Source organism: Treponema sp. OMZ 799, from assembly GCF_024181365.1.
Taxonomy (GTDB): Bacteria; Spirochaetota; Spirochaetia; order Treponematales; family Treponemataceae; genus Treponema_B.
On record NZ_CP051301.1, the window covers coordinates 865,072 to 1,095,757 of the forward strand.

A 230,686-nucleotide genomic window follows, 5' to 3' on the forward strand; every position below is an offset into this window, starting at 1 on the left:
TTTTTTCTTTGACGGTCATCTTACGGACTGCCGTAATGGGATATGTATTTAAATATATTTTTCCTTCCGCCTCGTGGGAACTCATTACAAAGTTGGATTATCTTACCTTTGCCTCTGTAGGTTTTTTTATATTTACATATTTTAGATCTTTATATAAAGATGATATACAAAAAATAGTCTATATAATAATATCGGCCGAGGCCCTTGCTTATGTGCTGTTTATTTTAGTAACTCCTGCCTATATTTATGGAAAATTTATTCTTATTCATCAGATAATCTTACTTGGTGAAGTCTTTTATGCGATCTACTTTGTAATCCGCATCTTGATAAAGAAAAGGACGGGAAGTGTTCCTATAGTTGCCGGTATTGTAATTTTGGCTGCCTCGGCAGTAAATGATGTTCTATACAGTATGATGATTTCAAATTTCGGAAATTTGTTGTCTTTCGGCTTTTCAGGATTTTTGTTTGCTCAAGCCTTTTGTCTTGCATGGAGAAATTACCTTGAAAATAAAAAGGCTGATGAAGCTAGAGCCATGCTTCTTGAATCGGATAGGCAAAAAGGTTTGTTGTTTGACGAAATAAAAAATACAAGCAGCGAGTTAAAGCAGCATGAAGTTATTTTGGCAGAGAACATGGACATAGCCGAAGATGCGATGAAAAAACTTTCCGGATATGCCGAGTCTGTAAGGCAGGAAATTGGTGTACAAGACGGAGAATTAAGAGGAACTCAAACAGCTACAGACAGCCTTAATTTATTTTTGGATAATATTTCGGAAGGAATCGAACGCCAATCAAGTGCTGCAGAAAATACTGTTTTACAAATAAAAGAGCTTAATAATGTTATTAATGATTTATCGGATAAATTTGACACAATAAACAGAGGCTTTGCCTTACTATCGGATGCCAGTAAAATGGGTAAAGATAATTTGGCAAAAGTAACTGCAATTATCGCCAATATTTACCAAAGCTCTGAAGGTCTTCTTGAAGCTAACCAGCTGATTACTGCTCTAGCGGAACAAACAAACCTTTTGGCAATGAATGCGGCGATAGAGGCTGCCCATGCAGGTGATGCCGGTAAGGGGTTTGCTGTTGTTGCCGATGAGATAAGAAAGCTTGCAGAAGGTTCCGCATCCGAGGCCGACTCTACAGGGAAGATATTAAGTCAAATAAATAACAGTATCCGCCAGTCGGCCGAGGCTTCAGGCGTACTTCAAAAAAGTTTTGACGATATAAATCAAAAAGTTTTTGATTTTCAGCATATTTTGTCCAATATTTCGGGCTTTATTTCAGACGTAAACTCTCAAACCGAAAAAATGAATTCGATTATGAATACTCTTTTGGAAGAATTTACCAACGTGCAAAAAGAAAAACACAATATCATCCAAACCCGTTCGGATATTTCAGGCAGCTTTAAGCGCCTTCTAAATGCAACTGAGGAAGTTAATGCGGAAATTTCAGAGATGTTGAACAGCATAAAAACTCTCGATTCGGCTATAAGCAATACCCGAAAGGTGGAATCCGACACAGGAGCTTCGATTTCGAAGTTGAGTCTTCTTATTACGGAAAATCAAAACTAAATAGAAAAGGCCTCAAAAAATTTTGAGGCCTTAAATTTTACATAGCATTATGCTTGATTAAAGGTTTTTATCCATTGTAAAAGAAAGTTTTGAATACTTAAAAGATTCCAGCATCAAATCGGATAGATATTCCTTTGTCCTTTTTAATACATGCTCTGCAGTTTTGCGGTTTTCTTCGGTTAAAAATTCGCTTAAAGATTTTGCAGGAATCTTAGCCGCTGCATCGGTAATCTCTTTTACACGTGCCCTTCCATAGCTTTGCATTTCAGTAAGATAAGCATTATTATCATCTTTAAATGCAGAGTAATGAGATTCAACAAAATGTCCGATTAGTTTAAAAAGCCAGTAAGCATTATCGGTAGAAACCATACGGGTCATTCTTTTATAGGCTGTAGGCGTATCCAAAATATTTGTAAAAAATGGGACATATGGAACAAAGGCCGTAGTTCCGAATGCAAGCCATTTGATGCCTTCAAGTCCTTTGGGAGCCTTAGGTCTTAACTGCAAGATATGAGATTCGGCTGTCCGTGAAAGCGAAATACCCCTAAAACGTGTTTTATTAAATTCACTGTTTCCTATGCCGATAGGGTCGAATTCCGTTTCATTATAATGAGAGCTTAATATGTATTCTACATCTTCAACAGAGATAAGACGGTTTGCTTTTTGGATAAAAGGAATATCGTTGGAGACCGGAGATTGTTCTATTTCGGGGTTAAGGTATTTTTGCGCGAACCAAGCTCTCGGTGTGTTGTAGACCCTGTCTTTTTCGCTTGATGTTCCGAAAATATGTCTAAAGTTAAAACCTTCTCTATCGGGATTCAGATTATGTTCGTTTACGAACTCCTTGATGCCCTTTGACCACATATAGCTGTCCGGTTTTTTAAAATCGATTTTTTCTATTGAAACTTGATTTGGGGCTACTGCATAGCAGTCGTCAGGAATTCTTACGGCAACCCAATGATGTCCGCATGGAATTTCCATGTACCAAACCTCATCAAGGTCGGCAAATAAAATACCGTTACCCTCAGCAGAGCCGTATTTTTCGATAAGTTTTCCCAAGTAGCTTACTCCTTCCCGTGCAGAATTTATAAAGGGAAGGACAATGTCGTTTATGGCATCTTCTGCAATTCCGTTTTTTACAAGCGGGTCATAGGCGAGAACCTTGGCGTTTCCGTAGACGCTTTCGGTAGAGCTCAAGGCTACATTTTTTTCGTTAATACCGGCTTCTCCATAAAAGCCTTGGTTTTCCTTATCGTTGGGATAGGCTTGAGGAACGGATGTGTAGCGGAAGGCTTTTGCAGGAAGGGGAATTTCCACTCCCGTGTTTTTAGATTTATAAACTCGGCCAGTTTCATTTACCGCTTTTTCTAAAACAAATATTTTTGGACTTATTGCCAAGTGAAAATCCTCATTTCTTGCAATAAGAATTGAGCCGTCAATACCGGCTTTTTTGCCTACCAGTACTGTTGTACAGTCGGTGTGTGCCGAAAAAGATTTTACATTATTCATATTTGACCTCATATGTTAAATTCTATTTACAAGTAAAACTATACCCTAAAAACAATATTTTTGCAAGATTTTTATTAAAAACTATTGACATTTTCTTTTAGTTTTGGTAGAATATGCAAACCTTATGGGGGCGTAGCGAAGCTGGTTATCGCGCTGGCCTGTCACGCCGGAGATCGCGGGTTCGAGCCCCGTCGCTCCCGAAAAAGCTCACCGCCTTTAGTGGTGAGCTTTTTGTTTTTATAGCTACCGTAATTTACGGGCAGTAGCGCAGGGGTAGCGCGCTTGGTTCGGGACCAAGAAGTCGGGGGTTCAAATCCCCCCTGCCCGACTTAAAAGAATGGAGCTATTAGACCTGCAAATAAGCTTGTTAAGTTTACCTCTTCCGTTCCGAATTTCCTTTTTCTGATTTCAACTACAAGATAGATTATAGCTTTTATTTCTTCCTTTAGGATTACCGGCACAAGAATGGTAGAATTCCAGTTGGGTACTCCCGTTATAGCGTTTTTTCCCGAAATATTTTCCCAGTCTATTTTGCATAGTTCTTTTTTTTCGGACATTACTTCGATTATGAAGTCTCTATTTACAGGAAATTCCGGTTTTGAAACAGGTCTATATTTAAAGATTCTTTTGGATTGCTTTTCTTTGACAGGGCAGATAAAGATTCCTGAATCGGCTCCTGTACTGTCTATTATTTTTTCAAGGCAGATTTCAAGTCTTTTTGTTTTTGATATGGAATGCCGTATGAGCGATGCAGTATCGATAAAACTTAGAATATTTTTTGTATCGTTTATGGTGTTTCCTGTTAATATTCCGGCGAGCCTGTCTGCTTTTTTTTTGATAGGCTCCAGATCTTCTTCCCATACAACTGTTTGGTTTCTTCCCCAATTTTTTGCAGCATATAGGGCTTGATCTGCTTTTGACAATAGATCTTTTTCCGCTGTTCCGTGCATGGGGAATACGGCTATACCCATACTGATCGTTACTTTAAGCGCTGGATCTTCAAAACGTAATGCTTCTACCTGTTTTCTGATTTTTTCTGCTATTACTAAAGCTTGTTTTTTTTCGGTATTAGGGAGCAAAATAACAAACTCTTCTCCTCCGACTCGGCCGAGTATTTGTTCTTTTTTTAATACACTCAATGCAGTTTTAGCGGTCGTTTTTAAAACAGTATCACCCAGCTGATGACCGAAGGTGTCGTTTATTTTTTTAAATTTATCCAGATCGTACATGAGTATACTAAAAGGGTTGTTACTTATTTTGGAAACTCTTAAAATGTCATTTAGTACGGTTTCAGTGTATTTTTTTGTCAGTGCCGAGGTCAGTTTATCTGTAGCTGCTTCCTGTTGTGCCTTATAGCTTTCTATTAAAAATGAGAATATATTTTCGATACTTAGGCAGAAGCGTATTCCAAAATTACTGAAGTTATTTATTTCTTTATTTGATACAAAAACCAAATAGCCGGTTGTGGTGTTTCCTGTTTGCGTATTGCAGGAATTTATCGGAATAACAAGGTGTGATGAAATTTCTCTGTCTGTCTTAATATTTATCGTATTGTATGTAGATGATTCTATTAATCTTGCAATTTTTTCTATAGTTTTATTTTGGCCGAAATTAAATAAAGACTCGATTTTATTATCGGTTGTTGTGATAAATACATCAGCCGAATTCGCAAGCAGATTTAAAGCCGTAAAATTTAAAAGATCATTTATATTTTTTAGAAAATCATCTGAGAATTTTTCTATTATATCATCAATCGATTTATTTTTAAATCTACCGGATGTTTTTGTTTGAGATATAATATTCAAAATAAAGGCCGGATTATTTTTTAATTTTTCAACAGTATTTTTGGATAAGAGTTTTTTTATCTGTTCATAGGATAGTAGTCCGTTAATTTTTTTATATTCAGGTTTTATTTTTTTGTTGATATAATCATCTATTATCAACGATGGCAATTCGTAGTGATGAGAATTAAAATAACTTGCTTTGAATTTTAAAGGTATTTTTTTTATAAAAATATTAATTAACTTTTGAGCTTCAACAAAATAAATCATTGCCATGTTAATATTATTCTTATTTAAATGGATTAGAGCCAGTTTAATATTTATATCTATACTTAAATCCGAGATGTATTTATTTTCAAGCAGAGAGGCGGCTTCTATCAGTTTTTTTTCCGCATTTTCAGGTTCAATATATGCTTCTAAAAATAAGAGAGGAGCCTTTATTAAAGGCTGATTGCTGTAGCAATTTATTCCAAGTATAATTTTAACTATTTTTTTAAAATCAATATCAGAGCGGAATATGATAATTTTTCTTATACGGTAGACTAGCTCATAGAATAAAAAATATATATTCTCTAAAAAGACTTGATTTGAGATTATTGCTAAGATATCTTCTTCCAGTTTTTCAACTGAGTTTATTTTACCTTGTGCAATTTTATTTAAAGTAATGCACAATAATGAAAAAACTTCTAAAAGGTCTGTAATATTTTTTTGTCCTTCGATATCTTCCTTTAAAATTTCGGTGTCAGTTTCAAAATGCCCCATTGCGTAGTAAAAACTGCTTTTTGTTTGTTTGAAGGTGCTTATATGTAGCGGATCTTTGGATATGCTTTTATCTTTAAGCATTTTAAATATTTCCGATTCGGTTTCAGCAGCTTTGTCATACATGCATAGTGACAGGTAAATTTCATAAATAACGGTTTGAGCAAAAAATATTATGTCGGTATCAAAGTTTTGCATCATTTTTTTTATGGACTGATTGCAAATATCATAGGCCTTTTCATAATCATAAAAGTGTAAATAGGCAATGCTTAGATTAAGTAATGCGAGTGTTTCCGCAACCGTGTTACCCGATACGTTATTGTTTTTTAAAATTTTTGTATAATATACTATTGAGGCATCAAAGTCTTTATATGCCTGTTCTTGGATAATAGCTAAGTTATTATAGGCTGTATCTTCAATATTTGTATTGCCTATTTTTTTTGCATTTTTAAGAGTTTCCAAATAGGTTTTTTCCGCTTCTTTATAGTCGCCTGAATAAAAAAGGTTTGTACCCAGATTCAACAGCACTTTTGTTTTGAGTGATTTAAATTCTTTTGAATTACCGCATTTTAATATAATTTTTTTTGCTTCATTGACGGCTTCAGTATATTTTTTGCTGTATTGTAAAAATTCTACCTTTGCTTTATCAAACAATAATTGAGTATAAGTATTATTTGCTTCGGCCGTAAATTTTTCGGCTATAGCTAAAGATTTAGCTATTTTTTCATATTTTGCTTTAGACTGAATTTCTTGAATTGTTTTTATTATATGAACTTGTGCTGCAGCTATTTTATTTGAATTGAAGCCGTTTATTATTTCTTCGGCCATTGCTATTTTTTTACCACATCCTGCCGTATCATCATTTTCTAAATATGATTCTGCAAGAATAAGAAGTATATCAAGTTTTCTGCTGTTGTCGGCTTTTGGGACAAACAAATATATTTTTTCAAATATCTCGATATAAGCTATATGAGTACATTGTTTTTTTATTTTATTTTTATATTTTATACAATAATTAACCGCTTCTGCAAATAGTTCCGATTTTTCGGCATGCCAGATAAACTCATGAATACTTACAGATTTTATTGTTTTTATCCTTTGCATAATTTTTTTATGTGCTTCTACTCTATAAGCGCAATCAAGTTCATTGTACATCATTTTTTGCAAGATTTTATTTATGATTGCGTATTCATCTGCGTACTGCTTTGTGATTTTTTTTATGATGTTTTGCTCTAAAAGTTTTGGTATATATTTTTTAACGGCTGCGGATGTTACATTAAGTATTTTTGGTAAAGCTTCAGCTTTAAAACTGGATTTAAATATACATAAGTCTTTTAAAAAATTTAATTCATCCTCATTAAGGTTTTTTATCTGCTTTCTTACAGCCTGCTGTATATTTGTAGATATCGGTATCGGGATAGAAGCAGTGGACAAACTGTCTGAAAGTTGACATAGCTCCATCGATTTGTCTTTTTTTAGCTCACCTGAAACAGTAAGCTCTTTTAGAGCTTCATTAATAAATAAGGGGTTCCCACCTGTGTTCAAATATATCTTTTTTAATAGTACCTCCGGAATGTTTCTTATATTTATTGTATTTCTTATTAAACTTTCTGTTTCCGGTTCAGATAAGTTTTGAAGATTTATTTTTTTTATTGCGGCTTGATTTGATAAAACTTTAATAAGTTTTTTTGAATTTTGATTATTATTAATTAGACTTTCATTAGCGGATTGTATCAGTATTATATTCTTTTTATCCGAATTTTCTATTATTAGGTATAATATTGTTTTTGTTATAAATTCGCTTATCAAATGTATATCGTCGATTATAAAAACTATGGGCTGTGATGATGAATTTTCTACTATTAAACCTACTATTAAGTTTATAAGCTTATATTTAAGTGCGCTTATTCTTATTATATCTTCATTGATTTCTATTTCTGATTTTAAAGCTTCAAAGATGCTGTTTAGTTTTTTTTCATAATTTTTTTGGATTAAAGAATTTTTTAAAAATAAACTTTTCATGAGATACAAAATAAATTTGATATCGTCCATGTCACTCAGGCTTGGAATATAATAAACATCCATTTTTTTTAGTAGTAGTAAAAAATACAGCTCGGATAGGAAGTAGGTCTTTCCTATGCCAAAAGCACCGGTAATCAAAATGTTTTTATTTTCAGGTTTCGATGTTTTTGTTTGTTTAAATACGGAAAAAATCTCTTTTTTTTCTTTTTCTCTATTTATAGGAAATTGCTGTTTTTTTACAACACTCATTGGAGTCGAAATATTGTAGTCGGTATTTATGTTGTAATTAATATCCGATATTATTTCATAAAACGGATAAGGTTCTTTTTTAAGTTTTCGTGTGTGAATTTCGTTATATATTTTAAAAAAACACGTGTAAAGATATTTTTCGTTTTCATTACTTATTTGATTAGTTTTGGTCTGTTGAAGTTCTTGAAAATATTTTTCATGATTTTTTATTACATTCTTTTTTAAAAGCAAGGATAAAATGATTGTTTTTAAAATATCATGGCTATAAGTAAATGTGTGAATTTCTTCATTTGATAAAAAGCTTATTTGGTGTGAATATTGATTTTTTTCGGTAATAAGGTTCTTTGCTTTTATAGAAAATCGGTCATTATCTTTTATCACATATATATTGTTTAGATCAAAGTTGTTATATACTATTCCGTATGTTATTAAATAGTTTAACTCTTTCAGTATTGCTGCAAATAATTCAAAAATATCCTTTGTTGCAGCATCAATTAAAAAATCTGATAAGGGCTCTTTCTTTTCTATATATTCTATTGTATATAAGTAAATGTTCTCATCTATTATTTTATTGTCTATACTTATTAAACGTGTGAAGTCATAATTTTTTAGGTGGACCGTTTCTTTTAATTGCTTTATCAGAATAAATTTTTCTCTTATAAAATGCATAAAATCTTCATCTAAGTCTGCAGCATATACCAGTCTTAATTCAAGTTGTTCTCCTTTGTCGGAGTCTAAATCTTGAACAACAAAACCTGTATTATTTTTTAATTCTATCGGGAGCTCTTTAATAATTCTATATCTGTTATTTAATATTTTCATCTGATTCTCCCTTATATATTTGCAGATATTATGTCTGCTAAAAATTTAAAAAAATTAAATTTACTTAAGTTAAATTTGGCATGTTTTTCAGGTGCCGCCAAATAAATTATTCCTATGATATTTTCATTTTTTATTATGGGAGTAATCATTACAGAATTCCATTCCGGCATATTTGTTATGCTGTTTCTTTTTGTGATTGAGTCCCAATCTACTTGGTAAATACCTACACCGTCTTCAGCAACTGTGTGAACCAGTTGTTCATTTACCGGATAAGATTCAAATCCTATTTTTGCACTGATTTTAAAATTTAATTCATTGCATTTTTTATTTACTGATTTAAGAATGATTGCTCCGCTTTCGGCTTCAAAGAATTTTACTATCTTTGATATTAGAGTTTTTGATATGTCTTTTTTCTTAAGATTTGTTTTTAATATATCGCATAATTCTATTGTCGCGGATATATGTTCACTAAAATACGATTCATCAGCTATAATAACTGCGGCTAGACTTGTTTTATCTCCCTTTTTATTAATTATAGACGGACTCCATACGGTGCTTTTATTTCTTCCTGTGTTCTTGGAGTTATATAAGGCTTGATCCGCATTTGTAAGTAGTTCTGAAGTAGTTTTTCCGTGTTCGGGAAATGTTGCGATTCCAAGACTTATTGTTATGGCTGTATCAAATTCTGTAAAAACCAAGTTTTCTATTTTTTTTCTAAAATATTCTGACGTTTTAAAGGCTTTTTGCGAATCTGTATCAGGCAATATGATGGTAAATTCTTCACCGCCGTATCTTCCCAGTATCTGCCCCTGGTTTAAGGAATCTAAAATAGTCTGAGTTACTTTTTTAAGAACTATATCGCCTACAAGATGTCCGTAGTTATCGTTTATGTTTTTAAATTTATCCAAGTCATATAAAATAAGTGAAAATTTAGAATTTGAGTTATATAAATTTTTGATAATATTTTTGAAGAAAACTTCAAAATATTTTCTTGTATAGGCTCCGGTTAAGGTATCATAAGCTGCTGATTGCTGAAAATTTTTACTTTCGACTAGCATAGTTAAAAGATTGGAGTGTTTTTTACAAAAAGAGCTTCCTTCATGTGAAAAATTGTTTATGACATTTTCCGATATAAAAATCATAAAACCTAAAAGTTTATAATCGTTAGCTCCAAAATTCTTTTTATTAACGGGAATTATCATGCACGGTTTACGTAATACGGCTTCTATTTTAGTTGTGTTTTTATATCCGAATTTTGTTATAAAATCAAATATTTTCCTTAAATCGCCGTTTTCATCTTCGTTGTGTAATATAAACGACGGTTCACCCGATGTGCTTATTTCTAAAAAATCATATGATGTGGCAATTACATTTAAAGCTAAGAATTTCATTATTTCCGATACATTTTGTATGTAGTTATCAGTAAAATTATTGATAATTTCAACCGATGTAGTATGCTCATAGCCTTCATTTTTTAAAAAAGTTTGTATCAATTCATTTCTAAAGTTTTTATCTTTTTTTATGATATTTATATGTTTAAGGTTTAAGATTTCTTTCAGTTCTGCATTAGTAACCTTTCGGTTGTATTTTTTATCCTTTTGCGGAGTTTTCCCTTTTATAAAATCCGATACTATATCGAAGGCTCTGTTAAATTGCCAATTATTGAATAATTTGACCTTGTATTTTTCAGGAGTGTTTTTTATTATATTTGATATTTTATTTTGAGCTTCCAGATAATATACGATAGCTAAGCTTTGTATTCCGGCTGCATAATAGTAATCTCCTAATGCCATATTAAGAAATAATGTGATATTTATCAGCCGCTTAGGCTTCATAAGTTGAAGATTTTCTTGTAAGATATGTTCGGATTCCGTTTTATTTAAATAAGTTTTTAAATAGTGCATTCCTGACTGTTGAAAGTCATATAGATCGGGCATATCGAATTTTATTATCTGTACTATTAATGGAGCAAAATCGATGTCGGGCCGCTTTATAGTTGCTGTAATTACCGTATCAAAGAAATTTTTGGTAAGCTGTCTTCGATTTTTCATGCTGTATTTTTTTACATTTATATACACATTAAATATTTTTATTAAATTATTTATATCAGATTTTTTTCTTTGAATTATTCTTAATGCTTCCAACATAAAATATACCATAAATATCTTATGATCCGAAAGATATTTTTTTAGCTTTATGCTTTTTTTCAAATAGCTAATTGCCTTATTATTATATCCGAATTCTTGATACATTCTTGCCATAAGAGCGTAAAATATAAAATTATGCTGGTACAAGGTCTTTTTTTGGGTTTCCCGTGCTGTTTTTATATATTTTTTTCTGTATTCATAAAATTCTTTATATCTATTTAAGTTTTGGGTTATCTCCATAAGTGTTGTAATGCACGGAAGTTTCAACATCACCATATTATTAGCAAGTATTTTGTTTTCCGCTTCCTTTGCATATTCGTAAGCTTCATAGTTGTTTTGAATTTCACATAACATTCTTGCATAATTAATTATAGAAACGGTTTCAATAATCAAAAATCCTAACTTTTTGGCTAAATTTATGACATCCTTTGTATATGCAATTGTTTTTTCAACATTTGAATGTCTGTTCCAATGCATTACCGAGATATTATACATTGAAATAAGTTCTGTTTTTATATTATTGGATAAAGATGAAAGCTCCTTTGCTTTTTGAAAACATTTAAAAGATATTTTTTTCTCATTTTTTTTATCATAAAGATATCCTAAAAATATATAAGCTTCAATTCGATAAGTAACATATTCAGGATGATTTTTTGTCAGATTAAATATTTTATATGTAGATTCTTTAAAACCACGATTTTGCTGTTTTATATGATAGTATAAACATTTTGCATGCTGTAATCTTAGATTAACTATATCTTTAGATGTTTTTGTATATAATTCCACCAGTTTATCTACATAAAAAAGAATTTTTTCTTCATTTAAAGCTCCGTATTCGTGCCTGGCCATTAAATTGTAATAGCATGATAAAAGATCTGCATCTTTTATTTTAGGTAATATTTCCTCAAGGATTAAGATGATTTCCGCTTCTTTATTTCTTATAGCCATTTGATTATATAGCTCGAATATTTTTAACAGTATCTGAAATTTGGCCTTTATACTTTGACCGGATATTATTGAAGGAATTTTTTCATAAATCTTTATTACGGCATCCAGATTTTTTTCCTTCATATTTTTTTCCACTATATCCAGACAGCAGCTTAATGCGGCTTTTTTATTTCCCGATTCTTCCAGATGCCATATAAGTTCGTTTATATCGGTATTAGGTTCTTTTTGAAGAATTTGACTTATTTTTTTATGCTGTAACATTTTATTCTTAGGCGGAACCATTTGATACAAAATATTATGCATAATTTGGTTGGTAATGGCGTACTCTTGCTTGTCTCCTGTTTTTATAACTGTAATCAAACCTTTATTTATAATTTTTTTTATATTTTTATCTATTTGGTTCGGCGGTAGGGCTAAAATTTTATACAGATATTCTATTTTGAATTTATTTTGAAATAATGATACTTCAAGAAAGAATTTTTTTTCGCTTGCTGAAAGAATATTCAATTGGTTTGTTAAAGTTTCTTCAATTGATTTTGGAATTTTGTTTTTCAGCTCTTCTTTGTATATTTCTTCTTTAATAACCCATATACCCGTCAGCTTTTCCCTGTATATTATTCCGGTATTGACAAATTCTTTTATCATTTCGATAATAAAAGACGGGCAGCCTGATGTATACTTATATAAGGTTGGGCCGAACCCTACCGGAGGATATTTTAAGAGCATGATATTTTTTAGCATCTCTATCGTTTCTTCTTTAGAAAAATAATTTAGTTCAAAGGTTTGGCATTTTTCATAATTGTTTAATATGTTTAAAAAAGATTCAAATTTAGGCGAAACAGGTGTAACTGCTTCGTCATAAGACAGAATAACTCCTAATCTTTCAAGCTCTGTAATTTCCGTAGCTAAATATAAAATCGTATCCAATATAAAGTCGTTTGCGAATTCTACATCATCGATAATTAGGAATACAGGCAGTTGTCCGATTGTTTTAAAAAACAAGTTTTTTGCTTCATTAAAAGTTTTAAACTTCATATGATCATATTCTTTTTCGGTATTAATAGAAAACTTACGATCACGAATTTGTTTTACATTTTTTATAATGTTTTCTCTTTCGTCTATATCTTGGAGAGAATACGAATTTAAAAATATTTTTCCTAAAAAATCATCCCAGAATTCTTCTGTAGTTGAATTTCTGAAATTATAATTAGCATATATGTTTGTTCCTTCTAAGGCTAAGCGGTATTCAGCTTCTTTTAAAAATCTTGTTTTACCTGTTCCTTGGTTTCCCTTTATGAGAAATACCGTTTTTTTCGCTTGCCGTGAATGTATCTCATTTCTTGCCTGTGATACCATATTTATTTCTTTTTGCTTTCCTACTAATTTAGGTCTAAAAGTTATACTGTTAAGAGGCGGAATGATATCTGCAGGGCAGTTCCTATTAAGTTTATTATTTATATCTTGAATGATTGTATGTATTTTATTGTTTTTATCTTTATGCTGAGTATGTTTTTTTGCAATTTCATATAAGGCATTAAAAATGTCTTCATCTTTTTTATTTAATTTTTTATAAACCGTTTTTAATTTAGAAAGAGCCGATGAAATGCTTGTTTTAACTTCTTGTCCTGCGAGTAGTGTAACGATAAAAGAAATAACGGTATCTATATTTTCATTAGTTCCTGTGTAATCTTCGGCTTCTTTAAACCGCACTGATGTGCTGTTTTCAAGTTTTGCCGATACGATATCCTTGATTCTGATTCTAAAACCGTCTTTTTCTTCGACTATAATTACATTATCATGAGTGAACACCTCATATTCAAAGCCCATATTACTTGCATGAACGAGACTCTGACAAACGGATACGGTTATTTTGAGAATATCTTCCATTGAACAATTTTGTATGAATTCCAAAACAGGGATTCCATTTTCAAGATGTTCGGTGGTAAAAATATATAAAATTTCATCGGGACTTGAATGGGGTAAAGAGGGATAGGACAGGTATAAACTGGAAAATCCGTAATTTTTAAGATAAAAATAGTTACTGATAGTGCTTATGGTAATGAAATTATCTTTAAAAAAATCGAGCTCCTCTTTTTTTAGTTCTAAAGATGATACAATTTTTAAGTTAATTTTTATGCTTTCCGACCATAAATCTGCGGCCAGAAATTCCTGCACATAAGGCATCGAGTTGCTTATCTTGTTAATAATCTTGTATCGACTATTTATGATTTCCATAGACTAAACCCGGTCTGTGATTTAGCAAAAATGTAATCACAGCAACCTAATAAGACTATCATATTTTATCAAAAAAGTCTAGTACTTATAATTTTTAAAAACTTATGCTACAATAAATTATGCTTATTTCTGAAATACAGGGCACTCTTACAAATATTGCCGGAGTAGGTGCAGCCGCGGTCTCACAGTTAAAAAGGCTTGGTGTAGAAAATACCGGAGACCTTTTAAGGCTTTTTCCGCGGGATTGGGAAGACCGCTCAAAGATAAACGTTTTTTTGGATTGGAACAGGTTTCAAAAAATTCATGTAGAAGTTACCGTTGCAGGCCATGAATGGTTCGGCTTCGGCAAGATGAAAACCTTAAAACTTATTGTATCCGACAAAAACGGAATGACGGCCTCTCTTATCTGTTTTAACCGCCCCTTTTTAGAAAAAAGCTTTCCCATAGGAGCAAGGGCCTTTGTGTACGGCTCTTTTTACCGCAAATACGGAGAAATTCAGTCCTCTGCATTCGAACTTGAAAGATACGAAAATATGCAGGCAAGGATTCTTCCGGTTTATCCCCTGACTTCAGGACTCGGACAGGCAAAACTTCGGAAAATAATTGCTTCCGCCCTAAAAATGTACGGACAAGGCATTGATTCCGAGCTTCCCGATTCCGTTTTAAAAAAATACGGTCTTCCGCCTAAGCAGGAAGTGCTTTTTATGCTCCATGCGCCGAAATCCATGGCTGAGGTAGAAAAAGGCCGCTATGCCCTCATCTTTGAAGAGTTCTTTTTGTTTCAATATGCCATAGGGATGAGGTCGATTGAGAGGCGGGGAAGGCTTCCCAACCTTGAAGATGAAAGAAATATCGGCAAAACTGTCAAAAAAGAGCCTCTTTTAACGCCGCTTCAAAAAGCCCTCTTGGAAAGGCTTAATTTTAAGCTTACCCAAGATCAGCTTTCGGTCTGTGCCGAGATAAACGAGGATCTGGACGGCCCCAACACAATGGCCCGTCTTATGCAGGGAGATGTCGGCTCGGGGAAGACTCTTGCCGCCTTTTTAGGCTGTTTAAAGGTAATAGAGCAGGGCGGTCAGGCGGCCTTTTTAGCCCCCACAGAGCTTTTAGCCCGCCAACATGCCGAAAATGCAGCCCGCCTCTTGGAGCCCCTCGGTGTACGGCTTGCCTTTTTAACCGGGAATACCAAGGCTAAGGGAAGGAGCCGTCTTTTACAAGAATTGCAAAAGGGAAACATCGATTTGATAATCGGTACCCACTCTCTTTTTTCGGCAGGGGTGCAGTATAAAAATTTACGCCTAGCCGTAATAGACGAACAGCACCGCTTCGGAGTTCTCCAGCGCTCGGCCATAATCCAAAAGGGAGCCGAAAGCAATGAAGAAAAACGGAATCCCCACCTTCTTATGATGAGTGCAACTCCCATTCCCCGAACCCTCGCCCTTTCTATCTTCGGCGACTTGGATATTTCGACCATAAAAACCATGCCGCCCGGAAGGAAGCCGATTATCACCTATGTTGCTGCGGAGGAGAAAGCCGAAAGGGTTTATAACTTTATCGGGCAGGAGATTTTACAAGGCAGGCAGGCTTATTTTGTATATCCTTTAATAGAAGAAAATGAAGACCTTTCCCTAAAATCGGCAGAGAGGATGTTTGAAGAATTAAGGGCAGGTTTTCCCAATCATAGGTTGGCCTTAATTCACTCCAAGGTTCCGGAAGAAGATCAAAAAAGAATTATGGAGGAATTCGGGTCGGGGAAGCTCAATATTTTGGTTGCGACTTCTGTTGTCGAGGTCGGTGTGGACGTTCCCAATGCGACCTGCATGGTGATAGAACACGCCGACAGGTTCGGCCTTTCCGCACTGCATCAGCTCCGCGGAAGGGTCGGGCGCGGAGATCTCCAAGCCTATTGTTTTTTGATTTACGGGAAAAAAATTACCGAGGCCGGAAGAGCCCGCCTTACTATAATGAAGGAAACAAATGACGGCTTTATAATCTCCGAGGAAGACCTAAGGCTCCGAGGCCCCGGAGATATAGGCGGAATTGAGCAGTCGGGTTATCACCTCGGCTTTACGATTGCAGACCCGGCCCGTGACTTTAAAATTTTGCAGGAAGCCCGCTCCGCCGCCTTTGAGCTCCTCGAGCAAACTAAATTTAATAAACCTTTTGATAAGTGTTAGAACTACTGTAATTTTAAATATTTATTGTTCTGCAAGTAGTTTGTTTTATATTTTTATGCTATAATTTAAATATGAGCGTATTTGATACAGCTTATTTAAGCAATGACGGTTCATACACATTATTCTCTTTTAATAATACTCGATTAAAATTTGCAGCTCCGTATTCACTGGAAAAATACGAAAAAATTCTCTATTGGGACAGCGGCTATCTTGAGGTGTTGGCTAAATATAGTCATAATTCTGAACCGGAAGAAGAATATATTGATTTAATTCCAATATTAAAAAATTTATATATTGATGTAGAAGAATTTTTATCTTCAATTAGAAAAGTGGAGGTGCGTTATGCCTGATTTATATAAAATTGCTCATGAGGCAGATGTTATTGATAACGGTTTTGCATTTAAGAAAATCCCTGATGGAATAAGAGTTTTTAATCTAAACAATGGTTACGGTGCTGCAGTTTTTAAGCCTGATGGGACTTTGATAGAAACAAATATGGATGATATAGAAATAGCTGTTTCGAAAAAATATTTACAAAGTTGTTTAAAATACATGGAAGATTAATATGCCGAAATATTTTTCATTTAAGGTTGCTGGGTATTATTTATATTTCACATCAAAATGTATTATTGAGGCGTTTCATGTACACGCGAGTGATTCTAAATTAACGGAAGAAAGTTCTGCTAAATTTTTTGTAAAAGATAATGGTGATACAGTAATTCAAAATAGAGGTATTCTGACTGATAAAGAGTTAAGGAAAATACAAGAGTTTATCAAAGAAAAATATATTCAGATGTATGAAAAATGGTGTGAGTACAGTTATGAAAGCTTTTATGTTGGAAAATAAGTTCTAACACTCACCTTCAAATCTGACGCAGCAGTCAAGCCGCTTTTGCAAAGCCTCTTTTTACAATTTTGAAAGCTGATTGATAAGACTCGCCATGTCCTTAGGGTAATCTGCTTTTATTTCTATTTTTTCCCTGCTTATGGGATGAAAGAATTTTAGCGAGTGAGCATGGAGGGCTAATCGCGAGATTATGGGACGCTCTTCATATTTATCGCCCCTCCAATTCTTTTTTAAGGCTGATATGTAGACTGGCTCTCCGTTTCCGTAAAGACTATCGCATAGGATGGGAAGTCCCAGATGTTTTAGGTGGGCTCTTATCTGATGAGTTCGGCCGGTTATGGGACGGGCTTCCAAGAGGGAAAAGCGGCCTAATTTTTTTAAAAGAGAGAATTCGGTTAAGGAATCTTTTCCTTTTTTTTCGTCTATGAGGGTGCGGTGCATCTTATCGCCGTCTATTTTCAATCTTGCTTCGCTTTTAAAATTTTCTTCTCTAGGGCAGCCGGCTGATACTGCATGATAGATTTTTTCTATTCTGCGGTTTTGAAAATCATCGTTTAAGATTTTATGGGCTTCAGCATTTAGGGCATAGATGATGAGCCCGGAGGTCTCCTTGTCGAGCCGATGAACGGGATAAATTTTTGCTTCCGGCTCTTTTTTTAAAAGAGCTTCTTCAAGTATCTTATCGAGGCGGGGAGCTTCGCTGTCCCAGCGGTCGGCCGTTACAAGGAGGCCTGCACTCTTATTTACGATTATGAGGTCTTTATCTTCATATACTATTTCGTAAAGCTTTTTTTTCATTATAATTCCAAGTTTGTGATTTTAAGTTTATGATTTTTTTATCTTGCTTCAGGTTAAGAAACTACAGGAATCTTTCCGTAAAAGAGGCTTATCGTTCCTTCTGTCGAAATCAAAACTTCTTCTTTTGTATCGCAGTCCGGTTCAAAAATAATCAGGTCCAATTTATCGAGGTTGAACTCTTTTCTTTCTCCGGCTGTTTCGGCAGTAAGAGGAACTTTAGCATTGTACGAAAAAATCCATCCTATTTCTCCCTTCGATACCGAAAACTTTAAAACCGAATTTTTGTTTAAGGCAAAATTTTTCACTTCCGTCTCTACGCCTTCTTTTACCATTAGGTTAAAATCCCTAACCCTTCCCATGCTGACCGTTTTTGCGCCTCCTTCAAAGGCGTAGACCTCGTAGGGCTTGAGCTTGGTGAAGTTTTTTTCGTCATGGCTTATTTTTAAGTCTCCGTTTAAGGGAGAAATAAAACGGAAAAACCCCGGAAGGGGAGTAAAGTCCGACCTATCCAAATCGACTGTAGCGGAGCTTAGGCGGAACAAAAAATTTCTTTTTTGATAATCGGCCTCAGGCGGATAAATAAAAAGTTCCGTTGTTGTGCCGCCGCTCCAGTTTGAAGTTTTAAAATCTTTTTCTCCGTAATGTGTAATTTTCATAACTTAAATCCTTTTTGAGATTAAGGAAAAAATCTCGTCCCTTCCCGTTTTTTTTGCAGCAGAGCTTACTATGATGAGCTCTTCGTCAAAGTTAAAGAAGGCGGCCCAAGCATTTTTTGCCTTTATCTGATCGTTTTTGCCTATCTTATCGGCCTTAGTTCCGACTATTACAACCTCAATATCCAGCTTGTGGAAAAAATCGATGCTCTCTTTTTCGGTTTCTGTAGGTTCCCTTCTCATGTCCATCAAAAAAAAGATGGTTTTTAAGAGGGGGCGGTTTGTACAATACTCGTAGAGCATCTTGTCGATTTGCAAGGTCATTCCGCCTGAAAGTTTTGCATAGCCGTAGCCCGGCAGGTCTGTAAGCACAAACATATCCTTAGGGGCCGGCCCTGAAAACTTTTTGGTCTTAGGGTTAAAATTTAAAGAAGCCGGACGGTTTACCAAAAAGAAATTTACCTCCCTCGTCATTCCGGGGCGGGAGCCTGTCTTGACCAAATTTTTTCTGTTGACAAGCATGTTTATCAAGCTCGACTTCCCTGCATTGGAACGCCCGAAAAAGGCAAATTCGGAAACGCCTGTTTCGGGAAACTGCTCTGCCTTGACGGCCCCTTTTATAAATTCCGCATTTATAATCTTCATAGAAGTTCCGAAAAGGCCTTGAGGGCGGGAGGCATATCCTTTGAAAGCACCTTCTTTGCAAGAGTTTTGCCTAGCTGAACTCCCTCTTGGTCGAAGCTGTTGAGGTTCCAGATAAAGCCTTGGAACATCACCTTGTTTTCGTAGTGTGCAAGGAGGGCACCGAGGTTTTCCGGGTTTAGCTCTTCTCCGTAGATTAAACTTGCGGGACGGTTGCCTGCAAAGTCCTTGTTTTTGTTTTCATCGGTTTTACCCGCTGCAAAGGCCATTATTTGGGCTGCCAAATTTGCATTGAGCTTTTGCATATTGGTAGAACCCTCGCTTTCGACATCGAGGCCGATTTGGCTTTTTTTAAAGCCGATAAACTGCAAGGGGATTATATCGCTTCCCTGATGAAGGAGCTGATAAAAAGAATGCTGTCCGTTTGTGCCCGGCTCTCCGAAAATTACGGGGCCCGTTTTATAGGAAATTTTTTCGCCTGAGCGGTTTACGGTTTTTCCGTTCGATTCCATGTCCAGCTGCTGGAGGTGGGCAGGGAAGCGGGAAAGGGCCTGACTATAGGGCAGGATGGCCGTCGCCGAATAAGATAATATGTTTCTTTCGTAAACACCGAGGAGGGCATCCAAGAGGCTTGCATTTTCTTTTATGTTCTTGTTTAAAGAAAGCTTATCCCCTTCTGCGGCTCCCTTTAAAAAGGCCTCCACAGTTTCCATGCCGAAGGCGAGGGCGAGTACTGCCGCTCCGCAAACCGAGGTGGAAGAATATCTTCCGCCTATAAAATCATCCATATAAAAGGAAGTAAGATAATCGGGGTTATTTGCAAGCGGGCTTGTTTCGCTTGTAACGGCAAGCACCTGCTTTTTGCAGTCAAGGCCGTTTTTTTCGAGAACGGATTTTACAAACCTTTCGTTTGCAAGCGTTTCCTGAGTTGTGCCGCTTTTTGAAACGAGGATAAAAAGGGAGCTTGCAAGATCGATGGAGTTTAAAACCTCAGCCGCATCATCGGGGTCTACATTGGAAATAAAATGAGCCCTCATTTTATGCTTGCCGGCTGCCGCCTTTGCCCAATTTTTTAAGGCTATGTACGTGGCCCTCGGCCCCAGGTCGGAGCCTCCTATGCCGATTTGGACTACATCGGTAAAGGTATTACCTGTGGAAGTTTTAATCTTGCCCGAATGAACTGCTTCGGAAAATTCTTTTATTTTTGCGAGCTCTTTGAGGTAAAAGCTCCTCATGTTTACGCCCTTATAAACCACATCGTTTTTTAATTGGCCGCGGGTCAACTGATGGAGAACCATACGGTTTTCGCCTGTGTTTATAAAATCCCCGTTGAGCAAGAGCTCATATTTTTCGATTAGGTTTTGTTCATCTGATAGAGCCTGCAAGGCTTTAAGGATTTCTTCATTTACGGGCTTAGCTGCATAATTGTATTTAAGGTTTCCGCCCATTTTGACCTGATAAGAGGTAACCCTTTCGCATGAATTTTCTTTATTGAAAATATCTGCTAAGTTTAAGTTTTTAGCCTGTTCTTTATGAACTTCCTGCAATTTTGTAAAAGATTTACAAGTATTTAAATTTTTCCATTCCATAAATTCTATTCTAACCTTTTTTTCTAAAAAAAACAACTCGTCGCATTGCCTCACGTTAAATCTAACCGAAAAAAAAGCTGTTCATCACGTAAAAATCTAACTTAAAATAGAAGCCCTAAGGAAGGGCAAAATGAGGTTAGATATGAAAATGAGAAAGAAGCTGACTGAGGAAATAGTGAAACGGTACTGCACTGCGTGCAAGAAACAAAAGACGAAAATCCTCGATGAGTTTGTCGCAACAACCAAATACAACCGAAAGTATGCAATTCACATTCTGAAAAACAGTGCATACATAAAAATAACGCATTTTAACAACGTCGCCAAAAAGAGTGTGAATGTTATTAAAAAGACACGAAAAAAGCGAACCTATGAAAAATACTACGGTCAAGACGTACAAGAGCAAGTCATCCGGCTATGGATTTTTTCGATGTACCTATGTTCAAAACGGCTCGTGCCTTTTATACGTGATAATATCGATTACTTTGCTCAAAAGTTCGGTTATGATGAACAACTTAAAGCAAAACTTGCTCGCATATCAAGCGCAACGGTCGGTAGGATTCTCAAGCCTGAAATTCCAAAACATTCTATCCGAGGTATTTCAACAACACGGCCTTCAAAGAATCTTAATAAGCTCATTCCAATCCGCACCTTTTTCGACTGGGATGAACGCAAACCGGGCTTTTTTGAGGTTGACACTGTCGCAAACTGTGGTATAAGTACTAAAGGACAGTATATTTGCACACTTACCCTTACTGATGTTCATTCAGGTTGGACGGAAAATAGAGCCCTTTTAAACAAAGCTCACCGATGGGTAAAAGAAGCGATAGAGGATGTGAAAATAAACTTACCGTTTCAGATGAAAGGTATTGATAGCGACAACGGAAGCGAGTTTAAGAATATGCAGCTTTTGCAATGGTGCAACACGAATAATGTTATCTTTACTCGAAGCCGATCGTATAAAAAGAATGATAATTGTTTTGTTGAACAGAAAAATGACAGTGTGGTAAGACGCATTGTCGGCTACTATCGATTTGAGGGAGAGGAGACACGAAGCGTTATGGCTGACCTTTATGAGCAATATAACATGCTTGTAAACTTCTTTTTTCCTTCAATGAAGATTATTTCAAAGCACAGGGTAGACGCAAAGGTCATAAAGAAATATGATGAAGCTAAGACACCGTATCGTAGGCTTATGGAGAGTTCTGATATAAGCGATGCTGAAAAAGATGAACTGCGACGTAGGAAGGACAGACTAGATTTACAACAGCTGATTGATAAAACACAAGAGCTACAGAGCAAACTTATTTCAATGGCTCACAGCTGGTCTACATAACTACGGTTAGATTTTTACTTGAGTAACGCATATCATTTGGGTTAGATTTTTACATGAGGAAATACGCTCGTTGGTAAAAGCGTACTTTTGCCTATTGACAAAAATGAATTAAAGCTACATCATATAAGGTATGAAGTTATCTAACGTTTTTACATCATCGCGTCTGGTGCTGGCTCCTCTTATTTATGTTTTGTATTTTTTGCCTGATTGGCTTCCTTTTATAAATCCTAAAATTACCATTCTTATTATTATTCCGATTTTTATTTTTATGGAATTTACCGATTTTTTGGACGGCTACTATGCAAGGCGTCATAATCAGGTGGATGAATTCGGGAAAATATTCGATCCCTTTGCGGATGTCGTTGCAAATGTGACGGTTTTATTTTGTTTTTTGATGGACGGCCTTTTATTTGCTCCCTTCTTTTTAATTATAGTTTACCGCGAATTCGGAATCATGTTTTTGAGGATGAAGGCCCGCGGGGAAGGTATGACAATAGGGGCAAAGATGGGCGGAAAGACAAAAACCGTGCTTTATATCGTTGCGGCAAGCGTTTCAATGTTTTTAAAGCTTGAGCAGATTTATGTATTTTTACCGCCGGCCCTTACCCGTTACGTTACCTATTTTAACTGGCTTCTTTATTTTGCGGCTGTAATCTTGTCGCTTGCATCATTTGCAGATTATCTTACTTCATATTTAAATACAAGGAGGGAAAATGATGAATAATCAGGACGAATTCAAGTTTGAAATTACAAAGAATTACGGTACTATCTCGGAAGGAAAGGGCGGTTGGAACACCGAACTTAACGAGGTTTCATGGAACGGGAGAGATCCGAAATTCGATATAAGATCTTGGTCCCCCGATCACCAAAAAATGGGGAAGGGAATTACGCTGACAAGGGATGAGCTTATAGTTTTAAAGAAACTTTTAGACGAGTCCGGGATATAGCCTACCCCTCTTTTTTACAAGCTTCGACAGCCAGTCGGTCGCAGGCTTCGTTTAGAGGATTGCCGGCGTGACCTCTTACCCAAACCCATTCCGGTTTAATCGAGACGGAAAGGGCATCCAGTTCCTGCCAAAGGTCTTGGTTTTTTACAGGCTGCTTGGAGGCCGTCTTCCAATTATTTTTTTTCCAGTTGAAAATCCATGAGCTTATGCCCTGCTGTACGTATTGGGAATCGGTGTGGACTGAGATACTTTCATAGTCTGCAATTTTGCCGGATTGAGCGCTCAAATCTTCTTCTTGTATTTTTTGCAGAGCTCTTATGACAGCCATAAGTTCCATGCGGTTATTGGTGGTCAGCTTTTCGCCTCCGCTTGCCCTAAAAATTTCTTCCTTTGAATCCTTATTTATGATTATATAGGCCCAGCCTCCGGGGCCGGGATTTTTGGAGCAGGCTCCATCAGTGTATATTTCGATATTCATTTTTGTTCCCTATTGTCTTTAATATAATTTTCGCCTGTGAAACACTTCCGATATTTTTGATGGATTCTAAGTATTTCTTCTTGAGTTTCTTCCCAGCCGAGGCAGGGGTCGGTTATGGATTTTCCGTATTCGCTTCCTTCCCTTGCTTTTTCGATAGAGGTTTTGCCCTCTTGGATAAAGCTTTCAATCATGCAGCCTCTTATATAGCCGAGCGGTTCGTATTTATCGAAGCGGAGTTTTAAGCTTTCTTCAAGAATACCTATCTGTTTTTTAGGATCTTTCCCCGAATTCCCGTGGGAACAATCTATTACTATGCTCGGTTCCAATTCTTTTTCTTTCATAAGAGAGGCCGCTTTTTCAACTTCTTCCCTATTATAATTAGGTTTTAAAATGCCGCCCCTTAAAACCAAATGCGTATCGCTATTTCCTGTAGTGTGGATTATTGCGGAAAGTCCGTTTCGGGCAATACCTACAAAGGCATGGGGCAGGCGGGAAACCGTTACTCCGTTTACTGCTGCCGTTACGTCCCCATAGGTTGTGTTTTTAAAGCCTACAGGCATCGAAAGTCCTGAGGCTATTTCTCTGTGGATCTGACTTTCGGCCGAGCGTGCCCCTATCGATGCCCAGCTTACAAGGTCGGCAATGTATTGGGGAATCATTGGGTCTACCATTTCGGAGGCTGCAGGAATGCCGATTTCGGCAAGTTTAATCAAAAATTTTCTTGCTTTTTGAATGCCGCCCTCAATGTTGATAAAGCCGTCAAGTTCCGGCTCTACAATGAGGCCTCTCCAGCCTAAAACCGTTCTGGGTTTTTCAAAGTAGGTGCGCATTATAATATAGAAAGAATCTGCACATTTCTTTTTTAGCTCTAAAAGGCGCATCGCATAATCTTCTGCGGCTCTTGTGTCGTGGATGGAACAGGGGCCGACTATGAATAAAAAGCGCTTATCCTTTCCGTTTATTATATCGCCGATAGTTTTTCGGGATTCGGCTATAAAAGAATAAAGAGAATCGGATGCAGGTATTTTTTCTACCATTTCTGCCGGAGAACTTATACAGTGAATCCTCTCGATACGGAGGTCAACAAGGTCTTTTATCATATTTAAAAACTCATCTTTTTTACTTCTCTTTGTGCATAGGCCTCTTCCAAAAGGCCGTCTATTTCCATTCTTTCAAAAATTTCGGCTGCATCTTTTAGGTTTGAGTGTAAAATCGGGTGTTTGGGCGAAAACATTACGCAGCAATCTTCGTATGGTAAGATTGAAGTTTCATAGGTGCCGATTTCCTTGGCTTGTATCGTGATTTCTTCCTTATCGAGGCCTATGAGGGGTCTGAAAACCGGAAATTCCGCATAGGAATTGGTAACCGTTAAGTTTTCGACAGTTTGACTTGCAACCTGAGCAAGGCTTTCTCCCGTAATAAGGCATTTGGCATTTATGCCTTTAGCCGTCATATTTGCTATCTTCATCATGCAGATTCTCATCATCAAGGTGAGATAGGCTTCGGGGCTTTTTTCTCTGATTTGCTGCTGAACCTTTGTAAAAGGAATTATATTTAAGTATCCGCCGAGGCCGTAGCCGGCTAAGATTGAGGCAAGTTTTTCAACCTTAGCTTGAGCTTCGGGTGAGGTGTAAGGATGAGAATGAAAGTAAAGGTAGTCGAGTTTCATCCCGCGGGTAAGCATCTTAAAGCCTGCAACCGGGGAGTCGATTCCTCCCGAAAGGAGTAAAAGGCCCCTTCCCGAGCAGCCGCAGGGAAGACCTCTCCGCCCCTTGTGCTCAAGGCCGTAGATAAAGGCTTTTTCTCTTACCTCGATTGTGATTACAATGTCGGGATTATGAACATCGGTTTTTAAGATTCCTTGCATGTGGATTACGCCTCCTACCTCCCTCGAAATTTCATAAGAGGTGAGGGGGAAGGTTTTTTCTCCTCGGCGGGATTCTATTTTAAAGGTTTTTGCCCCGGTATCCCTTGCCCTTATAGCTTCGGCCTTGGCCGTTTCGGTAATGGCTTCAATAGTTTTTTCGGCAGGGATAGCCTCGGCCCAGCCCGTAATGCCTATGAGCTTATTTAAGGCTTCTTCTGTTTTTTCTTTAAATTCGGGTCTTACGCTTACATACATTCTTCCGGCCCGCACGCGTATATTGGGCTTCGCATCCGATAAATAGCTGCGTAAATTCTGAGAAAGCCTCATTTCAAAATCTTTTAAATTCCCTTTTTTTAGGTTAATTTCGCCTATTTTTGCGAGATAGAAAAGTTCTTCCATATTTTTATATTTTAGCTTAAAAATGCAAAAAAGTCCATCAGGGGGAAATTTTATATTTAACGCCTGTATTGACGATTATATAAAAATGATGTATCATTTAGGGATTGAGGTGGCTATGAAAACTATTAAGAAATCTATTTTTTTGATTATTTTTGTGTGTTTAGGCCTTTCAGCCTTTTCTTTTGAAGAAGGTTTCACCCTCGGACTTAGGGCTAATTTCTCGGGTTCTTATACGGATCCTCATATAAATGAAGCTGACATGAAATATCTTGGAGCCGGTTTTATGAAGGGAATGGTCGGCTTTGTTATGAGCGGGGATGCTGAGCTTACTTATATTTTTGATTCTAAAAAATACTTTAAATATACAAGCAATAATATTTTTGGAGGTCTTGGTTTAGCCTTTAATCTAGGCATAGGACAGGGATTTTCGGGACAGATTTCGGGACAATATAATGATAGTATCAAAAAAAATATTGAAGTATACTCCCGCGTTTATATGACTCCTGTTTTGAATTTCGGCACAAGCTTAAAAGCTATGCTTTTAAAAAACAGGCTTGTTATAGGTTTCGGCATAGGCGGGAAAATGCTCATGGATCCCCAGCCTACCTACGAATTATATTCCAATTTAAATGAAGAAGAATTAAAGAAATTAAAAGACGTAGGTATTGATTTTTATCCGGAGACAGGTACCTTATTTATACCTGAACCGATGATGAAAAAGATGAATCCTCTGAGTGCTCTTTTAAAATTATCTATGGAATATAATCAGCCGATAATATCTACAATGGGTCTTACTCTGGGTGGATATTTATCCTATTCTATTTTTAAACCCGGATATGTGGCTCTTCCTAAAAAAATTGAACAAGCAGCAATTGTAAATGGTCAACAACATGATGTTGATGTTAATTTTGCACGTGATCCTATAAAGTCATTTTTTATGAATAACCTGGACTTTGGAATAAGTTTAGGGCTCTTATTTAAGGTGTGAGGTGAAATATGAAAAAAAACTATAAAAAGAATCTTTTTGCAATCATTTTTATGTTGACGGCTTTTATATTTACAAATTCCTGTAAACCTGCAATAGGTTCGGCTTGGTATCCTCGTACTAGTGATGATACAGGAATGTCCATGTATATAACCGAAATACTTATTTCAGATAACCCCGTTATAGCAGTCCTTTCTGAAACACCGATTGATGAAATTGATAGGTTAAAAAAGTTTTCAGCTGCAGATACTTATATCGTTACAGTTCCTCCATCAGTTGACGAAATTTATGTTGATCATATCAAAGTCAACGCTGTAAGTTCTTTATCAAAAATGGAACCTGTTTTAGTAGATGTAAAAATAAACGGAGAAGGTACACCTCTTGTTCCGGGTCAAACGGTTCCTATTACAATAAAAATTATAGATAATACGGGTAAATACTCCACTATCGAGAAGATTATCAAGATTACGCAAAGTGAACCTTATGACTTAGAATTAAAGAGTCTTGAAATTTGCGGTATAGATGCCATATCCGGCGCTGTTACTGTTCCATATAAACATAGTGTCATAGATCCTTCTAAAATTACTGCAAAATTTAAGTATGGAGAAAATGAAACAGTCATCCCTGTTGATATAGAAAATTCTCCTGTCGAATTAAAAGAAAATGAGACTGTCAATATAAAGATAATGGTTAAAGGAAAAAAGGGACAATATAAAGATTTTCAAAAAATCATTAGTATAACCAGGGAAGCAAAGACCGAGGGAGAAGATGAAGCACTACAGCTTTTAGAAATGTATATTCTGGGTATCAAGGCTGAGATAGGAAAAACAGCTCTGGTTCCGGAAAATACTCAAACTCTGAATTCTGATGATGTAATTTTATCCTTTAATAGATTCGGCTATATTCCTGCCGAAATAAGCCCCAAACCGGCCGTTTTTGGAAACGAAGATATAATATCCTTGAAGGTATCAGTAGCTGCAAAGGAAGGTAAATATCAAGCATGGGAGACGGATATTACAGTAAAGAAAAGTTCAGAGGTTTTGTACAATCCTATAGATAAAAAAGGGAATAAAAAATATGTAATACAAATAAATACTATACTTGAAAACATCGATCCCTTTGTTTATTATGATGAAAATTATGAATTCCATTCTTCAAAATTTGATGATTGGGTTTTATATATGCCCGGTATGTCGGGTATTATTGCCTCGTACAAGTTCCAAGACGGAAGCTGGAGCGGAAATCCCGAAATGGTTGAAAACATTCCTTCATCAATCGGTTCCGGGTTTAAAGCAATTTCCAACGTAAAAATCTACCGATATAGAACCAGAAAAGACCGAGGGAGTGCACACGGTACCGATGCCGAACTTGCACCAAATCCTCATGATAACCGATTCTATTTTTACCGTTTTACCGCAGATGCTTCAATGGGGATAAAAGCCGACAATTCCATGTTCTGTGTGGATCGCTATTCCAAGTTCCTTTTTTATTATAGTGATCCGGCTAAGATAAAAAGTATTGCCGGCAGCAAGCTCCCTACGGAATGGACTGACTATGCTGCTGCTTCTATAGGTGATCACATCCAATTTAAAAAACCGTTTTATATGACCGACCCCGTCGGCTATGTAAAAGAAGATGGTAGTGTTGTAATGTACCAGTGGATTAAAGACAATATAAATGCAAGTAATTATCACGCCCAAGAAAATCCGGCTTTTACAAAGCCTGCCGAAAAAAAAGCAAATGGTGCGGGGTTTTCACCTTATAGAAATCCTATTGAGATAAAAAAGACTGAAGTTTCTACTGGAATTAATCCTAAATATACCGTTGCAGAACCTATGATAATGGGGCAGCCTGCCTCCGTATATGCTCATGTAGGGGATAATGTTTCCTTTGAGGTTAGAGTTCTTCCGTCACCCGAAGGAGAGAATCTTTCATATCAGTGGTATAGGAGACTGAATGCAGACGGTTCTACTGATGAAAAGATTGATGGAGCTGTAGGAGCTATATATGTACCGGATACTTCTGCCGAGATAGATGCTTATTGTTTCTGCATAATAAAGAATGAAAATACGGCTAATGGAAAAGTTACCGAGGTTAAATCGGAAGATGCTAAATTCCGTTTAGTTCCCGGCAGCGGAGAAATTATAATTGATGCCGAATCTCCTAAGATATTGAAGCAGCCCGAAAGTATTAGTATAGCTATCGGTTCTTCTGAAGAAATAAGTCTATCCGTTCTTGCAGAATCCGTTGATGGAGGAAACCTAACATATCAATGGTATAAGGCTGATAATGAAGGTGATGACGGTTCACCGATAAGTGATGCCGTCACTGAAACTTATACATTTACCCCTGAAACATCTGCCGAGCATAACGACTTTTATTATTGTGAGGTTACAAATACAAATACAGGAGTAAACGGAAATAAGACAGCAATTAAAAATAGCTCCATAGTAAAGGTTTCCGTTGAAGCTTTATACCGTGTAAGTTTTTCGGTCTCAGGCGATGAAGGCGGTTTCCTTACAGCCCTGCATAACGGAAAATCTATCGAATCGGGTACATACATAAAAAAAGGCGAGAAGATTAGATTTATCGCAACACCCAAACCTAGGCATATCGTAAAGGATTGGGAATGTGCGGGTGCTGCTTTCGAAGTTCCCTATGCTGATAAAACCGTTGCCGTATTAACGGTTGGAACATCAAATGCGGTTATCTCGGTTTCTTTTGAGGCGAAAATGCGCCTTACCATAAGACCTAAAATTTCCAATGAAAGTTTACAGTCGTGGTCTACGGCAGACGGTGATCACGGCAGTCATAAATATATTGACGGCGCTCATTTTGCTCATGATCTTGCCGTTACGGTAAATGCAAATGGCGATACGGGCAACATACAATGGAAATACGACTTTCCCTTTGAAGGAAGCGGTTCCGGTGGTCCGCTTGGAGGCGGATATGGTGAATATGTGAAGAAAGAAGATTACATAAAAGTAGGGAAACATAAGGAAGACAATAATGTTGTGTTAGCTAAGAATTTCTCTCATTTTTCAGAAATGGATATTGTATTTAAAACCTATCTGATAAAATCAAACCGGCTTGATTATTGGCGATCGGAATGGACAACATGGGGCGGCGGACCGGTATACCCCAAGCAGCCCTTAGATAATAACAGTATCATTAAACTTGTCTACAACGAAACTACCGGAACATGGACTTTAGATGCAGCTGCACTACAACTTAATCAGCCGGAGCGTGTAACGATCTCCTATGACGAAAACTTTACCCTTGCCGATGGCGAAGAAAAAGACTTTGTTATTACATATACGGTTAATAACAACGGATATAAAGCTGGGGACAGCTATAAAGATAGCGATGATGGGGGGCCCAACGAAGACAGTACAAGGTCAAAGGGTACGGTAAAAGTAATCTATACAATTAGTTGGAAGTAATTTTTAAAAGCCGAAGGCTCTTTTTAAACCTTCGGCTTTTTTTAGTAGACTATTTTTATGAAAAAGTTCTTTTTAATTTTTTGCGTATTAGTATTATCGTTCTTTTTTTCGGCATTGTTTTTGACTGCAGAGGATTCAATAAAAGAAGATAAACTAAAACTTGATCCCGATAATCCCGACTGTATTTATGAAAAAACGATGTTGGGAGACTGCTTTATCCATATGTCGAAGATTACCTGTCCTTCAAAGGGGTCTGCCCCTGTAGTTGAAATTCTCTTCAAGTCTGATTTTAAATGGACGGCTTGTGAACCGCATAATGGCTGGGGTAAGGAAGGAAAAACATATAAATACCATGAGCACGAGGTTCCTGGTTCCCGCATATTTTTTAGCATAACAAACAAGATAAACGATGTTGCCTATTACAGGATAGAAGGCTTCCATCCCTTTGATCTTCCTATATATGATGCGCCTCGCGAAGCAAAAATGCTTCAAAGGTTTATCTTTTTTAAATTTACTGCCTATGCGGCAAAAGGCGGCCTTTTTGAAAATTATCTTAATAATCTAATGTGTGCCTTGGATACACATACAAAGCTTCTTTATACCTACGGAATGCCTAGTGATTACACAAAAATAATCGGAAATAACTATATTCCTCAAAAATGGCTTCCTTATGAAACCCATCCGAACACTGCAGAATCAAATTTAAAGTTTTACGAATATGACCCGATCGGCTTTGTTTCCCTCGAAAAAACTCACGACTTTCTAGGGGTAAAAACAAATGTTCACTTATATGAATGGTGGAATAAATCTGTCGGGGCTGGATCTTCGATGAAAACCGTAAAAGAAAAACGCTTTATGCCCCGCCTTTCCGAGGCGGCCCTAGAAGACTGGACTATCCGCGATGCTTCTAAGCCTGTGCGTTCCCCTTATCGAAAATTTTAAAATATCATTTATCGTTATAATGATTTTTGCACTGAATAATCTTTATCATTCCATCTTCAATTTTATAAACAAGACGGTGTTTTTCATCTATTGAACGAGACCAATAATCGCTAAGATTTCCTTTTAAGGGTTCCGGATGACCTATACCGTCGTGACCGTTTCGTTCAATATCTGCAATTAGTTTATTGATTTTCTTAAGAGTCTTTTTATCCTGTATTATCCAATAGGTGTAGTCTGCCCATGCATCATCAGAAAAATCTTTGTGCAATTCTATACCTCAACCAGCTCTCTTATTGAGTGTTGTCCATTTTCCATTTGAGTTTTGGAATTTTCCAAAGCTCTTATGTTTTTTTCTGAATAAAAAGAACTATCTTGAACAATTTCAAATGGAATTTTACGTTGTATTAAGGTTTGTTTTAAAAATATACGTATTGCAGTAGTCGTATCCATTCCTATGGATTCAAAAAAAGCATCTGCATCTTTCTTTAGAGCCGTGTCTAAACGCGTCTGTAAAACTGCTGTTTTCATATTTACTCCTTATTACAAATATAACATAAAAGCTATGAAAAAACAATACTTTTGTATTCTTTTACTACATGCTTATAAAGTATTAACCACGTCCGGTTTTCTAATATGTTTTAAAAAGAAATTTATCCCTATCGTCAAGATTAAGACAATGACCGAAACCAGGGCCGTAAAACCGCCCGGGGCGACATTCAGGTGATAGGACAAAACCAAGCCGAGCATGATATCGGCCGCGCTTATAAAAATAGAAAAAATCAAGGTCTTTTTAAAGCTCGTTTTTAGTTGAAGGGCTGTTGCAACGGGGAGGGCTATCATCGAGCTTAATACCAGCATGCCTACGATTTTTAATGAAACGGCTATAGTTGCCGCAGTAAGGGCTGAAAATAAGTAATTGATGAGCCTTACCTTAACGCCCATTATTTTTGCAATATCTTCATCGAGGGCTATGTATACCATCTTGTGATACATAAGGCCGAGGGTAATCAAGGATAGGATGCTTAAAGCTATGACCGTAATCAAATCCGACGATGAAACTGTTAGGACGCTCCCGAATAAATAGGTTTCGGCATTGGCTCTGACGGCTCCTGAGCTTATGAGGGTAATGGCGATTCCAACGCTCAAGGATAAAACTATCGAAAGGATTAAATCTTGATATTCTTTAAACGCGTTTCTAAGGGCTTCTATTAGAGCCCCGGCAGCCGTCGTAAAAATAAAGGCTCCAAGTATAGGGTTTATCCCTGAAGCAAGGGCGAGGGTAACGCCTGCAAGTGAGCTGTGGGAAAGGGTATCTCCTATGAGGGAGTATTTCCTGAGAACTAAAAACAAGCCTATTGCAGGGCAGAGGATTCCTATAAAAAAAGAAACAATAAAAGCATTTTGCATAAAACCGTATTGAAGCATCTTCTTAACCTCCTATAAAAACTTTTCTCTTATTGGTTCACCCTGGGCTTGAATTGAACAAAGCTAGGGTCAAAGAATTCGGAACTGTACTGTTTGGGACTGCACAAGTGTCCTTCTCCATTTTTTATATGAAATATTTTGGTAGAATTAAAAATCGCAGCATCCAAGTTATGGTCAACCGAAATGACAGTAAGCCCCTTTTGAGTGTTTAAATCTTTTACAAAAGAATAGATTTCTTTTTGCCCCTGAACATCGATTCCGGTAGAAGGCTCATCCAAGATTAAAAGATCGGGATCCCCGATAAGGGCTCGTGCTATGTAGAGTTTTTGAAGCTGCCCGCCTGAAAGTTCTCCGACAAGGCCGGTTTTGTATTCGCTTAAATTCACTCTTTCCAGGGCTTTTAGAACGCAGTCCTTTTCCCTTATCTTTAATATTTTTCTATAAGAATTTAAAAGCTCAAAAAGAGTAATCGGGAAGTCGCTTAAATTTTCTTTTTTTTGCGGAAGGTAGCCTATTCTTTTTGCATTGATAATAATTTCACCGCTTTGTATTTTAAGCAGTTTTAAGATAAGTTTTAGAAGCGTACTTTTACCGCAGCCGTTTTCTCCCACAATTGAAATATAATCGCCCTGCTTAACTTCTAAATTTATATTTTTTAAAACTTCTTTTTTTGAGTTCGGATATTTAAATTTAAGAGAATTTATTTTTACCATAGGAAGAGCATTTTACTTCTTTTTTTTAAAGATTGCAAGACTGTGATTGTTAAGATTGTTTATCTTAGATGGTTTCAATAACAACTTCTGCCCACTTCTTCAATCTTTCGGTTGAATCTATGGCATATTTTGTATCATTATCATCTACATAAACCTCTTGCGGATATCGGCTTCTTACACCATAAGGATTGAGAATTGCACATATTTTCAAAATTTCAATCGGTACATCAATCCTTTTTTTTACTAATCTTGCCAGGACAAGTAAATCATGTGTTTTTTGAATTTCTTCATTTAGGCTTATAAGCAAACCTTTTAAAAATTTTTCTGAAGCTTGCTGACAATGATAACAGATAATGGTTAAAGGTTTCGGATGCATATTTTCATATAAATGTCTTGCACAATCAAAATCCATATTAGCAAAGTCAAACCATTCTTTAACTGCCTCATCATTCATATATTATAACTCCGTCCCGTGCAACTACTCTTTCAAGTGTAGGCTGTTTACTTCTTTTTTCGAACACAGCAGCAGTATTAACAACAATATCAACAGGTTTTACATCCATATCTATTAAAGATAAATAGGCTTTTTGCGCCGAATGTAATACATTCTTTGTATCATCGGGCATTATAAGATAAAAATCATAATCACTGTCTTCAGTAAATGAGTCTTTAGCATATGATCCGAATAATATTATTTTTTGAGGTTTAACCGCTTCTAAAAATCTATCCCGAATTTCAAAGATTTCCTTATTTATCATAATTTTTCCCCACTGAGATAATTTTAACATGATATTATAAAATTTTCAATTCATTATTTTGAAATTTATTTCCGAAAGCATAAAAGTTAGCCTATTGCTATTTTTATTTGTTTCCTATAAAATTGTCTTTTTAAGAGGTTAGTTATGATTCATAAACGCCTGACAAGGTCGGTGCCGAAAAGTAAAAAGTGGATTTTGCTTTCGGCCCTTTCTTCATGGATTTCTCTATTGTGCAATGTGGTCATTACGTTTGTAATGGTGCGTTTGATTTTCGGTCTATATAATTCTTCGCTTGATAAAAAAACGCTTTTTGTTTTGGCGGTCGTAGCTGCCTCTGCCTTGGTAATACGGGTTATTGCCGTCCGTAAGCGCTCCTACTTTTCATACAGGGCAGGAACCGAGGTTAAGCGTACCTTGCGCTCAATGCTCTACGATAAATTTATTTCTTTAAAGCTAAATTATTCCCAATATATCAGCATGGCCGAGGTTACTCAAATAGGCTCGGACGGAATAGAGCAGCTGGATTCTTATTTCGGGGCCTACCTGCCTCAGTTCTTTTTTAGTATGGCGGCTCCGGTAACTCTTTTTATAATCCTTGCACCGATAAATTTTTTTGCTGCCCTTGTGCTTTTTATCTGTGTGCCCCTGATTCCTCTTTCGATTGTTGCCATTCAAAAGGTTGCAAAGCGCATTTTAAAAAATTACCTTTCAATTTATACGGGGCTTGGAGATTCCTTTTTGGATAACCTACGCGGCCTTATCACTTTAAAGGCCTATTCGGATGATGAAGCTCAACACAAGGAGCTGAATGCCGAGGCGGAAAATTTTAGGCGGGTAACCATGAGGGTTTTGACCATGCAGCTTAACTCCATCTTTGTGATGGACACCGTGGCTTACGGCGGAACAGCCCTCGGCACAATTGTAAGCCTATATCAGCTGCGAACCGGAAATCTTTCGATAGAAGGAGCTCTTCTTTTTATTTTGCTCTGCGCAGAATTCTTTTTGCCCTTGCGGACCTTGGGCTCTTTTTTCCATATAGCGATGAACGGGATAACCGCCGCAAACCGACTCTTTGAATTGATGGATGTAAAAAACGATTCAGCTTCGATATTAAGCGAAGCCGAACTTGAGGCTGCGGCAAAAAAATTTAAAGAATCGAAGCTTACACTTGAGGTAAAAAATTTAAACTTTAATTATAACGAATCGAAGCAGGCAGTAAAAAATGCATCGATGAAGTTTTTAAAGGCGGGCTTTTACGGCATAGCAGGTGAAAGCGGATCGGGTAAATCGACGGCGGCCTCCTTGCTTATGGGCTTACAAAAAAACTATTCGGGAGAAATCCTCCTGTCGGGAATAGAAGCAAAAAAACTTCCCGATGAATTTAGAGCTAGGTACATGAACCTTGTTTCGACCGAGAGCTTTTTGTTCGGAGCTTCGGTGAGAGAAAACCTTTTAATAGCCAAACCCTCTGCAAGCGATGAAGAATTGATGAGCGTATTAAAAAAGGTTCTATTAGACGAGTTTGTTTTAAGCCGCAGTTCTTCAAAAGAAGAAGGAAACTCAGGCTTGGATTTTTATATTGAATCCGGAGGAAAGAATTTATCGGGCGGACAGGTTCAGCGTTTTGCCCTTGCACGGGCACTTCTTCACGATGCAGACATTTATATCTTTGACGAGGCTGTAAGCAATATCGATGTCGAAAGCGAAGAGCTTATTTTAAGCACCCTCTACGAATTAAGCAAAACCAAAATAATCATCTTTATTTCGCACAGGCTTGCAAATATTGAAAATGCAGACCATATCTATGTATTTGAAAAGGGCGAGATAAAAGAAGAAGGAACGAATTCAAGCCTCCTTGAAAAAAACGGCATCTATGCAAGGATGTATTTACAGCAAAAAGATCTTGAAAAAATAAGGCTGGGTGTAAAATGAAAAAAAGCGAGCTTATAAAAAAATTGATAGTATTTGTAAGACCTCTTACAGGCGTTATGACTATAACGGTTATCTTGAGGGTCTTGGGCTTTATCATTGCGGCGGCCATTCCGGTTTTGGGCGGAGCCGGCATAGTCTATCTTTTGGGCTTAAAAGTTTTTAATACCTCATTTTCCCTAAACTTTGTAATAATAGGCCTCATCGTTTGTGCAGTGAGCCGAGGCATTTTCAGATACGGCGAGCAGCTTTCGGGACACTACATAGCCTTTACCCTCTTGGCCCTTATCCGGGATAAAATTTTTACGGCTATGAGACGGCTCGCCTTTGTTAAGCTGCAAAAAAAAGATTCAGGGAGCCTCTTGTCGATCATAACCACCGACATAGAATTGCTCGAAGTTTTTTATGCCCACACAATAGCCCCCGCTGCTTCTGCCGTTCTCTACTTTATTTTTGCCCTAATCATCTTTGCAAAAATACACATTGTTTTATCTCTTACGGTTGCCCTCATTTATATAATCATAGGCTTTCTCCTTCCCATCCTTTTCGGTAAGATGGATGACGGCTCGGGTGTAGAATACCGAAAAAAAATGAGCTCCCTTAATTCCTACTTTTTGGACTCCCTCCTCGGAATAAAGGAGATAATCTTTTTTGACAAGATAAGGGAGAGAAAAGAAAATATAGAAAAACGAGGAGAGGCTATAAGCGGAACCTTTAAGCTCTTAAAGGACTTTGAGGGGAACACCTTTGCTGTTACGGAGGCAGCTCTCACCCTTTGCAATTTTTTAATGCTGGGCATTTCGGCCTTCCTCTTGGTAAACGGAAAAATAGACTTTGCTCACCTTTTGATTTCCAACCTGATGCTTCTTTCAGGCTACGGCCCGATAATAGCGGTTTCAGGCTTGGCCGTAAACTTGCAGCAAACCTTCGCTTCCGCAGAGAGAGTTTTTTCCCTGCTTGAAGAAAAGCCTGAACTCGATGAAGTTGAAGACGGCGAAAACGTCAGCTTCGAAAAAGTTGATGCCGATAATATCAATTTTAGATACGACGATATGGAAGTTTTAAAGGATGTAAGCATCTCGGTTAAAAAAGATGAGATAGTCGGCCTTTGCGGTAAAAGCGGAAGCGGTAAGAGTACCCTGCTCCGCCTCATCATGCGCTTTTTCGATCCCCTTTCGGGAGAGGTAAGGATGAACGGCATCGACGTTAAAAAAATAAACACGGCTAGTTTAAGAGAGGCCGTTTCGTACATTACCCAGCAAACCTATATTTTTAAAAAATCTATTTATGAAAACATCCTTCTTGCAAACAGGAATGCTTCAAAAGAGGAAGTTATCGATGCCGCGAAAAAAGCCGCCATCCACGATTTTATCATGAGCCTTCCTGAAGGCTATGATACTAAGATTACCGAACTCGGCGGAAACCTCTCGAGCGGAGAAAAACAGCGTCTCGGCCTTGCCAGGGCCTTTTTGCACAAGGCTCCTCTTTTGCTGCTCGACGAACCGACCGGAAACTTGGACAGCTTAAACGAGGCCCTCATTTTAAATTCCATTTACCAAGAAAAAAGAGACAAGGGCGTTTTAATCGTAAGCCACCGCAAATCAACCGTAAACGCCGCCGATAAGGTTGTTTACATTGAAAATGGAAGGGTGAGGTAGCTTTCTCAAGCAATTGTAAATTTAGGCCTCCTGTGGTATAATTACAAGAGTGATGTTTTGCAAGATAGGGAGGCTTTTAGATGACAGAAGTGAAACGCAGTTTACCTATAGGTGTTCAAAGTTTTGAAAAGCTTATTGAAGCGGATTTTTTGTATATTGATAAAACAAAATATATATGGGATTTAATCAACAATAAGACTCCTTATTTTTTAAGCCGGCCGCGGAGATTCGGGAAGAGCCTTTTTCTTTCAACCTTGAAGGCCTACTTTCTCGGACAGAAGGAGCTTTTTAAGGGCTTAGCCCTTGAAGGCTTGGAGGAAGCCGACAAGGGTAAAAGAGAGATTTGGCAGGAATACCCCGTTCTTTATTTGGACTTTAATACGGCCGTTTACGAATCAAGAGAAGACTTGATAAATATCCTCTCCTCATTTTTAGCACAATATGAAGCCGTTTACGGAAGTACGGGCCTGGATATTACCGACCGTTTTAAGAAACTGATAAGAGCCGCCCACGAAAAAACGGGCAGGCAGGTAGTCATCCTCATAGACGAGTACGATAAGCCTCTTTTAAGCTCCATGGAAAACTTAAGCCTCAATGAAACCTACCGTACTATTTTAAAGGGCTTTTACGGAGTAATTAAAAGCTCAGATGCTTCCCTCCGCTTTGCCTTTTTAACCGGAGTTACCAAGTTCAGTAAGGTAAGCATTTTTAGCGATTTAAACAACTTGCGGGATATAAGTATGCTCTCCGATTTTTCCGGTATTTGCGGCATATCCCAAGAAGAGCTTGAAGCAAACTTTCGCCCTGAAATTAAGGCCTTAGCCGAAAGAAATGAGATGAGCTATGATGAGGCCCTTGCCCAATTAAAAAAGAAATATGACGGCTATAAATTTGCAAGGCAAGGTGTTTCAATGTATAATCCTTTTAGTATTCTAAATGTGTTTATGTCAAGAGAATTTGCAAGCTATTGGTACGCCACCGGCACCCCGACCTTCTTGGTTAAGTACCTAAAAGAAGGGCATTACTACATCCCCGAATTGGACGGGGATATTCAGATTGACGAATATGGCTTAAATGCTTACAGGGCCGATCCCATTCTCCCCATTCCGATACTTTTTCAGGCGGGCTATTTGACGATAAAGGATTATGACAAGGAGTACGGTCTTTACCGTTTGGGCTTCCCGAACGATGAGGTGCGCTACGGCTTTTTGCACAACCTAATGCCCGCCTTTACCCCTATAGGGGCCGAAAAGACAGGCGTTTCGGTAATGGAATTTACGAAGGCCCTCAAAGCGGGAGATGTAGATGCCTTTATGAAAAAAATGCAGGCTCTTATTTCAGGCATCCCATACGATAATCTCGCAGAAAAAGACCTCGCCTTGAGGGAGCAAAACTATCAGGCCGCTGTCTACCTCATCTTTGCTCTGATGAACCAATTTGTGCAAACCGAAATTCATTGTGCGACAGGACGGGCTGATTGTATAGTCCATACCCAAGATAGAATTTACATCTTTGAATTTAAGCTTGAAGGAAGGGGAACGGCAGAAGATGCTATAAAGCAGATAAAAGAAAAGAATTACGCAGCTCCCTACAAAGAAGCAAGTTCAGGAGGAGTCAAAAAAACAATCCTTGCCGTAGGTGCAAGCTTCGATGAAGAAAAACGCACCATCAAGGATTGGCGGACAGAAGAGCTTGTTTAATGCAGCTTTTCCTTACTCCCTTTCCACCATCATGTAAAGTAAGGCGTTTATAATGGAGGCGGCGACATTGCTTCCACCCTTGGTGCCTACGGTAGAGATTTGGGGCAGGGAGACGGAACGCAGGGCTTCCTTTGATTCGGCGGCACCTACAAAGCCGACGGGGACTCCGATTATAAAATCGGGGGAAACTTTTTTTTCTTCACATAGCTCTAAAAGGCGGAAGAGGGCTGTAGGGGCGTTTCCTATCACAAAGGCTGTTGCTCCTTCTTGGACTGCAAGGTCTACGGCTGCCGAAGAGCGTGTAATTCCTCCTTCCTTGGACATCTTAAAAACTCTCTCGTCATCGATCAGGCATAAAAGTTTATTTTCGGTTTTTGAAAGGGCGGGTTTATTGATGCCTGTCATCACCATCTTGGTATCGGTAAAAATAGTTATGCCCTTTTGAAGAGCCTTTTTAGCGGCTTCCATAAAATTATTTTGAAAGACAATTATCTTTCGGTAGTCGACATCACCCGTAGTATGAATCATCCTCTTGGCTATAATTTTTTCTTCTTCCGTGAAAGCAACATCCTTCATGCTCTCTTCAATTATATCCATGCTCTTATTTTCTATTTCCATGGGTTTTTTAATGTACATCGATTTTTTCCTTTAAGATGGTTTTGGGATATTTATAGACAGAGCCGCAGTTATGGCAATAAAGCTCGATTTGATCGGGGCCGTTTTCGTACATGTCTGCAAGTTCTTTTTCGGGCAGGGTAAAAATCTTATTTCGGAAATTGTCTTCCGAGCAGGGGCAATAAAAGTCTATCTTTCTTTCTATTAGAACTTTCGGATTGCAGTCACGGAAAAGGCCGAAAATGACGTCTTCCCTGTCTCCGCCTTCCGCAAACCATTGGCCTATCGAGGGGCAGGCCGCAAAGGCCATTTCTACCTTTTCTATCAAGGCTTCTTCGGCTCCCGGCATGACCTGAATGTACATGCCTCCCGCTCCGATGATTCTTCCTTCCTTGTCGAATTGGACGCCTGTATTAAAGCCCGTTACGGTCTGTTCCGATTGCAAAAAATATTCGGAAAGGTCAAGGGCTATGTTTTTGTGCTTTATCTCGATGATTCCCGTTAAGGGTTCCCTGGCTCCTTCGGGGAAGCGGATAACCGAAATCTTTCCTTCGCCGAAGAGGGGCTTTAAGTCCCATGTTTCTAACAATTCATCAGGTCTTATCGGGTCTTCCAAAAGATAGCCCCTTACAAAGCCCTCGCTGAAGGCTTCGACGCTAAAGCCCACAAGGGGGCCTTGGGTATCGCATCTAAAGATGATTCTATCCCTTCCCTTCATTGTCGGAATTAAGAGGGCTCCGCAAAGGGAGGCATGACCCAGTGCAAGGCTTTCCAAAAGCCCTAAGGAGTGCTGTACCCTCATCTTATTTACAAAGCGGGTTCCGTGAAAAAAAGCCCCGCGGATTTGGCCTTCGCCTAGCATAAAGACCGTCATTCCGTCTTCGTGCATGGTTTTAAATTTTTCGATTAAGACGGGATCGGTTATCGGTTTATCTATCATAGGCCGGATTATAGCAAAGATTGCACTTTTGTACAAGGATTGACACCCTCTCTTTTTTCGGATAAAATACCCTGTTTTGTTTATTTTAAATGTTTTGTAAGGAAGAAATTATGTCAAACGAAAAGAAATTATTACATTGGGCAGATCAGACTGCCGAAAAAATCATAAGAGAGAGGGGAGACCTCGATGTTTACACTTGCGCATCCGGTATTACGCCTTCGGGCACCGTTCACGTAGGAAACTTCCGCGAAATTATTTCCGTAGATTTGGTTGTGAGAGCCTTGCGCTCCCGCGGAAAAAATGTGCGCTTTATTTATTCTTGGGATGATTATGATGTATTCCGCAAGGTTCCTTTAAATATGCCTAAGCCTGAGGTTTTGGAAAAATACCTCCGCTATCCGATTACGATGGTTCCCGACACCTTTGAGCGGGACGAAAACTACGCCCGCCACCACGAGCATGATGTAGAAGCCGTATTGCCGAGAGTCGGTATTCACCCCGAATATCTTTATCAGGCTGAACGCTATCAAAAGGGAATGTATGCTGAAGGAATGAAAAAGGCCTTGGACAATAGGGAAGAGCTTAAAGAAATTTTAAATACATATCGTGACGAGTCTCATAAGATTACCGAGGAGTACTGGCCCGTTTCGGTTTTTTGTACCGCCTGTAACAAGGACACGACAAAGATAGAGTCCTGGGACAATGATTGGACCTTACGCTATTCGTGCGAGTGCGGACATTGCGAAGACTTGGACTTGCGCAAGGCTAAGTCCGCAAAGCTGGGCTGGAGGGTTGACTGGCCTATGCGCTGGGCCTTTGAAAAAACAGTCTTCGAGCCTGCCGGAAAGGATCATCACTCTCAAGGCGGCTCCTTTGATACGGCGAGCTTAGTTTCCACCCGCATTTATAACTGGCCTGCCCCTGTAAGTTTCCGCTATGACTTTATCGGCTTAAAGGGAGTGCCCGGAAAGATGGCCTCTTCCAAGGGAAAGGTTGTAAGCCTTGCCGAGGTACTCGAAGTTTACCAGCCCGAAGTTGCCCGCTATCTTTTTGCAGGCACAAGACCCAACACCGAATTCGTTATCAGCTTTGACCTTGATGTAATTAAGATTTATGAAGACTATGACAAGACCGAGCGTATTGCATGGAAGGCCGAACAGGCTAAAAACGATGAGACCTTTGAAAAAGAATATAGAATCTATGAACTTTCGCAAATAGACGGAATGCCTGAGTGTATTTCTTATCAAATTCCTTTTAGACACTTGTGCAATCTTTTGCAAATAAATTCCGGAGATATAGATGCGGTAATAAACAGCCTTCCCGATGTAAAGCCCGGTCAGCTTGACAGGCTGAAGGCAAGAGCCGAATGTGCATGGAACTGGATTACAGACGGAGGAGCTCCCGAAGAGTTTAAGTTTGCTTTAAGGACTGACGGCTCAAAGGCTGATTTGAACGAGGCCGAAACAAAGGCGGTTAAAACGATAAGGGATTCCCTTTTGCCGAAAATGGATGAGATGGACGAAAAGACCTTTTCGACAGCCCTCTATGATGCTGCAAAAGAATGCGGCTTAGAACCCAAACAAATGTTTGTTGCCTGCTATCAAGCCCTCGTTTCAAAAGATCAGGGGCCGCGCCTTGCAGGCTTTATGAAAACCATTGGAAAAGAAAGACTTGCAAGTATTTTAAAAAATTATTAAGGCAAAAAGGCTTTTATTTTTTTGCAAATTGTGCTAACATTCTTTTTATGGCTAATGATAACTTGTACACACGCAAGATAGAACCTGCACCCGATAAGCCTGTCCAAAACGGAAAATCGAATTTCGGAACCTTTTCAGGCTGCTTTAAAAAATTCGATATAAGAGGGCTCTATCGGGTTTTCGGTAATTTGCCCCTCCCTAGGATAATTTCCAATGCCCGAATTTCGGGAACGATGAGGTTTTTGTTTTGCGATGATGAGGTAATAGGAGAAATGGCCTTTTTTTCGTGCTATATCTTCTCCTTTATGGAAACAACCTTTTGGGTTCGTAAAACTCAGCAAAAATATGCCTACAGGCAATACCTGCCGGGCGGCTTTATTCATATCCCAAAGCACATAAGCTACAGTGTTACAGCCTGCCGGAAACCTTATAGATATGCCCGTATCTTTTCCCGTCTTTCCCACGGGAAGCTTCATGCCGACTTTGACTTTTTAGCCCGCGACTCCCGCCCCTCCTGTGAGGGCCGTCTTGATTTGGATATTCGGGATAAGGAAGCTGTAGATTTCTCCTGCGTAATTCCTAACTATGTAAGCCGCCGCTGTATGGCCATGTACATGCAGACCGGTACCGTAAAGGGCTGGATAAGTTTGGGTTATAACGAAGACATTCAGCTAAAAAAAGAGACAGCCGTAGGGGTTTTTGATGTGAGAAAGGCTTACACCGGGTTTAGGTCAAAGCGCACCCTTGTAAACGGACTCGGTAAGTTCGACGGCAAATCCTTGGTTTTTTATCTTGCAAATTCGATAGCAGCCGACAGCAATAAGTATAACGACAACATGATGCTCTATGACGGGAAGCGCACCCCCCTTCCTCCGGTTAAAATAACCAGGCCCTTCGGTATCATGGGAAAATGGATAATACAGGATACCGAAAGCATGGTAGACCTTGTGTTTCTTCCTATTTCAAAAAACTACAAGCGTGTAAATGCCGCCGTTTTTAAGACGGAGTACAGCACCGTTTACGGTCATTTTGAAGGAACCCTTTTGACGGCCGACGGAGAAGAGTTAAAACTAAAATCCTTTCCCGGCATCGCCAAAAAATACAATCTTAGAATATGATGATTAAAATAGAAGGGATCGAAATCGAATGGGCCGAATCCAAGGGGCGGAAGCTCAGGCTTACCGTATCGCCTAAAACGGCCATCCCCTGTATCCATGTTCCAAAAAACTATCCTCAAAGCAAGGCCTTGGATTTTGTCAAAGAAAATATTGCATGGATAAAAAAACATCAAGAGCGGATAGAAGAAAAGATTTTTAAGAAGAATGTAAAGGCCTCATTGAAGGACGGCTCTACGGTAAGTTTATGGGGTGCCGATTATAAAATCAAAATAATGAGGGCTAAAAAAAATGCAGGCGTTGCAGTCGATGACGATTTTATCTATTTAAAAGAGCCTCCCGGAGCCGATCCCAAAAAACGCCCTTCAATCTTAAACCGCCTTTATAAAAAGGAGCTTGAGCTATATGTTGAAGAAATTCTCCCCTTTTGGGAAGCCAAGATAAAAGAAACCGCCTCCGAGATAAAATACAGGGATATGAAAAGCAAGTGGGGCTCATGCAATTCTTATACGGGCATAATCACCTTAAACACAAAGCTAGCCGCCCTCCCTTGCGAATGTGCCGAGATGGTGCTGGTTCACGAGTTTGTTCATTTTAAAGAAAGGCTTCATAACGAGCGCTTTAAGCGATATATGACTAAATACCTCCCCGATTGGAAAGAAAGGGTGAAGATGTTGAATTCGGAAGAGTATTAAGGAGAGAAACCCTTGGTCGAATGATTAAAATGTCGAATGGTAAACGACAAATGTCGAAGTTCAAGTGTCAAATGCTTAATTGTACTTCGTCCTTCGACATTTGCAATCATGTGTCAAAGTGATATGTTGATTTTTTTAATAAAATGATGTAGTATATTTCCAATTTGGAGAATGTATATTATGAGTAAAATATTACCTGTCAAACACTTTTCTACAAAATTTGTTATAGGCTCGTTACTGGATATCTTTTGGGTTACTGTTGGAAGCGTCCTTGCTGCGGTTGCATTGCAGTTTTTTCTTATCCCCGGAACAATTGCTCCGGGCGGTGTGAGCGGTTTGTCGGTTGCAATCGAAAAATTGACAGGTATAAGGGTATACATATCGAATTTGGCTATAAATGTACCCTTATTTATTTTTGGAGCAAAACTTTTAGGTAAAAAGTCTGCTGTTTATACCCTTTATTCTATTTTGGTGCTTTCGGGAGTCTTGGCTGTTTTGCCTCAAGATTTTGTGTTTACCAATGATCTTTTTTTGCAGGCAACCTTCGGAGGAATTCTTTTAGGTGTGGGTTTGGGCTTTGTGTTTAAGTGCGGAGCTACGACAGGCGGAACCGACCTTGCCGGAGCTATTGTAAATAAGCATTTTCCCGGGCTAAGTATTGCAAAGGGAATGGCTATAGCCGATTTTGTAATAGTAATCTTTGCAGGTGTTGTAGATAATAACCCGAACACTTCGCTTTATTCTTTAATAGCTCTTTTCTTTTGTACAAAGATAGCCGATATGATTCTTGACGGCTTCGGTTATTTTAAGGGATTTTTCATTGTCAGCTCCAAGCCCGAAGAAATCGGTGATGCTCTTATGAGTCAGCTTGAAAGAGGTGTTACCCTTCTTCGGGGAGAAGGTATGTATTCAAAGCAGGATAGGCCTGTACTTCTCTGCGTTGTAAGCCGTGCCCAATTTGTAAGGGCAAAAGAAATAATAACCGAAATCGATGAAAAGGCTTTTATAATGGTCTGCGATATGCAGGAAGTTTACGGCCTAGGATTTAAGCAAAAATAAAGTAAACTTTTGTTTACAGATTAGATAAGTCATTGACGGCAGACAGTTAATTATGGTATAGTTGAGTATGGATTCAGGAATTTTTATTACGGATAATAGGCTAAAGTTTTCACAAGAGCTTGCAAACCGCCTTAGAGATAAGGGTTTAAAGGTGTGTTTGAGTTCGGAGTATAAAGAAGATAATAAAGAAAGCGGTGTTACCACCGAAATAGAATGGAACCGCTCATCCCTTTTTTCTCTTCAGGCTATTCCCCTTAAATTAAAAAATATAAATATCGCGGCCGATACGTCGATTTTGATTTTTGATGCTCCTGCTTATTCCAAAATATATCCGGGGACGGATGCCCTTTCTATAGACAATACGATAAGCGACCTTGTTTCTGCGAATGCCGCTCTTTCCTTTGTTTTAAAAAACTACTATATAAAAAAAGCGCAAGGCCGTTTAGTCTTTGTTCACCGTGATGCGGACGTGCCTTGCGGTAATCCTAATATTTCGGCAGCCTCGGCAGCCTTTGCCCGTATTGCAGAAGAAACGGTTGATGCCGTAAGAAAGGCTGAGCTTCCCGGAGTGCAGACTCTTTTGGTAAAGCTTGAAGGCTTTGAAGATGAGGTCTTTGCCGATTGGATATGCAATCAACTGGAGCTTCCCGTTTTATCCAAAAGTCCCGGCCGATGGGTAAAAGCCGGACAGCGCAGTTTTTTTGGTAAGTAAGCATTAACAGTTATATGAATGGGGCTTTTAGCCAGGTGAGCTCGTGCTTGTTCGCCGTAAGATGAACTATCTTTGAGTTCGGAATTGCCGCAAATTTTTTTACGGTTTCGTTATCGGGTTCTCCCTGCATCTTTATCGTGCAGATAAATTTTTCGCAAAGTCCCGATTCAATCCATTTTATAATCCATTCATAAAGTCTCGGAGGATAACAGATTACATCCGAGCAAAGCCAATCTACCTTTCCGATCTCTTCAGGTTTTAAGGTAAAGGCATCATGCTTTATAAATTCTATATTTTTCTTTGCCATTAAATCGGGGCGCAAGGGACTTCTGTCGATTGCGATAATTTTGCAGCCTAAACTGTCCAAGACCCAGCTCCAGCCTCCGGGGCAGGCTCCGGCATCAAGGCAGATTGAATCGGCTGCCGGCAGGGAAGGGGCGTTTTTGGAAACCTCTGCGGGTAAGGTTTTGCTTTTTTCAATAAGACCGTTTTTTTCTTGGTGCTTTTTTAGGTAAAAATTTAAGAGGGTCAAGGCTTCCCACATTTTTAAGTAGGCCCGGCTAGGCGGATTTATCTTATCTTCCTTAAAGAAAATTTCTCCGCGGGGAAAGGGACTTGAAGTTTTTGCTGAAGCGAAAATTTGATTTTCATTTAAGAGGGTCCAGATTCCCATTTCTGCTAAAGGAACATCGTAGGGAAAGTCCCTTTCTTTTTTGCTTATAAAGGGCAGTTTTTTTTCGATGAGATCTGCCCGCCTAAAACAGTTAAAAGGGACAAAGGCCCAGTTTCTTTGGATTGAGCGCAAAATATCGGCGGCCTCGCTTATGCTCGAAAACTCCGCTATAAATGGTTCTTCCATACAAAGGCGGTTCCAAAAAATATCTTTCGGAAAATTTTCCCTGTACACTATGTTACCATAGACAGCAGCATCTTTGGGAAGATTTTTAATCTCCATAGGAGCCGTACCATGCGGAATTCCTAACTCGTCAAGAAGATGATTTTCAAATTGAGGAACGGCGAGCCAAGCTTTGCCTTTTAATAATTTTATACGCAGGTCATATTTTAGCATAAGTTTTGTATTCTCTTAAAAGGAGTATTTTCTTTTTTTTGGTTTAGCTTGTCAATCGGGTTCGTTTGTGCTATGATTACATCACGTTTTTTACGGAGGAATTTTAAAATGTTTCAATTTAAAAAGAAGGGCCTAGGCCTTATTTTTATGTCTGTATTGTTTATTTGTGTTTTATCTTTTTTTTCTTGTAATGCAAAAGAAAAAAATGAACCGGCTGCCGATAAGGCTGATACTGCCGAATTGCCGGCAGAGGCTGTCGGCGAAGTATCAGAGTCTGAAAAAACTGAAGAAGGTGCTGCTTCAAAAAAGAACATAGAAGAGATAATCTACAACAGTCTTTTGAATGCAGAATTTGAAAAAAAACCGAATGCACCTAAGGCTCATCAAAAATATTTAAAAGATAAACTTGTTTTTAAAGATTTCCCCTTTAATGAGGTGAAAGAAGGAAAGACAGCTGTTGTCGGAAGCGATGTTTGTTTGTTCTATCCTAATGCAGAATTAAAATCTGAAGAAGATTTAAAAAAACTGCCTAAGGGAATTCCGATTCCGTTTGGAACAGTTTTGAACATTGAAGAAGATTTTGTAAAACTTCCGCCTAAAGATGAAAATGATGAATTCGATTTCGGTGTTTTTAGCTTTCAAGAAAATCAAAACTATTTTTACCGCACAACCTGGAACGGAGAAAAAGGACTTGTTTTTGGAGCCGACCTTACAGGTATGGGCAATGATTTGAAAAAAAATCAAATGATTTCTATGCGGTATTTAACAAATGGTGCGCCTAAAGAATTTTACACGGTATTCGGTTATGATTTTTTAAGCAAGGACCATCAGGCACTCTTGGAAAGGGATAGGCTGATTTTTGAAAAAGTTAAACCGGATGAGTATGATCTTTATATGATGGCCGGGGATGATATGATTTCCCTGTATAAAAATCATTACGGTTATCGTTATGATTCATATGAAGATAATTATAACGGAACTCTTCTCAGAGAAGACGGCACTACGCTTTTTATTACAACCGATTTGATGGCCCATGCAAAGCATCTTCTTTTTGACAGAACCTTACAAAATATTGAAGAGAATTTTTTTGCGCCTAGACTGCTTGAATTTGTAGCAGCCTTTGAAGCCGGTTTAAATAATGTAAATCAAAAAGGCTTTCCGACAGCAGGACCTGAAACCTTAGAAAAGGCTAAACTTTATTTTCAAGTTGCCCGCGCCCTATTGGAACTTGCTCCTAAAGCTGTAGTTGAAAAAAATAAGTACGGCTCCGATGAGACTATTTATAAAGAACCCGATAGAAATGAAGTTCTTGCAAAATATCCTAAAACGGTAAGTGAAGAAATAAATCTTATAGACAGGGCCCAAGGCCCTTCAGTTTCTCCTCTTTTTACATTTGAGGACGGAGTTTTTACAAAAGAAGATTATTCCCAATATAAACCGAGAGGGCACTACACAAAAAACGGCATCTTGTCCGCTTATTTTAGGGCTATGATGTGGTTCGGCCGCACCCATTTTCTAATTGCCGATAAGGGGCCTGAAGTTTTAGCACAAGACGGAACGGCCGCTTCAGATGCAGATGCATTGACCTTACACATGGAGCCCATAGCTCTTTTGATTACCGAGCTTGTAAAAAATGATGAAGAGCTTTATAAAAAATGGGCAGCTCTTTTTGATCCTATAACCGATTTAATCGGTTTATCCGATGACCTTTCTTTTAAAGAGGTCTTACCTCTTTGGAAAAACTATGATGTAAAAGACTTTGAAAAATGGGCAAGCGACAAAAACAACCTGCTCGCATTTATGAAGTCGGCTCACGAAAAATTAAGCCCTCCTGCGATAGCAGGTTCTTCCGTTTTCTACACGGCTGCCGAAGGTACCGATGAAGAAAGAAGGCCTCCTATGGGCTGGAGACTTTTCGGGCAGAGGTTTACTTTTGACTCCTATGTTCACGGTTTGGTAAGCTCTCCCGGACTCTATGGCCGCACTCATGTTAAGGGGCTGGACATTATGAAGGCACTGGGCTCAAAGTCTGCCGATTTATTGCTGCAAAAAGATTACTCCGATTTTCCCGAGCTAAAACCGGTTCTCGATAAAATTGCAAAAGAAGCCGTATCTTCTCCCGATAAAGTATTGGGAAAAACCTATTACGGTAAAACATTGAACGAGATAGCACTGCAAGCCCGCTTTGAACAAGGTTCAGGTTTTTATTTTACCGAAAGCCCCGCATGGAGTGTAAAGTCCTTATTGTCGGCTCACGGGACATGGGCAGAGCTGAGGCATGATACTATTCTATATGCAAAGCAAAATTTTGCAGAGCTTGGCGGCGGCCCCGATGCCGATCTTACCTATAGGATAAAGAAGATTCCCCATCCTGTGCATTATATAGAACCTAACTTGGCCTTTTGGGAAAACGCAGCTTCTTCTGCGGATGTTCTCATAAATGCATTAAGGCCTTATAATCTTATAGATGAAAAAAATTTGCAAAAGCTTGAAATGTTTAAAAAAACGGCCTTACATGCTGCCGATATTGTTAAGCTTGAAATTGCAGATAAGCCCGTTTCTGAAGCCGACTTAAAATGGATAAGCGTTATGCCGGCCTTCTTGGCACGTATTCTTATGCCTTCGATAAATGCAGTTGTTGAGCCTGAGCAGCTTCGTATGGCCTTGGTTGCCGATGTTTTTACAAATGCGGAAGAAGGCTTTGTCCTTGAAACAGCCGTCGGCATTCCCTACAGAATCTATGTGCCCTTAAACGATGGTCAAGGCGGAAAGAGAATAGCTGTCGGTTATTGTTTTAACTATTACGAGTTTGAGCAGGATATTTCTAGCCGCTTGACAAACGAGGAATGGAAAGAAAGGGTTTATGCCGATGAAGACATGGAAAGTTTAAAGCCTTTTTGGGCTCAGGACATTTCTTTTTAAAAGAATCTTCTTTGATGAATTTACATTTTAGCTGATATGAAATTTATAAAAGCTTTATTTCTTATTTGCTTTTGTTTAACGGCTTGTACAGGCAGAAACGGCAGACCTGAAGATGCCGAGAAAATTTTCGGAACATGGAGTTCCGACGGGGAAAGGCCGCCCGCAACGAGATTTATCCCCAAGGAAGCTTCCTTGCCTGAGGGGGCGAAGCCTTGGGGCGGGACGGTGAGTCACCATCTTTTAACCGATGCTTTAATAAATGATTGGTTTACCGAACTTGCCGATGCAAGGGATATAAAAACTTTTTACGTTTTAAGTCCTTCTCATTGGGGCCTTTCTTTATACGATTTTTCGTTGACTCAAGGATCATGGAATACCAAAGACGGGCTTGTTCATTCCGAAAAGGAAGGATGCGAAAAACTTGCCCGGCTTTTTAATGTCCCCTTTGATGATGAAGTCTTTGTTTATGAGCACGGCGTTTCAACATTGATTCCCTACATAAAAAAATACTTTCCTGAAGCGAAGGTTGTTGCTCTTGCTTATTACGGAGAACCTCCCGTAAATATGAACCTTGCAGGTAAACTTTATGAGACGATCAAAAAAGTTTTTTCTGTCAAGGATGAGGACTCCTTCCTTTTGATTTCTTCCGACTTTTCGCATAAGTCAAATGTAGAACAAACGGCTGCAAAGGACGCAAAATCCCGTCATTTTTTGACAAGCCTAAAACCCTCGGCTTGGACGCTCGGCATCTGCGATAACAGACCTGCAATGTATTTGCTTTCAAAACTGTTTACCGAAAAAACTCAATGCACAATTCAGCGAGGTACCGATGCTTATAAGCTAAGCGATGAGACTGATCCTGAAGATATAACAAGTTACTTTTTTACATACTTCTGGGAAAAAGAAGATTAGGGCTTCAAAATATCGGCTGCTAGAACATTTAAGAAGCCATAAAATCTATTTTAAGAAAAAGCCTATGAGTTTAGTGTCCTTTGCAAAATTGAAGGTGTAGCATAGGGTTTTATTTTCGTATCCTGCCTTAACGATAATAATCCCTATAACTTCGCCAGAGTTTTTATCCTTTGTTTCCAAAAAATAGGCTTCTTTTGTGTAGAGGTATTTTCCGGCAGGTTCAAAAAATATTTTAGTATTTAAATTTATAAATTCTTCATCCAAATTTTTTTTAAACTCTTCGGTGCTTAATTCTCTTATGCCTTCCCAGTCCTTATCGTTTACCATAAAAATAATTTCTTCTGCCTTTTCTTTTAAAAAAGGAATGTGGAATGTATCCGACTGTTCTTGACGTTTGCAGCTCCATAAAAGAAAAAATGAGATAAAAAATACAAATATTTTTAAGGGCTTCAAAAGGTTTATTCCTTAGGATTTAAAATATCGGCTGCCACTGCGTTAAAAAAGTCTTCGGCTTTTTTATGACTTTGACGTCTTATTGCATCTTGAACTTCAGCTATTTCTTCAAGCTGTCTTTGAAGAACCTTTGTTTTATCATTGTCGATAACTATTGTTTTTCCGTCAAGCAAGATCATCTTAACCTCGGTAAAGGTACCGAAACGAGCCGGCCTTTTGAAGGTTTCAATTTCGATGCTGTGGATTGCCGAAAAATTTATAATTTTTGTTTTTGGAAAAAAGAATATTCCCGCTTTTTGAATAGCCTGTTCTTTTGTGATATTAAAATACCACGAATTTTCGAAAAGGCCTGCTGCTAAAAACAGGGTTCCAAAAATAAGGGCAATTATGGAATACTCTCCCTCTTTCATGTAAGATATATTCAAATAAAAAATTGCGCCTCCGATTACAAGGGCCGACATTCGGATCCATAATTTTAACGCTGCAAATTTTACTATCTTGTCTTTTTCTTGTTTATTTTCCATGATCTTAACCTATTATTTCGATTTCGGCTGCCTTGCCGTTTCTGTCAGCCGAGTCTTCGCCCTTGGGATTGGGCATCTTGAACACCCTGAATTTTACCGGGGTTCCCTCTTTTATAAGTTTATCTCTGCACTTTTTATCGATGTTCGTAAACGAAAAGAAAAAGTCTCCGTTTTCGTTTTCGATAATTCCGTAGCGGTTCATAAGTCGTTTTATTTTTCCCTTTACCTTGGGCTTTTCATCCTTTCGGCCTATTGCCTTTATCCAATAGTTGGGCGGTATCCTTTCATCCGAACTAAGTTCGAAATCGTCCGACAGGGCATCGATTATTTCTCTCAAAGTGTTGTGGCTGTAAGAGCGCGGGTCGAATTCCGGCATAAAGTTACGGATGGAATTTCCCAGGTCGGAGAGGCTTACCCAGCCTTCTTCTGTCATGCGGGAATTTCTATAGGCATGGCAGATAAGTTCTTCGAGGGATTTAGACTTTTTACCGCTTTTTGCGTCTTCTTCATATTCTTCCGTTTCATCAAAGTTTTCAAGGTACTTAAATTCGTTACATGCATTTACCCAAAGAGGTTTTGCATTGGACCTTCCGATTCCCAAAACATAGAGTCCGTATTCTCTAAGTTTGAGAGCAAGGCTGTAATAATCGGAATCTGTAGAAACTATGCAGACGGCATTTATTCCCTGATTTGTGTTTGCAAGTTCTATGGCATCCATTATGATTGTGTTGTCGGTTGCATTGGGGCCGTTTCTAAATTGTTGAACCGGCCGGATAGGCACTTTTTCAAGCCAAGGTTTCCAGCCGTTCATGTTGGGAGTAGTCCAGTCTCCGTAAAGTCTTTTTATCAGAACCTCTCCTTCCTTTGAAACTTCGGAAATTATCGAATCAAGATAGGAAGGAGCTATGTTGTCGCCGTCAATTAAAATAGCATATTTTTTTTCCATTTTGTAATTACCTTATTCTATTATTTCTACCTTTAAGAGGTTGGTAGATCCGGCCTTTCCTATAGGTATACCCGCCGTGAGGATAGCTATATCTCCTTTTTTTACGTGACCTGTCTTCTTTGCAATTTGAGAACAAACATCGAACATGTTGTCGGTCGATTTTATAGGATCGGCTAAAATCGGATATACGTCCCAGTCGAGGGCGAGCTTCCGCATAACCTGAGGAGATTCGGTGATAGCGATAATCGGTACCTTGGGTTTAAATTTTGACAGAGCCCTAGGCGTTATTCCCGAAGCGGATGCCGTTATGATCGCATTTGCATCGAGGGCAAGGGCGGTGGAGCATGTGGCTCTTGCAATGGCATTTGTGATTGTGGTTTCATGGAGAGAAACATTTTCAACGAAAAGTTTTTCGTAATCTAAGGTTTCTTCGATAGACTTTGCAATGGAAGTCATCATGGCCACAGTTTCGACGGGATATTCTCCTGCTGCCGTTTCTCCCGAAAGCATTACGGCTGATGTTCCGTCTAAGATGGCGTTTGCAACGTCAGTGACCTCAGCACGTGTCGGACGCAGGTTGTGGGTCATCGATTCAAGCATCTGGGTAGCGGTTATAACCGGTTTGCCTGCAAGGTTTGCTTTTTTTATAAGACGCTTTTGAAGATGAGGAATTTTTTCCGGCTCTATTTCGACACCTAGATCTCCGCGGGCAACCATTATTCCGTCAGCTGCCGCTAAGATTTCATCTATGTTATCCAAGCCTTCTTGATTTTCTATTTTTGCGATAATGCCGATTTTGCTTTTGTGTTTTTCCAAAAGTTTTCTTATTTGGATAATATCGTCGGCTCTTTGGGTAAAGGAAGCTGCAATAAAATCTACATCATTTTGAATTCCGAATTCGATATCGGAAATATCTTTTTCACTCATGTAAGGAAGGTTTACCCTCAGGCCCGGAATGTTTACGCCTTTTCGGCTGGTTAGGGTTCCCGAATTTACTGCAACACATTCTATGTCCGTATCATTCAAGATATCTATAACCTGTAATTCCAGCAATCCGTCGTTTATAAGGATTCTGCTTTTCGGTTTAACTTCGGCTGCGATATTTTTGTAAGAAATGCTGCATATCTGGTTTGTGCCTACAACATCTCTTGTCGTGATAATAAATTCCTGTCCCTGCACAATTTGAGCAGGTTTTTCAAAAACACCTAATCTGATTTCGGGTCCCTTTGTATCCAATAAGATGGCAACGGGCATTTTCAGCTCTTCCCTTATTTTTTTTATTCGATCTATTTTAACTTTATGTTCTTCATGACTTCCGTGCGAAAAATTAAGGCGGCACACATTTAAGCCGGCCTTAAACATTTCGGTTAAGACCCTTTCCGACTCGGAAGCTGGGCCTATTGTGCATACTATCTTTGTCTTTTTCATAGTATTCCTCCAAAAATTATTCTATTATAATACTATAAATCGTAAAAAAATTCAAATGCTCAAGATGAGAGAAATGTCAGCAGACAAGAGAAGTCAATTTAGGTTTATAGATTCTTCATGCAGATATCCGATAAAAAGCAGGTTTCACATTCGGGTTTTCCGGCCTTGCAGATATATCTGCCGTGGAGGAGAATCCAGTGGTGAGCATTGAGTAAATATTTTTTTGGAGTTACTTTAAGCAGGTCTTCTTCAACTTGAATGGGAGTTTTTCCCGATGAGAGTCCTATGCGAGGAGCTGTGCGGAGGATATGCGTATCAACTGCGATTGCAGGTTTTCCGAAGCCCATGTTTAAAACCACGTTTGCCGTTTTGCGGCCGACTCCGGGAAGTTTTATAAGTTCTTCCATAGTATCGGGGACTTTTCCTGCATACTCGTTTTGGATTATGCGGCTTAATTCGAAAATACGCTTTGCCTTTGTCGGGTATAAATTTATTGTTTTTATGTACTCGCGAATTTTTTCTTCGCCCAGCTCTATCATTTTTTGAGGCGTGTCGGCTGCCTTAAACAAAGGGCCTGTTGCCTTGTTTACACCGACATCCGTTGCCTGAGCCGATAGTACTACCGCCACCAAAAGAGTGAAAATATTTGCAGAGTGTAATTCGCCTTTCGGGTTAGGGTTATTCTTTTTTAGGCGGCGGTATACTTCTTCGATTTTGTCCTTATCCAATAAATTCATTTTTTACCATTATATAAAATTTATTATGAGTTAAAACTTTTAAGCCAGCAAAGGATTGTATCAAGGGCAAGTTTTGTGTCTCCGCATTGGCAGTGATCCGAGGCTTCTTCTTCCTTTGTAAAAAGACGAAGAGAAACGGAATGGGCGTTTACAAGAGAATCGATTTCGGGCTTGTATAAACGCCAATCGATAAAGTGATCGGTCTTTCCGTGCAATATTAAAATGTCCTGAGTTATTTTATCGGCTATATTAAGAATCTGAAAATTATTTAGGTTTTTTAAATAATGATAGGGGCTCGGCATCGAATAAGCGTGCATACCGTGTTTAAAAACCCATTCCATCATAGGATCTTTTTTCATTTTTTGTCTTGCGATAAAATTGACTATATGCTTGCAGCCTAACTTCAATAAAAGAATGAGGAAGGTTTTTAAAACGCATGGAAGATGGTGGAGGGCGACCGACATAAAATTCGGAAATACCGACCATGCTATAATTTTCTTTATTCTTTTTTCAAAGGCGGCAGCACGTGGGGCCAACATTCCTCCTAAGGATACTCCTATGATTATTACATCGTTCAAGTTGAAGGCATCTAAGATTGCAGAAACAGGTTCTTCCCATTTATAGGTGAATCCCATTTTTTGTACACGCAGCACGCCTCCCTGTCCGGGACCTTCAAAAAGAAAAACCTCATAGCCGTTTTCGGAAAGGTACAGAATAGGAAAAAGGAATTCTTCCATATAGCTGTCATTTCCTCCATGGAGCAATATGGTTCCCAATTTTTCACCCTTTGCTTGAACATGCAGCACAGGAAGATTTATGTTTTTATACGGAACGGATAGTTTTTCTACAATTCCTTCATCGAAATATTTTTGATAGTGCTTATAAAAAAGATCTACTGCAAGACTGTAATATTTTAGTTTGTTCGGATTATCATCGCTCATAAAGAATTCGCTCATGCGGTAATAAGCAATGCTTTCCTCAGTTCTTCCCTCATTTAAGGCCTTGTCGCCTAAGTCTATTAGAACATTCTGCCAGTCTTCACAAGTTTTAATCGATGATGAAACCTTTTTAACTTCTTCTAAATTCCCTCCGTCCCAATTAATTAAACGGTTTAGCTGAAAGTTGAAATTCTTTTCATCATTTAACTCATACATTCCCTTTTTAAAATTAATCATACACTTTTCCAACCTTATGATCTTATAATTTTTCTTTTTACCGGCCGTAGTTTAGGCGAACCTGAAAACTTGCAGCCCATGATAAAAAGAATCGGAACCAAAATTAAAAATACGGGTACTACCGTAATAAAGGCAATGAATAAATCGTATTTATCGCCTACTATTCCCATTATAAAACTTGCAGTGCTGTAGCCGGGCACGCCGAAGCATGATAAAAAAATCATGAGGGCTGTAGCATCTACCGGAAGGATGGCAGCGGCAAAGGATTGAATTGTCGGCCAAAGGCATGCAAGGCAAAGCCCCATACAAAATAAAAAAGCAGCGAGGCCTAAAAGAGAGTTTACAAAAATAAATAAGAGGCTGACTATAAATGACGCAATTGAAGAAACTATAATCGCTTTTTGAATAGAAACTTTTTTTAAGATCTTGCTGTTTAAGGATCTTCCGATAAACATTCCGAGGGCAAAGCTTGCCGTTACAATTCCTGCATAAAAGGCAGAGGCCTTTAGATAAAGCTGAATTAAAGTAGCCGACCAAAAAGCAAAGGCTCCTTCAGCTCCTCCTGCAAAGAAGAGGGCAAGGCCGAAAAGCCAAAAGGAGGGCAGGGAAAATATTTCTTTAAAGGCTGCCTTGCTTCCGTCCGAGGGCGGGAGGTCTATTTTTTTTGATGAAGGATAGGAAAGGCAAATTAAGAGTGCAAAGATCGATAGGCCTATATAAATATATCTCCAGTTTATTCCTATTGAAAGGATGTAGCCGAAACCTATCAGCCCGGAACAAGTTCCCAAGGGCCAGAAGGCGTGCATCATATTCATCTTGGCTCCGGTATCGTTCGGATATAAATCGTTTACTATGGGAGTCAGCAGGGCTTCCATATTTGCAACTCCCAAGCCCATGCAAAGGGCGCTTAAAAGAGCCGTAACAAAGTTGATGCTTTTTGAAAAGAAAAAAAGCCCTGCGGTTAATATCAAAAGAGATACTCTTAGTACCTTTATCTTACCGAATTTTGCGGCAAAGATGGGGCTTATAAAAAGAATTATCATCTGCTCGATAGCACAAAGCATTCCGAATAAGCCCGCTTGTGTCAGCGAAAAATTTAAGTCTCTTTTAATATTTACCAGACATATCGAGATTGCAATAGAAGAAAGAGAATAAACCAAAAAACTAAGACCTGAAACATTGAAGGTTCTTTTTCGTAAATCTTTCATAAGGAATTAATATTATGATAGTGCTTTTTATAGGAATAGTCAAGGGTAGCTATATTTCCTCTTGGAATGGATTTATAAGTGAAATGTCTTGATATTTTTGTCCTGAATTTAAATCTTCGGATATAATCAATTTACAATTAGCTTTTTCAGCAGCAGCAATAATTAATGAATCCCAAAAGGATATCTGTGATTCTATACTTATCTTTATAGCATTTTCTGTTAATTGTAAATCACTTGCTATAATTTCCATATTTTTAAAATTGTGGACTATAGTTTTTATAAGATTTTTGTCTATGCTTAATTTTTTAGTTGCAGCAACGTAGAATTCATTTATTACCTGCGCAGATATTACCGGTTTGTTTTCATAAATTACCTTTCTTAATATATTGCGTGCTTTATTCATTTTATCATTATCTCGATTGTCAAGTGCGTAAACAAGTATATTTGTATCAATAAATATTTTATTCACGATATAACTCATCCCTTGTCCATTGTTTTTTTTCTGTAGAAATAGAAACTTTATCCATTAAAGAAAATGTATCATCCAGCCATTTGTGTTTTTGAGAGTGAATTGTTTGTTCAAGCAATTTACGAATTAGGCTATTGAAAGAAATATTTTGATTTTTAGCATATTCCTGTCCGGCTGTTAATATATCTTCATCAAGGCTTAATGTTATATTTTTCATTGTAATCCTCCTTAGATAATTATATATAATTTTTCCAAAAAAAACAAGATTCGATGTGATTTTATCAACAATAAACTTATCAAAAAAATTCCAATTGCGTTTGCTGTTTATCTTCAAACTTGTTTAAATATGAAAATATCTTATCGGGATTATGCTCGATGCCGTTTTCTTTACATAGCTTAAAAAATAAATTCATAAGACTTGCATTATGAGGGCTCATTACCGAGTAGTTTTCTCCGTAGAGCTTGATATATTTTTGTTTTAATCCGGGAAAATGTTGGTCAAGTTTCTTATAAAAGAATTCCCTGTTGCCCTTTCTTAGAGTTAATCCCATCCCGAATGAGATTATTCCTAAGACCTTAGCCTCAATACAATACCTCAAAATGCCTTCTATGTTTTCAGGATTATCATTTATAAATGGAAGAATGGGAGTAAGCCAAACCACTGCCGGAATTCCTTCTTCATTCAGCTTTTTTAATACCTTAAATCTTTCGCTTGTTACTGCAACATTGGGCTCCGGTATTTTACACAGGGAATCATCATAGGTAGTCAGTGTCATTTGAACAACGCATTTTGTTTTTTTGTTTATTGCTTTTAGAAGATCCAAGTCTCTAAGGATGAGGGAAGATTTTGTTATCAGTGTAAAGCCGAAACCGTATTTGTAAATTGTTTCGATAATCTTTCTTGTAAGACCTAGTTCTTTTTCAAGGGGAAGATAGGGATCAGTCATTGAGCCCATTCCGATCATACACTTTTTTCTTTTTTTTCGTAAGGCTTCTTCTAAAAGTTCTACTGCGTTTTCTTTAACTTCGATATCTTCAAAGTCATGAGCCATTTGATAGCATTCACTTCTTGAGTCGCAGTAGATACAGCCGTGGGAGCAGCCCCGATAAATATTCATTCCGTTTTTTGGAGATAAAATTCCTTTTGCTTTTACAAAGTGCATGAGATATTATATCATAAAATCTTGACAAGGTCTGTCGGCTTAGATAAAATAAGCCTAAGATATGAACTCTAAATTTTTTACCATTTTAGGATGGACTGCAACCGCCGCTGCAATGGCTATGTATGTTTCTTATATTCCGCAAATACATAATAATCTAAACGGAATGAAAGGTAATTGGCTTCAGCCCTTGGTTGCCGCAATAAACTGTATGCTTTGGGTCATGTACGGCCTTATGAAAAAACCTAAACGGGATTGGCCGATTACCATAGCCAATTTACCCGGCATCATCTTCGGGCTGTTTACTTTTGTAACTTCTATTTAAATCTCGGCTTGAGATTTTCGCGTAAAAATGATAAAATAAACCTTGGAGATAACTTTATGGAAAATAACCGAGCATTAAACAAAATACATATTACAAATAAAGATTTGGATTTGATTAAGGAGGCTGTTGCAAAAGCGGAAAAAAATACAAGCGGTGAAATCGCCTTGGCCGTTATTCCGCAAAGCGATACTTACTCTTTTGTGGAAATGTTTGCAGCACTATGCCTTGCCTTTGTTTCTTTTTTTATCATGCTTTATTTTGGAGACGGTATCTGGCGGCTTCTTCAAACAAAATTATGGTATCCTGCACCTAAGATCCTTACAGCCGTAATCGGATTTAGCGTTTGGATTATAATGCTGCTTTTCTTTTTGCTGATCAACATTCCGGCACTTGACAGATTAATAATTCCGAGACGGATTAAAGAAGCAAGAGTATATGCCAGAGCTTTGAGGCACTTTGTAGAATGCGGAATTTATAAGACAGCTGAAAGAACCGGTATTTTGATCTTTGTTTCTATCCTTGAAAGAAAGGTTTTTATTATTGCCGATTCCGGTATTGCGGAAAAGGTAGAGCAAGGTACATGGAACGGTATTTGTAAAACAATAACCGAAGGTTTAAAATCGAAACAGACTGCAAAAAGCCTTTGTGCTGCCGTGGAAGAATGCGGAAATATTCTTTCAAAACATTTTCCTAAAACGGAAGGAAATCCTAATGAATACCCTGACGGGCTTGTTGTCTTGGAGAAGTAAATGAAAAAAAATATTAAAAATCTGTTTATCCTTTGTTTTTTGTTTTTGACCTTGTTTAAAGCTTTTAGCCTTGCTGTGCCCAATCTCAAAGGGCCGGTAAACGATTTAGCCGGAGTTCTATCGTATGATAAAAAGGCTGAAATAGAGAACTTTCTTTTTGGAATTGAAAAAAAGTCGGATGTACAAATTGTTGTGCTTACTATTCCCTCGCTAGAAGGAGAAAATCTTGAAGAATACTCCTTGCGTGTTGCAGAAACTTGGCAGTTGGGTTCCAAAGAAAAAGACTCCGGTGTTTTGCTCCTTGTTGCCGTGAATGACCGAAAAATGCGCATTGAAGTAGGGTACGGGCTTGAAGCAAATCTTACGGATGCTGCTGCCGGACGTATCATACGCAATATAATTGCACCGAAATTTAAATCTAAAAATTTCGGTACCGGAATATTCCTAGGTGTAAAGGCTATCGCAGGACATGCATTACAGGATGAAAACATTTTATCCGACATCGGTTCCTCCGATGAAGATCTTGATGGTCTTACCATCATTATTGGACTCTTGCTTATGCTTGTGATTTGGTTCATCATTTGCAGGCTGATTCCATGCTTTTTTTGGATTTTGTTCCGTTTAGTAAGCTTGCAGGGCTTTACCGGTCATGAATTAGCGACGAATTTATTTACTTCAAGAACTGTGTTTAAATTTTCCGATTCCGGAGACGGCGGCGGATATTCCGGCGGAGGAGGCAGCTTTGGAGGCGGCGGTGCTTCCGGCAGCTGGTAACTGTTACAGGGAACCTTTATATTCAGATAAAAATTGTTTTAAATTATAACTGAAATTTGAGTCTTGGAGCTAAAAATTTCCAAAAATATGCTTTTTTTGACCAATTTAGTATTGACATTTATTTTAACCTGTGATATTATAGCCCCTGTTGCAAATGCAAAATGGGCTATTAGCTCAGTAGGTAGAGCAACGCCCTTTTAAGGCGTGGGTCTCAGGTTCGAATCCTGAATAGCTCAAAACGGAATCGGTTTATATCGGTTCCGTTTTTTTTTGCCCTGAGCCTATGTATTGACAAAAAGGCTCTATAAGTGGTAGTATTCTACTTTAAGTCTAAATTTACATTTTTAGAGGTTTATATGGCTGGTTCAAAAAAAGTTGCTGCTTCCATAGGAGGCATTATTGTTTTTGTTTTGGGTGTAATCGCCTTTGTTGTAGCTCCCATGGTCACGGAACGCGCATCTCAAGGTTTTACTGTAGTCGGAAAATGGGGTAATGTAAGAATCGATAACGGTCCGTCTTCTCCCTTTGTAGATCAATATCACTTTTTGGCTAATTACGTTGAGAGGCAAAAAATCGAGCCGGAAGATGCTCAAATGAGGGAATTTTTCTGGCAGCAGCTCTCATATTTGGCTTTTAGAGCTGCCGTTGTGCAAGTAGCTATGGAAGATGAGGTTATAAATGCCGGATACCGTGTTCCTCAGTTCCGAGTTAATAAGGATCTAATAAACTATTATTTGGATGAAAACGGAGTTTATTCCGAAACAAGGTACCGGCAGACTCCCGAAACTACCAGAGTTACATATAGAAAAGAAATCGAAAAATATATTAAGGATAACAGATATATTGAAGACCTATTCGGAAATGGAAATAGCTACGGTCTTAAAACATCTTCAAACGAAACCGATTTTATTGTCGATATGGCAAAGAAAGAAAGAAGCTTTAAATATGTCGTTTTTAATTTGAGCCTCTATCCTTCTTCCGAAATCGTAAAATACGGAAAAGAACACAGCGATCTTTTTACAAGCTATGATCTATCCTTGTTAAGCTATCCCACCGAAGAAGAAGCAAAGAAGATGCTTGCCTCTCTTAAAAGCGGAGAAGTAAGTTTTGAGGATGCCGTTATTTTAAATGCAACAAAAACCTTGACAGATGAAAGCGGAAAGATTACTTCAAATTATCGAACGGATATAAATAGATATTTCCCCGATAACGAACATCTTAAAGCTGTTTTAGCTTTGAAGCCTTCAGATTTAAGCCCTGTTGTTTCTATGCAAAACGGCATGTTCGGAATTGTAAGGTGTAACGCAGAGCCTTCTCTTCCCGATTTTGAAAGTGAGTCTCTTATTTCAAATATTCGAAATTACATGAATCGAAATGAAAAGGGAATGCTCGAAGATTATGTGCTCCAAACTGCAAATAAATTTGCGGAAAATGCAAAAGCTTTAGGGCTTGAAAAAGCTGCTGAAGATTTTAAAGAAACAACCTTAACGGTTGAGACTTCAAATCTTTTTGGAATCAATTACGGAAACGCAAGCTCCCTTCCGCCTCTTCCGGCTCAGGGTGTTTTTGCAGCTCTTTCAAAAAACGAAGCCTTTTTTAAAAAGGCCTTTGCTTTAAAGAGCGGAGAAATTTCCGAGCCTATTCTTGCCGGTTCTGAGGTTGCCGTTTTAACTCTTGCAGAAGAAAAAGAAATTGACAGCTACACAATGGATCGTACTAAAACGGATTACCAAAATCAGGCAGGAGCTTGGTTCCCCTATTATCACATAGCAGCTATTATGAGTATGCAGGGAATGAATTATCCTCTTCCGATTGCTCATAAAACCTTTATGGATTATATTTTTACCAATGCTAAATTCCAAGATAATTTTGGGAACCTATTTAAATAATAATGATTACAAATAATGAAAAACCTGAGCTCATTCCGATTGACTCAGGTTTTTCGGTTTTATACAAGGGTAAGTTCTTATATTCAAAACGCTCACCGCAAAAAAATATTCTACAATTAATATCTTCTATTGTAATTCAAAGCGAAACATTGGTGCTTTGTGTATCGCCTGTTTTAGGATACGGGCTAAAAGAACTTTTAGAAAAACTTCCACACAATTCTTTTCTTCTCGGTTTAGAAGCCGATGAAGAGTTGATGAATCTTTCAACATCACAGATCGATAAAACTATTTTAGAAGATACTAGATTTTTGTATTTAAGAACAGAATCGATAAATCTTTTATTAAGCCGGCTTGAAAATTTTATTAAAGGAAAAAAGATCAGGCGTGTTGTGAGGATTGATTTTTCGGGCGGTGCTGCTTTAAATCAAGCCTTTTATTCCCAAGCCTTTGATTTTATTTCTCAATATATTTCGCAAATATGGATTAACCGATTAACCTTAATTCAATTCGGCAGAAATTATGCCCGCAATTTTTTTAAAAATTATTATTCTATTGTAAAGACAAATTCTCATTTCGGCTCTTTAATCGAAAAATCGGTTAGAAAACCTATTATTGTGGTAGGGGCGGGTCCTTCCCTTGATTCTTCGATCGCTTTTATAAAAGAAGATAGGGATAGGCTTTTTGTTCTTGCAGTCGATGCTGCACTTTCAGGACTTTATCCCGAAATAAGGCCCGATGCTGTTGTTTTGCTTGAGTCTCAATATTGGATTCAAAAGGCCTTTATCGGTATTGCAGATTTGGGCATTCCCATCATTGCCGATCTTACGGCTAATCCTTCTTTGCTTGCAACGTTAAACGGAGATAAGGCCTTTTTCTTTACCGATTATGCAGCTCAAGACAGTCTTGCCGGCTCTTTTTTTTCAGGGTTACACAAAAAAAATATCTTACCTTTAAGGCTTGAAGCCATGGGGTCGGTAGGGCTTTCGGCCTTAGCCGTTGCCGAACGATTAGCCTTTGGCGGTCTTCCTATTTTTCATACGGGATTGGATTTTTCGTGGGGATGCGGCTTTAGTCATTCAAAGCTGAGTTATCAGGTTAAAAATTTGTTCTCGGATCTTTCTAAAATAAAAGGGCTGTATTCGGGAGAATCTTTGTTCCCTGAAAAACTCATTTGTGAAAAAGGAAAGGACGAGGCTTCTGTTTTTACTTCTCCAAACTTAAAAAATTATGCCGAACTTTATAAAAAGTTTTTTGCTTTTAAAGAAAATTTTTTTGATGTAGGACAATCAGGTTTGGAAATAAATTCAAAAAAAATAAACCTTAATGAGGCAAAAAAAATAATCGATGATTTTTATTCGAGTTATGAAAAATCTTTTTTTGTAAATAAAAATGATGATAAAATAAATTTTATTGCCTTTGATTATAAAAACAAAGAAAAAGAAATTAAATATTTTTTAACTTACGAAAAAGAAAAACTCCTTAAACTTAAAAATATTTTTACGGGGAAGCTGAATTCTTCCGATGAAGAAATAAAAGAACTTCTTTTGTCTATGCCATATCTATATCTTCATTTTCCTGATTATAATTCTTTGTCCGAAACAATCTTGGATAAGCATTTTTTATCCCGTGTACGAATTGAGATAGAATATTTTTTAAAGACACATCTGATAAATGAAAATTTTATCGGTTAAAAATACTTATAGCCTTATTGGAATTTATACCGTATAAGTTTCTTCCTCTTGATAGTGCCTTGCCTGTGCATTCCAAAGCTCGTAGTATTTTCCCGTTGTATCCGAAACAAGTTCATCATGATTTCCGTATTGGACAAGATTACCTTCATCCATAACTGCGATTTGGTCACAGAATTTACATGAAGAAAGCCGGTGCGAAATATAGATGGCAGTATTTTTTGAAGTTATAGTATCAAAATGAGAATAAATTTCAGCTTCCGAAATAGGGTCGAGGGCTGCCGTCGGTTCATCCAAGATAAAAATCTTTCCTCCGTGATAAATTGCGCGGGCCATTGCAATTTTTTGAGCTTCGCCTCCTGAAGCCTCAATACCTTCTGTTTCAAAATTTTGATAAAGGTATGCTTCGCTTCCGTACTTTTTATAAAAATCTTCCATACCTGTTTTTGAAAGGGAATCGGAAACTTTTTCTTTATCGTATGTGCTTGAGGCCGCTACATTTTCTCCTAATTTAAGTGATAATAATTTAAAATCCTGAAAGACTATCGAGAAAATATCTATGTACTCATCATAGTCATAGTCTTTTATGTTTACACCGTTTAAAAGTATTTCGCCTTCAGTCGGCTCGTAAAGTCTTACAAGTAATTTGATGAGGGTTGTTTTTCCTGAGCCGTTTTTACCGACCATTGCAAGTTTTTGATTCGCATCTATTTTTAGGTTTATATTTTTAAGAGCATATTTGTCTTGATCGGGATATTTAAAACTTAAATCTTTTAATTCAAATATAAAGGGTGCATCTTTTTTTACCGAAAGAGTTCCCGAATACTTTTTTTCGTCTATGCCGAGGAAGTTTAATAGTTTTTCGCGAGACTTATCTGAAGGAACAAGGGTGGTTAATCCGTCAACAGCTTCATATATTTGTGCCGAAAAAATATTTATCGCTCCTATGTAAAAAAATACTTCGCTTACTGCAATGGAACCATAAATAGCTTTTAAACCTACAAACAAAAAGATTAAAAGTAAAAGAGAGCCTTCGAGGAGCTTGCTTGCTCCGATAGTGCGCGAAAAAAACTTTGCCATAAAATCATGAGAACTTTTTTGCATTGCAAGATAGGTTCCCGTGTACTTTTCAGCTAAACCTTTATCGTATAATCTGATATCTTTTCCCGTCCTATAATCGTAAATTAAATTCATATAGGTTTTTAGGTAGCGTGCATTTTTATTGACTTCGCCTGAAATATGTTCTCCAAATTTTTTATAAATATATTTTGATAAATAAAAAGAAATTACATTAAATGCTATCAAAAGAATTAAAAAGCTGCAATTTATAAATGTGGCGGAAAGCCCCATAAATCCTTGGGAGTTAAAAAGACCTATAAAGAAATATAGGGCAGTCCCTGCTCCTATAAAACCTCCCACACAGGTTCCTGTTTTTCTCATAAAATCGCTGTTAGAAAAAACTATAAAGCGTTCAAACTGTTTAATCGCATTTAACTCGTTTTGAAATTCGTTTTGTTCCGTAAGTTCAAAATTTAATCTTAAAACTTTAAGAGCTTTTTCCATAGTATGCTTTTTAGAAAAACATTTTAAGTGGTACATAAATCGTTTTTCTAAAACTCCTGCAATTATCGACAAAAGCATAAATGAGGTTAAAAGAATAATAGTTGATTTTAAAACTTCATTTATTGATTTTTGGCTGATTAGTGATTCAATTATTATCTTGGATAAATATAGGAGACACAAGGGCCTTACGGCTTCTATAATATAAAAAAAGATATTACTCCACATTGAACCTCTTTCTATTTTTTCAAAATAAGAAAACATTCTAAAAAATCTTTTAAGCCTATTCATTTTCATCTCCTTTATTTTCTTTATAATACTTACTTTGAATATCATACATTCTTTTATATGTCTTGTTTTGCTTCATAAGCTCATTATGAGTACCTTCTTCTATTATTTTCCCGTGTTCGAGTAAAATAATTCGATCGCAAAATTTTGTAGATGCTAATCTGTGTGAAATAAAAATAGAAGTTTTTTCTTTACTCATTTTGTCATACTCTTCATATATTTTACTTTCTGCAATCGGATCTAAGGCAGCTGTCGGTTCGTCCAAAATATTTATTTTTGCATTTTTGTATAGAGCCCTTGCAAGAAGCATCCTTTGATTTTGTCCGCCCGATAGATCGACAGCTTCGTCATTGCTTTCCTTTACTAAAATAGTTTCGAGGCCCTTGGGGAGATTTGAAACCATTTCATTTAAACCGCTTAAAGCAACTGCATTTTGTAGTTTCTCTTCGTTTATATTTTCCGTTCCTGCAACATTGGCTGCAAAACTTTCAGGAAAAATATTTATATCCTGAAATACCGGAGAAAATAAATTATAGTATTCCTGCTTTTTAAAATCGGAACTCTTTTTCCCGTCAATTAAAATATTTCCCTCTGTCGGTTCTAAAAGCCCCATTAAAAGATGCATGAGGGTTGTTTTTCCTGCTCCATTGATTCCGACCAGAGCTAACTTTTCTCCCGGACTAATTTTTAAATTAAAGTCTTTAAAAATCCATGAAGCATTTTCCGAGTACCTAAAGGAAAGATTTTGGAATTCGATCGATGGCTTTTCGGCAGTATCGTTTGCGGTCAAATCTCCTTCTTTTTTTTCTTCAGGTGTGTTTAAAAAAATTCTTATTTGACTTAATTCGCTGTTAAATATAATTAAGTTGCTTATTTGAAGAACAATAGCGTCCATCCATTTTGAAAATTCCATGACCAAGCCGATAAGAAAAACAAATTGAGAAACGGCAATGGTTCCTGCATTTAATTGGTAAATTAGGTAAATGTATGCAAAAATATCTCTTATAAAAATCATTAAGGCGTTTAAGATTTTTCCTCCTGCCTGAACATTGGATTCTGCTTTTAAAAATTTTTTTACCCGCCTGTGATAGTGCTCAAAATTTTCAATCAGCCAATCCTTCATCTTATAAAGGCGTATGTCTTTTGCAAAACGTCTGTCTTCTGCGGTTGTAAGAATGTATCCTTCTTTTTTTTCATCATCACCGCGTTCTTCCATATTTTTGTGAGTGTATTTTCCTGTGTATATTCCATACAATAAATTCACGGTCCCTGAAGCCAAAACTATAAATAGAAGAATTAAGTCGATGCTTATGATACCTGAGCTAAAGAAAAAGGCTCCGGCAATTGCAGTTAAAAGAAAGGATAGGTTGAGCCCAAAAAAATGAAAGGGCCCGCCTGAGCTTCCCGTCATAACTATGTTTTTTACCTTGGTTATCTTTGTCTGCATTTCGGGAGAAATTAGGGTTTGGTAATTAAGTTCAAAGATTTTTCTATTTACAGGTACCGAATAAATATAGAATAAGGGACGGGAACCTAGGGCCATCAGTTTTGTTTCAAGTACCTGTAAGATAACTTTACAGGCAGTTATCAAGAGTCCTGCCGTCAATATGGAAAGTAAAACTTCCTTAGCTTCTGCCCCCGTTTCAATACCCAGTATAATGGCTTTCGGAATAAGGATGGTTTGGTAAATCATAAAAATGCGGATAGGTATAGAAATAAGTATAAAGACGATACCTGCCGGGAAGGTTTTTAACCAGATACCCAAATAATAGAAGATGTTATTTATAAGGTTTAATTTTTTTACGTTTTTTTCCATGCTGCCCTCGTTTACTTTTATCTTTTAAATAAGTTAACTCATTCTAACACGCTTGAATAAATCAGTCAAGTGTTTTACTGAAATATATAAAAAAAATATGATTTTTTTATATAAACTACTGTAGTAGTATTGACAAGTTTGATTATTTTTATTAAAATAAACTGAAACTACCGGAGTAGTATATGGAAATAAAACTGTTTGATTCTGAATTAAAAGTGATGAATATTCTTTGGGATAGGGGAGCGATGACTGCAAAACAAATTTCTATGATATTGAATGAAGAAATTGGATGGAATGTGAATACTACCTATACCTTGATAAACCGCTGTATTAAAAAGGGTGCAATTGAGCGTGTTGAGCCTAATTTTATGTGTAAGGCTCTGATTTCAAAACAAAAAGTTCAAGAAGTTGAGACAAAAAATTTAATAGACAAAATTTATGACGGATCTGCAGATTTACTTTTTTCGGCACTTTTGGGCCGAAAAAAACTGTCGAAGGCTCAAATAAATAAATTGCGGCAAATAGTTAAAGATTTTGAAGATGAGGATTAATATGAATTTAATGGAAAAAAGCATAACCGGTATTTTTTTAATCTTTGTTATTATGCTCATTCGGTTATTTATGTTGGATAAAATTCCTAAAAGAACCTTTGTAGTTTTATGGTTTATAAGCATTATTCATCTTTTATTACCTTTTTCAATTCCTTTTAGGTTGAGCATTTATTCTATTTTTAATTTTAATAAAAATGTATTTTCACCTCTTAGTCTTTTAGTTCAAAATGATTCAGTTTTAAGTATTTCGGATTTAAAAATGCTGCTTTATGAAAAAGAATCGATTTTTCCTTTTTTTAAAAACTTACCGCCGTGGTTTATTTGGGTTTGGATTGCGGGTTCTCTTATTTGTGCCTTATTTTTTTTACATTCATATCTTCGTTTTATAATTAAATCAAGATCATCTATGAGTCTGTCTCAGAAAGAGACTGAAGCTATACTTAATTTTGATACTTTACGAAGAAAAATTAAAATACTAATATCCGATAAAATAGACATACCGCTGACATATGGACTTTTTAATCCTGTTATAATTATCCCTGAACATTATAACTTAATCAATGATAAAGATATCCGATATATCGCATATCATGAGTATGTACATATTAAAAATTTTGATTCCGCTATAAAAATAATTGCAACAATTTCAGTTGCCGTTCATTGGTTTAATCCATTTGTCTGGATTTTATATATTTTGCTTTCCCGAGATATTGAATTATCTTGCGATGAAGCAGTTATCAAATATTTCGGCAGGAAATCAAAAAAAGAATACGCCAATGCTTTAATTAGAATGGAAGAAATAAAGAGCTCATTTATACCTGTTTGTAATTTTTTTAATAAAAGTTTAATAGAGAAGAGAATTTTATCTATTATGAGAATAAAAAAGAAGTCTAAGATTATCACGGTTTTTTCTTGTCTATTAGTATTGAGTGTAAGCTTTCTTTTTGCAACCTCCGAAAAAAAATCTTTTAAAACAGCCGGCTCTAAACCTAGAGTTTACATGATAAACGGCAATGGAGAAATAACTGGTTATGACATTAAAGATTTACCTGATAAAATAAAAGAAAGAAAAATTATTTCGGTAATTAAAATTGATAAAAAAAATGATTCAGAATAAATTTTATATTTTAGAGGAGTATGAAAATGAAATTAAATCAATGTAAATTAATTAAAATATTAAGCTTTTTCTTAATATTTTTATGCCCTTTTAACGGCATATTTGCACAAAATGAAGCTGAATGTGAAAAAATTGTACAAAGAGTAATGGATTGCTGCAATGAAAAATCTTTAACTAAGATACTGCCTTATTTATCTGAAGATTTTTCAGTTGCAGGACATAGCGGTAATTTGGCAAAGACTATATTTCAGCAATTAGTATCGGCAGTAGGTTCGATAGTTTCATATCATAAAAAAGAAAGCCGAGTTGAAGCCGATAAATTGATTTTAGAATATTCGATTGAATATTCACAAGTGGGGAAAAAAGATTCCGTCTTTATTTTTAATAAAGATAATTTACTTACCGGAGCTGAACTTATAAAAATAAAGGTAAAAACCTTATCACCGGAGGAAAGAAAAATCGAATATAATAAAAATAATATTATATCCGTTCCAATAATTCTTGCAGGAAATATTCCTCTTGTTGAAGTATTTCTGAACGGTGAAACTCGATTATTTTTCTTGGATAGCGGAGCTCCGTTTTCTATTTTGAATTCAAAATATGTTGAAGGTTTGGATAAAAGCCAAAAAAAATTAGGCAGCTTACAAGATGTTACCGGCAATACTTCAATTTCTAATATGGATATAGCTGCGGTAACAGAATTGGAATTTGCCGGCAACAAAATAAAAAATCAAAAAATACTAACTCTTGATATGAGCAATCTTGAAAAGTCATTAAAAACGGACGGCATATATGGATTAATCGGATACGATATGCTAAAGGAGTATGATATATTTTTAGATTATTCAAAAAAAACTTTAGTACTCATTAATCCTGAGCATATTGATGATTTTATAAAAAATAATAGGTTAAAAACGAATTCTAAACTTCCTTGTAAAATGATAAGTCATATTCCTATGATTGAAGTTTTAATCGGAAATAAAACATATCAAATGGGTATAGATACCGGAGCAGAGACGAACCTGATAGACAGCACTTATTTTAATGATTTGGAGTATCTTTTGCAAAATAAACAAAAAGATGTGCTTGGAGGAGCCGCAGGCATTAAAAAAGAAATATATACAGGAGAATTAAAAAAGCTAATAGTTGGTAAAAATGTATATAAAAATTTAAGGACTTCTTTTTCGGATATTTCTCATTTAAGAAAAAGACCTGAGAGTTATGATGGACTTTTAGGCTATCCCTTTTTGTCTTCACAGCCGGTTCTTATAAGTTATAAACGAGGAGAAGTTATTTTATTTAAATAAATTTTCAAACTTTCTTTATGTTGTAAATTTCTTTTTTTTCTGATATAATTTATCTATGAGTACGATACGAAAGATGCCCATAGGCGTTCAAAGTTTTGAAGATTTACGTTTAAAAGATTTTATCTATATCGATAAAACCGAATTTATTTGGAAGCTGGTTGACAGCAGTAAAGTTCACTTTTTAAGCCGCCCGCGCCGCTTTGGGAAGAGCCTTTTGCTTTCAACATTTAAGGCTTATTTTCTCGGTCAAAAAGAGCTTTTTAAGGGTTTAGCGATTGAGAAACTGGAAGAAACCGAAAAGGACAAAAGAGAGATTTGGCAGAAATATCCCGTATTCTACTTGGATTTTAACGCCGAAAGCTATATGGATATCAAAAGCCTTGAAACCATTTTAAACACTCATCTTTCTTTATGGGAAAAAGAATATGGAACCGAAACTGCGGAGACCTCCTTTTCAAGCCGTTTTGCCGGTCTTATCCGCCGAGCCTACGAAAAAACAGGTAAACAGGTAGTTGTGTTAATCGATGAATACGATAAACCCTTGCTTCAAACCATGTGGAAGGATGAAGCCTTAAACGAAACATACCGCACAATACTTAAAGGCTTTTTTGGAGTTATCAAAAGTGCAGATCAGTATCTCCGTTTTGCTTTTTTAACCGGAGTTACAAAATTCAGTAAGGTCAGAATATTCAGCGATTTAAACAATTTGAGGGATTTAAGCCTATTGTCCGATTATTCGGCAATCTGCGGTATTTCGCAAGAAGAACTTGAAGCCGGGTTTGAACCTGAAATTAAATCTCTTGCAGAAAAAAATGACATAAGCTATGAAGAAGCTCTTATAAATTTAAAGCAAAGATATGACGGTTATAAATTTTCCGAGAACGGAAAAAATATGTACAATCCTTTTAGCTTGTTAAATGTTTGTGCCGACGGAAGAATGAGAGACTATTGGTTTGCAACAGGCACTCCGACTTTTTTGGTGGACTACTTAAAAAGGGCTTATTACAATATTCCCGACCTCGACGGAAACGTAAAAATGAATGAGGCAGGTTTGGAGACCTATAGGGCGGAGGCCGTAAACCCCTTACCGATCTTGTTTCAATCGGGATATCTTACGATTAAAGATTATGATAAGGAATTTGAACTTTACCGCTTAGGCTTCCCCAATGATGAGGTGCGCTACGGCTTTTTACATAATTTACTTCCTGCCTATACTTCGATCACTTACGATAAGACAGGTTTTTCCGTTATGGAATTTACCAAGGCTGTAAGAGAAGGGAATGTAGATTTATTTATGGAAAAGATGAAGGGCATAATATCGGGAATTCCTTATGATAACTTAACCGAAAAAGATTTAGCCCTGCGTGAGCAAAACTATCAGACAGCTGTCTATCTTATATTCGCTTTGATGAATCAGTTTGTACACACGGAAGTATATTGTGCAACGGGAAGGGCTGATTGTATTGTAGAATTAAAAGACAAGGTTTATATCTTTGAGTTTAAACTTACATCAAATGCAAACGAAGAAAACGCTCTTAAGCAAATCAAAGAGAAAAACTATGAGAATAAGTATTCGGGAAGCGGTAAACAAATTATTCTTATTGGTGCAAGCTTTGACGAAGAAAAAAGAACTATCAAAGATTGGAAAATAATATGAGCCCAATTTGTGAGCATAAATGCGAAGACTGTAATTTAAAAAATAGGAAACTTTATGGCAAAAAAGAAAACAGGAAACCTTGCACACCGCTGTTCTAATTGCGGTTATACTCAAGCCAAATGGCTGGGGCGCTGTCCCGAATGCGGCGAGTGGAATACATTTGAAGAAGTTACAATCAATGAAAATTATTCCGCAGCCGAAAGGAACCTTGCAGAAAAATTTGTAAAAGAAGCTCACTCCGTTCCTCTTGATGCTATTGAAGCAAATGATGCCGTCCGCCTTTCTACGGGGATTGCAGAATTTGACAGGGTGCTGGGAGGAGGAGCCGTAAAGCGTTCTGCAATTTTAATCGGAGGAGAGCCGGGCATAGGAAAATCGACCCTTCTCTTACAGACCGCCTCAGCCGCTTCTTCGGGTTCGGTAAAAAAAGTTCTGTATGTTTCGGGAGAAGAGTCGGGCGGTCAGATCCGTTCCAGAGCCGACAGGCTGAATCTTCCTTTAAAAAATATCGAGCTTTTATGCACTTGCAGGTTGGAAGATGTAGAGAGGGTTTTAAACAAGGTAAATCCCGTTTTTGTTATAATCGATTCAATTCAAACCATGTACTCCGCAGATGCAGGAGCTGTTCCCGGTACGGTCAATCAGTTAAAGCTATGCGCTCACGAGCTTGTGTCTTGGGTTAAGGAGAGAGACAGCGTTTTGTTTTTAACTGCCCATGTAACCAAGGACGGAAACATAGCGGGCCCCAAGGTGCTTGAACACTTAGTCGATACCGTTATTTCTTTTGAAAGAACTGAAGACGATGTACGCTTTTTGCGTGCATTAAAAAACCGTTTCGGTTCAGTAGATGAGCTTGGAATTTTCTCGATGGATGAAAGCGGGTTAAAAGCCATAGATGACCCCTCTTCATTATTTATTACCAATCGGAACGGGGCTCTGCCTGCGGGTTCCGCTGCCGTTCCCGTCTGCGAGGGGAGCCGTGTTTTTATGGTAGAAATACAGGCCCTTACGGTTCCTGCCAAGGGTGCGGTTACAAGAGTTTTTTCCGACAAAATAGATTCTGCCCGAGTCAGCCGCATCGCTGCCGTTTTGGAAAAAAGAATAGGCTTACAATTTTCGGATCAGGATATTTACGTAAACGTTGCAGGAGGTATAAGGCTTAAAGAACCCGCCGCCGACCTCGCCATAGCACTTGCTCTTTATTCCGCCCGTGCAAATATTCCTGCACAAAAAGAAGGGGCTTATATAGGCGAGCTCAGCCTCGCAGGAGAAATCCGAAGCGTGAAAAAATTAAAGCAAAGAATCAAAACCGCCCAAAGCATGGGCTTTACAAAGGTAGTGTCGCCGCCTCCTTCCGATTCCGAGACGGGAGATATAAATACCTCACAGCTTTTTAAGGCAGAAGATTTAAGCTCGGCAATAAAGAAGGTTTTTGGGTAAATTTGTGCGTGAACAAAATTTATCTTAATCTTGTTTCTTTAGATTTTGTTGATTGGTTCATGATTTGGTATTGTAATTGGGTTGTATCCATAATTATATATGCTTGTATATTTGATGTCAATATAAAATTTTACATTGACAGAGGAAATGCAATGACATGTCGAATCGAAAAAGTTGACATTGCCAATATATTTATTTATAATATACAAAAAGGAGTTACTACTATGGCACAGACAAACATAAATATCCGCATAGATGAGGACTTAAAAAACCAGTTTGAAGCCTTTTGTTCCGATATTGGAATGACAATGACAACAGCATTTTGCGTGTTTGCAAAAGCGGCGGTTAGGAAACAAAAAATACCGTTTGAAATATCAACAGATCCATTCTACAGTGAAAGTAACATGGCTCACTTACGCCGCGGAATTGAAGCTCTGAACGCCGGAAAATGGGTAGAACATGAGCTTATCGAGGCGGGCGAATGAAAAAAATATCTATAGATGAATTTATTTACCGAATTAAAAGGCTGTCCCATTTGGGGACAGCCGACAGTTCATTCGGCCCTTGTGTTATCGGTTATTTTAAATTGGTTTTGAACCATTCAAACGGTTGATATTTGTGTGGAAACATGCTATACTATACCGTAATGAAAGACAAAGGCTCCGCCGGCAGTTAAATTAAAAATTAACTTTGGCAGGAGGAACTTATGACAAAGTTTAAAACAAACAAAAACAAGAAGAAGGCAAAAGCCTTCACAGTTAAGGGAGCTGCGGCGCTCATCATAGCCGCAATATTGGCAGCCGCGCTGCTCGTAATAATGTTTAGGAAACTTTCTTCTTTTTTGCTTGATAAGAATCATTCCGGCCTTTTATGTACAAAGCTTTTCCGCTCATCTATAGTAAAATCCGCCTTTGCCGATATTCCCCATACCTTTTGCACGATGACCGAAACATTCCTCATCTATTTTTTTATTTTGCTGTATGCCCGCTCTTATTGCGGTATTGAAGATACGGTATATACTTATCATATCGGTACCGGCATTACATCCAGTACCGAAATATCAAGCCTCGACCGCTGGGAAAAAGCCTGTACCGCCGCTTCCGTTTTTACCGTGATTTTTTCTTATCTTGAAGAACACCCCCTAAACATTCCTCGTTCCGCTGAGTTAATTACTGCTTTGGAAGGTCTATGCCGTAATCACGCCCGCATGAACATCCGCCATCTGGAACGTGTTATCCCCTCCCTCCAAGCCGAAGCCTACGCAATCCTCTGCGATTACTGGGGCGAAGACTATGTAAAACAAATTGAAAAAAGCATGAAGGATGAATAGGCTAAGGGGTTAAATTAAAAAAACCGCCAAGGCCGCAAAGCGTTGAGCTTCGCTCAACTTCGCAAAGAGAAAATTAAAGAATATCTTAACAAAGCTACCCTCAAATTCCTTTGCGCTCTCTGCGGGCGTTGTGGTTAAATAAAAAACTGCCCTTACAAAATTGCCGAAGTTGTGGTATAATACAATCAAGAGAGGGCATAGTTATGAGTACGTCAAACAGAAGATATAAAGACTCAGTGTTTGTCGATTTGTTCAGTGAAGACAAAAAAGCGAAAGAAAATTTCTTATCTTTTTACAACGCTTTGTACGGTACGAACCTTCCGCTTTCGTCTCCGGTAGAAAATATAAGACTCGATAATGTTATGTATATGAACATAATCAATGATGTTTCCTGCCTCGTCGATGGTAAAATAATTGTGCTTGCAGAACATCAATCCACTATAAACGAGAATATGCCCAGTCAGGGAATATACTTCCGTGTACATTCCTTGACTTCGAGTTTTGAGCAAAGCTCAAAACATCGTGACGCTAAAACCTCCGCCATCCGTGGCGGTACTAAAATGACTTTTGCAAATAGACGAGGTAGATACAAGGCACAAACAAAAAACACCCGCAGGCGTGCTTTTTGCACGTCGAGGACTGTTTTTTGCGAAGGAACGCAGTAGATACCCGTATATTTGCAAAAGAGAGGTAATCAATATGCTGGTAGCCGAATATGATTATGATACAGACATTGCAGTACAAAGAGAAGAAAGCCTAAAAATTGGCATACAACAAGGAATTGAACAAGGCTTTTCTGACGGTACATACCAAAAAGCTATTGAAACGGCAAAGCTGATGCGTATGCATAATTACCCGATTGCCGAAATTTGTACAATATCGGGTCTTTCCAAAGAAGAAGTAGAAGCGATTAATTAATTGGTAATTTCTAATGGGTAATGTGTAATTATGCCGAATTTTTGATTTGACAATTTTTTCATTTATGTGCTATAATATACTTTATGGAGAAAAATTATCGGAAGCTAGGTGTATTGATTCTCATTTTTTTGGGGCTGGTAGGTGCGGGAACACTTGCGGTGTATCAAAAACTAAAAGTCCCTTTGGGACAGCCTGCTAAAGCACAGGCGGAGCTTTCTAAAACGGAAACTGCCGAGCTTGAAAAGCCTAAACAAGAGACCGAAAACACGGAACCTAAAAAAGAACTTAAAAAGGAAGAACCTAAAAGGGTTGTACCTATAAAAACGCCTAGGAAGGAAGTACCTAAAAAGGCGGAACCCAAAAAAATAGAACCTAAAAAAGCATCTAAGGAAAAAGAGAGTGAGGTTTCGGCTGACCATGTTCAACCGGCTGAACCGCCTGAAAAACCTTCAATGGGAATCTCCCTTGCCGATAGGGATAAAAAAACTTTTAACTGGTCCTTAGGACTCTTGGCCGAGGCAAATATGAATTCGCCTGACGGTTATGCGATGGGGGCGGGGCTTTACACCCTTTTTATGCTTCCTTTAAAACTCAAAATAGGGCACTTATCCTTGGGAGCAAAGGCCCTTTATTCCAATGACTTTAAAAAACACCATATTTTTGATGCCGCCCTCTTATTCCGTTGGAACTTTTATGATTTTTCAAAGATAAAAGAACGGGATTCTGGCTTTTTTATCCAATTGGAAGGCGGTGCCGTTTTCGGCCTAAAAGAAAGAGAGCCTTCAAAACTTTTTATGTATGCCCTCGGCGAAGCCGCATTCGGTTACCGCTTTACAATAAATAACTTTTTTATCGAACCCTATCTAAGAGGCGGCTATCCCGTAATCTGGGCGATAGGAATCAGCGGAGGAATTAGAATATGAAAAAAAATTTTGTTTTATTTTTGATGATACTTTTTGTATCGGTTTCTGCTTGTAAAAACCCGTTTTTTAAAAACATGCTGGACAAGGATTCGGGGAGTGAAGGGACCGGAGATTGGAATTCTCAAAGTTCCGATGTAGGTTCCTTTGAAGACGCAGGGGACTTTGTAAAAATAATCCCTCCTGCAAACGGCATCGTAGGAGCTGCCCCTGACTACGCCTTACACGGAAGTGAAGATTGGTGGAAAGGCGTATTTATTGACGGCCGTAAGGTAAAATTAAGCCCCTACAAGCTCGGCAAGACGGAGGTAACATACAAACTGTGGAAAGAAGTTTACGACTGGGCGACTGGTCATGGATATACATTTGCCAATCCGGGAGTAAAAGGTAAAGACGGAAGCGGAACTGACGATGAGCCTGTAACGACTATAAGTTGGCGGGACTGTATTGTGTGGTGTAATGCGTATACGGAAAAAGAAAAAGGAATAGGCGAATGCGTCTACCGCAAAAAGGACAATCATACGGTTGTATTAAAAGATGCGACGGCAACAGCTGATTGTGATGCCGCCTATGCCGATATGAGTAAAAAAGGCTTTAGACTTCCGACTGAAGCTGAGTGGGAATATGCGGCCCGCTGGCAGGGAAGCGATAAAACAAATGCGGCACAATACGGCGATGTATGGCTGACCAAATTAAACAGTGCAAGCGGAGCCAAAGCTGACTGGAATGATGCTGCGGAAACAGGAGCGGTTGCGTGGTATAGTGGTAATTCAGGAAGCAAAACTCATCCTGTAGGAAAAAGGAGAGCGAATGCACTCGGTTTACACGATATGAGCGGGAATGTCTGGGAATGGTGTTTTGATTGGTATAAGGATGACCCTGCATCAAACGATGCTGCTTATATGCAAGGCGGTATTGTTACCGATCCTCAAGGGGCCGCGTCAGGCTCTGACCGTGTTCTACGCGGCGGCGGCTGGAGCAGCATCGCGAGGCGCTGCACTGTAGGCGCGCGGAACTACTTCAGTCCTGTCTTCAGGAACTTCAATCTTGGCTTCCGCCTGGCTTGGTGCCCTTGAGTTCACGCATTTGTGCGTAGGCGGGTAAGCAGTGGAGGGCGCAGCGTAAGCCGCCCGTAACGGCGCACCTGCCAAAGCACAAATGCGTAGATGCGGTGCAGTACATTTTTTGAAGCAAAGATGAAACTGCACTGTGTCAGCCGCTTTAGCGGCTCGAAAATTTTTTGGCTAAAAAACGGTATGGATATTATTAGGGGCCGCGTCAGCTGGATAGCATCCTAAACCGTCCTTTCCTTCCCATATACCATTTCCCCAAAATAATGTATAATGGGGCTAGGAGGCTTTAATACTTATGAAATTATTGATTATTTCGGATGGACATGGGGATATTGAAAAACTAAAAAGGATAAAACCGATTGCCGACGGGGTTGATGCCATTATTTTTGGAGGAGACTTTGCAGCCTTTAAAAAGATTGAAACGGGGGCGCCTTTTTTAAACGAGCTTTTAAAGATTCATAAAAATATTTTTGCCGTGTTGGGGAATTGCGATGAACCTCGGTTTGAAGAAAAGTTAAAAGAGGCCGGTATTTCAATTACTGGTGAGGTAAAAAAATTTGAAGGGCTCATCCTTGCAGGTTCCGGGGGCGGAAGTAAATTTACAGGCATGACCCCCTACGAAAGAACCGATGAAGAACTTGTAAAAGATCTGACCGATGCCTTTGAAAAGGCAAATATTACCGAAGCCGGTAACTTGGTTTTGGTCTGTCATAATCCTCCGCATGGGGCAAAGGTCGATAAGGTGGCTCCCATGGTGCATGTGGGTTCAAAGGGGATTACGGCTTTAATCGAAAAACATAAACCGCTTTTGGTTGTGTCGGGCCATATCCACGAGTCCTTTGCAGCCGATAAAATCGGAGAGACTGTTTTGGTAAATCCCGGTGCCTTGATGGAAGGCCGCTATGCCCTTGCCGAAATTACAAAGAAAGAAAAGGGCTTTGAGGTCTCGGTAGAATTAAAAAGCTTGGATTAAGAAAAGAGTTTTAGATTAATGAAAAGCCTTAAACTTAAGCTTTTTCGATTATGAGGAGCCGGCGCTCCCTCTTCAAAAAAGGAACATGGAGATCTTCTATTTTATAATTTAGATTTTCTTTTTTGATAAGCTCCGTTTCTTCATTGATTTTTTCTTCCGTGGCCTTGTATAAAAACAATTTACCTTTAGGTCTTGCAAGAGAGAGCAGGGTATTTAGAATGTGCTTATCCAAGGTGCGGAAGGCCCTGCATGTTACAATATCGAATTTGGCCTGCGGAGCTTTTTCGGCTTCGCTTTCGATAATCTCGGTATTCTTTAATTGGAGAACAGCCTTGACGTTTTCTAAAAAAGTGCAGCGCTTTTGCATCCTTTCAATTAAATTGAAATTTACGCATTGAAGTCCCAATGTTTTAAAAAGAATTGCAAGGGGAATGCCGGGGAAACCGGCTCCTGTTCCTGCATCGGCTATGTAAAATTCTTTTTGCATAACAGGGGCTTGATTATAGCGCATAATTTCATCATAAAAAAAACTCCAAGCCGATAGGGAATCCAAAATATGGGAGATAATCAATTCCTTGTCGTCTTTTACCTTTACCAAATTAAAGGAGGCATTAAACATTTTAAGCTCCCTCATGTAAAGGATTAAAAGTTCATCTAATTCGTTAAGAGAGGCTTCGCCTAAGTTCGGCAGGTTTGGGGCGTTTAAGTTTAATTCTTTTAAGCCGTTTAATAAAAGTTTATCTTCCATATCTTAAAACCTCCGGCTCTACATCATCCTGTCGATTATGTTTAATTTTTTTTCCGAATATGGATGGTAGCGGAGCTTAATGTCGATGAGGTTGGATTTTTTTAAGATGCTTTTTGCATTGCTGAAAACCTTAAAACTTTCATCGCCGTGATATTTTCCCATGCCGCTAAAGCCCACTCCGCCGAAGGGAAGATGATCGCTTGCGAGGTGGACGATAGTATCGTTTATGCAGCCGCCTCCGAAGGAAACCTCATTGAGGAATTTTTTTTCGATATTTGCATCGGTTGTAAAAAGATAAGAGGCCAAGGGCTTTTCGCGGGACTTAATCAGTTTAATTGCTTCATCCATTGTCTTAAAACTTATCACGGGAAGGAGGGGGCCGAAAATTTCTTCCTGCATTATTTTGGAATCGAAGGTGATATTATCCAAAACCGTGGGCTCAATAAATTTTCTGTTTTTTTCTCCCGTGCCGCCGATTATTATTTTTTCTCCCTCAATCAAGCCCATGAGGCGGTCAAAATGTTTTTCGTTTACGATGTGGGGAAGGTGCATATCCAAATAGGTTTCCGTGGGAAAAAATTCTTTTAAGGCCGCTTTTAACTCTTCGATAAATTTTTCTTTTACCTCATCTTGGATTAAAAGATAATCGGGGGCGACGCAGGTTTGCCCGGCGTTAAGGTATTTTCCGAAGGCTATGCGGCGTGCGGCTACTTTTAAGTTTGCCGATTTTTCGACCACGCAGGGAGATTTTCCGCCGAGCTCCAAGGTTATTGGGGTTACATATTTTGAGGCCGCTTCCATGACGAGCTTACCGACGGTTGTTCCGCCTGTAAAAAAGATGTAGTCAAAACGCTGCTCCAAGAGCTTTGAGTTTTCTTCCCTGCCTCCGGTAATTACCGATATGTACTCTGGCGGAAAGTTTTCGGAGATAATTTTTTTTAAAAGAGCGGAAGTTGCAGGCGAATAGTTTGAAGGTTTTACAACGGAACAGTTTCCTGCAGCAATGGAGCCTACCAATGGTGCTAGGGTTAAGTTTAAAGGATAGTTCCAAGGCGACATGATGAGGACGGTGCCGAAGGGCTCATACATTATCCTGCTTGAGCTTTTAAAATGCGCAATCGAGGTCGGAACCCTTTTAGGCCTCATCCATTTTTTTAGGTGCTTGATTGCAAATTTAAGTTCTCCCCGAACGATGGCAAATTCCGAAAAGAAGCCTTCCATTGTAGTTTTATGTAAATCGGAATAAAGGGCATTTAAAAGTTCTTTTTTATTTTTGTCCAAGACCTCTTGCAGCTTTAATAATTGGGAAAGCCTAAACTCGTAGCTTTTTGTTTGATTTGTCTCAAAAAAGTTTCTGCAATTTTTTACGATTGTTTCTATTTCGTTATTCATGACGGGCTCCTTAAACTTGCCGGATTGATTATACTCATAAACCGATTAAAATTCAAGGTTTTATAAAATATAAAAAAACCTGCTAATGCTTTTAGGGCACTAACAGGTTTTATTTAAAGTAGATTTTAATTTTTTTAGAACTTAACCGATACTGCGAAACCTATATTATGAACAACGAGCTTGTTCACTGTGTCTAAAATTGATTTTCCGTCACCTTCAGTTAATTGTGTTTTAAATGTGTTATTAAGTAAATTTTGAATGATGTTCCAGTTTGCGTCCAAGGTTACATTCTCTGTTATAAACCAAGTAAAGCCTGAGCTGGAGGTAAAAGTTCCATCAGAAGTAGCGAATTTTAAGTCATTTGCCGTTACTGTTTTTGTTACCTCGCCTGTTGCTGTATTACGTGTCTGCGTTTTTGTTGATTTCCATTCAAAAGTAGAAGGCTTAAAAGACATGCCGAGGTTAAATCTCAGCTTTGAAATGGGCATATAGGTAAAACCTGCCATTAGAATGGGGCTAAAATTTAATGTGTTTGTGTATTTTCTAGTTCCATTATATGCTTTGCCTGTGTCAGAGTTCAATTTGTAATCATAATTTCTATCAAATGTAAGTGTTGTCTCTAAACCGGCTACTGCTTTGACTGCAAATTTACCTTCAGGCTCATAGGCTATCTGCCACGCGGGCGTAAGTATAATTTTGTTATACATTCTTCCGTAGGTTGAGGTTGTACTGCTTGCAGTTGCAGCTGTTTTTTTGGGATATATTCTCCAAGAAGTATCCAAATCGGCTATTATGGTTTGGGTTACAGCATCTTTTTTTGAAAAGTCATGATAAAATCCTGACCCTATCTTAAGGTCATGACGGCTGTCATCAGCCAAGTTTGTGAGTTTTCCGTCTGTAATGGTTTGTGTTTTATCTGCCTCAGAATCAAGACCGATTCTTGGAGAAATCTTAAAGATCTTATTATTTGCGTTTAAGTTTATACCCGCTGTTAAATTAATCTTTAAGTTAAATTTGTTAGTGGTTGTTTTTGTCTTTGTGTCGGAATTCCATGTCTCTTGATTGCCGGCTTTAGGGGTAAAACTTGTGTCAGCCAAGACACCGATATTGCCAAAACCGAAAAGTAACTTACCGGTAGTAGTTTTATTTGCAATTGTCGGGTCTGTTTCTGTGGTTGTTGTGTTTGCTGCCGTTGTCTTACTCCAGCCTGGAATCTTACCTTCAAAGTAGGTGCCTAAATAGAGGGCCTTAAACTGATGGGCAATACCAAGGTTTATGTCTTCATCACCTTCGGCTCCGTAGCCCAAAAAACCGAAGATGTTTTTAGGCTGTACGTTTTGCCATTCATTTACATTCATAAAATCGTCAACATCAGTTCCGAAAAGCCCCTGAGTGCTGTGTGAGGTCATTGATGTTTGAGCGAAAACCATAGATGCAGCAAGAATAAAAGCTGCCAAAACAAATAATTTTTTTTGTGTTTTCATGATAACTCCTGTACCTTAAAATATAATGAGGTTAATTATGACTTAAAATTTAGTATTTGTCAATATATAAGGACCCTTATTCTATATGTATAAAATTAAGTCAAATTTCTCCAATGCCAAAGCGGTTTTGAAAGTTCCGACGAAAAGGTTTGTACCCGGTTAAAATCGGGAAGCCAGTCATCGGAGGCGACAAGCTCTTGGTAAAAGCCTTCATCTATTTTTAGCTTTAAAAGAAGCTCTTTTAAGTCCTCGTCTTCTTCCGGGCTTAGCATTCGGTTTTCAAAGGGCAAAGCGCTTTTTATTCCTCCGATCCTTTTAACCGGAGTGTATTGGGTCATCACCGAGATGAGTGCCCTGCCCCGCAAGTTTTTTGCAAACCATCTTAAGACCGCCCTTGAGTCCGCCATTCGGGATGGGAGGGCGAGGTGACGGACTATTACGCCCGAATATAGTTTTCCGAAGGGGTATTTTTCTTCATCCTCCGTTTCAATTTTTAAGGGGGAGATTTCCGCCATTTTTAAGACGGCCCTTGTTGCCGTTTCGGGATAGTCGGGCGCATAAAAAATTTGAGAAGAGACTTGCGGGTTCAATGTTTTTAAGTCGGGGAGCCAGCCGTCAACGCAGTCCGAAAGAAGGTTTATAGCTTCTTCGGTTTCATAGGCGGAAGAATTCCAAACTACAGGAATTTTTAAGCCCCACAGTTTTGCTTCTTTTAAGCCGCGGGCTATTGCAGGGATTGCGTGGCTTCCCGTAACGATGTTTATGTTTTCGGCTCCCCCTTTTTCAAGTAGAAAACACAAGGAGACAAATTCTTCAAGGCTTACGGCCCTTCCCATGCCTTCTTGGGATATCTGATAGTTTTGGCAAAAGGAACAGCGGAGGTTGCAGCCCGTAACAAAGATTGTCCCTGAGCCTCCTGTTCCCGTGATAGGCGGCTCTTCCCCGAAGTGGAGGCCTGCCCATGCAAGGCGAAGCTCCCTTGTTTCGCGGCAAAAGCCCTTTTCTCCCTTGTTGCGGTTTACCCTGCAATTTTTCGGGCAGAGAGTGCATGAGTCATATTCTTTAAAATTAAAATCTTCAAACGAAAGCATTCGTTTCCCGCTCAAAGGTTTATATTTTTTTGCGTTCGACAATTACCGTCATTATCGAATTTAAAAGATCCATGTCTAAACTTTCAGCCTCGGAAGAAATAATTAAATTTATTTGCTCCCAATCTTCTTGAGGAAAGTCCATGTCCTTTTCAAAATTACCTGCAATAAGAGAAAATATTTTATAGAACCATTCAACTGCTTCTTCTTTTTTTTGCCTTCCTGCAGAATAGGCCGAAAGCCAATAGTCTGCAAAATCGTTTGCCAAGGCTTTAGCCTGCTTATCGTAAAGAGACACTGCCCTACAAAAGATTTCGGTAAGACGGCTGTCAAACTCGGCTCCGTCCTTATCCTGTTTTTCGGCAAGCCTTATTCCATCCGAATAAAATTTTTCCATTGTATCCATAATCTTTTCCTTATAATCCAATTCTGCGATGTTTTTCATAAGTATTGAAATACTTATGACTCACCTAGCGGCGGCCTTTTTTGCTGAAGCCTTCTACTCTGGCAGAGGCTTCGACGGTAAAGGGCGTTCTGTCGCCGCGTTTTAGGTAATGATAGCCTAGGCCTGCAATCATCGCTGCGTTATCCGTGCAAAATTTAAGAGAAGGGAAGATGCATTTTAATTCCTTGTGCTCTGCAAGTTTTTCCCTCAACAAAGAATTGGCTGCAACGCCTCCGCCTGCGACTATAGTTTTTAAGCCCGTATCTATCGAGGCATCCAAGAGCGGCCTGAGCAAAATCTTCACTGCCCTTGCTTGAAAGGCCGCCGCTATATTCTCAGGAGTTTTTTCAAAATCCTTATTCCAAAATTGGTCTATCTGGTTTATGACGGCGGTTTTTAAACCCGAATAGGAAACATCGTACTTGTGTCCTTCTTTGTGAATTATGGGCATGGGAAAGTTTGCCGCCTTGGAATTTCCGGTTTTGGCGAGCTTGTCGATTACGGCTCCTCCGGGGTAGCCCAAATTATAAAACTTGGCAACCTTGTCAAAGGCCTCCCCTGGGGCATCGTCGATTGTGGTTCCCAGAACTTCGATGTCGTCAAAATTATTTACCTTGCAGATAATCGAGTGTCCGCCCGAAACTAAAAGCCCCAGATAAGGATAGGGTATATCGTGTTCCAGATGGCTTGCATAAAGGTGACCCAGCATGTGGTTTACGGCGATAAAGGGTTTACCCGAAGACCATGCAAGGGTCTTTGCAAAGGTTAGTCCGACTAAAAGAGAACCCATGAGGCCGGGCCTTCCCGTGGCGGCGATTCCGTCTATTTGGTCAAGACTTACACCTGCTTCGGCCAGCGCCTGCTTTACAATCGGCAAAATCCACTCGGTATGTTTTCGGCTTGCTATTTCGGGAACGACACCGTTATACATTTTGTGAAACGGAATCTGTGTAGCCACGATATTGCTTAAAATCTTATTTCCGTCTTCGACGACTGCCGCCGCAGTTTCATCGCAAGAACTTTCTATTCCTAATATTTTCATTGTATTATCACTCCCATAATAAAGGGTTATCTAGTTTTTTGATTTTGAAATTGTAGAAAATGTATACCCTTCCCGAGTTAAATCGGAGTACATTTCTTTTAGAAGGATTGCAAGATCTACAGTAACCACATGGCCTATCATAATTGCTTCTCCCCTTTGTGAAGCAATCTCCAAGCCGTCTATAATCCGTTTTTTCATATAGGCCTTGTCCCGCTTATTGTCAAGAAAGACTGCCCTTTCCCAAGTGTTCATGTTCAGTTTTTTTGCAGTCTGCGGAACGACGCTTTTTGAACTGGTGCGTGAATCCAAAAAGTAGATGTTTTTTTCTTTGCACAATTCAAGGACTGCTTCCATAGCGGTTTCATCAGAGGTAATAAGGGAGCCCTCGTGATTATTCATTCCGGCTATGGGGCCTATTTCTTCTACATTGGAAGCTACAATAGTTTTTATCTCTTCACGGCTCATCCCGGGCTTGACGGCTCCGGGGCCGGGATCGATGTTCGGGTTTAAGGCCTGCATGGGCTGATGAAGGATGAGCTCCTTTCCGGCCGCTCTTATTCTTCTTGCTGCTTCCTTTGAGTTGGGCAGCTTAGGCAAAACTGCGATGGTGCATGGGAAGGGCAAATTCAAAAAATGCTGTAACTGCTCCAAGTTATGCCCCGCATCGTCAAACACAAAGATGAGTTTTCCCTTTGAAGGAAGCTCAGGTAAGTCCTGAATAGGATAGGCCGCGGCATCTTCTTCTTTTTCCTGCTCTTTAGGTTTTTCCGTGATTGGGGGATTTTCAGGCTTTTTAGGCCGATTTACCGGGACCGGCTTTTCGGCTTCTTTAGGCTGATTTTTTGCAGCTTCTTTTTCGGTTTCCTTAGGTTTATCTTTTATGGAAGGTTTTTCTGCTGCTTTAGGCCTATCGGGTGCGGACAGTTTCTCCGTTTCTTTAGGCTTATCGGAAATTTTAGCTCCTTGTTCTTTTACCTCTTCCTTGGCAATTTGAGTCTTCCCTGCTTCATCTTTATTTTTTATGGAAGGAATTACAAACAAAAATACGGCAAGCATTATCACGCAGACAGCCAAAAAACCTGCCGCAACTGCGGTATAGTTAATTTTCGACTTTTTTCTTCTTTTTCTTCCTGATTTTTTTGCCGGCTTAGTTGTTTTTCCGGTCTTTGTACTCTTTTTTGCCATAGGTATAGAAGATAAGCATTAAGCGGGCTTTTGTCAATCGGGGAGAATTTCATCGGTCTGCTCCGCCTATTTTCAAAAAGGCTGATGCTCTATAGAGTGTTTATTTCTTCAATATTTAACCCTGTAGCTTTTGTGATAGCTTCTACGGCAAATCCCATTTCTTTTAAGTTTTTTGCCGTTTCAAGTTTTGTTTGATACGAGCCTTGCTTAATACCTTGTTCAATACCTCTTTCAATGCCTCGTTCAATACCTCTTTCAATGCCTTCAGCAAATGCTATTTCTCTTTCTTCGGCTCGTTGCACGGCTATATCGGTCTCATAATCATATTCGGCGAGCAGCATGTTTATTACCTCCTTAGTTTTGCGTTTTAAATAATCACGCAAAATATTGTTTTGTATACACTCCTCAATGGCTTTTTGAAAGCCGTTTTGAGAATCAGTTTTTTTCCATCTCCTTACTGTTTCTACAAATACGGTGTATTCCTGCATCGTTTTGCAGTTTTCCAGTACAGGATGCCTATTGTTCCGGTTTATGTTTATTACCTTAACGGTCAACTCAAGATTAGTTTCTGTTGTCTTTTCTATGAAAGCATCCGAGAGTTTCAATGTTTTATCGGAAGGATAAGTTTCCTCTCCATTGTAAAATACATAGAATTCGGGCGTCGGAATATTAAGTAGTTTTCGGCTGTATTTTTCTTTTGATTCAAGCAGAGTTTCATACAGACGGCTGATGTATTCAAGGCAGCGTAAAGGCATGTTGGGATTAATCGTAGATTGGTGCTCCGCCAGAACTATAATTTTGTTATCTACAAGGTAGGACACATCATTATAGAATGTCATATACAAGACCTGATCAAGCCTGATGTTGTTCAGCTGTTCTGTATTTTTCAGTGCGGTATTATGCAAAGCATTATATAGCGATAAAAAATTTTCTTTTGCCTTTTCGTCTTCACTGAAAAGGTCAACAAATACCGAGTCTTTATATTTTCTGTTTGCCGTACTCATAACTATGTCCTCTACTTAAGTTTATTATAGCATAGATTATAGGATTTTAAAAGGGGCGGAAAGCTGAATGAGGGGAAGGGCGAAGTGCGAATGACAAATGTCGAATAAGGGGAAGTGCGAACGGCGAATGCCGAATTGCTATTCGTCATTCGTACTTCGAACTTCTTATTTTTTATAATATTTTTTTACCATTTCAAAAAGCTGTTTTTTGTTAAAGGGTTTTTTGATTATATCGTTTAAGCCCATGGATTCACACAGCTTCCTTTCATTATCTTGAGAACCGGCAGTACAGGCGATAATAGGTTTTGAATAACCCTTATCCCGCAAGATTTGTGTAGCATCATATCCGTTTATGCCGGGCATCTGGATATCCATAAAGATAATATCAAAGTCTTCGATTGATGCCGTATCGATAGCTTCTTCGCCGTCATTTGCCGTGCCTACAATACAGTGAGCCTTTTCCAAAATAATTTTTAACAGCTTTTGGTTTACCGGATGATCGTCTACAACTAAAACCTTACAGCCGAAAAAATTGTCTTCATCGGAATCATGGTCATTTTCGGGGTGTTGACCTTGGTCTCCTGTTTCAACCGGCTCCAATTCCGAAACATCGTCATTTTCTGAAGATTCTGCAAATTTTCTATAGAGGTCGTTAATCAAATGAAAGACTATTCTTGATTTTAAAGGCTTATAAAGGTAGCCGTCGAACCACTCTAAAAGTTTCATCTTTGCATCCCTTCCTAGGCTGCCTTCAGGAATCATCAAAAAGAGTTTTGAATCGGATAGGTTAGAATCATTGTGAATTTCGGCCCCCAGCCGCCATCCGTCCATCTTAGGCATAACCATGTCTATAAATACCACATTGAAAGGATTCTTATGCTCGGCTGCCGTTTTCATAACTTCTATTGCCTGCTCTCCGGAGCTTACCAGGGCTATGTCCTGAAAACCGAATTTAAAAAGCATCCGTCTTAAAATAGAGCGGGTTTGCATATTATCATCTACAATTAAAAATCTGGTTCTCTTATCCAATAGGGTGCTTTCATGAGGCGCTTTTTTCTTTGAAGGAGCCAAGGGAAGCTTAAACCAAAAAATAGAACCTTTAGGAATATTGTCTTTTATGCCTATTTGCCCCTTCATCATGGTTATAATATTTTTAGAAATTGCAAGGCCTAGCCCTGTTCCTCCGTATTTTCTGTTTATTGCAGCATTCCCCTGATAAAAGGATTTGAATATTTTTGATTTTTGTTCATTATTAACACCTATTCCCGTATCTGCAACTTCAAAAAGAATAAAGAAGTGTTTATCCGCATAGGGGTCATCCGAGTTATTTTCAAAGGTTAATTTTACCGAAACGGAAACATAACCTGTCTCTGTAAACTTAACCGCATTTTTTACAAAGTTTAAAAGAACCTGCTGCAATCTTGCAGGATCCCCGTAGATAAAGTCGGGAATCTTATCGCTTATGTCTACAACAATTTCCAATCCTTTTTTATGGGCTTCCATCGAAATCAAATCTACGGTTTGTTCGACCGAATCGGTCAGATTGAAAACCGTTCTTTCCATTGTCATATTTCCGCTTTCAAGTTTTGAAAAATCCAAAACATCGTTTACAAGCGTAAGCAATACTTCAGCGCTAAAGTTCACCTGACGGGTATATTCGCTTTGCTCTTCATCAAGATTTGTTTCGTTTATGAGCTCCATCATACCTATTATTGTTTGGATAGGTGTTCTTATTTCATGGCTTACATTGGCCAAAAAAAGACTTCGCATACTGTTTGCTTTTTCGGCATCTTGTCTTGCAATTATCAAAAATTGTTCTTTTAGTTTTTGTTTGGTAATGTCATCAATGGTTACAAAAAAATTTTTATCGTCATGCTGTGTAAAGCTGAACTTCAAAGTGGTCTTATCCGAAAGGTTTGAGGGCTTGTCAAATTTAGCTTCAAAGGCGGTTGTTTTTGGATTGCTTTTTATAAATGCGGACAACCTGATATAGTCTTCTTCTAAAAGTACTGTTTTTAAATAATCCTGTAATTGTATTTTTGTGTTTTTAACCAAGTAGTCAGGCAAAAGTTTTTCCGCTTCAGGACTCCAAAAAAGCGGAATATAATTCGGAGAAAAAATTATATAAGCTATGTTTGATTCGATTAAGTATTTCCCCAATTTAAAATTCGAAATATTTTTCTTAAAGAGATGCACCTAAAACTTCCTCCATTTTGCGCAAAACTATTTCTTTTTTTATAGGCTTTAGTATGTATCGTTTAGCTCCTTTTTCAAGGGCTTTGATAACCGTATCCCTTTGAGTAACTGAAGATAAAATAACAAAGGGTGTTGTAATGCCTTTCTTTTTTGCTCCGTTTAAAACATCTATACCGCTCATTCCCGGCATAATCATATCGAGGAAAATAACATCGTAAACATCATTTTTTACCTTATTTAAAAAGTCTTCCCCATTTTCAAAAAGATCTACTTCGGCATTTAAGCCTGAAAAAATAGCAGTCATCATTTTTCTTATGACTAAATCGTCATCGACAACGGCTATGGAAAGACTTTCAGCCGTATCTATCTTAAAACGGGTTCCAAGGTTGCTTGTATTTTCGTTATGTTCATTGTCGGCATTGAGCATCGTTTGAGCTACGGCTCTCTTGTCTTCCGTTTTTTTCAAAAGAGCTGAAAGAGCCTGTCCTAAGTTTTCTACAACCTCTATCATTTTATAGTCAGGGTTTTGAGAGAAAAAATCCCGTATAAATTGATTGAGGGTAAGGATCTTTAGATTTTTAGGGGAGACTACTTTGACGGCTAAGATATTATCTATTAGGTACTCCAAATTAGCCGTATCGGCATAGGTTAAATTTAGATCGGTCAAGATAAGTAAAATTTTAGCTTCGGTAAGTTTATAAGCTTCAATTAATTCTATTATTCTAAACTGGAGCAGTTCCAGCTTATCCCTGTTAAGGCCTTGTGCTAATTCTATAAATATAACGTCTTCATTTACCCTCGTTTCTAAGATACAGGGTGTCGGATCCATTGGAAATGTTGTGCCTAAAACAAGGCCTATTGAAGATAAAAGTTCATCAACTCTTACCGGCTTTGAAATTACCTTTTTTACTCCGTATGAGGCCAATAAAGCTATGTCAACCTTGGCTATTTTTCTTCCCAATACTATTGAAGGAATCGGGGCAAAGGTCGGTGTTTTTTGTTTTTCGGCAAAAAAGTTAAATAAGGCATCTCTGCTAAAACTGTAGTCGATTATTATGAGCATGACAGGCTGCTGCTTCATAATATTCATGGCTTCTATAACTGTTTCGGCATAAATAACATAAATGCCGACTTCTTGTAATTTTTTTGTAATATAATAGCGTAAAGTAGGGGCTATCCCTATCAATAAAACTTGTTTCATGGTATGATTATATCATATTAGAATAATATTATCTAGTTGTTCACAAATTGGTTGTCTTGTAAAATTGGAGGAATTAATGAAAAAAGCTTTTTTATTTTTAGCAAACGGATTTGAAGATGTTGAAGCCCTTACGCCCATAGATTATTTGAGAAGGGCCGGCATAGATTTAATTACTGTCGGTGTTGAAGGAAAAACGGTGATTTCGGCGCACAGGGTCCCTATAAGCTGTGATATCGTCTTGGAGGAAGCCCTGCAAATGGAGGGAGATTTGATTGCCGTCATCCTCCCGGGAGGTCTTCCTAACAGCAGTACCTTAGCAAAAAGCGAGGCTGTAAGAGATTTCGCAAAAAAGACCCTTGCAAGCGGAGGAATTGTTGCCGCAATCTGTGCGGCTCCGGCCCTTGCCCTGGGTTCTTGGGGGCTTTTAGAAGGAAAAAACTATACCTGCTACCCCGGCATGGGACAAGACTTGAATACAAGGCCTAAGACAGATGAGCGGGTTATCAGGGACGGAAACATAATAACGGCCTGTGCAGCCGGAGCTGCAGAGGAATTTGCCTTTGCAATTGTAGAAGCTATTTGCGGAAAAACCGCATTAAATAAACTTAAAACCGAGGTGGTAGCACGATAATGGGAAAACTAGCAGATTGGTTTGAAAATGAAACTTTTTGGGCTGAATATGCTCCGATTATGTTTGATACGCAGAGGTGGGCAGAGGCTCCTACCGTTGCGGAGTCTATTTTAAGGATAATAGGTGTTCCTGTGGATAATGCAGGGATTTCTATCTTGGATGCCGGCTGCGGCCCCGGAAGAATAGCCATCGAGCTTGCAATAAGAAAGGCCAAGGTTACGGGCATAGATCTCATCCGCCCCTTTTTAAATGCTGCCATGGATTCGGCTCAAGATGAGGGCGTCGACATTGAGCTTATTCAGGGGGACTTGCGTAAATTTGTACGGCCCGAAGGCTTTTATGCGGCTATCAGCATGTACACGAGCTTCGGTTATTGCAGTACAATAGAAGAAGATATGCAAATCTTAAAAAACATAGCCCAATCAATAAAACCTAACGGCTGGTTCATCCTTGAAATGACGGGAAGAGAAATCGCCGTGCGTGATTTTATCGAAGGCGAATGGTTTGAGAGGGCCGGTTTCACTGTCTTAACCGAATATTCCGTGGAAGGAGCCTGGGAAGGGCTTAAGTCTCGCTGGATTCTTTACGATGAGCAGGGCAGAAAGGCCGACCACACCTATGTTCAGCGGCTTTATTCCGCCGTGGAATTAAAAAGGCTGATGCTTGCAAGCGGTTTTTCTTCTGTAGAAATATACGGCGACTTCGATTTTTCGCCCTATAACGAAAAAGCGCGAACCATGGTTTTGATTGCAAGAAAATAAGTCTATTTATTTAAAAAAAATACTTGTATATCACTTAAATTATTGATATACTTTAATTTTTAAGGGTAATTTAAAATTTAGGAGTTTGAAATGAGTGAAAATAACAGCATTGACGGTATCGTCTTATATGAAGATGCAGACCATAAATTTATATGGTTGGGCTCGGAAAGTAAGCAAAGAAGAGGCGCAGTACAGACAATGCAGTATCTTATCATAGACAGGGGCCGAGGTGTTTTGCTCGATCCGGGCGGAGTTCATCTTTTTTCGAGGGTTGTTACAGCCGTAAGCCGCTTTATTTCCGTTGATAAAATAGATACTATTTTCTTTTCACATCAAGACCCTGACGTTTCTTCAGGTATAGCTCTTTGGCTCGGTATTACAAAGGCTAAGATCTATATTTCTTCTTTATGGATTAGATTTATGCCCCATTTCGGCATCGTAGATATTTCAAGGATGGTTCCGATACCCGACAAGGGAATGAATATTTCTCTTCCCTCAGGATCAAACATGAAGTGTATTCCTTCACACTTTATGCACTCTCCGGGGCAGTTCGGCCTATATGATGAGCGTTCCCGAATTCTTTTTACCGGCGATATTGGAGCTGCCGTATTCGATGAGGACAATGAAACGACCTTTGTTGAAAATTTTGAAAAACACCTGCCCTTAATCGAACCCTTCCATGTCAGGTACATGGCTTCCAATAAAATTGTTGCAAAGTGGGCAGAAACAGTACGCCGTTTAAACCCTATAATGATTGCTCCGCAGCATGGCGCAATATATAAGGACGAGCAGGTAGACAATTTTTTAAACTGGCTGTCTAATTTAAAATGCGGCTCTGATTATCTTGAGCAATTATTTTAGCTTAGGGGCTTTTTATGATTGAAGATAAAAATACGGTTGAAAATTTTTCCGACTTAATAGATAAGATAGTTGTACACTATAATAAGGGCGCGGTTCTCGGCTTTGTAACTTCCCATTCTTTTGATATTATAGATGAAGCAATGGGAAATCTACAGGAAAGGTTTGAGACTATTTTATCTTTATTTGAAGAGATCCAAAAGGAAAGCAGCTTTTCGGCAGAAAACACAAATAAGGTAGACCAGATGCTTTCTAAGGTTGTGGAAAAACGCTCTGAAATTCAACAGGAAATTCATCAAAGAGTTGAAGAAATTGAGACAACGGCTCAGACTGCACAAACAGCCGCATCGGCCTTTGAGGTCTTAAAGGAAAGAACAACAGAGGTTGAAGACATGCTTTCCGGTATCAAAGATGTATCGGTAAGGACAGGTATCTTAGCCATTAATGCTTCAATCGAGGCTGCCCGTGCAGGAAGCGTAGGAAACGGTTTTAGAATCATCGCCAATGAGGTGCGCTCCCTTGCTACCCAAACGGGAGACTTTGCAAAAAAAATTGAAGTAAAGCTTGAAGAGCTAAACAGTTCAGTAGAGGAAATAAATAGAAGTATGACCGGTTTTATCGAGCTTTTTTCACGGTTCCAAAAGGCTTTTAAGGATGTATTGGATAATTTTGACGAAAACTCAGGTACCCTCAACTCTGCAGGTTCTTTTTTGGCCGAGATAAACGCTTCAACCCGTGAACAGGATGCAACCATAAGGGAAGGTTTTTCTTATCTTAAAACAATAGACGGTTTATTGCGGGATGCCGCAACAATATTGGATGTAATGCAGACGACCCATGATCATCTGGGAACCTTGCTTCAGCAAAAGGATAGGTCTTAATTATGAAAAAAAGAACATCATTTTTAATTTGGTTTTTTATTTTGATTATCTTAAGCAGCACAGCCTTTTTTTTCGGCTGGATGCAGTTTTCCGTTCCGGCCGGCTCTTACGGAGTTATGCTTTCAAAGTCGGGAGGTTACCACGATAAGCTCGTTATCCCCGGCGAATTTATGTGGAGATGGGAAAGGCTGGTTCCCACTAATTCGAAGATTCTTACCTTTAATTTAAGCCCTATTGAACTTGAATATAAAAGCGAGGGCCGGCTTCCTTCCGCCGACAAATTTGCGGTAGTGATGGAGCAAAAGCATGATTTTACTTGGAAATTCGGCATAAGGATTTCGGCATCCGTAAAGCCTGAAAGTCTTCTTCCTCTTGTAAAAAATGCTTCGATAAAAACTCAAAGCGATTTGGATGCCTTTGTTGAAAACAAGGTAAGGGAAGGAGCAGAAAAAGCTGCAAATCAATTTATAGAGTTTTTTTTATCTAATCCTGCCGAGTATGAAAAGGTAAAATTCCAATATGGTGCATTTAGCGAAAAGATTCAAGACTCGCTAAAAAAAGACCTTGGGGGCGAAATTGAAATTATTTCCGCAGAGCTTTCTTCCGATTTTGTAATCCCTGATCTTAAGCTTTATACGGTAATAAGAGATGCCTATGCCGAGTATGAAAGGCAGCAGACAAAGGCCTTTACCGACATGATGATACAAGAAGGGAAAAGTGCCGCTGCCTTAAAATTCCGCATGAACGATATGAAAGAGTGGGGCGAGCTTTTAAAGCAATATCCCCAGCTTATCGATTTTTTGGCTGTAGCAAGAAGTGATGCGAGCGAGACCCTTAAAGCCTTGCGCGAACTTAAGGCTAAGATGAGCGGTGCTCAAGCCGACGGTACTCAAGGCGGCGGGCAATAGTTTTACCGATGAAAGCCGAAGAAAAAAAAATACTATACACGTTTTTTCGCACAGCCTCGGAATGCCTATCGGGTTTTAAAATCGATGAAGAGTGTCCCGATTTTAGCGATGACTCTATTTCGGTAAATCCGGAGTCAAGAAGTACCGCTATTGCCGATATGGATATAGCAGACGGTGCAAAAAACATTTTGCCCGATGCCGAAATAGCAAACGCTTCAAAAAATCCCTTGCCCGATTCAGAAAGAGGCTTTGAAAGTCTTGAAAAGGTCTATGCACAGATTGCTTCCTGCAAGTCCTGCCGTCTGTGCGAGAGGCGGCATAATACTGTTGCAGGGGAGGGGCCTCGGGAGTTTTCCAATGCTGAAGGCAGGATAGATGTAATGGTCATAGGCGAGGGGCCGGGAGCCGATGAGGATGCTCAGGGCCGTCCCTTTGTCGGAAAGGCCGGACAGCTTTTGGACAGGATGCTTGCCGCCATCGAACTTTACCGCACCCATAATTGCTATATCACAAACGTGGTAAAATGCAGGCCGCCCAATAACCGAGACCCCTTACCCGATGAAACGGCCGCATGCAGAAATTACTTAAATGCTCAAATTGCCCTGATAAGGCCTAAGGCTATTCTTGTGGTCGGACGGGTGGCCCTTCAAAACCTCTTGGAAACTCAAGAAGGCATAGGCAAGATGCACGGCAGGTTTTTTGAATATCAAAACATACCCCTCATGGCGACCTATCACCCAAGCGCCCTCTTGCGGGATGTCAATTTAAAACGGCCTGCATGGGAGGACTTAAAACTCTTCCGTGCCCGCCTCAACGAATTGCTTGAGAAAAACTAGGCGGCATCTATGGCAAAATGGCTGACTCTTGCCTTTAATCTCCATCTCTATCAAAACTTTACCTATAAAAATATAGAAGAAGCGGGCGGAAGCCTTGTGGGGAAGAGGGCCTCCGTTCAGCTCGGTTCAAGAAATTTAATAGGCTTTATAATAGAAGAATCCGATACCTTTCCTAAAGATAGCCCTGTGGGAGAGGATAAGATAAAGCCGATTAAACGCGTTGTTGATAAGGAAAATATTTTTGGGCTGGCTCAGATAGAACTTGCCTCTTGGATTTCGCACTTTTATATTTGCAGCTTCGGCGAAGCCCTCTCTGCAATCCTCCCCTCAGGTAAAAGGGAGGTTTCTTTCGAAAATTTAAAATGGGGCAGCGAAGTTGAAGATAAGACCTTTAGCCTCTCCGATGAGCAAAAAACTGCCGTCGAAAAAATCGTAAACTCAAACAAAAAAGAATTGTTTTATTTATACGGCTTAACAGGTTCGGGGAAGACGGAAGTTTTTTTAAAGGCCGCCGAAAAGATAATCTCGGGAGGAAAGGCCGTCATCTACCTTGTTCCCGAAATAGGGCTTACCCATCAGGTTATAAGTGCGGCCGTAAAACGCTTCGGCACTCAGGCGGCAGTTTTGCACTCAGGCCTTACGGGAAGCGAGAGACTCAACCAGTGGATGAGGATAAGGCGGGGGGAAGCCCTTATGATTGTCGGGGCGAGAAGCGCCGTCTTTGCTCCTGCCGAAAAAATAGGCCTTATCATAATCGATGAGGAGCATGATGCTTCTTATAAGTCGGGCTCGGTGCCGCGCTATCACGCCCGCCAGACTGCCATGTACTTGGCCGCCAAACACAACTGCCCCGTGGTGATGGGCTCTGCAACTCCCTCACTTGAAGCGTGGAACATGATTCAAAACAAAAAGATCACCCTTCTTTCCCTTTCAAAAAGACTTGCAGGCGGAAGCCTTCCTCAAATCGAAATAGAAAATATTTCAGGGCTTAAAGGGGCTTTAAGCGAAAGGCTTATAAGCGAAATACGCAAAACCAAAAATGAGGGAAAGCAAACCATCCTCTTTTTAAACAGGCGGGGCTTTTCCCATATTTTCAGGTGCCGCTCCTGCGGCTATGAGATGCTTTGCAAAAACTGTTCCGTGCCGATGACCTTTCATAAAGCCGAAAACGTAATGAAGTGCCATTATTGCGGAATGCAGGCAAGGCCTCCGTCTCTTTGCCCCGAGTGTAATTCCCTCGACATAGGTTATGCAGGTGTCGGTACGGAATTTATCGAAGAGGAAGTTTCCAGGGCATTTCCCGACTGCACTGTTGCGAGGGTGGACACGGATACGGTTTCCAAAAAAAACAGCCTTGAAAACCGCTTAAAGGATTTTAAGGAAGGGAAAATAGACATCCTCCTCGGAACTCAGATGATAGCAAAGGGCTTGAATTTTCCGAAAGTCAGACTTGTCGGAATTATCCTTGCAGACACGGGGCTTCAAATGCCGGACTTTAGAGCCGCCGAAAGAAGCTTTGCCCTCATCACTCAGGCAGCCGGAAGGGCAGGGCGTTTTAGCGGGGACGGCCTCGTTATTATTCAAACCTTAAAGCCCAATCATCCTTCGATTGTTTGTGCAAAAAAACACGAATACGAAAAGTTTTACGACTATGAACTCGGCCAAAGAAAGCTCTTGGATTTCCCGCCCTTTAAACGCCTCATCCGCTTGGTCTTTAGAAGCAAGGACTTAAAAAAAGCCGAGCTCGCCGCAGAGGGCGCCGTAAACATTCTAAAATATATCCTCTCCTCACAAAACAAAGACAAGGCCGAAATAATGGGGCCTTCCGAATGCGTTTTATCGATGATAGCAGGAAACCACCGTCAACAGGTTCTGCTCCGCTCTTCTAACTTTCCCCTAATTCAAAATGCAGCCTCCCGCTTTGTAAAAGAATATAAACCGATGACCGGCATCTACATCGAAGTCGACACCGATCCGGTCAATCTTATGTGAAGCAAAGGAATAGAAAAAAAAATAAAACTATGCTATTATATATTCAGAATGGATAGAATAACGGATAAAAACAGTCTTGAATTTGCAATTTTTTGTATAGAAAACATTGCCATTAAACTAAAAAAAGACGGCAGTGAGGTATATACAGCTCTCGCGGAAAAAAGCAGCTTATTGTTTGATTATATCTTACCGAATTACGATATACTGCATACGCAGGATAAGGATTATATTGTAAACGATATTCTTGCGGCTGCAAAAGAAAAAGGTGTTAAAATATGATTTTATATCACGGGTCAAACCTTGAAATTATTAAGCCTGATGTACTCCATTCAAGAAGCCGTGTAGATTTCGGCCAAGGTTTTTATTTAACGCCTCATTATGAACAGGCTAAACAATGGTGCCGAAAGTTTATGACTCTTAAAAAGACGGGAATAATTTCAAGCTATGAGTTTGATACTTCTGCATATAAAGAATGTAAGGTTTTAAGATTTGATTATTATGATGAGAAATGGCTTGATTTTATAGTCGGCTGCCGCAGCGGTAAATCGGCAGATGATTACGAGATATACGATATAATTGAAGGCGGTGTTGCAAACGATAAAGTTTTTAATACCATTGAACTTTTTTTATCCGATTTAATCGATAAAAAGGAAGTTATAAAAAGGCTGAAATATGAAAAACCTAATTGGCAGATTTGCTTAAAAAAGCAATATGTTATTGATAGATACTTAAAGTTTACAGGGAGTGAAACTCTATGACGGCTCATCCTATTTTATTACAAAAAAAGTATGCACGCATTGCAGCTCTCTATGCCGAAAAAACAGGAGTGAGCCTATCTTCAGCCCTTAAAAAATTTTATCATTCTAATGTATATAAATTAATGTCGCAAGGAATTTCGGATATGCACTGTATGAGCGATGACTACCTTGTAGAAGAACTCTTGAGCGAAAAATAGATTTAATGCTTAATTAAGAATTGAACCCAATTCCTAATTAAGCATTTATATTTTTTCTTCTAGCTTTTCTTCCAGTATCTATCAGCATAAGTTTCGCGTAAATACTTGGCAGCAGTTGTGGAATTAGCCAAATCGTTTGAATTTATCTCTGTTTCATTTTCTGTGTGTTACGCATCATCATACACTTGCCACCAATCACCCATTACCAATTAACCTTACTCCCCAACAAACCTGTTTTGCTGCGTGCCCATATCATCGGCACCGGCTCGATATGCATCAAGCTGCGTCGACGGAACCTTTATGGTGCCTGCGGTCAGCTTGTCGCAGAGACCGAAAGCATTGAGAAAGGCTGATTTGCCACCATAATTGCATTTAAGCGTAACTGATGTAAGGCTTCTGCAATGTTGAAAGCAGTATCTCATATTTGTAACGGAAGCAGAAATTACCGGCGCCTGTGTGAGCTTTTCGCAGCCGTTAAAGCAAGAGTCCAGATTTGTAACGTCTTGCGGTATTGCCGAAGGCGCCTGTGTAAGCTTTTCGCAGCCTTTAAAGCAGGAGGTCATATCCTTAACGCCAGCAGGAAGCTCGGGTGCCTGTATAAGGTTTTTGCAGTCTTCAAAGCAGGATGTCATATCCTTAACGCCAGTAGGAAGAGCAGGCGCCTGCGTAAGGTTTTCGCAGTAGGTAAAGCAACCGCTCATATTTGTAACGCCTGCAGGAAGAGCGGGAACATGTGTAAGGTTTTTGCAGTAGGCAAAGCATTTCTTCATATTCGTAACACTTGCTGGTATGAGCGGCGCTTGGGTCAATCTTTTACAGTTGTAAAAGCAGTTTTCCATGTTTGTAACGGTTGCAGGAAGAACTGGCGGCTTTATAAGATTTTCGCAGTCTTTAAAGCAGCTGTTTATATCTGTAACGGCGGGCAGTTCGCCGAACTTGAGCGCAAACTTTTTACTCGGGTTGTCTTGAAGAATTTTTCCGAGAAGGCTCGGTTTCGCAGGGGCGTTGGAGTCGCCCTTTAAGTCCGCCGCCGTAAGACCGGTTATTTTGATGTAATAGATGCCATCGGCTGCCGCCGAGCCGGTGTTTAGATAATCGGCCAAGTCTGCGCCGTTTGTGCCGAATGCAACGCTTTTATAGCAGCTAAAGTTTACCTTTACCGCCGTTTCGCTGGTAATTTGTACTGTTGCGGTAGGACTGCCGTCCGTGCCGCCTGATTGCAACACACCGCCGGCTATAGTCCATTTTTCAACAACATAATCGTTACTCGCCACTGTTGCCGTAAAGGTTATGGTTGTGCCGTGCGCAACCTTGTCGCCTGAATTGATTTCGCTGCCGCCTTCGACCTTTGCTTTAAGCGTGCCGCCCGATCCGTCTACGCTAAAGGTTACGGTGGGCTTAGATGTCAGCGACTCCGATGCCTTTGCAGCATTCGGACAGCCGGTAAAAAGCAGTGCCGTTGCAATAATTGCGGCTATGATGAGCGCCGCGGCTCCCTTCTTCTTTGTCAAGGCAAATGCCTTGTGCTTGTTGTTTGTTTTCATCTTGAAAACCTCCTTATCAAAATTTCTTTTAATTGTTAATTTGTAATGTATAATTGGTAATTAATTTTTGATAATGGTGCTTACTACCTCGCTGTAGACTTGCAGTGTTGCAGCCACGTCCGCCCGTGTAAGCGTGGTGCCCTTGTCCATCATAAGGTCGATAATCTCGTCAAGTGTGTACGAGCGCACATCCGCAGCCTGCGCCATGTAATCGTCCGGCGCAGGAGTGAGTAAGTTTTCTCGCAAACAATACTTTAACATCTTGTTCTCCTTATATTTTTTAATTTAACCGCGGAGCACGCCAAGGACGCAAGGTGTTTTAAGAAGGCTTTGTAAGGCATTCTTTTATAATCCTTTGCGTTCTCTGCGTTCCTTGCGGTTTTTTAAACGGTGTATGAAAAAAGCCCAAGGACAGGAGGCCGGGCTTTGACTGACGGCTTGTCTTTGGGCATGGTTTGAGTAATTGATATTTAAATTTATTTGGGCACAGGTACTCCTCAGCTGTGAAGCTGTGAAGCTGTGAAGCTGTGAAGCTGTGAAGCTGTGAAGCTGTGAATTTTGTTCGATAGGCAGCCTTATGTCAAGTGCTTCGCACGGTACTTTTGCAAAACTTTTTTCAGTTTTTTTGTAAAGCCGATAAGTTTTTCTATTTCCTCTTTTTAACATAGTAACAGTATACAGCATTAAAGCCGAAATTGCAAGGCTTGATATTTATATCATTAACAAATGATTTTGTAATCCCTGTATACATTTTCCTTAAAAAGTGTTATACTCCCTCCTCAATACAAGGAATTTTTATGAAAGAACGATTGGATAATTTACGAAACAGGCTTGTTGAAGTCGAAAAAGAAGTCGAAGACCCTAACCTTATAAAAGATGTTGCAAAATATAAAGAAACCATGAGGGAACATTCCTATCTTTCAAAGTTGATGGAAGAATATGATAACTATCTTTCTATCGAAAAACAGATAGATGATTCCAAGCTCCTCATTCAAGAAGAAAGCGATCCCGAACTCAAAGAGATGGCGAGGGAAGAATTGCACTCTCTTGAGGCCGCCTTTGAAAAAAGCGAGGCCGATTTAAAAATGCTTTTAATTCCGCCCGATCCTCTGGAAGAAAAAAATATTATCATGGAAATCAGGGGCGGTACAGGAGGCGAGGAGGCTGCCCTCTTTGCGGCCGATCTTTTTAGAATGTACACCCACTATGCCGAAATGAAAAACTGGAAGTACGAGATTTTGTCCTTAAACGAAACGGAGCTCGGCGGCTACAAGGAAATTACTTTTTCCATTTCAGGAAAGTATGTTTACGGAAGTCTCCGCTACGAGTCGGGTGTTCACCGCGTTCAGCGTGTTCCCGAAACTGAAGGCTCAGGCCGCATTCACACAAGTGCGGTAACCGTTGCGGTTTTGCCCGAAGCCGAAGAAACCGAAATCGAAATCAATCAAGAAGATTTGCGTATCGACGTTATGCGTGCAGGCGGCCCGGGCGGTCAGTGCGTTAATACCACAGACTCCGCAGTCCGAATTACCCACATACCCACCGGCCTTGTGGTTATTTGTCAGGATGAAAAAAGCCAGATTAAAAATAAGGCAAAGGCCATGCGCGTTTTGCGAAGCCGTCTTTATGATTTGGAAGAAAGTAAAAAGCAGGCAGAACGGGCTCAAAACAGAAAAAGTCAGGTCGGCTCAGGTGACCGCTCCGAGCGCATCCGCACCTATAACTTTCCGCAAAACCGCGTAACCGACCACCGCATTAACCTAACCCTTTACAAATTGGATGCAGTTATGCAGGGAACTCTCGACGAGCTCATCGATGCTCTTTGTATCGCCGCCCGCGAAGAAATGATGAAGGCCGCAGACCATCACTTGGAGCATAAATAATTTTTAATGCTTTTTTTTACGATAAGGGAAGCCCGTCTTTTTGCAGCCGATTCCTTTCTTTCGTCTCACTTTTTAACAAGGAACGGATATGAAAGGAATGCTGCCCTCTTTGATGCCGATATTTTAATAGCCCATGTCCTAAAAAAAGAGCGCTCTTGGATCTTGGCTCATTCCGATTTCGATCTTTTACCCTACAAAGAAGAGTTTGAAGCCCTCGTAAAAAGAAGAAGTGCAGGGCTCCCAATCGCCTATCTAATCGGCAAGAAGGATTTTTTTGGGAGAAGCTTTTATGTAAATGAAGATGTGCTAATCCCCAAGCCCGACACCGAAACCTTGGTAGAGCTTGCCCTAAACTTTGCGAGTGAGAGATTTGAAAAAAATGCCCCCCTATTTGTTTTGGATATTTGCACGGGCTCAGGCTGTATAGGAATCTCTCTTGCGGCGGAGCTTTACGAAAGTATTCTAAATAAACCGCAGAGGGCGCAAAGAGTGCAAAGCACTTACGAAGTGCAAAACTATTTTGATGAGAATTTTTTTTTGGTGCTTGCGGATATTTCGGAAGGGGCTTTAGAGGTTTGTAAGAAGAATATGGCTTCTCTTTTGCCTTCCGCTCTATATAAAAAGACTCTTGCAGTAAGGGCCGATTTGCGCCTTGATTTTCCTAGTGTACCTGATTCAAACCGAAGCTATGACTTGATAACTGCAAATCCTCCTTATGTTCCGTCGAAGCTTACGGAAAGTCTTTTGGAGGATGGCCGCTCCGAGCCCCGTCTTGCCCTTGACGGCGGAGCTGAGGGACTAGAACTATTTCCGTCCTTGGCACAAAACTCTTATTCCGGCTTAAACGCAAGCGGGAAGCTCTTTGTTGAAGCAGGGGAATACCACGCCTCCCAAGCCGCGGAGATTTTTAGAAGTGCAGGTTTTTCTTCGGTTCAAATCCATAAGGACCTTGCAGGAAGCGACCGAGTGATAGAGTGCACAAAGTGAAATTAAGATTTCGTGCTTAAATATTGAGCGATTATCTCATCGATAAATTCGAGATATTTTTTGTTGACCGATGAAATATCTCCTATATCCGTTTTTCTATATTTTTCAAATTCGTAAAAAGAATTTTGAATTTGCTCATCGTTATCTTCTTTTAAAATTACCGGCATTATTTTTTCGTTTCGGCAATGATGCAGTGCATAGTCCGATAATATCTTTGCCAAATCTTCATCGGTTTTGTTTTTTATATCGGTGTAAAAGGAATAATATCTATTCAAATTTTTAGAAACAAAGTGATCCGTAAATATATGAAAATCCAAACCTCTTAAAAATGAGGGCGGAGCATAACTATGCTTTTTAATAAAGTTTTCAAATAATTTTGAGCTATATCCGGCTCCTTTTTGTATAAAATGACTTTTATAGTATTCTTCTTTTTTGCTTAAATCGTATAGATCCGGATATATCGCTCCATAATAAAAATAGTCTTTTTCCTCAATGTCATTTGTTTTTTCGAGATATATTTTTGAAATAAGTATGTGCGAAATCTTATCCGGCATTTTGTTTATCCTTAATTTAATATTAACCCATCCCGGCCATAAAAGCAAGAGTTAAATTCCCCTTATAAAAGTTTAAGAAATATGCTATAATCAATTCATAGGGGGTAGAAAATGAGCGATATTCGAAGATTGCCTATTGGTGTTCAAAGTTTTGCAGATTTGAGATCAAAAAATTTTATTTATGTAGATAAAACCGAATATGTAAGTAAATTGGTTTTAGAAAATAAGGTGTTTTTTTTAAGCCGCCCGCGCCGTTTCGGGAAAAGTCTTTTTCTTTCTACCTTAAAGGCTTACTTTTTAGGTAAAAAAGAGCTTTTTAAAGGGCTTTATATCGAAGAGACGGAACAACGGCAGGCAGAAAAAGAAGACCGCGAAGCTTGGATTAAGTATCCGGTTCTCCATCTCGATTTTACCGGAAAAAACTATGCCGATGTTAAGGCCTTGCGCGATATTCTCAATGCCCATTTACGAGAATGGGAAGAAGAATTTAAAATAGAAAAGACGGAAGACTCTCCAGACGGACGCTTTAAAAACCTGATACAAAGGATTTATGAAACAACAGGCAGACAGGTAACTGTGCTGGTTGACGAGTACGATAAGCCCCTCCTTGAAACTATGATTATAAATGAGCCCTTAAACGAAGAATATCGGCGTATCTTAAAAGGTTTTTACGGAGTCATCAAATCTTGCGATGAATATATCCGTTTTGCCTTTTTAACGGGAGTTACCAAATTCAGCAAGGTAAGCATCTTCAGCGATTTAAACAATTTGAGGGACATAAGTATGCTTCCCGATTACGATACTGTCTGCGGTATTACTCAAAAAGAAATGGAAGAAGTTTTTAAACCCGAAATACTTGCGCTCGGAAAAGCTCAAGATTTGACCGAAGGCGAGACTCTCGCAAAGCTAAAACAAAAATATGACGGCTATCATTTTTCCGAAAACTTTGTAAATGTTTATAATCCGTTCAGTCTTTTAAATGTCTTTGCAGGAAAGGTATTCCGCAGCTTTTGGTTTTCGACAGGTACTCCCACCTTTTTGGTTAGAACCTTACAGCACCAAAAAGAAATATGTATCCGCGATATTTTGGAAGATGCGGAAATGAGCGAAAACGCCCTACAAGATTACCGCCCCGATATGAATAATCCTATTCCCATTCTATTCCAGTCCGGCTATTTAACGATAAAAGATTATGACAAGGAATTTCAGCTTTATAAACTGGGCTTTCCCAATGACGAAGTAAAATACGGCTTTTTGGATAATCTTGTGCCTGCTTATACCTCTATTGCAAAGGATGCAAGCGGTTTGTTTATCGCAAATTTTGTAAGAGATATCGAAAAAGGCAAAACAGAATCCTTTATGAAAAGAATGTATGCGGCTTGCGCAGGCCTTCCTTACAGCCTTGCTTCAAAGGAAAATATACAGATGAGGGAAAGGGATTACCAAATAGCCTTTTACATAATTTTCAGCCTCATGGGGCAGTTTGTACAAACAGAGGTAGTAAGTTCAAAAGGAAGGGCCGATTGTGTGCTTCACACAAGGGATACAATCTATGTCTTCGAGTTTAAGCTTATGGGCTCGGGCACTCCCAAAGAAGCCATTCAACAGATAAAAGAAAAGGGCTATGCAGAACCCTACAAGACAAGCGGAAAAAAGATAGTTCTCATCGGCGCGGTCTTTGCCGACGGTATCAACGAGGAAACAGCCAATACATGGGAAGAGGAAGACTTGTAGTCGGCTGATTGCCGACTAAAGAATAAAACTTTTAAACTATTTTTACATACCTCATTTCGGGGGCCTTTAATACCTCTTGGATTTGAGTTTTGCCGTCGGGTTTAAAGCCGTGATGTTCATAAAAATTTCTTGCAATCCGGTTTTCTTGAAATACCCAAATACATAACTCATGGAGACCTAATTCTTTTGCTTCTTTTTCAAAATGGGTGATTAGTTTCGAGCCTACTCCCGACTTTTCAAAGGCCTTTTCGACATAAATAGCCATGAGTTCAAAACTATCGCTTTTATCGCTGTCCCGGCACATTCCTGTACGCATCATTCCCTTTATTATCCCGTCTTTGTCATCTTCATAAAGATACAGTTTTGATGTGCTTGTTTCAAAGTTAAGCTTTTCCTTTAAACGTTCTATAGATTTTTCAACCGATAGTTCGCAAAACAAAAAATTATCATCAACGATGCCCCTATAAGTATTTCGCCAGCCGTAAACATTTATTTCTGCAACCCTTGATAAATCTTTTAATTCTGCAAGTCTGACCATTGTTTTTCCTAAATTAAAATATCGTTTTCAAATATTGATATTTTGATTTTTTCGTTATATTATAGTTATATATCATTTAAATGTAAAGGAGTAAATTATGGGACTTATAGCAGCAGCAGTTGGAGCTGTAGGCGGCGGTTTGGCCGATCAATGGCTTGAAGTTATTGAGGCAGGAGATATGAGCGAGGGCGTTGTCCTTGCAAAAGGGGTCGCCGTACGCACCGATAAGCGTAACAAAAACACAAAGGGTTCAAGCGACATCGTTTCAAACGGTTCTATTGTTCATGTAAATCAAAACCAGTTTATGATGTTGGTAGACGGAGGAAAGATAGTCGATTATACGGCAGAGCCGGGTTATTTTAAGGTAGAGAATTCGGCTTCTCCCTCTCTTTTCGGCGGTCAATTCGGCGATGCCTTAAAAGAAACATTCAGCCGCTTTAAATTCGGCGGTACTACTCCGATGAAACAGGAAGTTTTCTATGTTAATTTACAGGAGATTAAGGGTATTAAATTCGGTACTCCAAACCCCTTGCAATACTTTGACAACTTCTATAATGCGGAATTATTTTTACGAGCCTTCGGAAACTATTCGATTAAAATAACCGATCCGATAAAATTTTTTAAAGAAGCCTGTCCTCGGGATGCCGAAAACGTTCACATAGATGAAATAAACGAGCAATACTTGAGCGAATTTTTAGAAGGTTTACAGGCTGCCATCAGCCAAATGTCCATGGAGGGCGAGCGTATTTCTTTTATTCCGTCTAAGGGAACTGTTTTAAGCAAACACATGTCCGAAATCCTCGACGATTCATGGAAAGAGCTGCGCGGAATGGAGGTGCTTTCTGTAGGTATTGCCAGCATTTCCTACGATGATGAATCTAAAGAACTTATCAATATGCGGAACAAGGGCGCTATGCTCGGTGATCCGTCCGTTCGTGAAGGCTATGTTCAAGGTTCTGTTGCTCGCGGTATGGAAGCTGCCGGTTCAAATCAAGCCGGTGCCGGAATGGCCTTTATGGGAATGGGTATGGGCATGAATACGGCCGGCGGTTTTATGGGACAGGCCAGCCAAAGCAATATGCAGCAAATGCAGATGCAGCAAAATGCTCAAGGTCCCTCTCAAGGGGCTGTACAGCAATCAGGCGGCGGAGCAGGCAAGGCTGCCGGCGAATGGTTTTGTACCGAGTGCGGCCATAAAAATACCGGAAAATTTTGTGCCGAATGCGGAACTCCTAAGCCTGCAGGAAGCGGTTGCCCTTCATGCGGTGCAGAGATAAAGGCCGGAGCTAAATTCTGTCCCGAATGCGGAACAAAATTATAAGTTCTATTTTTATAGAGGTATGATAAACATGGAGGTGGAACATGAGTGTTGACAATTATAAATGTCCGGGCTGCGGCGCACCTATAAGTTATAAACCCTCTACCGGAGGTTTTAAGTGTGATTATTGTTTTTCAAGCTACACGGAAGAAGAAATTACCCGTTGCATGGAGGAACTAAAAGCAAAGAAGGGCGGTTCTGAAAATTCATCTTTCGAAGTTGAAAATGGAAGTGTAAAGCAATATCATTGTAATAACTGCGGAGCGGAAGTTGTGGCAGGAGAAACTTCAAGTGCTGTCTTTTGTTATTATTGTCATAGTCCTGTCGTTTTATCCGACAGACTTAGAGGAGAATTTAAGCCCGATAAGATTATTCCCTTTAAGCTTGATAAAAAGGAAGCCTTAAAGCGTTTTGCTTCATGGGTAGAAGGAAAAAAATATGTTCCGGCTGATTTTACAAGTACGAGTACACAAGAAAAAATGACCGGAGTTTACCTTCCTCATTGGCAGGCCGACGTTACAGCCGATGTTGACTATCACGCCGTTGGTCTAAAAACTTCATCATGGAAAGCGGGAGATACCCAATATACAAAAACCGATAAGTATAAGATTGACCGTACCGGAAAACTTGAACTGAATAAGTTTCAAGAATTGGCTTTTACAAAGATAGATAAAAACCTTATCAACGGAATAAGCCCCTATGATTCCGATGAGCAAAAAGATTTTTCTCAAGGCTATCTTGCAGGATTTTTTTCGGAGCAATATGATATCCAAAAAGAAGATGTAGAACCTATAATAAAAACCAGAGCAGAAGATTATGCTAAAGGTCTTATTCAAGACTCCACCGATTACAGCGGAGGTATTGAAGATGAAAAAGATAATACTTCCTACACCGTAAAAAACTATAATTATGTTTTACTTCCTTCGTGGATACTTACATATCTTTATAGGGGGAAAACCTATGTATTTGCAGTAAACGGACAGACCGGAAAATCTTCAGGAGAGCTTCCGCTAAATAAGTCTAAACTTGCTCTTGTTTCAGGTCTTATATCGGGAATTCTTGCAGCTCTATTACTTTTGGGCGGGAGGTTTATATGGTAGTAAAAAAAATTATTTTTTCGTTGATGATTTTTTTCTGCATACGTTTAAACTCTTATGCAGAGAATGAAAAAAAACTTTTGGTAGATGAAGCCGGAGTTTTGAGCCAAGAAAATTTTACAAAAATAGAAAAATATTTGCAAACCGTTTCCCGCAAAAGTAAATCCGATGCTGTAATTGTAATTGTTTCATCGACCGGCACAAAGAGTCCTCAAGATTATGCCGATGATTATTTTGACTATAATGGTTACGGGCAAGGATCCGAATATGAAGGAAGCCTCTTACTCATTGTAACGGGAGACGGTAGTCAAGGCAGCCGCTATGCCCATATTTCGACCCACGGAAAAAAGACGATAAGCACCCTTACCGACAATAGTATTGAAAAACTTTTAGATTCTTTAATATACGGCGGACTAAAAAAAAATGATTATGTCAATGGAATAGAATCTTATCTTAAAGCTTTGGGAAGAAGATTTTACAACAGCCTTTCTCTTTTGGAAATTGCAATGAGTTTAGGTCTTGCGGCCTTAGTATTTCTTTTTAAATTTTTCGGAACACAAAAGAAATATAAAAACAAGGAAGCCTTTGCTTTTGCTCCCTTCTACGATGTGAATAAAAACAGCCTTGTTTCATTTGCAACTGTTGATGACGTATTTCTTTCTACAAATACGGTGTCGCGAGTTATTGCAAAATCCGATGGCGGAGCTAAGTCGAGCGGAAGTTCTACGCACACTTCTTCAAGCGGTGAAACGCATGGAGGAGGCGGTAGAAGCTTTTAGTTTTAGTTAAAATCATAAAACCCGATTAAAAGCTTTATCTTAAACCGTTTAATCGGGTTTTATAAAAAAAAATTATTCTACCTTGAATTTCTTAACTTCCAAGGAGAGGTTTTCAATACTCTCCTTATTTTTTTGAGTGATTTCGTTTACCTCGTGAACAGCCTTATTTATCTCAAGCGTTCCATATGACATTTCATTCATACTGTTAGCTATGCTGTCTGACATCGCAGAAAGAGTATTCATCTCATTTGATACCAGAGTGCTTCCTTTAAGCATTTCTTGAGAAACATTTCTTATTTTATGAGTTATATTGTCAATAGTATTTATTGTACTCAGTATTTGTTGGTTTCCTTCATTTTGTTCATCCATTGCATTCATAATAACATGCTCTTGCTGCTTTGTTTTTTCCACAAGAGCGAATATATTATCGAAATGCTTTTCTATGCTTAAAGCGGAATCATTTACCTTTTCTATCTTTTCTTTTAAATCTTTGAGCATTGCATTGATTTTCTTTCCTTGACCGCCCGACTGTTCTGCAAGTTTTCTAATCTCACCTGCAACTACTGCAAAGCCCTTTCCGGCTTCTCCGGCATGAGCCGCTTCAATTCCTGCATTCATTGAAAGAAGATTTGTTTGTGCAGAAATATTTTGGATGATGGCGCTTGTTTCCAAAAGAATATCGGAGCTTGAATCTACAGCCTTGCTTAACTCGACCGTTTCGGTAATTAAGGCCTTACCGTTTTCGGTCGCAAGTTTAAGCTCTTCAAGAGTTTGAAGGTTCTCTTCGACTATACTTGATACTTCTTTTATATTTTCGACCATCTGCTTAATTGATTCGCTTGAAACATCTACAGTAGAGGTTTGAATATCTATCGAGTTATCGAGATTTTCGATTGTTCTCATCATTGACTGTAATGAGGTTCCTATTTCTATGACACTTCCGGCATGAGTCATCATTTGCTTTTTTATGTTTGAAATATTTTCGTTTATCTGATAAATTGCACTCGCAGTTTCGTTCATATTGACTGCTAAATTGTTTCCGACTTCCTGCATACTTTCCGTATCGTGTGTAACCGATTTTACCGAATTTGCAATTTTTTCTATCGTTAAATTAAAATAATGAGACAGGGAAGTTATTTCGTCATTACCTTTTATCGGAAGACTTGCCGTTAGGTCTCCGTCTCCTTCAGAAATATTTTTAAGTATGCGGGCCGTATTTTTTATTGGATAATTTATAAATTTATTTATAAATATAACAAGCATTATAATAAATATAATCAGTATTACTACGGATATAAGCAATGTCCTTATAAAAAAGAGATTGGTTGCGGTTATGATTTGAGCGATGCTGTAATCGAATTTTATATAACCTATTACGTTGTTCGAAAAATCTTTAAGATGATAATAGGCGGAAGCTTTATCATTTGAGATATTTATAAAAGAGCCCTTGTCCAGTTTGCTTATAACTTCTTCGGGGTTTTCTTTTATTTCTTGCTCGAAATTTGAGCCCATTATTTTGTATTCACCGTTTAAATTTTTTGCATAAACGCTTATATTCAAACCGTATTTTGAAACTTTTTCAGGGCAGGTTTCTGTAAAATTTTTAATAAATTCCGTATTCACGGCTCCTCCGTACTCAACCGTACCCAGATGCTTACCCTCTTTATTGACAGGAAAAATTATGCGGAAACCTAAATCGCTGACACCCGTTTCCAAACCGTATACTATTTGTTTTTCGGAATTTGCTTTTACCACTGTTTTTCTAAATGAAGAAAGATCATCTCCGAATTTTTCGGGTTTTTGAAGACGCAAAAATGAACGGTTTTCCGGAGTGTGAAAGTGGACTTGCTTGGCATTATATTTTTCTTTTAGTTTTTTATATACAGGCTTCATTATGGTTAAAAGACTTTCTCTATCTTGTTCTTCAAAAGCCTTGACTATGGACTCGTTGTTTGTTATCCCATCAAGAACGGCCTTTCCCGTCAAAGTATATCCGTTTATGGCATCCATAAAGGCTAAATATTTGATATCTCCGAGTGTTTCTATTTGATTGTTTGAAAATTTTTTTATGCTCCTCCAGTCTTTATATGTTAAAACCATGTATTGTAAGAGCAGCAGAGCAAAAACACTTAGCAATAACTTCATTTTTATGGAAAATCCCCATTTCCCGGCATAAGAATTTTTTTTAGGGTATAGGTCACCTCTTGAATCATTATTTTTCATTTTATTTTCTCCTTCAATATAAAAACACAATAACGGTCTTTATTCCAATAAAATTTATTTTAGGCTCAAAGGCGGGCAGCAGATATGTTATAAATATATAATCTATGTTAAAGGTTACTGTATTTGCTAAAAAAATATCTATTTCTTCTTATGGAAACTGCGTTTAATATAGTTGAAATTAGGCTTGAAACCTTTTATCCTATAGGGAAATCTTTTGGGATTTTTCTTTGCTGCGTTTAAAAATAATTCTGCCCTTTTCTCGATTAAAATCTGGTCCTGAGTTTTATCCTTATAAGAATTCTCGGACCCGATAGCTCTTTGGTTAGTTTGAAATTTATTATACATGCTTGACCTACAACTTTTTGTATTATGTACATTATTTAAGCTTTAAAATTTTGCAGTATGATTTGGTAGGAGGCTTTATTGTACAACCTTAAATACACTTACTTTTGATATTTAAGAGTATCGGCATCAACAAAGCTTTTTTTAGGTTTTTTTAGAATTATTTAATTTTCATATAAAATCTTTTTTTTTACAAAAGAGTCTTCTCGTCGTCTTTCAATGAGATTTGAATCATCTCTCCTCTTCTTGACATATCGCCCCATCTATAATATTCTATAAGTCTTAAGATAAGATATAGAGGAGCTTTATCATGGAAGAAAATAAGATTAACGAACTTAAAACTTCAATTTCAAATTCAGCCGAAAAGGTTATGGATGAGATCATAACTATCTGCAATATACCCAGTCCCACGGGCTACACCTGCGAAGCCGCCGACTATGTTATGAAAAGACTTTCAGGTCTCGGCTTTAAGCCTTGGCTTACAAACAAGGGCGCTGTTGTCTGTGAGCTGGATAAAAATGCGGAACCTAATACAGGCAAAAAAGGAGATAAGGCTCTTTTACTTTCAGCCCACATCGATACGCTGGGGCTTTTTGTGCGCCACATTAAATCTTCAGGCCGATTACGTACCTCTCTTGACGGAGGCTTTCCGTACAATTATGTGGAGCAGTCCAATGTAACCGTTATCACAAGAGAAGGGAAAAAATACGAGGGAACCATGCGCCTTACCGAGCCCGCCGTTCACGCTTCCCGCGAAATAAATGAACTAAAAAGAGATGACGCAAACATGGAGCTCGTTCTCGATGAAATCGTAAAATCCCGTGAAGATGTCGAAAAGCTCGGCATAATGGCCGGCGATGTTGTAGCCATCGAATCCCTTGCCCGAAAGGCCGGGAACGGATTTTTAAAAAGCCGCCACTTGGACGACAAGGCAAGCTGCGGAATGTTTATCTATCTTGCGGAGCAGGTTGCAAAGGGAGAATTAAAACTAAAACGCAAGACCTATATTATGTTTACCAACTATGAAGAGATAGGACACGGCGCTTCTGCAGGACACCCCGAAGGCATAAGCGACATGCTTGCAGTCGATATGGGAGTTGTAGGAAGCGACCTTGATACCGATGAATATGCAGTTTCAATATGTGCGAAGGATTCTTCCGGGCCCTATAACTACGAGTTTACAAGCGAGCTTATCAAAATAGCTAAGGAGATGGAGCTTAACTTTGCCGTAGATATTTATCCTTTTTACGGCTCGGACGCTTCCGCTGCTCTAAGTGCAGGCTATGACTACCGCCATGCCCTAATCGGTACGGGTGTTGCAGCCTCTCACGGCTATGAAAGAATCCACAAGCAAGGCCTTGAAAACACTCTTCTTCTATTGATAGGTTATATCGCGGAGTAACTCATCCAATGAAGGCAAAGAAAAAATCGGGAAAAGCAGATATAGAATTTTCTCAGCCAAAAAAAACACCCTTGCTTGTCAGGTTTATGCTGTGGATTAAGCATATTCCTGCAAGCGATATATTTAGAATACTGGCAGGGTTTGCTTTTATATTTCTTGTGCTGGTTGTGATTATCTTTGTTTCGGAAGCAAACAGCAATTCAAGGATTAACAATTTTTTCGATGCCTTTTGGTATTCTCTTGTAACTATCACAACTGTCGGTTACGGAGACATTACGCCGTCCACCCTCTTGGGCCGCTTGGCAGGTATCATTCTTCTTCTTTTCGGGGTTGTTGCCTTTGCGGGGGTGAGCGGAAAAATTGCATCAGTTTTTTTTGACAGACAAGTAAAAAAAGATAGGGGGCTTATTAGATTGGAAAAGATAAAAAATCATTTTTTAATTTGCGGCTGGAAGCCTAACTTTGACAGGATTCTTTTAGGGATTATTTCGGCAAACCCCGACATTCCCATAGACCATATTGTGCTTATAAACAATGCAAGCCCCGAAAACATGGATATAATCAAAACCGATAAACGCTTTAAGGGGCTTATCTACCTTTTCGGAGATTATACCGACGAGGCTACCTTGCTCCGCGCAAATGTAAAATATGCAGAGCGCGCCCTTATTCTTTCAGACTATTCGCAGAATTCTTCCCCCATGGAAATCGATTCGCGCACGGTGCTTGCGGTTCTTACGATAGGAAGTCTTAATTCCCGTATTTATACGGCAGCCGAGCTTATCGATTCAAAATTCCGTCAGCACCTTTCCCTTGCTCACTGCGATGAAATTATTTTAAGTACCGATTACGAAAGGAGCATCTTGGTTTCGGCATCAAGCGGCACGGGACTTAGCCACGTGTTGAGAGAACTAATCACGGAAAAATCGGGGGAGGGGCTTATCATAAACGATATTCCTTTTGAGTTTATAGGCAAGACCTACCGCGAATACCGCCGCAGTCTTTCAGGCGGACGTGTTCTAATAGGTCTTTTGGAAAATACGGGGAACTTTTACAGCCGCCGGAAAGAAGCCCTGCACGAGGCTCAAAAAAATCCCAATATTCAGCAAATCGTAAACAATCTAAAAAAGATAAAGCGGCTTAAAAGCAACGAGCCTATTTTAACTCCGCCCGATGAGTATATAATAAAACCCAATTCCCGCGGTATCTTCGTTTCGGGAAGAAAGCGTACCGACTTTACCCTTGACGGCACTGCTCTCGATGACTCCCAAATTTTAAATGAAGAAGGAGGAGCCGATGACAGATAAAGAAATCATAGATAAAAAAGATGAAATCTTAGCCCTTATATCGAGGCTGGAAATATTTGCCGATCTTGCAGGTGATAAAAATAAGATATTTTTAGAAAAGCTTTTTTCTTTTTTCAGTGTAAAGAATTTCCGTGAGGGTGAAATTATACTCGATAAAAACGAGGCAGGAAGAAGCCTTTATATTTTGGTAAATGGAGAAGTGCAAATGCTCCGCACAACCCTTGAAGGCTCCCCCTTTGCATTAAGCAATCTAAAGGCTGAAGAAAATGTCTGCTTCGGAAAAGCCGCCTTACTCGGAGAAGACTTTCACGGTTCTTCCGTAAAGGCTTTAAGTGACTGCACTGTCTTGGAGTTAAGGTCTCAAGACTTTTTAAGCCTCTGCGAAGAAATGCCGGCCCAAGGCTCCAAGGTTATTTACCGGATCGCCTGCCGATTGGCAAAGGCCCTCCAAGAAGCGACCAAGGATTCCCTCACCCTCTATCAAGCCCTGCTCGATGAAGTCGGCATGCCGTAAATTATAATTTTTTTTAAAAAATTTTGCTATTTCTTACAATCAATCTCTAGAATAATTATGAAAGGGGAATTTTTTTTCTTATTTTAAAAAATTATTTCAAGAGGTAAAATATGGAAAAACTTTTTAAAATTACTCTCCGAAATGACTATGCCTTTAAGCGTGTCTTCGGAGTAGAAGAAAACAAGGATATTCTACAGGATTTTCTGGAATGCATTCTGGATATTCCGTCTGAAAACATCGCAGGTTTGGAACTTATGGACAAGGAGCTTCATAAGGATCTTATAAATGAAAAATTGGGCATCTTGGATATCAAACTACGGCTAAAAGACGGAACATTTGTCGATATCGAAATCCAAAATAGGTGGCATCGTGATTTTCCTGAAAGGACCTTGTATTATTGGTCTAAAATGTACAACGAGGGTATCAAACAAGGTCAAGACTATACAAAACTTCCAAAGTGTATTACAATAAACTTGATAGGGGAAGGTTTTAATAACAATAAGCGTCTCCACAATAAGTATGTTGTCCTTGAACAAGATACAAAAGAGCCTTTAGTTTCAAAACTTGAGATTCATATACTAAATCTTGAACAGGCAAAGCTGTTAAAAGAAGGTCAATGCAAGAATAATAAAACAAAACGCTTATTAAATTGGCTGAAATTTATCGAAACTGACGATCCGGAGGTACGTAATATGCTGGCACAAGAATCACCGATGATGCGAAAAGCAAATGCAACGATAGAAGTAATGGAAATGAGTCCTAGAGATAAATGGCTGTATGAATCCAGAATGAAATATGAACATGATAAAGCTTCATGTATAAGTGAAGGGTATCATCAAGGTATTGAACGCGGCTTTGCTGATGGTGCATACCAAAATAAGCTTGAAACTGCAAAAAACTTGCTTGATATAGGGCTTTCCGTAGAGCTTATTTCACAAGCTACAGGTCTTAGCAAGGAAGAGGTGGAGAAACTATAATTGGTTAATGGAACAAAGATGCTTGTTCGGATAAAATTTTATTGACCTCGAAACTTCGTTGCTTGTAATCCCATCTTCCTCCCTCGCCATTTCCTCCCTTTTCAAAGCCTTAAAAAAGGTGTATAATTAAAGATATGGCTAATGATGTGCAAAACAAGGAACGGGAGCTTTTGGCTGTCGTCGATTATATTTTAAACAGGGCAGGAGAGAGAGAAATAGAGGTTATTTCGGCTGCTTTGGAACGAAAAAAGCATGAGGCCTCGGCGGCAAGCCCCTTATCGGCTATAAATCCCGAAAATATGGCAAAACAGATGTCGGAATCCATCAACAAGTCGATTCAGGCAAGTCTTGAGGGGGTGCGCCATACCTTCCGTGATTTTGCGGCCGACATGCTTTTAAAAGAAGCCCCCGAACTTTCCGAAGATCAGATGAAGGCTCTTATCGACTCTTGGATTCCCGAACAAGGCTCCTATGACGGTTCGGTAAAAAGCCTTGCAAAAAACGGAAAGATTGACGGCCTTCCTGCCGATGTATTATATGGAATGATTTTGCAATTTGTTTCTTACAGCATAGGCGAAATGAGTGCAAAAGAAAACGATGAACTAAAAACGGCGATGGGAAACTGGACCGAAAAATACTGGAGCCGTTTTCCGATGAGAGTCAAACAGGAGATAAAAAGTTTTATCAGCGGGGAAATCACATCGGGTGAATTCAGGAAGAATATAACTGCTCTGATTTCTTAGAAGGGAGTGCTTAAGATGAATAAAACAAGGGCCGTCGAAGGCTGCGAGGACATAGACGAGGTTTTCGGTAAAATGGGCGAAATGCAAAAAAAAATCGCAATAAAAAAAATAACCGAGATGGAAGAATCTTTGGAAAAACTTGAAGACGAATTGACCGATATTATTAACACCCATTCAAATATATTAACGGAAAATTGACGGAGCTTTTTATGAAAGAAAAATTAAAATTTGCCTTAACGCTTTGCCTTATTTTTTTTACTTTATTAAACCTCCATTCCGAACTTTATTTTGAATCCGCAGATATCAATGCGGAAGGCGATATTTTATTCGATATAAAAGCAGATGCTTATGAGGACTATTCATATAAAACCCTTTTTAAGTATTCACATGAAAAAAACAAAATAGAACAGCTTACATTTTTCCCCGAAAAATTGCAGCTTTTAGGAAACAATAAATTTTTACAGGTTTCAAACCGCTTCGGCATTATAAGGCTTGACCTCGATTCCGGAGCTGTTGATTCTCACTCCGATTTTGAACCTCTTTCGGCATCCAATTCATCAAAGATAGGAGCCCTTAACAATATAAAATCAAGCCCTGACGGAAGATGGCTTACATTGATAGAGCCGTTCTCCCTTGTTTTCGGCCGGCTCGTGCTGGTTGACACCCATACCGACCGAAGATATATATTGAGCGAAAAAAATGTCAGAAATGATCTTCCCGTATCTTGGTCTCCTGATTCAAAAATTATTTTATACGAAGATGAAGGTGTTATTTACTTTGTCAGGCCTGAGTGGTTTTCGGAATCTTCTTTTACCGATAAGAATTTTAGAAAACTATCTCAAGGCAAAATAAAGAATTTAAAATGGATTTCATCTTCGGAATTTGTTTTTTTATCGGGAAATGCTCTTTATAAGGTCTACTCCACAGAGCTTTTTACGAAGGCCTTTTACTCCCCCTTATTTTCGGCCGGAAAGCTTGCCGCAAAAATCCCTTCGGATTTTTCTCCAGCCTTTGATTCCATTTTTATAGCACCTGATGGTAATACCGCCGTTTTTGTTAAGGGTAAACGAAATGTTTATTATATTAAACTGGATGGAGACGATTATGTAAATGTTTACTCCTCGGATTCCATTCCTTATTTATTGCTCCCGGGAAATACGGCTGAAGTTTCAGTTTATTGGAAGGATAATTTTCCCATCGTTTTTGCCGAAGGTCTTACAGACGGAGCAAAAATTTTAAGGGCATGGCAAATTCTTCCTTCTTCTTCAAGTTTTCAAAAAATCCCAATTACGGAAAAAAGCTCCTTTCTTGCTGCTTCCCCTAATTTTGAAATTGCCGCTTTTAATGAAGATGAGGGTCTGGTTTTTTATGATACCTTTGGTAAAGGTGAAAATGGAGAGCCCTCATGGAAAAAGCTCGATATTTTTTTGGATGAAAAAATTTTCTCAGCCGTTTGGAAAAATAATTTTACCGTTTTTTTAGGCGGTGAAAATTATATCTACGAGTATAACCTTAACGATAATTCTTCCGGTGCAGGCAAAAAAAAGATTTCCGTTTCGGCTATGCAGAACTATAGCTGGTCGGATTCAGGCAAGGAAATTTTAATAAGCCTAAAAAGCGGCAGTCTTGATTCCGCTAATTTAGAAATCTTGCAATATGCTTCCAAATTAAAATGGAGGCTTTCCGAAAAAAAAGTTATGCAAAAGAAAAATGCAAATCTTTCCGACAGGATTTACATTGATTCAAATTCCGGCTATTTTTCAAATATGATCTATATCCGCCGTCTTAAAGACTTTATAACGCGTCCTCTTTTGGAAGACGGGGGCTTTTTAAGGGAGAAAGCTCAAAAAAAGGTTTCTTCCGAGAGCGGTAATTCTTCTTCCGTTTTTTCGCATGGAAGCCGGAGCGGAAAAAAACGGGTTGCCCTGGTCTTTGATGCCATGGATGACATGGACGGAATTGCGAGCATTCTTTACACCCTAAAAAAGAATAATATAAGTTCAACTTTTTTTATAAACGGAGAAGCGATGAGGCAAAATCCTAATGCCGTAAAAGAAATTGTAAAAAGCGGACATCAATGCGGCTCCCTTTTCTTTACCACATGGAATTTAAACGATGCCTCTTATAGAATCGATGATAATTTTATAAAGCAGGGCCTCGCTCGAAATGAGGATAGTTTTTATTCTCTCACAGGATCCGAGCTTTCCCTTATCTGGCACACCCCTCATTATATTTCTTCCTCCCTCATCGTAAATGCAGGAAAAAATGCCGGCTATATTTTTATTTCGCCTGATGTGCGGGTGGCCGATTGGCTCAGCCCTGATGAAAAATTCGCAGTTCCTTCTCTTTATAAGTCTTCTGCCGAGTTGATTGAAGATATAGCCGATGCGGTTCAGCCGGGCTCTATAATTCCCATACGCATAGGCAGAAGCTTTTCAAGCAGGAACGATTATCTTTATTATAATTTGCAGCTTTTGATTGATGTTTTAACCGAAATGGGATATGAGATTACCGATGTTAAAACCTTGATGGGTGCTTAATAAGGCTCTTAATAAAAAAACCTCCAAACTCTAAAAGATTTTGGAGGCTTTTTTAATTTCTTTATTTAAAATGTTTATAGGTTTTTGAAGGATCGTAGAGGCCGGATCTTTTTTCTCCCTTAATCGAGGGGATTGTCAAAACTATGCCGGGCTCTACCCAGTTGGGATTTTTTGCATCAGGCAGCTTGTCCTTGTTGGCCTCATACAGCTTGCGCCACATAAAGGGATTACCATAGATTTCCTTTTTGGCTGCGATGTTCCACAAGCAATCTCGCTCTCCCCGCCATGTCCTAATTCTATATTGAGAAGGTAATTCTGCAAGGCCCGTGTCATCCTTTCCCTTGACAACAGAAAGAGCATCCATTACCCTTTGGGCACATACGACTGCTACATCGTAGTTTTCGTTATCGAAGGCTATGCTTCCTGCATTTAAGGCTTCTTCTGCAGTCTTATAGGCATCGGGATATTTTTCTTCAGCTCCATTTGCCTTAGCCCAAGTGAATCTGGTTCGTGCCTTGTTCATCTCTTGCTCGGCTTCGGTTTTAGCCAACATTCTTTGAATGAACTCGGAGGATTGCTGTGCATAGCTTTCTGCAAGTTTAGAGTATTCTATAGATGCTTCGTAATCCCCTTCATCATAGGCCTTTGCTGCAAGTTCCGTATACGCCCGGCTTTTTCTCTGGTATTCGTTATCATCATATGATACGGCAAAAAGAGGTGTTAAAACCGTTAAAAATATTAAAATTGTGATAAGCTTTTTCATTATTGACCTCCTCCTGCTGTTGTTTGGTTATTTTCCGTGTTTGCCGGCTCATCTCCCTGTGTATTTATATTTTCAACAGGTGCTCCGGTCTGAGGTGTGGACAGGTTTTGTAAATCAAGTTCTCCTTCAGTAAAGCCTTCTCCGGCCTCGGTCAAAGGAGCCTCCTTGTCCGCTTCTAAGGCAAGATCCGAGCTTTCCTGTTGTCTCATTGCAGCTTCGGCCATAGCTTTTTCGGCCTCAGCTCGTTTTAAAGAAACTTCCTCGTACAGTTTTGCAAAGAGCTTTGCAGCTTCATTGTACGAGATATAGGCTTCCTTATAATCAGCCCTGTCTGCAGCCGATTTGCCTTTATTATAGGTTCTAACTGCCTTGTTGTACTCTTCTTTTCTGCTTCTTGCTGCCTTGATAGAGTCACAGTCATCTTTGTACTCTTTTGCTGTATCTTTAGCAGTTTTGGTAAATTCAAGGTATCCCTTAGCGGCTACCTTTTTATAAAGCTTTACGGCATCTTCCGAAGCTTCTTTTGCCATTTTGTGGTCTAAGCGGTAATGATCTATCGTGTTGATCGAAAATCTTTCGGCATCAACATAGTCTGCCGGCGAATATCTTCCAAAGTTATTGCTTTCAATTTCAGCTCTTAAACTTGAGGCATTCATCAAATTTGAAAGAGTGTCATATCGTATAATAGCTTCGTTATACTTTGCTATTGCAGCTTTATAGTTGCCGGCTTGGGCATCAGAGTCGGCTTTTTGTTTTAAGGCTTCCGGTACTTGGAAAAGCTCTGTATAAGCCTTATCGGCACCCAGCTCTACAGCTTTTTTTCTCGCCTTATTAACCTTTCCGTTTTGACCTTGAAAAAGCTTAAGCTCTGCAAGCAGAGGGTCAGCCTTGGGTACTTCGGGTTTGACGGTTTCCTGCTTAGGCTTTTCCGTTTCTACGGCCGGAGTCTTTACTTCTTCAACTTTCGGCTCAGGCAGGATCTCTTGCGCTTTTTGTTTCGATGCACATGATGCAAAAAAAATCGGCACAAGGATGGACATCAAAATAAGTAATTTATAATTTTTCTTCATTAAATACCTCCCATTTGATATTAATTAATGATACTCCTTTTTCCCGCTTTTTTCAAGCCGTAATTTTTTTTTGTCTTGAAACTAAAGAATATTCAAAAAAGGTATAATTATCCTCATCGGCATAACAAAAGGGGACATTTTTATTGTGCTAAAATAGGGGACATTTCTATGGTGTATTGACAGACATTTCTATGGTGTATTGACAACTAAGTTTCTTTGTGCTTGAAACAATCAAAAAAATCCTATATAATCTCCGGATTGAATGAAATAATTCTATTTTAAGGAGAGAATTCTATGCCGAAAAAGATTGTTATTGCCTTGGGCGGCAATGCATTGGGAAATAATTTGGAAGAACAAAGAAAGGCCGTTAAGATTACGGCAAAGGCCATTGCCGACTTGGCTGAAGAAGGACATCAGGTCATCGTTTCTCACGGAAACGGGCCTCAGGTCGGAATGATTCATTTGGCTATGTCCGAATACCACAAAATCGATCCTAAAACTTCGGAACCGGAACTTGCGGTTTCCGTTGCCATGAGCCAGGGTTATATCGGGAACGATTTGGAAGCCGCTTTAAGTGAAGAGCTTTTAAACCGCGGTATCAATAAGCCCGTTGCTACATTAATAACTCAGGTTATCGTAGATCCTTCCGACCCTGCCTTTTCAAAGCCTACAAAGCCCATAGGCAGTTTTATGACCAAAGAAGAAGCCGATGTTTTAATAGCTAAGGGTGAAAATGTTGTAGAAGATGCAGGCCGAGGTTACAGGCGTGTTGTGGCTTCTCCCAAGCCGGTCGATATTGCAGAAATCGAAAGCGTCAGGGCTCTTTGCGATGCCGGTCAGATAGTTATTACCTGCGGAGGCGGAGGTATTCCTGTAGTAAAAAAAGGAAACGCTCTTTGCGGTGTTCCTGCCGTTATCGATAAGGACTTTGCAAGTGCAAAACTTGCTCAGCTTTTAAATGCCGATTGCCTTATAATTTTGACGGCTGTAGAAAAGGTTGCAATCAACTTTAACAAGCCCGATCAAAAATGGCTTTCAGAAATTTCTGTTGAAGAAGCAAAGAAATACATTGAAGAAGGACACTTTGCCCCCGGCTCCATGCTGCCTAAGGTTCAGGCCGCCATTCAATTTGCCGAATCGAACAAAAAAGGCTATGCCCTTATTACCCTCTTGGAAAAAGCAAAGGATGCAATCGACGGTAAATCCGGAACGATAATCAAATAGTGTTTATAAATTTAAGACATAAGTATTTCGGCCCCTTTTCTTTTTATAAAAAGGCCGTAAAATTAGCTGTACCTGTAATGGTACAGCTTTTTATTCAATCTCTGGTTTCTCTTATAGATAATTTTATGGTGGCAGACCTTGGCGACCTAAAGATGAGCGGGGTAAATGTTGCCAATCAAATTATCTTCGTATATATAACCGGCCTCAATATTCTTTGCAGTGCAGGCGGAATGTTTATGTCGCAGTACAACGGCACAAAGGATGAAGAAGGAATGCAGCAAGCCTACCGCTTTAAGCAGATATCGGGCCTTATCTTCGCCCTTGCTCTTCTTGCCGTCTGTCTTACAGTTCCCGACCTTGTGCTAGGTCTTTTGGTCAGCGGCAATGCTGCAAAAAAAGAAATAGTCGAACAGGCCGTAATTTACAGCGATGTCATCCTATTATCCTTTATTCCTACAGCCTTTTCGATAGGAATAGCATCTTCTTTCCGCGAGACGGGGAACGTAAAGGTGCCCATGTATATATCCCTTGTTTCGACCCTTATAAACACCATCGGAAACTATATGCTCATATACGGAAATCTTGGAGCACCGAGGCTTGAGGTTGCAGGGGCTGCCTACGCGACGGTCATTGCCCGTTCGGCCGAACTTATAATCTTTGTGCTTTATGCCAAAAAAATTAAGCCTCTTTTCTATGTAAAGATAAAGGAGATGCTTAAAATAAAGCTACATCTTTTCCATGAGATTTTTAAAAAGTCGGCCCTCATCTTTTTTGCCGATATGTCTTGGGTTATGAGCGAGATAGTAGCAACTGCCGTTTATAACAGCCGAGGAGGCCCCGAGGTTGTAGCCGGTATGTCTGCGGGCTGGACGATCGCAAACCTCTTCTTTTTGATTTTTCCCGCGATAGGCACTTCGGTGGGCGTTATAATAGGCGGTACCCTCGGACGGAATAATTTGGAAGAGGCAAGAGAGCAGGCCCGCTGGATTAAAAGCGGGGCTCTTGCAATCGGGCTTGGAACAGCTGTTTTGGAGCTTTTCTCGATTATGCTGGTTCCGATTGTGTTCCGAAGTTTAAGCCCTGCATCCCATGAGGTTACAAGGCTTCTTATAATCTTTATCGCTCTTTATATGCCTGTGTGGACTCTTCAAAACACCCAATATGCTATAGCCCGATCCGGAGGCGATGCCGTCATGGGAGTCTGGGTTGATACTACGGTAAATTTATTTTTATTTATGCCCTGTATGCTTTTATTGTATTATCTTACGGATTGGTCTTCACCCGTGATGTATGCAATCGCAAAAATCACCAGCATAATGAAGGCCGTCTTTGCCGAAATCCAGCTAAAAAAAGAACGCTGGGTCAAAAATTTGACAAGAATTGAAAAATAAGGTTTGACAAAAAACTATTTGACATAAAAAAAAGAGCTTGGGTTTAAGATAAAACCGCAAGCTCTTTTTGCATTAATAGCTCTTTGAATCGCGTGAGCGTCTTGTTTTTTTCATAAGTTTTCGGCGGAGGGCCTTATTCTTTCTGTTTAAAACAGTGGAAGGTTTTTCGTAGAATTCCTTCTTTTTCCATTCGCGGATAATACCTTCTTTTTCGACTTGACGCTTAAATCTTTTGAGAGCTTTTTCAAGATGCTCTGAATCGTCAATTGTTACATATGCCATTTCTCTTTTCACCCCCTCCGGCTTTAGGATTAAAGGCTGATTATATATAAAATATAAAAAGATGTCAATAGGATTATTTTTGTACAATTTTCCATCGACTTGTCTTTTTTTTTGTTTTCTTGTATAATACCCTCCTAATATGTAATAAACCTTTTTCAAAAAGGAAAGCTCGTTCCGGAACTTTTTGAGGCATTTGCATTTGCCGTTTTACTGACGATGCAAAGGATTTTATTTTGACTAATACCAAGATTAATGTTTTATCGCGTTTAGCCCTTTTACTTGTTGCTATAGTATGGGGTAGTTCTCTTGTAGTTGTAAGCGAAACTACCGATTTTTTTAAGCCTAATTTTTTATTGGGCTTGAGGTTTTCTATTGCCTGTTTATTGCTTTGTCTTGTGTTTTATAAAAAGTTAAAACTTATAAACAAAGACTACCTTATAAGCGGAGGAATTGTCGGCTTTTTTCTATTTATAGCTTATTCCAGTCAAACCTTCGGCGTTACAACTGCGGGAGGTCTTCCGGGAAGAAGCGCTTTTTTATCGGCTTCTTATTGCGTGATAGTACCCTTTTTAGGCTGGATTGTGAACAAGGTTCGTCCGGATAGGTACAATGCCTCTGCAGCGGTTTTGTGTATTTTGGGAATAGGCTTTGTGTCCTTTAAGGATTTGGTGCTTTCTTCTGGTGTAGGAATAACCATGGGAGACTTCTATGCTCTTTTAAGCGGTCTTCTTTTTGCAAGCCACATTATAAGTATTACACGATTAAGCAAGAGAAAGGATCCGATTCTTATGACGATTATCCAGTTCGGTGCGGCTGCAATACTTTCATGGCTTGTAACCCTTATTTTTGAAGATAATAGTGCAATAGTTTGGTCTTATTCGTCCATAGGTTCCGTACTTTACCTTGCTGCCATTTGTACGGGACTTGCTCTTCTTTTACAAAACATAGGGCAAAAGCACACGGATGCTTCAAGTGCCGCCATTATCTTAGGGCTTGAGTCTATTTTTGGAATTATCTTTTCGGTTATATTTAAGGGTGAAAGACTTGACGTTTATTCGGTTTTAGGCTTTATCTTAATTTTTATAGCGATAATAATTTCGGAAACAAAGCTTTCATTTTTAAAAAAAGAAAAAGGTTTAGAAAAACTTTAAAAATTCCGGCTTTTAACGGTATAGTAAGATAAACTTTTAGTACTTCCATATAGCGGTAATTCCGTAGAGCTTGAAAAATTACCTAATTTTATGATATAATATCAACCTTGATACTATTATTAAAATGCGAGGTTAATATGAAAAACGATATAAGTTATTTTACATCAGAGTCGGTAAGCGAGGGTCATCCCGATAAGCTCTGTGATCAAATTTCGGATGCGGTTTTAGATGCCTGTTTACGAGACGACCCTGAAAGTCATGTAGCCTGTGAAACCTTTGCCTCTACTGCCTTAGTACTTGTCGGCGGAGAAATAACTACCAATACCTACGTAGATATTCAAGAGATTGCACGGACTATAGCAGAAGAAATCGGCTATACAAATACGGATTTCGGTTTGGACTGCCATTCTATGGCCGTTATGAATATGATTCACTCACAATCCCCCGACATTTCTCAGGGTGTAGACGGAACGGGGCTTGATGAGTACAAGGGCCGGCAGGGTGCCGGCGATCAGGGTATGATGTTCGGCTTTGCCTGTAAGGAAACTCCTGAGCTTATGCCTGCTCCCATTATGTTTTCTCATTCGGTTCTACGCTATGCTGCAAAGCTCAGAAAGGAAAAGGTTATTCCTTGGCTGAGACCCGATTCAAAGACTCAAATTACGGTAAAATACGAAGGCTTTAAGCCTATCAAGATAGATACGGTTGTGCTTTCTCATCAGCACTATCCCGATGTTCAATATGACGAATTAAAGCATACTCTGATAAATCAGGTTATTAAACCTGTTTTGGAGCCGACCGGACTTTTGGCCGATGATACCAAGTATTTTATAAATCCTACAGGACGCTTTGTTATAGGCGGCCCCTTCGGCGACACAGGTCTTACCGGAAGAAAAATAATCGTAGATACCTACGGCGGAATGGGAAGACACGGCGGAGGTGCTTTTTCGGGTAAGGACCCGTCAAAGGTTGACCGTTCTGCTGCCTACATGGCCAGATACATAGCAAAAAACGTAGTAGCTGCAGATCTTGCACGCCGCTGTGAGGTTCAGTTGGCCTATGCAATAGGGGTTCCCTTCCCTGTTGCCGTCAGAGTAGATACCTTTGATACCGGTGAAGTCCCTGAAGAAAAAATAGAAAAGGCAATAAAAGAAGTTTTTGATATGTCTCCTGCAGGTATTATAAAAACCTTAGATCTGAAACGCCCTATTTATAAGGAAACAGCTGCTTACGGACATTTCGGCCGTCCCGAATTCTCATGGGAAAAGACCGACAAGACAGAAGCCTTAAAGAAGGCAATCAAATAGGCTCGTAGGTTATTGTTCCATAACTAAGACTTGAGGGAATTATTTAAATGAAAGAGATAGATGATTTTTTTAAGAGAAATAATTTTGATTATAAAATCGATATAGAATATGCATCTTCAATTCTTTTGGAAGATATGACAAAGGGATTGAAGGTGGATTTCGAGACTGCTTCTTCCATGGATATGATTCCCTTATGGAAAAATCTTCCCGACAGTGTACCTAAAAACAAGAAGGTAATTATAATAGATGCCGGAGGAACCAATTTTAGAGCGGGGCTTGTATACTTTGATAAAAAAGGAGTGCCTGAGATTCTTTCCTTTTTTAAACATCCCATGCCGGCCCTTGACAGGGAAATGACTAATGAGGAATTTTTTGACAACATTGCAGAATACTTAGAGCCTCTAAAGGATGAGGCTGAGGTAGTTTCATTTTGCTTTTCCTATGCTATAAAGATTTTTCCTGATGGAGGGCGGGCAGGCTATTAAGCTTTCCAAAGAAATAAAGCTGCCTTATATAGGCGAGTGTAAAATAAATGAGGGACTTTTTCAGGCTCTTTCAAGAAAGGCTTGGAAAAAAGTAAAAAAAGTTATTATGGTAAACGATACTGCTGCAGTTCTCCAGTCGGGGATATTTTCAGAAACGAATGAGCAGAGATTCGATTCCCATATAGGCATTGTTTTAGGAACAGGCTTAAATTCTGCATATATCGAGTATGATAAAATTGAAAAACTAAAGGATACCGAATTTTATAATAAGCCTCAAATAATCGTATGCGAGTCTGGTAAGAGCAATAAGATTCCGCAAAGCAAATTCGATAAAACCCTCTCTGAAAATTCCAATTTAAAAAACGAGTATTTTTTGGAGAGAATGTGTTCAGGCCGTTATCTTGGAGAGCTTTGCTCCATCGCTTTAAGAGCAGGTGCCGCCGAGGGAATTTTTTCGTCGCGGGCCAACAAGATGCTTTTAAATTCTCGTAATTTTTCGAGTGAGGAAATTTCCTTATTTTTAAAAGATCAAAATCACGATAAAAATATTTTTTCAGGTATCATCGAGTCACATTCGGTTTCGGAAGACTATGTTAAGATTTATTCCATATGCAAAAGTTTTTTTGAAAGAGCCGGAAGGCTGTCGGCTGCCGTCATTGCTGCAGCCTGTATAAAGACGGGAAAGGGTAAATCTCCGGATAAGCCTATATGTATAAGTGCCGACGGTTCTATGTTTTTAAAAGGCTTTTTGATTAAGGAAAGAATTTTTAAGAGTTTACACACCTGTTTAACCGAAAAAAAGGGCATTTATTTTGTGCTCAAAACAAATGATGAGGCTGTAACCTTAGGTACGGCTCTTGCCGCTTTTTTAAATTAAATAATAAATATCTATTTTTTTTAATATATTGACATTTTATTTTCTTTTTGTTAGACTCTCCCCCGATAGATTTTATTTGAAAATTCTATTTTTTAGCTTAATTAAATTTAAAAGGAGAGTTTATGAAAAAACATCTCATGGTAATTGTAACGGGAGCAGTTATAGGTATTGCCGCTCTTGTATTGGTAAGATTCGGAAACCCCGGAAATATGGGTTTTTGTATCGCTTGTTTTTTGCGTGACATTGCCGGAGCATTGAAACTGCACAATGCCGGTGTTGTTCAGTACATGAGACCTGAGGTAATAGGTCTTGTTATAGGTGCCTTTGTATTGGCCTTTGCAAAAAAAGAATTTAAGCCGAGAGGCGGTTCTGCTGCCTTTACCAGATTCACCCTGGGTTTCTTTGTTATGATAGGAGCCTTGGTATTCTTGGGCTGCCCCTTAAGAATGTTTTTACGCTTGGGTGCAGGAGACTTAAATGCTATTTTCGGTTTAGCAGGCTTTGTGGTAGGAATTGTGATCGGTATCTTCTTCTTAAATAAAAACTTCTCTCTTAACAGGGCCTATAATCAGTCAAAGCAGGAAGGCGTAATTCCTATCATCTTTATGATCGTCTTCTTTGTGCTCTTGGTTGCCTTCCCCTCAGTTCTTGCTTTCAGCGAAAAGGGCCCCGGCTCTATGAAGGCTCCGATCTTCTTGGCTTTGGCCATCGGTCTTGTTGTAGGCGGTCTTGCCCAAAGAAGCCGAATGTGTACGGTCGGCGGAATTCGCGATGCAATAATGCTTAAAGATTTCCACCTATTATGGGGAAGCCTTACTGTTCTTGTAACCGTATTGGTTGGTTCTTTTATTTTAGGAAAATTCAACCTAGGCTTTGCAGGTCAGCCTGTTGCTCACACAGACGGTTTATGGAATGCCCTCGGAATGGTTTTGGCCGGCTGGGCAAGCGTTCTCTTAGGCGGATGCCCCTTAAGACAGCTAATCTTGACAGGTGAAGGAAACAGCGATTCGGCAGTTACCGTTGTAGGTCTTATAGCCGGTGCAGCCTTTGCTCACAACTTCGGTCTTGCTTCTTCTCCCAAGGGACCGACAAGTGCCGGTATGATAGCTGTTGTTGTAGGCTTGATTCTTACAGCCTTTGTAAGTATCTATTATTCTTTGAAGAATAAATAAGTTTTAATTATAAGGAAAGATTATGTCTGATATTATTGTAGATGCTCGAGGGCTTGCTTGCCCTGAGCCTGTGGTTTTAACCAAAAAAGCTCTTGGATCAAATTCCGGCTTTGTTGTATTGGTAGATAACGAGACTGCAAAAGAAAATATAAAACGCTTTTGCGATAATTCAAAGGCTCAAACAAAGATTGAACCGACTGATGACGGCTGGAAAATTGCCGTATCAAAATAATGAAAGAGTATTTAATTACCTTTCATACGCATTACGATTCTCTTGTCTGCATGAGGGCCGTGAATAAAACGGATAATGCTAAGACAGGGGGATTGACTGCAAAACTTGTTCCGGTGCCGCGCTCTGTAAGTTCAAGCTGCGGCACTGCATTAAAATTAATTTTTAAAGAAGGCCTAGCCTTCAATAAAGATGATTTTAGTCAATTTGATTACGACGCTTTTTATTTTTTAGGTGAAGACGGCAAGTACGTTGAAGTGTAGTGCGATTAAAGGCGGCAGTATTATGAGGTCTCCGTTTTGGAGAAACTCATCAATACTGCCGTTTCTTTATTATTTTGTTTTTAATGCATCCAATTTTTGTTTTAATTCTTCAAGGGCCTTTTCTATTTCTTCATAAGTTTCTAAACTTTCAAGAAGAGTTTTTCCTTCCGTAACTATTTTTTCCAATTTTTTTTGCTCTCCCTTTTTGTAGTTATCGGGATTTTTGTAAGATTTCAGTTCCTTAATTGAAGCATCTAAGGTTAGGGCTTGGAGAACCGCCATTTTTACAGCCAGAGAAGAAGCTGTTGCTCCGCCGACAACATCGGGGCCTGCTTTTCCGGGAATACCTACATTTATTTTTTTTACATCCTTTAAGGTTTTGTTCTTGTATTTATCAAAACCCTTGGCTTCTAAAAACTTTTTCCAATAAACTTTGTTTGTTCCTGCATTTCCGGTAACATCAGCTTCTATTGATGCATCGGTATTTTTTTCGTCATCGCTTACTTTGATGATCTTGCCTTGGGCATCGATTTCTACATCTATACATACGGAATATCCGTACTCATAGTTAGGGCCGGCTGAGGGCGAGCCTTTTACCTTTGCCGTACCGTAAAGTACCGGATTAGGCTCTGAGGCAAAAGCAAATACCAAAAGAGCTGCTGCAAATAATCCTATAGCTCTTACCTTTTTACTCATCTTCATAATTTCCTCCTGAATGAGATTTTGTCGGTTGGAGTATACAATTATAAAATTAAATGTTCAATACCCTATTTTTTATCTTGACCATAATTTAAAATTGTGAGATATTATTACTCGGAGGCTGATATGAGCTGTTCACTTATTAATGAAAATTTCGATTTATTAAAATCTGCAAAGAATCCCGGCTGAGGTGCAAAGCTGAGTGCGGGTGCACTCGATAAACTTTTAAAACATTTTTCCGTAAGGAATGACGATAATTTACTCGTAGGCTTTAATACTTCCGATGATGCCGCAGTTTATAAAATAAACGATGAAACGGCTCTTATTTCTACCATAGATTTTTTTCCGCCTGTTTCGGGTGATCCCTACATGTTCGGACAAATTGCCGCCGCAAATTCTTTAAGCGATATTTACGCGATGGGCGGAGAGCCCAAGCTGGCACTAAATCTTTTTTGTATAACCAAGGATATGCCTGAAGACATGATAAAAGAAATTTTACGCGGCGGCTTCGATAAGGTTTATGAGGCCGGGGCCATTGTCTGCGGCGGGCATACCATCTATGACGATTCGCCTAAATACGGTTTGGCCGTTAACGGCTTCGTTCATCCTAAAAAAATTTTAGAAAACTCGACGGCAAAGGAAGGCGACGTTTTAATTTTAACCAAGCCCATAGGAACAGGAGTATTGCTTACGGCTTCAAAGGCCGATATGTCGCCGCCTGAAGAGCTTGACCGCTGTTATAAGATTATGGCTTTTTTAAATGCTAAGGCCCGCGATATCATGGTAAAATATAGGATAAACGCCTGTACCGATATTACAGGCTTCGGCCTCCTCGGTCATCTTTACGAGATGGGGAAGGGGAGCGGTATGAGCATTGAGGTGGATTACAAATCCATTCCTGTTTATGAGTCTGTGATTGAAAGCGCTCAAATGGGATTTTTGCCTGCCGGCGTTTATACCAATAGAACCTTTGTAGGAGACAATGTTGCCTTTGAAAATGTCCCCCTTGCCTACCAAGACCTGATGTTCGATCCTCAAACTTCGGGCGGGCTTTTAATTTCGGTAGACAAGGAAGATGCGGCTGCTCTTTATGCGGAATTGTCTCAAGCCTTGGAAAACACACCTTGCGGAAAGCCCGCTATTATCGGTCTTGTGACCAAGCGTGAGGATAAAATACTTAGGGTAAGCTAAGTCCTTGAGCAAAGCTCCTTTACTGCTCTTATTGCCGTTTCAATTTCTTCTTCTATGGTAAAGGGGCCCGTCGAAAATCTTACCGTGCCTTGCGGAAAGGTGTCGATGGACTTATGTGCCGAAGGCGAACAATGAAGGCCGCAGCGGGTAAGGATGCCGTATTTTTCTTCGAGGATGGAGCCTGCTTCTGCATTATCCATTAGCTCTGAAAAATCTATCGAAACTATTCCGACTCTGTTTTCAGGAGAATCTCCTCCGGCTATTTTTATCGGAAGACCCTTTATTCCGTCCAAAAAAAGTTTAAGCAGCTTTTGTTCTTTTGTGTGAATGTTTTGAATCCCGAAACTTTCAAGCCATTGTAAGCTGTGGTAAAGACCTGCGATTCCGATTATGTTTTGAGTTCCGGCTTCAAATTTATCGGGCATAAAGGAAGGTGTAACTTCCGAGTCGGAGGCGCTTCCCGTTCCGCCCGCGATAAGGGGTTCGACTTCTTTTGCAAAATCCTTATCGAAGAGGATGCCTCCTGTTCCTTGCGGGCCGAGTAAGCCCTTATGTCCCGTAAAGCAAAAGGCCGCAGGTTTTAGCTTTTCCAAGTCTACAGGGATGTGGCCTGCACTTTGGGCACCGTCGATTACCAAGGGGATATTGTTCTTTTTTAGGATTGAAGCAATTTCTTCTATCGGCTGAATAAAGCCGGTTACATTCGAAGCGTGAGAAAAAATGGCGAGGCGGGTTTCGGGCCTTATCATGGATTCGATTAAGGAGGTATCTACAAAGGCTCCTCCGTTTTTTAAAATTGCAGGAACGCGGTCAATCTTAACACCCGATTTTTCCATTTGAACCAAGGGGCGCATTACGGCATTATGCTCAAAAGAACTTGTTAAGACCCTGTCTCCGGTTTTTAAAAAGCCCTTAATAATATAGTTTAAACTTGCAGTAACTCCCGAGGTAAAAATAACATGGGTTGCAGGCTGAAAATTAAAGAGCTTACACAAGAGTTCCCTTGTTTCGATAACTGCAAGGCCTGCTTCTTCGGTCTCGGTGTAGGTGCTGCGGTTAATGTTTCCCGTTCCCATATTAACAGCCCTTGCGAGGGCGTGATCGAGGCCGGGCGCCTTAGGAAAGGCCCCTGCTGCATTGTCCAAAAAGATACGCTTTTTCATAGGACTTATTCTAACTCAAATAGTTTTTTAAGTCAATCGAAAAAGGATGTCAATTCAGAAGCGGCACGGATGCCGCCGGTTCTTAACAGAATCGAGTTTACGAAGTAAACTCGTTGTCCAAGAATTGACAAGGATGTCAATTCTTGGACAGCTTCCATCCCGCCGATTCATTTTTGGCGGTGATGAGGTTTTTGTAAAGACCGCCTTGAGCCGTAAGCTCTTCATGAGTTCCGCTTTGTTCGATTGTGCCGTCGTGGAGTACCAAAATTTTATCGGCATTGCGGATGGTTTTTAGGCGGTGTGCAATCATGATGATGGTTTTGTTTGCGGTCAGGGCTTCGATGGCAAGGCGCAGCTTGTCTTCATTTTCCGGATCTATGTTGGCAGTTGCTTCATCAAAAATAATTATGGGAGCGTCCTTTAAGATAGCTCTGGCGATTGAAAGCCTCTGCTTTTCTCCGCCCGATAAGGAAGCGCCTCCTTCACCGATAAGAGTGTCGTAACCTTGAGGCAGGGCTTCGATAAACTCGTGACACATTGCTTTTTTTGCAGCTTCGATAACTTCTTCTCGGCTTGCTTCAGGTTTTCCGAATTTGATGTTGTTTTCGATTGTGTCTTCAAAAAGATAAACATTTTGAAATACCATACTGATTTTGCTCATCAAATCTTCCAAGCTTAAATCTTTGATATTAACTCCGCCGATAGAAATACTTCCGCCTTGTACATCCCAAAAGCGTGCAATCAAATTACATAGAGTAGTTTTGCCTGAACCTGAGGGACCGACAACGGCGGTAATTTCTTTCTCATTCATCTTGCATGAAACATTGTTAAGAATATTTTTTTCGTCATACCTGAATGACACATTTTTAAATTCGATTTCGGTTTTTGAATTGCCGAAAGCGGATGCGGTTGTTTGAGTTTTTTCTCCCTCCTGTATTTCGGGCATTGTTTCAAGATAGTTTAAACTGTCGATAGCGTTTTCGGTAATTCTTAAAATTGCCATCAAACTGCCGGCTCCTTTTAATCCTTCAAAGATTATAAAACTTGCAATCATCGACATAATTGCATCGGGTAAAAGCATGGCTCCTTTTAAATAAAGCTTAAAAGAAAAATAAACCATCAGGCTGATTGCGGCTCCTATAATGATGCGCTGTGCTGCAATGTAGGGTGTCATTGTTTTTTCAAGACCCATCGTAATGCGGCAGTTGTCGTCAAAGGCCTTGTGAAGTTCCTTGTTATTTTCTCCTGCAAGATTGTAGGATTTTATAACAGACATTCCCTGTACGGTTGTAAGCACCTGCTTTGTTAAGTCCTGTTGCGCTTCATGGATTTGGTGGGCATTTTTACGCGAGCGTTTTTCCATACAGGCGGTAACGATAAAAAAGCCTGTCATTCCGGCTATGGCAATTAAGCCTATTTTTACGTTAAAAAAGAAAAGGCTCAATACAAAAATACTTGTGTTCAGTAGACCGCCGAGCATTAAAACCAAAAGAAGAGGAACCTGTGCCTCGATAAGGCTTAAAGTGGTGGTACTGAGTGTGGTGAGTTTTCCTAAACTGAAGTCGGAGAAAAATCCCATCGGAACTTTTTTTAGCTTTTCGCCGATTTCGATTCTTTTGTCGGCGGCCATAAAATAACCTGCATGGGTTTGTTGTAACTGTGAAATATATTTGGTAATCATCTTTCCTGCAAGACTTACAAGCAGAATACCGAGGCTTACTGCAATGTCTTTTGATCCGATTGTTTTATCGAAGATCTTTACCAACACATAATAAATTGCCGCAAATTGTAATGCGTTAAAAACTGCATTCATAAAACCTGAAATAATCGATTTTCTTATATTTGCCCGCTCCTTTTGAGCAAAGCGGATAATCTTTTTAAAAACACTAATCATTATTCTTCTCCCTTAAGAGCTGCTTCCCACATGCTGCGGTAAAGAGCCGATTTTTCCAAAAGTTCGGTGTGAGTGCCTGTACTTTCTACGCTGCCGTTTTCGATTACAACGATGTTGTCTGCATTGACGACGGTTCTTAATCGATGGGCAACTACAATGAGGGTTTTGCCTTGTACCAAGGTGCCGATAGCTTTTTGCATGAGGCTCTCGTTTTCGGTGTCCATATATGCCGTCGCTTCATCGAGGATAACAATCGGGGCGTTTTTTAACATAGCACGGGCGATAGAAATGCGCTGTTTTTCTCCGCCTGAAAGACGGCTTCCGCCTTGACCGCTTATCGTATCGTAACCGTGTTCAAGGTTCCGTATAAATTCATCACAACCCGATTTTTTTGCAATGCTTTCAATTTCTTCATCGCTTGCATCGGGTTTTCCTATTCTGATGTTTTCTCGTATGGACATATCGAATAAATAATTATCCTGCGATACATAGGAAATAATTTCGGAAAGCTGCTCAAGCGGAATATCTTTTATGTCCGTACCGCCGATGCTGAGCCTGCCTGCCGTTGTATCCCAAAAGCCTGCAATGAGTCTTATGATGGTTGACTTTCCCGAACCCGAAGGGCCGACGATGGCGGTAATTTGTTTTTCTTTTAATAAAAGATTTAAGCCGTTCAATATTTTTTTGCCGTCCTTGTATGAAAACTCCACATTTTTAAATTCTATATTATAATTTGGAATCTCTGCCCTCGTCTCTGCATGAACCAATTCTTTTGACTCCAAGATTCCGTTTATTTCTCCTGTAATGGTGTTTATGCGTGCAAGGTCATCCAAAGCATTTGTTGCTGCAATAATATTTTCGATTGTACCGAATGAAAGGATAATTATCGTGATAAGGTGAATCGGCGTAATCAAATTGTTTAAATAAAATAAAACGCCGAAGGGCAAAATTGTTAAGAGCATCATAGGGCAGATAGTTCGGTATGCCGAAACGCCGACCATACATTGCTTCATCCACTTATAATAAAATGAAGCATTGTCGTAAACTGCATCGCTGTATTTTTTGTACGACTTTTCATTTTGGTTAAAGGTTTTAATAACTTCGATACCGTTAATGTATTCGACTACTGCACTGTTCATTCCCTGATTTATTTTTACCGATTCGGCATAATTGGTTCCGTATGATTTCATTGTGGTTTTCATAAACATCATGCCGATAACAAGAGGCACAAGAGAAAGAAGCCCCAGTCTCCAATCCAAAATAAACATATACACTAACAGAATGACGGGGCCTGCAATGTTTGCCGTCATTTCGGGAACAAGATGAGCCAATGTTGTTTCCATTGAATCGACTTGTTCGACAAGAATATTTTTAAGCTTTCCCGATGAGATGTTGAGAATGTCGCCTAAGGGCATCTTAAACATCTTGTCCGAAATATCTTTGCGTATATCCTTCAATGCAGAAAAAGTTGCTCTGTGCGATATTGATGTAGAAATTGCCGCAAAGATTTCTTTTAACGTAAAGCAGATCAAAATAATTCCTGCTGCCTTTGTGTAAAACTGCATATCTCTATTGCCTTCGATAAGAGCGGCAGCTGCTCCCGCCAAAGTGATGTATGTAATAAGTCCCATAGCGACTTCTAGCAAGGCGCAGAATATGGAAGCTGCATACATACCCTTGTTTTTACTGATGTATTTTTTTATCAGGTTCATTGTGTTTCTCCTCTGATTCACTAAAATAATGACGAATTATGTTTCTAAAAAAATCTTTGTTTTTTCTAAAAACCTTACCCACCGATAGGACTTCGCATGATACGATGACGGCATTTAGAAAAGCTATACCCGTTTCGCTTGTTAGGGGTATGAGTTTATCCAAGTTATGTTCATGTAAAAATGAGCGTAATTCCTTTGCAGATTCTTTTATAAGTTCATCGCGTAATTTTTGAAGTTTTTTATTTTTTTCCGCTTCCATTAAAAACATGGCATATAAGGATTTGTACTCGTTGGGGTCAAGCATTTTCATAACGGCAATTTCGATTGCAAGGTCTTCGACAGAAATTCCCTCATGCTTGCGCATAAAGTCTTCGGAAAGATAGGAGCGGTATTCGTTGCCGTCAAGCATAAGGTCATAGAGCATTTCCGCCGTGCTTTTGTAGTGCCGGTAAACCCCGCCCTTGCTCATACCCGTTGCAGCGATAACGTCTTCCATTGTGGTACTGCCGAAGCCTTTTTTTAAAAATACCTTTTTTGCCGCCTCCCTGATTTCCTTTTTGCGGACATCAGCCGGAAGCCTTTCTTTTGCACACATACATTCTCCCAAACACCCTGCCTTGCCGGCAGATTATAGCGACGCTACCGTCGCTAATATAAAGATAACATAATTTAAAGTTAGTGTCAACTATATTTAACAAAGAAAAGTGAAAAATTTGGGGGAGGGGGCTTCCTTGAAATTGAACGAATGAAGCACGTTTCAACGAACAGATTGCCGCATTTGTTTTTATGTATGATGCTAAAAAGGTTTGATAAAAGGATTGCAACCAATTTGTAAATATGGATGTTTACTCACTTAACTTTCTGTTTTTTCTTCCTCGTACAAATTTCCGGTATGCAGAGTAAGGAACGACTGTGGCAAATAAAAGATAAAATTTATTAGCAAACATATCGGGGATTCCTTTTGCATTGAAATGAACAGGAATTTTCTCCGGGAGAAATAAGCAAATAATAAATATTACAACCATCATTACCACCAAGACCAAGACATCTTTTAACAGTCCATCTTTCATACAATTTCTCTCCTTGAACTAAATAAAATTTGATTTACCGATTTTTATATAAACTCCACTTGCAATAACAAGTAAAGTAACCGATATTATTTGAAAAACAGGCGTTATCGGAAGATTTAAAAACCAATGAAGAAGAATTGGCGTAATGAGTGCAATTATTCCGATAACCCCGGACACAATAACAGGAAGGCTCTGTTTTACTACCATCATCTCGCTTTCCCATTCATAGTTAGGATATTTTTTATTCAAAAAAATTCCTATCGCTGTTATAAAAACGGAATAGCATATAGGAACAATTATTAGGTTAATCATTTGAATTGGGTTCATGTCGAGTTTCAGTGTAAATACAAATACGGAAATCATGTATCCGATTAAATGAAGCGTAAAATTTACCGCAATCTTAGAATTTAAAATCGTTTTTACCCGAATAGGAGAACTTTGCAAAATCCAAACATTTTTACCTTCTAAAGATATGGAAAACGCTGCCGGACAACTAAGTAAAAACATTGAAGCAATACACATTGGAGCAAAATTCGAAAGATATTCATTAATATTTTCGATTCCCGAATATTCCCCTATTTGTTGTAAAGAATTAAAAAGAAGAAATATACTAAAAACACATAAAAGTATTACACCAAGACCTGCATTCAACACTGCCATATATGAGTTTAGAAACCGTCCCATTTCTTTTTTATATAGGGCAAAAAATACTGATTTTCTATTATTCGAATTTTTGTTGTCGGAATATCTTGTTGTTGTTTTAGCAAGAGTATTAAGCAATCCATACTTCAATGAAACCATTTTGGCAAATATATAAAAAAATACTATTGAGAGAACAATAAATAATCCTACTCCAATGTACATTGGAAAATTATAGTATTCCATAAATAGCTTAGATAGTGGGTACAATCCGGTAATTTGCTTAGAAAGCATAATCCCAATACTATTTTCATTACCTGATTTCATAGCTGACACTGCAATATATCCAATTATCCCTATCATTGCAAATGAAAAAATTAAAGCAATAACATTTTTTCTCTTAAAGAAAGATGAAGCAACAACAATAACGATTCCCATACATGCTGCTATACACATAGGTATCAACGGAACAAAAATTATGGAAGTAAAATACAATATAATCTGTAATACATTTAAACTTCCGTTTAACACCCAAACAATTCCTCCCGGAAGCATAAACATCAATCCTATTAAAAAATTCAATAAATACATAAACATAAACTTGCTGCTTATAATATCCGAACTTTTTACAGGCAACGACAAAAGATTTTCCATATCACGACTGCCAAATAAAATCCCATTCGAATAAAATATTGTCAAAAATAATATTGCAAAGCTTGATACCGACACCATATATGCCGGTATCAATTCCTGCTGTCCCACTTGTACCAATGTTTTAGCTGTTATGATGTTATAAAAAAAGAAAAATATGGCAAGAGTTATTATTCCAAAACTTGCAATAACAATTGAACTTTGTTTTTTATTTCCTGGCTCTTTCATTTCGTTGATCGGAAAAAAATTCATCAATTGTGTTTTAATTAGTATCCAAATTTTGCTCATTATCCTGCACCTCCATGAAAAAAGTTTCCAAAGATTTATTGCCTTTGACTTCTTCTGTATTTCCGCTCGCAATTAACTTTCCGGTTTTTATAATTGCAATTTTATTACATAATTTTTCTGCAACATCCAATACATGTGTTGAAAAGAAAATGGCTCCTCCATCTGATACGCATTCGTGCATTATTTTCTTTAGTAGAAAAGTTGCTTTCGGATCAAGTCCAACAAAAGGTTCATCTAAAATTAGTAACTTTGGAGAATGCACCAGTGCAGAAATAATCGCCGTTCTTTGCTTCATGCCATGTGAATACGAAGATATCATTCCCGAAAGATGTTTCGTCATTTCAAATAAATCGCCGTATCTCTGAATTCTTTCTCTGCGTATCTCAGTAGAAACTTCAAATAAATCTGCAATAAAATTGATGTACTGAAATCCTGTCAGATGTTCATATAAATCCGGATTATCCGGAATGTATGCCATCATTTTTTTACAAATAACAGGCTCCTCTTTAATGGAATGCCCGTCAATCGTTATACTTCCATTCTCAAAATCATGAATCCCAACTACCGCTTTTATCGTTGTAGTTTTTCCGGCTCCATTTGCACCAATGAATCCATAAATATCTCCGGACTGTACTGAAACGGATAAGTTTTCAACAGCCTTTTTGTTCCCATAGAATTTACTAAAATTCTTTATCTCTAACATAATTTCCGCCTCTATTGACAATTTGTCAGTTATTCTTTAAAATAAAACCGATAACTTGTGTAGCAACATCTATCGGCATACCATTCTCCTTACAAACATTCTATTTTTTTTTGATTACTAAAGAGCTTTTTCGTATTTAAACTTTGTTCAAGCATTATCTTAAATGCGTTTAAGTAGTCATTAACAGGTTCTTTTTTCGAATATCTTATACTTATGTTATTTGAAACAAAAACATAAGCTGTCATAAGAAATTCTGCTGTTTCTGATGGATATTTTACAAAAAAAACTTTTTCCGTTATTCCTTGATTTATAATCTTTTCAAAATATATTGTCAGTTTTTCAACAAGCTTATGGGATAACTTATCTATCATATATTGATTTTCTTTAAGGTCAACTGTTTTTTGTAGCACTGTACCCTCTGCCGAAATATTTTCCGAAGATATAATGGTGGCATTCATAAATGATCTGATTTTTTCTATGGCAGTTTTATCATCATAGGTAATAATGTGAATATCTTTCAATAGTTTATCTGAATATTGTTCTACAAGACAATATAAGATATCCTCTTTATTCTTAAAGTGATAATATAACAACCCTCTTGATATATTTACTTTATCGACTATATCCTGAGTTGTTGTGTTAGTATATCCTTTCTCCATAAAAAGCAGCATTGCCGCATTCATAATCTCGGCACGCCGTATTTCAGGTTCTTTTACATCTCTCATACTATTCATCCCAACACTTAGAATATCACGTAACTGACAATTTGTCAATGATAATTTTAAAAATTGTGAAGATTTTTTTATAATTAAAAGTTCTAAAATCGTGAAGCTTTCTACAGATGTTTTACATAATGCAGGCTTGCGTTCCCTAATGCTTGAAAGCTATGGGCAATTGGGAGTTTCGTGCGGCCGAGTTCTCAAACTGAAAGAAGGCCTCATTACGGAAGATTGTTGGCTTGGGTAAGGTTCCTTGCTTATATCATTTGCCTCATTCAAACTTTATTTTGCTAAAGATTTATTTGTTACCCTCTGATTTTTTTATAGGAATTTGGTATAATCAAATGTAATTATGCTTTTACGGAGTTACTCATGAATATTTTAGATGAACATATAATCGGTCTTACAAAATTAACTGATCTGTTTGAACAAAATAAAAAACAGTATAATGCAGCGGCTTATGATGAAGCAAATACCCGCACTGATTTTATAGATAAGTTTTTTGAGCTTTTGGGCTGGGATATCAGTAATACACAAGGTTATTCCGAGCAGTATCGCGAGGTTGTGCGTGAAGACAAGGTAACAATCGAAGGTAAAGTTAAGGCTCCCGATTATGCGTTTAGGATAGGCGGAGTGAGAAAGTTTTTTGTAGAAGCGAAAAAGCCTAGCGTTAATATCAAAGATGACCTTGAGCCTGCTTTTCAGGTAAGGCGGTACGGCTATACGGCAAAGCTGCCCCTGTGTATTCTCACCGACTTTGAAGAATTTGCCGTGTACGATACACGCATAAAACCTTCGCCTTCCGATAAACCGAGTACGGCCCGTATTTTTTATTGCACCTTTGATGAATATCAAAAGAATTTCGATTTTATTTTTAACACCTTTTCAAAAGAGGCAATTTTAAAGGGCAGCTTTGATTCCTATATTCAAGAAAATAAAAATAAAAAGGGCACTTCCGAAGTCGACAAAGAATTACTAAAGCTGATTGAAAGCTGGCGGACGGACATTGCAAAGAATATTGCCTTACGCAATCCTTCTTTAAGCATTTACCATTTAAATGTTGCCGTACAAAAAATTATCGACCGTATTATTTTCTTGCGGATTGCGGAAGATAAGGAAATGGAAGAATATGGAATTCTTAAAAAAATAACCGAAAGCGGTGCGGTATATCAAAAACTTCAAGGTGTTTTTGATAAGGCAAATGCAAAATACAATTCGGGACTTTTTAAACCGCATGATTGGTTACGCAGCCTGATTATTGACGATACGGTTCTTTCCGCTATTATAACGGGGCTTTATTATCCCGAATGTCCGTATGAGTTTTCGATTTTACCGGTTGAAATACTCGGCAATATTTACGAACAGTTTTTAGGAAAAACTATTAAATTCCGCAATGTAAAAGGCGGACACACCGCCCTTATCGAAGAAAAACCGGAAGTAAAAAAGGCAGGAGGGGTCTACTATACGCCTCAATACATTGTCCGCTACATTGTTGATAATACAATCGGTGTAAAGATAAGAGGAAAAACTCCCGAAGATATCGCAAAGCTTAAAGTAGTTGATCCTGCCTGCGGTTCAGGCTCTTTTCTTGTTGAAGCCTATCAAGCCTTGCTGAATTATCATTTGGACTATTACTCAGATGAAAAGGAGCGGAAGACGGCTCTAAAAAAGGGTTATATTTATGAAGCGAGGAAAAATGTATATAAGCTTACCATTGAAGAAAAACAGAGGATCTTGCTTAACAGTATTTACGGAGTGGACATAGACGGTCAGGCAGTGGAAGTTACCAAGCTGTCGCTTTACTTAAAACTGTTGGAAAACGAAGGCAGCGAAACGCAGGGGCAGCTGTTTAAGTTTTCAGACATGACGCTCTTGCCCTCACTCGATTCAAATATCAAATGCGGCAACAGCCTTGTCGGTTCCGACTATTACAACGAAAAGGATTTAAGCCTCTCTGATGATGAAGCCATGCGGAAAATCAACACCTTTGACTGGGACAAGGAATTCCCCGAAGTCTTTGCTCAAGGCGGCTTTGACTGCGTGATAGGGAATCCGCCGTATCTTAGAGTACAAGGATTGCGTGAATATTATACGGAGGAATCAAAATACTATGAGCAGGTATATAAATCTGCAACCGGACGCTTTGATTTTTATATACTTTTTATGGAAAAAGGTTTTAAATTGCTTAATAAGGATGGAGTACAATCATTTATTCTTCCTAATAAATTTATCAATAGTGATTTCGGCTCAGGTATTAGACAATTTATATATGAAAATCATGCATTGAACAGTATCGTTCATTTTGAATCACATCTTGTATTCAATACGGCTTCTGTTTATACCTGTATTATTGGACTTTCACACAACAATACCGACTTTAAATTTATAAAAACCGAGCCTGAAAAAATAACAGATAAACTATTTTTTGATATTTTACCTTTTGATATTTTGCAAGACAATGGAGCTTGGCATTTATCTGCTTCAGCTGATACTTCACTCATTCAAAAATTACAATTACAAAAGATGATGGTAAAACATATTTTCAAAGGTATCTTTCAGGGAATAGTGAGTGGAGATAATAAAGCTTTTTATCTTTCCGATTGTAATCTAAAAGAAGAATTTATTGTTGGTTATAATTCTTTGTGCAGAAGATTTATTTACCGGTAAGGCTCATACTACAATTGCAAAGAATATTTGTGATACTATAAAAAATAATTCGGATTGCCGTATGATAGGTCTTGACGGGTCTTGGGGTTCCGGTAAATCAAATCTGTTAAAGATAGTAGAAAAACAGCTTAATCAGCAAGAGAATGAAAAATATCACTTTTTTCTATATGACGCATGGGGACATCAAGAGGATATTCAAAGACGTGCAATTTTAGAAAATTTAACCGATTTTCTGGTTAATGAGAAAAAAATTCTTGGTAGTAAAAAATGGGAAGAAAAATGCAAAAATCTTGAATCAAGAACAAAAGAAACCGAAGTAAAAACTATACCAAGGTTAAGTATTAGCGTTATGATAGGTATTTTTTCTATCATTATCACACCTGCTTTAAAACCTCTTTCAGATTTATTACAAGAAACTTGTCCAAAAGTTAGTAAATATATATTTTTTACACCTTTATCATTATTTATAGTTGCAGTTTGTTATATAATATTAAAATATCTTTTTGGGTTCTTCAAAAAACAAAAAAAACAGGAAAAATTTATACATATTTTTAATGATATATTTGCTTTTTATACAAAAGATAGAAAAGATACTATAACACATGAAATAATATCTGAACGCAATCCTTCTTCAAAAGACTTTAAAGATTGGATAGAAGAAGTATCTAATGACTTGATAAACAATAATCTAATAATCATTTTTGATAATATGGATAGACTCCCATCAGATAAGGTGCAAGAACTTTGGTCATCTATTCATAGTTTTTTTGCAGAAGAAAGATACGAACATATATGGGTTATTGTTCCTTTCGATAGGCAACATATACGAAATGCTTTTAAAAAAGAGGATATACAAATACTCACAAAAGATAACGATAAAGATAAAGATAATTTTTTAGATGAATATATATGTTATGGCGATGATTTTATCAATAAAACTTTTGATGTAGTGTATAGAGTTTCTCCGCCTATTATGTCGGACTGGAAAAACTATTTTAGAATTCAGTGGAAGGAGGCATTTGGGAATACAATTGATCAAGATAATTATGAAAATGTAATGCAAATATATGATATGCTTACGATAGAACAATCACCTCGAAAAATTATTGCATTCATCAACGAAATAGTAACAATTAAACAAATTGTAGAAGATGCTATACCTTATCAATATATTGCATTGTACATATTCGGTAAACAGAAAATAACCGAAAAAGGTATTATTGAAATTTTTTCGCCTACCTTTTTAGGTGCTATTGAATTTCTATATAAAAATGATACTGACTTAGCAAAATACCTTGCAGCACTTCACTATCAACTACCTCCGGAACAAGTAGAAAGTGTTATATTTAGGGAAAAACTTAAGCAATCACTTGATAATAACGATGCAAATACCGTTAAAGAGATCAGCGAATCACCAATTTTTATTGATGCGTTAGAATCTGCTGTACCGATTATTACAAATATCGGTAATGCTGTAGAATCTATTAATAAAATTTTTGATGATAAAATGAATACTCAGTATGCCAAATATATTTGGAAAGTTCTTTACAATAAGTCAAGAGATAAAGTGGAAACAAAGCTTGAAAATTATCAGTATATACTACTATCTCATATTGAAGCTCCTGCACAATATCTAGAAACTATTATAAGTATGTTAGCAAATAATAAAAACTTTAATCCTCAGCAGTATTATAATGATATCACAAAACTTACTGAATTAAAAAATATTGATGTATTTTCTCATCTTATGCCAAAGAAGTTACAGATTGAGCAGTTTATTGTTTTTATTAATCTGGCTAAGGCCAATATTAATAAATATAAAATTACTTGTGATAATAATGAGCTTGATACATATTTATCTGAACTTGAAATTGAAAAGTTAAAGGAAATTACATTCATACCGCATATTGTAAAAAATTATAACTTTCAAAAATACAAATCAAAACTAATTGATACTATTAAAAGTAATCAGAGCAATAAAGAATATATTGAAATATTATACACTCGATTAAAAGAATTGGAACGTCCGGTTCAAAAAGGTCTTTTACCAGATAGCAATATATACTCCCTATTTACCGGTTGGGATAGTAAGAATGATTTTTATTATGATTTAGTTTGTATGAGAATTGCGCAATATGATAATTTTAACTCCTCATATTTAAGTTATTTTAATACTGTATTAAATAGCGATGATCCAAATATTGTTAAAAAGATAGCAGAACGAATTGAATATTATACAAGCTATGGTGATATTCTTCTCCATTTACCGGAAATGGAGTTCCCTGTCTACAAAGCTGTTGCACAGGAATTAACAAAGAATTCTTATGGTATATCTAGCGCACATATAGAGAAACTGCTCATGCATTATGACTCGATTAATGAAAAATTAGAGCTTTCGCATGATGTGCTGTTATCACATTTAAATGCGTGGAGAGATTTTGCAGTAAAAGCTATCAACGAATCTAATATATCGGATATACCTATAGCCTTTTTTAAGGCTGTGCATACTGAAAATATCAATAATGAATTGACTAAACATTGTATGAATACGCTTTCCGAGTATTTAAAAAATCTTAAAAAAGAAGACTGGATTGAATCCATAAAAGATCAAACTTTTGCTTATAAAGTATTAGATTATAGCAAGATACCATTGGAGCATAGTGCAGTTACAGCATTGGAAGAAGTTATTGAAAATTTTATTAAATCGGAATCGGGTTTTGCAAATTGTTCTGCCCAAATAAAATACCTTATCAGTAAAGCTGAAAATGATAATTGCCCATTACAGACAGGTGCAAAAAATGTACGGGATATTTTTACAAATGGAAAAGAGAAAATGAATGCAAATATATTCTCTGTTATAGGTTCATACTTATTAAAATATGGAAAACTTGAAGAAAAAAAAGAAGCTTTGCGTACACTATTCCCTGCTGATGTTATCGATTCACATATAGAAATCTTACTTAAATTTTCAGATATTATCAAAAAAATAATGGATAGAGCAGATGAACCGGAGCAGCAGACATTTATAAATGAGATTAAAACCGGGATGGATAGAAATGAAAAAATAAAAGAGTTTGCCGAAAAGCTTTGGTTATCAAAAGGTGAGGATGAAAAATCGTAACATTTTATATAAACATTCTAAATAAGGACTTGGGCTCCGTCCCACAAATCCCCCTCCACATCTTATAAAAATCAAAAAAATATGCTATAATCTAATTAAGAATTAGATTAAGGGGAGTAAAAATGCCTGAAAAAAGAAAGCTGCCGATAGGTATTCAAAATTTTGAAAAATTAAGAAAAGAAAGCTACGTTTATATCGATAAGACAAAATATATTTGGGAGCTGGTGCAAAATTTTAATCCCCACTTTTTAAGCCGACCGCGCAGGTTCGGGAAAAGTCTTTTTCTTTCTACCTTAAAGGCCTATTTTTTAGGACAAAAAGAGCTTCTCACGGGTTTGGCAATAGAAAAATTAGAAGAAGCTCAAGCCGATAAGCGGGAAATTTGGCAAAAATACCCTGTTTTCTATCTGGATTTTAATTCCGAAACCTATCGTGATATACATAGCCTTGAAACTATAATCGATAATAATCTTTCTTTGTGGGAAAAAGAGTATGGAAGTGAGCTATACGAAAAAAGTTTTTCAAGCCGCTTTGCAGGCCTTATCCGCCGAGCATACGAAAAAACAGGTAAGAGGGTTGTAATTCTTGCCGATGAATATGATAAACCTCTTTTGGAAACGATGAATGATAATCCAGAATTAAATGAAACATACAGAAAGATTCTAAAAGGCTTTTATGGGGTAATTAAGTCGAGTGACGAATATCTCCGGTTTGCCTTTTTAACGGGAGTGACAAAATTCAGTAAGGTCAGCATTTTTAGCGATTTGAATAATTTGAGGGATATTTCCCTTGAAAGGTATTATGCAGGTATTTGCGGCATTACGGAAGAAGAATTAAAAGAATCTTTTCAGCCTGAAATCAAAAGCTTATCTGAAGAAAAAAATATAAACTATGAAGAAACCCTTTCTCTTTTAAAAAAGCAATATGACGGCTATCTTTTTCATCCTCAGGGTGAATCCTTGTACAACCCCTTTAGCTTGCTTAATGCCTTTGTCAAAAAAGAAATGGGTATGTATTGGTTCGCCACAGGAACTCCGTCTTTTTTGGTCAAGTTTTTGCAAAACCAGACCGGCAATGTCAGGGAGATACTTGAGGATGCGGAGATGACCGAAAATGCCTTACAGGATTACCGTCCCGATATGGAAAACCCCATACCTATTTTGTTTCAGGCCGGATATCTGACTATAAAAAGTTTTGATCCCGAATTCGGTTTTTATAAGTTGGGCTTTCCGAATGATGAGGTAAAATACGGCTTTTTGGATAACCTTGTACCTGCATTTACATCAATAGCAAAAGATGCGAGCGGCTTGTTTATAGCTAATTTTTTAAGGGATTTGCGGAGCGGAAATATAGATTCCTTTATGGAGCGTATGTACACAGCCTGTGCAGGGTTACCCTACAGCCTTGCTGCAAAAGGCAACACCAATATGAGGGAGAGGGATTATCAAATTGCCTTTTATATCCTTTTTAGTTTGATGGGGCAATTTGCTCAAACAGAGGTAGTAAGCTCAAAAGGAAGAGCCGATTGCGTTGTGCATACTCCTAACACAGTTTATGTTTTTGAATTTAAATTGATGGGAAATGGAACGCCTCAGGAGGCAATTCAACAGATAAAAGAAAAGGGCTATGCCGAACCATACCGGATGAGCGGTAAAAAAATAGTTTTGGTAGGAGCCGTCTTCGGTGACGGTATGGATTCGGAGTCTTCCAATAACTGGCTTGCCGAAGATCTATCCAAGTAATCAAGCGAGGTTTGCCTTGAGGTAAACCTCACTTACAAAATCAGCATCGCATCCCCATACGAAAAGAATTTATATCTTTCTTCGACGGCGTGGCGGTAGGCATTAAAAATATTTTCCTTTCCGGCGAGGGCTGAGACTAGCATTACAAGGCTCGATTCGGGGGTGTGAAAATTCGTAAAGAGCTTGTCTATCAGCTTAAACTTATACGAGGGGTAAATAAAAATATCCGTAGCCTGATGCCCTCTTTTTAATTCGCTTTTGTTTTCATCCCATGCGGATTCGAGGGTTCTCACGCTGGTCGTTCCGACGGCTATGATGGGCCGCCCTTCCTTTTTCGCTTTTTCAACAGCTTGAGCTGTTTCTTCCGAAATAAAAAAATGCTCTGTGTGCATCTTATGGTCTTCTATTCTTTCTGCCCTGACAGGAAGAAAGGTGCCGAGTCCCACATGAAGCGTTACATATTCAATTTCGATTCCTCTCTCTCTTATTTTTGAAAGCACTTCTTGAGTAAAGTGAAGGCCTGCAGTGGGCGCTGCAATCGAGCCGTAGATTTCGGCATAGACAGTTTGGTAGCGGACGGCGTCTTCTTCGGTGTCCTTTCGGTGAATGTAGGGCGGAAGCGGCATGTGACCGTATTTGTCCAGCCACTCGTCATCGATGATCCTGTTAAATTTCATGCAGCGGAATTCGCTTTCGAGAGGGATTTCGGACTCGATGATTTCGGCCTCGGTTCCGTCCTCAAACAAAAAGGTTTTGCCGGGCCTTTGGCGTTTTGCTTTTTTTGCCATAACCTGCCAACGAGAACCGTCCGAGCCCTTCATGGGATTAATCATTAAAAATTCGCACACAGCATTTGTTTTGCTTTTTGCATAAATGCGGGCATGGCGCACCTTCGAATTATTAAAAATCATCAGGGCGTTTTTGGGGAGAAGATCGGGCAGCTCCGTAAAAAGTCGGTCTTCAAGTTTTCCGCTTTGTTTGTATAAAATTAAAAGCCTGTCTCCGCCTCTTTTTTCTGAAGGCGATTGAGCTATAAGCTCTTCCGGTAAGTCAAAGTTAAATTCTTTTGTAAGCATAGTCTTCCATCAAGGTAAATTTTTAAAGTATTTTTTAATTTGTTTGTTCTCCGAACAAGGATAAAATTGCTTTATTACCGAAAAGTTTTGCATATCCTAAGGCTGACATACCTAGGCCGTCTTTTATATTACAGTCGGCTCCGTGCTTTACAAGCATTTCCACGATATCGGCTTCACGGCGGCCTACCGAAAGAATCAAGGCTGTCTGTCCGTCCTTGCTTTGAATATTGGTGTCGGCTTTTTTTTCGAGGAGAACCTTTACCGCCTCGCCGTATCCGACTTGGGCTGCATCCATCAAGGCCGAATAGTTTCTGTCTTCCGCGCAGAGGTTTATTGCTGCTCCTTTTTCGAGGAGGAGCTCAAGCGTTTCAAAACACTTATTTCTTACGGCAAGGGATAGAACAGGTGTTCCGAGGGAATCCTTTTGCGAAGGGTCAAAACCTGCGTCGATAAAAAGGCTGACTATTTCCTTCTCGTTGTTTTTAACGGCACGCACATAATTCGGAATAAAGAGGGAATAGCCGCTTTCCAATAATTTTGTACGGGCTTGTTCTTTGAGCAGGTTTTCGTTAAAGCGTCTTTTTTCTACCTCGAAGTAGGCATCAAAGGACTTAATCGTAAGCATTACAAAGGAACGCAAAAAGTTTTTAGGCAGTTCAAGCTTTTCTTCTTCAAGTACAAGAACCGGAAGGTTTAAGCCCGTAGCATAGCCCGAAAAAAACATAAAGCCCAAATAGGCCACCGGATTTTTACTGTAAATAAAGAGAACATGCGTAATGTTTTTCATAATATGGCGCGGCGTGTTTAAGTTTTCATCTTTCCATATCTCATCTTCATTGTATAAGGTTACATCGCATTCGTGGGATATGATTATATTTTTTATAGCCATCGCTGCGTCTTTTTTCTTTTCATCATAGAAAATAGCGACATTCATAGGGCTAAGTATATCTTCTTATCCAAAAAAAGTAAATAGAATCATAACAAATCTATTGATATAATTATAAAAACTATATTATAATGTTTTTATGAATAAAGAATCAGCTGATTTAAAACATGTTAATTTGAAGGCTGCTTATATAACGCCGCATCCTCCGATTATAATCCCCGAAATAGGAAGGGGAGAAGAAAAAAAAATAGCCTCAACTTCTGGGGCTCTTAAAACTATATCGGAAGAAATAAGGCAAATAGAACCCGAAACCATTATAATTATTACTCCCCATGCAAAAATGCACCGAGGGGCAGTTACCATTAATACTGCCAAGATTATTGAAGGAAGCATGAGGCAATTCGGCTGCCCTGACCTAAACCTTTCGGCAAATAACAACACAGATATAGTCAAAAGTATAATCAAAAAATGTAAAAAAACCGGTTTTCCTTATGCTGCAGTAGATATGAGCCTTGATCACGGCTCTTTTGTTCCTCTTTATTTTATAGCTTCCGAACTCTCAACCTTTTCTCTTGTTCATATAAATTACGGAATTATGCTGAGTGCAATGCTCGAAGAATTCGGTTCAATTCTTTCCGAAATTATAGAGGAAAAAAAATGCAAATCTGTTTTTGTTGCAAGCGGAGATCTTTCTCACCGGCTTCTTTCTACAGGGCCTTACGGTTTTGCTCCTGAAGGACCTAAATTCGATAAGGAGTTTGTAAGAATTATAGAAAAGGGCTGTCTTTCCGAATTTGCCGAAATGTCCCCTGTCTTGGCTGAAAGAGCCGGAGAGTGCGGCTTAAATTCTTTCTTGATATTGTCAGGCCTTTTATCCTGCTATGAATATTCTCAAGAGCTGCTTTCTTATGAGGGGCCCTTCGGTGTCGGATATGGTGTAGCCCGGTTTAAGGTTGAATCTATAAGGCAGGAAGAAGATGATGAAGAATCTGAAGAAGTTTTTAACGGAAAAAAGAAATTTATCTTGCCTGATTCTCAAACTAAGGACCCATATATAAAGCTTGCAAGGAAGAGTATTACCTACTATTTAAAGCACAAGGAATTTTTAAAACATAAAAGCATAAGAGGTATTCCTGCAGACAGGGCCGGTGTTTTTGTATGTTTGAAAAAAAAAGGAACGCTTCGCGGATGTATAGGAACAATTATGCCTACCAAAAGGACTATAAAGGAAGAGATAATTAAAAATGCCGTATCAGCCGCCTTAAATGATCCGCGTTTTCCGCCTGTCGATTTATCCGAAATGAACGATATTATCTGCTCTGTGGATATTCTTTCAGAACCGGAAGAAATAAAATCCGTTTCGGATTTGGATGTAAAGCGTTTCGGCGTAATAGTTGCCTCGGGTGGCCGTACAGGACTTCTTTTACCCAATCTTGACGGCATAGACTCCGTCGGTATGCAGCTTGCCATTGCTCTTCAAAAGGGCGGTATAAGTCCCGAAGAACCTTATACTATGTACCGCTTTGAAGTTATAAGACATGAGTAATAAGAGGTTTTAAATTTCTTCCTTAATCCATTCCCCGACGGTTTTTTCTTCAGGATCAAAACTGACACCTATAAGCACTATCTGCTTATTATCAGCCTTGAACCTTTCGGCATAGTTTTTCTCTTTTATTTGATTTAAAGCGGTTTTTGCATCTTCTTTTAGTTTAAACTCAAAGATATAAATTGCCGTGCCGGTTTTTACAACACAATCAGTTCTCCCCTTTGATGAAGGTATTTCCACCTCGACAAATTGTCCCATCAGGGCAAAGACAAGATAAATACATATCTGATAGTTATACTCCCTTAAAGCAAGGTTTTCGTTACTGTCTTTTTTTACATTGCTATATGGAAGACTTGCCATTATCGACTTTAACCTCTGCATAAAATCTTCTACCCGTCCTGCAATAATATCTCTATAAAATTGGGCTATACAAAAAGGCCCTTCTGCATATACTACATTACAATAACTTGGGAAAAGATTATATAAAAATCCGTAGCGTACCTCATCGTTCGGGAAGCCCAATTTATAAAGCCGTACCAATTTATCATAACTCTTTATCGTTAGGTATCCTGCTTGAAACAAGATAGGTATTACCGAGCCTGATTCTGCCCTGTAGTCGGATAGACCTGATGCATCCATTTCTACATTTCCGTCAAGGTCGGGGATATTGTATGAATAGTTTTTTAAATAGTTTACCAAGAAGGTGGGAGTTCCGGTTTCAAACCAGTAATTACCCAGTTCTTTTTTTGCAAAGGCATTCAGCAAACTAAAGGGATTATATACATTTATACTGTTTTGATTAAAAAGATAGCCGTCGTATCTTTGCTTTAGCATTAGTAAGATATCTTCATAGCTGCAAGCTTCTCTTTCCTGTAGAATTTTAATTTCAGGTTGAAAGGTTTTTTCAAGTTCTTCTTGAGTAATCCCGCAAATACAGCCGAAGTCTTCTTCCATGCTTATATCACGGAGATTGTTTAAATCGCTGAAAATACTTACCTTGCTGAATTTTGTAACTCCGGTTAAAAATGCAAAACGGATATATTGGTCGGAACTCTTTAATGCGGAATAAAAAGCCTTTAACACGGCTCTGTATTCTTCATTCAATTTTTCATTTATACTCATTGTTTGGAGGAGGGGTTTATCGTATTCATCCACCAAGACGACAACCTGTTTGCCGGTTTTTTCGTAAGCGGTTTTTATTGCTGCTTCAAATCTTAGACCGAAAGCCGCAGTGTTTTCATGCATTATGCCATATTGCTTTTCTATATTTTTAAGCAAAAAATTAATCCTTTCATTGAGATCTTCAATACCGCTATACTTCCCGACATTAAAATCCAAATGAAAAACGGGGTATTCCTGCCAGATTTCCCTTTTTTCTTTTTCGGCTTCTTCCAATTTCTCGATGGCTAAACCTTTGAATAATTCTTTTTGCCCTAAAAAGTATGCCTCTAGTGTTGAAAGAAGGAGACTCTTACCGAATCGGCGCGGTCTGCTTAAAAAATAAACACGTCCTGATGAAGCTAACTTATACACAAGTTCCGTTTTATCTGCATAGAGAAAATTATCATTACGTATTACCTTAAAACTTTGTACGCCTATAGGCAGTTTTCTACTAAAATCCATCATAACTAATAGTCTAGCATAAGCAGGATAGCTTGTCAATTATTTAGTAATTTAGTATTCTTGGCCGTCGAAATAAGGTTCCGCTTCTATTGAATCGAATGTGCTTATAGGTTATACTTAAACAAGAAAACTCGAGGAGCAAAAAATTAAAACTCGAAAATTTAAATTATTGATATTTTTTTTCTGTACCCTGTTCTGTGTTTTTTCGTGTAAGAGCCGCAGACTTGCCGAACCCTTGGAAACGCCTGAGGTTTTAATCGAAGAGAAGCCGGAAGACCCATTTTTGGGTGTTTATATTATGGACCTGCCTTCATCGCGAAGCGGAATTACAAGCTATTCTGTGGAATTTAAGGCCGATCAAACTGCAAGGGTTTTGCTTTTTAAAGAAGGAAGAACGGAGCCTGAAATTTCTTATGGCAAGTGGCTTATAGCAAAGGACGGAATTATTATTTTGTATTTTGAACAAAGTGTCCCGAGCGAATTTTTTATAAAAAATGCGGACGGCTCTCTTTCATTTTTAAACGCTCAAAGAAAGCCGTATTCCGGCGAATTGGGCGAGCTTCTTATTTTACGCAAAATTAAAAAGGATTAACTTAAACCAATTTATTTCAAAGGAAATATTTTAATGATTATATTTTTAATCGGAATGAGCCGGGCAGGAAAAACCGAAACAGGAAAGATTTTAGCAAAAAAATTAAAAGCCTCCTTTACAGACACCGATTCTTTTATGGAATATCTTTACGATAAAACTATAAGAGAACTTTATAAAGCTCATGGAGAAAAAAAATTCCGAGTAAAAGAATTGGAATGCTTTGACAAAATAATCAAAAACTTTTCGTCCTGCTCCAATGAGAAAAACGCCGTTCTCTCTGGTAACGAAAACGCCGTTATCTGTGATGAGAAAAACGCTGTTGTCAGCACGGGAGGAGGTTATGCCGAAAACGAAATTCTTATTAAAAAACTAAAAGATTTTCCCCGAATAATTTTAATCGACACCGAGCCTGCCGAAATTTTTTATAGAATAAAAGCGGCTGAACACAAAGAAGGTTTTTATCCTGCCTTTTTGGGAGAAAATATTAAAGATGAAAAAGATGCGGAAGACCGTTTTTTTGCCGTATATGAAAGGCGGATAAAAATTTATCGAGAGCTGGCTTCATTTTCCATAAATCCGAAAAACCTTTCCCCGGAAAACACAGCGGAACAAATCATTTTGTCTTTGTAAATAAATTTACGGCTTGATAAAATTCGGTTCTTATGCTATCATTGATAGTATGAAAAGCATCGATAAGGAGTTGAACTCCATTACTGAATTATTCCCGTCCGATTTTACGGATGATGAAAAGGCTCTCGCGAAAACGCATTTTTTAAAAAAACTGTCTGTTTTAACTCACAGTTTTTACGGCGGAAAGCTCCAGACTGTCCCCAAATGCGGTTTATACGGGTTTAACTGGTTTAACGTTTGGTATACGCCCGGCGTTTCCGCAATTTCTACCTCAATTCGCGATGATAATGAAACATCCTTTGCTCTTTCCAACAAAGGTAATTTGGTTGCTGTTGTAAGCAACTCTACGCGAGTTTTAGGCGACGGCGACTGCACTCCTCCCGGAGGCTTGGGGGTTATGGAAGGCAAGTGCATGCTTATGAAATATTTAGGCGGCGTTGACTCCTATCCTCTGTGTATCGATTCTCGAGTAAGAGTTGACGAAGAAGAAAAACGGGGCATAAAAGCAGGAAAGCATGATCCCGACAAGATTATCGATTTTGTCAGAATGCTTGAACCTTCAGTAGGTGCCGTAAACCTTGAAGATATTCAGCAGCCCGATTGCTTTAAGGTTTTAGATACCTTGAGAGAGGTCTGCGAAATCCCCGTCTGGCACGATGATGCTCAGGGAACCGCCTGTATAACCCTCGCAGGTCTTTTGAACGCCATAAAACTTACAGGCAAAAAAATGGAAGACTGCAAGATTGTTCTTTTGGGAGCAGGTGCATCAAACACGACAATCGCCCGCCTTATCTTGGCTGACGGCGGAAAGCCTGAAAACATGATAATCTGCGATTCAAGAGGCGGTTTACACTCAGGCCGAAAAGACATAGAAGAAGATAAACGCTACTACCGAAAGTGGGAACTCTGTTTAAAGACCAACCCCAAAAAGATAGAAACCTTTGATGAGGCTATGAAAGGTGCTGACGTTTTAATAGCCCTTTCTACTCCCGGGCCAAACACCGTAACAAAGGAACAGGTCGCTTCGATGAACGAAAAGGCCATCGTTTTCACTTGTGCAAACCCCATCCCCGAAATCTGGCCGCATGAAGCCAAGGCCGCAGGTGCCTATATCGTAGGAACAGGCCGCGGAGACTTCCCGAACCAGATCAATAACTCCGTTTGTTTCCCCGGCATCTTAAAGGGTGCCCTCTTGGTACGAGCCAAAAAGATTTCCGACGGAATGGCAATCCGCTGTTCTCACTCGATTGCAGACTACTCCGAAAAGAAGGGAATCAATCCCGACAATATAGTAGTTACAATGCAGGATGAGGATGTATTTGCTGTTGAAGCTGCCGACGTTGCAATGCAGGCTATCAAAGAAGGCTTGGCCCGCGTAACCATGACATGGGAAGAAGCTTACGAGCGAGCAAAAAAAGATATCGAAGAAAGCCGCTCCTTGACCAAAATGTTAATGGAAAAGAACTTCATCAAAGAACCTCCTCAGGAGTTCTACGAAAAAGCCTTAGAATATGCCGTTGAGCAGATTAAGAAAAACAGAAAATAAATCTTTTTAAAAATCTTCTTGTATTTTTAAAAAGACTCTGTACAAGACCGGCCGGATCTTAAAAAGACTCGGCCGGTTTTTATTTATCAAACATTTTTATGGCAGCTTGTTTTAAGGTCAATGGAGACATTATCATTGTTTTTCAAAACACAGAATTCCCTCCTCTTGCCTTTTTACCGATAATTTATTATCCTTGAATATCTATATTAATAATTAATTTTTAATACCCCTTTGCGCTCTTTGCGTGCTCTGCGGTTTATTTTGGAGGTTGTTATGGCACAGTACAAGTTTGAAACTGAAGTGAACCAGCTTTTGTCGCTCATCATTCATTCGCTTTATTCAAACAAGGAAATCTTTTTGAGGGAACTTGTTTCCAACTCTTCGGATGCGTTGGACAAGCTAAAGTATTTGACCCTTTCAGATGAGGCTTATAAGCAGATTAAATTCGAGCCCAGAATCGATATCTGTTTTGACGATACGGCTAATACGCTCACCGTGCGGGATACCGGCTTGGGTATGAACGAGGAAGATCTAAAAAATAATTTGGGAACTATAGCAAGATCCGGAACAAAGGCTTTTTTAGATCAGCTTGCCGCAGCCGATAAAAAAGACTCCAACCTTATCGGTCAGTTCGGTGTAGGTTTTTATTCGGCTTTTATGGCCGCATCTACCATCGACGTTATTTCCAAAAAGGCCGGAGAAAGCGATGTTTGGAAATGGACCTCGGACGGAAAAGGTTCCTACGACTTGGAAAAGGTTGACGATACTGCCTTCCCCATAATAGACGATGTGCCCGAGGGAGCAAACGGAACCTGCGTTATACTTCACCTAAACAATGAGGACTCGGAGTATGCTACCCGCTGGCGTATCGAAGAAATAATTAAAACCTATTCCGATCACATTGCCTTCCCCATCTATCTTCATTTTACGGAAAAGCAATATGACGATAAGGGAAAGGTAAAGTCCGAAGCCTTTAAAACGGAGCAGATAAACGATGCGGGAGCCCTTTGGCAAAAACCTAAGTCGGAATTAAAAGAGGAGGATTATTTTAACTTTTATAAATCCCTTTCGCACGACTCCCAAGAGCCCCTCCTCTATGTGCACACAAAGGCAGAAGGAACTCAAGAATATACAACCCTCTTTTATATTCCGTCGAAGGCTCCCTTCGACATGTTCCATGCGGACTATAAGCCGGGAGTTAAGCTTTTTGTAAAAAGGGTCTTTATTACCGATGACGAAAAAGAACTTCTCCCAACATACCTCCGCTTTGTACGCGGCGTTATCGACAGCGAGGACTTGCCCTTAAACGTAAGCCGCGAAATCTTACAGCAAAATAGAATTCTTTCAAGCATTAAAAATGCCTCGGTAAAAAAACTTTTAGGAGAATTTAAAAAGCTCGCCGAAAACGACAAGGAAAAATACAATAAATTCATAGCCGAATTTAACCGTCCTTTGAAGGAAGGCTTGTACGGCGACTATGAGCACAGGGAAGAACTCGCCGACCTCGTCCGCTTTAAAACAACTTCTCCCGATGTAAAAGAAGATGAGTGGACAAGTTTTGCCGATTATGTTTCGAGAATGAAGGCCGATCAAAAGGCTATCTACTATATTACCGGAGAAGATGAAAAGACCTTGCGCCAATCTCCTCATCTTGAAGTTTACAAACAAAAAGGCTTTGAAGTTTTAATCATGCCCGATGAGGTTGACGATATAATTATTCCTTCATTGGGAAAATACAAGGAATGGGAATTGAAGGCTGCAAACAGAGCCGGTTCCGATAAGGAGCTTAGCACCGAAGAAGAAACCAAAGAAGCAGAAAAAAAAGAAAAAGACTTTAAGCCCGTTCTCGAAAAGATTCAAGAAGTGCTTGGCGATAAGGTAAAAGAGGTACGTTTTTCAAAACGCCTTTCCGATTCTCCTTCATGTATAGTTGTGGATGAAAGCGATCCCAGCCTCCAGATGGAAAGAATGATGAGGGCTATGGGGCAGTTTAACACAAGTGCCGTTAAGCCGATATTGGAGGTAAATGCGGATCATCCCTTGGTTCAAAAATTAAAGGATTCCGAGGACAAGGAATTTGTAGAGGATATGTCCAACCTGCTTTTGGAACAAGCCCTCTTAGTCGAAAGCGGAGAGCTAAAAGCCCCGGTCGACTTTGTAAAGAGGCTTAACAGGCTGATGACAAACTTAAAATAGATTTTGAAATAACTTAAGGCCTCGCAAACCAGGTTTTTGCAAGGCCTTAGCTTTAATTTATAAAAGTTTTTATAGGGGAAAATATGTATTTAGACAGAGCGGCTGCGATGGAGCTTGTAGACGGAGACATGGAAATATACATGAGCTTACTTGAAACCTTTATCGAAGCCTATGAAAAAGATGTGACTGAAATAGAGCGGTTAAAAACTCTTTTTGACTCAAATGCTGAGGCCGTTTTAAGCGATGGTGATTTGCGTGAAAATGTACGGAAAACGGCTCACAAGATAAAGGGCAGCTCGTATATGGTCGGTGCAAGCATCCTAGGTGATTCCGCAAAGGATATAGAAAAGTTCCTGGTTGAGCCTTCAAACATCAAAACACCCGCAAATGTCGAATTGCTCAACGGCTTTCTTGCAAAGTTTAAAGAAAACTATGTTAATACCTTAAAAGAAATGAAAACGGTTATTTCATAAAGATTTTAACTTTACTCAAATTATTTTTTAAAATTTTACGATTTATTACAAAAAGCTCTGAATCGTTAAACTTCAGTTTAAAAAAAAACGGTCTCTTGCCGTTAATCGATTTGTCATACTATTCTCTCCAACTACAGTTGAAAAGTTTTATAAGATAATGCTTTTTTAAGCGGTTTCTTCTGCTGTTAAACCGGCATATTCCAAGGAACAGTTTATTCTGAATTACATCTCAACCATACATTACAGCACTCACTTTTAGGAATTTCTATTGTTTGCATAACTTCCGTTTCTTCTTCATAATTAAGCTCTTCAAGAGAAGGATATTTCCCCTCAACTAATCTATCTGAATTGATATAATTAGAATATAGGATATGATTACCATTTTTGAAAATCTCGACCTTCCTTACTTCGTATCCTTCTTTATCAATTTCAGAAAAAATATACTCCGGTTCATCTGTAAAACTGTGAAGCCGGTGAATTTTGAAATATTTCATATATTTATCCTCCACATTTTATTTCACATCGAGAACGTAGGCAACAAAGTCGGATTACCACCCGCCAACCCTATAGGGTCTTGTGATATATAAGCACCTGTCTTCTGGCTGTAATAACGCTTATAATTATATACTAACTCAGTCTCGGTATCAAGATATTGACCTTGATATAAAAAAAACCGCCGATGTTCCGCCAAAGGTGGAAGAAAGAAAGCAGAAAAATGCTTCAATTGAAGCGTTTTTTAATTATTCAAATGCCATTTTTAGAAAATTATTCATAGCTTCATATCCTGCATTTAACATTTTGGGAATTGTTTTTATTTCAGCATTATTTAATGGTCTTACCTCTTCGTCGCCTTTAAATAATTTGCCCCCAATATTGTGATACTGAAAATTATCACTTTCTTCAATTGTCAATTTTTGGCTACCAATAATTTCCCATTCGCCTTTTTTTAGCTTTGTAATGTCAGTATAAAATACACTAATTAATCCGGTAAAAATCTGAACGGAAATATTTTGGGCGGTATCTATTATTTCTACAGCTTCTTCTTTTGTATCAACTAGCTTGTCTTTTACAATAAATGAAAAAGCATTCTTTGTCCTTTTTGAAATCCACAATACCTTACAAACAGCATATTTATCTTGATATGGTATAAGAAATACATCGCCAATTTTAACTTTAATATTCTTCATAATCTTATAAATCTAATTTTGAACCCAATCGGGTCTTGGCTTATGTAATTCCCTGTGTTTGGGTTGTAATACCTATATCTATCATTATACGCTAATTCGGTTCTTATATCAAGGTTTTGACCTTGATATAAGAACGGATAATCTCACCTCAAAGAGCTCTTTGCAAAATTCCAAATTTTTCTCTAAAAAGTTGTTTTAATTCTAAAAACAGTAAAAGGCTCGGAGAATATCCCCGGCTTTACGCTTTTATTTCAAAATTTACAACCGGTTGTCTGATTGTTACAATCAGGACTTCCAATCCGGAGCATTACCTTAGTTGTAACAATTGTAAATATCATCTACATTGTTAACATCTTCAATTGTCATCCCATTGGGAAGTATTCCTGCATAAAGGAGCGTGTAAGTGTGAGTACGATACTCTTTTGATAATAAATTATAAAAGTATAATTGTATTTCGGTTAGATTTTTTTGTCAATTAATATCTCTTTACCAAGATGTTCTTGAAATAAAACACTACTCAAATCTTCTAACATAAACCTATGGGGTGGAAAATCTATTTCTTCATCAATGTTTAATTTTTTTATTGTATCGTATCCATTCATTATATTATTGACAGTGTTTTTTTGACATCTAAAATCTTTATGTAAAGTATCAATCATCATTGATGATGTTGCCAATACACATTCATAACTATTTCCCCATACAAATGAATGTTGTGTGGGTGTAGAAAGCGAATTAATTGCGAGTCTTTTGTTAAATTCCATTCGATTTATACATAAGCCCAAATTAGTAATACTATCCTGTTGAGTTATGTTTAAATTATGGATATTCAAATTGGGATTTTTGAAACTCATCAATCCACATGCAAAAAGAGACTCTCCTATATTTTGTAAGTTAATATTATACATCAATGTTTCAAAAGTTTTTTGGCTGTCATCCAATGAGGACTTATAAAAAATGACTTCCGGTATTTGAGCTTCAATATTGTCAGGGAATACTCTTTTTACAAAAGATTGAAATCGTTTATAAAATTTAAATTCCTCAGAATATTGTAATGATAACTTTGGTGCAGTAACCTGATATTCTATAGGAGGCACCAAAATGCAATTTTCGTCTCGAATATACTCTTGAAATATATATCCTAAAAAATTTAAAATCTCAATTTTATATTGAATCTTTCCTTTTTTGGACAAGGCCTTTAATTTCCGTAGTGCAGCTGAGTTATGTCTCTCGTATTTCTTGGCGGTACTAACCACAGTTTTTTATCGAATGTTTTTTGCAATGTTTCTTGTTGCAATGGAACGAGCAGCTCAACATCATCAAGACAATAACGAATTGAATTTACTCTTGCATCGGAAATGCAGTATTTATCAAGCCTTAAATGAATGATTTTACAATCCTCCAATACCGTATCATTCTTTTTATGACCGTAAAGACCGAGGCTCCCAATTATAAAACCGTCTTTTACAAGAAGATAATTAGCATAAGGTATAGCAGTATTATTTCTTCGGAATCCCTTTTCAACGAGAATACTTCGATCAACTGGATATTTTTTAAAAGCACCGCAAGAAAGCAGTTTTTTATAATCTCTGCCGGAAGGATTATCCTGTTTTACATAAATATCGAATCCGTCCGCAACTATATCGGCAACAGTTGTATGAGTCATATTAATCTTTGTGTTGTTAATCGTAAAAACCGGAGGCCTCACCGGAACGCTGATTATGATATATACCAAAAACATATAAAGTGAAAATATTGCGACAGCCACAAACACAAAAATACTTCTTCCGGTACGCTTTCGTGCATTAAAAAGAGCCATAACCGGAGGCAAAATAATATATGTTGCCAAATTAGAAAATCCTGAGCCTCCCTTTTTTATAACCTGTAAGGCAAATAATACCGCCCCAAGTATGACAGATGCATATACCAAAAACTCGCTGAACCTCATTTTTGTAGTATCTGTCTGTTTGTTTACAGGTTCTTCCATCAGTGATTTTCCACCGGAAACAGTTCGTTTCATATAAATATACATTCCGAAGATAACCGCTAAAAAAATAAGTCCTGAAACGGAAAGCAGCAAAATAAAAATCAATCTTCCCAATCTATCGTCTCCTTTTAGATTTTGGGTCAGGCAGTTCATCAAACATAGTTTTAAATAAACCTGTCAAAAAATCTTTGCTGTCTACATCATCAACTAAGAGCATTTCTTTTGCACCGTCATACGGCAGCTCATAGCCGGCATTCGGCATATAGGTTATCGCCGATTTTACAGGTTTAACAAGTAATCTGTCATCATAAATACCGCCGACAATCTTACCTTGGTAGTATAAAATATATTCTCCCATCATCGCTCTATAGCTTATGTCTTCCAATTCGGATAACTGATCCAAAATAAAATCCAAATATTCTTTACTTGATGCCATTTGTACCTCAATAAGTTTAATTTGCTTGACTTAAATTATTATATCGCATTATCTAATTTTGTGCTAGTTTTTTTTAAGCTATATCTACATCATCACAATATTTGCGCATAATTATTCTTATAGCCTTCCTATTCTCTCAGTTTGTTGATTTCTACTTTATACTCATCTTCAGATATGAATAAATCAAGAAAGTCAGAGAAACGCCCCAATTCTTCAATCTCTCTAAAGAATACTTCGTGATCTGTAGTGTATACTTTGGGATTGCTAATATCTTTATCGCTTAGGCATATAAAGTAATAATTGGGATAAGAGTTGGATTCGCCAATAATTAAAAACTCTAAATCATTGCAAGGAATGACTGAGCTTACATATTCTTTATGTATAAACCCGGAGTATTCATCATAGTCGGCTGTTCCTTTTGTGAAAGGAGTAAATTTCTCAGTTTGGTATTGTATCCTTGGATATGGGATTTCCAATTCAGGTAATATTCCTTCTGCCTTTATTCTATCTAGCAAATCATCTTCTAAGTAATCGCTAAAGTCCTGCATAAGATAACTTTTAGGTAAGCTAATGCTTTCCATATTGTGCAGCAAGTTCTCGCCTTCAAAGGCAGATTTGCCGCCAAGTTTAGTGATTCTATCAATTATTCTTTTGTCCATAGTTTCCTTATATTCTCCCTTTCAGATATATTTTTGGGCACCTCTAAAAACCTATTTTTTAGTGTACCTATTTATTATTTTAGTAGCTTTTTTATAAATTGTCTAGTGTAAAACTTGGATTCTTTATCTTAGTTCCCTTACTTTTCATTTTATTACCTATATGCTCCCTCATTTTATTTCTTTAGATAGCAATATCGGCATAAGTTGTATGTTAAGTTCATCATTATTATCGAAAATGTTGCACGAGCTAATCCTATCGTTCTTACATAGATACCTTTCATTGAGTTTGTCATAAAGCCAAATACATGTTCGACTCTCGCCCGTATTTTTGATTTTTTTCTGTTACTGATTTTTTGTTTTTTACTAAGAGGTTTCCCTCTTGCTCCTCTTTCACAAATTTGTTTTTCTTGCCATTGTTCAGGAATTTTTCCGTTTTTAATTTGTTCATTTTCATCTTTGCTGTTATGCTGTATCGGAGCTTCTACTATTGTCGCATCTATTATCGTTCCCTCTTTTCCTATTAAGTTATTTCTAGCTAATTCTTTTCCAAACTTTTCAAATAACTTTTTTGATACTCTCGCTTCAATGAGTTTTTCTTTAAAAAGCCATATTGTTTTTGAATCGGGTACTTTATCTTTTAATTCCAATCCTAAAAATCTCATAAAGGATAGCCGATCGTTTATTTGATATTCCATTTGATCATCACTTATGTTGTATAATTTTTGTAAGATTATTATTTTAAACATCATTACATAATCGTATGCAGGTCTTCCGCCTAAACCTTTTGGCTCTTTGGTTAATGCTTTTTTTAATAGTGGTTTGAATATTTCCCAATTTATTTTTTCGTTTAATTTTTCAAGACTATCTCCTAACTTGCTTAATACTCTTAAACGATCTTCTTCATCAAATAATCCTTTTTGTTTCATACCTCATTTTATCATCTTTTTTAATCTTTTTTAAAGAGGGTTTTTAGAGGTGCCCTTTTATTGTTTTAAGTATTTTTTGTTCTGAATCTTCCATTTTTCCAGGTATTGTTTTTGCTTTAGGACATGTCTTCCTTGTTCTTGAGTCAAGTAAACTTTCACCCGAATTATGAAGCCGCCAAGATGTTTTATTTAAAGCCGATAAATCAATCCAAGTGTTCAGGCCGTAACACCTGTACCTATTATACGGTAATTCGGTTTCGGTATCAAGATACTGCAGTTTTACCTAATTCTCTTTCCCGAATAATTCTTTTTTTAAGAAGAGATACCTCTGTGTTTTGTAATTATAGGCAAAGGTTTGTCGTTTCCTATAATTTGGAATTGCCGTGATACTCTTGCCCATGTTTCTTATTGGCTTGAGTATTCATCCAATGAACTGAATTTTGTAATTAATAAGCTGCCGAAGCCTGAATCTGAGGAAGAAAATGCTTCTTTAAATGCGATTAATTGAAGCATTTTTGAAAAGAACAAAAACTCCAAGCCGGAGGAAGTTTTAAATAAACTTTTGGAAGTTTTTGCAAACTACAAAAAAATTATAAAGTCCGCCTAGATATTCTTAATTCCCGTAAAGAAATTTTATTGCTTTATTCTGAGGGAGCAAATAGTGTTTTTTCTTTAAAAAAGTTTGTGGAAAATACTAATGAATTTCTTAAACCTATTGAAGAAATTAAAAAACTTTGCGGATCGGATCCCATGGCTGAAATTCTTTATAATGAAACCAAAGCTTAGTTTTTATCTTTGCGCAGCTCAAGCTTCGGTTTGACTAGTTCCAACCTTGGAGAGTTTTGCTGCCAGCAAAACTCTAAGATTGAAAATGTACAGGATGTACATTTTCAATCGCCCCCAATACCTCTTCTGCCTGTTTTAAAGAAATCTTTACGGCTTCTGCAATAGCTTGTGCTGTTACCGTTTTTAAGGTTTCCATATTGTCGAAGGCTTTTAACAAAGCATGGGCTCTTTTTTTGCCGATGTGGGGGAGGTTTTCAAATTCGGTTTTGAGTTTGTTTGCCCGCCTGAGTTTATTATTTCTGGTGTTCGAAAAGCGGTGAGCTTCATCTCGTATTCTTTGGAGGAGGCGGAGGGCATCGCTTCTTCTCGGGAGGATTAGGGGCTCTGAATTATGCGGAAAATAAACTTCTTCGTTTTTTTCGGCGAGGCCGATAACCGGAATTCCGAGGTCCAGGGCTTTTATGATTTTGCTCGCCGCATTTACCTGCCCCAAGCCTCCGTCTATCAGGATTAGGTCTGGAAGGTCGGCTCCCTCGTTTACAAGGCGGGTGTATCGGCGGGCTATTACCTCCCTCATCGAAGCATAGTCGTCGATTACGCCGTCTGTGTTTTTCAGCCTGAATATCCTGTAATTCTTTTTATCCGGATTTCCTTCTTTAAAAGAAATAAGGGCGGCCACAGTAAAGGTTCCGCCGAGGTGAGCAATGTCGAAGCCCTCGATACGCTGAGGAAGGCAGGGGAGGTTAAGCCTTTTTTGTAAGTCCTCAACTGCCGCAAAATCTCCTTGTTCTCTTAGACGGCGCAGGGCATCTTCTTTTGCATTAAAGCGTGCCATCTTCAAGGCGGCCTTGTGGTGTTTAATCTCAGCCTGAGAAAGATCGGGCGGCTCTTTGGCTGTGTACTCCGGTGTTTTGTCCGCCGCTTCTTCGATTTCCTCTAAAGGAATGATGCTTATCCTTGTCTTTGCGTGAAGCTCCTCGTTAAGCCATTTTTCGATGAGGGCGTTTCCATCGGCGGCTTGAGGAATAAAGATTTTAGGCGGAACCTCGTTTGCCGAAACATAATAAGCCGATACAAACTCGGATAGTATTTCGCCTTCTTCTTTTAAGCTGTGCGAGCGGTAAAGGTCCCGCCCTACAAGGCGTCCGTTTCTCATCTTTAAAACCGCTATGCTGATCATGGTTCCTTCAAAGGCCCAGGCAATATAGTCGCGGCTTTCGGGATCCATGTCCTGAACTATGTTTTGCCCGCGGAGAGCGTAAACTGCCTGTATTCCGTCACGGAGGCGGGCGGCCTTTTCAAACTCTTTTTTTTCTGCCGCCTCTTTCATCCTTTCTTTTAAGGCCTTAGAGACATCCTCTATTTCGCCTTCCAAAAGTAGGGTAATTTCTTCTATATCCTTACCGTATTCTTCTGCGCTTATCTTTCCGCAGCATGGAGCCTTGCATCTTCCGATATGAAAATAAAGGCAGGGCGTATCCCGCTTTTTTAACCGCTTGCATTGACGCAAGGTGTAATTATGCTTTATCAGGGCCAAGAACATATCGACTGCCGAAACATTGGGGAAGGGCCCGAAATATTTTGAGCCGTCATTTTTAATGTTCCGCGTGCGGTAAAGCTTCGGGAATTCTTCATTGGTTAATTTTAAGACGGGATAGGTTTTTCCGTCTTTAAGATTTATATTGTACCTCGGCTTGTGTTTTTTGATTAGTGTGTTTTCCAGGAGGAGGGCCTCATACTCGTTATCGGTTTGAATGTACTCGATTGAATCGGCACGCGAAACGAGGATGCGGGTTTTAATATCCCTGTTCGATGTAAAATAAGAACTCAGGCGGTTTTTAAGCGACTTTGCCTTTCCCACATAGATGACCGTCCCTGCCTTATCCTTCCAAAGATAAACCCCGCTCGTTTTCGGAGCCGAGAGAGCAACCGCATGAAGTTTTTCGCGAATGGTGTTTTTTTCGATAGATAAAGGTTCTTCCATATTTATAATTTTTCAATGATCCATTCTTTGATGGTTTTTAAGGTTTGATCGAAACTTACACCTATTGCAATGATTTTCTTATTCCCTGTATTGTACGGCTCGGTATATGCTTTTTCTTTTATTTGATTTAATGCCGTTTCGGCAGTTCCTGATCCGTCAATTTTAAATTCAAATACATAGACGTTATCTTCTGTAGTTACCACACAGTCAGCCCTGCCTGTTGAGCATTGAACTTCCGTTTCGACAAATTGCCCCATCAACTTAAATACAAGATAGACTGCCGTTTGGTAGTTTTGCTCCCTCAGTTTAATTTTTTCTTCGTTTAAATTAGTACCAAAATTATCATACGGGATACCCGATATTATCGCTTTCAGCCTTTGCATAAAAGATTCGGCATTTCCTTCCTCAATATCTTTTGAAAATTCTTTAATCGAATAGGCTGTTGTAGTTGAATCCAGACTTGAGTAGGCCGGGAGGAGACTATTTAAAAAAGCATAGCGTACTTCATCATTAGGAAATCCCAATGTATAAAGTTTGTATTTTGTATTATAGCTTTTGATCGTTAAATATCCTGCCTGAAAAAGAATAGGAATCGGAGAAGCCGAATCAGCTCTATAATCAGTTAAACCGGCTTCGTCAAGTTCTATCTTTCCGTCTAAATCCTGAATATTATATTGTGTTTTTTTTAGATAGTTTACCAAAAAAGTCGGAGTACCTGTTGCAAACCAATAGTTTTTAAACTCACAAGAGTCAAAGGTATTTAGAATACTAAAAGGATTATATACAGCTTGTCCGCCGCCGGTAAAGAGATAACCGTCATAGCTGTTTTTTAGTTCTTTTAGTGTTTCAGTCATGCTCATATTATTGACTTTTGCAAGCTTTTCAATTTCTACATTGAAAACGGTTTCCATCTCATTTTGTGTAATACCGCAAATTTCTGCATAATCGTTCAGCATACTTATATCTTTTAGATTATTCAAATCGCTGAAAATACTTACCTTGCTGAATTTTGTAACTCCTGTTAAAAAAGCAAATCTTATATACTGGTCGCAAGTCTTTATCGCCGAATAAAAAGCTTTGAGAATGTTGCGGTATTCTTCATTCAAATTTTCGTTTACTTCCATGGTTTGCAAAAGAGGTTTGTCATACTCATCGACAAGGATAACAACTTGTTTGCCTGTCTGCTTGTGAAGAGATAAAATTATCTGCATAAACCTGAGCTCAACATCGCCTGATGTCTTTTTGAGATTATAGGTTTCTTCTATCAAATCAAGATGCAAGTTTATAATACTTATAAGCGATTCGGTTTTTATATAATTTTTTGTGTTAAAATCAAAATAAAGAACAGGATATTTCTGCCAGCTTGCTTCGCCTGTTTTTAGGTTCCTTTCTTCTTCCGCTTTTTCGATATACAATCCTTTAAAAAGTTCTTTTTGCCCCAAAAAATAGGCCTTGAGCATAGAAAGAAAAAGACTTTTTCCAAAACGGCGGGGACGGCTTAAAAAGTAAACTCGATTTGAATGTACCAGCCGAAAAATAAATTGGGTTTTATCTACATAGATAAATTTATCGTTTCTCATGACCTCAAAACTTTGAACACCTATGGGAAGTTTTCTGGACAAATCAAGCATAAGCTCCTCCTATACTTACAAACACTTGTTCAAAGATTCTATTACATATTCATCATCTTTTTCTTCGATGCTTGCAGGATGAATATAAAAAGAATCTTCTTCGATGAAGCCTATTATCGGAATCGGCATTTCGCGCAAAAGTTTTTTTAGTTTTTCGCAAGGCGTTTTAGTGTTTAGTTTTACGGCCCAAGAGCTGAATCCCGTGTCCGGAGTGCTGCCTCCTCCGAGAGAAAAGTTTTTTTGAACTAATTCGCCCGCTCCGTTTTTTATGCCTGAAATGATTTTTTCGGCACGCTTCTTTATTTTCTTTTGGTCTAAAGAAAGAGCTCTTTGAGCTGCCGACTCCCCACCGTTTAAATAGAGGATGAGGCTTTCCTGCATGAGGCTTGCGACAGCCCGTCCTACGCGATAGGTACGCATGAGCTGATTTTTAGCTACGGTTTGAACGAGTTCCTTTTTTCCTACAATCCAGCCTGCCTGAGGGCCGCCCAAAATCTTGTCTCCCGAAAAGCAAACAAGGTCTGCTCCTTCTTTTATGATAGAAGAAACTGTCGGTTCTTCGGGAACATTTAAAGATAGGTTTCCGGAGCCCTGATCTACTGCAAGGATTATGTTTTGCGGAAGGATGCTTTTGATTTCGGAAACGGAGGGTTGTTCCGTAAAGCCGCGTATCTTGTAGTTTGAGGTGTGAACCCAGAGCACCATGGCCGTGTTTTCGTTTATTGCTTTTTGAATGTCTTTAAGGCTTGTGATATTTGTCGTGCCGACCTCGACGAGTTTACAGCCTGCCATCTCCAAAATTTCCGGAATGCGGAAACCTCCGCCTATTTGAACCTGCTGGCCGCGGGAAACTATAACTTCCTTTCCGCCTGCGAGGGCCTTCAGCATTAAAAAAACCGCCGCCGCATTGTTGTTCAATATGAGGGCATCTTCGGCTCCGGTCAAAAGGCTCATGCAGTCGTTTAAAAACTCGAACCTCTTTCCGCGGTTGCCGTCGCGTAAATCCATTTCAATAGAAGAATAGCCTGAGGCGGTTTCCTTTGCCCTATCCCAAACTGTTTGAGGGAGGGGAGAGCGGCCTAGGTTTGTATGCAGAATGATTCCCGTTGCGTTTATTACGGGTGTGATTTTTGTGCGGATTATGGGCCTGCACAGCTTGTTTATCTCTTCGGCACAAGCCTCAAGTGAAGGCACCTCGCCTCCGGCCCTTGCCTTTTTGCGTATGTTTTCCAAATACTCTGAGGCCGTTTTTACGACAAAGGGCCTTCCGATAAGAGCTGCCGTGTTTTTCAATATATCTTCGTTTAAAAGTTTTTCGACTTGCGGAATTCTTGCAAGCGGATTTGAATTTTCTTTTGCCATGGGGGAAGTATAGAATAGAAAGCCTCTCTTGTCAAGGAAGGGGAAATTGGGGTGTCTGCAAACTTGAGCCGGTAAAATCTACTTATATCTTCAAATTAAATAATTTTTTTTGTCTCATATTTAAAAAATTACTATTGATTACAAAAAAAAACTATAAGAATTATAGAGAGGTAGATATGAAAAATATAATTTTACAAAAAAACCGCGAAGATTGCGGTGCTGCATGTATTGCAAATATATGCAGGCATTATGGGAAGCCGATCGATATAGGCAAGATACGAAAGCTGCTTCAAAGCGGTAAAAGAGGAACCTCAGGACTGGGAATAATTAATGCTGCCGAGACCTTAGGTTTTTCATGCCGAGGGGCTGTTTCGGAATCAAAAGAAATTCCAAAAAACATCCCCACGCCTTTTATCGCTCATATGATAAGGGGAAGCGATAACCATTATCTTGTCGTTTATAAATCGGATTCAAACTATGTTTATTTGGCAGATCCTTCCGAAGGATATAAAAAAATAAACATAGAGGTTTTTCAAAAAAATTGGACAGGGGTGTTTTTTATACTCTTGCCCTATCCGGATTTTTCCGAAAAAGATTCTTCATCAAAGGGCTTAAGCAGATTTTTGCCTATTTTAAGATCTCACAAAAAAATATGTGCGGAAATTTTAATTGCGAGTGTTATCCTATCTTTTTTGGGTATTATTAGCGCGTTTTATTTTCGATTTTTGATTGATGAGGTTCTTAGCTCCAATTTGAGAGAGTCCCTTACAGGTTTTTCGATAGGTTTTTTGGGCGTAATTGTTTTTAGAAGCCTTTTGGGCTTGGCCAGAAATCAGCTGTTGATGAATATGAGTTATAAGATTGATACGGTTCTGGTTTATCGATATTTTGAGCATGTTCTTCACTTACCGATGCGTTTTTTTACCAAAAAAAAGACCGGCGAGCTTCTTGCAAGGATGAACGATACGGTTACCATAAGGCAGGTTATTTCCGCTACAGCCCTGACCGTCGTTTTAGACTCCTTGATGCTTATTTTCGGAGCAATTTTTTTAATTTCCCTCGGGTCAAATCTTCTTGTTGCAGCCCTGGTACCTGTGCTTGTAAGCTCTGTTTTGGTGTGGCTGTATGCAAGGCCTTATCAAAAAATGATAAGGGCCCGGGCTGCCGCCGAGGCCGAAAAACATGCCTGCATCGTTGAAAGTCTAAACGGAATAGCTACAATCAAGGCCTTGGGTGCCGAACCTAAGGCCCTTGAAAGAGCCGAGTTTAAAATCGTAAATGCTGTCCGAAAGGGTATCAAACTCGCATCTTTTTCAAATTATCAAAACAGCCTTCAAAATTTTATCGGAAGATGCGGAACACTGGCTATTTATTGGTTGGGCAGTTTGAGCATCTTAAACGGTTCAATGTCCTTAGGTCAGTTGATTTCCTTTGTAATTCTTTCAGGTTATTTTTTGGATCCTCTTGCAAGGCTTTTAACCCTTCAGCCCCAGCTTCAAGAGGCCTATGTTGCTGCCGAGCGTCTTGCCGAAATTTTTGATGAAGAAACGGAAGAAGATCTGGACAAGGGAAAAATTGAATTGGGAGGACTTTCAGGTAAGATCGATATAAAGAATCTATCCTTCAGCTACGATTTTCATTCAAAAAATTTAAAGAACATAAATTTGAGTATAAACCCCGGGGAAAGGGTCGCCTTTGTCGGGGCTTCAGGTTCAGGCAAGACCACCCTTGCAAAGCTTTTGATGAAATTTTACTCTGCACAAGAAGGAGATATTTTTATAGACGATATAAATTTAAAAGATCTAAAAAACGATTCTTACCGTAAGCAAATAGGTTATGTTCCTCAAGACATTCTCTTGTTTTCGGGAACCGTCGCGGAAAATATAAATTGGAGTTCGGGAAACAGTGATTATAGGCGGATGATTTCGGCTGCCGAGGTTTCAGGTGCTTCTTCATTTATAGATGCTCTTCCGGACAGGTACAACTCTCTTGTCGGGGAGCAGGGTACAACCCTTTCCGGAGGAGAAAGGCAACGCATAGCCATTGCCCGCATCCTTTTACACAATCCTTCCATGCTGATTTTAGATGAGGCTACATCGGCCTTGGACGGAATTTCGGAATCGGAAGTTTTAAATACCCTAAAAGAGATTACTATGGGCCGCACTTCGATAATTATTGCCCACAGATTAAGCTCCATTAAGGACTGCGACAAAATATTCGTATTCGATAAGGGGGAAATAGCCGAGACAGGATCCCACGCAGACTTACTCGAAAAAGACGGTGTGTATTCAAGATTGTGGGAAACACAAAATAGTGTAGAGGAGGTGGTAGCATGAAATCCATTCTGTATGTTGAAGATTTAACTTATACCGGCGAAGTGCTTCAAGAGCAAAAAACGGGAATTTTCAGCTCGGTAATTTCAATTATTTGTCTCCTTGCGGTCTGTACAATCGCCTGGCTTTTTTTGGGAAAAAAAGAAGAGGTTGTAAGGGCATCAGGAATGGTACGCCCTATAGAAAATGTTTCCTTTGTAAAAACCTTTACGGCAGGAAAAATACAAAACATCTACTTTACCTCAGGTCAATATGTCGAAAAAGGTACTCTCCTTTTAAGTATTGACAACACGGTTGCTCAAAAAGAAAGACAGAACCTCGAAGCTCTGATCCTTAAAACCGAACAAAAAATTAAGGATGCGCAAGTTTGCATCGAAAGTGCTGAACAAGACTTAATGCTCGTTCCTTTTGAAAGGGAAATAGCTTATAAGCGTATGGAAAATTATTTTTCGGTAAAAACTAATTTGGAAAAAGCTCTGGAGCTAAGCTCCAGAATTTTTGAAGAAGAAAAAGCTCTTCCATATTTCAGTTTGGCAAATCAAAAACTTGAGCTGCTCAATTTAAATATTGAAAAGAGCAAAAGAGACTTGGATCAGTATAAAAATTCTTTTTTCCATTCTCTTCTAAGCGAAAAAGAGGCCTTAGAGTTTCAAAAAGAAAATTTACGTAATTCCCTTTTTAAGGTAGAAGAAAGTTTAAAACTTTTTACCCTCTATGCTCCGATTTCGGGAGAGGTGCAGGAACTTTCATCCCTTAACTGCGGGGATAATGTTTTTAGCGGACAGGAAATATTAAAGATTGTGCCTTCCTCAAGTGAAAACATTCGGGTTGTGCTAAGACTTCCTTCTTCAAAGGCGGGACTTGTAAGAGAAGATATGAAGGTTCGTTTAAAATTTCCCGCCTTTCCTCATCACGAATTCGGCAGCCTTGACGGGCTGGTGGAAACCATCCTTCCTGATGTTTTCTTAGGTTCAAAAAGTTCCGAATATGCCGTCTTTGTAAAATTGGATGGGAATACCTTGCCTGATAAAAAAGGTATTGCTCATTTTCTAAAAGTGGGATTGGATGCCGAGGCATCGATAATCACCGAAGCAGGTTCTATCCTGTCATTTATATTAAAAAGATTGGAGGTAAAATGAAAAAGTTTGTGTTAAGTATAATTTTGGGTCTTATTTTGCTTTCAGCTCATGCTGAAGTAAAAATGGAAGTTGGAATAAAAGAGTTTTTTGATAGGGTAAATCCCCTTATCGAAAAAAATCGGCAATATAAAAAAATGGAATTGAGCTTCAAATTGAATGAGATGAGTCTTTTTTCGGAATTTTCAACTTGGACCCCGCTTCCATACCTTGATTTAAATACTTCCTTTTCCGGTACCGAACTTGATAAACGCTATAATGCTCTTGATCTTGCTTCATCCTTGGGGATTAGTCAAAGGCTTCCCTTGGGCATGAGCTTTAATCTTACAGGTAAGCAATCGTGCGGAATCTTTTTTGATAATAAGCCGGACTACGCCTATAAATTTAGCTCCTCGGCGGGGCTAAGTATTCCGCTTTGGTTTATGGCGCCTTCTGCCCTGCCCGATTTTGTAAAACAAGACTTAGGCCTTCATCAAAGGAAAAAGCAGCTTTTCATACTTGAAAGAGATAATAACAAAAAAGCCTTGATCATAAAAATGATTTCGGCCATAAGCTCGGAAAAAATCTTAAGGAAAAAGATAGAGCTTTTGAAAAATGTTCAAAAGTGGAACATTGAAGAAAAAGAAAAAAATGAAATTTTATTTTCTCAAGGAAAGTTATCTGTTTTGGATTTTTCCGAAAAAAATAAAAAAATCCGGCAAGAGGAAATTTTACTGTTTCAAACTGAACAAAGCTATCAAGCTCTTATGAGCGAAATAGAAGCCATGGGTTTAGCTTTTAATGATTTGAGCGAAGATATAGATTCTTGGCTTGATTTTTTTGAAAATTTTGCTTTTTATCTTCAAAGAGAAGCATTGTCCGAGGATGAGTTAAGTCTTTTGCGGCATGAGGTCTCTTGGATGCAGTCGGTTCAAAATTTTAACAGCAGGATTCCACGTCTTTTTTTCTCGTTCAATGCAGATGTACTTCCTTCTAAAGAAAATTATTCGTCTTTTCCGGCTGCCTTTATGGGATATTGGAAGGATAATCCTACGCTCAAATGGTCGGTATCCATGAATTTGCGGATAAACCTCTCTCCCTTACATGATGATTTTAGGCTGAACAAAAATTTCAAAATTTTAAAAGAAATTAACTCTTTGGATGAAGCTTTTTTAAAACATAATATTGGGGAAGAAAAAAACAAAGGATTAAAAAATATCGAAAGAGCCCTGTTTGTATCCGAAATGTCAAAATCCGTCCTTGACATTCAAAAAAAGTACTTTACCCTCGCCGAAGAGCTTTATAAACAAGGTAAGAGCAGTATTCACGAGTTATACGCCGCAAAAAACCTCTTGGAAGAAACCCAAATCAATTATTATGCTGAAAGATTGTCTTATGTTTTGAAGGTTTTGGATTTTTATAAGTTTTAAAACTTCCTTTTTACTTGCTGAACTACGGTTTAAAATGATGTAAGGTGCAGTAAAATCTTTAAAAGAATTTGACTGCACCTTTTTGTTTGATTAACCCTTAAAATTTAACTTCTTTATTTACATTTTACTATATATTCCTCATCAAGCTATTGACAAAAAATACTCTATTTGATAAAATGCCCGAACCTATTTTATGGGTATTTTGCTCCTGTAGCTCAGTCGGCAGAGCACAACCATGGTAAGGTTGGGGTCAGCAGTTCAATTCTGCTCGGGAGCTTTTCGGAAACGATGACCTAGAATTTTGCGGAGGGTAAAGAAATGGCTAAGAAAACAGCTGTAGAGCTCATAGCTCTTCAATGCAGCGAATGCAAAAGAAAGAATTATACTACATCTAAGAACAGAAAAAACATTCAGGGTAAACTTGAATTGATGAAGTATTGTTCTTTTGATCGCAAGCATACATTGCATAAGGAAACAAAGATAAAGTAGTCGAATAAGTCCGTGTCTATAGGCAGCGGGCTTAGATTCAATTAGGTCAGTAGCTCCAATGGTAGAGCGTCGGTCTCCAAAACCGAATGTTGAGGGTTCGAGTCCTTCCTGGCCTGTAATTTTAAAAAACGAGGTTTTTTATGGCTAAAATTGGAACTTTTTGGAAAGAATGTATAGGAGAGCTTAGAAAAGTTGTCTGGCCTACAGCTTCTGAAGTAGGATCTTCAGTAAAAGTAGTGTTGATTTCTACCCTTATTGTAGCTGTTTTTCTCGGAGGCCTTGATGCCTTCTTTATAGCTTGTGTGGGTTGGATATTTTAAGTAATGGCTAAGGCTTGGTACATTCTTCATACCTATTCAGGTTATGAGAATAAGATTGAAAGAACAATACGTACTCTTATAGAAAAAGGGATTATTTCTGCAGACTTTGTTACCGATATAAAAATACCTGAAGAACTTGTAATTGAAAATAAGGGCGGAAAAAAACGCAACGTTAAACGCAAGTTTCTTCCCGGGTACATGCTTGTAGAAATGAATCTTCCTGATCTTGGCTGGAAAAGTGTTTGCTCCGAAATCCGCAAAATTCAAGGTGTTACAGGGTTCTTGGGCACGGCAGGTAATGAAAAGCCTCAGCCTATTTCTTCAGAAGAAGCAAAGGAAATCTTGCAAAAAACGGGAGAAATTAAGGGCGACAAGAATATCCGCGTTATTCAAAATTTCAGTGAAGGACAGCATGTCAAAATCATCGAAGGCGCTTTTGCCTCGTTTACAGGCGTTATCGATGAGGTTATGGCAGATAAGAATAAGTTAAGAGTTATGGTAGCGATTTTCGGCCGTACTACACCGGTTGAAGTCGAAATGTCTCAAGCCGAAATCATTTAAATTTTAAACAAGGTGCGGTGCCATGCATCAGCACTTTAATTGTATATTACGGGAGGAGGGAGACCTCCGTTTGTACCGGAAGGAGAGAAGATGGCAAAGAAAAAGGTTGTGACACAGATTAAACTTCAGTGTCCCGCAGGAAAAGCAACTCCTGCGCCGCCTGTAGGCCCGGCTCTAGGTCCGCACGGTGTAAGTGCGCCCCAGTTTGTACAGCAGTTCAATGACCGTACAAAATCCATGGAGCCCGGTTTGGTTGTTCCCGTTGTTATCACGGTTTATGCCGATAAGAGTTTTACTTTTATCCTCAAAACACCGCCAGCATCGGTTTTAATCAAAAAAGCCTGCAAGATTGAAAAAGGTTCTGCTACATCGGTTACCGCAAAAGTTGGAAAACTTTCAAAAGCCGCATTGGAAGAAATCGCAAAAACAAAGATGCCCGATATCAATGCAAACGACATTGAAGCTGCAAAGAAAATTATTGCAGGAACTGCACGAAGTATGGGTGTAGAGGTGGAGCGCTAGTATGAAACACGGAAAAAATTACAAAAATGCACTTGCAAAGTATGATTCTGCAGCATCCTATGAGCTTCCCAAAGCTGTTGACATTGTCAAAGAGCTTAAATATGCCAAATTCGATGAAACAGTCGAAGTTCATGTAAGCTTGACCCTTGGTAAGGGACAGAGTGTTAGAGATACCCTTGTTCTCCCTCATCAGTTTAAGGGCGAAAAAAAGGTTTTGGTTTTTTGTACGGATGACAGAGTAAAAGAAGCTCTTGATGCAGGAGCTGCTTATGCCGGTTCTACGGAATACATTGAAAAGGTAAAGGGCGGCTGGCTCGATTTCGATATCGCAGTTGCTACCCCTGATATGATGAAGGATGTAGGACGCTTGGGTATGGTACTCGGCCGCAGAGGCTTAATGCCTAACCCCAAGACAGGAACAGTTACCACGGATATTGCAAGCGCTATCAATGAGCTTAAAAAAGGCCGTGTAGAATTCCGTGCCGATAAGGGCGGAGTTGTTCATCTCCCTGTCGGAAAGGTATCTATGGATTCTGCCAAGATTGCAGAAAACGTACAGGCTCTTATTAACGAAACGATGAGAAAAAAGCCTGCTGATGCAAAGGGCGACTATATCAGATCCGTATCTATTAGTTCGACAATGGGCCCCGGTGTTTGGGTTGATTATAAGGTAGGAGAGTAAAAATGGCATTAAGAACAAAAAATCCGAATCGCCAAAAAACAGAAGCGATTGAAAGCATCAAAAACGATGTAAAGGCCTCCTCCTCTTTTATTTTTACCGAGTACAGAGGCTTAAAGGTTGAGCAAATCACTGAACTCCGCAAAAAGCTCAGAGAAAATGCTTGCTCATACAAGGTTGTACGCAATAACTTTGCACGCATTGCATTTGAAGATGCAAACATTAAGGATGTAGATTCTTGGTTAACTGGACCTACAGCCTTGGCTATGGTTGCAGAAGATGCAAATATGGCTGCAAAAACCTTGTTTGAATATGCAAAAGATGCTCCCGCCCTTGTAATTAAGGGTGCTGTAGTTGACGGAGAAGTTTACGATGCTAAACAAATCGAGGCATTCTCAAAACTTCCCGGCAAGAAGGATCTTATTGCAATGTTTATGTCTACAGTCAATGCTACAACTTCCAAGTTTGTACGGACCTTACAGGCGATTGTGGATAAGGGAGATGCTAAACCTGCGGCTGAAGCTCAGGCTGAACCCGCTAAGGAAGAGGTAGAAAAGTCTGCCGAGACTGCTCCTGATGCAGCTCCTGAGGCTTAAACCTATAAATAAGCTGTTTTACGCTTATATTTTAAGCAGTCAGGCTTCAAAAGCTGACCCCCTGTCTGCTTAATGTGCTAAAAGCACAAAAATCTAAATTTTAAGGAGAAGATAATATGGCAGCATTAACAAACGAACAAATTATTGAAGCAATCGGCGAAAAAACGATTCTCGAACTTTCTGAGCTTATCAAAGCTATGGAAGAAAAATTCGGTGTAACAGCCGCTGCTCCCGTTGCAGTAGTTGCAGGCGGAGCTGCCGGAGGTGCAGCCGCTGAAGAAGAGAAAACAGAATTTACTGTTACTCTTAAAGGCCTTGCTGATCCCGGTAAAAAGATCGGTGTTATTAAGGAAGTTCGAAACGTTATTCCCGGTCTCGGCTTGAAAGAAGCTAAAGAGCTTGTTGAAGGAGCTCCGAAAGTCCTTAAAGAAGATGTTTCTAAAGAAGAAGCAGCTAAAATTAAGGAAGCTATTACAGCAGCCGGCGGTGAAGTTGAAATTGCTTAATAAGCAAAATACCGGCTTTATGCCGGACATTGCAGTGTTTTTTTCAAAAAAGAACACTGCAGCATAAACTATGAATTTTCTCTAAGACTTCCTGTATGAAATTTCAGGAAGTCTTTTTGTGATTAAATATAAACTTGGGAGGTAAGGGATGTTTGCAAGAGGCCAAAAAATAGATCGAAGGTATTACGGTAAGGATGTTCCGAATTTTATGGAGCTTCCAAACCTCATCGATATTCAGATTCAATCTTACAATAAATTTTTAAACAAAGAAAAAAAGACAGATGAGACCGAGATTGAGGGCTTAGAATCGGTATTCCATACAACTTTTCCTATCGAAAGTATAAATGAAGACATGGCTTTGCAATATCTATCCTATTCTCTCGATTACGATAGTATTAAATTTTCCGAAATTGAATGCAAACAAAAGGGGCTTACTTATTCTGTTCCCCTAAAAGCCGAAATTGACTTGTTCTTCAAAGAAACCAAAGAAATACGCCGCAAAAATATCTACATGGGCGATATTCCTTTGATGACGGAAAGAGGAACCTTTATTATAAACGGAGCGGAACGGGTTGTAGTTTCTCAGATTCACCGCTCGCCGGGTGTTATCTTTTCGCATGAAAAGGGAGTTTACTCAAGCCGCATTATTCCCTACCGCGGAACATGGCTTGAATTTGAAATAGATCAGAAAAAAGAGCTTATTTATGCAAAGCTTGACAGCAAAAAGCGAATTTTAGGTACGATTTTTTTACGAGCTCTCGGGTATGATACGCGGGAAAAAATTATCGACCTTTTCTATAAAACTAAAACTGCAAAAATATCTTCAGACAGGACTGAGTACGAAGAATTGATCGGTCAGGTACTGGCAAGGGATGTTTTTGTAAAGGGTGAAGACGGCGAAAAACGTAAAATGCATCAGGCCGGAGAAAAAATTCATCCCCACAACATAGACGATTTAATTCAAAATGACGTTAAAAAGATTACTATAATAGACTTTAAGGCAAAGGAGTCCTTAGACTCTCAGATTATCATCAACTGCTTTGAAAGGGAAGAAATTAAGTACACTCCCGATCCTGCAGTAAATGATGAGCCCACTGTTGAAGATGCCCTAAATGCAGTCTACAGCGTTATCCGTCCCGGAGACCCCATTACTTACGAAAATGCAAAAGAAGATCTTCACAATATGTTCTTTACTGCACGCAGGTACGATATAGGCAAGGTCGGCCGATATAAGTTAAATAAAAAATTCGACTACTCTGATGATGTGAAAGGTACAACCTTAATCGAAGAAGATATATTTAAGACCATGAAATTTTTGATAAAGGTTTACATAGGTGAAGAGAGTATTGACGATATCGACCATCTAGGCAACAGGCGAATTCGCTCGGTCGGCGAAATTATGACCGATGTTCTAAAAAAAGCCTTCTCCAGAATGGAACGCATTGCCCGCGACAGGATGAGTTCCAAGGAGATGGATACCATTAAGCCTCAGGACTTAATTTCGATTAAGCCCATCGTTGCAGCTATAAAAGAATTCTTCGGTGCAAGCCAGTTATCCCAGTTCATGGATCAGGTAAACCCTTTGGCCGAGCTTACTCATAAACGCCGTCTTAACGCCTTAGGTCCCGGCGGTCTTTCACGCGACAGAGCCGGTTTCGAGGTCCGAGAAGTTCACTATACTCACTATGGAAGAATGTGTCCGATTGAAACCCCTGAAGGCCCGAATATCGGTCTAATCGTTTCTATGGCAAACTATGCAAGAGTAAACGAATACGGCTTTTTGGAGGCCCCCTATGTAAAGGTTGTAAACGGGGTTGCTACCCGCGAAATTGAGTACTTGTCTGCAATGGATGAAGACAAATACTTTATCGGTCAGGTTTCTTCCGCTATCGGAAAGGACGGAAAGATTAATACTGATCAGGTTTCGTGCCGAAGACTTGGCGACTATACTTCAATAAGCCCTAAAGATATTCAATACATGGACGTTTCGCCCAAACAGATTATATCCGTTTCGGCTTCTCTAATCCCCTTCCTTGAGCACGACGATGCTAACCGTGCCCTCATGGGCTCCAACATGCAGCGTCAGGCTGTTCCCCTTGTTTTCCCCGAGCCTCCGCGTGTCGGAACAGGTATGGAAAAAAAGTGCGCCTATGATTCGGGCGTTTTAATAAAGGCAAAGAGGCCGGGAAAGGTTGAGTATGTTTCTTCCGATACGATTATCATAGCCCCCGAAAGGGGAAAAAATAAGGAAGATAAGGACGAATACACCTTATTAAAATATCAAAGAACAAACCAGGAGACCTGCTACCATCAAAGGCCCATCGTCAATGTAGGAGACACGGTTAAAGAAGGTCAGCCCATCGCAGACGGACCTGCAACCTATAACGGAGAATTGGCCTTAGGCCGAAACATTCTCGTAGGTTTCGTTCCTTGGAACGGTTATAACTATGAAGACGCTATCTTAATTTCACGCAGAGTCGTAAAAGAAGATATGTTCACTTCTATTCATATAAAAGAGCTTTCAACCGATGTCCGCGAAACAAAGCTCGGTGCCGAAAAGATGACCTGCGACATTCCGAACAAGTCCGAAAAGAGCTTGGACGACCTTGACAGCGAAGGTATTATCCGCATAGGCTCTAAGGTAAAGCCCGGCGACATCCTTGTCGGTAAGGTTACTCCGAAAAGCGAAAGCGATACGACTCCTGAGTTTAAGCTCCTTAACTCTATTTTCGGTGAAAAGGCTAAGGAAGTTAGGGATACCTCATTGCGCGTTCCCCACGGAACCGAGGGTACGGTTATAGATGTTCAGCGCTTAAAGAGGAATCAGGGGGACGACTTGAGTCCCGGCGTAGATGAGGTTGTAAAGGTCTTAATCGCCACAAAACGAAAACTCCGCGAGGGAGACAAGATGGCAGGCCGCCACGGAAACAAGGGCCTTGTAGCCAGAATTCTCCCCGAAGAAGATATGCCATACATGGAAGATGGAACTCCGCTCGATATCTGTCTAAACCCGCTCGGTGTTCCCTCACGAATGAATATCGGCCAGATTCTTGAATCCGAACTTGGCTTGGCCGGTTTAAAACTCGACGAATGGTACGAGTCTCCCGTTTTTGAGTCACCCAGCATGGAGCAGATTGAAGCCAAACTTAAAGAAGCCGGCTATCCGACAAGCTCCAAGGTAAAACTCCGCGACGGTTTAACAGGCCGCCTCTTTGAAAACGAGGTTTTTGTCGGCGTTATCTACTTCTTAAAGCTGGCCCACCTTGTCGACGACAAGATGCATGCCCGCTCTACCGGTCCTTATTCTCTCGTTACCCAGCAGCCCTTGGGCGGAAAGGCCCAATTCGGCGGTCAGCGCTTGGGAGAAATGGAAGTTTGGGCCCTCGAAGCCTATGGTGCTGCCAATACCTTGCAGGAACTTATTACAATCAAGTCCGACGATATGCACGGACGATCCAAGATATACGAATCCATCGTTAAGGGCGAGCCTTCAAGCTCCGCAGGAATCCCCGAATCCTTTAACGTATTGGTACAAGAATTAAGAGGTTTAGCTCTCGACTTTACAATCTATGATGCAAAGGGTCAGCAGATTCCTTTGACCGAAAGGGATGAAGAGCTAATCAAACGCGAAAAAACAAGTACTAACTTTTAACGGAAGTAAGGAGAGGGAGAGATTATGAGAGATATACAGGATTTTGACAGCTTGATGATAAGGCTTGCTTCACCCGACACTATCAGGGCATGGTCCTATGGAGAAGTAAAAAAGCCTGAAACAATCAATTACCGAACCTTGCGTCCGGAGAGGGACGGTTTGTTTTGCGAAAGAATATTCGGAACCACAAAGGAATGGGAATGTTTTTGCGGAAAGTTTAAGTCAATCCGCTATAAGGGAGTTATCTGCGACCGCTGCGGTGTTGAGGTTACTCACTTCAAGGTCCGCCGTGAACGTATGGGTCACATAGAACTGGCTGCCCCCGTTTCTCACATTTGGTATTACAGATCCGTTCCCAGCCGAATGGGACTCCTCCTCAACTTACAGGTGGCAGCCCTAAGGTCGGTTTTATACTACGAAAAATACATCGTTATCGATGCAAATGATACCGACTTGGAACCCATGCAGCTTTTAACCGAGGATGAGTACAGGGATGCTCACGAGCGTTACGGAGCCGCCTTTACGGCCGGTATGGGTGCAGGAGCTATTAAGACCCTCCTTCAAAACATAAATTTGGATGAACTTGCAGATCAATTGAGGGCTAAGATGATTGAAAAGGGTGCAAAAAGCGACCAGCGCCTTTTGCGCCGAATCGAAATAGTCGAAAATTTCAGAGCCTCAGGCAACAGACCCGAATGGATGATTTTGGATGTTATTCCGGTTATTCCTCCCGATTTGCGCCCCATGGTTCAGCTTGACGGAGGACGCTTTGCAACCTCAGACCTTAACGACTTATATCGAAGGGTAATCCACAGAAACAGCCGTTTGAGCAAGCTCATGGAATTAAAGGCTCCCGATATCATCATCAGAAACGAAAAAAGGATGCTCCAGGAAGCCGTTGATGCCTTGTTCGATAACTCAAAACGCAAAAAGGCTATTAAGGGAGCTTCAAACCGCCCCTTAAAGTCCATTTCGGATCTTTTAAAGGGAAAACAGGGCCGGTTCCGCCAAAACCTTTTAGGTAAGCGTGTCGACTACTCAGGCCGATCCGTAATTGTTGTAGGCCCCGAGCTTAAGCTCTGGCAGTGCGGTCTTCCCACCAAGATGGCCTTGGAGCTATTTAAGCCCTTTATAATGAAAAAACTCGTTCAAAAGGAAGTCGTTTCCAATATTAAAAAGGCAAAGCTTCTTGTAGAACAGGAAGCTGCCGAGGTTTTTGCAGTTCTTGATGAGGTTGTAAGCGAGCACCCCGTTCTTTTAAACCGTGCTCCGACCCTCCACCGCTTGGGTATTCAAGCCTTTGAACCCGTTTTGGTAGAAGGAAAGGCTATCCGCCTTCATCCTCTTGTATGTAAGGCCTTTAACGCCGACTTTGACGGCGACCAGATGGCTATCCACGTTCCGTTGACACAGGCAGCCCAGATGGAATGCTGGACCCTTATGCTTTCAGCCCGGAACCTCCTCGACCCTGCAAACGGAAAAACAATAGTTTTTCCGACACAGGACATGGTTTTAGGTCTTTACTATCTTACAAAGGAAAGGGCTCTGCCTGAGGGTAAAAAGGAGCGCCGGTATTCTTCTGTTGCAGAAGTTTTGATGGCGGCAGAAGGTCATGCCGTAGGCTGGCAGGAACCTGTTTTAATCGACTATGAAACAGAACCGGGCAAAATTGAAAAAGTAAGAACTACACCGGGAAGAATTCTATTTAATGAAGAAATGCCTGAAGGCGTTCCCTTTACAAACGATGCTTTAAACGATAAAAAAATACGAAAACTCATAGAAGATGTCTTTAAGGATAAGGGCCCGTGGCTGGCTGTACAGCTTTTGGACAAGCTCAAGGCTGTAGGCTATAAGTATGCTACCTATTTCGGTGCAACCTTGAGTATGGAAGACATGATTATTCCGCCTGAAAAGGCCGGAATGCTCGAAAAGGCCAACAAAGAGGTTTTGGAAATCTATAACCAATACAAGGGCGGCCATATTACTCAAGAAGAACGCTATAACCGTGTAGTTGACGTTTGGCAGAAGACAAACTCCAACCTTAAAGAGATTCTTATGAACCGCCTGCAAGAAGACAAGGGCGGCTTTAATACCATCCACATGATGGCTACATCAGGTGCCCGAGGTAATAAGGATCAGATAAACCAGCTGGCAGGTATGCGAGGTCTTATGTCCAAGCCTACAGGCGACATCATCGAGCTTCCGATTAGATCAAACTTTAAAGAAGGCTTAAACGTTATGGAATTCTTTATTTCGACCAACGGTGCCCGAAAAGGTTTGACCGATACGGCTCTTAAAACCTCAGACGCAGGTTACTTGACAAGGCGTCTTGTAGATATTGCTCAAAACGTAGTCGTAAACGAAGAAGACTGCGGTACCATTAACGGAATTGAATATGCCGCAATCAAGCGCGGGGACGAAATCCGTGAATCCTTGAGCGAGCGTATTGCAGGAAAATACACCTTGGAGAGGGTTATCCATCCCATTACGGGAGAGCTCCTCATCGATGTAAACGAGTACATTACTGATGAGGTTGCTAAAAAGATAGAAGAAGCCGGTGTTGAAACCGTTAAGCTCCGCACCGTTTTAACTTGTGAATCCAAGCACGGTGTTTGCGTTAAGTGCTACGGCAGAGACTTGGCCCGAAACCGAATTGTCCGAATAGGGGAGGCTGTAGGTATCATCGCCGCCCAGTCCATCGGTCAGCCCGGTACCCAGCTTACGATGCGTACCTTCCATGAGGGCGGTACGGCTTCTAAAAACGTTGAAGAGAACAGAATAGTATTTAACGATTATTCTATCATCGTTCGAGGCATAAAGGGTTCCTATGTAATTCTTAAAAACGGAAATTTCCTCTTTACAAGAAAGGGCGAGTTTACTTTCAGCAGGGTACTGAACGAGTACGCTCTTAAAAAAGGTGAAACTCCGCTTGTAAGTACAGGAATGAGGGTTGTAAAAGGAAATCCTCTTTATACATTAAAAAACGGAAAGGAAGTGCTTTCCGAAAATATAGCTATTGCCGAAGTCAGAGATAATATTATCTATTTGATTGGTCAAGAACAGACAATAGAGATAAGAAACGGCTCTGAGGTTGTGGTAAAAGAAAATGATGTTATAAAGGCCGGAGAAACGGTAGGTACCTTCGACCCCTTTGCCGATCCCATTTTGGCAGAATATGACGGTTTTGTCCGCTTTGAAGATATTCTTCCCGGTACAACCTTAAAGGAAGAAGCCGACGAAGAAACAGGCGTTGTCGAAAAGCGAATAAGCGATGCTCATTTCGATAAGATGCAGCCGCGTATATTTATCTCTGATGAATCCGGTAATACTGTAGGTGAGGATTCTTACTTCCTTCCCGGAGGTGCTCAGCTCTTGGTTGAAGAAGGTCAGGCGATTAAGGCCGGTGCAATTCTTGCAAAGATAGCAAAAGAGTCGGTAAAGACAAAGGATATTACCGGAGGTCTTCCGCGGGTTTCAGAACTCCTTGAAGCCCGAAGGCCTAAGTCTCCTGCTGTTCTTGCCGCCATTGCCGGTGTTGTTACCATTAAAAAGGGCTTGCTCAAGGGTAAGAGAACTATTATGGTCCGCGACGAGTACGGCCATGATGTAAAGCACCTTGTTCCTATCGGAAAACGGATGCTTGTCCGTGACGGCGATACTGTAAAGGCCGGAGAACCCTTGTGTGACGGCAGCTTTGATCCGCACGATATTTTAAATATTCTCGGTGAAAATGCCCTTCAAAACTACTTGATGAAGGAAATCAAGGAAGTTTACGATGCTCAGGGCGTTACCATCAACGATAAACACGTGGGTATAATCGTCCGTCAGATGCTCCGAAAGGTAAAGATTGTTTCGGTTGGAGATACCAAGTTTATCTTTGACCAGCAGATAGATAAGTACCGCTTCCATGAGGAAAATAAGAGGGTTAAAGAAGAAGGCGGTCAGCCTGCCGTTGCCCGTCCCATGTTCCAAGGAATTACAAAGGCTGCCTTAAATATTGACTCCTTTATTTCGGCCGCTTCATTCCAAGAGACCACAAAGGTTCTTACAAATGCCGCTATCGCAGGTTCATCCGATGAACTTCGCGGCTTAAAGGAAAACGTAATTATCGGTCACCTAATCCCTGCCGGAACAGGTATGAAGCAGTACCGCGATATTAAACTTTTCGATAAGAACAAGAGCGATCTGGATGTTCAGATGAACGAAATCCTAGAGCGCCGAAGGCTTGAAGCCGAAGCTGCCCAAGCTCTCGAAGAAAAAGAACTTATCGAAGAAGAAAACTTTTTGGATGATATCTAAAATCTAGGGGGAGAGACAACCCCGTTCAGAGCAGAGTTTTCACCTCGAAACTTCGTTGGGTGTACTCCCCCTATAACCCCCTCTCTTTCTCGCGCTGCCAAAGGGCTCGCTGCCCTTTGGAATCCCGCAAATTACCATAGAATTTGGATAGCTCTTTAGTTGAGATTGAAACAAAAGGATTTGGCTTCATCCTTTTGAAAATTCACTTATTTTAAAAAAGTATAACTTTTTTTTTACAATCTTACTATCTATATATAAACAATCTCTATAATAATTATGAAAGAGGAATTTTTTTTCTCCTTTTTAAATCATTTTTATGGAGGTTGATATGATGCAACCGTTTAAAATTACTCTCCGCAATGACTATGCTTTTAAGCGAGTGTTCGGAGTGGATGAAAACAAAGATGTCCTACAAGATTTATTGGAATGCATCTTAGATATTCCCTCGGAGGATATTGCAGGCTTGGAACTCTTGGATAAAGAGTTTCATAAGGATGCCATAGGCGATAAAACAGGTGTTTTAGATGTAAAATTACGCCTGAATAACAACACCATTATAGACATCGAAATTCAGAACAGGTGGAACAGCGAATTTGTCCAGCGCACTATTTTTTATTGGGCTAAAATGTACACGGAAAACTTAAAAACAGGTGAAGTGTATACAAAACTGCCCAAATGTATTACAATAAACATAGTGGGTGAGGGCTTTGATTTAAATACGCTTTTACACAGTGAATACAATGTAGTCGAAAAGCACCTAAATGATAAGCTTTCTGATGAGTTTGAAATCCACTTTTTAAATTTAGCCAAAGTAAAAGAAGATTATGAAACCACTGAAGAAAATGAAAATGAAAAGAAGCTGTATAACTGGCTAAGATTTATCAAGACAAATAATCCGGAGGTGAGAAAAATGCTGGCACAGGAATCGCCGATGATGATAAAGGCTAATGAAACTATAGAAGTAATGTTGCAAGATCCAAAAGAAAAATGGCTCTATGAAAACCGAATGAAATATGAACATGATAAAGCTTCATGGAAACATGTAGGTTATCAAGAGGGTGTTGAGTATGGTATTAATAAAGGGGTGTACCAAAACAAGCTTGCAACTGCAAAGAATTTACTTGAAATGGGGCTTAGCTTAGATTCCATTGTAAAAGCAACCGGTTTAAGTCTTGATGAAATAGAAAAACTATGATTAATTAAGATAAGCTCGTGTTTAGGAAAAGGAGGCTATGATGAACATAATCTATGAAACCAATGGCTTAGGTTTTCTTGGCTGGGTAATTGATTTGCCGGGAGCTTATATCCGTGGGAAGACACTGGAAGAGGCTGGGGGTAAAGTCAGTAAAGAAATAACTTTATATAATGAATGGCTTAATCTTGAAACCGATATCGATATGCAAATAAATGAAGAAATAAAAAAATCCGATTTATGTATTCAAGATGCAGATTCCGATATTATATTCGATTCGGAGCTGCTTGATTTTGATAAAAAAGAAGATTTTATCTTTTGGTGTGATAAGGTTCTAATTTCCGGAAAAAAAACTGAGGAAATATATAAAAAAATGAAGAGAAAATCGTTGATTGATATTACGATGAAGCGGAAAACTTTTTACGGTGATGTGTATTGTACAATTAATGATCAATATCGTCATATTGTTAAGGTGCAAAACTACTATTTAAATCAAATCGGTACTGAAATGAATATAGATGATGAGCTCCGGCTCAACCGCATAGAATTCATAGAAAAACTAAAGGAAAAATATCTAAAAGATGGCAATAAACTTTATCGTAATGAGAGTGAGGATTGGACAGTTAAAAAAGTAATTCGAAGAACTATTTGGCATGACCGCATTCATATCAGGGCTATAGAAAGAATGGAAAAACGATTAAGCGGAATGGTTTGATCTTATTAAAATATGTTAAATTTAGATACAAAAATTTATATTTGTGTTATAATAATTTAGTGGAGGTATGTTTATGTCTTATGAACAGTATTCTCAGTTAGAAACACAGGTTTTAGAAATACCTTATGAACAGAAACTTCAGCTTCTTTATATAATCGCAGATAGTTTAAAAAATACGGCAATGAGTAAGAAAAATAATTTAAAGGATAAGAAGCCAAAACGCAGACTTGGGATTTTGAAAGGTAAAATTTGGATGACTCCGGATTTTGATGATACTCCTCCCTGTTTTGAGGAGTATATGTTAGGGATGAAACTATGAATTTAAGTTTTAGATTATCAAAAGAGGCCGAGAAGATTGCATTAATGAATAAGGATGTACATGAACTTCATTATAGATTGTATCCTGAGTATTTTAAGCCCTTTTCTTATGATTCAACGGTAGAATTTTTAAAAAAGCAGTTACAAGAGGATAATTGGTTTTGCTGTATTGTTTCTTGTGATGGAAAGGATGCCGGTTATGCCTTATTTTATATTCGGGATTATCAGGAAAATCCTGTTAGGAAGGCTTATAGGGGAATACATATCGATCAAATCGGCATAGATCCCGAATATAGGCGGAAAGGCCTCGGTAAGGCCCTTATGGAAGAAATCGAAAAAATTGCTGTTCAAGAAGGTGCCTCACAAATAGAATTAAGCCATTGGGAACTCAACGAGGAAGCAAAGTTTTTCTATAAAAATATCGGTTTTGATACTTGTCTAAGATTTGTGGTTAAAAAACTGTAAAGTACTCAATTAATAAAAGGCTTGATTTTATTAAAAAAAAGACATACAATAAATGTAATGAGGTTATTTTATGTGTATTGATCCCGAACTGCGTAGAGAAAAATCTAATGCAAAGATAAAGGGCATGGGAATAGCTTGTTTTGAAGCCTTGCCTCTCTTGCCCTCATCTAAAGAGGTTAAATTAAAATCCTTAGATAAGATATGCGAAAGAGCTATAGCTTCTCTTTTGTCTATTCAGCTGGCAGAAGATATTTGTAATGAACAAGACTATGAAGAGTCAAAAGAATTATTTTCTATTCTTTTAGAAAAATACGGCGTTCAAAATCTTTTATTGGAAAAAGAAAAGCGCCTTTTTGACGGTACTTATACCGAACAGGACGCAGTTGATGTGGGTTGGACTTATGAAGCTTACTGGGCGCTTTTATGGGCCTTGGGGCTGGTTGAAGACATTTCCTATCCTAATGATATTTGTGATGTACAAAAAGCCATAACAACAGTGGGCGATAGAGAAACCAAAAAGGAATTTAAGGCTCTTTGTAAGCTGCGCGATATTGAAGAAATATTGGACATGCTCGATCTTCATTATAGATACCACTGGGCAACGGAAGAAAAAAGATTAAATCCTAAAACGGAAATAAAAGATTTGAATCCCGAAGTTTTAATGGAAAGAAGGCGCGGGCTTGAATGGCTTATTTCTGATGAAGAAGATTGGTATGAAGTTTCTATGGATACATAAAAGGAGGTAAGAGCTTGGTTATTTCAAAAGAAGATGTAAAGGATTCCGTAATACGGCGCTTAAAAAGGAATTTCAGTAAAAGCCTTGATAAGGCTACCCGCCGTGAAATTTATGATGCCGTAGCCAGTACGGTTATGGAGCTTATTCAATCCAACTGGATTAAAACTATGAATGCTCAAGAGAAAACCGGAGTAAGGAGGATGTATTATCTTTCAGCCGAGTTCTTGATGGGCAGGGCACTAATCAATAATATAAACAATATGGGTATCCGAAAAACCATTGAAGAGATAACCGAAGAAATCTCCGAACCTCTTTCGATAATCGAAGATGAAGAGCCTGATGCCGGTTTGGGAAACGGAGGCTTGGGAAGACTTGCTGCCTGTTTTTTGGACTCCCTTGCAACCCTTGATTATCCCGGACACGGATACGGCATCCGCTATAAGTACGGAATGTTCGAACAAAAAATCGAAAACGGCTATCAGGTTGAGTATCCCGACCGCTGGCTTTTTGCCCGCGACCCTTGGGAAGTCCGCCGCTCCGATTTGAGTGTCAAGGTTTACTTTGGGGGCACTCCTTCGTCCCGAACCTCCGAGAGCGGAAAACTCTATTACGATATAAACGGGGCGGAAGAAATTATTGCAACCCCCTACGATATGCCGATTGTCGGTTACGGTACTGATACGGTAAACACTTTGCGCCTTTGGGAAGCTTCTTCCGATGACGGCTTTGACCTTCCTCTTTTTAACAGCATGGAGTATAATCGAGCCTTTCAAAAACAGATAGATGCAGAAAGCATCTCTTGTATTCTGTATCCTAATGATTCAGGCCCGCCCGGAATGAACCTGCGGTTAAAGCAGCAATACTTTTTTACTTCCGCAAGCTTGCAGGATATTATACGTTCCTTTATACATAGAGAAGGTACCGATTTTGCCAAGCTTCCCGACTATGTCGTAATCCAGCTAAACGATACCCATCCTGTTGTGGGAATCCCTGAGCTCATGCGTATTTTAATGGACGATTATCATCTTGAATGGGATGCCGCTTGGGATATTACAAAGAGAGTTTTTGCATATACCAATCATACTATTCTCGCTGAGGCCTTGGAAAAATGGCCGATAGAAGTTTTTCAAAAGCTCTTGCCGCGAATTTATCAAATAGTCGAAGAAATAAACAGACGCTTTTTAGCAAAGCTTTACGAAAAATATCCCGGCGATTGGAAAAAGCATAACAATATGGCAATCATGGCCGACGGAAAAATTCACATGGCACGTCTTGCTATAGTAGGAGCCTTTTCGGTAAACGGAGTTGCAGCTCTTCACACCGAGATTTTAAAGCACAAAGAGCTTGCCGATTTTTATGACCTCTATCCTCACAAGTTTAACAATAAAACCAACGGAGTAACTCAGAGGCGCTGGCTTTTGACCGCCAACCCCTTGCTTTCCGAATTTATAACAAAGTACATAGGTTCAGGCTGGATAACTAATCTGGAAGAGTTAAAAAAACTTGAAGCCTTTATAGATGATGAAGAGTTTTTGGAAGGTTTTATTGAGGTAAAGCATAAAAACAAGATACGCCTTGCCGAATATCTTGAAAAAACTCAAGGCATTTTTATAAATCCTGAGTCTATTTACGATGTTCAAATTAAACGCCTCCACGAATATAAAAGGCAGTTATTGAACATTCTTCATATAATGACTCTTTATAACAGAATTATAAATGACCCTTCCTATGATCCCATCCCCCGAACCTTTATCTTCGGGGCAAAGGCTGCAGCAGCCTATAGGCGTGCAAAGGAGATAATAAAGCTCATCAATACGGTTGCGGACAGAATAAATAACGACCACCGGGTTGCAGGTAAATTGAGGGTTGTCTTTGTCGAAAATTACCGAGTTTCCGCAGCAGAAAAGATATTCCCTGCTGCCGACATTTCGGAGCAAATTTCTACTGCCGGAAAAGAAGCTTCAGGTACGGGCAACATGAAGTTTATGATTAACGGGGCAGTAACCATCGGTACCCTTGACGGGGCAAATATCGAAATTGTCGAAGAGGCCGGGGCCGAAAACGAATTTATCTTCGGACTTAAAGCTGAAGAGATTTTAAAGATGGATAAGGAAAACACCTATAATCCGAGGGAATATCTTGCCGCAAATCCAGAGCTTGAAAAGGCTGTAAATCAGCTTGTTGACGGAACCTATACCTTGCCGGGAGAGCAAACCTTTAGAGGACTTTATGACTCTCTTATTTACGGTGTTGAAGGACAGCGGCCCGATACCTATTATATTCTTGCCGATTTTAAGAGTTATCAAAAAGCCCACGAACAGATTATAAGCGATTATTATCACCGCCATGCTTGGGCAAAAAAATGTATCTTGAACATAGCCAGATCCGGAAAGTTCAGTTCGGATAGGACTATTCAAAACTATGTTGATGAAATTTGGAGGCTTGAGAAAGTAAATGTTTAAAATATAAAATGTTTTTAATAAAGAAGCGTCCGTTTAAAATAAACGGACGCTTTTAATTTTTTTAAATGAATTTAATGTATAGCTCTATTTAAGAACATCTTTTAAAAATCTTTCAGCATTTTTATATGCCATTTTTTCGATTTCATCTTCCGTCCATCCGTCTTTTTTTAGAGCATCAAAAAGAAGATAATACTTATCGCAACTGTTTATTTCCAGATTGCCGAAAACTCCGTCAAAGTCTGAACCAAGTGCGAGAACTTCTACTCCGCCTACATTTTTTTGATGGTTTAGATGTTTAACCATTAAGCTTACTGTACTGTCCTTACAGGTTATATCTTCATTTAAAAATTCCGGTCCTAAATTGAGACCCATGATTCCGCCCTTATTCGCCAACACCTTTATCATATCATCGGTCATGTTTCTTGTATGGGGGCTTAACATGCGCGAATTTGAATGAGATGCGGTGAAAGGTTTTTTTGAGTGTTTGGCTACATCATAAAAACCTCCATCAGAAAGATGACTTACATCAATTATGACTCCCAATTCGTTCATACGCCCTATGAGATCAATTCCAAAGGGTTTTAAACCGCGATTCATGATTTCGGGATCTTTTGAATTGGGAAATCCTATGCAGTTCTCGTCATTCCATGTTAAGGTTATTAGTCTAATACCTTTTTCATAGAAATGATCAAGGCGTTTTAAATTACCGTTTACGGATCTTCCGTCTTCAAGGGTTAAAAATGCAGATATTATGTTTTGACTTTTATTTTTTAAAAGCTCATCATAAGATTTGCATATTTTTACATAATCAACTTTTTCTATACCTCTTTTTATCTGAGACAGTAAACTTTCAATGTATTCGTCATCTGAAATTACCGGTCTTTTTAAAAAATCAAATATAGATTCGGTTAACATAAAAATAGCAAAAAACTGTGCAAAGGCTCCTGATTTTTTTAACCTTTCAAAATCTACGGAAAAAGATTTATTGGAAACAACTGTTTCTCCTTCTTCTTCTTTCCATGTCATCATGAGAGTGTCACAATGCAAATCTATATAGTTCATTTACTCCGCCTTTTTATTTTTCTCAATTTTGTGAAATATGTAGCCGTATATGATAGTTCCGGCGATAACTATTGCTAATTTAAAAGTTCCTATTCCGGGTATCAATCTTACCAGATAGTATGTAATAACTGTTGGAATAAAATATTTGACGGCTCTTTTTGGTTGCCCTCTAAACCGCATTACAATTACCGACCCAAATAAAGAAGGTAAAACATATTTAAAAGATTTAAGCACTACTTGCGGAAAAATAGCGAGAAGATTTTGTCCTATAATAACTACAATCAGCAAAATACACAGATTTACAAATACGGAAGCTGCAACTGCAATGATAGTTGCTATATTACCGCGAGGTTCAGTTACATCTGTTTTAAGTGCATTTTGAATTGAAAGAGCTACCGGTACCCTCATGTTTGAAACATTTCCTGCAAAGTAACTCATATAAGTACCTGCACTGCCAAGTACGGGAAAATAGCTCATCGGTTCAGTCAACCACATTCCTATACCGAATGATGATATTGCAATAGTTACACTTGCAAAAGCTGAGGCACTTTCAGTCCAGCCTTTTATAAAATACATATATCCTATGGGCAAAAATGAAAGTATAAGTGCTATCAGCATTGAAATCCTTCCCCATCTGTGAATATCGGTGATAAATTTGTTTTCGTACTCAGTAACCATTAAATCATTAGTGTTTTCCATAAAGCTTCTCCTATTTAAAAATAAATTCTGTTAAAATAATAGAACTGCCTAGTCCTGCAACTAAAGCAATTGCCAGCATCCATTCATAAATCCATTTTTTCTTTGATTTTTCTGCATACATCGACAGTAAGATAGTTATTCCGCCTGTTATAAGCATTACAATGGCCTCGACTTTTCCTTTGCGTGCATTATCGATAGCAAAATAACCTATAAGCGCTATCGATGCGATAAAACCGACTATTTTTGCAAAACTTCCTTCAATACTTTTATTTTTTATCAAAGAGCGTTCCATTGGTTTTAGGCTGAAAAAACAGTTGATAAAATAAGGTGCACTTCCGAGAATCATTGCATAGAGAACTAAAATGAAAACACCGGTCGTTATATTAGCGCTTGTAAGTTCAATGCCCAAAACATCTGCTGCAATTCCGGCTAACATTAATTCATAACTTGCAGAGCCGATAACTCCAATGCGCATAAATGCTGCTCCTGATCCCAGCATGGCCATAATTGTCAATGTTGCTATCATTACAGAAAAACCGGGTCCGATAATCGAAAAAATTCCGGTTCTTATCGATATCTTTACCTCTTCATTCGTGAGCAGCTGATGTTTTTTATTAAAGCTTAATGCTTTTTTTAAAAATATAGCTGCTTGAATTATGACGAAAGATGTCAATATGATAGCAAAAACCCACACAGTTCCGTTTACAATCGTAATTGTATCCATAAAAACCTCCTAGTCTGACTCTACAAAATTTTTGGGCAGTAAAACGAAAAGGTATATTAGAATTTTATAAAGTTCAGCGACACATAAAGATATAAATAGTTAAGGTTGTTAACTATATGCATCATTATAACATCAGCTTTCAAGATTTGTCAAGGAAAAATAAAATAATTGTAAAGTTTTTTAAAATTATTCTTGTAAAAATAAATTATTTACTGTATACTATTGATTAGACCCTTAACTATTAGGAGATGAATTATGTATGATTTTGTAAATACTTTATCACGAAAAAAAATTGGAGCTGCCAAATGGGAGCTTATGTACAAGTGGAATCCCAATGTTTCTGAAGGAGTAATACCTCTTTCGGTTGCGGATATGGAATTTAAAAATCCGCCGGAAATAATTGAAGGTTTAAAAAGTTATTTGGATAGGCTGATTTTAGGCTATTCTATGCGGTATGCAGATTATGACAATGCCGTAATAAATTGGCTTAAACGAAAACATGATTACAGTGTAAGTCCCGAAATGATTATGCAGACACCCGGAGTTGTAAATGCTTTTTTTGCTGCCGTAAATACCTTTACGGAAAAAGGAGACGGAGTAATCGTTATGCGCCCTGTGTATTATCCTTTTTCCATGGCAATTGAGATGAATGAGCGGGAGCTTGTAAATTGTCCTCTTTTATGTGATAAGGATAACTATTACACAATCGATTACGATAAATTTGAAAGCCTTGCAAAGCAGCCGAAAAATAAACTTTTGATTTTTTGTTCTCCTCATAATCCTGTCGGCCGTGTATGGAAAAAAGAAGAATTAAAAAGACTGGCTGAAATAGCCTTGGAGAATAATGTAATTGTTTTTTCCGATGAGATATGGAATGATCTTATAATGCCCGGCTATAAACATACTCTTATGGCAAGTATTTCAAAAGAGATAGGTGCAAATACCATTACGGCAACGGCTCCTTCAAAGACCTTTAATGTCGCGGGCCTTGCTACATCAAATATAATTGTAGAAAATGAAAATCTTAGAACCAAGTATTATGAAACCCTTCAAAAGATGAGGTCTTCAAGTGTGAATGCTCTCGGGCTTAAAGCTTGCGAAATAGCTTATACCCGGTGCGATAAATGGCTTGATGAGCTTCTGCTTGTTCTTGATACCAATCAAAAGCTGGTTAAAAATTATTTTGATTCCAACTTTCCAATGCTTAAAAGCAGGTACATTGAAGGTACTTATCTTCAATGGATTGATTTTAGGGCTCTTGGAATGGATAATAAAGCTTTGGAAGATTTTATGCATAATGAAGCGCAATTTTTTACTGACGAAGGTTATATTTTCGGCTCTGAAGGAGACGGCTTCGAAAGAATCAATATAGCTTGTCCTACTAAAATTTTAGAACAGCATTTGGAAATGCTTGGTGGTGCATTAAAGAAAAAAGGATTCTAGGATACTGTATGGAATTAATTTATTTGGCGGTAATATTTTTGGCTATTGTATTGGGTTTGACTTTTAAGCGTCCTCTTTATCAAGCGATACTCATTGCTGTGATTTTAGCCGTGATTTTATATAAAATTCCTTTTTTGGAATTTATAAAAATGGCAAGAAGTGCTTCTTTAAATTCTCAAACAATATATCTTTTGCTTGCTTTTTATATCATTACATACTTACAGCGTATGATGGAAGACAAGGAAATGCTTATGCTTGCTGAAATATCGCTTGAACAAATGTTTCATTCCAAACGTGTAAATGCTATGGCTGCTCCCTTTATAGTAGGGTTGCTGCCTTCTCCCGGAGCTGTCCTTATTGCCGCTCCGATAGTGGATGCCGCCGCGGATGATAATCTTAATGCTAATGAAAAAACTTTTGTGACCAGCTATTATAGACATATATCGGAATTGTTTATGCCTACCTATGCAGCCATACTTTTAGCCTTAAAACTTACCGGGGTGGATATGACTGCATTTGTTGTAAGTATGCTGCCGATGGTTTTTGTTCTTTTTTTACTGGGCTTTGTATTTTATGTAAAAAAAATACCCAAGAATAAGACCGCAGAGAACGAACAAAATAAAAAAGATGCCGTCTATTCGTTTTTTAAGGCTCTGTGGCCTATCGGTCTTACAACTATCTTAATTCTTGTTTTAAAAATTCAAGTTTTTTATGCTGTTTTGCCTGCAATATTCTTAATGATGTTTATTCATAAATTTACATTATCCCAATTAAAAAAATTTGCAGTTAAAGCTTTTGAAGCAAAAATGCTTCTTACAGTAATCGTTGTTATGATTTTTAAAGCGGTATTGGAATATAGTCATGTTATTGAAACTTTACCCGAAGTTTTTGGAATTCTCCCTATTCCTATTACTGCTGTGTTTTCAATAATAATTTTTCTGGGAACAATAGTTGCAGGCAGTCAGGCCATGATAGCCATGATGCTGCCTTTAGCTTTTTCGGCCATACCCGGTGCAGGTCTTGGAGAACTTGTTTTGTTTATGAGTATATGCTATATCGCAATGCAGGTATCGCCCACTCATATATGTTTGGCAATCATAACAGAACATTATAAAACTTCATTTTTATCGTTGGTTGTAAAGACTCTGCCTATCGTGCTTTCTTTTATAATTATTGCTTCTCTCTATAGTTATATTTTGATCCGATATATATTTTAATATTATCATTGTTTGAAATTTTAATGTATTATTGCGCTTGAAAAAAAATTGAAAAGATATTATCATTAAAAGTATCTGGAGTATATATGTCTGAAAAAAAATTGTCTTATTCTATGATCTTTTTGGCTATTGCCGTAATGTCTACGGTTTTGGGGATTGTATGTATTTTTAACCCCGACAGTATAACAAGAATTATTGTGACCATTGTCGGTATTTCACTAATCGTTTACGGCCTTATCGAAATTTATCAGTTTTTTTCGATCAAGATGAATTCCTTTTTGGTTTTGGGTATCATCTTAATAGGATTGGGGCTTTTTTGTTTGGTAAATCCAAGCGCAGTTCTCGGTCTTATCGGGCTTGTCCTCGGCCTCTTTTTGATTTGCTTGGGAGCCGTTGAGGTTAAAAAATCATTCGATTTAAAAAGCGCAGGTGTTAGGCTGTGGTGGCTTTGGCTGATTTTTGCAGGCATCGTTTGCTTAATAGGTCTTTCAGGTATTTTTAATCCTGCAAGCATTTCAGGTCTTTTTGCTAGTTTGATAGGTTTCGGTTTTTTGGTAAACGGAATAAGCAGTATTTGGCTTTTCCTGATTTTGAAGAAAAGGGGATAGTTTTCTTTCGAGGTAAGGTATGGATATGGATTTTAGCCGCAAACTTCCTATAGGCGTACAAAGTTTTAAGGTATTGCGTGATGATAATTATCTCTATGTCGATAAGACCGAATATGTTTATAAGTTAGCTTCTACAGGACGCGTTTATTTTTTAAGCCGGCCTCGAAGATTCGGAAAAAGCCTATTTCTTTCTACTCTTCAAGCCTATTTTTTAGGCCAAAAAGAATTGTTTAAAGACCTCGCAATCGAAAAGCTTGAAGAAGCCGAAAAGGCTAAAAGAGAAATCTGGCAGGAGTATCCCGTACTCTATTTGGATTTTAATCTTGCAAAGTATGAAACAAGGGAAGATCTTGAAAGCGTCCTAAATAATCATCTTTGCAGGTGGGAAGAAGTTTACGGCAGTTCTAATTCGGAAAACACTCTTTCGGAACGCTTTTTCGGCCTTATCTACCGTGCATATAAAAAAACGGGAAAACAGACCGTTATTTTGATTGACGAGTACGATAAACCCCTTCTTCAAACTATGTGGAAAGACGATGCTCTAAACGAAATTTATAAGACAATATTAAAGGGATTTTTCGGTGTCATCAAAACAGCCGACCAATATATACGCCTTGCCTTTTTGACGGGGGTGACAAAATTCAGCAAGGTGAGCATATTCAGCGATCTAAACAACTTAAACGATATAAGTCTAACTCCTCAATTTTCAGGCATCTGCGGAATAACTCATACCGAATTATTAAAAACCTTCGAGCCCGAAATAAAAGCCCTGGCCCAAGCCAACGAATTAAGCTATGAAGACTGTATCAAAACCTTACAGCAAAAATATGACGGCTATTGTTTTTCTCCCGATACTGAAAGAATGTATAATCCTTTCAGCTTACTTAATGTATTTTTCGGAAATCAATTTGAATATTATTGGTTTGCTACCGGAACGCCCACATTTTTGGTAAATTCTTTAAAGCGGAGCGATTATCACATTCCCAACCTTGACGGCAATGTGGAGATGACCTCGGCCGGTCTATCCGATTACAGGGCCGAAGCGGGTTCGGAAATACCCGTATTGTTTCAGGCAGGTTATTTGACGATTAAGGGTTATGATAAGCTCTTGCAGCTTTACAGGCTGGGCTTTCCTAACGATGAAGTCAGATACGGCTTTTTGTATAACCTTTTCCCTAAGTATTGCAATGTAGTTTATGCCGAAGGGCCGTTTTGCATAGCCCAATTTTATCGGGACATAATTGCGGGCAGAGTAGAAGAGTTTATGCAAAGATTAAAATCGATAATGGTAAGTCTTCCATACGATACCGTAAAAAAAGAAAGCAGTGAAAGCATCGTTTTAAGGGAGCATAATTTTCAAGTTTGCGTATACTTGGTCCTTGCTCTTTTGGGACAGTTTATCGAGCTTGAAATCCCTGCCGCTAACGGCAGAACCGATGCAGTCATAAAAACAGACAGTGCAATTTACATCTTTGAGTTTAAACTAAAAGAAAGAGCTGAAGCTGCCTTAAAACAAATCAAAGAAAAAAACTATGCTGAAAAATACAAGGCAGAAAACAAAAAAATCGTGCTTATCGGTGTCAGCTTTGACCCTGAAGAAAAGACCGTTGGAGAGTGGTTAATAGAAGATATTTAAGCCTTAGCTCAGGATAAAAATTTTACGCAAATTTATATTCTTTCTATCTATTGACATAAAATCCGTTTTTTTTTATACTTATTTGGTTGATAAATCTATAAATATTTTGCTAGGAGGCAGATATGGCTGGTGCAAGTAAAAACTCACGAACTGCTGCTGCAACTCAAAAATTTAATTGTCCTTGCGGCGGAGAAATCGTATTGAAAACAATGGTCGATAACGGTAAGATTAAAAATATTGCTGAATGCCCGAAATGTAAACGAGTTGAAAGAAGGCCGAAAGACTTTCATTAATCTGACTGTTTTTTAACGAGGCTAAAGAGGGAGACTTTTTATATTTTATGGAAAGTCTCCCTCTCTCGTTTTACGAGCATTTAAATTTTATCGAATTTGAGGAGGGTAAGATGAGCATGGAAAATATTTTTAAATCGAGTTTAGGTGAGGAATGCGGAATTGCGGCTGTCTGGGATTCAAAATCCTTTAGGACCGAAAATCCTGAAAGACTGGATGATGCTGCCCGCTCGGTTTTTTATGCTCTTTTTTCTCTCCAGCACAGGGGGCAAGAGGCTGCCGGTATGGCTGTTTCAAACGGAAAGCACATCCGCGTGTTTAAAAAGCCGGGCCTTGTTTCCAACATTTTTACCGAAAACGATATATCGAACCTTCAAGGCTATGCAGCTATAGGCCACACCCGCTATTCGACTACAGGTTCTTCTTCTTTGGGAAACATTCAGCCCTTTTATATAGAAACCATGCATGGGCCCATAGCCCTTGCTCATAACGGAAACCTTGTAAACGCTCCGTATTTGCGGCAAAAACTTTTGGAGAGGGGGGTGGGGCTTTCTTCTACCTCGGATACCGAAGTTATGATTATGATGCTTGCCGCTGCCAAGGGAGATTCTTGGACGGAGCGCATAGCCTCATGTATGCGGGAATGGGAAGGAGCTTTTTCTATTGCCGTTTTGACTGTTGAAGGCATTTACATCGCGAGAGACCCTTGGGGCTTTCGCCCTCTTTGTGTCGGCTGTATTCAAGACGGAGTATCGGTTGCTGCAAGCGAATCTTGTGCTCTTTTAACCTTGGGCTGCAAGGATTGGACAGAGGTAAAAGCCGGAGAAATTCTAAAGTTGGTCGATAACGGAGCGGAGTTGTGTATGCAGCTTCCCCCGAAAGAGCCCCTTTCTCCATGTATCTTTGAATACGTCTACTTTGCCCGCCCCGACTCGGTTTGGAACAAGGCTTCGGTTCATGTATCAAGGGTAAATTTCGGCAAGGAGCTTGCAAAAAACTCCCCCGTCGAGGCCGACATAGTTATAGCCATTCCCGACTCATCGCGGTCGGCAGCCATAGGCTATTCCCAAGAATCGGGCATTCCCTATGATGAGGGGTTTTCAAAAAATCGCTACATAGGACGCACCTTTATTCAGCCTACCCAAAAATTGCGCGACCAAGGCGTTGCGATGAAATTCAATATTCTTTCCGAGGCTGTCGAAGGAAAACGCATCATAGTGGTTGACGACAGCATTGTCCGCGGAAGCACCATGGGGCCCTTAATCAAGATGCTGCGGAGTGCCGGTGCCAAAGAAGTACACATCAGAATAGCTTCTCCGCCGGTGCGTTACTCCTGTTTTATGGGAGTAGACATGGGCGATCCCGAAAACCTAATCGCCCACAAAAAATCTGTTGAAGAAATCAGAGAGCACATCGGAGCCGATTCCTTAGTTTACCTATCCCAAGAAAGTATGCTTAAAGCTATGAAGGATGCCGGAGCAAACTCCCATTTTTGCTGTGCCTGCTTTGACGGTAAGTACCCCGTCGATGTCAGCGGCGCCGCCGACAAAAATAGTTTTGAGTGAGAATTTGGTAACGGAGTTAAAATGAAAAAACTTGTGTTATTTTTTGGTATTATTTTTATTGTCTTTCTTGCATTGATATTGATATCGGAATTGGTAAATGGTAAAAATAAAAATGATGAAAAATTTGTGTTATACAATACTAATATAAATACCATATATTTTGATTCCATAAAATTAGATTTAAAAGGTTCAACAGAAACTGTCAGGCTTACTAAAACTGAATATGATAATTCTACTTATGATATCGGTTTTGAAGTTTTAACGGAAAATATTCCTGCAGATTTTAAATATAACGGAATTTTAAAATTAATGATTTTTGATGAAAAAAATAATCTAATTGATTTTAAAGAGATTACCGCATGGGAGCAAATTGTTTTTTCCAGTAAAGAAAGTTCTAAAATTAAAATTGCTGTTTTTTGTAGAGATGTATTTAAAATTTCAGGTGAGTATATAGATTTGATTTTATCGGTAGAAAAAGAAGATAAGCAATTATCGGATTATCCCATTAAATGTTTTTTAGGTCCTGCCGTTACTCCATAAGAGATTAAAATAAAGGTCTAATTTTTATATAGTTTTTACATTGTTACAGCTTCTCGATTTCTAATTCGGAGAGCCTCTTTCGATTCCAATCATCAGGCTTTCTTCTCTTTGTACTGCGATGTCCGTATCATAATCATATTCAGCTATTAACATATTGATTCTTATAAAGCCTCTACTTCTTCAATACTTAAGCCTGTAGCTTTTGCGATAGCTTCTACGGTAAAGCCCATTTCAGCTAGGTTTTTTGCCGTTTCAAGAGCTTTTTGGTAAGAACCTCTTTCTTCGCCTTCAGCAAAGGCGATTTCTCTTTCTTCTGCACGCTGTACGGCTATATCGGTTTCATAATCATATTCGGCTAGTAACATATTGATTACCTCCTTAGTTTTACGTTTTAAATAATCACGCAAAATATTATTTTGTATACATTCCTCGATGGCTTTTTGAAAACCGTTTTGAAAATCTTCTTTTTTCCATCTGCGTACTGTTTCTACAAATAAGGTGTATTCATACATCATTTTGCAGTTTTCCAATATCGGATGGTGGTTTTGTTGGTTAATGTTTATCACCTTAACGGTCAAGTCAAGATTCGGTTTTTCCGTTTTTTCCATAAAAGCATCTGATAGTTTTAATGTTTTATCACATGGAAATGGCTCTTCTCCATTGTAGAAAACATAGAATTCGGGTGTCGGGATATTAAGAAGTTTACGGCTGTATTTTTCTTTGGATTCAAAGAGAGTTTCATAAAGCCGGCTTACATATTCAAGGCAGCGCAAAGGCATATTTGGGTTGATAGTGGACTGATGCTCTGCTAGTACTATGATTTTATTCTCAACAAGATAAGACACATCATTATAAAAAGTCATGTACAAGACTTGATCCAAACGGATGTTTTTTAATTGCCCTGTATCTTTAAGCGTAGTATTATGCAATGCATTATAAAGCGACAAAAAGTTTTCTTTTGCTTTTTCATCTTCTGCGAACAAATCTACAAAAACCGAGTCTTTGTATTTGCGGTTTGAACTACTCATGACTGCCCCTCCTACTTATAAATTCCACCTTTAGGTTGAGTTGATGTAAACTCAAGTTGAAACTCGGACAAGGATATTCGAGTTTCGTATATTATAGCATAGATTCACGAATTTTAAAAGCCATAGACCGAATTGAACTTCGGCACTCGAACTTCGCACTTCAACATTCGAACTTTGTACTTCGTCATTTGTAATTTGTACTTTACTCTTTTTTTTCAATTGCAAAATCTTAAGGTTTTTGATATAATATCTATTAGTAATTATTTAGGGGGAAATATGATTTATACATCAGAAAGCCTGCTTGAAGCTGCAAAAAATGCCGTTCCTAAGGCTGATCTTGTAACTTTACGCATTCACCGCACAAGGGGAACTTCCTTTGCGGCCCAGGATGGAGCTTTTGAGTCTTCCGGCTATTCGGCCGATCAAGGCTTTATGGTTGAAGTCTTATATGATGGGCACATTGCTTATGGGGCAACCCAGAATCTGACTCCTCAGGGAGCTGCCGAAGCGGCCCGTCAAGCCTTTAATGCCGCTCAAACCGCTTCAGCCTTTAAAATTGCCGATTTTGATAAAAATGTCAGGCCCGATACGGAATTAAAATACGAAACCCTTCGTGGTAAAAAGACCCGCCCTTCCAAAACCGAAATTTTCGACTATCTTTTTGAAATATGCAATATTTTAAAAGTATCGGATGAGGTTATAGATACCCACGCCTATGTAGAATTGGAAGAAGAGCAGATCGAGCTTTTAAGCTCCGAGGGAGCAAATATCTTACAGGATTTTTATAGGATAGGTTCCGGCTTGGGAGCTGCCGCCCGCCGCGGAGACATAATTCAAAGACGTTCCTATAACGGATACGGTGCCCGCACCTTTCAGGGAGGCTACGAATTTTTAAACTTTGCTAAGTCTAAGGCAGAAGCCAAAAGGGTAGGGAATGAGGTAATAGAGCTCTTGGGAGCAGAACCCTGTCCTTCAGACAGGCGCACCCTCGTCCTTATGCCCGATCAAATGCTTTTGCAGATTCACGAAAGTGTCGGCCATCCCTTGGAAATTGACCGCATCTTGGGTGATGAAAGAAACTTTGCAGGCGGCAGTTTTATAAGGCCTGAAGACATCGGCAGCTTTCAGTACGGCTCAAAGCTGATGAATATCTGCTACGATCCCACAATTCCATATCAGCTTGCAACCTTTGCTGCCGACCAGACGGGGGCTCAGGCAAAGAAGACCTTTATCATCAAGGACGGAATCTTAGTCTGCGCCTTGGGAAGCATCGAAAGTGCAGGCCGCCTCTATGCAGGTAAAACCGTTCAGCCTGATAAGATGGTTGCAAACCAAAGAGCAACCTCGTGGAACCGTCCGCCTATAGACAGGATGGCAAACCTCAACCTTGAGCCGGGAACAAGCAGCTTTGATCAAATAATTTCTTCTATCGAAAAAGGAATTATTATGACCTCAAACCGCTCATGGTCGATAGACGATTACCGCAATAAATTTCAATTCGGCTGCGAATACGGCCAATTAATCGAAAACGGAAAAATCACCAAAACCGTGCGCGACCCGAACTACCGCGGAGTATCCCAAAACTTTTGGAGAAACCTCTGTGCAGTAGGCGACAAATCCACCTTCCATGTATACGGAACGCCCAACTGCGGTAAAGGAGAACCCAATCAGGTTATTCAGGTCGGACACGCAAGTCCCGTTTGTGCATTTTCTGATGTAGAAGTTTTTGGAGGCGGAAAATGAAAATTAGTTTTAAAGAATATTTTGAATCGATTGCCGATTTTATGCTTTCGGAATTGCTTGAGGGAGAAAAAATTTCGATTTCCTTTTCGGGCGAAAAGACCTACTTTATGCGCTTTAGCAAGGCTAAAGTACGCCAAAACGGAACGGTAGATCAGGGTTATTTTTATTGTACCTTTTGGAAAAAGGGCCGCACCCATAATTTCAGTTTCGGTATTCAGATGAATATGGAAAAGGATAAGAGGATGGCGGCCGATGCTCTTCAAGAGGCGAGAGATTCTATAATGCTCCTTCCAGAGGATAAGTATCAATCAATTCCTGAATCTTCCGATACTTCATCTGCAATATATACAGGGAAGCTCTTGCCCGAAGACAAGATACCGGAAATTATCTTATCCCCCGTCAAAGACCTCGACTTTGCAGGCCTTTATTCTCAAGGCGTTATTTGCGAGGGTGTTATCACCTCGGCCGGAGCGACTCACTGGTTTCAAACCGAAACCTTTGTCTTGGATTATTCGGTATGGCTCGAAAACGGACGCGGTATAAAATCTCTTTATTCGGGAACGGAATGGAGCGATGAGCAGTACCTTTCAAAGATTGAGCAAGCCCGAAAAGGCTTGGAAATCTTGCACACTCCGCAAAAAAAATTAGCCCCCGGAAAATACAAGGCCTTTATAAGTGCCGATGCCCTTATCGACGTAACAGACTTTTTCTCGTGGAACGGTTTTAGTGAAAGGAGTATGCAGCAGGGTTCAAGCGCCTATCTTGCCTTAAAAGAGGGAAGAGAGCATTTTTCGGATAAGTTTAATTTGACTCAGGATTTTTCTCTCGGACTTGAACCTGCCTTTAACTCGAACGGAGAACTGGCTCCCGAAAAATTAAGCATAGTCGAAAAGGGTAAGCTTAAAAATACCTTGGTCAGTTTAAGAACCGAAACCCAATACGGTGTAAAATCCAACGGTGCCCCTTTAAGTGAGAGTATGCGATCGATCGTTATCGGAACCGGAGATTTAAACGAAGCGGATGCCGTAAAAGAGCTGGGTACGGGAATTTATATCTCCAACTTTAACTACCTAAACTGGAGCGATACCTCTTCGGCCCGTGTTACCGGAATGACCCGCTTTGCCTGTCTTTGGGTTGAAGACGGAAAAATCGTTGCTCCCATTGCCGACATGAGATGGGATGAATCCTTGTACAATATGTTCGGAGAAAACCTCTTAGCCGTAACAAAGGAAAGCCGAATCTTTGCAAACACAAGTACTTACGGAAGCAGAAGTACCGGAGGTGCATCCCTTCCCGGCATTCTGGTAAAGGATTTTAACTGTACTCTCTAAGGTAAAAAAAATGTTATTAAAGCAAAGGCAGCAGCAGATTCTATCTCAAAAAATGGTGATGAGCCAGCAGATGTTAAATGCTGTTGCCCTGCTTAATTTGTCGAGCGAAGAGCTTCAAGAAGAGGTAATAAAGGAAGTAAAACGGAATCCGGCCCTTATTTTTAAGACCTCTTCGCGAGTGAGTGCCGCATCTTCGGAAGAAGGGGATAAGCACCAAAGTTTTTTGGAGAGCATCGAAGATGATTCCCACAAGACCTTGCAGGCTCATCTCATTGAACAGGCCGGAGAATCGATAACGGATGAGTATGTCTTAGATGCGGCAATGCTCATAATTCAAAATTTGGATCATAACGGTTTTTATTGGGTTCCTCTTGAAGAGCTTTTTGCCGATCTTCTTACCGAAAAAAAAATAACGCGTACAGAAATAAAAAAAGCTCTTAATATTGTCAGGAGGCTTGAACCCATAGGCTGTGCCTGTTCCGGCTTTAAAGAATCCCTTATTGTACAGGCCGGAATCCTTTGCGAGTCTCCCAAAACTCACGAAATCCTTGACATTTATAAAAACATACATTCCCTTTGCGTAAAGATAATAAAGGAACATTACGAAGTTCTTTCCTTTATTTCCGATTTAAAACTTTTTATAAAAAAACTTGCTCAAAAAAAAATCATTATAGATTTTGAAACTGCGGAAGAACTTGCAGAATTGATAAGGTCCTTAAACCCTAAGCCCGGCCTTGCTTATTCCCGCGGAACGGACGGCGAAAAATTTATTACGCCTATAGCCGAAATAAAACGGGAAGGAAATGAATTTAAGATTATAATCAATGACGAAGAAATTCCCGCCCTTGAAATTTCGCCCGAATATGAAAGGATAAAAAATTCCGGTTCAAAGGAAGAAAGGAAAGAGGCTTCAGACTTTTTAAACAAGGCCTCTCTTTTTATGAGCGTACTTGCCTACCGCAATCAGACCATACTCAAGGTTTTAACTGCCTTGGTCAATTTTCAAGAAGCCTTTTTTTTAGGCCGCCCGTGTAAACCTTCTTCCGGAGGAGAAAACGAAAAGATGCAGCCCGGCTACTTAAAGCCCTTAAAACAAATCGACATTGCGGAAATTGTTGGCTTGAGCCCTTCTACCGTTTCGAGAGTTTCAAACCAAAAATATATAAGATGCGAATGGGGGCTTTTTGAAATTAAGGACCTCTTTTCGCCTGAAGTGAGCAGCGGGCTATCAAAAGACTATGTAGAAAAGGCCATAAGAGAAATCATCGAATCCGATACCGAAAAAAAAACCGATGCCCGCATTTCTCAAATTTTAAAGGAACGCGGAATCGATATTGCCGTAAGAACGGTCAACAAGTACCGCAAAGAAATAGGACTTCCTTCATCTTATCATCGCAATTGACATTTTTCTCGAATTGCCGTATAAAAAAGATATGGAAATTACGGAGATCTATACCGGCCCGCTTTTTGTAAAGACCTGGGCTCTTCCCTTAGACAAAAAAACTGTTCTCCTCGTTGATCCGGGCGGCACGGATGAGGAATTGATGGATTACCTAAAAAGTAAAAATGCCGAAAGACTCGAAATCATGCTCACTCACGGACATTTTGACCATGTAGGAGGGGTTCCGGCCCTTATGCAAAAATATCCCGGCTCTTCTTTATGGATCCACCCTGCGGATGCGGGTTATCTGGGGCAAAACGGAAAGGAAAAACACATTGCTTGTTTTAGCCAAATCCGCGCCGAAAGATATATAAGGGCCCTAAAATACGATTTTCCCGAGCCGACAGGCTTTTTAAAAGACGGAGACCTTGTAAACGGTTTTAAGGTTTTATACACTCCGGGGCATACCGAAGGTTCGGTTTGTTTTTGGAATGAAGAAGCAAAGGTGCTCTTTTCGGGCGATACCCTTTTTTACCGCTCCCACGGCAGAACCGACCTTTTAGGCGGGGACGATCAAAAAATAAAGGCTTCACTGAAATTCCTTTTAAAGCTCCCTGATGAAACTACCGTCTATCCCGGGCACGGCTCAAATACCTCGATAGGGGCTGAAAGGGTATGGATAGAAAAGATTTAGAGCCGGTTTTTAAGTGCTCAAGAATCGATTAAATGTTCCCGGGATAAACATATTTTAAATTTCTTTGAGCTATCTTACACAGGTGCCTGATTGTTTCGGGTCTTGTGGGCCTTTTATCCTTCATCTTGTAGGCAGGGTAGAAGGCCGAAATATGTAAGGGAATATCGGGTCTTATTTTTGAAAGCATTTGAGAGAGGGCTTCCATTTCCTCATCGCCGCTGTTAAAGCCTTCGATTACCAAGCAGGTAACTTCTACATGAACTTTTGAGGCTGCACTTCGGATCGTTTTTATTACGGGCTCTATTTTTCCCTTGCAGATTTCGGTGTAAAATTGAGGGGAAAAAGATTTTAAGTCGATATTCATTGCGTCAACCATAGGGAGGATTCCGTTTAAGGGTTCTTCTTCGATAAAGCCGTTTGTTACGAGGACGGTTTTTAAGTCTTTTTCTTTTGCAATCGGAAGCACATCCTTAACATACTCATACCAAACCGTAGGTTCGTTATAAGTAAAAGCTATGCCTATGGAGGGAGTTTTTAAAACGGCCCTAATCAGTTCTTCGGGGCTGACCGTATCTGTGTTTTTTTCTGTTTTTTCTTCCGGCGGAGCGGAATGAACAAGGGAATGGTTTTGGCAAAATCGGCAGTCAAAATTGCAGCCGAAGGTTCCTACCGAGAAGATGTAGGAAGAAGGGTAAAAACGGTATAAAGGCTTTTTTTCGATCGGGTCGAGGGCGGCCCCCAAAACCTTGCCGTAGTTTAAGGCATAGAGTTTTCCGTCTATGTTTTTTCGGCTAAGGCATAGGGAAAGCCGGCCCTCTTTTATAAGACATCTATGAGGGCATAAAAGGCAGCGTATTTTATCGTCTTCATTTTTTAAAATTGAAGATTCTTTTTTCCAAAATTCCGCTTCTTTCATAGCCCTCTTAAAAACTTACTTCTTTTTTGCAGTTGTTTTGGCGGTTTTGGCTGCCGGCTTTTTAGCGGCTGTTTTAGAAGTCTTTTCTGCAGGTTTGGCAGGCTTTTTAGCGGCAGGAGCCTTAGCGCTGCTTACCTTTATTGCAGAAGGTTTTGCATTGGGGAGCTCAATGCCGAGTTTTTCGCTCAATTTTTCGAGCATATCCTTTGTCATGCTTTCAAGGTTGTACTTGGGCTTCCATCCCCATTCTTTTTTGGCGCAAGAATCATCGAGGGAGTTAGGCCAAGAATTTGCTATAGCCTGACGAACAGGGTCTACCTCATAGCTCATCTTAAATTTGGGAATATGCTTTTTGATTTCGGCAGCGATTGTTTCGGGAGCAAAGCTCATAGCCGTGATATTAAAGGCATTTCTGTGCTTTAATTTTTTAGGATCGGCTTCAAGAAGTTTAAAGATGGCGTTTAGGGCATCGGGCATGTACATCATGTCCATGAGGGTTCCCTTTTTGATAAAGGATGTATAGGCTCCATTCTTTAAGGCCTCATAATAGATATGAACTGCATAGTCGGTGGTTCCTCCTCCGGGGAGGGCCTCATAGGAGATAAGGCCGGGGAAGCGGACTCCCCTTGTATCTACTCCGAATTTTTGATGGTAATAATCGCACAATAGTTCTCCTGCAACCTTTGTAACGCCGTACATTGAGGTCGGTCTTTGAATCGTATCCTGCGGAGTTTTATCGGCAGGGGTTGAGGGGCCGAAGGCTGCGATTGAGCTGGGTACAAAGAGGGAGTATTTTTCTTCTCTTGCGAGTTCCAACATATTGTGTAAACCTGTAAGGTTAATTTGATAGGCTAATTGGGGATTTTTTTCTGCTACGGCTGAAAGAAGGGCCGCAAGGTGGATTATCGTGTTGACCTTATATTTTTTGCAAACCTCAAGAGTTTTTTTGCCGTCAAGGACATCGAGCTTTTCAAAGGGACCGCTTCCGATAACCTTGGGTACATCTTTTTTTTCGATATCGGAAGCAATAACATTGTCGTTTCCGTACTCGTTTCTTAAAAACATAACCAATTCACTTCCGATCTGTCCGAGTGAACCGGTAACCAAAATTTTTCTTTTAGTCATATTTTCTCCTTATTTTGCAGTAATTAAGTTGCTGTCAAAAAAATTATTGTTAATTGTACCATATTTTTATTTTCTGTGCTAGATGTTAAAAAGCCTGCTTTAAAGAAAATCTCAAAAGCAGGCTTTAAGTAAGTTAGGCTAATACTTATTTTGCCTATCGCCAGATAAGCAATGAGTTGCCTTCAAACTTTAGTCTTGAGGAAGCAGAGCCTCCTTCCGTAACTGTTACCGTAATAGTTCCATCTTTGTTGTCGGTAATTGTTGCAGTTATTTGTTCGCCGGGATTATCTTCTCGGCTGCCGTTGAAGGTATAGTCTGGACCGCTTCCTGTGATTGAGCCTTTATAACCTTTATGATTATAACTTCCTCCCTGTTTTTCTTGGATTGATAAGAACGCTCCGATAGTTCCATCGGGAATTTTATGGGCGCTCAAATTGGAAATCCATGTATTTTCGGAGGGTGTATATTCCGGATGATAATCCCAATGCCCTCTATTTTCATACCAAGCTTTTGAAGGATTGTAAACTTCGGTTGTTCCAAAGTAGAGCTTGCCTTCCGAGTCTTTTCTTATAGAGTAAGAATAGGTGCAAGGTTCTTTGGCTTCTTTTATCTGTTGAGCGGCTTGTTGTTGAAATTGTTTTTTAAATTCAGCTAATATATCTTCTGTTGAGGCATCTTCAGGTAAGCCAAACTGTTTAGCTTTTTCTTTTTTTAATCCTATAAGTATGGCTTTTATTTTCTCTGTTTGTTCTTGAGGGGAAAGAGCTGTAAATTCATTATATTCTATACCAAGGGCGTCTTTTAGGAATTTGTTAAAAAATTCTTCATCAGTGTATCCTGACATATCTTCATGAGAAAAGTTTTTAAGAACTTCTTTTGTCTCCGCGATACTTATAGTGGGTTTACTCAAAAGAGCATCAATGCCTTCCAACAGATTTTTTAGAGCAGTAATATTCATGTCTGTCATAAGACTATAGTATTCTTCAATGGTAAACCATTTATTGCCTTCCGGTGAAAAAATAGATGTCAGTCTTACGGTAATTTGTTTATTTGTGTCATCTAATGTGTATGAGTACAGATTACCTCTTAAAAGCTTATCATCCTGAAATTCTTTTATAGTTATACCGTTTTGTGTAAACTCATAAACTTTTTTATCGTTCGAACCACCTTTAATTTCAATCTTTACAACAGGCAAAACTGTAACTTCAAATGCTTTTATTTTTCCGCTTGCGGTTGCTGTCAGTTTTACCTTACGCTCTACAATATCAAATGCAATTAGGGCCTTTGGATTTGTTCCTGAGTTTTCAATTTTTATGATATTTTCATTTTCAGTTGACCAAGTAATTGCTGTGCTCTCTGTATTTTTTAATTCTTTAGGTAGATCAAAATCGTCGCTTACCGTTGTGGGAATAGTTAAGGTATTGAAATAGTCATCTTCTGTGGGGGTATCTCCGCTTTTAAATACTTTTACGGTAAAATCCCTTGATTTTGAAATACCGTTTTTTGTTAGGGTAATAGTAATTTTTACATCTGCGGTTTCCGTAGGTAATGCTTTGACCTTCAACTGATTAGGTGCTTCATATTCGATAAGTTCGATGTTATTTGAAGCTATGTCAGCCCTTACCTCGGGTACTGAGGGTAAATTGGAAATTGTAATACTTTCAGAGGCAGCGGTAATAATAGTTTTATCTAAACTTATTTTTCCTAAAAGTGCTGTCAACTCGGTTTCCTCTGCACTGACGGCTGGCGGGGTTAGCGTTCCTCCCGAATTGCTGCCGCTTGAGGGTCCTGTTCCAGTAGGACAAGCTGTAACCAAAAATACGGCACTTAAAACTAAAATTAAAAGTGCGGCCATTGAAACAAAATTCTTATGTTTCATAAAAACTCCTTGCTCTGCATTCTGCAGGATTATGATTTTATGAGCTTTCACACTTTTACATAAATCCGTTTAGAAAACAGCCTTATTGCAAAATATGAAAACTTTCTTCCATTATACCCCCCCCCGAAAAAGTCAATACTACGATATTTTAAAATATTAAGAATATTCAGCACTCTTGACTTTTATCCCCGTAATTGATATAATCCACAATCCGTAATGGAATTTATCTTGAAATTTTTGAGCGGGGATTCCCGTTCTACAATATAAGGAGTCTAGTTTATGAAACGGACATATCAACCAAGTAAAACAAAACGGGTTCGACGCTTCGGATTCCGTGCACTTATGAAAACAAAGGGCGGACGTGCTATCTTAAGCCGCCGCAGAGCAAAGGGCAGACGCAAGCTTTCAGCTTCCGACGAAAAAAAACCGTTCTAATTTTCTCTCTTAAGTGAGTAATTTTACATTTTCCGGAGAAGAACGGTTAAAAGATCGATCACGTATTAAGGCTGTATTTCAAAAAGGCCTTAAACTGAGCTTAAAAGGAGTGAGTTTGTTCATTCTGCCTAATGGATTGGAGTACAATCGATTTTTATGTACTTTTCGACGAGGTTTCGGTTCCGCAGTGATGCGGAACAGGTCTCGGAGAATATCAAAAGAGGCCTATAGGCATATAAAACATAGGTTAAAACCTGGGAACGATTTTATCCTGCTGGTTTTTTCAGAGAAGGACTCTTACTTTCTCCGTCTAGAACAACTTACCACCCTCTTTTCAGAAGCAAAAATGTATAATGATGAGGCTTTATGAGAAAACTTTTAGTAAGTTTTTTGTGTGCTTGTATAATCTTTTATCAAAAGGCTATTTCTCCTCATTTTCCGCCTAGCTGCAGGTATGAACCTACCTGTTCTCAGTATGCCATTGAAAGTATAAAAAAGTACGGCCCGTTTAAAGGTTCGGGTATGGCTTTACTTAGGATTTTGAGATGTAATCCTTTTTTTAAGGGAGGGTACGACCCTGTTCCATAATGATGATTAACCTATAGGGGTTAAAATTTAGGAGTTAGAATTGAAAAAAAATACCGTATTAGCTGTTGTGCTATCAATGCTTGTTCTTGGAGGCTGGATGTATATTCAGCAAAAATATTTCCCCGCCGAGTATAATGTTCCCCAAAAACCTGTTGCAAAGGATCAGGGGCAAAATGCAGTTTCACCTGAAAACACATTCCAATCATCTTCAAATCAAATTTCCGGTTTGATGATTGAAGCTGCTGCAGATTCCGTTTTTCCTTCCAGAGAGGAAACCTATGTAGTCGAAACAGATATTATCCGAGCCGTTTTTACAAATAAGGGCGGCGACATTATTTCTTATAAATTGAAAGAACATGCTTCAGCCGGAAGCGATGAACGTGTTGAGATGATCGATAATGTTACCGAAAAAAATAGAGCTCTTTCTCTCGCCTTCGGGGGGCCTGAGACTCAGGCTGTGGATCTCCTTTTTAATGTAAAAGAAGACAAGCTCGAAGACGGAAGAAAACAGATCGGTTTTTATAGAGATATAAAGATAAAAAATACAGACGGCTCGGAATCCGTGTTTACCCTTGCAAAACGCTACACCTTTATTCCCGGCGATTATATGTTTACCCTGGAGGTAACTATCGACGGAAAAGACGGAATGAGAGGTTTGGCCTTTGGCGACAGCGCTTATACTTTAAGGAGTGCGCCCCAGATAGGTCCTGAATGGGATAAGGTAAACGATAAATATGAATACAGAGCTCTTTCTTATTTTGCAAATGACAAGAAAAGAGAAGATAGAGGTATTACCGACGGGAAAACAAAGTCTGTAAACGATTTGGCTTCATGGGTAAGCGTTTCAGGCAAGTACTTTTCCTTTATAGTTATCCCTAAAGATCCGATTCAAAAAATGTTCTTTTCAGGCATAAAGCAGGATGGTGCAAAGCTTCATAATTCTCAGTTTTTTATTTCAAGGCAGCCTATTGTGGGGAATGCAGCCTATGATCAATACAGGGTTTATATAGGTCCGAGTTCCGAAAAGATATTAAATTCTTATAATTCTCCGGCCGCAAATAATTACGGTTATGAAAATTTAAGGATAGACGGGCTTGCCGCTTCGACCGGTTTTTTAGCTCCATTGGAAAGAGTTTTAAAATTCATTATGGAAATTTTTTATAAAATTATTCCTAACTGGGGTGTTGCACTCCTTTTACTTACTCTTTTTATGCGCATTATCTTTTTCCCTCTGACCAAAAAAAGCTCGAAAGCTACTAAGCGTATGCAGGAGCTTCAGCCTCAGATTAATGAGCTGCAGCAGAAGTATAAGAATAATCCTCAAAAACTCAACGCAGAGATGGTTAAGTTCTATAAAGAAGCAGGCTATAACCCGGCATCCGGCTGTCTTCCTCTTCTTATTCAGCTTCCCTTCTTGTTTGCAATGTTCGGATTATTCAATAACTATTTTGAATTCCGAGGAGCCGGCTTTATTCCCGGCTGGATACCCGATCTTTCGGTAGGAGACAGTATTTTGAAATTCGGCTTTACTATTCCGTTTTTAAATTGGACGGACTTGAGATTGTTGCCCATCATTTATACGGGATCTCAACTTCTGCACGGTAAGTTGACACAAACACCGGGACAGTCTCAGCAAAATCCTTCTATGAAGATAATGTTGTATTTTATGCCGATTTTCTTCTTCTTCCTTTTTTATAATGCACCTTCGGGACTCTTATTGTTCTGGACTTTTTCCAATATTTTGATGCTTTTACAGCAGCTTATAATCAATAAGTCCATGAAGCATAAAGAATAATTATTTTGATACTAGGAGATAGATATGATATATGAATTTGAAGGAAAGACAGAGCGTGAAGCTATTGATATTGCTGTAGCAAAGCTCGGTCTCGAAAAAGATCAGTTTGATGTTGAAATTTTGGAAATTCAAAAAAATTCCTTGTTTAAGAAAGGTCATGCAAAGATAAGGGTCCATGTTGATGAGTCTTTAAGAGCTAACATGAGGAATAATTCCGAAACCTCCGGTGAAGATCAAAATCTTGAAGAAGATAAGGATTTAAGAACCTCTGAAGATATTTCTGAAGGAGCCGAAAAAACTAGGGCTTTTATTCAGACCCTTGTGGAAAAGATAGGTTATGACTGTTCCGTTTCATTAATTGCTTGCGATAAAAAGCATTTTGCTTATAGGATTAACTCTAAAGATGCCGCCATGCTTATAGGTAAGAAGGGTAAAAATCTTGACTCAATACAGCTTTTGGCAAATGTATATGCCGGAGTTATAGGTCATGCAGGTGCACGCGTATCGGTAGATTGTGAAAGCTATAGGATGAGGAGGGAAGAACTTCTTATCCGCATGGCCTACGATGTTGCCGACAAGGTCCGCATGACAAAGAAATCTCAGCTTTTGGAACCTCTTAACCCTTATGAACGTAGAATTATCCACACAACCTTAAATGCCGTAAACGATATTGAAACCAAAAGCGAGGGAAGTGGTTTATATAAACAGGTTCGCGTGTTCTACAAAGGTATATAAGTATAGCAGGTGGACTCAATGCCTCGTAGAGGTAATCATGAATTTTAGGAGATTTTTATGAAGAAAATTAAAACGCTGTTCATTTTTTTTGCAGTCTGCCTGTTTCCGATTTTTTCAGATAATGATGTAGATACACGTAGTATTGAAAAAAGACTCTCAGATATCCTTGATCCAAAGATAGCTGCCGAGCTTATTCAAAAAAAAGAAATAATTAAGCTAAAATATGGGGCTTCAAATATGAAACCCGAAATGCAGCCTGTTTCGGCTCTTTCGGAAAAAATGTCGGAATTTCTTTCTAAGAAAACGCCTGCTTTTTCCGGGGAATTTTTGTCTTTGTATAAAAAAAATGGGCCGAATACTCCTGATGTTTCCAAGATATTGCGTCACATATCGGGGCTTGAGGGTATTGAGTATTTTTCAAACAGCTATCAGGAAATGAGACCTCTTTATTTGACTTCTTATGCTGTAAAAGAAGTAAAAACTTCGAGCGGTGTTGTTTATGAGCGTATAGATGATCCTTTAAATGAGGAATTTGATGGTTTACAAATTCTTGCTCGCCAAATTGATGCAACTTTTGGGGATTTTATTTATAAATACCGTTATTGCAAAAGCGGAAATAATGTTGGTATGATATGTGTAAATACTCAAAAAATATCCCATCCTGATATGAGCCTTATAGCTCTCCAACCTGATGCAATGATTTTGTCCATGTCTGTTTACGATCTTGATGATTATATTTTGATTCATTGCTCAAGTACTGCAAAATTTCCTACAATACCTTTTATAGGAGGCAGAATAAAAAGATCTTTTTCTTCAAGGTTAATGGCTGTATATAATTGGTTTATGGATGAGTATAAATGTGCCGAACAAGGTATTGAATATAATGCCAAAAAAAATTGATTTTGATAATTTAGGGAATAATGAAAATGAAAAAACTTTGGATCATGCTTATAGCAATTGTGTTTATGATTTTAGTTGCCGGAACGGCTGCTGCTATTATAATAACAAATTCTAACTCAGAAAAAGGAGATAAGAATATGAGTAGTTTAAAGGATATAGAAGCTTTAAAAGAAGATGGTCTTTATGCTGCTATAGATACGGATAAGGGCTTGATTGTTCTAAAGCTTTTTTACAAAGAGACGCCATTAACGGTATGTAATTTTGTAGGGTTGGCTGAAGGAACTCTTGATGCTGCAAAGGGAAAGCCCTTTTATGACGGTCTAATTTTCCACAGAGTAATAGCAAATTTTATGATTCAGGGCGGAAATCCTACCGGAACAGGTTCAGGCGGTCCCGGTTATAGATTCCCTGATGAAATTGTTGAAACTTTAAAACATGACGGCCCCGGTGTTTTGTCCATGGCTAATGCAGGCCCAGGGACTAACGGCTCTCAGTTTTTTATTACGCATGTTGAAACTCCGTGGCTTGACGGTAAGCACACCGTTTTCGGACGGGTTGTTGAAGGTCAAAATGTTGTAGATGCAGTTCAACAAGGCGACAAGATGAAAACGATCAAAATTATAAGAACCGGCGATGAGGCAAAATCTTTTAAAACTGATCAAGAAGCTTTTTACAAGTATCTTGCAGCAACTAAGGAAAGTGAAAAGCGCAGAGCAGAGGCCCTTGTAAAGAAAATGGAAGATCTTATTAAAACTAAGTATCCTCCTGCAAAGCCGGATGATGACGGAGTATATTCCTTTGTTATAAAACAAGGTAAGGGAGATACCCCAAAGCAGGGACAAACTTTAAAAATGAAATATAAGGGCTCTCTTTTAGAAAATGGAAAAGTCTTTGATGATTCAGATATGCACAAACCCTTAGATTTCCCCGTAGGAGTAGGGCAGGTTATACCGGGCTTCGACTCTCAAGCTTCTAAGATGAAACTTGGAGAAAAAAGGATCATCATTATTCCGCCGCATCTTGCCTATGGTGAAGCCGGTGCAGGCGGAGTTATACCTCCCAATGCCTATTTGGTTTTTGAACTTGAATTATTGAATATAAAATAAGGAGTTATTTATGAGAGTAAATTTTATTAAAAAAGCTGTTTTATTATTGTGTGTTTCACTATTTGTTTTTGTGTCTTGTGCAAAAGAAAATGTAAGTGAAAAGTCCGATCCTGTAAAAACTGAAAAAACAGATGATGTATCAAGAGAACCCTCTAAAGAAACTGAGGTAGATTTAAAAGTAGAGGGTGTTATCTATGTTCATCGTGCAGGGCTTTATACCGAGACCGAGGACGGTAAAATGAAATGGACGGCAGAAGCTTCATTGGGAGATAAAGCCTTATATCTCGGAGAAAAAAAAGAAGCTCAAAGAACTGATGGACAAAAGCGTGTATTCTTTCATATTTCTTTAAAAGATAAAGAATATTGGATTCAAGACTATTGCTATGAGCCGAATACAGTGCCGGCCTTTATTTCTTCTACAGATACGGTCCTATACAAATCGGATTCTTTAACGGCAGTCACAGATGAAATCATACCTCAATATTTTATTGTTGCTGTTTATAAAGATAGCCTAAACACTAAATTCGTAAAAATTGCAGCATATTGTCCTGAGTTGATAACATCGTGGATAGTAAAGGAAAAGTATTTAAAACGGGAAACTGTTGAGCTTGAAACGCCGAGTGTCGATGCTATGGTTCTTGCGCAAATTGCAATGGAAACTCAAAGTGAAACAAGCAGAGCCGAGCTTTTTCAAAACGCTATTGAAATGAATTCCAGATATAGTGATGATATAGCAATTTTACAAAATCTTGCTCAAGTGATGGATGCTGAGACTGCTTTTTTAAAGAAGCTTGAAGCCGAAAAAGTTGACAAAAAATTTACAGCAAAACAAGATATTGATCTTTTAAGTATTCCTACTGTAGACGGAGATGTAAGGATATTGGCATCTGTAAAGGCCGACACCATTCTTTCTGCTGTAAAGAAGGTTGTCATTGCTGAAAGTGACGGCTCTCAAACAGAATGGTACTATGTACAAAACAAGCAAAAAAAAGGCTGGATTCAGGCTTCATACCTTCAAGAAAAATAATTTGTTTTTGTTTATAAAAAAACCGTCTTGGCTTTAAAAAGGCAGGACGGTTTTGTTTTAGATTAGCGTCATAAGTTAAAATGAATTTTAATTTTTTTAATCTTTCCGATTTTATTTTTTCGCATCTTAATTTTTTTGTTCTATTTTTTGCAATTATTCTTGATTTTATCTTGGGCGACCCTTATTCTTTTCCTCATCCTGTAAAATCTATTGGGAGCTTGATAAAAAAAGAAGAAGCCCTTGCCCGTTTTTGTTTTAGGTCTCATAGAGGTTTAAAGTTTGCAGGACTTTTAATAGTTGTTTTCAATCTTGGTTTTACTTTTTACCTTGTCTTTTTCTTTTTAAAATTATTATATCCTTACAAGGTTTTATACCTTATTTTTGCCGTGTGGGTCAGCTATACCTGCCTTGCAGCCAGATGCCTTCAAAAAGAATCTATAAAAGTTTTTAAGGCTCTTCGGATAAGTCTTGAAGAAGGCAGAAGGCAGATTGCGAATATTGTAGGGAGAGATACGGAGTCTTTGGATAAAAAGGGTGTTAGCCGTGCCTGTGTTGAAACCATTGCCGAGAATACAAGCGACGGTGTTATAGCCCCATTGTTTTTTATGATGCTTTTAGGTCCTGCAGGAGGAATTGCCTATAAGGCTGTAAATACTATGGATTCTATGCTCGGTTATAAAAATGAAAAATATGCCGACTTAGGTTTTTTCCCGGCAAAGATTGACGACCTTGTAAACTATCTTCCGGCCCGACTTTCGGCCTTGCTCATTCTTGCAGGTTCTTTTTTTTGTAAACTGCGAGAGCAGGGGCAAGACGGCTCACAAAAGAAAGCTTCAAGCAAAATAATGTCAAAACTAGCTGTAATAAAAACGGGTTTTAAGATTTGGCGGCGGGATTGCAGAAAGCACTCAAGCCCTAATTCCGCTCATCCTGAAAGTGCTGCTGCAGGGCTTTTAGGTTTGAGGCTGGGCGGCCCGAATTATTACGGCGGAGTTCTTGTCGATAAACCGTTTATAGGGGATGAGTTTTTTGAAATTGAAGATGAGGATATAAAAAGATGCATACAGTTAATGTATGCATCCGAGCTTCTTCTGTTTGGGCTTTATGCGCTATTACTTTTCAGGGATATCTTTTCGGTTTTTAGCTATTTTTGAAATAAGACCATATTCTACGGATTCTTCGGCATTTAGCCAACAATCCCTGTCGGTATCCTTTGCAACCTTTTTTTCATCAGTACCTGTTTCTTCTGCGATGAGCTTATTGATTTTGACTCTCATCTTTTCAAGTTCTTTAGCGTGTATTTCAATTTCGGTTGCAACGCCTTTTATGCCTGATAGGGGCTGATGGATGAGGTAGTGGCTGTTAGGCATTCCGAAACGGCGTTCCTTGCTTGCTGCAAGAAGGATGATAGAGGCGGCACTGGCAACAAGGCCCATGCCTATTGTGTATACCGGAGCCTTGATAAATCTTATCATATCGAAGATTGCAAAGCCTGCATCGGCATCTCCTCCGGGAGAATCGATATAAATGTATATAGGCTTTGTTGCAGAAAGGGATTCCATGAGCAAAAGCTGGCGTACAATTTTTTCGGAAAGTTCTTTATTTATTTCTCCTGCCAAAATTATCTGGCGTGTATTAAGAAATTTTTGCATCAAAGCATCATTATCGTCAGTTTTATTTTTTTTGTTTTCGCTTGTTTCATTTATAAAGTTCATGTAAGCTCCTAAAATTTTTTCGTTCACTAAAACCAATATACAAAAAATTTAAACTATTGTACAGGGGTATGCTTTGCCGATTTTTGCCGGTTTTTCAATAAAATTATTATTTACTTTTGTTATAATTATTATTAACATAAATTATTGACATTTTTGACACGGCTTACGCATGAATTCCTTAGCTAAATAAAACATTAAACCTAAATGAATCATCAAAAGTACAAAGCATTTTCTTCCTTTTCAGAGTTTTACCATTTTGATACATTTTTATTCGATTAAAGCAAATCCTCCTTAAAATTGCTATGTTTTCAGCAGTATTTTTTTCTCGAATTTGACATTCATCGTCTCTAAATATTACATCCAGCGACCAGTGTAAAGTGTTTTCTATTGTCCAATGTGTTCTTACAGCTGTTACAAACTCATTTATATCCTCTATGCTGCTAATAAAGTAACGCTTTTCACTGTATTGTTTGCCTTTGCACCTTACAGTGCTTTTGACCATTCCAAAACTCTTTAAATTTGCCCATTTATTCTTATCTGCAAACCAGTTTATATTAGTTGAAAGAAAGTATTCTCTTTTTTCTTCTCTGCCATGCCCTATATCCAAGGTTTCAAATCTTAAAAGTGTGTTTTGAAAGTCTTTATCTTCTATAGAAAAATAATCTTTTACATCATTATACGCTGCCGGCTGATTTTCTTTTAGAGCCAATACATAATCACATTTTTTCTTTGTGATTTCTTTTGCTATTTCTTTTTGACACCCCATGGCATCTATAGTAATTATCGAGCTTTTTAGTTTTAAAAGGTTAAGGAGTTCAGGAATTGCTGTGATTTCATTCGATTTTTCAGCACATTTTATTTGTCCTAGTACAACTCCCGCTTCGTGAGCGAATGCACTTACCAAATGAATACCTCTACTTTGTTCACTTGCACTTCCACGTAATGTTTTTCCATCAATGTGAATGTATGAACCTGTTGGAATATTAAGGGATTGTTCAATCCACGAGATAAAAAGGCTTTGAAATTGTTTGGGATTAATCATCGCAAGGACTCTTCCTATGGTGTCGTGCGAAGGAACTCCATTTTCTAACAAGAGTCCTACCTCATTTTTTAGCCAATCCTTTTTTACTTCGGCAAATTCCCCTATTTCAAATACAGTTTGAACTCCGCTACAAACAGCACACAGTGCTATTACCAATATTTCGCTGATTAGATGTTTTACTTTGCCCGACTGACGATTATCATTAAGTTCGTTAAAATATTCTTTTAATGTTTTCATACTTTAAATATCGGCTATTTTTTTTCATGCGTAAGCCGTGGAGAAAAAGTTTAAATTTTTTTTCGCTGTAATAACTTTTTGTACCATGTGAATATTATAGGGTAAAGGAGCGGAGCTGTCAAGTGACGAATGTCAATGTTTGAAGTGCGAATGGGAAAGTACGAAGTTCAAGTGACGAGGCTTAATTCGGTATTCGTCTATAAATTGCAAGAGGTATAGCCCTTAGATCTAAACGAGCAGATTAAATTCCACATAGGAATTGAATAAAGGTAGAATGCAAAAAGTCCGGATTTGGCGGGTATGCTCAGTATTTCGAGGGGGACGCTCATGGCGATTGCCCACGGTATTAGGGCAACAACTATTATCGAAGAGTTTTCAAGGCTGACGGCCATTTTTTCTTTGGGCATCAGGTCCCTGCAAAGCTGATAGGTTAAGATTGAGCCGAGGGTTTGGTTACAGGTGACGGCGCCTGCGGCTATTGAAGTAACCAGTACTGCTCCGAAGCTGCTGATTTTTTCGGCTATTACCTTTGTACACTTTTTTAAGAGGCTTAGGATTTCCGTTTCTTCAAAGATGCCTGCGTAGGCAGAAGAAATAGCTACAATGAAGCAAACCTTGACCATAGAAATAGCTCCTCCTCCGCTCATCATTGCATTTAATTCTTCACTTGAAGTTTTGTAGCCGAGGACTGCAAAGCGTAAAAGGTTTACTATGCTTTCTTTTTGAATAAAGAGTGCGGCGGCAAGGCTTGCAATTATGCTTATGATCATTGTTTTTTTTACCCTTACCTTAAAAACAGAAAGAACTATTATGAGGGCTGCGGGAACTATTGTTATAATATTGAGGTTATAGTGGCTGTAAAAAAGAGCTGTTACATCGGTTTCTATGTTTTCTGTTTTTGAGGCAAGGCCTAAGAGCAAATAAAAAATACAGCTTAAAATAAAGGGAACTATCGAAGTTTTAATCATTCCCCTTATGTTTTCAAAAAGATCGGTTTCGGTAATTTCGCTTACAAGGATTGCACTTGTGGACATGGGTGAGCATCTGTCTCCAAAAAAAATGCCGCTTAAAATAGCCCCTCCTGCATGGAGCTCATTTATTCCCATAACCCTTGCTATCGAAATGCAGATTACGCCCATGGTTGCGGCTGTTCCGAAGGCAGAGCCTATCATAACCGACAAAAAACTGCAAAGTAAAAAACTCAAAAGTAAAAAGATTTGAGGAACAATCAGTTTTGAGCCTATTACTATGATTGCAGGGATGGTTCCTGCTGCTCTCCATATTGCGGTGATTATTCCGAGAAGCATAAAAACCATAACTATGTTTTTAATCTTTAAGATTCCTTTAGCAGACATTTTAAGCAGCTTAGAAACAGAGTGACCCTCATAGATTCCGTAAGTTAAAAATATAAAATACCCTGCCAAAAGAGAATACAGGATTTGAATATTGAATATAAGGCAAAAAATTAAAAATACTGCAAAAGCCGATAAGGCTATTATACCTGCCATAACCGAAATTATATCAATATTTGTATGAATTTACAATTGGAGAAAGGCGGATTTTCTTTTCGGCTTGATTTTATTTTGGAATAAGAGTAGAATTAACTATCGGCTTTATCTTAAGGAGGTTAATATGTCTGATATTATTTATATTGAAGGCCGCGAGATTTTGGATTCGCGGGGAAATCCTACTGTAGAAGTTGAGGTTCAGTTAAGCGATTTTAGCTACGGACGGGCCTGTGTTCCTTCAGGGGCTTCTACCGGAGAATATGAGGCTTTGGAAATGAGGGACGGCGATAAGAGCCGCTACATGGGAAAGGGTGTTCTAAAGGCTGTTGACCAAGTTAATACGGTTATTGCCGAGGAGCTTGACGGGGCTGATGCCTTGGATCAGGCCGAGATAGACAATATGCTTCTCAATCTTGACGGCACCGAAAATAAATCCAAGCTCGGTGCCAATGCTATGCTCGGTGTTTCGATGGCCGTAGCCCGCGCCGCTGCCGACAGCTTAGGCCTGCCGCTTTACCGCTATTTGGGAGGCGTTCATGCAATGCAGATGCCTGTTCCCATGGCAAATATAATAAACGGAGGACGCCACTCCGACAACAAGATAGATTTTCAGGAGTATATGATTATGCCTGTGGGAGCTCCATCAATCCGTGAAGGTGTAAGAATGACGGCCGAGGTTTTCCATGCCCTAAAAGATATTCTAAAAAAGGACGGGCATGTTACTGCTGTAGGCGATGAGGGCGGTTTTGCTCCCAACATCGAAAATGTTCAAGCTCTGGACTACATAATGAAGGCGATTGAAAAGGCAGACTACAAGCCCGGCAAGGATATAGTAATCGCCTTGGACTGCGCTTCTTCGGAGCTCTTTGATGCAGGCGGCAGAAAGGGCTACAAGTTCTGGAAGTCCGAGCCTTCCAAAATTTTAAATGCAGATCAAATGATAGATTTGTTTAAGGATTGGATAAACAATTATCCGATTGTTTCTATTGAAGACCCTCTCGATCAAAACGATTGGGAAGGCTACGCAAAGATGACAAAGGAACTGGGAAACCGGATTCAGATTGTAGGCGACGATTTTTTTGTAACAAACACAAAGAGGCTTGCCCGCGGTATTGAAGAAGGAGCTTGCAATTCTATCTTGATAAAGCTTAACCAAATCGGAACGGTTACCGAAACAATCGATGCCGTAAGAATGGCTCAAAAGGCCGGCTACACTGCCGTTATTTCGCACCGCTCAGGCGAGACCGAGGATGCCTTTATTGCCGACTTGGCCGTAGCCCTCGAAACCGGACAAATTAAAACCGGTTCAATGAGCCGAAGCGACCGCATAGCAAAATACAACCAGCTTATGAGGATCGAAGATGAGCTCGGCTACAACGCCCGCTATGCAGGCATGGCAACATTTGCAAACCTGATAAAAAATAAAAGATGATAGTTTTAACCGGCGGGTCCATTTAGGTCTTGCCGGGTTTTTATTATATGGGGAAATAAATATTTTTGTGAGAGTATGAAAAAACTTTTTTATCTTATTTGTATTTTGTTATTGCTTTTTTCTTGTTCCGTTGAAAATCATAACAATGGTGTTCCCGAAAAATGTTTTGATCTTTCAAATGAAAAAGATAGAATATACATTGAGGATAAAGGTAATTTTTGGGAATTATATAAAATAGAAAATTTAAAAAAATGTTCCGTTTATGTGTCTGAAAATATAGTTAATTTTAATTTTTATTTTTCGAAAGATGTAAATGTGACTAGTATTAAAAATACACAAACATTTTTTTCTCATGTTATAACTAAAACATCAAAGAAATATCCTTCCGCTTATGAAGATATTGATAAGTTTATTAAAAACGATACTATTGTTAAACTGCGTATTTTTGTAAATAACAGAATTTTATTATATACTTCTTTTGATTTTAAAATAAACGAATTCGACTACTATGAAAATATTGATATTGATATAGATAGAACTATAGGAAATGTTGATGTAGAAAATTTTGTAAAAGATTTAAAATCTATAAACAAGAATATTGAAAATGTAAAAATATTTAAAGCTTTGAAAGGGTCTGTTGTTTGTGTTGTGATAGATACAAAATCTAAAATTGATAAAATTCAAGAAGCCGAAATTTGTAAATATGTAGAGAGTAAAATAGCTCCTGAATTTGAAAAACTATCAAAAGATTTATATGGTATAAATATGGATGCTTTAGGGGTGTATTTGGAAATTAGATTTGGTAATATTAAAATTTTTGAAGGTACTTATTTTAACGGAGATAAAAAAAGATGGGCTAATATTGATTGGTATAATTTTGATTTTTTTAATTTGGGAAATGAAATATGAAAAAATTTGGAATATGCATTATAATATTGACTATAATATTCACTGCTTTGGATAGAATGAATAAATATTGGGAGTGTGAGAATTTCATTTTTAATACTACAATGATTATGAATGGTAATTATTATTTAGTTACTAAGGAAGATATGAAAGTTGTTGAGGTGTCTGCTTTACAGTGGTATTATACAAATTTTATAGCTTCTATTTTATTAGTGTTATGGATTTTAACAGGCTTATTGTTTTTATATGTGATGGGGTGCCATGTCTTGCCTTATTTTTGGTATAAAAAATATGATCATATGTTTGATGAAAGCTGATTTTTGTTCAAAATCCAAGTATCTCACGCCTCTGCCAGCAATTGTGTCAAAAAAATGGATCGATATTGCTGCACAGAGCGCTAGGTTATGTTTAAAAGTAACTTGATGCTGATGCTTGTTTATTTTTGTAGTTTGTGTGATAATAAAAATATAAAATATTTTATAATTATGTAGGTGAAATATGAAAAAAAATACTATAGTGATTATATTGTTTATTGTAAATATAGTTTTATTTGCTGTTGAAGTGTTACTTCCTGATGGTTCAATTTATCATGGTAATTTAAAAGATGGCTTATTTTCAGGTAAGGCGGTTCAGATATGGCCAAATGGCGATAAGTATGAAGGAGAATATTAAAATGGATTGTTTCATGGCTATGGCGAAATGACAACAAATTCATATACTTACAAAGGCAATTACTTTAATGGATTGCAAATAGGTAAAGCTTTTATTTTGTACAGTGATGGATCTTCATATGAAGGGGAAGTTAATGCCGGTATATATGAAGGAAACGGCGTATTAAAAACATCAACAGGAAATATTTTTGAAGGTATCTTTAAAAACGGTTTTTTAAATGGAAAAGGTAAAATCAAATATAATGACGGGGCTGTATGTTCAGGTAATTTTGTAAATACAAAACTTGAAGGCCACGGTGTTTATAAATTTTCAAATGGCGATAGTTATATTGGTAATTTTGTGAACGGTAAATTTGACGGCTTTGGAACTTTGACAAAACAAAACGGTAAAATATATCAGGGAAAATTTTCAAATGGAGAATTACCTTATAAATATATTTGGAAAAATAAAATGTCTTCCGTGTTATTGGATGTGACAACAATTTTGCTTTTGATTTCATTTGTTGTAAATGTTGTTTTTATAATCAAGATTAAAAAGAGAGGTAAATAATTAATTTAAAATGGATTTGAAAAGCATGAAGAGGAAAAATTATGGCTACATCACTTGCAGCAGATATGTATGGTGATGATTATGCTGATAATTTGGAAAATTATGATAGATTGACAAGCAGTCAAAGCAATTTAAAAGAATTAGAGGAGTAATATAAGTATGTATGATTTATTATTTTTAATTATATTTTTCTTTATTTCGACAATGTCAATGATAGGTTTATATTTTACTATATATAATAATTTCCCAAATCTTTTTAGCTGGATAAACATATTCAAGATAGCTATTTGTTTAATTTTCAGTATTATGAATTTTGTCTATGCAATACGAGCTTTAAAGGAGTTTTTAAATAGAAATAACTAAGATATGAAGACATCCCGTTGCGTTTATTTACGAACTAGCTATCTCATTCGGACAGCGATTGACCGGCCCTTAAGCAGTCGTTTTGACGATAGGAATATTTTATAAACTGCGAGGAGCAAAATATTATGAGTATGGAGATTTATCATAAGGGCACCTCTAAAAACCTATTTTTTAGTGTACCTATTTATTATTTTAGTAGCTTTTTTATAAATTGTCTAGTGTAAAACTTGGATTCTTTATCTTAGTTCCCTTACTTTTCATTTTATTACCTATATGCTCCCTCATTTTATTTCTTTAGATAGCAATATCGACATAAGTTGTATGTTAAGTTCATCATTATTATCGAAAATGTTGCACGAGCTAATCCTATCGTTCTTACATATATACCTTTCATTGAGTTTGTCATAAAGCCAAATACATGTTCGACTCTCGCCCGTATTTTTGATTTTTTTCTGTTACCGATTTTTTGTTTTTTAGTAAGAGGTTTCCCTCTTGCTCCTCTTTCACAAATTTGTCCTTCTATTCCTTTCGCTTTTAAAACTCTCTCTATTTCTTCTCCTATATAAGCACTATCTGCGTATAATCTTTCATCTTCCCTTTCAACCAAATTTTTTAACTCTCTACTATCATGAACATTGGCTGCTGTTACAGTTGCTTTCAATATAAGCTTACTTTTTTTATCTACTTTTATATGATCTTTATAACCGTAATAGCTACGTTTGTGCTTCTTTGTCCACCTCGCATCACAGTCTTTTTGCGATAATTTTGCCTTATTTTTTTGCTTCTTGCCATTGTTCAGGGACTTTTCCGTTTTTGATTTGTTCATTTTCATCTTTGCTGTTATGCTGTATCGGAGCTTCTACTATTGTCGCATCTATTATCGTTCCCTCTTTTCCTATTAAGTTATTTCTAGCTAATTCTTTTCCAAACTTTTCAAATAACTTTTTTGATACTCTCGCTTCAATGAGTTTTTCTTTAAAAAGCCATATTGTTTTTGCATCGGGTACTTTATCTTTTAATTCCAATCCTAAAAATCTCATAAAGGATAGCCGATCGTTTATTTGATATTCCGTTTGATCATCACTTATGTTGTATAATTTTTGTAAGATTATTATTTTAAACATCAGTACATAATCGTATGCAGGTCTTCCGCCTAAACCTTTTGGCTCTTTGGTTAATGCTTTTTTTAATAGTGGTTTGAATATTTCCCAATTTATTTTTTCGTTTAATTTTTCAAGACTATCTCCTAACTTGCTTAATACTCTTAAACGATCTTCTTCATCAAATAATCCTTTTTGTTTCATATCTCATTTTATCATCTTTTTAATCTTTTTTAAAGGGGGTTTTTAGAGGTGCCCATAAAAGAAAAAAGAATATCATTGGGTTACAAATATACTTGATTGCTATAATTCTATTTCTCTCAGGTTGCAGTAAAAGAGAAATTATATGGCGAAATTATAGTTCTGTAAAAGATTTCGACAAAATAAAGCTGTTGTTTGTAAATAATAATCATTCCGATATAAAAGAATTCAATCTAACGCCTCAAAAAAATAATCATATTTGTATTCCTCATAATTATAGTTATGTAGGTTATGAATGTGAAATGCTTTTGTGTTTACATATTTATGAGCCTTTCATCGGCGGGCGCAGAGATAAAATAGAAGTGTTTATTTTTGATTTAAGAAATTTTACTGAAGATGATGAAAAATTTATTGTTAATAAAAAGGATTATGTTATAGCCTATTTGATGGAATATTTTAATCCGGAGTTAAAGAAAGGTTGTACTATTTTTTCAAAAGATAATATCTTATATAAACAAGAAGTTATATACGGCACTAATGAAACTCTCGATGAAATATTAAATAAAATTGAGGAGAAAGATTATTTGGATTATACGGAGTCCTTAGTAAATTTGGGAATTAAAAATAATCACAATGGCTATATTGTACAGAGTAAAATCGACAACAGATACATTTGGTTTTGGACTAACTAATTTTTGAACAATATGGAGAATAATTTTTTTGCCAATTGACAATATTAGTTAAAGTATAAGAACTAAGTCGAGGGATTGTGAAATGACAAAAAAGACAAGGCTGATGTTATTTGTGTCTTTTAGTAAAAATCGTTTAAGATTAAAGAACATTATTTTCACTGATAGTGCTTATGAAATGGAGAAACAGAAAAGATTTCAATCTTCTTTTGGCGGATTAGATATAATTCAACGTAATTAAGAAAAATAGGGCAATAAAATAAAAAAGATATGTTTTTAAAGCTTGCAAATGAGTATAAAATAATTTATAATTATGTCGGTGAAATATGAAATATAATACTTCAAAAATTATTTTTATTTTATTATGTTCATTTATATGTCTCATTAGTATTTTTAACCCTGTAACACTATATACGGTAGGTTGGCTAAGTGTAAAAATAATAGGTTCGATGGGAAATTCATTTAATTCTGCTGATCCGTCCATATCGGTTAATATTTTTAAGGATACTCCTGCATGGGATTTAGCAAAAGCAGTTAATTCGCAAAATATAAAAAAAATAGATCAGATTTGTTCTGAACACAAAGAATTGATAAATTACCGTGAGCCCCTTTATGGTACGCCTTTGTTGTATTGGGCAATTGCAAACAGTAAGTATAATTCAGCAGAAATATTACTTAAAAACGGAGCTGATCCTGATCTTATGCAACGTGCATCGAATAACACGCCTCTGTATTTAGCTGTTGGCAAGCGCTGGAAAGACAAAAGCATTGATATAAATGAAAATATTAAATATACGGAACTATTATTAAAATCTGGTGCAGATCCGAATATTCCATATTTGGAAGAATCTTATGACGAAATAACTGTATTAATGAATGCAATATCTACGGGAGATAGTAAGCAATTGGTGGAGCTGCTGATTAATAATGGAGCCTATATCAATACACAGCGAAATGCAAGTACTACTGCTGCAAGTCTCGCTTTACAGTTGAAGAGATATACCATTGCTCATTATCTTATAGCAGAATGTCATGCTGATATAACTAAACCATGCTATGATCCTGTGCGGGATAAGAATTTGTATAGACCAGGGCAAGAAAAAATATATCCAGTAAATATCTTACGTGAGCAATCTTGGATATTTCCGTTAGATAGTAAAGAATATAAATTAAAACAGGATATAATCGCCGAATTTAAAAGACAGGGTGTCGACTATTATGCAACGCCTATTCCTGACAGCACGAAGTATCATATAAAATATACCTATCCTGATAATTATGAGGAAATGCTTGAAAAATTTTAAATATAAAATAATATAAATTATAAAATTAAAATAAAAACATGCTTACTAAAAATAGAGTTGTGGACTTACAAGTCAAAAACTGCTATGCTGTTTTTGACGACGTATAATAATTTCCTTGCAAAGCAGCCCGCAGGGCTGATAGAGGAAGTTGCTGCAGGGTTAGATAAGTTACCGTTTAGGTTTACGGGGAAAGAGCTTGACGAAGAAACAGGATTATACTACTATGGAGCGAGGTATCTTGATCCGAAGTATAGTAGGTGGTTAAGTGGGGATCCGGCGTTAAATGATTATATACCCAAGGCACCAGTAAACGATGAGGCTAAAAAGCATAATGAAAACTTGCCGGGTATGGGAGGCGTGTTTAATGTTATAAACTTACATGTTTACCATTATGCGGGGGATTCGCAGCGCAGCTTCGAGCTATATAATCCGATTAAGTATACCGATCCGGATGGGAGAGAAACTAAACATTCCGGTAAAGGC

206 protein-coding genes, 5 tRNA genes and 7 pseudogenes (1 of these 218 cut by a window edge) are annotated in these 230,686 nt (G+C 38.6%); 132 read left to right on the plus strand and 86 right to left on the minus strand.

Going from position 1 to position 230,686, the window contains the following annotated elements; all coding sequences use genetic code 11:
- Positions 1 to 1,577: the 3' portion of a methyl-accepting chemotaxis protein gene (locus E4O04_RS03880; protein WP_371921918.1), read on the plus strand. 760 nt of this gene lie to the left of the window's left edge; only the last 1,577 of its 2,337 coding nucleotides appear in the window; its start codon lies off the left edge, out of view; the stop codon is at positions 1,575 to 1,577.
- A gap of 57 nt (positions 1,578 to 1,634) precedes the next feature.
- Here the strand turns inward: E4O04_RS03880 and E4O04_RS03885 are convergent, their stop codons facing one another.
- Positions 1,635 to 3,086, minus strand: a complete 1,452-nt coding sequence (locus E4O04_RS03885; protein ID WP_253685327.1) for a C69 family dipeptidase — start codon at positions 3,084 to 3,086, stop codon at positions 1,635 to 1,637.
- 126 nt (positions 3,087 to 3,212) lie between these two features.
- On the opposite strand from E4O04_RS03885, the gene E4O04_RS03890 reads away from it, so the two are divergent.
- Positions 3,213 to 3,286: transfer RNA gene (locus E4O04_RS03890), tRNA-Asp, on the plus strand.
- Between the two features lie 56 nt (positions 3,287 to 3,342).
- A tRNA-Pro gene (locus tag E4O04_RS03895) sits at positions 3,343 to 3,414 on the plus strand.
- Position 3,415: 1 nt separating this feature from the next.
- Here E4O04_RS03895 and E4O04_RS03900 read toward each other — a convergent pair.
- Together E4O04_RS03900 and E4O04_RS03905 are read right to left on the minus strand one after the other, a co-directional pair.
- Complete coding sequence (locus tag E4O04_RS03900) at positions 3,416 to 8,719, minus strand: diguanylate cyclase (RefSeq protein ID WP_253685325.1); 5,304 nt, start codon at positions 8,717 to 8,719, stop codon at positions 3,416 to 3,418.
- An 11-nt stretch (positions 8,720 to 8,730) separates the two neighbouring features.
- Entirely contained in the window at positions 8,731 to 14,049 is a 5,319-nt protein-coding gene (locus E4O04_RS03905; protein WP_253710032.1) for a diguanylate cyclase, read from the minus strand.
- 119 nt (positions 14,050 to 14,168) lie between these two features.
- On the opposite strand from E4O04_RS03905, the gene recG reads away from it, so the two are divergent.
- The 4 genes from recG (at position 14,169) to E4O04_RS03925 (ending at position 17,073) form a co-directional block, all read left to right on the plus strand.
- Positions 14,169 to 16,226 (plus strand): ATP-dependent DNA helicase RecG, encoded by a 2,058-nt coding sequence (recG, locus tag E4O04_RS03910; protein ID WP_253710034.1) that lies wholly within the window; start codon positions 14,169 to 14,171, stop codon positions 16,224 to 16,226.
- Positions 16,227 to 16,297: 71 nt separating this feature from the next.
- On the plus strand, positions 16,298 to 16,576 hold the full coding sequence (locus E4O04_RS03915) for a DUF7724 family protein (RefSeq protein ID WP_253685319.1): 279 nt from the start codon (positions 16,298 to 16,300) through the stop codon (positions 16,574 to 16,576).
- On the plus strand, positions 16,569 to 16,790 hold the full coding sequence (locus tag E4O04_RS03920) for a DUF7723 family protein (RefSeq protein WP_253685317.1): 222 nt from the start codon (positions 16,569 to 16,571) through the stop codon (positions 16,788 to 16,790). The genes E4O04_RS03915 and E4O04_RS03920 overlap by 8 nt, the downstream gene beginning before the upstream one ends.
- 1 nt (position 16,791) lies before the next feature.
- The gene (locus E4O04_RS03925) at positions 16,792 to 17,073 is read left to right on the plus strand and encodes a DUF4160 domain-containing protein (RefSeq protein ID WP_253685315.1); all 282 of its coding nucleotides are present in this window, start codon (positions 16,792 to 16,794) and stop codon (positions 17,071 to 17,073) included.
- A 60-nt stretch (positions 17,074 to 17,133) separates the two neighbouring features.
- Here the strand turns inward: E4O04_RS03925 and E4O04_RS03930 are convergent, their stop codons facing one another.
- Genes E4O04_RS03930 through E4O04_RS03945 form a run of 4 tightly spaced genes read right to left on the minus strand, consistent with a single transcriptional unit; the run spans position 17,134 to position 20,755 of the window.
- Positions 17,134 to 17,871, minus strand: a complete 738-nt coding sequence (locus E4O04_RS03930; protein ID WP_253710036.1) for an RluA family pseudouridine synthase — start codon at positions 17,869 to 17,871, stop codon at positions 17,134 to 17,136.
- Positions 17,872 to 17,924: 53 nt separating this feature from the next.
- Positions 17,925 to 18,527: a HutD family protein gene (locus E4O04_RS03935; protein ID WP_253710038.1), complete on the minus strand. Its 603-nt coding sequence runs from the start codon at positions 18,525 to 18,527 to the stop codon at positions 17,925 to 17,927.
- A gap of 3 nt (positions 18,528 to 18,530) precedes the next feature.
- Positions 18,531 to 19,169: a ribosome biogenesis GTP-binding protein YihA/YsxC gene (yihA, locus tag E4O04_RS03940; protein ID WP_253710040.1), complete on the minus strand. Its 639-nt coding sequence runs from the start codon at positions 19,167 to 19,169 to the stop codon at positions 18,531 to 18,533.
- Positions 19,166 to 20,755: a glucose-6-phosphate isomerase gene (locus E4O04_RS03945; RefSeq protein WP_253710043.1), complete on the minus strand. Its 1,590-nt coding sequence runs from the start codon at positions 20,753 to 20,755 to the stop codon at positions 19,166 to 19,168. Before E4O04_RS03945 ends, yihA begins: the two co-directional genes overlap by 4 nt.
- Before the next feature lie 130 nt (positions 20,756 to 20,885).
- On the opposite strand from E4O04_RS03945, the gene E4O04_RS03950 reads away from it, so the two are divergent.
- The 3 genes from E4O04_RS03950 (at position 20,886) to E4O04_RS03960 (ending at position 23,035) form a co-directional block, all read left to right on the plus strand.
- On the plus strand, positions 20,886 to 22,088 hold the full coding sequence (locus E4O04_RS03950) for a DDE-type integrase/transposase/recombinase (RefSeq protein WP_371922250.1): 1,203 nt from the start codon (positions 20,886 to 20,888) through the stop codon (positions 22,086 to 22,088).
- A gap of 130 nt (positions 22,089 to 22,218) precedes the next feature.
- Positions 22,219 to 22,812: a CDP-diacylglycerol--glycerol-3-phosphate 3-phosphatidyltransferase gene (gene pgsA / locus E4O04_RS03955; RefSeq protein ID WP_253710045.1), complete on the plus strand. Its 594-nt coding sequence runs from the start codon at positions 22,219 to 22,221 to the stop codon at positions 22,810 to 22,812.
- Positions 22,805 to 23,035 (plus strand): YdbC family protein, encoded by a 231-nt coding sequence (locus E4O04_RS03960; protein WP_253710806.1) that lies wholly within the window; start codon positions 22,805 to 22,807, stop codon positions 23,033 to 23,035. Before pgsA ends, E4O04_RS03960 begins: the two co-directional genes overlap by 8 nt.
- 1 nt (position 23,036) lies before the next feature.
- Here E4O04_RS03960 and rnhA read toward each other — a convergent pair whose 3' ends face one another.
- From rnhA to thiI, 3 genes are read right to left on the minus strand one after another with little or no spacing between them, the layout of a single operon-like run.
- Positions 23,037 to 23,513: a ribonuclease HI gene (gene rnhA / locus E4O04_RS03965; protein WP_253710048.1), complete on the minus strand. Its 477-nt coding sequence runs from the start codon at positions 23,511 to 23,513 to the stop codon at positions 23,037 to 23,039.
- Positions 23,510 to 24,613 (minus strand): 3-deoxy-7-phosphoheptulonate synthase, encoded by a 1,104-nt coding sequence (locus E4O04_RS03970; RefSeq protein WP_253710049.1) that lies wholly within the window; start codon positions 24,611 to 24,613, stop codon positions 23,510 to 23,512. The genes rnhA and E4O04_RS03970 overlap by 4 nt, the downstream gene beginning before the upstream one ends.
- 2 nt (positions 24,614 to 24,615) lie before the next feature.
- Positions 24,616 to 25,779 carry a tRNA uracil 4-sulfurtransferase ThiI gene (gene thiI, locus E4O04_RS03975; protein WP_253710051.1) on the minus strand — a complete coding sequence of 388 codons (1,164 nt, stop codon included), beginning with the start codon at positions 25,777 to 25,779 and terminating at the stop codon, positions 24,616 to 24,618.
- Positions 25,780 to 25,894: 115 nt separating this feature from the next.
- On the opposite strand from thiI, the gene E4O04_RS03980 reads away from it, so the two are divergent.
- The 3 genes from E4O04_RS03980 to E4O04_RS03990 are packed head-to-tail and all read left to right on the plus strand — an operon-like array spanning position 25,895 to position 31,149.
- The gene (locus E4O04_RS03980) at positions 25,895 to 26,767 is read left to right on the plus strand and encodes a hypothetical protein (protein WP_253710053.1); all 873 of its coding nucleotides are present in this window, start codon (positions 25,895 to 25,897) and stop codon (positions 26,765 to 26,767) included.
- Positions 26,768 to 26,775: 8 nt separating this feature from the next.
- The gene (locus E4O04_RS03985) at positions 26,776 to 30,207 is read left to right on the plus strand and encodes an immunoglobulin domain-containing protein (protein WP_253710054.1); all 3,432 of its coding nucleotides are present in this window, start codon (positions 26,776 to 26,778) and stop codon (positions 30,205 to 30,207) included.
- Positions 30,208 to 30,264: 57 nt separating this feature from the next.
- A complete protein-coding gene (locus E4O04_RS03990; protein WP_253710056.1) occupies positions 30,265 to 31,149 on the plus strand; it encodes a hypothetical protein in 885 nt (294 codons plus the stop codon).
- 4 nt (positions 31,150 to 31,153) lie between these two features.
- On the opposite strand, the gene E4O04_RS03995 is transcribed toward E4O04_RS03990, so the two are convergent.
- The 6 genes from E4O04_RS03995 to E4O04_RS04020 form a co-directional block, all read right to left on the minus strand.
- The gene (locus E4O04_RS03995; protein ID WP_253710057.1) at positions 31,154 to 31,417 is read right to left on the minus strand and encodes a Txe/YoeB family addiction module toxin; all 264 of its coding nucleotides are present in this window, start codon (positions 31,415 to 31,417) and stop codon (positions 31,154 to 31,156) included.
- Positions 31,418 to 31,419: 2 nt separating this feature from the next.
- Positions 31,420 to 31,677, minus strand: coding sequence for a type II toxin-antitoxin system RelB/DinJ family antitoxin (locus tag E4O04_RS04000; protein ID WP_253678135.1), 258 nt, complete (start codon positions 31,675 to 31,677; stop codon positions 31,420 to 31,422).
- 72 nt (positions 31,678 to 31,749) lie between these two features.
- A complete protein-coding gene (locus tag E4O04_RS04005) occupies positions 31,750 to 32,574 on the minus strand; it encodes a metal ABC transporter permease (protein ID WP_253710059.1) in 825 nt (274 codons plus the stop codon).
- A 29-nt stretch (positions 32,575 to 32,603) separates the two neighbouring features.
- Positions 32,604 to 33,287 carry a metal ABC transporter ATP-binding protein gene (locus tag E4O04_RS04010; protein WP_253710060.1) on the minus strand — a complete coding sequence of 228 codons (684 nt, stop codon included), beginning with the start codon at positions 33,285 to 33,287 and terminating at the stop codon, positions 32,604 to 32,606.
- Positions 33,288 to 33,351: 64 nt separating this feature from the next.
- Positions 33,352 to 33,741, minus strand: coding sequence for a HEPN domain-containing protein (locus E4O04_RS04015; RefSeq protein ID WP_253710062.1), 390 nt, complete (start codon positions 33,739 to 33,741; stop codon positions 33,352 to 33,354).
- Positions 33,734 to 34,045 (minus strand): nucleotidyltransferase family protein, encoded by a 312-nt coding sequence (locus E4O04_RS04020; protein ID WP_253710064.1) that lies wholly within the window; start codon positions 34,043 to 34,045, stop codon positions 33,734 to 33,736. Before E4O04_RS04020 ends, E4O04_RS04015 begins: the two co-directional genes overlap by 8 nt.
- A 144-nt stretch (positions 34,046 to 34,189) precedes the next feature.
- On the opposite strand from E4O04_RS04020, the gene E4O04_RS04025 reads away from it, so the two are divergent.
- The 3 genes from E4O04_RS04025 (at position 34,190) to E4O04_RS04035 (ending at position 39,332) form a co-directional block, all read left to right on the plus strand.
- Positions 34,190 to 35,977 (plus strand): ABC transporter ATP-binding protein/permease, encoded by a 1,788-nt coding sequence (locus E4O04_RS04025; RefSeq protein ID WP_253710065.1) that lies wholly within the window; start codon positions 34,190 to 34,192, stop codon positions 35,975 to 35,977.
- Positions 35,974 to 37,632 (plus strand): ABC transporter ATP-binding protein, encoded by a 1,659-nt coding sequence (locus E4O04_RS04030; RefSeq protein WP_253710067.1) that lies wholly within the window; start codon positions 35,974 to 35,976, stop codon positions 37,630 to 37,632. The genes E4O04_RS04025 and E4O04_RS04030 overlap by 4 nt, the downstream gene beginning before the upstream one ends.
- Before the next feature lie 80 nt (positions 37,633 to 37,712).
- Positions 37,713 to 39,332: an ATP-binding protein gene (locus E4O04_RS04035; protein WP_253710069.1), complete on the plus strand. Its 1,620-nt coding sequence runs from the start codon at positions 37,713 to 37,715 to the stop codon at positions 39,330 to 39,332.
- Positions 39,333 to 39,344: 12 nt separating this feature from the next.
- Here E4O04_RS04035 and E4O04_RS04040 read toward each other — a convergent pair whose 3' ends face one another.
- Together E4O04_RS04040 and E4O04_RS04045 are read right to left on the minus strand one after the other, a co-directional pair.
- On the minus strand, positions 39,345 to 39,968 hold the full coding sequence (locus E4O04_RS04040) for a precorrin-8X methylmutase (protein WP_253710070.1): 624 nt from the start codon (positions 39,966 to 39,968) through the stop codon (positions 39,345 to 39,347).
- Positions 39,958 to 40,887 (minus strand): Hsp33 family molecular chaperone HslO, encoded by a 930-nt coding sequence (locus E4O04_RS04045; RefSeq protein WP_253710072.1) that lies wholly within the window; start codon positions 40,885 to 40,887, stop codon positions 39,958 to 39,960. Before E4O04_RS04045 ends, E4O04_RS04040 begins: the two co-directional genes overlap by 11 nt.
- Before the next feature lie 110 nt (positions 40,888 to 40,997).
- Here E4O04_RS04045 and lysS point away from each other — a divergent pair, with 110 nt between their 5' ends.
- The 5 genes from lysS (at position 40,998) to E4O04_RS04070 (ending at position 46,165) form a co-directional block, all read left to right on the plus strand.
- Positions 40,998 to 42,584, plus strand: a complete 1,587-nt coding sequence (gene lysS, locus E4O04_RS04050; RefSeq protein ID WP_253710073.1) for a lysine--tRNA ligase — start codon at positions 40,998 to 41,000, stop codon at positions 42,582 to 42,584.
- 47 nt (positions 42,585 to 42,631) lie between these two features.
- A complete protein-coding gene (locus E4O04_RS04055; protein ID WP_253710075.1) occupies positions 42,632 to 43,702 on the plus strand; it encodes a DUF2804 domain-containing protein in 1,071 nt (356 codons plus the stop codon).
- Entirely contained in the window at positions 43,699 to 44,394 is a 696-nt protein-coding gene (locus E4O04_RS04060) for a YgjP family zinc-dependent metalloprotease (protein ID WP_253710077.1), read from the plus strand. Before E4O04_RS04055 ends, E4O04_RS04060 begins: the two co-directional genes overlap by 4 nt.
- A 180-nt stretch (positions 44,395 to 44,574) precedes the next feature.
- Positions 44,575 to 45,453 (plus strand): YitT family protein, encoded by an 879-nt coding sequence (locus E4O04_RS04065; RefSeq protein WP_253710078.1) that lies wholly within the window; start codon positions 44,575 to 44,577, stop codon positions 45,451 to 45,453.
- A 67-nt stretch (positions 45,454 to 45,520) separates the two neighbouring features.
- Positions 45,521 to 46,165 (plus strand): hypothetical protein, encoded by a 645-nt coding sequence (locus E4O04_RS04070; RefSeq protein ID WP_253685270.1) that lies wholly within the window; start codon positions 45,521 to 45,523, stop codon positions 46,163 to 46,165.
- Positions 46,166 to 46,175: 10 nt separating this feature from the next.
- Here E4O04_RS04070 and E4O04_RS04075 read toward each other — a convergent pair whose 3' ends face one another.
- Positions 46,176 to 47,234, minus strand: coding sequence for an SAM-dependent methyltransferase (locus E4O04_RS04075; RefSeq protein ID WP_253685268.1), 1,059 nt, complete (start codon positions 47,232 to 47,234; stop codon positions 46,176 to 46,178).
- A 108-nt stretch (positions 47,235 to 47,342) separates the two neighbouring features.
- Here E4O04_RS04075 and E4O04_RS04080 point away from each other — a divergent pair, with 108 nt between their 5' ends.
- Positions 47,343 to 50,156, plus strand: a complete 2,814-nt coding sequence (locus E4O04_RS04080) for a DUF3160 domain-containing protein (protein WP_253710080.1) — start codon at positions 47,343 to 47,345, stop codon at positions 50,154 to 50,156.
- A 36-nt stretch (positions 50,157 to 50,192) separates the two neighbouring features.
- A complete protein-coding gene (gene amrB, locus E4O04_RS04085) occupies positions 50,193 to 51,068 on the plus strand; it encodes an AmmeMemoRadiSam system protein B (protein WP_253710082.1) in 876 nt (291 codons plus the stop codon).
- Positions 51,069 to 51,113: 45 nt separating this feature from the next.
- Here amrB and E4O04_RS04090 read toward each other — a convergent pair whose 3' ends face one another.
- The 10 genes from E4O04_RS04090 to E4O04_RS04135 all read right to left on the minus strand — a co-directional run bounded on the left by E4O04_RS04090 (position 51,114) and on the right by E4O04_RS04135 (position 59,171).
- Entirely contained in the window at positions 51,114 to 51,521 is a 408-nt protein-coding gene (locus tag E4O04_RS04090) for a DUF3887 domain-containing protein (RefSeq protein WP_253685262.1), read from the minus strand.
- 5 nt (positions 51,522 to 51,526) lie between these two features.
- A complete protein-coding gene (locus tag E4O04_RS04095) occupies positions 51,527 to 52,045 on the minus strand; it encodes a YdbT family protein (RefSeq protein WP_253685260.1) in 519 nt (172 codons plus the stop codon).
- Positions 52,046 to 52,049: 4 nt separating this feature from the next.
- Positions 52,050 to 52,991 carry an NYN domain-containing protein gene (locus E4O04_RS04100; protein ID WP_253685258.1) on the minus strand — a complete coding sequence of 314 codons (942 nt, stop codon included), beginning with the start codon at positions 52,989 to 52,991 and terminating at the stop codon, positions 52,050 to 52,052.
- A 12-nt stretch (positions 52,992 to 53,003) separates the two neighbouring features.
- Positions 53,004 to 54,419: a pyruvate kinase gene (pyk, locus tag E4O04_RS04105; RefSeq protein ID WP_253685256.1), complete on the minus strand. Its 1,416-nt coding sequence runs from the start codon at positions 54,417 to 54,419 to the stop codon at positions 53,004 to 53,006.
- A gap of 104 nt (positions 54,420 to 54,523) precedes the next feature.
- Positions 54,524 to 55,156, minus strand: coding sequence for an endonuclease III (gene nth, locus E4O04_RS04110; RefSeq protein WP_253685254.1), 633 nt, complete (start codon positions 55,154 to 55,156; stop codon positions 54,524 to 54,526).
- Between the two features lie 23 nt (positions 55,157 to 55,179).
- Positions 55,180 to 56,331, minus strand: coding sequence for an alpha/beta hydrolase family protein (locus E4O04_RS04115; protein WP_253685252.1), 1,152 nt, complete (start codon positions 56,329 to 56,331; stop codon positions 55,180 to 55,182).
- Positions 56,332 to 56,345: 14 nt separating this feature from the next.
- Entirely contained in the window at positions 56,346 to 57,539 is a 1,194-nt protein-coding gene (locus tag E4O04_RS04120; RefSeq protein ID WP_253710084.1) for an MFS transporter, read from the minus strand.
- A 49-nt stretch (positions 57,540 to 57,588) separates the two neighbouring features.
- Positions 57,589 to 58,020 (minus strand): PIN domain-containing protein, encoded by a 432-nt coding sequence (locus E4O04_RS04125; RefSeq protein ID WP_256488884.1) that lies wholly within the window; start codon positions 58,018 to 58,020, stop codon positions 57,589 to 57,591.
- The gene (locus E4O04_RS04130; protein WP_253677212.1) at positions 58,001 to 58,225 is read right to left on the minus strand and encodes a DUF6364 family protein; all 225 of its coding nucleotides are present in this window, start codon (positions 58,223 to 58,225) and stop codon (positions 58,001 to 58,003) included. Before E4O04_RS04130 ends, E4O04_RS04125 begins: the two co-directional genes overlap by 20 nt.
- 79 nt (positions 58,226 to 58,304) lie before the next feature.
- Positions 58,305 to 59,171, minus strand: coding sequence for an SPL family radical SAM protein (locus E4O04_RS04135; protein ID WP_253710085.1), 867 nt, complete (start codon positions 59,169 to 59,171; stop codon positions 58,305 to 58,307).
- Positions 59,172 to 59,232: 61 nt separating this feature from the next.
- Between E4O04_RS04135 and E4O04_RS04140 the strand changes: the two genes are divergently transcribed.
- The 6 genes from E4O04_RS04140 (at position 59,233) to E4O04_RS04165 (ending at position 64,596) form a co-directional block, all read left to right on the plus strand.
- The gene (locus tag E4O04_RS04140; protein WP_253710087.1) at positions 59,233 to 59,493 is read left to right on the plus strand and encodes a SemiSWEET family transporter; all 261 of its coding nucleotides are present in this window, start codon (positions 59,233 to 59,235) and stop codon (positions 59,491 to 59,493) included.
- A 56-nt stretch (positions 59,494 to 59,549) separates the two neighbouring features.
- Complete coding sequence (locus tag E4O04_RS04145) at positions 59,550 to 60,242, plus strand: TPM domain-containing protein (protein WP_253710088.1); 693 nt, start codon at positions 59,550 to 59,552, stop codon at positions 60,240 to 60,242.
- The gene (locus E4O04_RS04150; protein ID WP_253710090.1) at positions 60,243 to 61,016 is read left to right on the plus strand and encodes a TPM domain-containing protein; all 774 of its coding nucleotides are present in this window, start codon (positions 60,243 to 60,245) and stop codon (positions 61,014 to 61,016) included.
- Positions 61,017 to 61,179: 163 nt separating this feature from the next.
- Positions 61,180 to 61,252 (plus strand) — tRNA-Lys (locus E4O04_RS04155).
- 120 nt (positions 61,253 to 61,372) lie between these two features.
- Positions 61,373 to 62,905 (plus strand): peptidylprolyl isomerase, encoded by a 1,533-nt coding sequence (locus E4O04_RS04160; RefSeq protein WP_253710092.1) that lies wholly within the window; start codon positions 61,373 to 61,375, stop codon positions 62,903 to 62,905.
- Positions 62,906 to 62,907: 2 nt separating this feature from the next.
- Positions 62,908 to 64,596 carry a motility associated factor glycosyltransferase family protein gene (locus E4O04_RS04165; protein ID WP_253710095.1) on the plus strand — a complete coding sequence of 563 codons (1,689 nt, stop codon included), beginning with the start codon at positions 62,908 to 62,910 and terminating at the stop codon, positions 64,594 to 64,596.
- A 24-nt stretch (positions 64,597 to 64,620) separates the two neighbouring features.
- On the opposite strand, the gene E4O04_RS04170 is transcribed toward E4O04_RS04165, so the two are convergent.
- Together E4O04_RS04170 and E4O04_RS04175 are read right to left on the minus strand one after the other, a co-directional pair.
- A complete protein-coding gene (locus tag E4O04_RS04170; RefSeq protein ID WP_253710097.1) occupies positions 64,621 to 66,444 on the minus strand; it encodes an ABC transporter ATP-binding protein in 1,824 nt (607 codons plus the stop codon).
- Positions 66,437 to 68,257 carry an ABC transporter ATP-binding protein gene (locus E4O04_RS04175; RefSeq protein ID WP_253710100.1) on the minus strand — a complete coding sequence of 607 codons (1,821 nt, stop codon included), beginning with the start codon at positions 68,255 to 68,257 and terminating at the stop codon, positions 66,437 to 66,439. Before E4O04_RS04175 ends, E4O04_RS04170 begins: the two co-directional genes overlap by 8 nt.
- Positions 68,258 to 68,439: 182 nt before the next feature.
- Here E4O04_RS04175 and E4O04_RS04180 point away from each other — a divergent pair, with 182 nt between their 5' ends.
- The 12 genes and pseudogenes from E4O04_RS04180 to E4O04_RS04230 all read left to right on the plus strand — a co-directional run bounded on the left by E4O04_RS04180 (position 68,440) and on the right by E4O04_RS04230 (position 79,543).
- Positions 68,440 to 68,808, plus strand: a complete 369-nt coding sequence (locus tag E4O04_RS04180) for a BlaI/MecI/CopY family transcriptional regulator (RefSeq protein WP_253685224.1) — start codon at positions 68,440 to 68,442, stop codon at positions 68,806 to 68,808.
- Position 68,809: 1 nt separating this feature from the next.
- The gene (locus E4O04_RS04185) at positions 68,810 to 69,925 is read left to right on the plus strand and encodes a M56 family metallopeptidase (protein ID WP_253710102.1); all 1,116 of its coding nucleotides are present in this window, start codon (positions 68,810 to 68,812) and stop codon (positions 69,923 to 69,925) included.
- A 26-nt stretch (positions 69,926 to 69,951) separates the two neighbouring features.
- Positions 69,952 to 71,232, plus strand: coding sequence for a pepsin/retropepsin-like aspartic protease family protein (locus E4O04_RS04190; RefSeq protein ID WP_253710104.1), 1,281 nt, complete (start codon positions 69,952 to 69,954; stop codon positions 71,230 to 71,232).
- A gap of 55 nt (positions 71,233 to 71,287) precedes the next feature.
- Complete coding sequence (locus tag E4O04_RS04195) at positions 71,288 to 72,889, plus strand: ATP-binding protein (protein WP_253710106.1); 1,602 nt, start codon at positions 71,288 to 71,290, stop codon at positions 72,887 to 72,889.
- Between the two features lie 54 nt (positions 72,890 to 72,943).
- On the plus strand, positions 72,944 to 74,329 hold the full coding sequence (gene radA / locus E4O04_RS04200) for a DNA repair protein RadA (RefSeq protein ID WP_253710109.1): 1,386 nt from the start codon (positions 72,944 to 72,946) through the stop codon (positions 74,327 to 74,329).
- A 224-nt stretch (positions 74,330 to 74,553) separates the two neighbouring features.
- Positions 74,554 to 74,814 (plus strand): type II toxin-antitoxin system RelB/DinJ family antitoxin, encoded by a 261-nt coding sequence (locus E4O04_RS04205; RefSeq protein ID WP_044901942.1) that lies wholly within the window; start codon positions 74,554 to 74,556, stop codon positions 74,812 to 74,814.
- Entirely contained in the window at positions 74,811 to 74,942 is a 132-nt protein-coding gene (locus E4O04_RS14080) for a hypothetical protein (RefSeq protein ID WP_256488885.1), read from the plus strand. Before E4O04_RS04205 ends, E4O04_RS14080 begins: the two co-directional genes overlap by 4 nt.
- 93 nt (positions 74,943 to 75,035) lie before the next feature.
- On the plus strand, positions 75,036 to 75,659 hold the full coding sequence (locus E4O04_RS04210; RefSeq protein ID WP_253685212.1) for a hypothetical protein: 624 nt from the start codon (positions 75,036 to 75,038) through the stop codon (positions 75,657 to 75,659).
- Positions 75,660 to 75,862: 203 nt separating this feature from the next.
- A pseudogene (locus E4O04_RS04215) lies at positions 75,863 to 76,577 on the plus strand (hypothetical protein).
- 83 nt (positions 76,578 to 76,660) lie between these two features.
- Positions 76,661 to 77,500, plus strand: a complete 840-nt coding sequence (locus tag E4O04_RS04220; RefSeq protein ID WP_253710111.1) for a hypothetical protein — start codon at positions 76,661 to 76,663, stop codon at positions 77,498 to 77,500.
- Entirely contained in the window at positions 77,497 to 78,573 is a 1,077-nt protein-coding gene (locus E4O04_RS04225; RefSeq protein WP_253710112.1) for a formylglycine-generating enzyme family protein, read from the plus strand. The genes E4O04_RS04220 and E4O04_RS04225 overlap by 4 nt, the downstream gene beginning before the upstream one ends.
- A 292-nt stretch (positions 78,574 to 78,865) precedes the next feature.
- Positions 78,866 to 79,543, plus strand: a complete 678-nt coding sequence (locus tag E4O04_RS04230; RefSeq protein WP_253710114.1) for a metallophosphoesterase family protein — start codon at positions 78,866 to 78,868, stop codon at positions 79,541 to 79,543.
- 34 nt (positions 79,544 to 79,577) lie between these two features.
- On the opposite strand, the gene rsmG is transcribed toward E4O04_RS04230, so the two are convergent.
- From rsmG to E4O04_RS04280, 10 genes are all read right to left on the minus strand, one after another.
- Positions 79,578 to 80,291, minus strand: a complete 714-nt coding sequence (gene rsmG / locus E4O04_RS04235) for a 16S rRNA (guanine(527)-N(7))-methyltransferase RsmG (protein WP_253710116.1) — start codon at positions 80,289 to 80,291, stop codon at positions 79,578 to 79,580.
- Between the two features lie 18 nt (positions 80,292 to 80,309).
- A complete protein-coding gene (locus E4O04_RS04240) occupies positions 80,310 to 81,683 on the minus strand; it encodes an aldehyde dehydrogenase (RefSeq protein ID WP_253710118.1) in 1,374 nt (457 codons plus the stop codon).
- A gap of 134 nt (positions 81,684 to 81,817) precedes the next feature.
- Positions 81,818 to 83,167, minus strand: coding sequence for a TDE2508 family outer membrane beta-barrel protein (locus E4O04_RS04245; RefSeq protein WP_253710120.1), 1,350 nt, complete (start codon positions 83,165 to 83,167; stop codon positions 81,818 to 81,820).
- Between the two features lie 95 nt (positions 83,168 to 83,262).
- Positions 83,263 to 84,258, minus strand: coding sequence for a radical SAM protein (locus E4O04_RS04250; RefSeq protein WP_253710122.1), 996 nt, complete (start codon positions 84,256 to 84,258; stop codon positions 83,263 to 83,265).
- Positions 84,259 to 84,277: 19 nt separating this feature from the next.
- Positions 84,278 to 84,700: a hypothetical protein gene (locus E4O04_RS04255; RefSeq protein ID WP_253710125.1), complete on the minus strand. Its 423-nt coding sequence runs from the start codon at positions 84,698 to 84,700 to the stop codon at positions 84,278 to 84,280.
- Positions 84,701 to 84,725: 25 nt separating this feature from the next.
- Positions 84,726 to 85,742, minus strand: a complete 1,017-nt coding sequence (tsaD, locus tag E4O04_RS04260; RefSeq protein WP_253710127.1) for a tRNA (adenosine(37)-N6)-threonylcarbamoyltransferase complex transferase subunit TsaD — start codon at positions 85,740 to 85,742, stop codon at positions 84,726 to 84,728.
- Positions 85,743 to 85,772: 30 nt separating this feature from the next.
- Entirely contained in the window at positions 85,773 to 86,927 is a 1,155-nt protein-coding gene (locus E4O04_RS04265) for a divergent polysaccharide deacetylase family protein (RefSeq protein ID WP_253710129.1), read from the minus strand.
- A gap of 89 nt (positions 86,928 to 87,016) precedes the next feature.
- Entirely contained in the window at positions 87,017 to 87,931 is a 915-nt protein-coding gene (locus E4O04_RS04270; RefSeq protein WP_253685196.1) for an Rpn family recombination-promoting nuclease/putative transposase, read from the minus strand.
- A gap of 165 nt (positions 87,932 to 88,096) precedes the next feature.
- Entirely contained in the window at positions 88,097 to 90,127 is a 2,031-nt protein-coding gene (locus tag E4O04_RS04275) for a response regulator (protein WP_253710132.1), read from the minus strand.
- Complete coding sequence (locus E4O04_RS04280) at positions 90,114 to 91,328, minus strand: response regulator (protein ID WP_253710135.1); 1,215 nt, start codon at positions 91,326 to 91,328, stop codon at positions 90,114 to 90,116. Before E4O04_RS04280 ends, E4O04_RS04275 begins: the two co-directional genes overlap by 14 nt.
- Positions 91,329 to 91,404: 76 nt before the next feature.
- Between E4O04_RS04280 and E4O04_RS04285 the strand changes: the two genes are divergently transcribed.
- The 10 genes from E4O04_RS04285 to E4O04_RS04330 all read left to right on the plus strand — a co-directional run bounded on the left by E4O04_RS04285 (position 91,405) and on the right by E4O04_RS04330 (position 99,150).
- Positions 91,405 to 91,959, plus strand: a complete 555-nt coding sequence (locus E4O04_RS04285) for a DJ-1 family glyoxalase III (RefSeq protein WP_253710137.1) — start codon at positions 91,405 to 91,407, stop codon at positions 91,957 to 91,959.
- Complete coding sequence (locus E4O04_RS04290; protein WP_253710139.1) at positions 91,959 to 92,720, plus strand: class I SAM-dependent DNA methyltransferase; 762 nt, start codon at positions 91,959 to 91,961, stop codon at positions 92,718 to 92,720. The genes E4O04_RS04285 and E4O04_RS04290 overlap by 1 nt, the downstream gene beginning before the upstream one ends.
- A 90-nt stretch (positions 92,721 to 92,810) precedes the next feature.
- On the plus strand, positions 92,811 to 93,581 hold the full coding sequence (locus E4O04_RS04295; protein WP_253710141.1) for an oxygen-binding di-iron domain-containing protein: 771 nt from the start codon (positions 92,811 to 92,813) through the stop codon (positions 93,579 to 93,581).
- A gap of 14 nt (positions 93,582 to 93,595) precedes the next feature.
- Complete coding sequence (locus E4O04_RS04300; protein ID WP_253685190.1) at positions 93,596 to 94,459, plus strand: methyl-accepting chemotaxis protein; 864 nt, start codon at positions 93,596 to 93,598, stop codon at positions 94,457 to 94,459.
- A 2-nt stretch (positions 94,460 to 94,461) separates the two neighbouring features.
- Entirely contained in the window at positions 94,462 to 95,367 is a 906-nt protein-coding gene (locus tag E4O04_RS04305) for an SPFH domain-containing protein (RefSeq protein WP_253685189.1), read from the plus strand.
- 8 nt (positions 95,368 to 95,375) lie between these two features.
- Positions 95,376 to 96,203 (plus strand): uracil-DNA glycosylase, encoded by an 828-nt coding sequence (locus E4O04_RS04310; protein WP_253685188.1) that lies wholly within the window; start codon positions 95,376 to 95,378, stop codon positions 96,201 to 96,203.
- Positions 96,204 to 96,212: 9 nt separating this feature from the next.
- Positions 96,213 to 98,195: a replication restart helicase PriA gene (priA, locus tag E4O04_RS04315; protein WP_253685187.1), complete on the plus strand. Its 1,983-nt coding sequence runs from the start codon at positions 96,213 to 96,215 to the stop codon at positions 98,193 to 98,195.
- 48 nt (positions 98,196 to 98,243) lie between these two features.
- Positions 98,244 to 98,474 carry a DUF3791 domain-containing protein gene (locus E4O04_RS04320; RefSeq protein ID WP_253685186.1) on the plus strand — a complete coding sequence of 77 codons (231 nt, stop codon included), beginning with the start codon at positions 98,244 to 98,246 and terminating at the stop codon, positions 98,472 to 98,474.
- Positions 98,471 to 98,953, plus strand: coding sequence for a DUF3990 domain-containing protein (locus E4O04_RS04325; RefSeq protein ID WP_253685185.1), 483 nt, complete (start codon positions 98,471 to 98,473; stop codon positions 98,951 to 98,953). Before E4O04_RS04320 ends, E4O04_RS04325 begins: the two co-directional genes overlap by 4 nt.
- A complete protein-coding gene (locus tag E4O04_RS04330) occupies positions 98,950 to 99,150 on the plus strand; it encodes a DUF3791 domain-containing protein (protein WP_002684168.1) in 201 nt (66 codons plus the stop codon). The genes E4O04_RS04325 and E4O04_RS04330 overlap by 4 nt, the downstream gene beginning before the upstream one ends.
- 215 nt (positions 99,151 to 99,365) lie before the next feature.
- Here E4O04_RS04330 and E4O04_RS04335 read toward each other — a convergent pair whose 3' ends face one another.
- From E4O04_RS04335 to E4O04_RS04345, 3 genes and pseudogenes are all read right to left on the minus strand, one after another.
- Positions 99,366 to 100,694: a leucine-rich repeat protein gene (locus E4O04_RS04335; RefSeq protein WP_253685184.1), complete on the minus strand. Its 1,329-nt coding sequence runs from the start codon at positions 100,692 to 100,694 to the stop codon at positions 99,366 to 99,368.
- A 63-nt stretch (positions 100,695 to 100,757) separates the two neighbouring features.
- Positions 100,758 to 100,955 (minus strand): annotated as a pseudogene (locus E4O04_RS04340) (DNA-binding domain-containing protein); the annotation flags it as partial.
- Between the two features lie 84 nt (positions 100,956 to 101,039).
- Positions 101,040 to 101,360, minus strand: a complete 321-nt coding sequence (locus tag E4O04_RS04345; RefSeq protein ID WP_253710144.1) for a hypothetical protein — start codon at positions 101,358 to 101,360, stop codon at positions 101,040 to 101,042.
- Positions 101,361 to 101,491: 131 nt separating this feature from the next.
- Between E4O04_RS04345 and prfA the strand changes: the two genes are divergently transcribed.
- Together prfA and prmC are read left to right on the plus strand one after the other, a co-directional pair.
- The gene (gene prfA / locus E4O04_RS04350; protein WP_253685183.1) at positions 101,492 to 102,577 is read left to right on the plus strand and encodes a peptide chain release factor 1; all 1,086 of its coding nucleotides are present in this window, start codon (positions 101,492 to 101,494) and stop codon (positions 102,575 to 102,577) included.
- A 6-nt stretch (positions 102,578 to 102,583) separates the two neighbouring features.
- Complete coding sequence (gene prmC / locus E4O04_RS04355) at positions 102,584 to 103,564, plus strand: peptide chain release factor N(5)-glutamine methyltransferase (RefSeq protein WP_253710146.1); 981 nt, start codon at positions 102,584 to 102,586, stop codon at positions 103,562 to 103,564.
- Between the two features lie 2 nt (positions 103,565 to 103,566).
- On the opposite strand, the gene E4O04_RS04360 is transcribed toward prmC, so the two are convergent.
- Complete coding sequence (locus tag E4O04_RS04360; RefSeq protein ID WP_253710148.1) at positions 103,567 to 104,118, minus strand: hypothetical protein; 552 nt, start codon at positions 104,116 to 104,118, stop codon at positions 103,567 to 103,569.
- A gap of 111 nt (positions 104,119 to 104,229) precedes the next feature.
- Between E4O04_RS04360 and E4O04_RS04365 the strand changes: the two genes are divergently transcribed.
- Entirely contained in the window at positions 104,230 to 105,852 is a 1,623-nt protein-coding gene (locus E4O04_RS04365) for an ATP-binding protein (RefSeq protein WP_253710151.1), read from the plus strand.
- Between the two features lie 31 nt (positions 105,853 to 105,883).
- On the opposite strand, the gene E4O04_RS04370 is transcribed toward E4O04_RS04365, so the two are convergent.
- Positions 105,884 to 106,390, minus strand: a complete 507-nt coding sequence (locus tag E4O04_RS04370; RefSeq protein ID WP_253710154.1) for a GNAT family N-acetyltransferase — start codon at positions 106,388 to 106,390, stop codon at positions 105,884 to 105,886.
- A 97-nt stretch (positions 106,391 to 106,487) separates the two neighbouring features.
- Between E4O04_RS04370 and E4O04_RS04375 the strand changes: the two genes are divergently transcribed.
- From E4O04_RS04375 to E4O04_RS04385, 3 genes are read left to right on the plus strand one after another with little or no spacing between them, the layout of a single operon-like run.
- The gene (locus E4O04_RS04375) at positions 106,488 to 107,711 is read left to right on the plus strand and encodes an SPFH domain-containing protein (RefSeq protein ID WP_253710156.1); all 1,224 of its coding nucleotides are present in this window, start codon (positions 106,488 to 106,490) and stop codon (positions 107,709 to 107,711) included.
- 41 nt (positions 107,712 to 107,752) lie between these two features.
- Positions 107,753 to 108,808 (plus strand): TFIIB-type zinc ribbon-containing protein, encoded by a 1,056-nt coding sequence (locus tag E4O04_RS04380; RefSeq protein WP_253710159.1) that lies wholly within the window; start codon positions 107,753 to 107,755, stop codon positions 108,806 to 108,808.
- The gene (locus E4O04_RS04385) at positions 108,802 to 109,584 is read left to right on the plus strand and encodes a TPM domain-containing protein (protein ID WP_253710162.1); all 783 of its coding nucleotides are present in this window, start codon (positions 108,802 to 108,804) and stop codon (positions 109,582 to 109,584) included. Before E4O04_RS04380 ends, E4O04_RS04385 begins: the two co-directional genes overlap by 7 nt.
- A 72-nt stretch (positions 109,585 to 109,656) precedes the next feature.
- Here the strand turns inward: E4O04_RS04385 and E4O04_RS04390 are convergent, their stop codons facing one another.
- Positions 109,657 to 111,807: a methyl-accepting chemotaxis protein gene (locus E4O04_RS04390; RefSeq protein ID WP_253685176.1), complete on the minus strand. Its 2,151-nt coding sequence runs from the start codon at positions 111,805 to 111,807 to the stop codon at positions 109,657 to 109,659.
- Positions 111,808 to 112,459: 652 nt separating this feature from the next.
- Here E4O04_RS04390 and E4O04_RS04395 point away from each other — a divergent pair.
- The 7 genes from E4O04_RS04395 to E4O04_RS04425 all read left to right on the plus strand — a co-directional run bounded on the left by E4O04_RS04395 (position 112,460) and on the right by E4O04_RS04425 (position 119,629).
- The gene (locus tag E4O04_RS04395) at positions 112,460 to 113,551 is read left to right on the plus strand and encodes a M42 family metallopeptidase (protein WP_253710164.1); all 1,092 of its coding nucleotides are present in this window, start codon (positions 112,460 to 112,462) and stop codon (positions 113,549 to 113,551) included.
- A gap of 8 nt (positions 113,552 to 113,559) precedes the next feature.
- Positions 113,560 to 114,855 carry a potassium channel family protein gene (locus E4O04_RS04400; protein WP_253677114.1) on the plus strand — a complete coding sequence of 432 codons (1,296 nt, stop codon included), beginning with the start codon at positions 113,560 to 113,562 and terminating at the stop codon, positions 114,853 to 114,855.
- Positions 114,845 to 115,369, plus strand: a complete 525-nt coding sequence (locus E4O04_RS04405) for a cyclic nucleotide-binding domain-containing protein (protein ID WP_253710167.1) — start codon at positions 114,845 to 114,847, stop codon at positions 115,367 to 115,369. Before E4O04_RS04400 ends, E4O04_RS04405 begins: the two co-directional genes overlap by 11 nt.
- A 110-nt stretch (positions 115,370 to 115,479) precedes the next feature.
- Positions 115,480 to 116,346 (plus strand): Rpn family recombination-promoting nuclease/putative transposase, encoded by an 867-nt coding sequence (locus E4O04_RS04410; protein ID WP_253710169.1) that lies wholly within the window; start codon positions 115,480 to 115,482, stop codon positions 116,344 to 116,346.
- A gap of 134 nt (positions 116,347 to 116,480) precedes the next feature.
- Positions 116,481 to 117,089, plus strand: coding sequence for a hypothetical protein (locus tag E4O04_RS04415; RefSeq protein WP_253685171.1), 609 nt, complete (start codon positions 116,481 to 116,483; stop codon positions 117,087 to 117,089).
- 15 nt (positions 117,090 to 117,104) lie between these two features.
- Complete coding sequence (locus tag E4O04_RS04420) at positions 117,105 to 117,287, plus strand: hypothetical protein (RefSeq protein WP_253685170.1); 183 nt, start codon at positions 117,105 to 117,107, stop codon at positions 117,285 to 117,287.
- Between the two features lie 11 nt (positions 117,288 to 117,298).
- Positions 117,299 to 119,629, plus strand: a complete 2,331-nt coding sequence (locus tag E4O04_RS04425) for a polysaccharide deacetylase family protein (RefSeq protein ID WP_253710172.1) — start codon at positions 117,299 to 117,301, stop codon at positions 119,627 to 119,629.
- Between the two features lie 61 nt (positions 119,630 to 119,690).
- On the opposite strand, the gene E4O04_RS04430 is transcribed toward E4O04_RS04425, so the two are convergent.
- Both E4O04_RS04430 and E4O04_RS04435 read right to left on the minus strand, forming a co-directional pair.
- The gene (locus E4O04_RS04430) at positions 119,691 to 120,392 is read right to left on the minus strand and encodes a DUF4398 domain-containing protein (protein WP_253685168.1); all 702 of its coding nucleotides are present in this window, start codon (positions 120,390 to 120,392) and stop codon (positions 119,691 to 119,693) included.
- Positions 120,392 to 121,462 carry a hypothetical protein gene (locus tag E4O04_RS04435; RefSeq protein ID WP_253685167.1) on the minus strand — a complete coding sequence of 357 codons (1,071 nt, stop codon included), beginning with the start codon at positions 121,460 to 121,462 and terminating at the stop codon, positions 120,392 to 120,394. The genes E4O04_RS04430 and E4O04_RS04435 overlap by 1 nt, the downstream gene beginning before the upstream one ends.
- A gap of 294 nt (positions 121,463 to 121,756) precedes the next feature.
- On the opposite strand from E4O04_RS04435, the gene arcC reads away from it, so the two are divergent.
- Both arcC and E4O04_RS04445 read left to right on the plus strand, forming a co-directional pair.
- Complete coding sequence (gene arcC, locus E4O04_RS04440; protein ID WP_253685166.1) at positions 121,757 to 122,686, plus strand: carbamate kinase; 930 nt, start codon at positions 121,757 to 121,759, stop codon at positions 122,684 to 122,686.
- Positions 122,686 to 124,077, plus strand: coding sequence for an MATE family efflux transporter (locus tag E4O04_RS04445; protein WP_253685165.1), 1,392 nt, complete (start codon positions 122,686 to 122,688; stop codon positions 124,075 to 124,077). The genes arcC and E4O04_RS04445 overlap by 1 nt, the downstream gene beginning before the upstream one ends.
- Before the next feature lie 72 nt (positions 124,078 to 124,149).
- Here E4O04_RS04445 and rpsU read toward each other — a convergent pair whose 3' ends face one another.
- Entirely contained in the window at positions 124,150 to 124,359 is a 210-nt protein-coding gene (gene rpsU, locus E4O04_RS04450) for a 30S ribosomal protein S21 (protein ID WP_002673965.1), read from the minus strand.
- A gap of 86 nt (positions 124,360 to 124,445) precedes the next feature.
- Here rpsU and E4O04_RS04455 point away from each other — a divergent pair.
- The 6 genes and pseudogenes from E4O04_RS04455 (at position 124,446) to E4O04_RS04485 (ending at position 129,843) form a co-directional block, all read left to right on the plus strand.
- Positions 124,446 to 125,510: pseudogene (locus E4O04_RS04455) on the plus strand (DMT family transporter).
- A gap of 137 nt (positions 125,511 to 125,647) precedes the next feature.
- Entirely contained in the window at positions 125,648 to 126,817 is a 1,170-nt protein-coding gene (gene metK / locus E4O04_RS04460; RefSeq protein WP_253685163.1) for a methionine adenosyltransferase, read from the plus strand.
- Between the two features lie 47 nt (positions 126,818 to 126,864).
- Positions 126,865 to 128,179: pseudogene (locus tag E4O04_RS04470) on the plus strand (hexokinase family protein).
- A gap of 122 nt (positions 128,180 to 128,301) precedes the next feature.
- Positions 128,302 to 129,351, plus strand: a complete 1,050-nt coding sequence (yedE, locus tag E4O04_RS04475; RefSeq protein WP_253710184.1) for a YedE family putative selenium transporter — start codon at positions 128,302 to 128,304, stop codon at positions 129,349 to 129,351.
- Positions 129,352 to 129,373: 22 nt separating this feature from the next.
- A complete protein-coding gene (locus E4O04_RS04480) occupies positions 129,374 to 129,583 on the plus strand; it encodes a sulfurtransferase TusA family protein (protein WP_253685160.1) in 210 nt (69 codons plus the stop codon).
- Complete coding sequence (locus E4O04_RS04485) at positions 129,583 to 129,843, plus strand: putative Se/S carrier protein (RefSeq protein ID WP_253685159.1); 261 nt, start codon at positions 129,583 to 129,585, stop codon at positions 129,841 to 129,843. Before E4O04_RS04480 ends, E4O04_RS04485 begins: the two co-directional genes overlap by 1 nt.
- Positions 129,844 to 129,912: 69 nt before the next feature.
- Here E4O04_RS04485 and E4O04_RS04490 read toward each other — a convergent pair whose 3' ends face one another.
- Positions 129,913 to 130,539 (minus strand): FMN-binding protein, encoded by a 627-nt coding sequence (locus E4O04_RS04490; RefSeq protein WP_371922279.1) that lies wholly within the window; start codon positions 130,537 to 130,539, stop codon positions 129,913 to 129,915.
- A gap of 129 nt (positions 130,540 to 130,668) precedes the next feature.
- Between E4O04_RS04490 and selD the strand changes: the two genes are divergently transcribed.
- Positions 130,669 to 131,733 carry a selenide, water dikinase SelD gene (selD, locus tag E4O04_RS04495; protein ID WP_253710189.1) on the plus strand — a complete coding sequence of 355 codons (1,065 nt, stop codon included), beginning with the start codon at positions 130,669 to 130,671 and terminating at the stop codon, positions 131,731 to 131,733.
- On the opposite strand, the gene E4O04_RS04500 is transcribed toward selD, so the two are convergent.
- The 8 genes from E4O04_RS04500 to E4O04_RS04535 all read right to left on the minus strand — a co-directional run bounded on the left by E4O04_RS04500 (position 131,730) and on the right by E4O04_RS04535 (position 140,578).
- On the minus strand, positions 131,730 to 132,896 hold the full coding sequence (locus E4O04_RS04500; protein ID WP_253710191.1) for an aminotransferase class V-fold PLP-dependent enzyme: 1,167 nt from the start codon (positions 132,894 to 132,896) through the stop codon (positions 131,730 to 131,732). The two genes, selD and E4O04_RS04500, sit on opposite strands and share 4 nt — an antisense overlap.
- A gap of 136 nt (positions 132,897 to 133,032) precedes the next feature.
- Entirely contained in the window at positions 133,033 to 134,790 is a 1,758-nt protein-coding gene (locus tag E4O04_RS04505; protein WP_253710194.1) for an ABC transporter ATP-binding protein, read from the minus strand.
- Entirely contained in the window at positions 134,790 to 136,502 is a 1,713-nt protein-coding gene (locus tag E4O04_RS04510) for an ABC transporter ATP-binding protein (protein WP_253710196.1), read from the minus strand. The genes E4O04_RS04505 and E4O04_RS04510 overlap by 1 nt, the downstream gene beginning before the upstream one ends.
- Positions 136,474 to 137,097, minus strand: a complete 624-nt coding sequence (locus E4O04_RS04515) for a TetR/AcrR family transcriptional regulator (RefSeq protein WP_253685151.1) — start codon at positions 137,095 to 137,097, stop codon at positions 136,474 to 136,476. Before E4O04_RS04515 ends, E4O04_RS04510 begins: the two co-directional genes overlap by 29 nt.
- Positions 137,098 to 137,347: 250 nt before the next feature.
- On the minus strand, positions 137,348 to 137,572 hold the full coding sequence (locus tag E4O04_RS04520) for a DUF1648 domain-containing protein (protein WP_253710198.1): 225 nt from the start codon (positions 137,570 to 137,572) through the stop codon (positions 137,348 to 137,350).
- Positions 137,573 to 137,590: 18 nt separating this feature from the next.
- Complete coding sequence (locus E4O04_RS04525) at positions 137,591 to 139,150, minus strand: hypothetical protein (protein WP_253710201.1); 1,560 nt, start codon at positions 139,148 to 139,150, stop codon at positions 137,591 to 137,593.
- Complete coding sequence (locus E4O04_RS04530) at positions 139,125 to 139,853, minus strand: ABC transporter ATP-binding protein (protein ID WP_253710203.1); 729 nt, start codon at positions 139,851 to 139,853, stop codon at positions 139,125 to 139,127. Before E4O04_RS04530 ends, E4O04_RS04525 begins: the two co-directional genes overlap by 26 nt.
- Before the next feature lie 89 nt (positions 139,854 to 139,942).
- Positions 139,943 to 140,578, minus strand: coding sequence for a TetR/AcrR family transcriptional regulator (locus E4O04_RS04535; RefSeq protein WP_253685147.1), 636 nt, complete (start codon positions 140,576 to 140,578; stop codon positions 139,943 to 139,945).
- A 100-nt stretch (positions 140,579 to 140,678) separates the two neighbouring features.
- On the opposite strand from E4O04_RS04535, the gene E4O04_RS04540 reads away from it, so the two are divergent.
- From E4O04_RS04540 to E4O04_RS04555, 4 genes are all read left to right on the plus strand, one after another.
- Positions 140,679 to 140,819, plus strand: coding sequence for a hypothetical protein (locus E4O04_RS04540; RefSeq protein WP_253685146.1), 141 nt, complete (start codon positions 140,679 to 140,681; stop codon positions 140,817 to 140,819).
- Between the two features lie 125 nt (positions 140,820 to 140,944).
- Entirely contained in the window at positions 140,945 to 143,239 is a 2,295-nt protein-coding gene (locus E4O04_RS04545) for an Eco57I restriction-modification methylase domain-containing protein (protein ID WP_253710205.1), read from the plus strand.
- Positions 143,196 to 146,360 (plus strand): P-loop NTPase fold protein, encoded by a 3,165-nt coding sequence (locus E4O04_RS04550; protein ID WP_253710208.1) that lies wholly within the window; start codon positions 143,196 to 143,198, stop codon positions 146,358 to 146,360. Before E4O04_RS04545 ends, E4O04_RS04550 begins: the two co-directional genes overlap by 44 nt.
- 122 nt (positions 146,361 to 146,482) lie before the next feature.
- Positions 146,483 to 148,102, plus strand: a complete 1,620-nt coding sequence (locus tag E4O04_RS04555; protein ID WP_253685142.1) for an ATP-binding protein — start codon at positions 146,483 to 146,485, stop codon at positions 148,100 to 148,102.
- A 32-nt stretch (positions 148,103 to 148,134) separates the two neighbouring features.
- On the opposite strand, the gene queA is transcribed toward E4O04_RS04555, so the two are convergent.
- Positions 148,135 to 149,178 (minus strand): tRNA preQ1(34) S-adenosylmethionine ribosyltransferase-isomerase QueA, encoded by a 1,044-nt coding sequence (gene queA / locus E4O04_RS04560; protein ID WP_253710211.1) that lies wholly within the window; start codon positions 149,176 to 149,178, stop codon positions 148,135 to 148,137.
- A gap of 34 nt (positions 149,179 to 149,212) precedes the next feature.
- Positions 149,213 to 150,112, minus strand: a complete 900-nt coding sequence (locus E4O04_RS04565) for an ankyrin repeat domain-containing protein (RefSeq protein WP_253710213.1) — start codon at positions 150,110 to 150,112, stop codon at positions 149,213 to 149,215.
- A gap of 91 nt (positions 150,113 to 150,203) precedes the next feature.
- Between E4O04_RS04565 and amrA the strand changes: the two genes are divergently transcribed.
- Positions 150,204 to 151,610 carry an AmmeMemoRadiSam system protein A gene (gene amrA / locus E4O04_RS04570; RefSeq protein ID WP_253710216.1) on the plus strand — a complete coding sequence of 469 codons (1,407 nt, stop codon included), beginning with the start codon at positions 150,204 to 150,206 and terminating at the stop codon, positions 151,608 to 151,610.
- A gap of 9 nt (positions 151,611 to 151,619) precedes the next feature.
- On the opposite strand, the gene E4O04_RS04575 is transcribed toward amrA, so the two are convergent.
- Entirely contained in the window at positions 151,620 to 153,233 is a 1,614-nt protein-coding gene (locus tag E4O04_RS04575) for an ATP-binding protein (protein WP_253688135.1), read from the minus strand.
- A 169-nt stretch (positions 153,234 to 153,402) separates the two neighbouring features.
- Here E4O04_RS04575 and E4O04_RS04580 point away from each other — a divergent pair, with 169 nt between their 5' ends.
- The 5 genes from E4O04_RS04580 to E4O04_RS04600 all read left to right on the plus strand — a co-directional run bounded on the left by E4O04_RS04580 (position 153,403) and on the right by E4O04_RS04600 (position 158,670).
- Complete coding sequence (locus tag E4O04_RS04580; protein WP_253685138.1) at positions 153,403 to 153,825, plus strand: hypothetical protein; 423 nt, start codon at positions 153,403 to 153,405, stop codon at positions 153,823 to 153,825.
- Positions 153,826 to 153,858: 33 nt separating this feature from the next.
- The gene (locus tag E4O04_RS04585; protein WP_253710231.1) at positions 153,859 to 154,455 is read left to right on the plus strand and encodes a shikimate kinase; all 597 of its coding nucleotides are present in this window, start codon (positions 153,859 to 153,861) and stop codon (positions 154,453 to 154,455) included.
- Between the two features lie 49 nt (positions 154,456 to 154,504).
- Positions 154,505 to 156,001, plus strand: a complete 1,497-nt coding sequence (locus E4O04_RS04590) for an NAD(P)-dependent malic enzyme (protein ID WP_253710233.1) — start codon at positions 154,505 to 154,507, stop codon at positions 155,999 to 156,001.
- 273 nt (positions 156,002 to 156,274) lie between these two features.
- A complete protein-coding gene (gene htpG, locus E4O04_RS04595; protein ID WP_253710235.1) occupies positions 156,275 to 158,197 on the plus strand; it encodes a molecular chaperone HtpG in 1,923 nt (640 codons plus the stop codon).
- An 83-nt stretch (positions 158,198 to 158,280) separates the two neighbouring features.
- Positions 158,281 to 158,670, plus strand: a complete 390-nt coding sequence (locus E4O04_RS04600; protein WP_253710237.1) for an Hpt domain-containing protein — start codon at positions 158,281 to 158,283, stop codon at positions 158,668 to 158,670.
- Between the two features lie 212 nt (positions 158,671 to 158,882).
- Here the strand turns inward: E4O04_RS04600 and E4O04_RS04605 are convergent, their stop codons facing one another.
- The 9 genes and pseudogenes from E4O04_RS04605 to E4O04_RS04635 all read right to left on the minus strand — a co-directional run bounded on the left by E4O04_RS04605 (position 158,883) and on the right by E4O04_RS04635 (position 163,865).
- Complete coding sequence (locus tag E4O04_RS04605; RefSeq protein WP_253710239.1) at positions 158,883 to 159,164, minus strand: DUF6881 domain-containing protein; 282 nt, start codon at positions 159,162 to 159,164, stop codon at positions 158,883 to 158,885.
- A gap of 23 nt (positions 159,165 to 159,187) precedes the next feature.
- Positions 159,188 to 159,394, minus strand: a complete 207-nt coding sequence (locus E4O04_RS14155; protein ID WP_371922263.1) for an RHS repeat-associated core domain-containing protein — start codon at positions 159,392 to 159,394, stop codon at positions 159,188 to 159,190.
- Positions 159,395 to 159,410: 16 nt separating this feature from the next.
- Positions 159,411 to 159,857 carry an Imm26 family immunity protein gene (locus E4O04_RS04610; protein WP_253685132.1) on the minus strand — a complete coding sequence of 149 codons (447 nt, stop codon included), beginning with the start codon at positions 159,855 to 159,857 and terminating at the stop codon, positions 159,411 to 159,413.
- A pseudogene (locus tag E4O04_RS14160) lies at positions 159,854 to 159,982 on the minus strand (RHS repeat-associated core domain-containing protein); the annotation flags it as partial. The gene E4O04_RS04610 and the pseudogene E4O04_RS14160, both read right to left, overlap by 4 nt.
- Before the next feature lie 333 nt (positions 159,983 to 160,315).
- A complete protein-coding gene (locus tag E4O04_RS04615) occupies positions 160,316 to 161,050 on the minus strand; it encodes a hypothetical protein (protein WP_253710241.1) in 735 nt (244 codons plus the stop codon).
- 11 nt (positions 161,051 to 161,061) lie between these two features.
- A pseudogene (locus tag E4O04_RS04620) lies at positions 161,062 to 161,997 on the minus strand (hypothetical protein); the annotation flags it as partial.
- Positions 161,960 to 162,280, minus strand: coding sequence for a TfoX/Sxy family protein (locus E4O04_RS04625; RefSeq protein WP_253710246.1), 321 nt, complete (start codon positions 162,278 to 162,280; stop codon positions 161,960 to 161,962). The pseudogene E4O04_RS04620 and the gene E4O04_RS04625, both read right to left, overlap by 38 nt.
- Positions 162,281 to 162,408: 128 nt before the next feature.
- Positions 162,409 to 162,939 (minus strand): hypothetical protein, encoded by a 531-nt coding sequence (locus E4O04_RS04630; protein WP_253710249.1) that lies wholly within the window; start codon positions 162,937 to 162,939, stop codon positions 162,409 to 162,411.
- 173 nt (positions 162,940 to 163,112) lie between these two features.
- Positions 163,113 to 163,865: a transposase gene (locus E4O04_RS04635; protein WP_253710250.1), complete on the minus strand. Its 753-nt coding sequence runs from the start codon at positions 163,863 to 163,865 to the stop codon at positions 163,113 to 163,115.
- 355 nt (positions 163,866 to 164,220) lie between these two features.
- Between E4O04_RS04635 and E4O04_RS04640 the strand changes: the two genes are divergently transcribed.
- The gene (locus tag E4O04_RS04640) at positions 164,221 to 164,373 is read left to right on the plus strand and encodes a hypothetical protein (protein ID WP_253685126.1); all 153 of its coding nucleotides are present in this window, start codon (positions 164,221 to 164,223) and stop codon (positions 164,371 to 164,373) included.
- Positions 164,374 to 164,724: 351 nt separating this feature from the next.
- On the opposite strand, the gene uvrC is transcribed toward E4O04_RS04640, so the two are convergent.
- The 3 genes from uvrC to selA are packed head-to-tail and all read right to left on the minus strand — an operon-like array spanning position 164,725 to position 169,628.
- Entirely contained in the window at positions 164,725 to 166,635 is a 1,911-nt protein-coding gene (gene uvrC / locus E4O04_RS04645) for an excinuclease ABC subunit UvrC (protein ID WP_371922264.1), read from the minus strand.
- A 2-nt stretch (positions 166,636 to 166,637) separates the two neighbouring features.
- Positions 166,638 to 168,266 carry an ATP-binding protein gene (locus tag E4O04_RS04650; protein ID WP_253685125.1) on the minus strand — a complete coding sequence of 543 codons (1,629 nt, stop codon included), beginning with the start codon at positions 168,264 to 168,266 and terminating at the stop codon, positions 166,638 to 166,640.
- Between the two features lie 15 nt (positions 168,267 to 168,281).
- A complete protein-coding gene (selA, locus tag E4O04_RS04655; RefSeq protein WP_253710253.1) occupies positions 168,282 to 169,628 on the minus strand; it encodes an L-seryl-tRNA(Sec) selenium transferase in 1,347 nt (448 codons plus the stop codon).
- Positions 169,629 to 169,804: 176 nt separating this feature from the next.
- Here selA and E4O04_RS04660 point away from each other — a divergent pair, with 176 nt between their 5' ends.
- The 20 genes from E4O04_RS04660 (at position 169,805) to E4O04_RS04755 (ending at position 192,018) form a co-directional block, all read left to right on the plus strand.
- On the plus strand, positions 169,805 to 171,964 hold the full coding sequence (locus E4O04_RS04660; protein WP_253685123.1) for a peptidase domain-containing ABC transporter: 2,160 nt from the start codon (positions 169,805 to 169,807) through the stop codon (positions 171,962 to 171,964).
- A complete protein-coding gene (locus E4O04_RS04665; RefSeq protein WP_253710256.1) occupies positions 171,961 to 173,100 on the plus strand; it encodes an HlyD family secretion protein in 1,140 nt (379 codons plus the stop codon). The genes E4O04_RS04660 and E4O04_RS04665 overlap by 4 nt, the downstream gene beginning before the upstream one ends.
- The gene (locus E4O04_RS04670) at positions 173,097 to 174,506 is read left to right on the plus strand and encodes a hypothetical protein (RefSeq protein ID WP_253710259.1); all 1,410 of its coding nucleotides are present in this window, start codon (positions 173,097 to 173,099) and stop codon (positions 174,504 to 174,506) included. Before E4O04_RS04665 ends, E4O04_RS04670 begins: the two co-directional genes overlap by 4 nt.
- A 204-nt stretch (positions 174,507 to 174,710) precedes the next feature.
- Positions 174,711 to 174,783 (plus strand) — tRNA-Thr (locus tag E4O04_RS04675).
- 41 nt (positions 174,784 to 174,824) lie between these two features.
- On the plus strand, positions 174,825 to 174,995 hold the full coding sequence (gene rpmG, locus E4O04_RS04680; protein ID WP_044977405.1) for a 50S ribosomal protein L33: 171 nt from the start codon (positions 174,825 to 174,827) through the stop codon (positions 174,993 to 174,995).
- Positions 174,996 to 175,038: 43 nt separating this feature from the next.
- Positions 175,039 to 175,111 (plus strand) — tRNA-Trp (locus tag E4O04_RS04685).
- Between the two features lie 24 nt (positions 175,112 to 175,135).
- A complete protein-coding gene (secE, locus tag E4O04_RS04690) occupies positions 175,136 to 175,315 on the plus strand; it encodes a preprotein translocase subunit SecE (RefSeq protein ID WP_002667596.1) in 180 nt (59 codons plus the stop codon).
- Between the two features lie 3 nt (positions 175,316 to 175,318).
- Positions 175,319 to 175,876 (plus strand): transcription termination/antitermination protein NusG, encoded by a 558-nt coding sequence (gene nusG, locus E4O04_RS04695; protein ID WP_253691870.1) that lies wholly within the window; start codon positions 175,319 to 175,321, stop codon positions 175,874 to 175,876.
- Between the two features lie 90 nt (positions 175,877 to 175,966).
- On the plus strand, positions 175,967 to 176,398 hold the full coding sequence (gene rplK, locus E4O04_RS04700; protein ID WP_253710261.1) for a 50S ribosomal protein L11: 432 nt from the start codon (positions 175,967 to 175,969) through the stop codon (positions 176,396 to 176,398).
- 1 nt (position 176,399) lies between these two features.
- Complete coding sequence (rplA, locus tag E4O04_RS04705; protein ID WP_253710264.1) at positions 176,400 to 177,080, plus strand: 50S ribosomal protein L1; 681 nt, start codon at positions 176,400 to 176,402, stop codon at positions 177,078 to 177,080.
- Between the two features lie 2 nt (positions 177,081 to 177,082).
- A complete protein-coding gene (rplJ, locus tag E4O04_RS04710; protein ID WP_253710268.1) occupies positions 177,083 to 177,673 on the plus strand; it encodes a 50S ribosomal protein L10 in 591 nt (196 codons plus the stop codon).
- 116 nt (positions 177,674 to 177,789) lie between these two features.
- Positions 177,790 to 178,179, plus strand: a complete 390-nt coding sequence (rplL, locus tag E4O04_RS04715) for a 50S ribosomal protein L7/L12 (protein WP_253677093.1) — start codon at positions 177,790 to 177,792, stop codon at positions 178,177 to 178,179.
- A gap of 148 nt (positions 178,180 to 178,327) precedes the next feature.
- Complete coding sequence (gene rpoB / locus E4O04_RS04720) at positions 178,328 to 181,831, plus strand: DNA-directed RNA polymerase subunit beta (RefSeq protein WP_253710270.1); 3,504 nt, start codon at positions 178,328 to 178,330, stop codon at positions 181,829 to 181,831.
- A 24-nt stretch (positions 181,832 to 181,855) separates the two neighbouring features.
- Entirely contained in the window at positions 181,856 to 186,130 is a 4,275-nt protein-coding gene (gene rpoC / locus E4O04_RS04725; RefSeq protein ID WP_253710273.1) for a DNA-directed RNA polymerase subunit beta', read from the plus strand.
- Between the two features lie 328 nt (positions 186,131 to 186,458).
- Positions 186,459 to 187,325: an Rpn family recombination-promoting nuclease/putative transposase gene (locus tag E4O04_RS04730; RefSeq protein ID WP_253685115.1), complete on the plus strand. Its 867-nt coding sequence runs from the start codon at positions 186,459 to 186,461 to the stop codon at positions 187,323 to 187,325.
- A 40-nt stretch (positions 187,326 to 187,365) separates the two neighbouring features.
- Positions 187,366 to 188,037 (plus strand): type II toxin-antitoxin system HicB family antitoxin, encoded by a 672-nt coding sequence (locus E4O04_RS04735; RefSeq protein ID WP_371922280.1) that lies wholly within the window; start codon positions 187,366 to 187,368, stop codon positions 188,035 to 188,037.
- Between the two features lie 73 nt (positions 188,038 to 188,110).
- The gene (locus E4O04_RS04740; RefSeq protein ID WP_253685113.1) at positions 188,111 to 188,356 is read left to right on the plus strand and encodes a DUF2281 domain-containing protein; all 246 of its coding nucleotides are present in this window, start codon (positions 188,111 to 188,113) and stop codon (positions 188,354 to 188,356) included.
- On the plus strand, positions 188,353 to 188,820 hold the full coding sequence (locus E4O04_RS04745; protein WP_253685112.1) for a GNAT family N-acetyltransferase: 468 nt from the start codon (positions 188,353 to 188,355) through the stop codon (positions 188,818 to 188,820). Before E4O04_RS04740 ends, E4O04_RS04745 begins: the two co-directional genes overlap by 4 nt.
- Before the next feature lie 70 nt (positions 188,821 to 188,890).
- A complete protein-coding gene (locus E4O04_RS04750; RefSeq protein WP_253710279.1) occupies positions 188,891 to 189,556 on the plus strand; it encodes a DUF4272 domain-containing protein in 666 nt (221 codons plus the stop codon).
- A 14-nt stretch (positions 189,557 to 189,570) separates the two neighbouring features.
- Positions 189,571 to 192,018, plus strand: coding sequence for a glycogen/starch/alpha-glucan phosphorylase (locus E4O04_RS04755; RefSeq protein WP_253710281.1), 2,448 nt, complete (start codon positions 189,571 to 189,573; stop codon positions 192,016 to 192,018).
- 84 nt (positions 192,019 to 192,102) lie between these two features.
- Here the strand turns inward: E4O04_RS04755 and E4O04_RS04760 are convergent, their stop codons facing one another.
- Genes E4O04_RS04760 through E4O04_RS04770 form a run of 3 tightly spaced genes read right to left on the minus strand, consistent with a single transcriptional unit; the run spans position 192,103 to position 194,503 of the window.
- A complete protein-coding gene (locus E4O04_RS04760) occupies positions 192,103 to 193,080 on the minus strand; it encodes a dipeptidase (protein WP_253685109.1) in 978 nt (325 codons plus the stop codon).
- On the minus strand, positions 193,081 to 193,779 hold the full coding sequence (locus E4O04_RS04765) for a hypothetical protein (RefSeq protein ID WP_253710284.1): 699 nt from the start codon (positions 193,777 to 193,779) through the stop codon (positions 193,081 to 193,083).
- Positions 193,780 to 193,789: 10 nt separating this feature from the next.
- A complete protein-coding gene (locus E4O04_RS04770; RefSeq protein ID WP_253685107.1) occupies positions 193,790 to 194,503 on the minus strand; it encodes a DUF5058 family protein in 714 nt (237 codons plus the stop codon).
- Between the two features lie 255 nt (positions 194,504 to 194,758).
- Here E4O04_RS04770 and E4O04_RS04775 point away from each other — a divergent pair, with 255 nt between their 5' ends.
- From E4O04_RS04775 to E4O04_RS04805, 7 genes are all read left to right on the plus strand, one after another.
- The gene (locus E4O04_RS04775) at positions 194,759 to 195,946 is read left to right on the plus strand and encodes a MalY/PatB family protein (RefSeq protein WP_253710287.1); all 1,188 of its coding nucleotides are present in this window, start codon (positions 194,759 to 194,761) and stop codon (positions 195,944 to 195,946) included.
- An 8-nt stretch (positions 195,947 to 195,954) separates the two neighbouring features.
- Positions 195,955 to 197,163, plus strand: coding sequence for a DUF401 family protein (locus E4O04_RS04780; protein WP_253685105.1), 1,209 nt, complete (start codon positions 195,955 to 195,957; stop codon positions 197,161 to 197,163).
- Positions 197,164 to 197,249: 86 nt separating this feature from the next.
- On the plus strand, positions 197,250 to 197,771 hold the full coding sequence (locus tag E4O04_RS04785) for a DUF308 domain-containing protein (RefSeq protein ID WP_253710289.1): 522 nt from the start codon (positions 197,250 to 197,252) through the stop codon (positions 197,769 to 197,771).
- A gap of 25 nt (positions 197,772 to 197,796) precedes the next feature.
- A complete protein-coding gene (locus E4O04_RS04790) occupies positions 197,797 to 199,407 on the plus strand; it encodes an ATP-binding protein (RefSeq protein WP_253710811.1) in 1,611 nt (536 codons plus the stop codon).
- Between the two features lie 122 nt (positions 199,408 to 199,529).
- Positions 199,530 to 199,700, plus strand: a complete 171-nt coding sequence (locus E4O04_RS04795) for a hypothetical protein (RefSeq protein WP_253677078.1) — start codon at positions 199,530 to 199,532, stop codon at positions 199,698 to 199,700.
- Positions 199,701 to 199,810: 110 nt separating this feature from the next.
- Entirely contained in the window at positions 199,811 to 201,262 is a 1,452-nt protein-coding gene (gene purF / locus E4O04_RS04800; protein WP_253710291.1) for an amidophosphoribosyltransferase, read from the plus strand.
- Between the two features lie 21 nt (positions 201,263 to 201,283).
- The gene (locus E4O04_RS04805) at positions 201,284 to 201,802 is read left to right on the plus strand and encodes a hypothetical protein (protein ID WP_253710293.1); all 519 of its coding nucleotides are present in this window, start codon (positions 201,284 to 201,286) and stop codon (positions 201,800 to 201,802) included.
- 161 nt (positions 201,803 to 201,963) lie between these two features.
- On the opposite strand, the gene E4O04_RS04810 is transcribed toward E4O04_RS04805, so the two are convergent.
- Complete coding sequence (locus E4O04_RS04810; RefSeq protein WP_253710295.1) at positions 201,964 to 202,830, minus strand: Rpn family recombination-promoting nuclease/putative transposase; 867 nt, start codon at positions 202,828 to 202,830, stop codon at positions 201,964 to 201,966.
- 276 nt (positions 202,831 to 203,106) lie between these two features.
- Between E4O04_RS04810 and E4O04_RS04815 the strand changes: the two genes are divergently transcribed.
- From E4O04_RS04815 to E4O04_RS04830, 4 genes are read left to right on the plus strand one after another with little or no spacing between them, the layout of a single operon-like run.
- The gene (locus E4O04_RS04815; RefSeq protein WP_253710297.1) at positions 203,107 to 204,573 is read left to right on the plus strand and encodes a TldD/PmbA family protein; all 1,467 of its coding nucleotides are present in this window, start codon (positions 203,107 to 203,109) and stop codon (positions 204,571 to 204,573) included.
- Positions 204,570 to 205,904, plus strand: coding sequence for a TldD/PmbA family protein (locus E4O04_RS04820; RefSeq protein WP_253710299.1), 1,335 nt, complete (start codon positions 204,570 to 204,572; stop codon positions 205,902 to 205,904). Before E4O04_RS04815 ends, E4O04_RS04820 begins: the two co-directional genes overlap by 4 nt.
- Positions 205,905 to 205,914: 10 nt before the next feature.
- On the plus strand, positions 205,915 to 207,306 hold the full coding sequence (rpoN, locus tag E4O04_RS04825) for an RNA polymerase factor sigma-54 (RefSeq protein WP_253710301.1): 1,392 nt from the start codon (positions 205,915 to 205,917) through the stop codon (positions 207,304 to 207,306).
- 31 nt (positions 207,307 to 207,337) lie between these two features.
- Positions 207,338 to 207,979, plus strand: coding sequence for an MBL fold metallo-hydrolase (locus E4O04_RS04830; protein ID WP_253710303.1), 642 nt, complete (start codon positions 207,338 to 207,340; stop codon positions 207,977 to 207,979).
- Positions 207,980 to 208,007: 28 nt separating this feature from the next.
- On the opposite strand, the gene amrS is transcribed toward E4O04_RS04830, so the two are convergent.
- The 3 genes from amrS to E4O04_RS04845 all read right to left on the minus strand — a co-directional run bounded on the left by amrS (position 208,008) and on the right by E4O04_RS04845 (position 211,899).
- Positions 208,008 to 208,895 carry an AmmeMemoRadiSam system radical SAM enzyme gene (amrS, locus tag E4O04_RS04835; protein WP_253710305.1) on the minus strand — a complete coding sequence of 296 codons (888 nt, stop codon included), beginning with the start codon at positions 208,893 to 208,895 and terminating at the stop codon, positions 208,008 to 208,010.
- Positions 208,896 to 208,910: 15 nt separating this feature from the next.
- Positions 208,911 to 210,020: an L-threonine 3-dehydrogenase gene (locus tag E4O04_RS04840; RefSeq protein ID WP_253710307.1), complete on the minus strand. Its 1,110-nt coding sequence runs from the start codon at positions 210,018 to 210,020 to the stop codon at positions 208,911 to 208,913.
- Positions 210,021 to 210,174: 154 nt separating this feature from the next.
- Complete coding sequence (locus E4O04_RS04845) at positions 210,175 to 211,899, minus strand: hypothetical protein (protein ID WP_253710309.1); 1,725 nt, start codon at positions 211,897 to 211,899, stop codon at positions 210,175 to 210,177.
- A gap of 279 nt (positions 211,900 to 212,178) precedes the next feature.
- Between E4O04_RS04845 and rpmH the strand changes: the two genes are divergently transcribed.
- The 9 genes from rpmH (at position 212,179) to cbiB (ending at position 219,639) form a co-directional block, all read left to right on the plus strand.
- The gene (rpmH, locus tag E4O04_RS04850; protein WP_044979600.1) at positions 212,179 to 212,334 is read left to right on the plus strand and encodes a 50S ribosomal protein L34; all 156 of its coding nucleotides are present in this window, start codon (positions 212,179 to 212,181) and stop codon (positions 212,332 to 212,334) included.
- 13 nt (positions 212,335 to 212,347) lie between these two features.
- Positions 212,348 to 212,704, plus strand: coding sequence for a ribonuclease P protein component (gene rnpA / locus E4O04_RS04855; protein ID WP_253710311.1), 357 nt, complete (start codon positions 212,348 to 212,350; stop codon positions 212,702 to 212,704).
- Entirely contained in the window at positions 212,701 to 212,922 is a 222-nt protein-coding gene (gene yidD, locus E4O04_RS04860; RefSeq protein WP_253710313.1) for a membrane protein insertion efficiency factor YidD, read from the plus strand. The genes rnpA and yidD overlap by 4 nt, the downstream gene beginning before the upstream one ends.
- Before the next feature lie 40 nt (positions 212,923 to 212,962).
- On the plus strand, positions 212,963 to 214,717 hold the full coding sequence (gene yidC / locus E4O04_RS04865; RefSeq protein ID WP_253710315.1) for a membrane protein insertase YidC: 1,755 nt from the start codon (positions 212,963 to 212,965) through the stop codon (positions 214,715 to 214,717).
- Between the two features lie 24 nt (positions 214,718 to 214,741).
- Complete coding sequence (jag, locus tag E4O04_RS04870) at positions 214,742 to 215,452, plus strand: RNA-binding cell elongation regulator Jag/EloR (RefSeq protein ID WP_253710317.1); 711 nt, start codon at positions 214,742 to 214,744, stop codon at positions 215,450 to 215,452.
- Positions 215,453 to 215,509: 57 nt separating this feature from the next.
- Complete coding sequence (locus E4O04_RS04875; protein ID WP_253710319.1) at positions 215,510 to 216,352, plus strand: DUF6675 family protein; 843 nt, start codon at positions 215,510 to 215,512, stop codon at positions 216,350 to 216,352.
- A gap of 26 nt (positions 216,353 to 216,378) precedes the next feature.
- Complete coding sequence (locus E4O04_RS04880) at positions 216,379 to 217,458, plus strand: peptidylprolyl isomerase (RefSeq protein WP_253710321.1); 1,080 nt, start codon at positions 216,379 to 216,381, stop codon at positions 217,456 to 217,458.
- 10 nt (positions 217,459 to 217,468) lie between these two features.
- Positions 217,469 to 218,485, plus strand: a complete 1,017-nt coding sequence (locus tag E4O04_RS04885; RefSeq protein WP_253710323.1) for a hypothetical protein — start codon at positions 217,469 to 217,471, stop codon at positions 218,483 to 218,485.
- 80 nt (positions 218,486 to 218,565) lie between these two features.
- The gene (gene cbiB, locus E4O04_RS04890; protein ID WP_253685086.1) at positions 218,566 to 219,639 is read left to right on the plus strand and encodes an adenosylcobinamide-phosphate synthase CbiB; all 1,074 of its coding nucleotides are present in this window, start codon (positions 218,566 to 218,568) and stop codon (positions 219,637 to 219,639) included.
- On the opposite strand, the gene E4O04_RS04895 is transcribed toward cbiB, so the two are convergent.
- The 3 genes from E4O04_RS04895 to E4O04_RS04905 all read right to left on the minus strand — a co-directional run bounded on the left by E4O04_RS04895 (position 219,598) and on the right by E4O04_RS04905 (position 222,987).
- Positions 219,598 to 220,200 carry an ATP-dependent Clp protease proteolytic subunit gene (locus E4O04_RS04895; RefSeq protein WP_253685085.1) on the minus strand — a complete coding sequence of 201 codons (603 nt, stop codon included), beginning with the start codon at positions 220,198 to 220,200 and terminating at the stop codon, positions 219,598 to 219,600. The genes cbiB and E4O04_RS04895 overlap by 42 nt on opposite strands.
- Positions 220,201 to 220,378: 178 nt before the next feature.
- Positions 220,379 to 221,479 carry an ISAs1 family transposase gene (locus E4O04_RS04900; RefSeq protein WP_253687638.1) on the minus strand — a complete coding sequence of 367 codons (1,101 nt, stop codon included), beginning with the start codon at positions 221,477 to 221,479 and terminating at the stop codon, positions 220,379 to 220,381.
- A 197-nt stretch (positions 221,480 to 221,676) separates the two neighbouring features.
- A complete protein-coding gene (locus tag E4O04_RS04905) occupies positions 221,677 to 222,987 on the minus strand; it encodes a Na+/H+ antiporter NhaC family protein (RefSeq protein WP_253710325.1) in 1,311 nt (436 codons plus the stop codon).
- A 124-nt stretch (positions 222,988 to 223,111) separates the two neighbouring features.
- On the opposite strand from E4O04_RS04905, the gene eno reads away from it, so the two are divergent.
- The 5 genes from eno (at position 223,112) to E4O04_RS04930 (ending at position 226,546) form a co-directional block, all read left to right on the plus strand.
- The gene (gene eno, locus E4O04_RS04910; RefSeq protein WP_253710327.1) at positions 223,112 to 224,419 is read left to right on the plus strand and encodes a phosphopyruvate hydratase; all 1,308 of its coding nucleotides are present in this window, start codon (positions 223,112 to 223,114) and stop codon (positions 224,417 to 224,419) included.
- A gap of 75 nt (positions 224,420 to 224,494) precedes the next feature.
- Entirely contained in the window at positions 224,495 to 225,328 is an 834-nt protein-coding gene (locus E4O04_RS04915; RefSeq protein ID WP_253710329.1) for a hypothetical protein, read from the plus strand.
- The gene (locus tag E4O04_RS04920) at positions 225,325 to 225,642 is read left to right on the plus strand and encodes a hypothetical protein (protein WP_253710331.1); all 318 of its coding nucleotides are present in this window, start codon (positions 225,325 to 225,327) and stop codon (positions 225,640 to 225,642) included. Before E4O04_RS04915 ends, E4O04_RS04920 begins: the two co-directional genes overlap by 4 nt.
- Before the next feature lie 181 nt (positions 225,643 to 225,823).
- Positions 225,824 to 225,997: a hypothetical protein gene (locus E4O04_RS04925; RefSeq protein ID WP_253710333.1), complete on the plus strand. Its 174-nt coding sequence runs from the start codon at positions 225,824 to 225,826 to the stop codon at positions 225,995 to 225,997.
- Positions 225,998 to 226,024: 27 nt separating this feature from the next.
- Positions 226,025 to 226,546, plus strand: a complete 522-nt coding sequence (locus E4O04_RS04930) for an MORN repeat-containing protein (RefSeq protein WP_253710334.1) — start codon at positions 226,025 to 226,027, stop codon at positions 226,544 to 226,546.
- A 649-nt stretch (positions 226,547 to 227,195) separates the two neighbouring features.
- Here E4O04_RS04930 and E4O04_RS04935 read toward each other — a convergent pair.
- Together E4O04_RS04935 and E4O04_RS04940 are read right to left on the minus strand one after the other, a co-directional pair.
- Positions 227,196 to 227,741 carry an IS5 family transposase gene (locus tag E4O04_RS04935; protein ID WP_253710336.1) on the minus strand — a complete coding sequence of 182 codons (546 nt, stop codon included), beginning with the start codon at positions 227,739 to 227,741 and terminating at the stop codon, positions 227,196 to 227,198.
- The gene (locus E4O04_RS04940; RefSeq protein ID WP_253710338.1) at positions 227,680 to 228,213 is read right to left on the minus strand and encodes a transposase; all 534 of its coding nucleotides are present in this window, start codon (positions 228,211 to 228,213) and stop codon (positions 227,680 to 227,682) included. Before E4O04_RS04940 ends, E4O04_RS04935 begins: the two co-directional genes overlap by 62 nt.
- A 188-nt stretch (positions 228,214 to 228,401) precedes the next feature.
- On the opposite strand from E4O04_RS04940, the gene E4O04_RS04945 reads away from it, so the two are divergent.
- From E4O04_RS04945 to E4O04_RS04955, 3 genes and pseudogenes are all read left to right on the plus strand, one after another.
- Positions 228,402 to 228,902: a hypothetical protein gene (locus E4O04_RS04945; protein WP_253710340.1), complete on the plus strand. Its 501-nt coding sequence runs from the start codon at positions 228,402 to 228,404 to the stop codon at positions 228,900 to 228,902.
- Positions 228,903 to 229,348: 446 nt separating this feature from the next.
- A complete protein-coding gene (locus E4O04_RS04950) occupies positions 229,349 to 230,203 on the plus strand; it encodes an ankyrin repeat domain-containing protein (protein ID WP_253710342.1) in 855 nt (284 codons plus the stop codon).
- Between the two features lie 138 nt (positions 230,204 to 230,341).
- Positions 230,342 to 230,665 (plus strand): annotated as a pseudogene (locus E4O04_RS04955) (RHS repeat-associated core domain-containing protein); the annotation flags it as partial.
- Positions 230,666 to 230,686 lie beyond the last annotated feature (21 nt).

What these genes read in the sequence shown, in the direction of transcription:
- E4O04_RS03885 (WP_253685327.1), bottom strand. Translation starts at nt 3,086, where the DNA reads ATGAATAATGTAAAATCTTTTTCGGCACACACCGACTGTACAACAGTA.
- E4O04_RS03900 (WP_253685325.1), bottom strand. Translation starts at nt 8,719, where the DNA reads ATGAAAATATTAAATAACAGATATAGAATTATTAAAGAGCTCCCGATA.
- E4O04_RS03905 (WP_253710032.1), bottom strand. Translation starts at nt 14,049, where the DNA reads ATGGAAATCATAAATAGTCGATACAAGATTATTAACAAGATAAGCAAC.
- recG (WP_253710034.1), top strand. Translation starts at nt 14,169, where the DNA reads ATGCTTATTTCTGAAATACAGGGCACTCTTACAAATATTGCCGGAGTA.
- E4O04_RS03915 (WP_253685319.1), top strand. Translation starts at nt 16,298, where the DNA reads ATGAGCGTATTTGATACAGCTTATTTAAGCAATGACGGTTCATACACA.
- E4O04_RS03920 (WP_253685317.1), top strand. Translation starts at nt 16,569, where the DNA reads ATGCCTGATTTATATAAAATTGCTCATGAGGCAGATGTTATTGATAAC.
- E4O04_RS03925 (WP_253685315.1), top strand. Translation starts at nt 16,792, where the DNA reads ATGCCGAAATATTTTTCATTTAAGGTTGCTGGGTATTATTTATATTTC.
- E4O04_RS03930 (WP_253710036.1), bottom strand. Translation starts at nt 17,871, where the DNA reads ATGAAAAAAAAGCTTTACGAAATAGTATATGAAGATAAAGACCTCATA.
- E4O04_RS03935 (WP_253710038.1), bottom strand. Translation starts at nt 18,527, where the DNA reads ATGAAAATTACACATTACGGAGAAAAAGATTTTAAAACTTCAAACTGG.
- yihA (WP_253710040.1), bottom strand. Translation starts at nt 19,169, where the DNA reads ATGAAGATTATAAATGCGGAATTTATAAAAGGGGCCGTCAAGGCAGAG.
- E4O04_RS03945 (WP_253710043.1), bottom strand. Translation starts at nt 20,755, where the DNA reads ATGGAATGGAAAAATTTAAATACTTGTAAATCTTTTACAAAATTGCAG.
- E4O04_RS03950 (WP_371922250.1), top strand. Translation starts at nt 20,886, where the DNA reads ATGAGGTTAGATATGAAAATGAGAAAGAAGCTGACTGAGGAAATAGTG.
- pgsA (WP_253710045.1), top strand. Translation starts at nt 22,219, where the DNA reads ATGAAGTTATCTAACGTTTTTACATCATCGCGTCTGGTGCTGGCTCCT.
- E4O04_RS03960 (WP_253710806.1), top strand. Translation starts at nt 22,805, where the DNA reads ATGAATAATCAGGACGAATTCAAGTTTGAAATTACAAAGAATTACGGT.
- rnhA (WP_253710048.1), bottom strand. Translation starts at nt 23,513, where the DNA reads ATGAATATCGAAATATACACTGATGGAGCCTGCTCCAAAAATCCCGGC.
- E4O04_RS03970 (WP_253710049.1), bottom strand. Translation starts at nt 24,613, where the DNA reads ATGATAAAAGACCTTGTTGACCTCCGTATCGAGAGGATTCACTGTATA.
- thiI (WP_253710051.1), bottom strand. Translation starts at nt 25,779, where the DNA reads ATGGAAGAACTTTTCTATCTCGCAAAAATAGGCGAAATTAACCTAAAA.
- E4O04_RS03980 (WP_253710053.1), top strand. Translation starts at nt 25,895, where the DNA reads ATGAAAACTATTAAGAAATCTATTTTTTTGATTATTTTTGTGTGTTTA.
- E4O04_RS03985 (WP_253710054.1), top strand. Translation starts at nt 26,776, where the DNA reads ATGAAAAAAAACTATAAAAAGAATCTTTTTGCAATCATTTTTATGTTG.
- E4O04_RS03990 (WP_253710056.1), top strand. Translation starts at nt 30,265, where the DNA reads ATGAAAAAGTTCTTTTTAATTTTTTGCGTATTAGTATTATCGTTCTTT.
- E4O04_RS04000 (WP_253678135.1), bottom strand. Translation starts at nt 31,677, where the DNA reads ATGAAAACAGCAGTTTTACAGACGCGTTTAGACACGGCTCTAAAGAAA.
- E4O04_RS04005 (WP_253710059.1), bottom strand. Translation starts at nt 32,574, where the DNA reads ATGCTTCAATACGGTTTTATGCAAAATGCTTTTATTGTTTCTTTTTTT.
- E4O04_RS04010 (WP_253710060.1), bottom strand. Translation starts at nt 33,287, where the DNA reads ATGGTAAAAATAAATTCTCTTAAATTTAAATATCCGAACTCAAAAAAA.
- E4O04_RS04015 (WP_253710062.1), bottom strand. Translation starts at nt 33,741, where the DNA reads ATGAATGATGAGGCAGTTAAAGAATGGTTTGACTTTGCTAATATGGAT.
- E4O04_RS04020 (WP_253710064.1), bottom strand. Translation starts at nt 34,045, where the DNA reads ATGATAAATAAGGAAATCTTTGAAATTCGGGATAGATTTTTAGAAGCG.
- E4O04_RS04025 (WP_253710065.1), top strand. Translation starts at nt 34,190, where the DNA reads ATGATTCATAAACGCCTGACAAGGTCGGTGCCGAAAAGTAAAAAGTGG.
- E4O04_RS04030 (WP_253710067.1), top strand. Translation starts at nt 35,974, where the DNA reads ATGAAAAAAAGCGAGCTTATAAAAAAATTGATAGTATTTGTAAGACCT.
- E4O04_RS04035 (WP_253710069.1), top strand. Translation starts at nt 37,713, where the DNA reads ATGACAGAAGTGAAACGCAGTTTACCTATAGGTGTTCAAAGTTTTGAA.
- E4O04_RS04040 (WP_253710070.1), bottom strand. Translation starts at nt 39,968, where the DNA reads ATGTACATTAAAAAACCCATGGAAATAGAAAATAAGAGCATGGATATA.
- E4O04_RS04045 (WP_253710072.1), bottom strand. Translation starts at nt 40,887, where the DNA reads ATGATAGATAAACCGATAACCGATCCCGTCTTAATCGAAAAATTTAAA.
- lysS (WP_253710073.1), top strand. Translation starts at nt 40,998, where the DNA reads ATGTCAAACGAAAAGAAATTATTACATTGGGCAGATCAGACTGCCGAA.
- E4O04_RS04055 (WP_253710075.1), top strand. Translation starts at nt 42,632, where the DNA reads ATGGCTAATGATAACTTGTACACACGCAAGATAGAACCTGCACCCGAT.
- E4O04_RS04060 (WP_253710077.1), top strand. Translation starts at nt 43,699, where the DNA reads ATGATGATTAAAATAGAAGGGATCGAAATCGAATGGGCCGAATCCAAG.
- E4O04_RS04065 (WP_253710078.1), top strand. Translation starts at nt 44,575, where the DNA reads ATGAGTAAAATATTACCTGTCAAACACTTTTCTACAAAATTTGTTATA.
- E4O04_RS04070 (WP_253685270.1), top strand. Translation starts at nt 45,521, where the DNA reads ATGGATTCAGGAATTTTTATTACGGATAATAGGCTAAAGTTTTCACAA.
- E4O04_RS04075 (WP_253685268.1), bottom strand. Translation starts at nt 47,234, where the DNA reads ATGCTAAAATATGACCTGCGTATAAAATTATTAAAAGGCAAAGCTTGG.
- E4O04_RS04080 (WP_253710080.1), top strand. Translation starts at nt 47,343, where the DNA reads ATGTTTCAATTTAAAAAGAAGGGCCTAGGCCTTATTTTTATGTCTGTA.
- amrB (WP_253710082.1), top strand. Translation starts at nt 50,193, where the DNA reads ATGAAATTTATAAAAGCTTTATTTCTTATTTGCTTTTGTTTAACGGCT.
- E4O04_RS04095 (WP_253685260.1), bottom strand. Translation starts at nt 52,045, where the DNA reads ATGGAAAATAAACAAGAAAAAGACAAGATAGTAAAATTTGCAGCGTTA.
- E4O04_RS04100 (WP_253685258.1), bottom strand. Translation starts at nt 52,991, where the DNA reads ATGGAAAAAAAATATGCTATTTTAATTGACGGCGACAACATAGCTCCT.
- pyk (WP_253685256.1), bottom strand. Translation starts at nt 54,419, where the DNA reads ATGAAAAAGACAAAGATAGTATGCACAATAGGCCCAGCTTCCGAGTCG.
- nth (WP_253685254.1), bottom strand. Translation starts at nt 55,156, where the DNA reads ATGAATTTATTGGATAAGGACAAAATCGAAGAAGTATACCGCCGCCTA.
- E4O04_RS04115 (WP_253685252.1), bottom strand. Translation starts at nt 56,331, where the DNA reads ATGATTAATTTTAAAAAGGGAATGTATGAGTTAAATGATGAAAAGAAT.
- E4O04_RS04120 (WP_253710084.1), bottom strand. Translation starts at nt 57,539, where the DNA reads ATGAAAGATTTACGAAAAAGAACCTTCAATGTTTCAGGTCTTAGTTTT.
- E4O04_RS04125 (WP_256488884.1), bottom strand. Translation starts at nt 58,020, where the DNA reads ATGAGTTATATCGTGAATAAAATATTTATTGATACAAATATACTTGTT.
- E4O04_RS04130 (WP_253677212.1), bottom strand. Translation starts at nt 58,225, where the DNA reads ATGAAAAATATAACATTAAGCCTTGATGAAGATATATTAACAGCCGGA.
- E4O04_RS04135 (WP_253710085.1), bottom strand. Translation starts at nt 59,171, where the DNA reads ATGCACTTTGTAAAAGCAAAAGGAATTTTATCTCCAAAAAACGGAATG.
- E4O04_RS04140 (WP_253710087.1), top strand. Translation starts at nt 59,233, where the DNA reads ATGAACTCTAAATTTTTTACCATTTTAGGATGGACTGCAACCGCCGCT.
- E4O04_RS04145 (WP_253710088.1), top strand. Translation starts at nt 59,550, where the DNA reads ATGGAAAATAACCGAGCATTAAACAAAATACATATTACAAATAAAGAT.
- E4O04_RS04150 (WP_253710090.1), top strand. Translation starts at nt 60,243, where the DNA reads ATGAAAAAAAATATTAAAAATCTGTTTATCCTTTGTTTTTTGTTTTTG.
- E4O04_RS04160 (WP_253710092.1), top strand. Translation starts at nt 61,373, where the DNA reads ATGGCTGGTTCAAAAAAAGTTGCTGCTTCCATAGGAGGCATTATTGTT.
- E4O04_RS04165 (WP_253710095.1), top strand. Translation starts at nt 62,908, where the DNA reads ATGATTACAAATAATGAAAAACCTGAGCTCATTCCGATTGACTCAGGT.
- E4O04_RS04170 (WP_253710097.1), bottom strand. Translation starts at nt 66,444, where the DNA reads ATGAATAGGCTTAAAAGATTTTTTAGAATGTTTTCTTATTTTGAAAAA.
- E4O04_RS04175 (WP_253710100.1), bottom strand. Translation starts at nt 68,257, where the DNA reads ATGGAAAAAAACGTAAAAAAATTAAACCTTATAAATAACATCTTCTAT.
- E4O04_RS04180 (WP_253685224.1), top strand. Translation starts at nt 68,440, where the DNA reads ATGGAAATAAAACTGTTTGATTCTGAATTAAAAGTGATGAATATTCTT.
- E4O04_RS04185 (WP_253710102.1), top strand. Translation starts at nt 68,810, where the DNA reads ATGAATTTAATGGAAAAAAGCATAACCGGTATTTTTTTAATCTTTGTT.
- E4O04_RS04190 (WP_253710104.1), top strand. Translation starts at nt 69,952, where the DNA reads ATGAAATTAAATCAATGTAAATTAATTAAAATATTAAGCTTTTTCTTA.
- E4O04_RS04195 (WP_253710106.1), top strand. Translation starts at nt 71,288, where the DNA reads ATGAGTACGATACGAAAGATGCCCATAGGCGTTCAAAGTTTTGAAGAT.
- radA (WP_253710109.1), top strand. Translation starts at nt 72,944, where the DNA reads ATGGCAAAAAAGAAAACAGGAAACCTTGCACACCGCTGTTCTAATTGC.
- E4O04_RS04205 (WP_044901942.1), top strand. Translation starts at nt 74,554, where the DNA reads ATGGCACAGACAAACATAAATATCCGCATAGATGAGGACTTAAAAAAC.
- E4O04_RS14080 (WP_256488885.1), top strand. Translation starts at nt 74,811, where the DNA reads ATGAAAAAAATATCTATAGATGAATTTATTTACCGAATTAAAAGGCTG.
- E4O04_RS04210 (WP_253685212.1), top strand. Translation starts at nt 75,036, where the DNA reads ATGACAAAGTTTAAAACAAACAAAAACAAGAAGAAGGCAAAAGCCTTC.
- E4O04_RS04220 (WP_253710111.1), top strand. Translation starts at nt 76,661, where the DNA reads ATGGAGAAAAATTATCGGAAGCTAGGTGTATTGATTCTCATTTTTTTG.
- E4O04_RS04225 (WP_253710112.1), top strand. Translation starts at nt 77,497, where the DNA reads ATGAAAAAAAATTTTGTTTTATTTTTGATGATACTTTTTGTATCGGTT.
- E4O04_RS04230 (WP_253710114.1), top strand. Translation starts at nt 78,866, where the DNA reads ATGAAATTATTGATTATTTCGGATGGACATGGGGATATTGAAAAACTA.
- rsmG (WP_253710116.1), bottom strand. Translation starts at nt 80,291, where the DNA reads ATGGAAGATAAACTTTTATTAAACGGCTTAAAAGAATTAAACTTAAAC.
- E4O04_RS04240 (WP_253710118.1), bottom strand. Translation starts at nt 81,683, where the DNA reads ATGAATAACGAAATAGAAACAATCGTAAAAAATTGCAGAAACTTTTTT.
- E4O04_RS04245 (WP_253710120.1), bottom strand. Translation starts at nt 83,167, where the DNA reads ATGAAAACACAAAAAAAATTATTTGTTTTGGCAGCTTTTATTCTTGCT.
- E4O04_RS04250 (WP_253710122.1), bottom strand. Translation starts at nt 84,258, where the DNA reads ATGCTTTCGTTTGAAGATTTTAATTTTAAAGAATATGACTCATGCACT.
- E4O04_RS04255 (WP_253710125.1), bottom strand. Translation starts at nt 84,700, where the DNA reads ATGAAAAACATCGCAGAATTGGATTATAAGGAAAAGATTATGGATACA.
- tsaD (WP_253710127.1), bottom strand. Translation starts at nt 85,742, where the DNA reads ATGAAAATATTAGGAATAGAAAGTTCTTGCGATGAAACTGCGGCGGCA.
- E4O04_RS04265 (WP_253710129.1), bottom strand. Translation starts at nt 86,927, where the DNA reads ATGGCAAAAAAGAGTACAAAGACCGGAAAAACAACTAAGCCGGCAAAA.
- E4O04_RS04270 (WP_253685196.1), bottom strand. Translation starts at nt 87,931, where the DNA reads ATGAGTACGGCAAACAGAAAATATAAAGACTCGGTATTTGTTGACCTT.
- E4O04_RS04280 (WP_253710135.1), bottom strand. Translation starts at nt 91,328, where the DNA reads ATGAAACAAGTTTTATTGATAGGGATAGCCCCTACTTTACGCTATTAT.
- E4O04_RS04285 (WP_253710137.1), top strand. Translation starts at nt 91,405, where the DNA reads ATGAAAAAAGCTTTTTTATTTTTAGCAAACGGATTTGAAGATGTTGAA.
- E4O04_RS04290 (WP_253710139.1), top strand. Translation starts at nt 91,959, where the DNA reads ATGGGAAAACTAGCAGATTGGTTTGAAAATGAAACTTTTTGGGCTGAA.
- E4O04_RS04295 (WP_253710141.1), top strand. Translation starts at nt 92,811, where the DNA reads ATGAGTGAAAATAACAGCATTGACGGTATCGTCTTATATGAAGATGCA.
- E4O04_RS04300 (WP_253685190.1), top strand. Translation starts at nt 93,596, where the DNA reads ATGATTGAAGATAAAAATACGGTTGAAAATTTTTCCGACTTAATAGAT.
- E4O04_RS04305 (WP_253685189.1), top strand. Translation starts at nt 94,462, where the DNA reads ATGAAAAAAAGAACATCATTTTTAATTTGGTTTTTTATTTTGATTATC.
- E4O04_RS04310 (WP_253685188.1), top strand. Translation starts at nt 95,376, where the DNA reads ATGAAAGCCGAAGAAAAAAAAATACTATACACGTTTTTTCGCACAGCC.
- priA (WP_253685187.1), top strand. Translation starts at nt 96,213, where the DNA reads ATGGCAAAATGGCTGACTCTTGCCTTTAATCTCCATCTCTATCAAAAC.
- E4O04_RS04320 (WP_253685186.1), top strand. Translation starts at nt 98,244, where the DNA reads ATGGATAGAATAACGGATAAAAACAGTCTTGAATTTGCAATTTTTTGT.
- E4O04_RS04325 (WP_253685185.1), top strand. Translation starts at nt 98,471, where the DNA reads ATGATTTTATATCACGGGTCAAACCTTGAAATTATTAAGCCTGATGTA.
- E4O04_RS04330 (WP_002684168.1), top strand. Translation starts at nt 98,950, where the DNA reads ATGACGGCTCATCCTATTTTATTACAAAAAAAGTATGCACGCATTGCA.
- E4O04_RS04335 (WP_253685184.1), bottom strand. Translation starts at nt 100,694, where the DNA reads ATGAAAACAAACAACAAGCACAAGGCATTTGCCTTGACAAAGAAGAAG.
- E4O04_RS04345 (WP_253710144.1), bottom strand. Translation starts at nt 101,360, where the DNA reads ATGTTAAAAAGAGGAAATAGAAAAACTTATCGGCTTTACAAAAAAACT.
- prfA (WP_253685183.1), top strand. Translation starts at nt 101,492, where the DNA reads ATGAAAGAACGATTGGATAATTTACGAAACAGGCTTGTTGAAGTCGAA.
- prmC (WP_253710146.1), top strand. Translation starts at nt 102,584, where the DNA reads ATGCTTTTTTTTACGATAAGGGAAGCCCGTCTTTTTGCAGCCGATTCC.
- E4O04_RS04360 (WP_253710148.1), bottom strand. Translation starts at nt 104,118, where the DNA reads ATGCCGGATAAGATTTCGCACATACTTATTTCAAAAATATATCTCGAA.
- E4O04_RS04365 (WP_253710151.1), top strand. Translation starts at nt 104,230, where the DNA reads ATGAGCGATATTCGAAGATTGCCTATTGGTGTTCAAAGTTTTGCAGAT.
- E4O04_RS04370 (WP_253710154.1), bottom strand. Translation starts at nt 106,390, where the DNA reads ATGGTCAGACTTGCAGAATTAAAAGATTTATCAAGGGTTGCAGAAATA.
- E4O04_RS04375 (WP_253710156.1), top strand. Translation starts at nt 106,488, where the DNA reads ATGGGACTTATAGCAGCAGCAGTTGGAGCTGTAGGCGGCGGTTTGGCC.
- E4O04_RS04380 (WP_253710159.1), top strand. Translation starts at nt 107,753, where the DNA reads ATGAGTGTTGACAATTATAAATGTCCGGGCTGCGGCGCACCTATAAGT.
- E4O04_RS04385 (WP_253710162.1), top strand. Translation starts at nt 108,802, where the DNA reads ATGGTAGTAAAAAAAATTATTTTTTCGTTGATGATTTTTTTCTGCATA.
- E4O04_RS04390 (WP_253685176.1), bottom strand. Translation starts at nt 111,807, where the DNA reads ATGAAAAATAATGATTCAAGAGGTGACCTATACCCTAAAAAAAATTCT.
- E4O04_RS04395 (WP_253710164.1), top strand. Translation starts at nt 112,460, where the DNA reads ATGGAAGAAAATAAGATTAACGAACTTAAAACTTCAATTTCAAATTCA.
- E4O04_RS04400 (WP_253677114.1), top strand. Translation starts at nt 113,560, where the DNA reads ATGAAGGCAAAGAAAAAATCGGGAAAAGCAGATATAGAATTTTCTCAG.
- E4O04_RS04405 (WP_253710167.1), top strand. Translation starts at nt 114,845, where the DNA reads ATGACAGATAAAGAAATCATAGATAAAAAAGATGAAATCTTAGCCCTT.
- E4O04_RS04410 (WP_253710169.1), top strand. Translation starts at nt 115,480, where the DNA reads ATGGAAAAACTTTTTAAAATTACTCTCCGAAATGACTATGCCTTTAAG.
- E4O04_RS04415 (WP_253685171.1), top strand. Translation starts at nt 116,481, where the DNA reads ATGGCTAATGATGTGCAAAACAAGGAACGGGAGCTTTTGGCTGTCGTC.
- E4O04_RS04420 (WP_253685170.1), top strand. Translation starts at nt 117,105, where the DNA reads ATGAATAAAACAAGGGCCGTCGAAGGCTGCGAGGACATAGACGAGGTT.
- E4O04_RS04425 (WP_253710172.1), top strand. Translation starts at nt 117,299, where the DNA reads ATGAAAGAAAAATTAAAATTTGCCTTAACGCTTTGCCTTATTTTTTTT.
- E4O04_RS04430 (WP_253685168.1), bottom strand. Translation starts at nt 120,392, where the DNA reads ATGAAAAAGCTTATCACAATTTTAATATTTTTAACGGTTTTAACACCT.
- E4O04_RS04435 (WP_253685167.1), bottom strand. Translation starts at nt 121,462, where the DNA reads ATGAAGAAAAATTATAAATTACTTATTTTGATGTCCATCCTTGTGCCG.
- arcC (WP_253685166.1), top strand. Translation starts at nt 121,757, where the DNA reads ATGCCGAAAAAGATTGTTATTGCCTTGGGCGGCAATGCATTGGGAAAT.
- rpsU (WP_002673965.1), bottom strand. Translation starts at nt 124,359, where the DNA reads ATGGCATATGTAACAATTGACGATTCAGAGCATCTTGAAAAAGCTCTC.
- metK (WP_253685163.1), top strand. Translation starts at nt 125,648, where the DNA reads ATGAAAAACGATATAAGTTATTTTACATCAGAGTCGGTAAGCGAGGGT.
- yedE (WP_253710184.1), top strand. Translation starts at nt 128,302, where the DNA reads ATGAAAAAACATCTCATGGTAATTGTAACGGGAGCAGTTATAGGTATT.
- E4O04_RS04480 (WP_253685160.1), top strand. Translation starts at nt 129,374, where the DNA reads ATGTCTGATATTATTGTAGATGCTCGAGGGCTTGCTTGCCCTGAGCCT.
- E4O04_RS04485 (WP_253685159.1), top strand. Translation starts at nt 129,583, where the DNA reads ATGAAAGAGTATTTAATTACCTTTCATACGCATTACGATTCTCTTGTC.
- E4O04_RS04490 (WP_371922279.1), bottom strand. Translation starts at nt 130,539, where the DNA reads ATGAGTAAAAAGGTAAGAGCTATAGGATTATTTGCAGCAGCTCTTTTG.
- E4O04_RS04500 (WP_253710191.1), bottom strand. Translation starts at nt 132,896, where the DNA reads ATGAAAAAGCGTATCTTTTTGGACAATGCAGCAGGGGCCTTTCCTAAG.
- E4O04_RS04505 (WP_253710194.1), bottom strand. Translation starts at nt 134,790, where the DNA reads ATGATTAGTGTTTTTAAAAAGATTATCCGCTTTGCTCAAAAGGAGCGG.
- E4O04_RS04510 (WP_253710196.1), bottom strand. Translation starts at nt 136,502, where the DNA reads ATGAACCTGATAAAAAAATACATCAGTAAAAACAAGGGTATGTATGCA.
- E4O04_RS04515 (WP_253685151.1), bottom strand. Translation starts at nt 137,097, where the DNA reads ATGTGTGCAAAAGAAAGGCTTCCGGCTGATGTCCGCAAAAAGGAAATC.
- E4O04_RS04520 (WP_253710198.1), bottom strand. Translation starts at nt 137,572, where the DNA reads ATGAAAGATGGACTGTTAAAAGATGTCTTGGTCTTGGTGGTAATGATG.
- E4O04_RS04525 (WP_253710201.1), bottom strand. Translation starts at nt 139,150, where the DNA reads ATGAGCAAAATTTGGATACTAATTAAAACACAATTGATGAATTTTTTT.
- E4O04_RS04530 (WP_253710203.1), bottom strand. Translation starts at nt 139,853, where the DNA reads ATGTTAGAGATAAAGAATTTTAGTAAATTCTATGGGAACAAAAAGGCT.
- E4O04_RS04535 (WP_253685147.1), bottom strand. Translation starts at nt 140,578, where the DNA reads ATGAGAGATGTAAAAGAACCTGAAATACGGCGTGCCGAGATTATGAAT.
- E4O04_RS04545 (WP_253710205.1), top strand. Translation starts at nt 140,945, where the DNA reads ATGAATATTTTAGATGAACATATAATCGGTCTTACAAAATTAACTGAT.
- E4O04_RS04555 (WP_253685142.1), top strand. Translation starts at nt 146,483, where the DNA reads ATGCCTGAAAAAAGAAAGCTGCCGATAGGTATTCAAAATTTTGAAAAA.
- queA (WP_253710211.1), bottom strand. Translation starts at nt 149,178, where the DNA reads ATGCTTACAAAAGAATTTAACTTTGACTTACCGGAAGAGCTTATAGCT.
- E4O04_RS04565 (WP_253710213.1), bottom strand. Translation starts at nt 150,112, where the DNA reads ATGAATGTCGCTATTTTCTATGATGAAAAGAAAAAAGACGCAGCGATG.
- amrA (WP_253710216.1), top strand. Translation starts at nt 150,204, where the DNA reads ATGAATAAAGAATCAGCTGATTTAAAACATGTTAATTTGAAGGCTGCT.
- E4O04_RS04575 (WP_253688135.1), bottom strand. Translation starts at nt 153,233, where the DNA reads ATGGATTTTAGTAGAAAACTGCCTATAGGCGTACAAAGTTTTAAGGTA.
- E4O04_RS04585 (WP_253710231.1), top strand. Translation starts at nt 153,859, where the DNA reads ATGATTATATTTTTAATCGGAATGAGCCGGGCAGGAAAAACCGAAACA.
- E4O04_RS04590 (WP_253710233.1), top strand. Translation starts at nt 154,505, where the DNA reads ATGAAAAGCATCGATAAGGAGTTGAACTCCATTACTGAATTATTCCCG.
- htpG (WP_253710235.1), top strand. Translation starts at nt 156,275, where the DNA reads ATGGCACAGTACAAGTTTGAAACTGAAGTGAACCAGCTTTTGTCGCTC.
- E4O04_RS04600 (WP_253710237.1), top strand. Translation starts at nt 158,281, where the DNA reads ATGTATTTAGACAGAGCGGCTGCGATGGAGCTTGTAGACGGAGACATG.
- E4O04_RS04605 (WP_253710239.1), bottom strand. Translation starts at nt 159,164, where the DNA reads ATGAAATATTTCAAAATTCACCGGCTTCACAGTTTTACAGATGAACCG.
- E4O04_RS04610 (WP_253685132.1), bottom strand. Translation starts at nt 159,857, where the DNA reads ATGAAGAATATTAAAGTTAAAATTGGCGATGTATTTCTTATACCATAT.
- E4O04_RS04625 (WP_253710246.1), bottom strand. Translation starts at nt 162,280, where the DNA reads ATGGCATCAAGTAAAGAATATTTGGATTTTATTTTGGATCAGTTATCC.
- E4O04_RS04630 (WP_253710249.1), bottom strand. Translation starts at nt 162,939, where the DNA reads ATGGACAAAAGAATAATTGATAGAATCACTAAACTTGGCGGCAAATCT.
- E4O04_RS04635 (WP_253710250.1), bottom strand. Translation starts at nt 163,865, where the DNA reads ATGAAACAAAAAGGATTATTTGATGAAGAAGATCGTTTAAGAGTATTA.
- uvrC (WP_371922264.1), bottom strand. Translation starts at nt 166,635, where the DNA reads ATGGAAGAACCTTTATCTATCGAAAAAAACACCATTCGCGAAAAACTT.
- E4O04_RS04650 (WP_253685125.1), bottom strand. Translation starts at nt 168,266, where the DNA reads ATGCTTGATTTGTCCAGAAAACTTCCCATAGGTGTTCAAAGTTTTGAG.
- selA (WP_253710253.1), bottom strand. Translation starts at nt 169,628, where the DNA reads ATGGCAAAAGAAAATTCAAATCCGCTTGCAAGAATTCCGCAAGTCGAA.
- E4O04_RS04660 (WP_253685123.1), top strand. Translation starts at nt 169,805, where the DNA reads ATGAAAAATATAATTTTACAAAAAAACCGCGAAGATTGCGGTGCTGCA.
- E4O04_RS04665 (WP_253710256.1), top strand. Translation starts at nt 171,961, where the DNA reads ATGAAATCCATTCTGTATGTTGAAGATTTAACTTATACCGGCGAAGTG.
- E4O04_RS04670 (WP_253710259.1), top strand. Translation starts at nt 173,097, where the DNA reads ATGAAAAAGTTTGTGTTAAGTATAATTTTGGGTCTTATTTTGCTTTCA.
- rpmG (WP_044977405.1), top strand. Translation starts at nt 174,825, where the DNA reads ATGGCTAAGAAAACAGCTGTAGAGCTCATAGCTCTTCAATGCAGCGAA.
- secE (WP_002667596.1), top strand. Translation starts at nt 175,136, where the DNA reads ATGGCTAAAATTGGAACTTTTTGGAAAGAATGTATAGGAGAGCTTAGA.
- nusG (WP_253691870.1), top strand. Translation starts at nt 175,319, where the DNA reads ATGGCTAAGGCTTGGTACATTCTTCATACCTATTCAGGTTATGAGAAT.
- rplK (WP_253710261.1), top strand. Translation starts at nt 175,967, where the DNA reads ATGGCAAAGAAAAAGGTTGTGACACAGATTAAACTTCAGTGTCCCGCA.
- rplA (WP_253710264.1), top strand. Translation starts at nt 176,400, where the DNA reads ATGAAACACGGAAAAAATTACAAAAATGCACTTGCAAAGTATGATTCT.
- rplJ (WP_253710268.1), top strand. Translation starts at nt 177,083, where the DNA reads ATGGCATTAAGAACAAAAAATCCGAATCGCCAAAAAACAGAAGCGATT.
- rplL (WP_253677093.1), top strand. Translation starts at nt 177,790, where the DNA reads ATGGCAGCATTAACAAACGAACAAATTATTGAAGCAATCGGCGAAAAA.
- rpoB (WP_253710270.1), top strand. Translation starts at nt 178,328, where the DNA reads ATGTTTGCAAGAGGCCAAAAAATAGATCGAAGGTATTACGGTAAGGAT.
- rpoC (WP_253710273.1), top strand. Translation starts at nt 181,856, where the DNA reads ATGAGAGATATACAGGATTTTGACAGCTTGATGATAAGGCTTGCTTCA.
- E4O04_RS04730 (WP_253685115.1), top strand. Translation starts at nt 186,459, where the DNA reads ATGATGCAACCGTTTAAAATTACTCTCCGCAATGACTATGCTTTTAAG.
- E4O04_RS04735 (WP_371922280.1), top strand. Translation starts at nt 187,366, where the DNA reads ATGAACATAATCTATGAAACCAATGGCTTAGGTTTTCTTGGCTGGGTA.
- E4O04_RS04740 (WP_253685113.1), top strand. Translation starts at nt 188,111, where the DNA reads ATGTCTTATGAACAGTATTCTCAGTTAGAAACACAGGTTTTAGAAATA.
- E4O04_RS04745 (WP_253685112.1), top strand. Translation starts at nt 188,353, where the DNA reads ATGAATTTAAGTTTTAGATTATCAAAAGAGGCCGAGAAGATTGCATTA.
- E4O04_RS04750 (WP_253710279.1), top strand. Translation starts at nt 188,891, where the DNA reads ATGTGTATTGATCCCGAACTGCGTAGAGAAAAATCTAATGCAAAGATA.
- E4O04_RS04760 (WP_253685109.1), bottom strand. Translation starts at nt 193,080, where the DNA reads ATGAACTATATAGATTTGCATTGTGACACTCTCATGATGACATGGAAA.
- E4O04_RS04765 (WP_253710284.1), bottom strand. Translation starts at nt 193,779, where the DNA reads ATGGAAAACACTAATGATTTAATGGTTACTGAGTACGAAAACAAATTT.
- E4O04_RS04770 (WP_253685107.1), bottom strand. Translation starts at nt 194,503, where the DNA reads ATGGATACAATTACGATTGTAAACGGAACTGTGTGGGTTTTTGCTATC.
- E4O04_RS04775 (WP_253710287.1), top strand. Translation starts at nt 194,759, where the DNA reads ATGTATGATTTTGTAAATACTTTATCACGAAAAAAAATTGGAGCTGCC.
- E4O04_RS04780 (WP_253685105.1), top strand. Translation starts at nt 195,955, where the DNA reads ATGGAATTAATTTATTTGGCGGTAATATTTTTGGCTATTGTATTGGGT.
- E4O04_RS04785 (WP_253710289.1), top strand. Translation starts at nt 197,250, where the DNA reads ATGTCTGAAAAAAAATTGTCTTATTCTATGATCTTTTTGGCTATTGCC.
- E4O04_RS04790 (WP_253710811.1), top strand. Translation starts at nt 197,797, where the DNA reads ATGGATTTTAGCCGCAAACTTCCTATAGGCGTACAAAGTTTTAAGGTA.
- E4O04_RS04795 (WP_253677078.1), top strand. Translation starts at nt 199,530, where the DNA reads ATGGCTGGTGCAAGTAAAAACTCACGAACTGCTGCTGCAACTCAAAAA.
- purF (WP_253710291.1), top strand. Translation starts at nt 199,811, where the DNA reads ATGAGCATGGAAAATATTTTTAAATCGAGTTTAGGTGAGGAATGCGGA.
- E4O04_RS04805 (WP_253710293.1), top strand. Translation starts at nt 201,284, where the DNA reads ATGAAAAAACTTGTGTTATTTTTTGGTATTATTTTTATTGTCTTTCTT.
- E4O04_RS04810 (WP_253710295.1), bottom strand. Translation starts at nt 202,830, where the DNA reads ATGAGTAGTTCAAACCGCAAATACAAAGACTCGGTTTTTGTAGATTTG.
- E4O04_RS04815 (WP_253710297.1), top strand. Translation starts at nt 203,107, where the DNA reads ATGATTTATACATCAGAAAGCCTGCTTGAAGCTGCAAAAAATGCCGTT.
- E4O04_RS04820 (WP_253710299.1), top strand. Translation starts at nt 204,570, where the DNA reads ATGAAAATTAGTTTTAAAGAATATTTTGAATCGATTGCCGATTTTATG.
- rpoN (WP_253710301.1), top strand. Translation starts at nt 205,915, where the DNA reads ATGTTATTAAAGCAAAGGCAGCAGCAGATTCTATCTCAAAAAATGGTG.
- E4O04_RS04830 (WP_253710303.1), top strand. Translation starts at nt 207,338, where the DNA reads ATGGAAATTACGGAGATCTATACCGGCCCGCTTTTTGTAAAGACCTGG.
- amrS (WP_253710305.1), bottom strand. Translation starts at nt 208,895, where the DNA reads ATGAAAGAAGCGGAATTTTGGAAAAAAGAATCTTCAATTTTAAAAAAT.
- E4O04_RS04840 (WP_253710307.1), bottom strand. Translation starts at nt 210,020, where the DNA reads ATGACTAAAAGAAAAATTTTGGTTACCGGTTCACTCGGACAGATCGGA.
- E4O04_RS04845 (WP_253710309.1), bottom strand. Translation starts at nt 211,899, where the DNA reads ATGAAACATAAGAATTTTGTTTCAATGGCCGCACTTTTAATTTTAGTT.
- rpmH (WP_044979600.1), top strand. Translation starts at nt 212,179, where the DNA reads ATGAAACGGACATATCAACCAAGTAAAACAAAACGGGTTCGACGCTTC.
- yidD (WP_253710313.1), top strand. Translation starts at nt 212,701, where the DNA reads ATGAGAAAACTTTTAGTAAGTTTTTTGTGTGCTTGTATAATCTTTTAT.
- jag (WP_253710317.1), top strand. Translation starts at nt 214,742, where the DNA reads ATGATATATGAATTTGAAGGAAAGACAGAGCGTGAAGCTATTGATATT.
- E4O04_RS04875 (WP_253710319.1), top strand. Translation starts at nt 215,510, where the DNA reads ATGAAGAAAATTAAAACGCTGTTCATTTTTTTTGCAGTCTGCCTGTTT.
- E4O04_RS04880 (WP_253710321.1), top strand. Translation starts at nt 216,379, where the DNA reads ATGAAAAAACTTTGGATCATGCTTATAGCAATTGTGTTTATGATTTTA.
- E4O04_RS04885 (WP_253710323.1), top strand. Translation starts at nt 217,469, where the DNA reads ATGAGAGTAAATTTTATTAAAAAAGCTGTTTTATTATTGTGTGTTTCA.
- cbiB (WP_253685086.1), top strand. Translation starts at nt 218,566, where the DNA reads ATGAATTTTAATTTTTTTAATCTTTCCGATTTTATTTTTTCGCATCTT.
- E4O04_RS04895 (WP_253685085.1), bottom strand. Translation starts at nt 220,200, where the DNA reads ATGAACTTTATAAATGAAACAAGCGAAAACAAAAAAAATAAAACTGAC.
- E4O04_RS04900 (WP_253687638.1), bottom strand. Translation starts at nt 221,479, where the DNA reads ATGAAAACATTAAAAGAATATTTTAACGAACTTAATGATAATCGTCAG.
- E4O04_RS04905 (WP_253710325.1), bottom strand. Translation starts at nt 222,987, where the DNA reads ATGGCAGGTATAATAGCCTTATCGGCTTTTGCAGTATTTTTAATTTTT.
- eno (WP_253710327.1), top strand. Translation starts at nt 223,112, where the DNA reads ATGTCTGATATTATTTATATTGAAGGCCGCGAGATTTTGGATTCGCGG.
- E4O04_RS04915 (WP_253710329.1), top strand. Translation starts at nt 224,495, where the DNA reads ATGAAAAAACTTTTTTATCTTATTTGTATTTTGTTATTGCTTTTTTCT.
- E4O04_RS04920 (WP_253710331.1), top strand. Translation starts at nt 225,325, where the DNA reads ATGAAAAAATTTGGAATATGCATTATAATATTGACTATAATATTCACT.
- E4O04_RS04925 (WP_253710333.1), top strand. Translation starts at nt 225,824, where the DNA reads ATGAAAAAAAATACTATAGTGATTATATTGTTTATTGTAAATATAGTT.
- E4O04_RS04930 (WP_253710334.1), top strand. Translation starts at nt 226,025, where the DNA reads ATGACAACAAATTCATATACTTACAAAGGCAATTACTTTAATGGATTG.
- E4O04_RS04935 (WP_253710336.1), bottom strand. Translation starts at nt 227,741, where the DNA reads ATGAAAATGAACAAATCAAAAACGGAAAAGTCCCTGAACAATGGCAAG.
- E4O04_RS04940 (WP_253710338.1), bottom strand. Translation starts at nt 228,213, where the DNA reads ATGAAACAAAAAGGATTATTTGATGAAGAAGATCGTTTAAGAGTATTA.
- E4O04_RS04950 (WP_253710342.1), top strand. Translation starts at nt 229,349, where the DNA reads ATGGGAAATTCATTTAATTCTGCTGATCCGTCCATATCGGTTAATATT.